This window comes from Domibacillus sp. PGB-M46, assembly GCF_022668875.1.
Lineage (GTDB): Bacteria > Bacillota > Bacilli > Bacillales > Domibacillaceae > Domibacillus.
In genome coordinates this window covers 1-230,686 of the sequence record NZ_JAKGCR010000003.1, presented here as the reverse complement: position 1 = coordinate 230,686, position 230,686 = coordinate 1, and the positions used below count along the sequence as shown (strand labels likewise).

223 protein-coding genes, 2 tRNA genes, 1 rRNA gene and 1 pseudogene (1 of these 227 cut by a window edge) are annotated in these 230,686 nt (G+C 45.8%); 51 read left to right on the top strand and 176 right to left on the bottom strand.

The genetic code is table 11. The features are described 5' to 3' along the window. The 4 genes in view from L2D08_RS05245 to L2D08_RS05230 are tightly spaced (at most 28 nt apart) and all read right to left on the bottom strand, a layout consistent with a single transcriptional unit that may run on beyond the window. Positions 1-20, bottom strand: the beginning of a protein-coding gene (locus L2D08_RS05245) for an NCS1 family transporter (protein WP_242232692.1). 1,459 nt of this gene lie to the left of the window's left edge; 20 of the gene's 1,479 nt are visible here — the first part of the coding sequence; the start codon lies at positions 18-20; the stop codon falls past the left edge of the window. Positions 21-48: 28 nt separating this feature from the next. Beyond that, on the bottom strand, positions 49-1,461 hold the full coding sequence (hydA, locus tag L2D08_RS05240) for a dihydropyrimidinase (RefSeq protein ID WP_242232690.1): 1,413 nt from the start codon (positions 1,459-1,461) through the stop codon (positions 49-51). A gap of 19 nt (positions 1,462-1,480) precedes the next feature. Next, positions 1,481-2,743: an NAD-dependent dihydropyrimidine dehydrogenase subunit PreA gene (gene preA, locus L2D08_RS05235; protein WP_242232686.1), complete on the bottom strand. Its 1,263-nt coding sequence runs from the start codon at positions 2,741-2,743 to the stop codon at positions 1,481-1,483. 15 nt (positions 2,744-2,758) lie between these two features. Then, on the bottom strand, positions 2,759-4,135 hold the full coding sequence (locus L2D08_RS05230; protein WP_242232822.1) for an NAD(P)-dependent oxidoreductase: 1,377 nt from the start codon (positions 4,133-4,135) through the stop codon (positions 2,759-2,761). Between the two features lie 176 nt (positions 4,136-4,311). Here L2D08_RS05230 and L2D08_RS05225 point away from each other — a divergent pair, with 176 nt between their 5' ends. After that, complete coding sequence (locus tag L2D08_RS05225; protein WP_242232685.1) at positions 4,312-4,803, top strand: hypothetical protein; 492 nt, start codon at positions 4,312-4,314, stop codon at positions 4,801-4,803. Between the two features lies 1 nt (position 4,804). Then, positions 4,805-5,182 (top strand): hypothetical protein, encoded by a 378-nt coding sequence (locus L2D08_RS05220; RefSeq protein WP_242232684.1) that lies wholly within the window; start codon positions 4,805-4,807, stop codon positions 5,180-5,182. A 13-nt stretch (positions 5,183-5,195) separates the two neighbouring features. Here the strand turns inward: L2D08_RS05220 and L2D08_RS05215 are convergent, their stop codons facing one another. The 5 genes from L2D08_RS05215 to L2D08_RS24000 form a co-directional block, all read right to left on the bottom strand. Further along, entirely contained in the window at positions 5,196-6,422 is a 1,227-nt protein-coding gene (locus L2D08_RS05215; RefSeq protein ID WP_242232682.1) for a Zn-dependent hydrolase, read from the bottom strand. 614 nt (positions 6,423-7,036) lie between these two features. Continuing rightward, entirely contained in the window at positions 7,037-7,867 is an 831-nt protein-coding gene (gene dat, locus L2D08_RS05210) for a D-amino-acid transaminase (RefSeq protein WP_242232681.1), read from the bottom strand. 38 nt (positions 7,868-7,905) lie between these two features. Beyond that, a complete protein-coding gene (locus L2D08_RS05205) occupies positions 7,906-8,904 on the bottom strand; it encodes a methyltransferase domain-containing protein (RefSeq protein ID WP_242232680.1) in 999 nt (332 codons plus the stop codon). A gap of 1 nt (position 8,905) precedes the next feature. After that, positions 8,906-9,082 (bottom strand): hypothetical protein, encoded by a 177-nt coding sequence (locus L2D08_RS05200; protein WP_242232679.1) that lies wholly within the window; start codon positions 9,080-9,082, stop codon positions 8,906-8,908. 75 nt (positions 9,083-9,157) lie between these two features. After that, positions 9,158-9,280: a hypothetical protein gene (locus tag L2D08_RS24000; protein ID WP_255821822.1), complete on the bottom strand. Its 123-nt coding sequence runs from the start codon at positions 9,278-9,280 to the stop codon at positions 9,158-9,160. 113 nt (positions 9,281-9,393) lie between these two features. On the opposite strand from L2D08_RS24000, the gene L2D08_RS05195 reads away from it, so the two are divergent. Beyond that, on the top strand, positions 9,394-9,861 hold the full coding sequence (locus L2D08_RS05195) for a GyrI-like domain-containing protein (protein ID WP_242232678.1): 468 nt from the start codon (positions 9,394-9,396) through the stop codon (positions 9,859-9,861). 398 nt (positions 9,862-10,259) lie between these two features. Here the strand turns inward: L2D08_RS05195 and L2D08_RS05190 are convergent, their stop codons facing one another. Beyond that, the gene (locus L2D08_RS05190) at positions 10,260-11,063 is read right to left on the bottom strand and encodes a ZIP family metal transporter (protein WP_242232677.1); all 804 of its coding nucleotides are present in this window, start codon (positions 11,061-11,063) and stop codon (positions 10,260-10,262) included. A gap of 189 nt (positions 11,064-11,252) precedes the next feature. Between L2D08_RS05190 and L2D08_RS05185 the strand changes: the two genes are divergently transcribed. Further along, complete coding sequence (locus L2D08_RS05185) at positions 11,253-12,128, top strand: cation diffusion facilitator family transporter (protein WP_242232676.1); 876 nt, start codon at positions 11,253-11,255, stop codon at positions 12,126-12,128. 56 nt (positions 12,129-12,184) lie between these two features. Here L2D08_RS05185 and L2D08_RS05180 read toward each other — a convergent pair whose 3' ends face one another. The 13 genes from L2D08_RS05180 to pdhA all read right to left on the bottom strand — a co-directional run bounded on the left by L2D08_RS05180 (position 12,185) and on the right by pdhA (position 25,405). Continuing rightward, positions 12,185-12,517: a bh protein gene (locus L2D08_RS05180; protein ID WP_242232675.1), complete on the bottom strand. Its 333-nt coding sequence runs from the start codon at positions 12,515-12,517 to the stop codon at positions 12,185-12,187. 128 nt (positions 12,518-12,645) lie between these two features. Beyond that, a complete protein-coding gene (locus L2D08_RS05175; RefSeq protein WP_242232673.1) occupies positions 12,646-13,935 on the bottom strand; it encodes an NAD(P)H-dependent oxidoreductase in 1,290 nt (429 codons plus the stop codon). Between the two features lie 2 nt (positions 13,936-13,937). After that, a complete protein-coding gene (locus L2D08_RS05170; protein WP_242232672.1) occupies positions 13,938-14,336 on the bottom strand; it encodes a PTS glucitol/sorbitol transporter subunit IIA in 399 nt (132 codons plus the stop codon). 14 nt (positions 14,337-14,350) lie between these two features. Continuing rightward, a complete protein-coding gene (gene srlE / locus L2D08_RS05165) occupies positions 14,351-15,388 on the bottom strand; it encodes a PTS glucitol/sorbitol transporter subunit IIB (RefSeq protein WP_242232671.1) in 1,038 nt (345 codons plus the stop codon). Positions 15,389-15,409: 21 nt separating this feature from the next. Continuing rightward, positions 15,410-15,943 carry a PTS glucitol/sorbitol transporter subunit IIC gene (srlA, locus tag L2D08_RS05160; protein WP_242232670.1) on the bottom strand — a complete coding sequence of 178 codons (534 nt, stop codon included), beginning with the start codon at positions 15,941-15,943 and terminating at the stop codon, positions 15,410-15,412. A 34-nt stretch (positions 15,944-15,977) separates the two neighbouring features. After that, complete coding sequence (locus L2D08_RS05155) at positions 15,978-16,346, bottom strand: transcriptional regulator GutM (protein WP_242232668.1); 369 nt, start codon at positions 16,344-16,346, stop codon at positions 15,978-15,980. Between the two features lie 175 nt (positions 16,347-16,521). Continuing rightward, positions 16,522-18,390 carry an SDR family oxidoreductase gene (locus tag L2D08_RS05150; RefSeq protein ID WP_242232667.1) on the bottom strand — a complete coding sequence of 623 codons (1,869 nt, stop codon included), beginning with the start codon at positions 18,388-18,390 and terminating at the stop codon, positions 16,522-16,524. Between the two features lie 185 nt (positions 18,391-18,575). Continuing rightward, a complete protein-coding gene (locus L2D08_RS05145; RefSeq protein WP_242232666.1) occupies positions 18,576-19,520 on the bottom strand; it encodes a sugar-binding transcriptional regulator in 945 nt (314 codons plus the stop codon). Positions 19,521-19,687: 167 nt separating this feature from the next. Further along, positions 19,688-20,629, bottom strand: coding sequence for a sugar-binding transcriptional regulator (locus L2D08_RS05140; protein ID WP_242232665.1), 942 nt, complete (start codon positions 20,627-20,629; stop codon positions 19,688-19,690). Positions 20,630-20,649: 20 nt separating this feature from the next. Beyond that, a complete protein-coding gene (gene lpdA / locus L2D08_RS05135) occupies positions 20,650-22,038 on the bottom strand; it encodes a dihydrolipoyl dehydrogenase (protein WP_242232821.1) in 1,389 nt (462 codons plus the stop codon). Positions 22,039-22,047: 9 nt separating this feature from the next. Beyond that, on the bottom strand, positions 22,048-23,379 hold the full coding sequence (locus L2D08_RS05130) for a dihydrolipoamide acetyltransferase family protein (RefSeq protein WP_242232664.1): 1,332 nt from the start codon (positions 23,377-23,379) through the stop codon (positions 22,048-22,050). A gap of 15 nt (positions 23,380-23,394) precedes the next feature. Then, a complete protein-coding gene (locus L2D08_RS05125) occupies positions 23,395-24,402 on the bottom strand; it encodes an alpha-ketoacid dehydrogenase subunit beta (RefSeq protein WP_242232663.1) in 1,008 nt (335 codons plus the stop codon). 19 nt (positions 24,403-24,421) lie between these two features. Then, on the bottom strand, positions 24,422-25,405 hold the full coding sequence (pdhA, locus tag L2D08_RS05120; protein WP_242232662.1) for a pyruvate dehydrogenase (acetyl-transferring) E1 component subunit alpha: 984 nt from the start codon (positions 25,403-25,405) through the stop codon (positions 24,422-24,424). 202 nt (positions 25,406-25,607) lie between these two features. Between pdhA and L2D08_RS05115 the strand changes: the two genes are divergently transcribed. After that, positions 25,608-26,387 carry a Cof-type HAD-IIB family hydrolase gene (locus L2D08_RS05115; RefSeq protein ID WP_242232661.1) on the top strand — a complete coding sequence of 260 codons (780 nt, stop codon included), beginning with the start codon at positions 25,608-25,610 and terminating at the stop codon, positions 26,385-26,387. A 42-nt stretch (positions 26,388-26,429) separates the two neighbouring features. Here L2D08_RS05115 and L2D08_RS05110 read toward each other — a convergent pair whose 3' ends face one another. From L2D08_RS05110 to fdhD, 4 genes are all read right to left on the bottom strand, one after another. Beyond that, entirely contained in the window at positions 26,430-27,218 is a 789-nt protein-coding gene (locus tag L2D08_RS05110; protein WP_242232660.1) for a formate/nitrite transporter family protein, read from the bottom strand. 75 nt (positions 27,219-27,293) lie between these two features. After that, entirely contained in the window at positions 27,294-27,911 is a 618-nt protein-coding gene (locus L2D08_RS24245; protein WP_242232659.1) for a helical membrane plugin domain-containing protein, read from the bottom strand. Next, the gene (fdhF, locus tag L2D08_RS05100; protein ID WP_242232658.1) at positions 27,904-30,885 is read right to left on the bottom strand and encodes a formate dehydrogenase subunit alpha; all 2,982 of its coding nucleotides are present in this window, start codon (positions 30,883-30,885) and stop codon (positions 27,904-27,906) included. Before fdhF ends, L2D08_RS24245 begins: the two co-directional genes overlap by 8 nt. Positions 30,886-31,141: 256 nt before the next feature. Then, positions 31,142-31,933 carry a formate dehydrogenase accessory sulfurtransferase FdhD gene (fdhD, locus tag L2D08_RS05095; protein ID WP_242232657.1) on the bottom strand — a complete coding sequence of 264 codons (792 nt, stop codon included), beginning with the start codon at positions 31,931-31,933 and terminating at the stop codon, positions 31,142-31,144. A 120-nt stretch (positions 31,934-32,053) separates the two neighbouring features. Here fdhD and L2D08_RS05090 point away from each other — a divergent pair, with 120 nt between their 5' ends. Beyond that, complete coding sequence (locus L2D08_RS05090) at positions 32,054-32,938, top strand: NAD(P)-dependent oxidoreductase (RefSeq protein ID WP_242232655.1); 885 nt, start codon at positions 32,054-32,056, stop codon at positions 32,936-32,938. Between the two features lie 105 nt (positions 32,939-33,043). On the opposite strand, the gene yidA is transcribed toward L2D08_RS05090, so the two are convergent. The 3 genes from yidA to L2D08_RS05075 all read right to left on the bottom strand — a co-directional run bounded on the left by yidA (position 33,044) and on the right by L2D08_RS05075 (position 35,358). Then, entirely contained in the window at positions 33,044-33,853 is an 810-nt protein-coding gene (gene yidA, locus L2D08_RS05085) for a sugar-phosphatase (RefSeq protein WP_242232654.1), read from the bottom strand. Between the two features lie 301 nt (positions 33,854-34,154). Further along, positions 34,155-34,337 carry a hypothetical protein gene (locus L2D08_RS05080; protein WP_242232653.1) on the bottom strand — a complete coding sequence of 61 codons (183 nt, stop codon included), beginning with the start codon at positions 34,335-34,337 and terminating at the stop codon, positions 34,155-34,157. A gap of 43 nt (positions 34,338-34,380) precedes the next feature. Then, positions 34,381-35,358: an aldo/keto reductase gene (locus L2D08_RS05075; RefSeq protein WP_242232651.1), complete on the bottom strand. Its 978-nt coding sequence runs from the start codon at positions 35,356-35,358 to the stop codon at positions 34,381-34,383. 189 nt (positions 35,359-35,547) lie between these two features. Between L2D08_RS05075 and helD the strand changes: the two genes are divergently transcribed. After that, positions 35,548-37,875 (top strand): RNA polymerase recycling motor HelD, encoded by a 2,328-nt coding sequence (helD, locus tag L2D08_RS05070; protein WP_242232650.1) that lies wholly within the window; start codon positions 35,548-35,550, stop codon positions 37,873-37,875. A 41-nt stretch (positions 37,876-37,916) separates the two neighbouring features. Here helD and L2D08_RS05065 read toward each other — a convergent pair whose 3' ends face one another. The 10 genes from L2D08_RS05065 to L2D08_RS05020 form a co-directional block, all read right to left on the bottom strand. Beyond that, positions 37,917-38,330 (bottom strand): VOC family protein, encoded by a 414-nt coding sequence (locus L2D08_RS05065; protein WP_242232649.1) that lies wholly within the window; start codon positions 38,328-38,330, stop codon positions 37,917-37,919. A 129-nt stretch (positions 38,331-38,459) separates the two neighbouring features. Continuing rightward, a complete protein-coding gene (locus L2D08_RS05060; RefSeq protein ID WP_242232648.1) occupies positions 38,460-41,573 on the bottom strand; it encodes a PAS domain S-box protein in 3,114 nt (1,037 codons plus the stop codon). Positions 41,574-41,980: 407 nt separating this feature from the next. Continuing rightward, positions 41,981-42,376: a (deoxy)nucleoside triphosphate pyrophosphohydrolase gene (locus L2D08_RS05055; RefSeq protein WP_242232646.1), complete on the bottom strand. Its 396-nt coding sequence runs from the start codon at positions 42,374-42,376 to the stop codon at positions 41,981-41,983. 177 nt (positions 42,377-42,553) lie between these two features. Beyond that, the gene (locus L2D08_RS05050) at positions 42,554-44,029 is read right to left on the bottom strand and encodes a sigma-54 interaction domain-containing protein (RefSeq protein ID WP_242232645.1); all 1,476 of its coding nucleotides are present in this window, start codon (positions 44,027-44,029) and stop codon (positions 42,554-42,556) included. A 234-nt stretch (positions 44,030-44,263) separates the two neighbouring features. Then, positions 44,264-44,452, bottom strand: coding sequence for an aromatic acid exporter family protein (locus tag L2D08_RS05045; protein ID WP_242232644.1), 189 nt, complete (start codon positions 44,450-44,452; stop codon positions 44,264-44,266). Positions 44,453-44,530: 78 nt separating this feature from the next. After that, complete coding sequence (locus tag L2D08_RS05040; protein ID WP_242232643.1) at positions 44,531-45,790, bottom strand: Glu/Leu/Phe/Val family dehydrogenase; 1,260 nt, start codon at positions 45,788-45,790, stop codon at positions 44,531-44,533. A 17-nt stretch (positions 45,791-45,807) separates the two neighbouring features. Next, a complete protein-coding gene (putP, locus tag L2D08_RS05035) occupies positions 45,808-47,271 on the bottom strand; it encodes a sodium/proline symporter PutP (protein WP_242232642.1) in 1,464 nt (487 codons plus the stop codon). Between the two features lie 80 nt (positions 47,272-47,351). Next, positions 47,352-48,920 (bottom strand): L-glutamate gamma-semialdehyde dehydrogenase, encoded by a 1,569-nt coding sequence (gene pruA, locus L2D08_RS05030; protein ID WP_242232641.1) that lies wholly within the window; start codon positions 48,918-48,920, stop codon positions 47,352-47,354. Positions 48,921-48,939: 19 nt separating this feature from the next. Further along, complete coding sequence (locus L2D08_RS05025) at positions 48,940-49,851, bottom strand: proline dehydrogenase family protein (protein WP_242232640.1); 912 nt, start codon at positions 49,849-49,851, stop codon at positions 48,940-48,942. Positions 49,852-50,050: 199 nt separating this feature from the next. After that, positions 50,051-50,203: a hypothetical protein gene (locus tag L2D08_RS05020; protein ID WP_242232639.1), complete on the bottom strand. Its 153-nt coding sequence runs from the start codon at positions 50,201-50,203 to the stop codon at positions 50,051-50,053. 125 nt (positions 50,204-50,328) lie between these two features. Between L2D08_RS05020 and L2D08_RS05015 the strand changes: the two genes are divergently transcribed. Then, positions 50,329-50,961: a hypothetical protein gene (locus L2D08_RS05015; RefSeq protein ID WP_242232638.1), complete on the top strand. Its 633-nt coding sequence runs from the start codon at positions 50,329-50,331 to the stop codon at positions 50,959-50,961. Positions 50,962-51,006: 45 nt separating this feature from the next. Here L2D08_RS05015 and L2D08_RS05010 read toward each other — a convergent pair whose 3' ends face one another. The 4 genes from L2D08_RS05010 to L2D08_RS04995 are packed head-to-tail and all read right to left on the bottom strand — an operon-like array spanning position 51,007 to position 53,867. Further along, positions 51,007-51,918 carry a DMT family transporter gene (locus L2D08_RS05010; RefSeq protein WP_242232637.1) on the bottom strand — a complete coding sequence of 304 codons (912 nt, stop codon included), beginning with the start codon at positions 51,916-51,918 and terminating at the stop codon, positions 51,007-51,009. 14 nt (positions 51,919-51,932) lie between these two features. Beyond that, on the bottom strand, positions 51,933-52,385 hold the full coding sequence (locus L2D08_RS05005; protein WP_242232636.1) for a threonine/serine exporter family protein: 453 nt from the start codon (positions 52,383-52,385) through the stop codon (positions 51,933-51,935). A gap of 13 nt (positions 52,386-52,398) precedes the next feature. Then, positions 52,399-53,193, bottom strand: coding sequence for a threonine/serine exporter family protein (locus L2D08_RS05000; protein WP_242232634.1), 795 nt, complete (start codon positions 53,191-53,193; stop codon positions 52,399-52,401). Positions 53,194-53,252: 59 nt separating this feature from the next. After that, positions 53,253-53,867 (bottom strand): acetate uptake transporter, encoded by a 615-nt coding sequence (locus L2D08_RS04995; protein WP_242232633.1) that lies wholly within the window; start codon positions 53,865-53,867, stop codon positions 53,253-53,255. Between the two features lie 197 nt (positions 53,868-54,064). Here L2D08_RS04995 and L2D08_RS04990 point away from each other — a divergent pair, with 197 nt between their 5' ends. After that, on the top strand, positions 54,065-54,970 hold the full coding sequence (locus tag L2D08_RS04990; RefSeq protein WP_242232632.1) for an AEC family transporter: 906 nt from the start codon (positions 54,065-54,067) through the stop codon (positions 54,968-54,970). Between the two features lie 177 nt (positions 54,971-55,147). On the opposite strand, the gene L2D08_RS04985 is transcribed toward L2D08_RS04990, so the two are convergent. Next, positions 55,148-55,723 (bottom strand): metallophosphoesterase family protein, encoded by a 576-nt coding sequence (locus L2D08_RS04985; RefSeq protein ID WP_242232630.1) that lies wholly within the window; start codon positions 55,721-55,723, stop codon positions 55,148-55,150. Between the two features lie 79 nt (positions 55,724-55,802). Here L2D08_RS04985 and L2D08_RS04980 point away from each other — a divergent pair, with 79 nt between their 5' ends. Beyond that, positions 55,803-55,964 (top strand): hypothetical protein, encoded by a 162-nt coding sequence (locus L2D08_RS04980; RefSeq protein WP_242232629.1) that lies wholly within the window; start codon positions 55,803-55,805, stop codon positions 55,962-55,964. 292 nt (positions 55,965-56,256) lie between these two features. Continuing rightward, positions 56,257-56,643 carry a hypothetical protein gene (locus L2D08_RS04975; RefSeq protein ID WP_242232628.1) on the top strand — a complete coding sequence of 129 codons (387 nt, stop codon included), beginning with the start codon at positions 56,257-56,259 and terminating at the stop codon, positions 56,641-56,643. A gap of 61 nt (positions 56,644-56,704) precedes the next feature. Here L2D08_RS04975 and L2D08_RS04970 read toward each other — a convergent pair whose 3' ends face one another. The 3 genes from L2D08_RS04970 to L2D08_RS04960 all read right to left on the bottom strand — a co-directional run bounded on the left by L2D08_RS04970 (position 56,705) and on the right by L2D08_RS04960 (position 58,333). Next, on the bottom strand, positions 56,705-57,082 hold the full coding sequence (locus L2D08_RS04970) for a hypothetical protein (RefSeq protein WP_242232626.1): 378 nt from the start codon (positions 57,080-57,082) through the stop codon (positions 56,705-56,707). 173 nt (positions 57,083-57,255) lie between these two features. After that, positions 57,256-57,954 (bottom strand): DsbA family oxidoreductase, encoded by a 699-nt coding sequence (locus L2D08_RS04965; RefSeq protein WP_309090306.1) that lies wholly within the window; start codon positions 57,952-57,954, stop codon positions 57,256-57,258. 196 nt (positions 57,955-58,150) lie between these two features. Further along, complete coding sequence (locus L2D08_RS04960; RefSeq protein WP_242232624.1) at positions 58,151-58,333, bottom strand: hypothetical protein; 183 nt, start codon at positions 58,331-58,333, stop codon at positions 58,151-58,153. A gap of 46 nt (positions 58,334-58,379) precedes the next feature. On the opposite strand from L2D08_RS04960, the gene L2D08_RS04955 reads away from it, so the two are divergent. Further along, on the top strand, positions 58,380-58,937 hold the full coding sequence (locus L2D08_RS04955; protein ID WP_242232623.1) for a hypothetical protein: 558 nt from the start codon (positions 58,380-58,382) through the stop codon (positions 58,935-58,937). A gap of 313 nt (positions 58,938-59,250) precedes the next feature. On the opposite strand, the gene L2D08_RS04950 is transcribed toward L2D08_RS04955, so the two are convergent. The 3 genes from L2D08_RS04950 to L2D08_RS04940 form a co-directional block, all read right to left on the bottom strand. Further along, entirely contained in the window at positions 59,251-60,051 is an 801-nt protein-coding gene (locus L2D08_RS04950; RefSeq protein WP_242232622.1) for a YihY/virulence factor BrkB family protein, read from the bottom strand. Positions 60,052-60,348: 297 nt separating this feature from the next. Then, the gene (gene pduL, locus L2D08_RS04945) at positions 60,349-60,933 is read right to left on the bottom strand and encodes a phosphate propanoyltransferase (protein ID WP_242232621.1); all 585 of its coding nucleotides are present in this window, start codon (positions 60,931-60,933) and stop codon (positions 60,349-60,351) included. 85 nt (positions 60,934-61,018) lie between these two features. After that, a complete protein-coding gene (locus tag L2D08_RS04940; RefSeq protein WP_242232619.1) occupies positions 61,019-61,474 on the bottom strand; it encodes a GNAT family N-acetyltransferase in 456 nt (151 codons plus the stop codon). A 401-nt stretch (positions 61,475-61,875) separates the two neighbouring features. On the opposite strand from L2D08_RS04940, the gene L2D08_RS04935 reads away from it, so the two are divergent. Both L2D08_RS04935 and L2D08_RS04930 read left to right on the top strand, forming a co-directional pair. Continuing rightward, complete coding sequence (locus L2D08_RS04935) at positions 61,876-62,826, top strand: bile acid:sodium symporter family protein (RefSeq protein ID WP_242232618.1); 951 nt, start codon at positions 61,876-61,878, stop codon at positions 62,824-62,826. Positions 62,827-63,021: 195 nt separating this feature from the next. Further along, the gene (locus L2D08_RS04930) at positions 63,022-63,207 is read left to right on the top strand and encodes a hypothetical protein (protein ID WP_242232616.1); all 186 of its coding nucleotides are present in this window, start codon (positions 63,022-63,024) and stop codon (positions 63,205-63,207) included. 284 nt (positions 63,208-63,491) lie between these two features. On the opposite strand, the gene L2D08_RS04925 is transcribed toward L2D08_RS04930, so the two are convergent. The 29 genes from L2D08_RS04925 to uxaC form a co-directional block, all read right to left on the bottom strand. Then, positions 63,492-64,202, bottom strand: a complete 711-nt coding sequence (locus L2D08_RS04925) for a DNA alkylation repair protein (RefSeq protein ID WP_242232614.1) — start codon at positions 64,200-64,202, stop codon at positions 63,492-63,494. Positions 64,203-64,262: 60 nt separating this feature from the next. Then, a complete protein-coding gene (locus L2D08_RS04920) occupies positions 64,263-64,679 on the bottom strand; it encodes a universal stress protein (protein WP_242232612.1) in 417 nt (138 codons plus the stop codon). 60 nt (positions 64,680-64,739) lie between these two features. Next, positions 64,740-66,206 carry a SulP family inorganic anion transporter gene (locus tag L2D08_RS04915; RefSeq protein ID WP_242232611.1) on the bottom strand — a complete coding sequence of 489 codons (1,467 nt, stop codon included), beginning with the start codon at positions 66,204-66,206 and terminating at the stop codon, positions 64,740-64,742. A 678-nt stretch (positions 66,207-66,884) separates the two neighbouring features. Next, a complete protein-coding gene (locus L2D08_RS24240) occupies positions 66,885-67,133 on the bottom strand; it encodes a hypothetical protein (protein WP_309241327.1) in 249 nt (82 codons plus the stop codon). A gap of 333 nt (positions 67,134-67,466) precedes the next feature. After that, positions 67,467-68,282, bottom strand: coding sequence for an urease accessory protein UreD (locus tag L2D08_RS04905; RefSeq protein WP_242232610.1), 816 nt, complete (start codon positions 68,280-68,282; stop codon positions 67,467-67,469). Further along, a complete protein-coding gene (ureG, locus tag L2D08_RS04900; RefSeq protein ID WP_242232609.1) occupies positions 68,279-68,896 on the bottom strand; it encodes an urease accessory protein UreG in 618 nt (205 codons plus the stop codon). The genes L2D08_RS04905 and ureG overlap by 4 nt, the downstream gene beginning before the upstream one ends. Positions 68,897-68,918: 22 nt before the next feature. Beyond that, positions 68,919-69,605 (bottom strand): urease accessory protein UreF, encoded by a 687-nt coding sequence (locus L2D08_RS04895; RefSeq protein ID WP_242232608.1) that lies wholly within the window; start codon positions 69,603-69,605, stop codon positions 68,919-68,921. Further along, a complete protein-coding gene (gene ureE / locus L2D08_RS04890; RefSeq protein WP_242232607.1) occupies positions 69,598-70,044 on the bottom strand; it encodes an urease accessory protein UreE in 447 nt (148 codons plus the stop codon). The genes L2D08_RS04895 and ureE overlap by 8 nt, the downstream gene beginning before the upstream one ends. Positions 70,045-70,056: 12 nt before the next feature. Continuing rightward, positions 70,057-71,766, bottom strand: a complete 1,710-nt coding sequence (gene ureC, locus L2D08_RS04885) for an urease subunit alpha (RefSeq protein ID WP_242232606.1) — start codon at positions 71,764-71,766, stop codon at positions 70,057-70,059. Next, positions 71,763-72,086, bottom strand: a complete 324-nt coding sequence (locus tag L2D08_RS04880; protein WP_242232605.1) for an urease subunit beta — start codon at positions 72,084-72,086, stop codon at positions 71,763-71,765. The genes ureC and L2D08_RS04880 overlap by 4 nt, the downstream gene beginning before the upstream one ends. A gap of 12 nt (positions 72,087-72,098) precedes the next feature. After that, on the bottom strand, positions 72,099-72,401 hold the full coding sequence (locus L2D08_RS04875; RefSeq protein WP_242232604.1) for an urease subunit gamma: 303 nt from the start codon (positions 72,399-72,401) through the stop codon (positions 72,099-72,101). A gap of 187 nt (positions 72,402-72,588) precedes the next feature. Further along, positions 72,589-73,287 (bottom strand): urea ABC transporter ATP-binding subunit UrtE, encoded by a 699-nt coding sequence (gene urtE / locus L2D08_RS04870; RefSeq protein ID WP_242232603.1) that lies wholly within the window; start codon positions 73,285-73,287, stop codon positions 72,589-72,591. Continuing rightward, positions 73,281-74,033, bottom strand: coding sequence for an urea ABC transporter ATP-binding protein UrtD (gene urtD, locus L2D08_RS04865; RefSeq protein WP_242232602.1), 753 nt, complete (start codon positions 74,031-74,033; stop codon positions 73,281-73,283). Before urtD ends, urtE begins: the two co-directional genes overlap by 7 nt. Continuing rightward, on the bottom strand, positions 74,008-75,072 hold the full coding sequence (gene urtC / locus L2D08_RS04860) for an urea ABC transporter permease subunit UrtC (RefSeq protein ID WP_242232601.1): 1,065 nt from the start codon (positions 75,070-75,072) through the stop codon (positions 74,008-74,010). The genes urtD and urtC overlap by 26 nt, the downstream gene beginning before the upstream one ends. Before the next feature lie 11 nt (positions 75,073-75,083). After that, a complete protein-coding gene (gene urtB / locus L2D08_RS04855) occupies positions 75,084-75,986 on the bottom strand; it encodes an urea ABC transporter permease subunit UrtB (protein ID WP_242232600.1) in 903 nt (300 codons plus the stop codon). A 61-nt stretch (positions 75,987-76,047) separates the two neighbouring features. Then, positions 76,048-77,289: an urea ABC transporter substrate-binding protein gene (gene urtA / locus L2D08_RS04850; protein ID WP_242232820.1), complete on the bottom strand. Its 1,242-nt coding sequence runs from the start codon at positions 77,287-77,289 to the stop codon at positions 76,048-76,050. Positions 77,290-77,814: 525 nt separating this feature from the next. Continuing rightward, entirely contained in the window at positions 77,815-78,126 is a 312-nt protein-coding gene (locus L2D08_RS04845) for an iron-sulfur cluster biosynthesis family protein (RefSeq protein ID WP_242232599.1), read from the bottom strand. A gap of 69 nt (positions 78,127-78,195) precedes the next feature. Continuing rightward, positions 78,196-79,257 (bottom strand): DUF871 domain-containing protein, encoded by a 1,062-nt coding sequence (locus L2D08_RS04840; RefSeq protein WP_242232598.1) that lies wholly within the window; start codon positions 79,255-79,257, stop codon positions 78,196-78,198. Positions 79,258-79,311: 54 nt separating this feature from the next. Next, positions 79,312-80,676, bottom strand: coding sequence for a PTS transporter subunit EIIC (locus L2D08_RS04835; protein ID WP_242232597.1), 1,365 nt, complete (start codon positions 80,674-80,676; stop codon positions 79,312-79,314). Positions 80,677-80,722: 46 nt separating this feature from the next. Next, positions 80,723-81,577 (bottom strand): MurR/RpiR family transcriptional regulator, encoded by an 855-nt coding sequence (locus tag L2D08_RS04830; protein WP_242232596.1) that lies wholly within the window; start codon positions 81,575-81,577, stop codon positions 80,723-80,725. Further along, on the bottom strand, positions 81,574-82,485 hold the full coding sequence (gene murQ / locus L2D08_RS04825) for an N-acetylmuramic acid 6-phosphate etherase (RefSeq protein WP_242232819.1): 912 nt from the start codon (positions 82,483-82,485) through the stop codon (positions 81,574-81,576). The genes L2D08_RS04830 and murQ overlap by 4 nt, the downstream gene beginning before the upstream one ends. A 247-nt stretch (positions 82,486-82,732) precedes the next feature. After that, positions 82,733-83,587, bottom strand: coding sequence for an HAD family hydrolase (locus tag L2D08_RS04820; RefSeq protein WP_242232595.1), 855 nt, complete (start codon positions 83,585-83,587; stop codon positions 82,733-82,735). Positions 83,588-83,676: 89 nt separating this feature from the next. After that, positions 83,677-83,943: a phosphocarrier protein HPr gene (locus tag L2D08_RS04815; RefSeq protein ID WP_242232594.1), complete on the bottom strand. Its 267-nt coding sequence runs from the start codon at positions 83,941-83,943 to the stop codon at positions 83,677-83,679. Positions 83,944-84,086: 143 nt separating this feature from the next. After that, positions 84,087-84,722 carry a phosphoheptose isomerase family protein gene (locus tag L2D08_RS04810; RefSeq protein WP_242232593.1) on the bottom strand — a complete coding sequence of 212 codons (636 nt, stop codon included), beginning with the start codon at positions 84,720-84,722 and terminating at the stop codon, positions 84,087-84,089. 88 nt (positions 84,723-84,810) lie between these two features. Further along, entirely contained in the window at positions 84,811-85,665 is an 855-nt protein-coding gene (locus tag L2D08_RS04805; RefSeq protein WP_242232592.1) for a MurR/RpiR family transcriptional regulator, read from the bottom strand. A 129-nt stretch (positions 85,666-85,794) separates the two neighbouring features. Then, positions 85,795-86,304 carry a DUF3231 family protein gene (locus tag L2D08_RS04800; RefSeq protein WP_242232591.1) on the bottom strand — a complete coding sequence of 170 codons (510 nt, stop codon included), beginning with the start codon at positions 86,302-86,304 and terminating at the stop codon, positions 85,795-85,797. Positions 86,305-86,401: 97 nt separating this feature from the next. Beyond that, a complete protein-coding gene (locus L2D08_RS04795; protein WP_309241328.1) occupies positions 86,402-87,886 on the bottom strand; it encodes a UxaA family hydrolase in 1,485 nt (494 codons plus the stop codon). Next, positions 87,855-89,318, bottom strand: a complete 1,464-nt coding sequence (locus L2D08_RS04790; protein ID WP_242232589.1) for a tagaturonate reductase — start codon at positions 89,316-89,318, stop codon at positions 87,855-87,857. Before L2D08_RS04790 ends, L2D08_RS04795 begins: the two co-directional genes overlap by 32 nt. After that, the gene (gene uxaC, locus L2D08_RS04785) at positions 89,287-90,732 is read right to left on the bottom strand and encodes a glucuronate isomerase (protein WP_242232818.1); all 1,446 of its coding nucleotides are present in this window, start codon (positions 90,730-90,732) and stop codon (positions 89,287-89,289) included. Before uxaC ends, L2D08_RS04790 begins: the two co-directional genes overlap by 32 nt. A gap of 144 nt (positions 90,733-90,876) precedes the next feature. Between uxaC and L2D08_RS04780 the strand changes: the two genes are divergently transcribed. Then, on the top strand, positions 90,877-91,866 hold the full coding sequence (locus L2D08_RS04780) for a LacI family DNA-binding transcriptional regulator (protein WP_242232588.1): 990 nt from the start codon (positions 90,877-90,879) through the stop codon (positions 91,864-91,866). A 154-nt stretch (positions 91,867-92,020) separates the two neighbouring features. On the opposite strand, the gene bglB is transcribed toward L2D08_RS04780, so the two are convergent. The 15 genes from bglB to kduI all read right to left on the bottom strand — a co-directional run bounded on the left by bglB (position 92,021) and on the right by kduI (position 108,022). After that, on the bottom strand, positions 92,021-93,121 hold the full coding sequence (gene bglB, locus L2D08_RS04775; RefSeq protein WP_242232587.1) for a beta-galactosidase BglB: 1,101 nt from the start codon (positions 93,119-93,121) through the stop codon (positions 92,021-92,023). Then, positions 93,093-94,499 carry a family 4 glycosyl hydrolase gene (locus tag L2D08_RS04770; protein ID WP_242232586.1) on the bottom strand — a complete coding sequence of 469 codons (1,407 nt, stop codon included), beginning with the start codon at positions 94,497-94,499 and terminating at the stop codon, positions 93,093-93,095. The genes bglB and L2D08_RS04770 overlap by 29 nt, the downstream gene beginning before the upstream one ends. Then, positions 94,496-96,502, bottom strand: coding sequence for a beta-galactosidase (locus tag L2D08_RS04765; protein ID WP_242232585.1), 2,007 nt, complete (start codon positions 96,500-96,502; stop codon positions 94,496-94,498). The genes L2D08_RS04770 and L2D08_RS04765 overlap by 4 nt, the downstream gene beginning before the upstream one ends. Beyond that, positions 96,495-97,184 (bottom strand): rhamnogalacturonan acetylesterase, encoded by a 690-nt coding sequence (locus L2D08_RS04760; protein ID WP_242232584.1) that lies wholly within the window; start codon positions 97,182-97,184, stop codon positions 96,495-96,497. Before L2D08_RS04760 ends, L2D08_RS04765 begins: the two co-directional genes overlap by 8 nt. 21 nt (positions 97,185-97,205) lie before the next feature. After that, entirely contained in the window at positions 97,206-97,979 is a 774-nt protein-coding gene (locus L2D08_RS04755; protein WP_375164541.1) for a carbohydrate ABC transporter permease, read from the bottom strand. Between the two features lie 120 nt (positions 97,980-98,099). Beyond that, on the bottom strand, positions 98,100-98,999 hold the full coding sequence (locus L2D08_RS04750) for a carbohydrate ABC transporter permease (protein ID WP_242232582.1): 900 nt from the start codon (positions 98,997-98,999) through the stop codon (positions 98,100-98,102). Positions 99,000-99,069: 70 nt separating this feature from the next. Further along, positions 99,070-100,377 (bottom strand): ABC transporter substrate-binding protein, encoded by a 1,308-nt coding sequence (locus L2D08_RS04745; RefSeq protein WP_242232581.1) that lies wholly within the window; start codon positions 100,375-100,377, stop codon positions 99,070-99,072. A gap of 164 nt (positions 100,378-100,541) precedes the next feature. After that, on the bottom strand, positions 100,542-101,324 hold the full coding sequence (locus tag L2D08_RS04740; RefSeq protein WP_242232580.1) for a response regulator transcription factor: 783 nt from the start codon (positions 101,322-101,324) through the stop codon (positions 100,542-100,544). After that, a complete protein-coding gene (locus L2D08_RS04735; protein ID WP_242232579.1) occupies positions 101,296-103,089 on the bottom strand; it encodes a cache domain-containing sensor histidine kinase in 1,794 nt (597 codons plus the stop codon). The genes L2D08_RS04740 and L2D08_RS04735 overlap by 29 nt, the downstream gene beginning before the upstream one ends. Before the next feature lie 28 nt (positions 103,090-103,117). After that, positions 103,118-103,753: a YesL family protein gene (locus tag L2D08_RS04730; RefSeq protein ID WP_242232578.1), complete on the bottom strand. Its 636-nt coding sequence runs from the start codon at positions 103,751-103,753 to the stop codon at positions 103,118-103,120. 79 nt (positions 103,754-103,832) lie between these two features. After that, positions 103,833-104,660 carry a sugar phosphate isomerase/epimerase family protein gene (locus tag L2D08_RS04725; RefSeq protein ID WP_242232577.1) on the bottom strand — a complete coding sequence of 276 codons (828 nt, stop codon included), beginning with the start codon at positions 104,658-104,660 and terminating at the stop codon, positions 103,833-103,835. Between the two features lie 143 nt (positions 104,661-104,803). Then, the gene (locus tag L2D08_RS04720; RefSeq protein WP_242232576.1) at positions 104,804-105,442 is read right to left on the bottom strand and encodes a bifunctional 4-hydroxy-2-oxoglutarate aldolase/2-dehydro-3-deoxy-phosphogluconate aldolase; all 639 of its coding nucleotides are present in this window, start codon (positions 105,440-105,442) and stop codon (positions 104,804-104,806) included. A 9-nt stretch (positions 105,443-105,451) separates the two neighbouring features. Continuing rightward, a complete protein-coding gene (locus tag L2D08_RS04715; RefSeq protein WP_242232575.1) occupies positions 105,452-106,399 on the bottom strand; it encodes a sugar kinase in 948 nt (315 codons plus the stop codon). A 13-nt stretch (positions 106,400-106,412) separates the two neighbouring features. Continuing rightward, positions 106,413-107,177 (bottom strand): 2-dehydro-3-deoxy-D-gluconate 5-dehydrogenase KduD, encoded by a 765-nt coding sequence (gene kduD, locus L2D08_RS04710; protein ID WP_242232574.1) that lies wholly within the window; start codon positions 107,175-107,177, stop codon positions 106,413-106,415. A 14-nt stretch (positions 107,178-107,191) separates the two neighbouring features. Continuing rightward, on the bottom strand, positions 107,192-108,022 hold the full coding sequence (gene kduI / locus L2D08_RS04705) for a 5-dehydro-4-deoxy-D-glucuronate isomerase (RefSeq protein ID WP_242232573.1): 831 nt from the start codon (positions 108,020-108,022) through the stop codon (positions 107,192-107,194). A gap of 186 nt (positions 108,023-108,208) precedes the next feature. On the opposite strand from kduI, the gene L2D08_RS04700 reads away from it, so the two are divergent. Next, entirely contained in the window at positions 108,209-108,970 is a 762-nt protein-coding gene (locus tag L2D08_RS04700) for an IclR family transcriptional regulator (RefSeq protein WP_242232572.1), read from the top strand. Between the two features lie 74 nt (positions 108,971-109,044). Here the strand turns inward: L2D08_RS04700 and L2D08_RS04695 are convergent, their stop codons facing one another. Next, positions 109,045-110,004, bottom strand: a complete 960-nt coding sequence (locus L2D08_RS04695) for a 2-hydroxyacid dehydrogenase (RefSeq protein ID WP_242232571.1) — start codon at positions 110,002-110,004, stop codon at positions 109,045-109,047. Between the two features lie 200 nt (positions 110,005-110,204). Here L2D08_RS04695 and L2D08_RS04690 point away from each other — a divergent pair, with 200 nt between their 5' ends. Then, the gene (locus L2D08_RS04690) at positions 110,205-110,711 is read left to right on the top strand and encodes a shikimate kinase (protein WP_242232817.1); all 507 of its coding nucleotides are present in this window, start codon (positions 110,205-110,207) and stop codon (positions 110,709-110,711) included. 43 nt (positions 110,712-110,754) lie between these two features. On the opposite strand, the gene L2D08_RS04685 is transcribed toward L2D08_RS04690, so the two are convergent. The 4 genes from L2D08_RS04685 to L2D08_RS04670 all read right to left on the bottom strand — a co-directional run bounded on the left by L2D08_RS04685 (position 110,755) and on the right by L2D08_RS04670 (position 115,396). Further along, the gene (locus L2D08_RS04685; protein ID WP_242232570.1) at positions 110,755-111,984 is read right to left on the bottom strand and encodes a CynX/NimT family MFS transporter; all 1,230 of its coding nucleotides are present in this window, start codon (positions 111,982-111,984) and stop codon (positions 110,755-110,757) included. A gap of 49 nt (positions 111,985-112,033) precedes the next feature. After that, positions 112,034-112,723: a TerC family protein gene (locus L2D08_RS04680; RefSeq protein WP_375337564.1), complete on the bottom strand. Its 690-nt coding sequence runs from the start codon at positions 112,721-112,723 to the stop codon at positions 112,034-112,036. 73 nt (positions 112,724-112,796) lie between these two features. Then, positions 112,797-113,846 carry a lactonase family protein gene (locus L2D08_RS04675; protein ID WP_242232568.1) on the bottom strand — a complete coding sequence of 350 codons (1,050 nt, stop codon included), beginning with the start codon at positions 113,844-113,846 and terminating at the stop codon, positions 112,797-112,799. 158 nt (positions 113,847-114,004) lie between these two features. Then, entirely contained in the window at positions 114,005-115,396 is a 1,392-nt protein-coding gene (locus tag L2D08_RS04670; RefSeq protein ID WP_242232567.1) for an L-cystine transporter, read from the bottom strand. Between the two features lie 186 nt (positions 115,397-115,582). On the opposite strand from L2D08_RS04670, the gene tlp reads away from it, so the two are divergent. Beyond that, positions 115,583-115,813: a small acid-soluble spore protein Tlp gene (gene tlp / locus L2D08_RS04665; protein WP_242232566.1), complete on the top strand. Its 231-nt coding sequence runs from the start codon at positions 115,583-115,585 to the stop codon at positions 115,811-115,813. A 70-nt stretch (positions 115,814-115,883) separates the two neighbouring features. Here tlp and L2D08_RS04660 read toward each other — a convergent pair whose 3' ends face one another. From L2D08_RS04660 to L2D08_RS04615, 10 genes are all read right to left on the bottom strand, one after another. Next, positions 115,884-117,431 (bottom strand): response regulator, encoded by a 1,548-nt coding sequence (locus tag L2D08_RS04660; protein ID WP_242232565.1) that lies wholly within the window; start codon positions 117,429-117,431, stop codon positions 115,884-115,886. Beyond that, positions 117,428-119,248: a cache domain-containing sensor histidine kinase gene (locus L2D08_RS04655; RefSeq protein WP_242232564.1), complete on the bottom strand. Its 1,821-nt coding sequence runs from the start codon at positions 119,246-119,248 to the stop codon at positions 117,428-117,430. Before L2D08_RS04655 ends, L2D08_RS04660 begins: the two co-directional genes overlap by 4 nt. 69 nt (positions 119,249-119,317) lie before the next feature. Then, positions 119,318-120,403, bottom strand: a complete 1,086-nt coding sequence (locus tag L2D08_RS04650; RefSeq protein WP_242232563.1) for a glycoside hydrolase family 88/105 protein — start codon at positions 120,401-120,403, stop codon at positions 119,318-119,320. 13 nt (positions 120,404-120,416) lie between these two features. Further along, on the bottom strand, positions 120,417-120,740 hold the full coding sequence (locus L2D08_RS04645; RefSeq protein WP_242232562.1) for a cupin domain-containing protein: 324 nt from the start codon (positions 120,738-120,740) through the stop codon (positions 120,417-120,419). 4 nt (positions 120,741-120,744) lie between these two features. Further along, complete coding sequence (locus L2D08_RS04640; protein ID WP_242232561.1) at positions 120,745-121,893, bottom strand: oligogalacturonate lyase family protein; 1,149 nt, start codon at positions 121,891-121,893, stop codon at positions 120,745-120,747. A 56-nt stretch (positions 121,894-121,949) separates the two neighbouring features. Beyond that, positions 121,950-123,296 (bottom strand): ABC transporter substrate-binding protein, encoded by a 1,347-nt coding sequence (locus L2D08_RS04635; protein WP_242232560.1) that lies wholly within the window; start codon positions 123,294-123,296, stop codon positions 121,950-121,952. A 21-nt stretch (positions 123,297-123,317) separates the two neighbouring features. After that, positions 123,318-124,145: a carbohydrate ABC transporter permease gene (locus L2D08_RS04630; RefSeq protein ID WP_242232559.1), complete on the bottom strand. Its 828-nt coding sequence runs from the start codon at positions 124,143-124,145 to the stop codon at positions 123,318-123,320. Then, positions 124,142-125,095 carry a carbohydrate ABC transporter permease gene (locus tag L2D08_RS04625; protein ID WP_242232558.1) on the bottom strand — a complete coding sequence of 318 codons (954 nt, stop codon included), beginning with the start codon at positions 125,093-125,095 and terminating at the stop codon, positions 124,142-124,144. Before L2D08_RS04625 ends, L2D08_RS04630 begins: the two co-directional genes overlap by 4 nt. 140 nt (positions 125,096-125,235) lie before the next feature. Beyond that, positions 125,236-126,114, bottom strand: a complete 879-nt coding sequence (locus L2D08_RS04620; RefSeq protein ID WP_242232557.1) for an aldose 1-epimerase family protein — start codon at positions 126,112-126,114, stop codon at positions 125,236-125,238. 16 nt (positions 126,115-126,130) lie between these two features. Then, positions 126,131-127,189, bottom strand: a complete 1,059-nt coding sequence (locus L2D08_RS04615; RefSeq protein WP_242232556.1) for an LLM class flavin-dependent oxidoreductase — start codon at positions 127,187-127,189, stop codon at positions 126,131-126,133. A 388-nt stretch (positions 127,190-127,577) separates the two neighbouring features. On the opposite strand from L2D08_RS04615, the gene L2D08_RS04610 reads away from it, so the two are divergent. Beyond that, positions 127,578-128,564 carry an agmatinase family protein gene (locus tag L2D08_RS04610; protein ID WP_242232555.1) on the top strand — a complete coding sequence of 329 codons (987 nt, stop codon included), beginning with the start codon at positions 127,578-127,580 and terminating at the stop codon, positions 128,562-128,564. A gap of 332 nt (positions 128,565-128,896) precedes the next feature. Here the strand turns inward: L2D08_RS04610 and L2D08_RS04605 are convergent, their stop codons facing one another. The 3 genes from L2D08_RS04605 to L2D08_RS04595 form a co-directional block, all read right to left on the bottom strand. Beyond that, entirely contained in the window at positions 128,897-129,418 is a 522-nt protein-coding gene (locus tag L2D08_RS04605; protein ID WP_242232554.1) for a PTS sugar transporter subunit IIA, read from the bottom strand. 29 nt (positions 129,419-129,447) lie between these two features. After that, positions 129,448-130,371 carry a ribokinase gene (rbsK, locus tag L2D08_RS04600; RefSeq protein WP_242232553.1) on the bottom strand — a complete coding sequence of 308 codons (924 nt, stop codon included), beginning with the start codon at positions 130,369-130,371 and terminating at the stop codon, positions 129,448-129,450. 72 nt (positions 130,372-130,443) lie between these two features. After that, positions 130,444-130,713: a hypothetical protein gene (locus tag L2D08_RS04595; RefSeq protein ID WP_242232552.1), complete on the bottom strand. Its 270-nt coding sequence runs from the start codon at positions 130,711-130,713 to the stop codon at positions 130,444-130,446. A gap of 179 nt (positions 130,714-130,892) precedes the next feature. On the opposite strand from L2D08_RS04595, the gene L2D08_RS04590 reads away from it, so the two are divergent. Further along, on the top strand, positions 130,893-132,929 hold the full coding sequence (locus tag L2D08_RS04590; protein WP_242232551.1) for a sensor domain-containing protein: 2,037 nt from the start codon (positions 130,893-130,895) through the stop codon (positions 132,927-132,929). Positions 132,930-132,943: 14 nt separating this feature from the next. On the opposite strand, the gene L2D08_RS04585 is transcribed toward L2D08_RS04590, so the two are convergent. Further along, positions 132,944-133,414: a COG4315 family predicted lipoprotein gene (locus tag L2D08_RS04585; RefSeq protein ID WP_242232550.1), complete on the bottom strand. Its 471-nt coding sequence runs from the start codon at positions 133,412-133,414 to the stop codon at positions 132,944-132,946. Between the two features lie 781 nt (positions 133,415-134,195). On the opposite strand from L2D08_RS04585, the gene L2D08_RS04580 reads away from it, so the two are divergent. Continuing rightward, the gene (locus L2D08_RS04580; protein WP_242232549.1) at positions 134,196-134,642 is read left to right on the top strand and encodes a TolB-like translocation protein; all 447 of its coding nucleotides are present in this window, start codon (positions 134,196-134,198) and stop codon (positions 134,640-134,642) included. A gap of 13 nt (positions 134,643-134,655) precedes the next feature. After that, entirely contained in the window at positions 134,656-135,189 is a 534-nt protein-coding gene (locus tag L2D08_RS04575) for a TolB-like translocation protein (protein ID WP_242232548.1), read from the top strand. Between the two features lie 11 nt (positions 135,190-135,200). Here the strand turns inward: L2D08_RS04575 and mobB are convergent, their stop codons facing one another. Then, a complete protein-coding gene (gene mobB / locus L2D08_RS04570; protein ID WP_242232547.1) occupies positions 135,201-135,695 on the bottom strand; it encodes a molybdopterin-guanine dinucleotide biosynthesis protein B in 495 nt (164 codons plus the stop codon). A gap of 42 nt (positions 135,696-135,737) precedes the next feature. Between mobB and mobA the strand changes: the two genes are divergently transcribed. Continuing rightward, positions 135,738-136,313: a molybdenum cofactor guanylyltransferase gene (mobA, locus tag L2D08_RS04565; RefSeq protein WP_242232546.1), complete on the top strand. Its 576-nt coding sequence runs from the start codon at positions 135,738-135,740 to the stop codon at positions 136,311-136,313. A gap of 47 nt (positions 136,314-136,360) precedes the next feature. Here mobA and nasC read toward each other — a convergent pair whose 3' ends face one another. Genes nasC through L2D08_RS23990 form a run of 3 tightly spaced genes read right to left on the bottom strand, consistent with a single transcriptional unit; the run spans position 136,361 to position 140,889 of the window. Beyond that, on the bottom strand, positions 136,361-138,460 hold the full coding sequence (nasC, locus tag L2D08_RS04560; RefSeq protein WP_242232545.1) for an assimilatory nitrate reductase catalytic subunit NasC: 2,100 nt from the start codon (positions 138,458-138,460) through the stop codon (positions 136,361-136,363). Positions 138,461-138,473: 13 nt separating this feature from the next. Continuing rightward, the gene (nirB, locus tag L2D08_RS04555; RefSeq protein WP_242232544.1) at positions 138,474-140,738 is read right to left on the bottom strand and encodes a nitrite reductase large subunit NirB; all 2,265 of its coding nucleotides are present in this window, start codon (positions 140,736-140,738) and stop codon (positions 138,474-138,476) included. Between the two features lie 22 nt (positions 140,739-140,760). After that, a complete protein-coding gene (locus L2D08_RS23990) occupies positions 140,761-140,889 on the bottom strand; it encodes a hypothetical protein (protein WP_255821821.1) in 129 nt (42 codons plus the stop codon). Positions 140,890-141,084: 195 nt separating this feature from the next. On the opposite strand from L2D08_RS23990, the gene L2D08_RS04550 reads away from it, so the two are divergent. The 3 genes from L2D08_RS04550 (at position 141,085) to L2D08_RS04540 (ending at position 143,580) form a co-directional block, all read left to right on the top strand. Next, a complete protein-coding gene (locus L2D08_RS04550) occupies positions 141,085-142,284 on the top strand; it encodes an MFS transporter (RefSeq protein WP_242232543.1) in 1,200 nt (399 codons plus the stop codon). A gap of 154 nt (positions 142,285-142,438) precedes the next feature. After that, the gene (locus L2D08_RS04545) at positions 142,439-143,272 is read left to right on the top strand and encodes an aldo/keto reductase (protein WP_242232816.1); all 834 of its coding nucleotides are present in this window, start codon (positions 142,439-142,441) and stop codon (positions 143,270-143,272) included. A gap of 86 nt (positions 143,273-143,358) precedes the next feature. Then, positions 143,359-143,580 (top strand): hypothetical protein, encoded by a 222-nt coding sequence (locus L2D08_RS04540; RefSeq protein ID WP_242232542.1) that lies wholly within the window; start codon positions 143,359-143,361, stop codon positions 143,578-143,580. Positions 143,581-143,694: 114 nt separating this feature from the next. Here L2D08_RS04540 and L2D08_RS04535 read toward each other — a convergent pair whose 3' ends face one another. From L2D08_RS04535 to L2D08_RS04515, 5 genes are all read right to left on the bottom strand, one after another. Next, on the bottom strand, positions 143,695-144,366 hold the full coding sequence (locus L2D08_RS04535) for a GNAT family N-acetyltransferase (protein WP_242232541.1): 672 nt from the start codon (positions 144,364-144,366) through the stop codon (positions 143,695-143,697). 303 nt (positions 144,367-144,669) lie between these two features. Beyond that, a complete protein-coding gene (rlmN, locus tag L2D08_RS04530; RefSeq protein WP_242232540.1) occupies positions 144,670-145,728 on the bottom strand; it encodes a dual-specificity RNA methyltransferase RlmN in 1,059 nt (352 codons plus the stop codon). Positions 145,729-145,842: 114 nt separating this feature from the next. Continuing rightward, entirely contained in the window at positions 145,843-146,073 is a 231-nt protein-coding gene (locus tag L2D08_RS04525) for a group-specific protein (protein ID WP_242232539.1), read from the bottom strand. A 14-nt stretch (positions 146,074-146,087) separates the two neighbouring features. Next, on the bottom strand, positions 146,088-146,708 hold the full coding sequence (locus L2D08_RS04520) for a class I SAM-dependent methyltransferase (protein WP_242232538.1): 621 nt from the start codon (positions 146,706-146,708) through the stop codon (positions 146,088-146,090). Then, the gene (locus L2D08_RS04515; protein WP_242232537.1) at positions 146,708-148,147 is read right to left on the bottom strand and encodes an anion permease; all 1,440 of its coding nucleotides are present in this window, start codon (positions 148,145-148,147) and stop codon (positions 146,708-146,710) included. The genes L2D08_RS04520 and L2D08_RS04515 overlap by 1 nt, the downstream gene beginning before the upstream one ends. A 287-nt stretch (positions 148,148-148,434) precedes the next feature. On the opposite strand from L2D08_RS04515, the gene L2D08_RS04510 reads away from it, so the two are divergent. The 5 genes from L2D08_RS04510 to L2D08_RS04490 all read left to right on the top strand — a co-directional run bounded on the left by L2D08_RS04510 (position 148,435) and on the right by L2D08_RS04490 (position 154,210). Beyond that, complete coding sequence (locus L2D08_RS04510) at positions 148,435-149,514, top strand: DNA alkylation repair protein (protein ID WP_242232536.1); 1,080 nt, start codon at positions 148,435-148,437, stop codon at positions 149,512-149,514. Positions 149,515-149,728: 214 nt separating this feature from the next. After that, on the top strand, positions 149,729-150,418 hold the full coding sequence (locus tag L2D08_RS04505) for a response regulator transcription factor (RefSeq protein ID WP_242232815.1): 690 nt from the start codon (positions 149,729-149,731) through the stop codon (positions 150,416-150,418). Then, entirely contained in the window at positions 150,415-151,422 is a 1,008-nt protein-coding gene (locus L2D08_RS04500; RefSeq protein WP_242232535.1) for a sensor histidine kinase, read from the top strand. Before L2D08_RS04505 ends, L2D08_RS04500 begins: the two co-directional genes overlap by 4 nt. 99 nt (positions 151,423-151,521) lie before the next feature. Then, positions 151,522-152,283, top strand: coding sequence for an ABC transporter ATP-binding protein (locus L2D08_RS04495; protein WP_242232534.1), 762 nt, complete (start codon positions 151,522-151,524; stop codon positions 152,281-152,283). Then, on the top strand, positions 152,273-154,210 hold the full coding sequence (locus tag L2D08_RS04490) for an ABC transporter permease (RefSeq protein ID WP_242232533.1): 1,938 nt from the start codon (positions 152,273-152,275) through the stop codon (positions 154,208-154,210). Before L2D08_RS04495 ends, L2D08_RS04490 begins: the two co-directional genes overlap by 11 nt. A gap of 91 nt (positions 154,211-154,301) precedes the next feature. Here L2D08_RS04490 and L2D08_RS04485 read toward each other — a convergent pair whose 3' ends face one another. Next, a complete protein-coding gene (locus L2D08_RS04485) occupies positions 154,302-154,883 on the bottom strand; it encodes a Fic/DOC family protein (RefSeq protein ID WP_242232532.1) in 582 nt (193 codons plus the stop codon). After that, positions 154,867-155,040, bottom strand: coding sequence for a Zn-dependent hydrolase (locus L2D08_RS04480; protein WP_242232531.1), 174 nt, complete (start codon positions 155,038-155,040; stop codon positions 154,867-154,869). Before L2D08_RS04480 ends, L2D08_RS04485 begins: the two co-directional genes overlap by 17 nt. A 245-nt stretch (positions 155,041-155,285) precedes the next feature. Between L2D08_RS04480 and bcaP the strand changes: the two genes are divergently transcribed. The 3 genes from bcaP to L2D08_RS04465 all read left to right on the top strand — a co-directional run bounded on the left by bcaP (position 155,286) and on the right by L2D08_RS04465 (position 159,345). After that, positions 155,286-156,677: a branched-chain amino acid transporter BcaP gene (bcaP, locus tag L2D08_RS04475; RefSeq protein WP_242232530.1), complete on the top strand. Its 1,392-nt coding sequence runs from the start codon at positions 155,286-155,288 to the stop codon at positions 156,675-156,677. Positions 156,678-156,885: 208 nt separating this feature from the next. Further along, a complete protein-coding gene (locus L2D08_RS04470; protein ID WP_242232814.1) occupies positions 156,886-157,935 on the top strand; it encodes an SDR family oxidoreductase in 1,050 nt (349 codons plus the stop codon). A 183-nt stretch (positions 157,936-158,118) separates the two neighbouring features. Continuing rightward, positions 158,119-159,345 carry an NAD(P)/FAD-dependent oxidoreductase gene (locus L2D08_RS04465; RefSeq protein WP_242232529.1) on the top strand — a complete coding sequence of 409 codons (1,227 nt, stop codon included), beginning with the start codon at positions 158,119-158,121 and terminating at the stop codon, positions 159,343-159,345. A 34-nt stretch (positions 159,346-159,379) separates the two neighbouring features. Here L2D08_RS04465 and L2D08_RS04460 read toward each other — a convergent pair. From L2D08_RS04460 to L2D08_RS04450, 3 genes and pseudogenes are all read right to left on the bottom strand, one after another. Continuing rightward, positions 159,380-159,520 (bottom strand): annotated as a pseudogene (locus L2D08_RS04460) (hypothetical protein); the annotation flags it as partial. Between the two features lie 256 nt (positions 159,521-159,776). After that, positions 159,777-160,721, bottom strand: a complete 945-nt coding sequence (locus L2D08_RS04455; RefSeq protein WP_242232528.1) for an L-lactate dehydrogenase — start codon at positions 160,719-160,721, stop codon at positions 159,777-159,779. A 317-nt stretch (positions 160,722-161,038) separates the two neighbouring features. Further along, the gene (locus tag L2D08_RS04450; protein WP_242232527.1) at positions 161,039-161,470 is read right to left on the bottom strand and encodes a MarR family winged helix-turn-helix transcriptional regulator; all 432 of its coding nucleotides are present in this window, start codon (positions 161,468-161,470) and stop codon (positions 161,039-161,041) included. Positions 161,471-161,669: 199 nt separating this feature from the next. Between L2D08_RS04450 and L2D08_RS04445 the strand changes: the two genes are divergently transcribed. Together L2D08_RS04445 and L2D08_RS04440 are read left to right on the top strand one after the other, a co-directional pair. After that, complete coding sequence (locus tag L2D08_RS04445; RefSeq protein ID WP_242232526.1) at positions 161,670-162,071, top strand: CidA/LrgA family holin-like protein; 402 nt, start codon at positions 161,670-161,672, stop codon at positions 162,069-162,071. Further along, on the top strand, positions 162,044-162,736 hold the full coding sequence (locus L2D08_RS04440; protein ID WP_242232525.1) for an LrgB family protein: 693 nt from the start codon (positions 162,044-162,046) through the stop codon (positions 162,734-162,736). The genes L2D08_RS04445 and L2D08_RS04440 overlap by 28 nt, the downstream gene beginning before the upstream one ends. Positions 162,737-162,885: 149 nt before the next feature. Here L2D08_RS04440 and L2D08_RS04435 read toward each other — a convergent pair whose 3' ends face one another. The 6 genes from L2D08_RS04435 to L2D08_RS04410 form a co-directional block, all read right to left on the bottom strand. Continuing rightward, positions 162,886-164,316: an NAD(P)-binding domain-containing protein gene (locus L2D08_RS04435; RefSeq protein ID WP_242232524.1), complete on the bottom strand. Its 1,431-nt coding sequence runs from the start codon at positions 164,314-164,316 to the stop codon at positions 162,886-162,888. Positions 164,317-164,352: 36 nt separating this feature from the next. Continuing rightward, complete coding sequence (uraH, locus tag L2D08_RS04430; RefSeq protein WP_242232523.1) at positions 164,353-164,706, bottom strand: hydroxyisourate hydrolase; 354 nt, start codon at positions 164,704-164,706, stop codon at positions 164,353-164,355. 4 nt (positions 164,707-164,710) lie between these two features. After that, the gene (uraD, locus tag L2D08_RS04425; RefSeq protein ID WP_242232522.1) at positions 164,711-165,217 is read right to left on the bottom strand and encodes a 2-oxo-4-hydroxy-4-carboxy-5-ureidoimidazoline decarboxylase; all 507 of its coding nucleotides are present in this window, start codon (positions 165,215-165,217) and stop codon (positions 164,711-164,713) included. A 24-nt stretch (positions 165,218-165,241) separates the two neighbouring features. Continuing rightward, positions 165,242-166,549: a nucleobase:cation symporter-2 family protein gene (locus L2D08_RS04420; RefSeq protein WP_242232521.1), complete on the bottom strand. Its 1,308-nt coding sequence runs from the start codon at positions 166,547-166,549 to the stop codon at positions 165,242-165,244. Positions 166,550-166,713: 164 nt separating this feature from the next. Further along, positions 166,714-167,064: a Na-translocating system protein MpsC family protein gene (locus L2D08_RS04415; RefSeq protein WP_242232520.1), complete on the bottom strand. Its 351-nt coding sequence runs from the start codon at positions 167,062-167,064 to the stop codon at positions 166,714-166,716. A gap of 186 nt (positions 167,065-167,250) precedes the next feature. Then, positions 167,251-168,663: a dipeptidase gene (locus L2D08_RS04410; RefSeq protein WP_242232519.1), complete on the bottom strand. Its 1,413-nt coding sequence runs from the start codon at positions 168,661-168,663 to the stop codon at positions 167,251-167,253. 720 nt (positions 168,664-169,383) lie between these two features. On the opposite strand from L2D08_RS04410, the gene L2D08_RS04405 reads away from it, so the two are divergent. Then, the gene (locus L2D08_RS04405) at positions 169,384-170,892 is read left to right on the top strand and encodes a BCCT family transporter (protein WP_242232518.1); all 1,509 of its coding nucleotides are present in this window, start codon (positions 169,384-169,386) and stop codon (positions 170,890-170,892) included. A gap of 67 nt (positions 170,893-170,959) precedes the next feature. On the opposite strand, the gene L2D08_RS04400 is transcribed toward L2D08_RS04405, so the two are convergent. Continuing rightward, positions 170,960-172,507 carry a GNAT family N-acetyltransferase gene (locus tag L2D08_RS04400; protein WP_242232517.1) on the bottom strand — a complete coding sequence of 516 codons (1,548 nt, stop codon included), beginning with the start codon at positions 172,505-172,507 and terminating at the stop codon, positions 170,960-170,962. Positions 172,508-172,823: 316 nt separating this feature from the next. Between L2D08_RS04400 and L2D08_RS04395 the strand changes: the two genes are divergently transcribed. Beyond that, positions 172,824-173,501, top strand: a complete 678-nt coding sequence (locus tag L2D08_RS04395) for an NAD(P)H-dependent oxidoreductase (protein ID WP_242232516.1) — start codon at positions 172,824-172,826, stop codon at positions 173,499-173,501. A gap of 216 nt (positions 173,502-173,717) precedes the next feature. Beyond that, positions 173,718-174,119, top strand: coding sequence for a DoxX family protein (locus tag L2D08_RS04390; RefSeq protein ID WP_242232515.1), 402 nt, complete (start codon positions 173,718-173,720; stop codon positions 174,117-174,119). Positions 174,120-174,385: 266 nt separating this feature from the next. Here the strand turns inward: L2D08_RS04390 and L2D08_RS04385 are convergent, their stop codons facing one another. From L2D08_RS04385 to L2D08_RS04375, 3 genes are read right to left on the bottom strand one after another with little or no spacing between them, the layout of a single operon-like run. Next, positions 174,386-176,095 (bottom strand): recombinase family protein, encoded by a 1,710-nt coding sequence (locus L2D08_RS04385; RefSeq protein ID WP_242232514.1) that lies wholly within the window; start codon positions 176,093-176,095, stop codon positions 174,386-174,388. Position 176,096: 1 nt separating this feature from the next. Then, a complete protein-coding gene (locus tag L2D08_RS04380) occupies positions 176,097-176,249 on the bottom strand; it encodes a hypothetical protein (protein WP_242232513.1) in 153 nt (50 codons plus the stop codon). Further along, a complete protein-coding gene (locus tag L2D08_RS04375) occupies positions 176,246-176,635 on the bottom strand; it encodes a hypothetical protein (protein WP_242232512.1) in 390 nt (129 codons plus the stop codon). The genes L2D08_RS04380 and L2D08_RS04375 overlap by 4 nt, the downstream gene beginning before the upstream one ends. A gap of 206 nt (positions 176,636-176,841) precedes the next feature. Here L2D08_RS04375 and L2D08_RS04370 point away from each other — a divergent pair, with 206 nt between their 5' ends. The 3 genes from L2D08_RS04370 to L2D08_RS04360 all read left to right on the top strand — a co-directional run bounded on the left by L2D08_RS04370 (position 176,842) and on the right by L2D08_RS04360 (position 178,849). Then, positions 176,842-177,099 (top strand): hypothetical protein, encoded by a 258-nt coding sequence (locus L2D08_RS04370; RefSeq protein WP_242232511.1) that lies wholly within the window; start codon positions 176,842-176,844, stop codon positions 177,097-177,099. A 309-nt stretch (positions 177,100-177,408) separates the two neighbouring features. Then, positions 177,409-178,566, top strand: coding sequence for a replication initiation factor domain-containing protein (locus L2D08_RS04365; protein WP_242232510.1), 1,158 nt, complete (start codon positions 177,409-177,411; stop codon positions 178,564-178,566). Between the two features lie 34 nt (positions 178,567-178,600). Beyond that, entirely contained in the window at positions 178,601-178,849 is a 249-nt protein-coding gene (locus tag L2D08_RS04360) for a hypothetical protein (RefSeq protein WP_242232509.1), read from the top strand. Between the two features lie 201 nt (positions 178,850-179,050). On the opposite strand, the gene L2D08_RS04355 is transcribed toward L2D08_RS04360, so the two are convergent. Together L2D08_RS04355 and rlmH are read right to left on the bottom strand one after the other, a co-directional pair. Next, a complete protein-coding gene (locus L2D08_RS04355; RefSeq protein ID WP_242232508.1) occupies positions 179,051-179,464 on the bottom strand; it encodes a hypothetical protein in 414 nt (137 codons plus the stop codon). A gap of 506 nt (positions 179,465-179,970) precedes the next feature. Next, positions 179,971-180,450: a 23S rRNA (pseudouridine(1915)-N(3))-methyltransferase RlmH gene (gene rlmH, locus L2D08_RS04350; RefSeq protein ID WP_242232507.1), complete on the bottom strand. Its 480-nt coding sequence runs from the start codon at positions 180,448-180,450 to the stop codon at positions 179,971-179,973. A gap of 255 nt (positions 180,451-180,705) precedes the next feature. On the opposite strand from rlmH, the gene L2D08_RS04345 reads away from it, so the two are divergent. Further along, the gene (locus L2D08_RS04345) at positions 180,706-182,988 is read left to right on the top strand and encodes a glycerophosphodiester phosphodiesterase family protein (protein WP_242232506.1); all 2,283 of its coding nucleotides are present in this window, start codon (positions 180,706-180,708) and stop codon (positions 182,986-182,988) included. Positions 182,989-183,081: 93 nt separating this feature from the next. Here L2D08_RS04345 and L2D08_RS04340 read toward each other — a convergent pair whose 3' ends face one another. The 36 genes from L2D08_RS04340 to rpmH form a co-directional block, all read right to left on the bottom strand. Further along, positions 183,082-183,240, bottom strand: coding sequence for a CxxH/CxxC protein (locus L2D08_RS04340; protein ID WP_242232505.1), 159 nt, complete (start codon positions 183,238-183,240; stop codon positions 183,082-183,084). Further along, positions 183,240-184,442 (bottom strand): S1C family serine protease, encoded by a 1,203-nt coding sequence (locus L2D08_RS04335; protein ID WP_242232504.1) that lies wholly within the window; start codon positions 184,440-184,442, stop codon positions 183,240-183,242. The genes L2D08_RS04340 and L2D08_RS04335 overlap by 1 nt, the downstream gene beginning before the upstream one ends. A 189-nt stretch (positions 184,443-184,631) precedes the next feature. Further along, complete coding sequence (locus L2D08_RS04330) at positions 184,632-185,426, bottom strand: MBL fold metallo-hydrolase (protein ID WP_242232503.1); 795 nt, start codon at positions 185,424-185,426, stop codon at positions 184,632-184,634. A 22-nt stretch (positions 185,427-185,448) separates the two neighbouring features. After that, entirely contained in the window at positions 185,449-186,270 is an 822-nt protein-coding gene (locus L2D08_RS04325; protein ID WP_242232502.1) for a two-component system regulatory protein YycI, read from the bottom strand. Then, complete coding sequence (locus tag L2D08_RS04320; RefSeq protein ID WP_242232501.1) at positions 186,257-187,603, bottom strand: YycH family regulatory protein; 1,347 nt, start codon at positions 187,601-187,603, stop codon at positions 186,257-186,259. The genes L2D08_RS04325 and L2D08_RS04320 overlap by 14 nt, the downstream gene beginning before the upstream one ends. After that, positions 187,600-189,426, bottom strand: a complete 1,827-nt coding sequence (gene walK / locus L2D08_RS04315; protein WP_242232500.1) for a cell wall metabolism sensor histidine kinase WalK — start codon at positions 189,424-189,426, stop codon at positions 187,600-187,602. Before walK ends, L2D08_RS04320 begins: the two co-directional genes overlap by 4 nt. Positions 189,427-189,431: 5 nt before the next feature. Then, positions 189,432-190,142 (bottom strand): response regulator YycF, encoded by a 711-nt coding sequence (yycF, locus tag L2D08_RS04310; RefSeq protein ID WP_242232813.1) that lies wholly within the window; start codon positions 190,140-190,142, stop codon positions 189,432-189,434. A 185-nt stretch (positions 190,143-190,327) separates the two neighbouring features. Continuing rightward, positions 190,328-190,400 (bottom strand) — tRNA-Phe (locus L2D08_RS04305). A 170-nt stretch (positions 190,401-190,570) separates the two neighbouring features. Further along, positions 190,571-190,647: transfer RNA gene (locus L2D08_RS04300), tRNA-Asp, on the bottom strand. A gap of 488 nt (positions 190,648-191,135) precedes the next feature. Further along, positions 191,136-192,422, bottom strand: a complete 1,287-nt coding sequence (locus L2D08_RS04295) for an adenylosuccinate synthase (protein ID WP_242232499.1) — start codon at positions 192,420-192,422, stop codon at positions 191,136-191,138. 208 nt (positions 192,423-192,630) lie between these two features. Next, positions 192,631-193,995: a replicative DNA helicase gene (gene dnaB, locus L2D08_RS04290; RefSeq protein WP_242232498.1), complete on the bottom strand. Its 1,365-nt coding sequence runs from the start codon at positions 193,993-193,995 to the stop codon at positions 192,631-192,633. Between the two features lie 59 nt (positions 193,996-194,054). After that, positions 194,055-194,504 carry a 50S ribosomal protein L9 gene (gene rplI, locus L2D08_RS04285; protein WP_242232497.1) on the bottom strand — a complete coding sequence of 150 codons (450 nt, stop codon included), beginning with the start codon at positions 194,502-194,504 and terminating at the stop codon, positions 194,055-194,057. Beyond that, on the bottom strand, positions 194,501-196,474 hold the full coding sequence (locus tag L2D08_RS04280) for a DHH family phosphoesterase (RefSeq protein ID WP_242232496.1): 1,974 nt from the start codon (positions 196,472-196,474) through the stop codon (positions 194,501-194,503). The genes rplI and L2D08_RS04280 overlap by 4 nt, the downstream gene beginning before the upstream one ends. Positions 196,475-196,540: 66 nt before the next feature. After that, a complete protein-coding gene (locus tag L2D08_RS04275; RefSeq protein ID WP_242232495.1) occupies positions 196,541-197,470 on the bottom strand; it encodes a YybS family protein in 930 nt (309 codons plus the stop codon). Positions 197,471-197,596: 126 nt separating this feature from the next. Next, entirely contained in the window at positions 197,597-199,576 is a 1,980-nt protein-coding gene (locus L2D08_RS04270; protein WP_242232494.1) for a methyl-accepting chemotaxis protein, read from the bottom strand. Between the two features lie 119 nt (positions 199,577-199,695). Beyond that, complete coding sequence (locus L2D08_RS04265) at positions 199,696-201,696, bottom strand: methyl-accepting chemotaxis protein (protein WP_242232493.1); 2,001 nt, start codon at positions 201,694-201,696, stop codon at positions 199,696-199,698. Positions 201,697-201,881: 185 nt separating this feature from the next. After that, the gene (rpsR, locus tag L2D08_RS04260; protein ID WP_046176393.1) at positions 201,882-202,118 is read right to left on the bottom strand and encodes a 30S ribosomal protein S18; all 237 of its coding nucleotides are present in this window, start codon (positions 202,116-202,118) and stop codon (positions 201,882-201,884) included. A 22-nt stretch (positions 202,119-202,140) separates the two neighbouring features. Then, on the bottom strand, positions 202,141-202,680 hold the full coding sequence (gene ssb / locus L2D08_RS04255; protein ID WP_242232492.1) for a single-stranded DNA-binding protein: 540 nt from the start codon (positions 202,678-202,680) through the stop codon (positions 202,141-202,143). A 76-nt stretch (positions 202,681-202,756) separates the two neighbouring features. Continuing rightward, positions 202,757-203,050: a 30S ribosomal protein S6 gene (gene rpsF, locus L2D08_RS04250; protein ID WP_242232491.1), complete on the bottom strand. Its 294-nt coding sequence runs from the start codon at positions 203,048-203,050 to the stop codon at positions 202,757-202,759. A gap of 211 nt (positions 203,051-203,261) precedes the next feature. After that, on the bottom strand, positions 203,262-204,008 hold the full coding sequence (locus L2D08_RS04245) for an ABC transporter permease (protein ID WP_242232490.1): 747 nt from the start codon (positions 204,006-204,008) through the stop codon (positions 203,262-203,264). 145 nt (positions 204,009-204,153) lie between these two features. Further along, complete coding sequence (gene ychF, locus L2D08_RS04240; protein WP_242232489.1) at positions 204,154-205,254, bottom strand: redox-regulated ATPase YchF; 1,101 nt, start codon at positions 205,252-205,254, stop codon at positions 204,154-204,156. Between the two features lie 181 nt (positions 205,255-205,435). After that, on the bottom strand, positions 205,436-205,633 hold the full coding sequence (locus L2D08_RS04235) for a DUF951 domain-containing protein (protein WP_242232488.1): 198 nt from the start codon (positions 205,631-205,633) through the stop codon (positions 205,436-205,438). Next, positions 205,634-206,557, bottom strand: a complete 924-nt coding sequence (locus tag L2D08_RS04230; RefSeq protein ID WP_242232487.1) for a mechanosensitive ion channel family protein — start codon at positions 206,555-206,557, stop codon at positions 205,634-205,636. A gap of 78 nt (positions 206,558-206,635) precedes the next feature. After that, on the bottom strand, positions 206,636-207,613 hold the full coding sequence (locus L2D08_RS04225; protein ID WP_242232486.1) for an ABC transporter permease: 978 nt from the start codon (positions 207,611-207,613) through the stop codon (positions 206,636-206,638). Position 207,614: 1 nt separating this feature from the next. After that, positions 207,615-209,114, bottom strand: a complete 1,500-nt coding sequence (locus tag L2D08_RS04220; RefSeq protein WP_242232485.1) for a sugar ABC transporter ATP-binding protein — start codon at positions 209,112-209,114, stop codon at positions 207,615-207,617. A gap of 69 nt (positions 209,115-209,183) precedes the next feature. After that, positions 209,184-210,284: a sugar ABC transporter substrate-binding protein gene (locus L2D08_RS04215; RefSeq protein WP_242232484.1), complete on the bottom strand. Its 1,101-nt coding sequence runs from the start codon at positions 210,282-210,284 to the stop codon at positions 209,184-209,186. Positions 210,285-210,428: 144 nt separating this feature from the next. After that, positions 210,429-211,124 carry a DUF554 domain-containing protein gene (locus tag L2D08_RS04210; RefSeq protein ID WP_242232483.1) on the bottom strand — a complete coding sequence of 232 codons (696 nt, stop codon included), beginning with the start codon at positions 211,122-211,124 and terminating at the stop codon, positions 210,429-210,431. 3 nt (positions 211,125-211,127) lie between these two features. Then, positions 211,128-211,979, bottom strand: coding sequence for a ParB/RepB/Spo0J family partition protein (locus L2D08_RS04205; RefSeq protein ID WP_242232482.1), 852 nt, complete (start codon positions 211,977-211,979; stop codon positions 211,128-211,130). Next, positions 211,972-212,733, bottom strand: coding sequence for a ParA family protein (locus tag L2D08_RS04200; RefSeq protein WP_242232481.1), 762 nt, complete (start codon positions 212,731-212,733; stop codon positions 211,972-211,974). Before L2D08_RS04200 ends, L2D08_RS04205 begins: the two co-directional genes overlap by 8 nt. 289 nt (positions 212,734-213,022) lie before the next feature. Next, the gene (gene noc / locus L2D08_RS04195) at positions 213,023-213,862 is read right to left on the bottom strand and encodes a nucleoid occlusion protein (protein ID WP_375164540.1); all 840 of its coding nucleotides are present in this window, start codon (positions 213,860-213,862) and stop codon (positions 213,023-213,025) included. A 69-nt stretch (positions 213,863-213,931) separates the two neighbouring features. After that, on the bottom strand, positions 213,932-214,648 hold the full coding sequence (gene rsmG / locus L2D08_RS04190) for a 16S rRNA (guanine(527)-N(7))-methyltransferase RsmG (RefSeq protein WP_242232480.1): 717 nt from the start codon (positions 214,646-214,648) through the stop codon (positions 213,932-213,934). A gap of 15 nt (positions 214,649-214,663) precedes the next feature. After that, positions 214,664-216,556, bottom strand: a complete 1,893-nt coding sequence (mnmG, locus tag L2D08_RS04185; protein WP_242232479.1) for a tRNA uridine-5-carboxymethylaminomethyl(34) synthesis enzyme MnmG — start codon at positions 216,554-216,556, stop codon at positions 214,664-214,666. A 24-nt stretch (positions 216,557-216,580) separates the two neighbouring features. After that, positions 216,581-217,966: a tRNA uridine-5-carboxymethylaminomethyl(34) synthesis GTPase MnmE gene (mnmE, locus tag L2D08_RS04180; protein ID WP_242232478.1), complete on the bottom strand. Its 1,386-nt coding sequence runs from the start codon at positions 217,964-217,966 to the stop codon at positions 216,581-216,583. A gap of 230 nt (positions 217,967-218,196) precedes the next feature. Further along, entirely contained in the window at positions 218,197-218,943 is a 747-nt protein-coding gene (gene spoIIIJ / locus L2D08_RS04175) for a YidC family membrane integrase SpoIIIJ (RefSeq protein ID WP_242232477.1), read from the bottom strand. A gap of 48 nt (positions 218,944-218,991) precedes the next feature. After that, the gene (gene rnpA, locus L2D08_RS04170) at positions 218,992-219,336 is read right to left on the bottom strand and encodes a ribonuclease P protein component (RefSeq protein ID WP_242232476.1); all 345 of its coding nucleotides are present in this window, start codon (positions 219,334-219,336) and stop codon (positions 218,992-218,994) included. 124 nt (positions 219,337-219,460) lie between these two features. Next, on the bottom strand, positions 219,461-219,595 hold the full coding sequence (gene rpmH, locus L2D08_RS04165) for a 50S ribosomal protein L34 (protein WP_046180646.1): 135 nt from the start codon (positions 219,593-219,595) through the stop codon (positions 219,461-219,463). A 586-nt stretch (positions 219,596-220,181) separates the two neighbouring features. On the opposite strand from rpmH, the gene dnaA reads away from it, so the two are divergent. The 8 genes from dnaA to L2D08_RS04125 form a co-directional block, all read left to right on the top strand. Then, positions 220,182-221,537, top strand: coding sequence for a chromosomal replication initiator protein DnaA (gene dnaA / locus L2D08_RS04160; RefSeq protein WP_242232475.1), 1,356 nt, complete (start codon positions 220,182-220,184; stop codon positions 221,535-221,537). A gap of 191 nt (positions 221,538-221,728) precedes the next feature. After that, entirely contained in the window at positions 221,729-222,865 is a 1,137-nt protein-coding gene (gene dnaN, locus L2D08_RS04155) for a DNA polymerase III subunit beta (RefSeq protein ID WP_242232474.1), read from the top strand. Between the two features lie 93 nt (positions 222,866-222,958). Beyond that, complete coding sequence (gene yaaA / locus L2D08_RS04150; protein WP_375337563.1) at positions 222,959-223,204, top strand: S4 domain-containing protein YaaA; 246 nt, start codon at positions 222,959-222,961, stop codon at positions 223,202-223,204. A 23-nt stretch (positions 223,205-223,227) separates the two neighbouring features. Next, a complete protein-coding gene (gene recF, locus L2D08_RS04145) occupies positions 223,228-224,346 on the top strand; it encodes a DNA replication/repair protein RecF (RefSeq protein WP_242232473.1) in 1,119 nt (372 codons plus the stop codon). A gap of 38 nt (positions 224,347-224,384) precedes the next feature. Continuing rightward, positions 224,385-226,304, top strand: a complete 1,920-nt coding sequence (gene gyrB / locus L2D08_RS04140; protein ID WP_242232810.1) for a DNA topoisomerase (ATP-hydrolyzing) subunit B — start codon at positions 224,385-224,387, stop codon at positions 226,302-226,304. 169 nt (positions 226,305-226,473) lie between these two features. Beyond that, positions 226,474-228,942 carry a DNA gyrase subunit A gene (gene gyrA, locus L2D08_RS04135; RefSeq protein WP_242232472.1) on the top strand — a complete coding sequence of 823 codons (2,469 nt, stop codon included), beginning with the start codon at positions 226,474-226,476 and terminating at the stop codon, positions 228,940-228,942. 100 nt (positions 228,943-229,042) lie between these two features. Then, positions 229,043-230,107, top strand: a complete 1,065-nt coding sequence (locus L2D08_RS04130) for an HD-GYP domain-containing protein (RefSeq protein ID WP_242232471.1) — start codon at positions 229,043-229,045, stop codon at positions 230,105-230,107. A gap of 218 nt (positions 230,108-230,325) precedes the next feature. After that, positions 230,326-230,686: ribosomal RNA gene (locus L2D08_RS04125) — 16S ribosomal RNA — on the top strand; the annotation flags it as partial.

Below are 230,686 nucleotides of genomic sequence, written 5' to 3'. Positions count from 1 at the left end.
TAACGGCTGGGCTCTTTCATTTATGATTCCTCCTCTTTCATTGGATGATTATTGGGCAATGATCGCCTGACGCGCCTGCGTACTGTTATAGCGGCTTCTTTTAATGTACTGTCCGCTTCCCGGCTTGCCGGTAAATTCTCCTTCCCGAATGACAAATTCACCACGCGAGAGTACGGATATGGGCTCACCTGTTACTTTCATTCCTTCAAAGGCACTGTAATCGACGTTCATATGATGGGTTTCGGCAGAGATCACCCGCTCCTTGTTTGGATCAAAGATAACGATATCCGCATCGCTGCCGACTGCAATCGTGCCTTTTTGCGGGAACAGGCCGAATAGCTTTGCTGAACGGGTCGACACAAGATCAACAAACTGGTGAATGGAAATACGCCCTTTTTTCACTCCTTCCGAAAACAGCAGGCTGAATCGGTCTTCAATGATCGGGCCCCCGTTTGGAATTTTTGAGAAGTCATCCCGTCCGAGATCCTTCTGCCCATTAAAGTTAAAAGAACATTGGTCAGAGCCGATCGTTTGGAGCTGGCCATTTTTCAGTGCGTCCCACAGTACATCCTGATTCCACTTTTCACGGAGAGGCGGTGACCAGACGTATTTAGCGCCTTCAAAATCCGGCTTTTCTAAATCATGTTGATCGAGCAGCAAATATTGTGGACATGTTTCGCCCCAAACTTGAAAGCCTTTTTGGCGTGCCTCTGCAATTTTATGGGCAGCTTCCGCGCACGACACATGCACAACGTACAGCTGGGAATTTGCCAGGCCGGCCAGTGCGGCTGCACGTCCAGTTGCTTCTCCTTCTACTTCCGGCGGGCGTGTAAGCGCGTGGTAAATCGGTTCCGTATGCCCTTTTTCCAGGGCGTCGTTTACGAGGTAGTCGATCACATCACCGTTTTCCGCATGAACCATCACGAGAGCGCCGTACTCCTTTGCTGTGAGCAGCGTACGAAACAGCGTTGCATCATCTGCTTGAAACACATTTTTATATGCCATAAATACTTTGAAGGATGTAATACCTTCTTTTTCAATCACCTCTGGAATCTCCGCCAGCACCGTGTCATTGACTTCCCCAATCATCAGGTGGAAGCCGTAGTCAATGACGGCTTTATCCTTTGATTTCTCATGCCACGTACGGATCGCTTTTTGCAGCGGCTCCCCTTTGTTTGTAAGACAGAAGTCAATGATGGTCGTTGTGCCGCCGAATGCTGCTGCCATCGTCCCCGTTTCAAAATCATCTGCTGTGACTGTGCCGCCAAACGGCATGTCCAGATGTGTATGAGGATCAACACCGCCTGGGAACAGGTAAGCACCTTTTGCATCAATCACTTCATCTGCCGCTTCCTCCAGCGCAGTACCGATTTGGGTGATTTTTCCGTTTTCGATGAGCAGATCCGCTTCGTATTGATCCACTGCCGTTACAATGACGCCGTTTTTAATGATTTTTTTCATGCTTATCCGCTCCTTTTCTTTAAGCAATTGGCTGTTTAATGGCCGCCTGGCGTTCGTTCCAAGTCATTGGCGGGCCGCTTGGAATTTCCATCATGTCGATAGCGCCGTCCACCGGGCAGACAATGGAGCAAAGATTGCAGCCGACACAGTCCTCCTCACGAACCTGCAAATATTTGCTGCCATCTGAAGACGTCAGCATCTCGATACATTGATGTGCTGTATCTTCGCAGGCGATATGGCATTTATTACAGTTGATGCATGTATTGCGGTTGATATGGGCGACCACTTTGTAATTTAAGTCGAGATTGCCCCAGTCGGAGTAACGCGGAACGGTCCGGCCCATTAACTCTTCAACCGAAGCAAGTCCTTTGCTGTCGAGATAATTGCTTAAGCCGTCGATCATATCTTCGACAATGCTAAACCCGTGGTGCATTGCTGCTGTACATACTTGAACGCTGCCAGCACCCATTAAGATAAACTCGGCCGCATCTTTCCACGTGCCAATGCCGCCAATGCCCGAGATCGGAACGTTAATTTCCGGGCTGCGTGCACATTCCGCCACCATATTTAAAGCAATTGGCTTCACGGCCGGGCCGCAGTATCCGCCATGTGCTCCTTTTCCTGCCACGTGCGGAATCGTATTCCACGAATCAAGGTCCACACCGGCGAGGCTGTTGATTGTGTTAATCATGCTGATCGCATCCGCCCCGCCCTGTACAGCCGCCCAGGCAGTCGCCGTAATATCAGTAATGTTTGGTGTCAGCTTGACGATAACCGGAGTACGGGCGGCTTCCTTCGCCCACATCGTCTGCTTTTCCACCAGCTCCGGTACTTGTCCGGACGCCGCACCCATGCCGCGTTCCGCCATGCCATGCGGGCAGCCGAAGTTTAATTCGAGCCCGTCCACGCCGGCGGCTTCTACTTTTTTCACAATTTCATGCCACTTTTCCTGCTTCGGTTCAACCATCAAGGAAGCGATGACAGCATGATTGGGAAACCGTTTTTTCGTTTCGTAAATTTCTTTTAAATTTACTTCAAGCGGCCGGTCTGTAATGAGCTCGATATTGTTAAAGCCCGCCACACGCTGGCCATTAAAGTGTAGTGCCGCAAACCGGGAGGATGTATTAATAATCGGGGCACCGAGTGTTTTCCATACGGCGCCGCCCCAGCCGGCTTCAAACGCCCGCTGCACCTGGTAGCCGGAATTAGTCGGCGGTGCCGATGCCAGCCAAAACGGGTTAGGTGACTGAATCCCTGCAAAGTTTATACGTAAGTCTGCCATCTAAATCTCCTCCTTTTAAGATGTTTGCGCCATGCCAGGGCCGACAAGCTGTTTGTAAATCGAGTAAGCCGCCCGTTTTCCCTGTTCTGCTGCTGTAACGACCATCGCATCCCCCTGCCCGTCACCAAAAATCACATCTCCTGCCGCATACACTTTCGGATTAGAGGTCTGGAGTGTGTCCAGGTTCACTTTCACGGTCCCCCATTTATGAGTTAACCCAAACGCTTCAATCAAGCCGGTATAACGCTTCTGCCCAATCGCACGAATGACCGCGTCCGCTTCGACGGTAAACCCGGAACCCTCAACCGGTACGGGCCGGCGGCGGCCGGATTCATCAGCAGCGCCAAGCTCCATTCGGATACACGTTACGCCTTTAACTGCCCCCTTCTCATCCTGTACAATTCCAACCGGCTGTGTAAGCCAGCGGAACTCCACTCCTTCCTGCTTGGCAAATTCATACTCAAATTCATAGGCGGTCATTTCGGCTTCAGTTCGCCGATACAGCATTTTCACATCGGCGGCACCGAGCCGGACCGAGCATGTCGCTGCATCAATCGCCGTGTTGCCAGCGCCAATGACGACTACCTTCTTTCCGATCAAATGGGTATCCATTGGCGGTATTTTCGTCGATTCTACAAATTCAATCGCATCGTAAACGCCTTTGGCCCCTTCTCCCTGGATGCCGATAGGCGGAACACTGGCCATTCCAACCGCAAGCACCACAGCATCATAGCTCTCCAAAATGTCGTCCGGACTGATATCGCGACCCACAATGGTGTTTGTACGAATGGTAACGCCCAGGCTCTCCACCTGCTCGACCTCCCACATGGATACGCGCTGCGGAAGACGGAAAGATACAATGCCATAAGTATCAAGGCCGCCGGCTTTTTCCTTCGCTTCGAAAATGGTAACTTCAAATCCAAGGCGCGCCAGTTCACGTGCTGCGGACAATCCCGCCGGACCGCCGCCGATAATCGCGGCCGACTTTCCATTTTTCTCTCCTGCCTTAAACAGCTGCGCGTGATTATGTATCGCCCAGTTAGTGGCATGCCGCTGGAGGTTGCCGATCATAATTGGCTGTGACGCATGGTTAAGGACACAGGCACCTTCACATAATTCTTCTGTCGGACAAACACGCGCACAGCTTGCCCCGACCGGATTGGCTTCCATAATCACTTTGGCCGACCCTTTCAAATTGCCTGAAGCAATTTTTTTAATAAACGACGGAATGTTAATCGAGGTTGGACAAGCTGTAATACAAGGTGCGTCATAGCAATACAAGCAGCGATTTGCTTCACCCATTGCTTCCCTGGCCGTTAAATCAGGTTCAATTTCGAGAAAATTTTGAGACAGGTCCGTTAGTGAAACAGAACGGTTCTTCATTCGATTCATGTGCATCGTTCATTCCCCCCTTGCATGTTTTCTGTCTATTGATTATTTATTGATTGCATCTTAAAATATTTATACAGCAAACAAAAAATGCACACATCATTTTTGGTATATTTTCTGACAAACGAACTTTATTTTAGTGTAGGATGGAGAGAATACCAACGGAAGAAGTGACACATGTGAACAGGAACGAATTGGAGCAGCGAATCAATGAATATGAGTCTCAGCTTGAACAGCTTCGCTGCCAGCTGGCGGCTGTTTCCGAGCAGGAAGAAGAGCGTAAACAGTTCGTCTCATCCAAAGAAATCATCGAGCTCATCCGGCAGCACACGGGCCGTGAATTAAATATGTCTACAATCAAAAGATGGGCAGATGAAGGCTATCTTGGCGAGGTGCTGGATGAAAAGCAGGCATTCCCGGCGCTCCGCACAAAACAGGGCAAGAAGCGGTTTATCTATCCGAAAGAGAATGTGTATCATTTCTTGTTTGAAAAAGGCTATTTGGCCCCTGCTTTTGAGGTGCTCGACCAGGTATGGATTGGATCGGAGCGTGCGATGGTGATGGATTCCGTTCTTCAACAAGGGGAGTTCCATTATACAGTGCAGATAGAGTCAACCTTTACTATAAAAAAAGGGGTTAAAGAATCCTGCTTGCGAAGGGGAGGGGTGTAACGTGAAGGCCAAAATTTCCATTCAAAACACACGAGACAACCAGGAAAAAGCGCGGCTTATCCGGGATGAAAACCGTAACAGCGGGCATTCGCTGGCCATTTCTTTTTCAGAAGATGCCAAAGAGATCTTTTTTGAAGGCAGTATGATTCAAGTGCCGGACAGGGTTGCTTTTGGCGACATTACCGTGCTTGAAGGACAGGTAAAAAAACGCGAAGGCGGCTTTGATGTGCAGCAGGCCGACAAAGGAAAAACCGTCAACCTGCATTTAGATGCCGGCCTTGTTGCGGAACTGAATGAAATTCGCCAGCATGTGATGAGCAAAACCCAGCATGATATCATTTTAGAAATCTTTAAAAAAGGGCTCGATCACTATAAGTGATCGAGCCCTTTTTTCAGATCAAAGCAAGGATCGTTTCAAGCAGCACGTTCACGCCTCTTTCACAGTCTTCCCAGGACGTTAATTCGTCTTCATCATGGCTCTTCCCATTTACGCTCGGCACAAAAATCATCGCCGACGGAATGTAAGAAGCCATGAACTGCGCATCGTGCCCTGCTCCGCTCACCATCCGCTTATGAGAAAAACCGAGTGAAGCAGCCGACTGCTCAAAAGCATTGCAGAGCGCCGGCTCAAACCAGACCGTTTCACGTCCCCACAATTTTTGGACGTTCACATTGCATGCTGCTCTTTCGTCAGACCCCTGCATCTCCCAAATGATGTCCTCTACTTTTTGGATCATTTCTGCGGAAGTATGCCTTGCTTCCAATGAAAAAACCACTTTGTTTGGAATGACTGTATGAATGTTCGGCGACACGTTCATCCGTCCAATCGTATAAACGAGGTCATCACCAAGCCCAGCAAGCTTTTCTCTCGCTTCTTTGATCAAATCCACCGCCGCAAACAAGGCATCGCTGCGCATTGACATAGGCGTAGTGCCAGCGTGGTCCGATTCACCTGCTACTTCAATTTCATAACAGACCATACCGAGCACACATTCAACGATGCCAATCGACAGCTTCTCTCTTTCTAAAATCGGCCCCTGCTCAATATGTAATTCCAAGAAAGCTGCCGCTTCTTTCATCCTGTTTTCCACTTTGCCTTCATAACCAATCGATCGCAATGCTTCTCCAAACGTGATGCCTTCTACATCTTTTTTGGCCATCATTTCTTCTTTGTTAAACTTTCCGGAAAGTACACCGGAGGACATCATCGACGGTTCAAAGCGGGCGCCTTCCTCATTAGTCACATTCATGACGACAACCGGCACACTTGGCTTTACGCCGTTTTCTGTTAAAGTCCGCATGACTTCAATCCCCGCTGCTACACCGAGCACACCGTCAAAGCGTCCGCCTTTTTTAACAGAGTCAAGGTGAGAACCCATGACAACCGGCGGTTTGTTTTCACGGCCCGGGAGCATCCCATACATGTTGCCCATATCGTCCACCGATAAGGAAAGGCCCATCTCTTCACAGCATGTGCGAAAATGATTGCGTGCAAGGCGGTCTTCTTCCGATAAAGCGAGCCGTGTCACACCGTTTCGGGCTGTCCGGCCAAACCCAGCAAATGTCTCAAGTGATTCCTGGAGTCGCGCACCATTAATCTTTAGTTTTTGATCATTCATATTGCATCCACCTTTAAAAATATTTTTGAAAAATAATGCAATCAATAAATCATGTTTCTTATTATGGCACAGATAAAGGAAATTGAATAGATTATTTACAGAAAATTCTGTACAAGTAAATTAAAAAAAGGCCCTGTTAAAGGGCCTCAGTGTGTAGACAAAGTCTTTCGCTTTTAAAAAGAGCCGATAAGTGAAGCCGGTCGGACTTCGCGCCCCTTAGGGCAGTGCGGGAGCCTCCTCGGCTGCGCCTGCGGGGTCTCCGACTCACTGTACTTCCCGCAGGAGTCTTCGTCCGGCAGGCTTCACTAAGTGTTATTGAACATCAATAAGCACGGGCTGAATAGACATTTTCTCTTTTGTAAACAGAAAGATGCGACCTTACCTTATTAGCTTTGTGGAATCTTGTCGCAAGCCACTTGGCGGCGGGAGGGCAGCGCAGACTCCTATGGGACGTGCGGGCAGTTAAGACCGATGAAGCCTGCCAGGCGAAGTCGGACTCAATGCCTGCCCCATGGAAAACGGAGATGCCTGAACGCCACCGATCATCCCATTCATGTGCACGGTCATCCATATAATTTGTCGGCAGTCTCAGTTCCTGTTGAAGGGCCTGTGCTTTAAACTCGTTTCATAAATGCTTCGTAGATTTTTTTCGTTATGTCGCCTGGCTTTCCACTGCCAATCTTTTGGTCATCCGCAGTTGTAACCGGCACAATCTCAATCCCGGTACTCGTTAGGAACACTTCATCCGCTTTCAAAACAGCTTCAGGTGCAAATGTCTCCTCTTTTACAGGAATGCCAAGCTCTGCAGCGATATCAATCACAGCCATGCGCGTAATGCCGTGCAAAATATGCTTTGTCGCAGGCGGAGTAATTAATTCGCCTTCTTTGACGAGAAATAAATTAGAGCTTGATCCTTCTGTTACTACCCCATCGCGGACGAGCACTGCCTCAAATGCGCCCGCTTCAAACGCTTCCTGCTTCGCCAGGAGATTTGGCAAAAGATTGAGCGTTTTAATCCAGCAGTTTTGCCAGCGTTCGTCGGGCAAAAGCTTGATGCTGGCACCATTTTCCCGCAGTGTTTCATCCATCGCCCGGAATGGCTTGACCGTCATGGAAATCGACGCGGGCACATTTGGAAACAAGTGGTTGCGCGGAGCGATGCCGCGTGTCGCCTGCATGTATATATCGCAATCAGACAGCCCGCTTCTCTTGATCAAGCCGGCTGTAATCTCTTCAATATCTTCCCGTGAATGATCCAGATTCAGCCTGATCGCTTCAGCACTTTTAAAAAAGCGGTTCAGGTGCTCCTTCATCATAAAAGGACGTCCGCTATAAACACGAATATATTCATACACTCCGTCACCAAATTGATGTCCGCGTTCATCAATCGGCAGCACGGGATCATCTGAGTTTATAATTTTCCCGTTCAAATACCCAATTGCCATTTTATCCGCCTCACTTTAGTTTGTTTCCTTCATTATAGCTATTTTTTTGAAAAATTTACACAGTACCAGCTTCCTTCGCGCACGACCGTTTTAATCGATCTTAGCTGAAGTCCTGCTTCCTCTGCATCCCGGACAAGTTCATCCTTTCTTGGAAGCGGGTATAAATTTTCATGCGCTTCCATAAATGAATTAAACGCAGCTGAAAAGCGCTGTCCGCCCCGTTCCAGATAAAGAGGGGTAATCATAATAACGGTCCCGTTTTGGCTGATCAGCTTTGAGACACGCGCAAGCAGCTCTTTTCGCGCATCCTGTGAGTAGTAATGAAGAAGGTTATTCATCATGATCACATCAAAAAAACGGTCTGGCACTTCCCACGTATTGATATCTGCATAATAAAACCTTACTTTTCCCCCCAGGCTCTTCTTCCGGATTTTCTGGCGTGCTTCTTCAATGCATTCTTTACTGATGTCCACCCCAATGAAGGTTCCTTGTTTTATTTTATCAGCCAGCTTCATTAAATAGCCGCCCGTTCCGCAGCCAATATCCAGCACCCAGCGCGGTTTTTGTGCATTTATCTCCGACAGTACATGTCCAAATGCTCTTTTTTCAATTAAAGCGGAGGTGGCCGCAACTGTTTTGCCAAAATCCTCTCCGTTAAACCGCCCTTTTTGATTGGATGTGATCATTTGGGGATAGTTCATCAGGGAAGGCATATGCATTTCAAATAATTCTTTGAGCAGCTCACCAACCGAGTGATCACTTTCCTGTGAAAAAAACTTCAGCATTTTTTTAGAAGGAATAAGCCGGCCGCCGGCCTGTTTTAAATGACCCAGTACGATTCCTGTATCGGCCCAGGAACGCAGAAGCGTTTCTTCATAGCCGTAGTCTTCTGCAAGCGATTGAAGTGTCGCGCCGCCTGCAAGCTTATGAAACAAATCAAGCCGGTAGCCGACATATGCCTGCCATGTCGGCAAAAAGGGTTCATTTTTCTTCAGCCAGTTTCGTGCTTCCCACATTTTTTGATATTCAGCAATCATGTTACTTCCCCCTATTTTTCCATGGATAATTATCATCGTCTGTATATGGATGCTCTGCGCCGTTTGCACAAAGCGGCCCGCTTCGCTTCATCTCGTTGTATTCTTCTTTTTTAATAAGGAGTATCGTGCGCACCTGTAAATCAGGAAGAGGAAAAAATCCAGGAAAGAATGACCGCATACAATCATTTCGCCTTCTGTTATACTTTCAGATCGGGGAAATGTGGTGGTTAGAAAGCAATGATTATATGCTGTTTCAGTCCATCGAAGGCGCAGCGTTTCTTTCGGCAGCGATCATGTCGACGCCACCTTGTGCAAGCGGCATACCGAATAAAAGACCGGCTATACCATCGTCTGAAATACATATATTTGTTTTCACAAAGAGCCTTCCTTGTATAACTTTTGTTCACCGTTTTTACAATTGCTATTCCCTTAGGAAACGGTGTGAAAACATTTAAAAGCGGGAAAAGAAGGGAAAAAGGAGCTGAGATCATGAATCCGAAACTTGTAGATGTACGTGCAATTACGGTAGTGGGATTTGAAATGAGCGGTACAGAAGAAGAAATTGCTGCTATGCGCCCTGAATGGAAAAAACGGTTTCTAGAAACCGCCAGCCAGATTCCCTCTCAGACAGACGGCTACTTAATGGACATTTGCTTGAAGCGGGCTGGCCAGCTGTATACACACTGCATCGCTATGGAAGTGAGCCATATCGACATTATTCCGTCCGGCATGTCGAGTTTAACGATTCCGCCTGGTTCCTATGCCTTACTTGAGCTTGACGGACAAGAGAAAGATGTAAAAAACGGATTTCGTTCTATTTTGGCATGGGCACGTGAGCATCATATACGGCTTGATCCTAATGAATTTCGGATTCATGTAACCATACACGGCGAACAACATCATTTGTACTGGCGGCTGGCGAATAAACGCAGCGAAGCAGCTGAAGAAGCGGTTTAAATTGTTTGGAAGGAATTCTAACAGACTCGCTGACAATCCTTCTCCGCAAGTTCATACTGGACGTATGAACTTGCTCGGACGAGGAGGAATCACCGTTGACAGACGAAAATGTGGAACGAAAACCTTCTATTTATTTGCCCGGCTTAAGTCTGATTATTTTTTATGAGCTAAAAAGAAAAAAAACAGCGCCTGTTCTCCACTGAGAATAGGGCTGTTTTTTCTTTTACCAGTATCAGGCACGGTCTCGATCCAGCTCCAGTTACCGCCAGCCCGAAGGCTCACAAGATGTGAGCCACAAAGGCGTTGAAGCAGGATGCTGCATTTTAGCCTTTACTCTTTATAGCCAGCTCCTTATGCTTGTCGCTGATAACCAGGTACCAGGTCCTTCCGCTTTCTTATTATCCGAGCGCGACATCGAGCACCATCATCAGGGCAAAGCCGACCATAACACCCATTGTGGCAAGGTCTGTGTTGCGCGAGGATTCTGCTTCCGGAATCAGCTCTTCGACCACGACAAAAATCATGGCTCCTGCAGCAAAAGCAAGGGCGTATGGCAAAATAGGCTGAATAAACAGGACCGCCGCCGCTCCAATCACAGCTGAAATCGGCTCAACGAGCGCCGATGCCTGTCCGTAGTTAAATGCTTTTCGCCGTGACATCCCTTGTCCGCGAAGCGGCACGGACACCGCTGCTCCTTCCGGCATATTTTGAATGCCGACTCCAAAAGCAAGCGCCAGAGCAGCCGCTATAGTGGCTCCATCCATGTTCATCGAAGCCGCTCCAAATGCCACACCAATGGCAAGTCCTTCTGGAATATTATGAAGCGTAATCGCTAAAAATAAGAGCGTCGTTTTTTTCAATTGTGTAGACGGGCCTTCTCCTTTTTCCCGCCCGATATGCACATGCGGCACAACGACATCAAGCAGACGAATAAAAACGCCGCCCAGCAAAAAGCCGATTACTGGCGGCAGCCAGGCAATCTGTCCGCTTTTTTCGCTGAATTCAATGGCTGGTGCCAGCAGCGACCAAAAAGAAGCGGCAATCATCACACCTGCTGCAAATCCTAACATCATTTTCATGATGGATTCTTTAATATTACGAAAGAAAAACACGACCGCTGCACCAAGCGCTGTCATTCCCCAGCTGATCATGCCGCCGGCTAACGCCTGCAGCGCAGGATGCAGGCTGCTGAATGTTTCCATTGTTTTCACCACCTATTTGTTATTCTTTTTTCTTTTCCCCATTGTTTTGCAATTGACTCTCTTTTTTGCAAAAAAGAACAATTGTAGTACAGGGGCAACTTGTTAAGCCAGCGGCAATCATGTTGCCGTAGACCCACCCGAATGAGGGCTGGTATAGTATAAACACTAACTTTTCTGGAGGAACTACAGGTGGAAACAGCATACGAAGATTTAAAAAAAGGAGAACGCGGTGCATGGATCAGTATCGCAGCCTACTTATTCCTTTCCGCAGTAAAGCTGACCGTCGGCTGGATCGGCAATTCCGCAGCGCTGAAAGCAGATGGTTTAAATAACTCAACGGATATTATCGCTTCCGTCGCTATTTTGATCGGCCTGCGCATTGCCCGTAAACCGCCGGATGAAAATCACCGGTATGGCCACTTTCGTGCAGAAACGGTTGCTTCTCTTTTAGCCGCTTTTATTATGGCATCCGTTGCCATTCAAGTTTTGCTTTCGGCAGGACAATCCCTGTTTCAGGCGAATCATGAAACACCTGATATGTTCACCGCCTGGACAGCTTTAGGTGCTGCACTGGTCATGTATGGCGTTTACCTCTACAACAGGCGGCTTGCCAAAAAAATTAACAGCCAATCTATTTTAGCGGCTGCCCAGGATAACCGTTCAGATGCCCTTGTCAGCGTAGGAGCCTTTGTCGGGATTATCGGATCTCGCCTGGGTCTTGGCTGGCTTGATACGCTCACTGCTTTTGTAGTCGGCCTTATTATTTTAAAAACCGCCTGGGATATTTTTTCTGACGCATCTCTTGCCCTGACAGATGCATTTGACCTTAATGAATTAAAAGGGATGCAGAAAACTGTTGAAAAAGTACCAGGCGTCCGCGGTGTGCCGAGCATTAAAGCCCGCTCGCATGGAAACATTACGCTTGTGGACGTTGTTCTTCTTGTAGACCCGGATTTAAATGTAATCGAAAGCCATGATATTACCGAATATGTAGAGGAAGCCCTGCTGCAGGAGCATGGCATCCGCTTGACCCATATTCATATCGAACCAGACGGCCACAAATAAGTGTGCCGTCTTTTTAAGCGCAAAAAAGCGGCTGCTTCAAAAGCATACCGCCTGCGTTAAGAATGTTTAGACTGTTTGAGTACTTTTCTCGTTTCGTTTACATATTTAATGAGTCTGTACGGCTTGCTGATCACCCGCAGCGGCATACCGGAAACAAACTTGCTTAAGTCCTGCTTATATTCCTGTGTCATTCGTGAAGGCTTTGTTGAAATACGGTCGTACATTTCTTTATATAATTCTTTTTTCGCATCGATTTTCATGCCGGTCAGCCGATGGCATTCCTCGCATTCAATGCTTTGAATTTTATTGTTCACATACACAACCCGATGAATGGTTTCATCATGACAACGCGTGCAATAAAGGCCGGCTTCCATTTCGGAAATTTTCACTAAGCCTCACTCCTTCACACCTATTTCTTTACCTCTTTATTATATGCCAATCAGGGGGAGCGGTAAACCAAGCTGTTCAAAACAATTGAAGGGATGCCCCGATATACGGCAGCATCCCCTTTCGTTTCTTAAAAGCTCTGTGCTTGAAGCGAGCGCAGCTTCCAAATCGTTGACTCCCGCTCCTGTTCGATATCATCATACGTTAAAATGTCGCCTTTTTTCACTGCACGTTTTACGACCACATTCGGATCTACAAGTCCGATCGGGAAAGCATTGGCGGCTTTGGATTCTTCCTGGCTGTACAGCGTGCCGTATACCGTATATCCGCCGATGCCGTCAAGGCGGTCACCTGGCTGCAGATCTTTTTTCGCTGTTGCAACGGTTTCTGCCTGCAGGCCATGCCAAGGTGCGATGGTGGCTGACTGGTTTAAATAGGCCCGAGCCACTGAAAGCGGCGTTTCTAAGCTCGTTAAATGGTAAGGACGGAACAGAATATAATTTGGTCCCGGGCCCATTTTTAAGTACTGCATTTCATGGTTTACTTCTTCTTTTTCAGAAGAAATGATGGCAAAGACGCCCGGCGCAACGCCATTTACATAGTCGACAATCTTTTTGCTTTTTAAAATGCCGCCTTCTTCCTGCAGACGGAAAATATCCGGCAGCTCTTTCACCGTGCCTTCTGGGCCATGCATGCCTGGCTTATCCGGTAAAAATCCTGTTGCATTTGCGACCGCGTTCATTTCAACCATTGTTTTCGTTCCATCCTGGAAGGAAGCGAGCATTTTCGGGCTTGAGCCTTTTTCTTTTGCTTCTGCTGCCGCAGAATCCGGATTTGCTTCATAGTTTAATGGGTTGTTTTTTCCTTTTCCAAGAGCGACGATATCAAAGCCAAGTGCATCAGCAAAGTCATACAGCTCCATAATACAGCCTGGCTCATCACCAGCAGATCCTGTATAAACAACGCTGCTTGCTTCTGCCATTTGATGAAGCAATGGACCGACTGTAATATCCGCTTCTACATTCAGCATGACGATATGCTTTTTGTTCATAATCGTTTTCCAGGCAATTTCAGCACCAAGGTTCGGGATGCCTGTTGCATCTACAATAACATCAATGCCCGGCAGCGCGATCACCATAGACACATCGGTAGTGGCCACCACTTTGTTTTCTCTTAATGCTTTTTCTGCTGTTTCGATTTCTGTTGTGGTAACGATATGCTGCGGCTCCACACCGGCTGTCATGTACGCATTTTGAATAATATCTGTTTTCAAGTCGGCTGTAGCGGCTACACGCATGCCCTTCATGCTTTCAATTTGCGAAATCATGCCCCGTCCCATTTGGCCGCAGCCGATCAAGCCGACTTTAATTTCCTTTCCTTCTTTCTCAAGCTGCATCAGTTTTCGGTTAAGTCCCAGCATGTTTAGGCCCCCTCAGGCTTTTGAAATGTAATCGTTGTTGATACCGAGATGACCGGCATGTCTTTATCCTCTACACAAAGTGTTCCTGGCAGGTCTGCATGATCCGCTCCGTTAAACGTAATTGTGCAGTGGCCAAGCTCCGCAACCGTCTCGTTTACTTTATCCCCTACAAACGTCACCTTGTACGCCTGATCGCCAAAAGTCAGTATATCGCCCGCTTCAATCACACCTTCAAGCGGCGCAATGCTGTGCACAGCCGCGATGTCACGCAGGTCTTTCGGTGCGCTTTCATTAAAAATAATCAGCATTTTTTCTTCCGCAAACATCTCCATGTCTGCACCAAGCTCCGTAACAGTTGACTGATAAATCGTTTTCATTTTTACGCCTCCAAGTACACTCAAAGTGACCCCTCCTATTATTCGTATAAGCCAAAGCTAAAGAAGTATGCAATCACGACCGCAAGCGGTCCTGTAATTAAACGTGACATTAAAACAGCCGGCACCCCAACTTCTACTGTTTCCGGTTTTGCTTCCCCGAGTGTTAAGCCTACTGGCACAAAATCTGCGCCGACCTGCGGGTTAATCGCAAACAGGGCGGGAAGAGCGAGGTTTGGAGGAATATTCCCTTTGCCGATTTCCACCCCGACGAGTACACCAACGACCTGGGCAATCACGGCACCCGGCCCGAGCAGCGGCGACAGGATCGGCACGGCACAAATCACCGACAGAACGAGAAGTCCGAAGATATTGCCGGCAAGCGGCGATACAAAGTTGGCAATAATATCACCGATGCCTGTGTACAGGATAATCCCGATCAAGGTGCTGACAAGCGCCATAAATGGGATGATGTTTTTCAATACCTGCTCAATCGTTTCCCGTGCTGCCTGGTACAGCACCCCGATCACGCCGCCCATCGAACGGCCCAGCTTTTCGATAATGTTCTGCTTGCGCGGTTCACCGCTGCTGGTTTTCATCTGTGCGACTTTTTCGCGCGCTTCTGCTTTCAGCTGCTGGGCATTTTTCGGATGAGCCGCTGCGGTAACGGACGGTGCTGCCGCTCCATCTGCTGGCTGAATGTCCGGCTCTCTGACACCTGAAACAAAGTTGTCTTCTTTAATAAATTTCATTAATGGGCCGGATGGAGATGTGGGCGTCAGATTGATCGTCAGCACGCCCATCTTCGGATACACACCGCACCGTGCGGTACCGCCGCAGTCAATCAACACACAGGCCATTTCGTCTTTTTCGATCGATGTTTTAAAACCGTCAACGGCCTGTGCACCCGTTAAATCTGCAATGCGCTGGGCAACCGGGTGAATGCCTCCGCCAGTTACGGATACAACATACTTTTTCTGCTCATCCGGCTGGATGACAAGCGGCCCTCCCCATCCATTGCTGCCTTTAGTAATTTTGATTGCTTTATATGCCGGATTTACTGCTTGATTTTCAGACATCTGCTTCTCCCCCTCTCTTCATTAGTCCGTTACGGAGATCCCCTGGCGTTTCATCATCGCAATGGTAATACGTTCTGTTACAATCCCGCGGATTAAAATGACAATCATGCCGACAAGGAAAAACCGGATCGCCAGTGGTCCTGTAGACAAGCCAAGCGTCGTAATTCCCTGGGCAATTCCCATGTATACGAACAGCTCTGCCGCATTGGCGTGCGGGAAAAGTCCAGTGATTGGATGAACGAGTGAAACAGCTGAATCATAAAATGCCGGCTTCTGACGCTCCGGCAGGAACTTCCCAAATGTATAAGCCATCGGGTTTGTCAGGAAGAAGACGGCCAGCAGTGGAAACAGCGTATAGCGTAAAATAATATTTTTGGTTGTTTTACGGGCAAAGCGGTCAATCCGCTCTTCCCCAATAATTTTAATTAAAGCGTTTACAGCAAGAATTAAACAAATGAGTGTCGGAATGATACCGGTAAACATGCCCATAAAGGTTTCTCCACCTTTTTCGAACATCCCGATAAATCCTTCTGCAAATTTTACCAAAAAGTCCATCTTACATTCCCTCCTCTTTCTTGTATAATGAAAGTTAAACGGTTACAGCCGTATTCATTTGCTGTTTGATTTTATCAGTGGCCATTTCGAGCGACTTTTCCCATTGTTCATCCTGCAGTACGGAGATATGCTGACCTATAAACCGCTTACATTTTTTGAATTTAGCAAAAACCGTGACACCGCTCATCACCCGACATTCTTCAACAATCCCTTGTTCATTTGTAACAAGAATCAGCACGGTTCCGGAACCAAGTTTCTTTTTCTCAACACCAACACCTAAGTAACCGCTTTCTCTTCTGCTCATATGTTGAATCGTCATTCGATAATGCTTCATCTGACGCATGGTCAAATAAATTTGAAGCAGCCATAAAACGACAAATCCCGCAAGAAGATAACCCCACATTGAAGATCACTCCTTTACATTTGTTCTAATACGTTACCTTTGTAATGATTGTAGTCCATCCTCTGAATTAAAGTCAATAGTAATTCACGGATTTCACGAAAAAATTTTCAGACAAAAGGAAACAAGCTACTTTTACAACGGTTCAAACCTGTTGCAAAAATAGCTTGTTTCCTTTTTATCTGTTTCCTTGGTACGTTCTTCCGCCATCAAGAAGAAAAATTTGGCCATGAATATAATCCGCTTGAGCTGAACTGAGATACTGAACCCGTTCAGAGATATCGGACGGCCTGCCCAGTCTTCCAATTGGGATCTTACTCCTGACCGTTTGCTTTAACTCGTCCGTTGGATAAAGTGAGTCCAGCATCTGTGACTCAATGACTCTCGGGGCAATCACATTAATATTAATTCGGTGTTCTCCAAGCTCTTTCACAAGCGATCTCATAAGGCCAAATGCACCGCCTTTTGAGGCGTAATATTGAATGCCTCCTCCTGATCCTGTAATAGCAGAGCCAGAGCCGATAATAACGATTTTTCCTTTTTTTCTGCCCATCATATGCGGCGCGGCGGCTTTGATGCTGAAAAACAGGCCATGTAAATTAACGGCTATTGTTTTTTCCCATAAAGCCCAGTCTGTTTCTTCCAGATCCCCTTTTTTCGTTATGCCTGCCGAAAACACAAGCGTATCGATGCTTCCCATCTCATCGATAACCTGTTCGATCATTTCCGAGACGCTGGCCCATGAGCTGACATCTGCTTTAAATCCATGTACTTGATTTTGCTGGGTCATGTCTGTTAGAACTGACTGGTCAATGTCCGCTACGGCTGTACAGCATCCTTTTTCAGCAAAGTCCAAAGCAATCTGGCGTCCAATGCCTGCAGCACCTCCCCCCTGCCGTTCGAGCCATCCCCCCATAAACATCGTTAAGTAGACGATCTCGCTTTCTGGAATGGCCTCTCCAATCAGTTCTTCTAACGGCGCGATAGACTGCTTAATTAAAAAATGAAGTTCTCCAAATTCTGAATCGATTTTTTCGGCGTACTGGTTAGAAGTGGCCAGATGATACTTGATCCGGTAATAAGCCGGCTTCATATGACTAAAAATAAGCCGGGTTAAGTTTTCTTTTTCCTTTAGCTCAATGCAGGCATTTTTTTCAAACAAGTGCAAGGTGGTTTCTACTGCTTTTACGAGTTCAGGAAGATCTGTATCTGTCAGGACCTCATAGGAAGAAACATTGGATGCCAGGAGGTTTAAGGCGATAAGCAGCCGTTCTTCCCTTGGAATGGCCTCATCACCTTGCAAAAGCAGCTCTACCGCCTGATATTCTTTCGTATCTGACAGTTCCTCGTAATGGATACAAAATGCCGCATCAATTCGTTCAAATTGCTCAATTCTCTCCAGTGTAATCGCAAGGATGTAAGGAAGCTGCTTCATTTTTTCGTCGGTAAACGTTAAATTCAGCTGCTGTTCTACTTGCTCAAGCCATTGCTGAATATCCACTTTTCTTTGTTTATGAATTTCTTTGACACTTTCAAGAGCCCATTCTCCATGCTCTTTTTCAAGTATTCTTTGCACAAGATGAATCAGAAATTTTCTTTTTTGAATTTCACTTCCGATCATTTCGTACCCGCTCTGCCGGGAGTAACCTACTTCAAGACCGTGCGGCTGCAGCAGCGTTTGAGCCATTTCCAAATCATTTAAAATGGTATTCTTGCTTACACATAGAGCACTCGTAAAATGGATTAGCGACAATTCCTCCCTTTTGCTTAAAATCATAAGTAAGATGAGCTCTGCCCGTTCATTCTCAGAAAAAATGTACGGCTGCCCGGCAGCCTCTGCTTGGTGATCCATTTTGAAGTAGGAGCGGACTTCTGTTTGAATGATAAAAAATCCATTTTTTGCTCTTTCAATAACAGGCAAATTATTTGAGGTCAGCCAGCTGTTAATTTTGTTAATACTGTAACCGACCTGGTGCCGGCTCAGCCCGTACTTTTCCTCTAAATCCTTGTTTTTAACATGAGGATTGAAAACGAGGTCTTTTAACAATAAGCTGCTTCTTTGTCCAGATACATCAATATGACCTCCTTGCTTAATTACATGCTATCACGATTTACTTCGAAAATGTACGCGTTTTCATAACAGTTTTTATCCATCGCTTTGTACACAATTGTGCTGAAACAAAACAAATGAAAAAACTGCCAGAAACCTCCGGCAGCTTAAACAGCAATGATTTAGTTTAAAAGAGCTAATGCAGTTTGTTCATCGGTAATGAGCGTTTGTACGTAGCCGCCTTTCAGGGCCGCTTCGATGCTTTCCGCTTTGTAGGTTCCCTCAACAATGCCGATCACGTACGGAATGTTCTTTAAGTCTCTCAGCCGAAGGCCGATAATCCGCTTGTTTAATTCATGCTCAATCGGGACGCCATCCTGATCGAAAAAGCGGGAACCGATGTCTCCGATGGCGCCTGCTTTTTTCAGGCTTTGAATATCTGTTTCATGGATATAGCCGATGTCTTTCATCGTAGAGCCTTTGTGCGGGTTCCCGATTCCGACAATCGCTACCTCTACATTTTTTCCTTCTTCGAGCACCTGGGCAATGTCCTGCATTTGTATGAGCCGCTCGGTTAATTCGACTGATTCTACAATGGCAGGTGCGTACAAGTATGAGCAGGTACCGTTCATTTTTTTCGCCAGCTCGTACGCCAGCTGGTTGGCATGAATCTCCACACTTTTTGTTCCCATACCGCCGACAAGCGGCACAATATTCATATTCTCCCGCCGTTCAAATGGATATTCCTTTACAAATTCAGACAGCGTCGTCCCCCAGGAAATGCCGAGCCGCTCCACCTCTGTTTTTAAATGACGCGACACGTAATGAGCAGCAGCCTGCCCGACCGCACGGCGCACCATATCCGGTGTAAAACCGATTGATGGAACCACGACAGTATCTTGAAGACCGAACTTTTCTTCCAATCCTTTCTCCAGCTCTACCGTATGCACACTTTCGTCTTTTATGTACACTTCTACAATGCCAGCGTCCTTTGCCCGCTGCAGCATTTTAGAAATCACTGGACGGGACACCCCGACTTTTTTGGCAATCTGCTGCTGTGTCCAGCCTTCCGTATAATATAAATTCGCCACTTTCACAAGTTGACGGCGCTCTTCCCAGCTTAACATTGAAACCCCTCTTTTTGTTTATGTCATAGATAATGTTTTGGCAGGACGTAATACGTCTCTTTCTATTTTATTATAACAATTACACACAAAAATGAGAGCGTTTTCTCTAAAAAAAGGAAGAAAAAGACACACCTTGTTTCAGAGGTGTTCTTTTGTAAGCGCCTCAATCAATTGTTCAAAAGCGCCATAGCCAAGCCTTCATCAACGACCAATATATTGACGATCCCGCTTGTGAGAAGACCCTTCATGCTTCTTTGTTTGTTCATTCCATCTGCCACTGCCATGACGGATGGAATTTGTTTAAGCTGCTCAAGCGGAATGCCGACCACTCTGTTGTTAAAAGGGTGATCAATGGCCAAGCCGTGGTCATTAAAAAAACGGAATCCAACATCACCTGCTGCTCCTGCTTCTTTAAGAGATTCCGCTTCTTCTTTACGAAGGTAGCCTACTTTCTCAAGCGTCGAATCTTCGTGCGGATTGCCTACGCCGATAATCGCCATTTCTACGCCGGCTCCTTCATGAAGCACACTTTTAATGTCAGCCATCTTCATAAAGTGATCTTTCATTTCTTCTGAATCTACAATCGCTGGCGCATATAAATACGAGCAGGAGGCTCCGCTTTTTTTCGCCAGCTCATATGCCAGGTGATTCGCGTGAATATCGATTGATGCTCTTCCCATCCCGCCTTCAAGCGGGACAATGTGCAAATCCGGACGCTTATCAAACGGAAAATGCTTTACGAGCTCCGCCACGGTGGTTCCCCAGGAAATACCGAGGCGGTTCACATTCCTCGTTTTTTTAGCGGCATAGTGCGCACCGGCTGCTGCAACAGCGCTTTTCATAGAATGGCCCTGCGCCCGGCTCGCCGGCACGACGACTGCTTCGTCCAGGCCATATACCGCTTCAAGCCGCTGTTCCAAGGCAACTGTGTGAACCGTTTCATCCTTAATAAACACTTCGACGATTCCCGCATCTTTCGCCCGCTGAAGCAGCCGGGAGACAATGGGACGGGACATGCCGATTTGCTTGGAAATTTGCGCCTGTGTCCATTCATCGTGGTAGTAAAGCGAAGCAGTTTTCACCATCAGCTTTTGTTCGTCCCCACCCATGTTCATGCCTCCTTTTTTGGTTATGCCTGCTTCTTCAGCTTATTGACCGCGTGAACCGCTGCTTCAAAAAATGTTTCCGAGATCGTTGGATGCGGATGAATCATTTTGGCTGCTTCATCCAGTGTGCCTTCTAAATACATAAAGGCAGAGGCCTCAGAGATCATTTCGGTTACGTGCGGGCCGGCCATCACCACGCCGATGATTTCACCGTACTTCGCTTCGTAAATGATTTTCGTAAATCCTTCCGGCTCGCCGGCTGCCAGCGCTTTGCCGCTTCCGGCAAAATCAAATTTCTCAACCCGTACGTCTATGCCCTGCGCTTTTGCTTCATCTTCTGTTAAGCCAACCCCCGCAATTTCCGGCAGTGTATAAATACAGCGCGGCATTACCTTGTAGTCGATTACATCCGGGGCGCCGGCTGCATTGTTTGCCGCCACGACGCCTTCTGCGCTTGCCGCGTGGGCCAGCTGCCAGCCGCCGATGACATCACCGACCGCGTAAACGTTCGGACTGCTCGTTTCCATTCGCTCGTTTACAGCGATAAACGGCCCGTTCATGTTCAAGTTCAGTTCACTTGTTGCAGATACATTCGGCCGTCTTCCTGTGCTGACAAGCAGTGTATCAGCTTCCACTTCAAACTCTTTTTCTTTCGCATCCACACAGGTGACGATTTTGATCCCGTTTTCTTCCCGCACCGACTGCACTTTCGCTTTTGTTTGGATCGCGACGCCTTTTTTCTTCAGTGCTTTTGCTAACAGCTTGGCAGCTTCCGCGTCTTCTGTCGGTACAATCCGGTCTGCTGCTTCAACGATCGTGACCTTTGACTTGAGGGAAGCGAAAATGCAGGCAAATTCTACACCGATCACCCCTCCGCCGATAATGACGACGGACTTTGGAATCTCTGGGATATCAAAAATCGTGTCACTCGTATCAAAGCGGACCGAGTCAAGGCCAGGGATCGGCGGCACAGCCGGTGTTGAACCGGTAGCGACGATCACTTTCGCCGTCTGGATCGTTTCTTCACCAGATTCCGTTTTGACCGCTACACGCCCGCCTTCTTTAACAGAGCCGAAGCCGTTATAGACATCAATTTTGCCCTGCTTCAGCAAAAATGCAATGCCGCCGCGCAGCCGTTCAATCACGTCATTTTTCCGCTTTTTCATTTTATCGAACGAAAGCGTCATTTCCCCGGTTTCAATACCCCAGTTCCTCGCTTTTTCGATAGATTCAATGATTTCTGCATGCTTGAGCAGCGTTTTAGACGGAATGCAGCCGCGGTTTAAGCACGTGCCGCCTAAAAAATCTGGTTCTACTAATGCTGTCCTTTTGCCAAGCTCCGCCGCGTGAAGCGCGGCGACATAGCCGCCCGGCCCGCCTCCTACAACGACGATATCGTATGATGTCATCAGTTACACTCCTTATACAAGCAGCTCATATGGATTTTCTAAAACGTCTTTAAGCTCTGTTAAAAAGGCGGCGGCCGGTGCCCCGTCAATCACACGGTGGTCAAATGACAAGCTGAGTGTCATCATCGGCCGGATTTCAAGCGCTCCGTTTACCGCGACCGGTTTGTCCTGCATCCGCCCTACGCCTAAAATGGCGCTTTCCGGCTGATTAATGACCGGCGTGAACATATCAACGGCATACATACCAACGTTGCTGATCGTGAATGTGGACCCCTTCATTTGATCAGGGAGCAGCTTGTTTTCACGCGCCCGCCGGCTGATTTCTTTTGCATCCTGTGTCAGCTCCGCCAGCCCCTTGGCGAGCACATCTTTAATGACCGGCACCATTAAGCCGTCCGCCACCGCTACGGCAAGGCCAAGATGAACATGGCCGTGCTGGACGATCTCATCGCCTTCAAGCGATACGTTGATTTCCGGATGCCGTGCCAGGGCAGCGGCTGTTGCTTTCATTAAAATTTCTGTATATGACAAGCGGAAGCCCGTCTGCTTTTCCACAACCGGCAGAAGCGATGCACGCAGTTCTTTTACTTTTGTCATATCAATCTCGCTCGTCATCGTGACGTGAGGTGCTGTCTGCTTGCTTTGTACCATACGTTCAGCGATCACTTTACGCATACCCGACATTTTTTTGCGCGCCGATGTACCCGCAACAGGCGCTGTTGTGCGTTTGGCGGAAATCACATCTTGTTTCACGACTTTGCCGTTGGCGCCGCTTCCTTGTACAGCGGACAAATCGACACCTTCTCCTGCCGCAACCTTGCGGGCAAGCGGTGTTGCTTTTGCCTCGACCGGACTGCTTTCTGCATGAGCGGTTACATCTTTTTTATGCACGCGGCCGTTCGGGCCGCTTCCCTGTACGTCACGAAGCTCGATTCCCTCTGTCCGGGCAAGATGCCGGGCGGCTGGGGTTGCCCGCGGCTTTTCGTCTGTGATTGCTGTTTCTGCACTTCCCGCTGCAACAAGCTGCGGCTCCGGGTTTTCTGCTGGAGCGGCTTCTTCTGTTTCAGCACCCGATACACCCGGTGCTTCTTGCGGCACGTCTTCCCCTTCGATTCCAATGTAGCCGATCACATGATTCACCGGCACCTGGTCGTCTTCTCCAAAATACTTCTTTAATAAAATGCCTTCGTCATATGACTCTACTTCAATATTGATTTTGTCAGTCATAATTTCAAAAAGCGGCTCGCCAATCTCGACGCTGTCTCCCTCTTCCTTAAACCATTGAAGGAGGGTTCCTGTTTCCATCGTGCTGCTCAGCTTTGGCATAAAAATTTCTTTAGCCATCGTTCTCCCTCCTTCTTACTTGTTTTTCACCGTTTCTCTTACTGCTGCAATAATATCCGGTACTTGAGGAATCGCCGCTTTTTCAAGTGTCGGATTGTACGGAATCGGCACTGCCAGTCCGCCCAGGCGCTTGATCGGCGCGTCTAAATAGTCAAATGCTTCACTTTCCGCAATCATGCTGGCGATTTCTCCGCCGATGCCGCCGCGCTTCACGGCTTCATGTACCACAATGAGACGCCCGGTTTTCTTGACAGACTCAATAATGGTTTCTTCATCGAGCGGCACGATCGTACGCGGATCGATCACTTCAACGCTAATGCCTTCTTTTTCGAGTTCCGCTGCTGCTTCGAGCGCTTTGTGAACCATGATAGCTGTTGCGACAATCGTTACATCTGTTCCTTCCCGCTTTACATCAGCTTTTCCGAGCGGAATAGAGTATTGTTCTTCCGGCACATGACCAGATGTTCTGTATAGTAACTTATGTTCATAAAAAACAACCGGGTTGTCATCATCCATCGCTGCTTTTAAAAGCCCTTTTACGTCATAAGCCGTAGAAGGCTGAACCACTTTCAATCCTGGAATATGGGCCATCCACGCTTCTAGGCTTTGCGAATGCTGGGCAGCCGCGCCTGTTCCAGATCCAGCCGGTGTACGAAGCACCATTGGCACTTTTCCTTTACCGCCAAACATATAACGTGTTTTTGCGGCCTGGTTGACCATCTGGTCCATAGCAATTGTGATAAAGTCCGAGAATTGCAGTTCTAAAATTGGACGCATCCCTGTCAAAGCCGCCCCAACCGCTGCACCAGAAATCGCTGCTTCTGAAATCGGCGTATTGCGCACGCGCTCCGGACCGAACTCTTCAATCATGCCGCGCGTGACACCGAACGCGCCGCCGTATACTCCTATGTCTTCTCCAAGAATAAATACATCGCTGTTTTGGCGCATTTCCTGGCTCATGGCTTCCCGAACGGCTTCTAAATACGTAATCTCTCTTGTTTTTTCCGCTATTGTCGTTGTCATCGTTATCGCCCCTCCTATTTTACGCGTACACGTCTTCTTCTAAAGTATCAATGGACGGTTCCGGGCTTGCTTCTGCAAATCGCACCGCTTCTTCAATTTCCCGATTGGCTTCTTCCTGCAGGGCTTTCGCTTCTTCTTCTGTTAAAACACCTGAAGTAATCAGTGCTTCCTTAAACCGCTTAATACCGTCTTTCGCTCTCCACTCGTTTTCTTCCTCACGCGTACGGTATTTTTTCGCATCGCTTTTTGAGTGGCCTTTCCAGCGGTATGTTTTCATTTCAATCAACGTCGGCCCGCCGCCTTCACGCGCACGTCGTACAGCGTTGTCTACACTGTTCATGATGTCGATCATGTCACAGCCGTCTACAATCTCTCCCGGGATTCCGTATGCTTTCGCGCGGTCTGCAATATGTTCAACGCGGGTCATGTCTTTGACCGGACCCGACATGCCATACTGGTTATTTTCGCAAATAAACACAACTGGCAAATCCCAAATAGCCGCAAGGTTGACCGATTCATGGAAACTTCCTTCATTGGATGCCCCGTCTCCAAAGAAGCAGAGTACTACATAATCCTCATTTCTCATTTTGGATGTTAAGGCTGCTCCAACTGCCAGCGGGATGCCGCCGCCTACGATCCCGTTCGCACCCAGGTTGCCTTTTTCCACGTCAGCAATATGCATCGAGCCGCCTTTTCCTTTACAGTAACCGGTTTCACGTCCGAACAGCTCAGCCATCATTTTATTAACGTCGCCTTCTTTAGAAATACAGTGCCCATGGCCGCGATGAGTAGAAACAATTTTGTCTCTCGATTCAAGTACGGCGATCGATCCAGCCGCCGATGCTTCCTGTCCGACACAAAGGTGCGTTGTCCCGTGAATAAGCCCCTTCGCAAAAAATTGGTCTACTTTCTCGTCAAAATAACGAATCAGCCACATTTCTTTGTATAGGTCTTTTAATTTTTCATCCGTAATCGAAGTGGGCAGGTTTAATTTTGTTACCATGATTGTTCCTCCCTTTACTTTTGTTCGTATATGTTACATTTGTAAATAGCATATAACCTTCTCTTCTTTTCGTCAAGAGGTTAAGCTAAAATAAAGCGATTACTTTTCTGAAAACTAAAAGCGGTTACATAATGTTTCATTTGTTCGATTGACTATCGTTTGCTAGTATATAAAGGGAAAATAAAACGCGAAGGGGATTTTTATGAGCCAAAAAATTATTTTTTTTGATATAGACGGCACATTGTACGATCATGACAAAAAGCTGCCGGCTTCTACCCGACAGGCTATCCGCGAGCTTCAAGAGCGCGGCCATGAAGTAGCGATTGCCACAGGGCGCGCGCCATTCATGTTCGAAGGCCTGCGCAAGGAGCTGGGTATTGAAACATTCGTCAGCTACAACGGTCAGTATGTTGTTTTCAAAGGAGAAGCGCTCTATAAAAATCCGCTTAATAAAGAAGCTTTGCTCCGCTTAACAGATGTAGCCGTTGAACGAAAGCATCCTGTTGTGTTTATGGATCATGAAGATATGAAAGCGAACACTCCTGAACACGAGCATGTTACAGCCGGTATTAAATCACTGAAAATCAATTACTTCCCTGAGCATGACCCGACCTACCATGAAGGGCGCGACCTGTATCAGTCTCTATTGTTCTGCCAGGACCCGGAAGACAAAGAATATGAAAAAGCGTTTCCTGAGTTTGATTTTGTCCGCTGGCATCCTGTCTCTGTTGATATCGTGCCGGCTGGCGGATCAAAAGCCAAAGGAATTCAAAAAGTCATTGATAAGCTTGGCATCTTACCAGAAGATATTTATGCATTTGGGGACGGCTTAAATGACGTAGAAATGCTGAAAACGGTAGCAAACAGTGTAGCAATGGGCGATGGACACCCAGAAGCGGTCAATGCCGCCAAGCATGTGACGACCAATGTTGATGCAGACGGGATTTTAAACGGTTTAAAAATGGTTGGACTGCTTGATTAACATAAAAAACCACTCTCTTCATGAAGAGAGTGGTTTTTTATGTTATTTATCGGCCGGCACGGAGCTTCTCGGCACGTAAGCAATCCAATATACCATGGCAACAAAAATAAAACCGCCGACGGCATTTCCCAAGTATACCGGTACAAAGTTTCGCAGAAAGTCCATCCAGGTTAATTCTCCGGCAAAAATCGCTGCCGGAATCACAAACATGTTGGCGACAATATGCTGGAACCCGATCGCGACAAAGCCCATAATCGGAAACCAGATGGCCAGAATTTTTCCACCAATATCGTCTGCGCCGTACGCGAGCCAGACAGCCAGCCCTACAAGCCAGTTGCAGCCGATGCCGGAGATGAAAGCCGGCCAAAAAGCGGTATCTACTTTTGCGTGTGCAGTTAAAACAGTTTTCTCCAAGTATGGACCGGTTTCTGTCAGTCCAACTACGTGGCCGAAAAAATAGGCAACAAACAGAGCACCGATAAAGTTGCTGATCGTAATCCAAAACCAATTATGCAGCAATCTTGAAATGGTCACTCTTTTAGCCAAAAATGCCATTGGAACGGCCATCATATTGCCGGTCAGCAGTTCTGCTCCGCCAATAAGGATTAAAATAAGGCCAAGCGGAAAAACGGCTGCGCCTAAAAAAGAAGCAAATGATCCCCATTCATGCGGAACATCAGCCGATACCCGGATCGCTAACAAGTATCCAATTGAAATAAAGGCGCCTCCTAAAAATCCTAATACAAGCATTTGAGGAAGCGGGAGCTCCGTTTTTGTTTTACCTGCTTCTATGGCCACCTGGGCAATTTTCTTAGGGGGATAATAAGCCATCTGAAGCCCTCCTGGTCTGTAATAGAAAAGCAGTGCGTTTAAAAACATAGGTTGAACGCACTGCTTTTTTCTTTCTTACTGGTGATGAACGACGTCGTACTCGGGAGATTCTAAATCTTTTTTATCCGACTGTTTCGATAAAAGAACGACGCTGGCAAGTGACAGGCCTGCGGCTAAAAGCCAGCTCTTTTTCCCTTTTTTCTTCTTTGGCACAGGCTGCGGCTGCGGCGCGCCTGCTCCCATTCCTTTGAGGAACGAAAGAAGAAATACGAGCGCTTCTTTCGTTTCAGGGGCGGCTAAGGTTCGAAGCATGGAACCGTAGCCCGCTTCTTTATTCTCTGAGCGGACAGCGTGATGTAAGCCGCCATTGATTTTTTCAATAAATGGATTCATGTCTTCAATATTGATTTTTCCAAGCGAGCCAAGCAGAAGCAGGCTGTTTTTAATGATTTTTGCGACTTCAGGCTTGTCCGTTGCTTTAACCAGCACATCAAGTACTTCATCACCTTTATCAAACAAGCCGGTTACTACATCCAGGCCGCTGCGGTCTTGAATTTTATTCAGCATATGCAGAAAATCTTTAACAACTTCTTTGTGCTCAATGAGCAGCGTTCCCAATTCTTCAAGGTCCCGGCGGCGCTGTTCTTCTTCACTGATTTCTAAGCGGCGTATCGCCGTAATTGCTCTAGCCACGCTTCGACACCCCTTTCGTTACCAAGTCACCAGGGAACACATAATCCGGCCGAGCCCATTTTTTCTCGACTTGTACACCGATTTGCGGCTGCGGATTGCCGTTGCGATGATTGATGCTTGGCAATGGGTTGTCTCCTTTGGCTGATAAGATTTCCATTTTCGCACTGATTTCTTTGTAAGCGGGCGTATCTGTATCTTTGTCAGCGTAACTGCTTGTCAAATAGTTGATCGCGCCTTCTCCCTGGCTGTTCATCGGCAGGTACACTTCTTTGCCTTTCACCCGGTCTGTAACAAGGCATGGCACTTTTACGCTTCCATACGGTGATGTCAGCCGGACAACGGTTCCGTCTTCAAGCCCCCGCTCGGCCGCAAGCTCCGGCGATACCTCCAAGAAGACGCTCGGGGTTTTTGAAGAAATACCAGCAGATTTATACGTCATGTTCCCTTCATGGAAGTGCTCCAAAAGACGGCCGTTGTTGACATGGAGATCATACTCTTCCTCGTATTGGAGCGGCTCAGTCCACTCGACTGGATAAAGCCGTGCTTTGCCGTCCGGGAACGGGAACAGCGTTTTAAAGAGCAGCGGTGAGTCAGTCCCGTCTTCCGCTACCGGCCATTGCAGGCTGTTAAAGCCTTCAAGACGGTCGTATGTGACACCTGAATAAATCGGCATCAAGCTTGCTGCTTCGGCCATAATTTCGCCTGGGTGTGTGTATTCCCAGCCGGCGCCGAGGCGGTTTGCTATTTCCATAATGATCTGCCAGTCTGGTTTTGAATCGCCCATCGGCTCGAACACTTGATACAAGCGCTGAATACGGCGTTCTGTATTTGTAAATGTGCCCTCTTTCTCAAAAGACGGGGAAGCTGGCAGAACGACATCGGCAAACTGAGCCGTTTTAGATAAGAAAATATCCTGTACCACGAAGAAATCCAGTTTCTCAAAAGCGGAATGAACGTAGTTTAAATTGGAATCTACTAAGCCCATATCTTCGCCTTTTAAGTACATCAGTTTCACGTTGCCTGCATGGATGCCGGACACCATTTCATGGTTGTTTAAGCCTGGCTCCGCTGGAAGCTTTGTACCCCAGCTTTTTTCATATTTAGCGCGGACAGCGTCATCCTTTACGCTTTGGTAGCCCGGGAAGCGGTCCGGCATACTGCCGAAATCACTTGCACCCTGCACATTGTTATGGCCCCGCAGCGGATAACTTCCGGCACCTGGTTTTCCGTAGTTGCCGGTAATGAGCAGCAGGTTTGAAATGGCTGTACTTGTGTCACTTCCGCCCACATGCTGTGTAACACCCATTGCCCAAAGAATACACGTTGATTTCGTGTTGTGAATCGTTTCGGCAATTGTAATCAATTCCTGCTGGGAAATACCGGTTACTTGCTCGGCGTACTCGAGTGTGTACGGCTGAATGCTGGCAATATATTCTTCAATGCCGTTGACCCGCTTTTGCAGAAATTCTTCATCAGCCCAGCCCTGGTCCACAATATATTTTGTGACTGCTGAGAGCCAGACAAGATCTGTACCGGCTTTTGGCTGAATAAACAAGTCAGCCCGGTCTGCCATTTCGTTTTTCCGAAGGTCTGCAACAATCAGCTTTTGGCCAAATAATTTATGGGACCGTTTAACCCGTGTAGCGAGTACAGGGTGAGACTCAGCACTGTTCGCACCGACAATCATCACAAGGCCGGCCTGTTCAATATCCGTGATAGAACCAGAGTCACCACCGTAGCCGACTGTCCGGAACAGCCCGACTGTTGCTGGTGTCTGGCAGTAGCGTGAGCAGTTATCGACGTTGTTTGTACCGATGACGCCGCGGGCAAGTTTTTGCATTAAGTATGATTCTTCATTTGTACATTTTGAAGAAGAAATGAAGGCCATTGATTCAGGGCCATATGTTTCTTTTATATTTTTAAATTTCGATTCGATCAATGAAAGAGCTTCTTCCCATTCCGCTTCGCGGAATGCTTCACCGTCTCGAATCAACGGTTTTGTCAGACGGTCCTCGCTGTTGACAAAATCCCAGCCGAACTTTCCTTTTACACAGGTAGATACACCATTTGCCGGTGCTTCCACTGTCGGCTCCACTTTTAAAATATGCCGGTCTTTCGTCCATACTTCAAAGCTGCAGCCAACACCGCAATATGTGCAGACCGTTTTTGTTTTCTTAATGCGCGTCTGGCGCATCGCTGCTTCCACATCAGAAATCGGCATAATGGAACTAAAGCCTGTTTCCGCATTTTTCGTCAATTCAATCATGGATTTCAGCGTGTCTTGTTTAATGCCTGTCAAAAAGCCGGCTTCCCCGACCATTCCTTTTTCCATCATGGCGTTACATGGGCAGACAGTAGAACAGTGTCCGCACGATACGCATGAAGATTCGTTAATCGGACGCCCATCATCCCAAACAACACGCGGCCGCTCCAGGCTCCAGTCAATGGACAGCGTTTCAGTTACCTGCAAATCCTGGCACGCTTCTACACAGCGGCCGCACAGGATGCACTGATCCGGATCATAACGGTAAAAAGGGTTGGTATTGTCGACTGCATAGGGCTTTTCTTCATAAGGTTCATTTTGATGCTCAATTTTCATTTGTTTAACAGTATTGTGCACTTCACAGCGTCCATTATTGTAATCGCAGACCGTGCAATACAAGTCATGATTATGCAAAATCCGGTCCATCGCGATATTCTGAACCCGCTTTACTTCACCTGAAGCGGTTTCAATGACGTCCCCATCTTCAATAGGAGTAGAACAAGAGCGGACAAATTCCCCATTCACTTCAATCAAACACGTGTCACACGTTTCGATGGCACCCAGCTGCGGGTGATAACAAACATGCGGCACCTCTACCGCCTGCTCCTGAAGTGCCTGCAAAATAGATACGTCTCCCGGAATACTCATTTTCTGCCCGTTAATCGTCACTTTCACGTAATCGGTCACAGCAAGAACTCCCCTCTTTTTCATGATCATTGTGCCTGCCCAATTTTTATCATTTTCTATCATTTCAAAAGACTTTGTAAAAATACCCTTTCGGGAATAGAAATAAACAAAAAAAGACAGCATGCTCTTGTGAGCACACTGTCTGCTTCTTTCGTTTCCCGTCGAAAGAAATGCCATTACTATCATGATAGAAAAAACGAGGTGGCTCGTTTTCTATTTCCTTCATCACCGAAGGAAGCCTCTCCATGTAAGCGTTATCTATTATAGCAAAGGACCCTTTTTAACGCAAGATGATTCGTTCAGGACCAGTATACACGTTCATAGAGCCGCCCCGGATAAAGCCAACCGTAGTAATGCCGAGTTCTTCGGCTGCCTGCAGAGCCAATTCTGTCGGCGCTGATTTTGACAAAACCATTTCACAGCCGATCTTGGCTGCTTTAAGTAAAATCTCCGAGGAAATCCGGCCGCTGAACACAAGGATTTTCCCCCTCGTCGACACGCCGTGCCGCAGGCAATATCCATATAATTTATCGAGAGCGTTATGCCGGCCAATATCCATTCGATGCAGCAAAATACCGGATTCATCACAAAGGGCTGCGTTGTGAACACCGCCTGTTTCTTTAAATACATCCGCATCTTCCTGCATTTGCTTCATCAATGAAAAACAAAGATCCGGTGTTGCTTTCACATGAATATCGCGCATTTTTTTTGCGGTAAGCGCGTCGTTGGCAAACACGAATCCCTGCCGGCTCATGCCGCAGCATGATGTGACATACCGCTTGTTTTGGAGCTGTTCAAAAAATGGATTGACACGCGCCAGCTCTACATGAACAAAGCCCGAATCGTCTATTCGCATTTGCTTTATATCCTCATAACGGCGAATAACACCTTCCGACGCTAAATAACCAATAACCATATCTTCTATGTAAGACGGTGTACACACCATGGTAACAAACTCGTTTCCATTGATTTTGACCGTTACCGGCTGCTCGGTCACAATACGGTCTTCCGTCTGCTCTGCTGTTCCTTTATGAAAACGGAGCACTACCCGTTTCGTTTGGACATCTTTCATTTTGTGCTCCTCCTTTTCTTATCTTTAGCAGTTTACCACCTACAGTAAAATCTAAAACAACCGCCCGGTTTTTTTGATACAATAAAGAAGAAAGAAATTTTTGGAAGGAGTCGATTACATATGAGCAAAACGGTTGGATTTATCGGAACAGGTGTAATGGGAAAAAGCATGGCCGGCCATTTAATGAAGGCAGGCTACCCGGTTGTCGTCTATAACCGGACAAAAGCACGGGCGCAGGAACTGCTCGACGCAGGCGCTGTCTGGAAAGATACACCGGCAGAAGTGGCGCAGACAGCGGATGTAATCATTACGATTGTCGGCTATCCGAGTGATGTAGAAGCCGTTTATCTTGGAGAGGATGGCATTTTATCAAACGCTAAACCAGGATCGTATGCCATTGATATGACGACTTCAAGCCCCCTTTTAGCTGAGAAATTGTGTGAAGAAGGCAAAAAGAAAGACATTCACGTCTTGGATGCACCGGTATCGGGCGGGGATGTGGGCGCCAAAAACGGTACATTAACGATAATGGTGGGCGGGGATCAAGCTGATTTTGACGCAGTAAAACCCGTCCTCGAAGCAATGGGGCAAAACATTATTCTTCAAGGACCGGCCGGTGCAGGCCAGCATACGAAAATGTGCAACCAAATCGCCATTGCGTCGAACATGATGGGTGTCGCAGAAGCGATTGTGTATGCGGAAAAAGCAGGGCTTGATCCAGAGCAGGTGCTTGGCAGCATCGGAAGCGGAGCCGCTGGCAGCTGGTCACTGGCAAATCTTGCGCCGCGCATGATCAAAGGTGATTTTGAACCTGGCTTTTACATTAAGCACTTTATTAAAGATATGAACATTGCGATTGAATCAGCTGAGGCCATGGGCATGAATACACCAGGCCTTACACTCGCTAAATCGCTGTACGACAAACTGTCGGAGCAGGGCCATGACGATAAAGGGACGCAGGCTATTTACTTACTGCTGGCGGGCGAACGAAAAACCCTGGTTTAAGCCGGAAATATAACAAATAGGCCGGATTTTAGCCGCTAATGGCCGGAAACTTCTTTTTCCGGCCATCGCAGGTAGAAACCCGGCCCAAATTCTTTTTATCCGGCCTTACACAAGCACCAATTCACGAATCGCATGAGCCACGCCATGCTCGTTGTTGGATTTTGTTTCAAAATCAGCCGCTTCTTTTACCATCGGAATCGCATTCTCCATCGCTACGCCGCAGCCTGCAAACTGAATCATCGACAGGTCGTTTCCGTTGTCACCGATTGTCATGACTTCTTCCCGTTTAATGCCCAGCTTCTCAGACAAGCGTTTCACTGCATTTCCTTTGCTGACTTCGCGATGTAAAATCTCCAAATAAAACGGTGCACTTTTCACCATCATATATTTATCATTGATTTGGGCAGGAATCGCCGCAATGGTCCGGTCCAGACGTTCCGGCTCATCAATATACATGACCTTTGGCATGGCAATGTCAGTCGGCACTTCTTCTACCGTTGTATGCTGGAATGGAATTTTCGTAATAAACGCTTCATGTACGGTATACGGGCTGATCAGTTTGTTCGTCGTGTATAAATACTCTGCATCAAAAAAGTGCATTGGCGTGTCAAGCGCCAGGCTCAGATCATGCAGTGCGCGGAAATCTTCATAGCCAAGCGACTGCTTAAACACTACTTCATTTGTATGTGTGTTTTGCACGATAGCACCATTATAGGCAATCACATAATCCTCTTCATCTTCAAGACGAAGGTCCTTTAAGTAGCGGCGCACACCGGCAAGCGGACGGCCTGTGCAAAGAACCACCTTCACACCGCGTTCCCGAGCTTCATCAAGGGCGCTGCGCACTTCATCGGTTACTTCATGGTGATCGTTTAAAAGCGTGCCATCCATGTCAATCGCAATTAATTTGTACATTTCCCATACTCTCCTGTCTATGCAATCTACTTTTTATGATAAACGAGCGGTGACACCGCGGCAAATCCATTTCTTTCTTTTTAGTTTTTTCATCGTTTATATACAGTGTTTTTGAAAAAATCGATACCTTCCGGCAAGAAGATGTTTTGTTTCTGTTTTATTTTCTTTTTATTTATGTTTTGTCCACGTAACGCCGACGTATCGTTAACGTATCGTACAACTTCATAAGAGCCTGTGCTCCTCGCGCAGACTTTCATTGTGTAGACAAAGTCTTTCGCTTTAAAAAAAGAGCCGATAAGTGTTATTGAACATCAATAAGTACAGAAAGATACGATCTTTTAAGCTCTATACAATCTTGTCGCAAGCCACTTGGCGGCGGGAGGGCAGCGCAGACTCCTATGGGGCTCAGCGCCTGCCCCATGGAAAGCGGAGCTGCCCGGACGCCGCCGATCCATCCATTCATGTGCACGGTTATCCATATCATTTGCCTACAGCCTGAAAGCCTGCGCTCCTCACGCAGGCTTTTTTTACGGTAAATTCACGCCGCGTGATGCGACATAAAGGGTATACCATTCATCCCGGCTCATTTCTACATCGACTGCTTTTGCCGAAGCCTGAATTCGTTTCGGGCTCGTTGTGCCGATGACCGGCTGAATCATGGCCGGATGCTTCATCAGCCAGGCAAGTACGATCGCTTCTGTAGTCGTGTTCTTTTCCTCCGCCATTCTCTTTACAAGTGCGGCTGTTTCCTGCACTGCCTCCGGTTTGTCTTCAAGCGGCGCCCCCGAGTACATTCCCTGTGCCAGCGGACCCCAGGCTTGGATTTGGATGTTTTCCATCCGGCAGTATTCAAGCGTGCCTTCTGGAAAAATCGTTTCACAAAATGCCGGCTGGTTTACATGCACGCCGGATTCAAGCCAGCCGATTTTATGCAGGCTCATTTCCAGCTGGTTCACAACAAGGCGGTCACTGATCGCACTTTGCAGCAGCTTAATTTGTCCGGCACTCATATTGGATACGCCAAAATAACGTACTTTTCCAGATGATTTCAGCTGATGAAATGCTTCTGCTACCTCTTCCGGCTCCATTAGCGCATCCGGCCGGTGCAGAAGCAGTGTATCCAAGTGTGTCGTATCCAGCCGCGAAAGGATCCCATCGACACTGTTTAAAATGTATTCTTTTGAGAAATTGTAGCGTGTCGGCAGCCCTGCTTCTTTATCCGGAAACGTAATCCCTGTTTTGGATTGAATTAAAATGTCGTCACGCAGTGATGGACGTTCCTTTAAGACACGGCCAAATACTTCCTCCGCTTTTCCATATGCATAGATATCCGCATGGTCAAAAAAGTTAATACCGGACTCAAGTGCCGCATCCACTGCTTCATGTGCCTGCTTGACCTGCTCCTCGGTAATGGCGTCACGGCTCCAGCCTCCTCCGAATCCCATACAGCCAAGTACAAGCCGGCTTGCGTTTACTCCATGCTTTTGAATCGGTAACGTTTTCAAAAAACCATCTCCCTTATTCAGTATGTACACTCCCTTTCATTGAATCATAAAACTGCCCGGAATGCGATCCAGACCGTTTTTTTGGAAATACTATGTTCAAGCCGTGCATACGTTGTTTGAGTAAAGTATGAAAAGGTGATATAGAATGAGTAGAAGGCAAAACTTTGAAAAACGGGATGTGTTTGGAGAATGAACCAGGAAACAGAACAGCTGAAAGAACAGCAGCGTGTAAACGAAGTGATTGATCTGATCGACCGAAAGGAAGAAGGCATTAAAGAAAAAACAGGCTCTTTGAAAGAAGGTATTATCGGTCTTCGCAAAAACTTTTGGGAAGATGTAACTGTCAATATGGACGAGCCAGATGATGTCATCGAAACACAAGCCGGCATTAAGCAACAGGCCGAATTGCTACAGGAAAGAGAAAGAAGCCACAGGCAGCTATTTAACGAGCTGAAAAAGCTGGACCGGCTGCGTCGTTCCCCTTATTTTGGCCGCATTGATTTCCAGGAATCCGGCGAACCGAAGCCGGAACCTATTTACATTGGCATCGCTTCCTTAATGGATGAAGCACAGGAGAATTTTTTAATTTATGACTGGCGGGCCCCTATTTCAAGCATGTACTACGATTACACAACAGGGCCTGCCGCTTACGATACGATGGAAGGCCGGATTGAAGGAGAGATATCGCTAAAAAGGCAATTTATCATTCAGCGGGGTGAGATTACCGGCCAATTCGATACAAGCTTGACGATCGGCGATCATATTTTACAGGCGGTTTTGGGCGGAAAATCAAGTGCACAAATGAAAAATATTGTGGCGACCATTCAAAGGGAGCAAAATCAAATTATCCGCAATCAAAAAAGCCAGACGCTGATCGTGCAGGGAGCAGCTGGCAGTGGAAAAACATCGGCCGCGCTGCAGCGCATTGCTTTTTTGCTGTACGCCAACCGCCGGACACTGCGGGCAGAAAATATGCTTCTTTTTTCTCCCAACCCCCTGTTCAATAGCTATGTGTCTACGGTACTGCCTGAGCTTGGAGAGGAAAATATTCTCCAGACAACCTATAAAGAATATGTAGAGGACCGGATCAGTAATGCCTTTACCGTTCAAAGCCCGTTTGAACAGCTGGAACAGTTTTTACTGGAGGGAACCGGGCAGGAGAACCCTGCTGAAGCAGCATCTGTCCAATTTAAAGCGAGTCTCGATTTTAAAAAGATTATTGATGATTATCTCACTTCCCTGTCGCAGAAAGGCCTCCTTTTTCACGATATTGTCTTTCGAGATAAAGTTCTCGTTTCTTCGGAAGAAATAAGAGAGCATTTTTATACATTAGCCACTTCCATTCTGCTGCCGAACCGGTTAGAGCTTGTATCGGAATGGCTGCTGAAAAAGCTTCAAAAACTGGAGCGCCTTGAACAAAACGAAGAATGGGTGCGGGACGAAGTAGAGCTTTTAGATAAAGAAGATTTTTTAAACGCGTACCGGGCGCGCCAGAAAAAACAATCGAAGGAAGAAGACACTTTTAACGATGTAGACGTGGAGTGGCGTATTTTAAGCAAAAGCGTCGTGCGCAAACAATTCCAGCCTTTAAGAAACAAGATAAAGCGGCTTGGCTTTGTGGATGAAAGAGCCAATTTCCGGCAGCTGTTCGAGACACGTACGCAGCCGGCCCCGCCTATTTGGGCTTCCGTTTGTGAAAAAACAATTGAGACACTGGACCAAAATAAACTTGACTGGGAAGACGCAACTGCTTATTTGTATTTTCAAGATCAATTGAAAGGGAAAAAGTCTTTTTCCCATATCCGCCACGTGTTTATTGATGAAGCACAGGATTATTCACCCTTTCAGCTTGCATATTTAAAAACGCTGTTTCCGTACAGTAAAATGACACTGCTGGGAGATGTAAACCAGTCCATCTTTGTGCAGGCTTTGAATGAATCATCGGTTTTAACAGACACACCGGACAACAAGGAATCGTATGAAAAAATTACACTTACGCGCAGCTACCGATCCACCCGGCCGATCGTTGAATTTACACGGCAATTGATCGAAGGCGGCGAACAAATTGAAGCGTTTAACCGGGAAGGGACAAAACCGACTTTAACATATGCGAACCATGAAGAAGACCTTCAGCAAAAGCTGTTAACACGTATTCGCTCCATGCTTGAAGGAGGCCATCGTCAGACGATCGCTGTGATCTGTAAAACGATGCAGGAGAGCCAGCGTGTACACGCGTGGCTGTCGTCTCACATTCCCGCTCAGCTGCTTGACCAGGAAACGTACACATTTGAGCAGGGGCTGGTTGTCATTCCCGCTTATTTAGCGAAAGGGATTGAGTTTGATGCGGTTCTTCTTTTTAATATATCCGAAGATGTATACGGACGGGAATGGGAGAGAAACTTGTTTTATACCGCCTGCACCCGCGCCATGCATGAGCTTCACCTGTTTTCGTCAGGAAAAGAAACGCCGCTTATGCAGGCCGTCGAGCCCGAAACATATACCATTATCGAAAATTAAAAAACGTGCTCCGGCCAATTTGGGCCGGAGCACGTTTTTTCTTATTGCTCACTGTAGCTAATCTGCCAGTCAATGCCGAATGGATCGCGGACCTGCCCATACAGCTTGCTCCAGAACGTTTCCTGCAGCGGCATCGTCACTGTACCACCTACAGCCAGTCCTTCAAAATAAGAACGCAGCTTGTCCATATCCGAGCCAACGAGCGCCAGGCTGATTGCGCTGCCCGGTGCATACGGCGTACCTGGAAACGTATCGGAAAACAGAAGCGTTGTACCCTCTACTTCCAAATTCGCATGCATAATGCGGCTTTTCGCTTCTTCCGGCAGCGGATGATCGGGATGCGGCGGCGCTTCACCGAATGTCATTCGCTTTGCTTCTGTGCCGAATACATTTTCATAAAAAGAAAGAACGTCCTCGCAGTTTCCATCAAACACTAAATATGGCTGAACCGCCATTCTAATCACTCCTGTTTCTCATATTCATTCTTCCAGCAACCGGTGGAAGGTACTGCTTCTATACATCATTCTTTTTCCACACAGACGTTCGAAAGTCCTTTATTTACAAGCCACAAAGTCTTTTAAACTTTATAACGGCCGGGATGCAAGAGGAAGAAGAATATGAACCGTTGTCCCATTTCCTTCCTCACTTTCAACCCGCATCATTCCCTTATGCTCTTCGATGATTTTGTAACTTACCATCAGCCCCAGGCCCGTTCCTTTTTCTTTAGTAGAGTAAAAAGGTTCAAACAGATGTTTAATTCTTTCCGGCGAAATTCCTTCTCCCTGGTCTTGAAATTCGATATGAAGATGGGAGCTCGTTTTTTTGCAGGTAATGGTCAATGTTCCTTTAGAAGCAGTGGCCTCAATCGCATTTTTTATCACATTAATAAACACCTGCTTCAGTTGATGTTTATCGGATTGGAATAAAGGAAGACCCTCCTCTATCATCGTAACAATCTCTACGTTATGCATAATCGCCTGGGCATTCATTAAATGGACGGTTTGCATAAGGATAAACCCAATATCATTTTTCTGAAAGTTCAGCGCCTGCGGTTTAGCGAGGGCTAAAAATTCACCAATAATGCCTTCAATCCGTTCAAATTCTGATCTTATAATCGAGAAATATTCTGGTTCACGCTTGTCCGTTTCTTCCAATAATCGAATAAATCCTTGAATGCAGGTGAGTGGATTTCGAATTTCATGAGCCACTCCCGCTGCCAGCTGTCCGGCCATTTCTAATTTGGCTGATTTCAGAAGATATTCTTCCGCCATTTTCTTCTCTGAAATATCTCTAAAAGCAACTACAACTCCCTGAATTTCTCCGTTTTCCAGGATAGGGGAACAGATATAGTCGACAGGAAAGCTCGTACCGTCTTTTCTATAAAAAAGCTCGTCTGTGACGTAGCGGGTTTTCCCATCAAGCAGCGTATGATTCGGCATACAACGTTCAAGTTCATATACATGACGGAATGTCTCTTTTGGCGTTTTGCCTAACAATTCCTGCGCGTCATAACCAAGCATTTTCGCACCCGCCGGATTGATTAAAGTAATTTCCCGGTTTTCATTCATTGCGTAAATACCGTCTCCAACCGAATTCAGTACCAGTTCCATTTGCTGCTTCAACGAAAGAATTTCCAGCTGTGCTTTCTTCTGTTCGGTTATATCCTTTGCAATTCCATAAACGCCTACAATTTGACCGTCTACTATAATCGGCATATTCGTCGCGTGAACCATTACTTCCTGGCCATTCTGGTGAATGCCGGCCGTTTCATAGCTTTGCGGCGTTCCTTGTAACGCCCTCTCAAAATACTGCTTTATTTCATCAAGAGACTGGTTCCCTGCAAATATTTCCCATCCCTTCCCTTTCACTTGCTCAGGCGTGTAGCCTAATACTCGATGAAACGAAAGGTTTGTATTGAGCAGCGTACCATTCACATCCATACTGTAAACAAGATCTGGATTGTAGTAGAAAAGCGACTGGTAACGCTGCTTGTTTTCCTCCAGCTCTCGTTCTGTCCTTTTCTGCTTGCTAATATCCCGGATGATGGCAGATGCTCCGGTTACCCTGCCATTCTTATCTTTAAGCGGAGATTGTGTCACACTAACCGGAATGATCCTTCTGTTTTTACTTAGCCGCTCCGTCTCAAACTGGCTCACCTTTTTCTCTGAAAAGGTAAGCTGTACAAGACGAGTGAATTCTTCCTTACAGTGATCCGGCACGTTCGAAATCTCTTTGCCCAGCAGCTCGTCTTCCCGCCAGCCGAATAAATCCACATACGCCTTGTTCACATAGGTAATCTGGCCGTTACTGTTTACCGTCACGATCGCATCAGCTGTATTATTTATGAAAGATTCCAGCAGCTCCTTCGTTTTACACAGCTCTTCATGGGCTTTTTTCAGCTCTGTAATATCATTGCATGTGACAATGACTTCAACGACTTGTCCATCTTTAAAAACTGGGTTCAACACCGCTTTATAGTGAATATCGTGTGTCCCCACTTCATAGGCTGCTTCTTTTCCTTCCCAGCCTATTTGATACATTTTCTCTTTTTTCTCGGCAAGCTCTTTCGGGAAAAAGTCATACAGCGTTTTTCCAATCGCTTCTTCGATCTTTAAACCCATCCGCTTGAGCAGCTGTCCTTCTCCGAATGTATGGATAAACTGTCCGTTTTCCTTTTTATATTTAAAAATAAGTCCTGAATGGTTTTTAAACAGGTGTTCCATTTCTTGATGAGTTGCCACTAATTTGTCTTCCAATTCTTTCTCACGGGTAACATCGCGGCCAATTCCGTATACACCGACAACCGCGCCATTCACCATAATTGGAACATTGGTCAAGCTTACAATTAACTGATTTCCTTTTCTATGCTCAACCCTGCATTCATAGTGCTGAACAATGCCTTTCTTTGCCTCATTAAAATGATTCCATACTCTTTCTCTATCTTGGGAGGCAATGAACGGAAGAAAGTTCTTCCCAAGCAGCTCTTTTTTGCTGTACCCGGATATCGGCTCCGATGCCTGGTTGAAATCTAAAAAATGTCCTTCCAGTGAAAAAATATAAGCAGAGTCAGGATAGTAATCAAACAACGATTTAAACCGCTGCTCGCTTTCCTGCAGCTGCCGTTCCAGCTTGATCCGCCGGTCCCGCTCAATCGCAAGCCCTGCCAGACTGGCACACGTTTCGAGCATCTCGATTTCATGCGCAGCAGGTGTGCAAATCTGTGAGTGGTAAACCGCAAATGTACCGACAACATGCTCTTCTACAAGAATCGGACTGGACCAGCAGGCTTTGAGCCCAAAATGGAGGGCATCCTCGCAAAAATCTTTCCAAAGCGGATCATTCTCAATATCAGGAGAAATAACGGTTTCTTTCCGGCAGACGGCAGCTCCACATGATCCAATTGTCGGACCTGCTTCAACAAGATGAATCGCCTGCTGGTACGCCTCAGGAAGGGTCGGTGCATATTCAACAGCAAGCCTGTTTTCCTCATTCACCATTAAAAGAGAACAGTGTGTTTTCCGTTGAAAATGCTCCTCAAGCTTCGATGTCAGTGCCTGTATCGTTGTCTGCAGTGAATCGCCACTGGCGAGCGTTTTAATCATCCATGTATGTAAATCTATAATAGACTTCATTTCATCTGTCGAGACGTCGTTTGTACAACAGTTTTGATTAACAGGCTTTCCTTTAAATATCTCCATGATGCCCTCCTGCTTAACGTAATGGTCCTATAAAGAAATAAATCCCGTATGTTCTTTTTTTGAAAAAGGCAGCGCTTACAAACCTCTTTTTATGTTCCATATTAGGATGATTATAACATGATATAAAGATGGAAATATGACTATTCAGACAGTTGTTGAATGTAATAATTTCATATATGTAATTATGGGAGAAACTTAGCTGGAGGAGTCCTATAGGTGCTGGAAATGGAAGAAAAACGGGGAAAGCTATAGAGTTAAACCAATTTGGCAACTATTCTATTAAACTATCTTTTTTATCTCTTAATAAAAGCTATACAGACCTTGCCACAAATGCAGCATGGTCTGTGCTCTCTTTGTCGTAGAGTTCCTTTACTTTACTCAGCATTGGAGGTCTTACTTTAGCAGAATTAATATCCGTTCATAAGTTGAGTAATAGTAGGAATGTCAGCGGGCGCCCATTCCAAATCATTCAATCGATCACGTGAGACCCAGCGTAATTCCGCATGCTCCTCGGGAGTTGGAAGCCCGCTTAAAATACGAGAGCGATAGGTTAATAAATTCACGATCACTGTCTCATATTCATGCATGACTTCTTCAATTTTCTCTCCCACTTCAATCTCGCAAGCTAACTCTTCTTGGATTTCACGCTTTAAGCTTTCTTCAGGTGTTTCGCCCGCTTCAATTTTCCCTCCTGGAAACTCCCATAAGTTTGGCAAGGTCATGTCCGGGGAACGTAATGCACATAAAATTTCACTTTTTTCATTTTCAATGACTGCTCCTACTACACGGACTGTTTTTTTCATTTTAACTAACTCCCTTACTATTAACATTTTCGGTTTATAAGGAAATATTACCTTTCAATAAGAATATACCCAAGCACTGTTAGGCCGGATTTTTTTATTTTGGGCCGGAATGGTGTTTATTTGAGCCGAAAAATAAAAAAACCAACTCCCCGCCGCGGCAGGAAACTGGCTCTTGTATTAAAGTCCGTATTCTTTCATTTTGTTGTAAAGCGTGCCTCTGGAAATGCCGAGCAGGGTGGCGGCTGCGGATTTGTTGCCATATGTTTTTTGCAGTGCCTGCTCGATGGCGGCCGCCTCATCAGTTTTAGCGGGGCGGGCCATATCCTCCGGCAAGTGCTTTTTGGTGAGTACCGGCCCGTCGCCAAGCAGGACGCAGCGCTCGATGACATTGCGGAGCTCGCGTACGTTGCCAGGCCATTCGTGCTCAGTGAGCATAAGCGCTGCATCCGGACTGATTGTATCCATTGGTTTGTTGTACTTGGCACTGAACTCTTTTAAGAAGGTTTCAACAAGCGGCAGAATATCTTCTTTCCGGTTTCGGAGCGGCGGAATGTCAATGGTGATCGCCATTGTTTGGTCAAGTACGACTGGGCTGCTGGAGGCGGTAATAAGCCGGACGTCCTCTGTTGAAGCAAACAGCCGGTCCCGAAGCGGTGCTGGCAGCTTGTCGATGTCTCCAATGAACAATGTGCCGCCCCACGCTTGATTCAGCTTGCCCGTCTGGCTGTCGTTTCCGTAGCCGAACAGCTCCATTTCAAGCAATGATTCCGGCACCACACTGCAGTTCATCGCAACGAACGGCTCGGCTGCTTTGGAGCCGCTGAAATGAATCGCCTGGGCCATCATTTCTTTTCCGGAGCCCGGCTCGCCCGTTAAATGAACCGGCATGTTGGCGTGCGCTGCTTTTCGCGCTGCTTCCAGAGAAGCCGCAAGCTTTGGATCACTGCCCGTAATAGAGGAAAAAGGATCTTTCGCCTGTATATGCATCGGCAGCGCTGAATCGAGCTCGTCATTCAGCTTCATCATATTGGTAATATCGTGCTCGGTCGCAATGCCGCCGGCTATATTCCCATCTACTACAACTGGAGAAGCGTTAATGAGCACGTGGTTGGTCTCATTTGGACGGTGATATTCCCCCCGGATGTTCTGGCCATGCTGAAGAACACTGTTAAGTACAACCGACTCGGCCTGGAAATGGTCACCGATTTTTTGCCCGATAATTTTTTCCCGGGAAATGCCGTACGTTTCTTCAGCCGTTGTATTCCAGAAAAGAACGGTTCCTTCTCTGTCAACTGCCGTCACGGAATCATTAATCGTTTCGGCCAGTGTATGAAAATACCCGGTTAAAAGGCGGATCCGCATAGCCGGGGTGACGATCTGGTCAATGCCGTTGTCCCGTACGTAAAGGACAGGCCGGCGCCAATCCCAATCGCCCTCTCCTTCGGCCTGAACCGCTGATGATGGAAGCCAGCCGCTTCTCTCCAGCCATTCACCAATGGTGCCCTCGCCTGGAAGCAGGCCCGCTTCGTGCTGTTCGATTGTATAATAATTTTCGCCTTTTTGAATGACGATACAATGGCAGTTTGACAGCTGCTGCCCTGCATCGGCCGCCGCTGTGTCCGGATGAACTGTCTGAAAGGTGATGCGTTCCATAAAAAAACCCTTTCTCTTTTTATTTAACTTACCATAAAAGGAAGGGTCCTTTCTACCGGGGGTGCTGGCCCATAAACTGATTCATCTCCCAAATAGCAAGAAGAAGGCAGGCAGGCTGAGGGGGGTCCCGTCTTTTACTTCGCTGCCACAGCTGAATGATTCGATCCAATCTGCCATTTCTTCGTTCGATTCATGGAGCGGAACGACGTCCAGAAAGCCAAACGAAAACGGGATCTACAGCATGCAGGCAAAAAAGCGGTCACGGGCGCTTGGAAGTGACTTCTGACGTGAATGCTGTACACATAAGATTGTAATGATTGCGGACGATACATAAAACTCAAGCTGAAGAAACCCTGCGGCGGCAATCGCTGCTGACACAGCCACAGCTGTTTTCACCGTGCGAAAGCCTATTTTAAAAGACACCCCGTACCCCTTCCCTTCCTTTCTCCTCTATCTATCTTTTTCAGTAGAAAAAAGGAGCACCCAAAGGGCGCTCCTTCATTAAACCCATCCACGGTACGTGCATGCCTCAACCATTTTCTTCAATCCCGCCATGTAAGCGGCAAGGCGCATATCTGTTTCATGCTTCTGGGCTGTATTATATACATTCGTAAAAGCAGCCGTTAAGATCGCTTCAAGCTTTTCGTCTACTTCCTGTTCTGTCCAGTAGTAGCCTTGATTGTTCTGCACCCATTCAAAATATGAGACAATCACGCCGCCGGCGCTTGCCAGTACATCCGGCACAAGAAGGATGCCTCGTTCGGTGAGGATTTTCGTTCCTTCCAGCGTCGTCGGACCATTGGCCGCTTCCACTACCACTTTCGCTTGAATGTGAGGCGCATTGGCTGCTGTCAGCTGATTCGAAATGGCTGCCGGCACAAGAATATCACATGGTTTTTGCAGCATCTCTTCATTTGTAATGCAGTTTTCTACTAAATTTGAAACCGTTCCGAATGAGTCGCGGCGGTCAAGCAAATACGGGATATCGAGTCCATCAGGGTCATAAAGAGCACCGTATGCATCAGATACACCGACGATAATTGCGCCTTCTTTATGAAGAAACTGGGCCAGATAACTGCCCGCATTTCCGAAGCCTTGAATGATCACCCGCGCTCCCTGCACAGAAAAACCAGCAAGACGAGCGGCTTCTTTCATGACGATGGTCACACCTTTAGCCGTTGAGGAGTCCCGCCCAAGTGAACCGCCGAGCACAAGCGGTTTACCGGTAATAAAGCCTGGTGAATCAAATTCGCGAATGTGGCTGTACTCATCCATCATCCAGGCCATAATTTGCGCATTGGTATACACATCCGGTGCCGGAATATCCTTTGTCGGCCCGACAATTTGGCTGATCGCCCGGACATATCCCCGGCTGAGGCGTTCGAGTTCACCCATCGACATAGCCCGCGGATCGCATTGAATGCCGCCTTTTCCGCCTCCATACGGCAGATTGGCCAGGCCGCATTTCATACTCATCCAGATCGACAACGCCTTCACTTCTTCTACGGTTACGTCCGGATGAAAACGAATGCCGCCTTTTGTTGGGCCCACCGCATCATTGTGCTGGGCGCGCCAGCCGGTGAAAACGGTCGTGGTGCCGTCATCCATGCGAACTGGAATTCGGACCGTCAGTACGCGCTGCGGTTCTTTTAATAATTCATAGACGTCTTTTCCGCAGGACATTTTACTCAGTGCCTGCTCCATCACAAGTTGTGTACGTTCAAGTACATTAAGCTGCTCTGTTTTTGCTGCCGCGATCATTGGATTCATCCTTTCTTTTATGCCGTTTCCTCGTATTTTTCATATGAGCGGGTTAGTTGTGCGCTTGGCGCAGGTGTCATTAAGCTGACTGCCCAGACAGCGACGGTACTGACAAAGAAGCCTGGGATAATTTCATACAGCAGTCCTGACAAAGACGGAATGCTCGCCCAAACGATAACCATTACAGCGCCGCCGATAATACCAGCCAGTGCTCCCCATTTGTTCATTCGTTTCCAATACAAACTCATTAAAATAACCGGGCCAAATGCAGCGCCGAAGCCTGCCCATGCATAGCCGACAAGCGAAAGAATGGTACTGTTATTATTAAGTGCCAGGCCAACAGCCACAACAGCAACCACCAACACAGCACCGCGGCTGATCAGCATGAGTTCTTTGTCGGATGCAGACCGGCGGAAAAACGTTTTATAAATGTCTTCTGTCAGTGAGCTTGACGTAACGAGAAGCTGGGAAGAAATTGTACTCATGACAGCCGCCAGCAATGCTGCCAGCAAAAAGCCGCTTATAAATGGATGGAACAAAATTTCACTCAATGTAATAAAGACGGTTTCCGGATCGGCAAGCTCTCCCTGCTGCTGCGAGTAATAAGCGAGACCAAGGAATCCAGTCAGCATGGCGCCGCCGACCGAGAAAATCATCCAGCTCATGCCAATATTACGTGCTTTTTTAATCTCTTTCACAGAGGTAATCGCCATAAAGCGGACGATAATGTGGGGCTGCCCGAAATAGCCCAGTCCCCATGCCATTAATGAAATGATGCCAAGAACGCTTGTCCCGGTAAAGACATTAAACAGATCTGGATTCATCGCATTCATTTCTTTAAAAACCGGTCCGATACCGCCAATTTCCATAATGGTTACGATCGGCACCAAAATGAGAGCGCTTACCATAATAAGTCCTTGAACAAAGTCCGTCCAGCTGACGGCCAAAAACCCACCAAATAATGTGTATGCGACGACAACACCGGCAATAATCCACAAACCGACTTTGTAATCGACCCCAAACGAGGTTTCAAACAGCACGCCTCCGGAAACAATGCCTGATGATACATAAAATGTAAAGAAGACGATAATGACAAGTCCGGATGTCAGCCGGAGCAAATTAGAGCGGTCCCCAAACCTATTTTCCAAAAAAGATGGAATGGTCATTGAATTGTTCGCAATCTCCGTGTACACACGTAAACGAGGTGCGACATACAGCCAGTTTAAAAAAGCGCCGATCGTCAAACCGATCGCAATCCAGGAAGCACTCAGCCCCTGTACATACATTGCCCCGGGAAGCCCCATTAACAGCCATCCGCTCATGTCAGAAGCGCCTGCACTAAGAGCTGTAACAGCCGGTCCAACAGAGCGGCCCCCAAGCATGTAATCTGATAAATTCGATGTTCGTTTGTACGCTGCGTAGCCGATCAATAGCATCCCCACCATGTATATGCCAATTGGAATAAGTAATTGGATATCCATTTCTCCTTCTCCCCCTTTTAATAAAAGAAGAGCTGCCTTTCAAGACCTGAAAAGCCAGAAAGGCAGCTCGAGATTCACTCTTACAGCTTGCGTGCCAGCATTTTCCCCTGTGTGAAAAGAAGAAGGTAATCATAACCGCCCGCTTTTGAATCCGTGCCGGACATATTAAATCCACCAAACGGGTGCACGCCAACCAAAGCGCCTGTGCACTTTTTATTTAAATACAAGTTACCGCAATGCATGTTTTCGAGTGCATAGCTCAAACGATCTTCTTCTTTAGAGAAGAATCCGCCTGTTAAGCCGTATTCTGTGTCATTGTAAATGGCAATTGCTTCTTTCCAGTCTGCCGCTTTTGCCATTGCCAGTACGGGGCCGAAGATTTCTTCCTGCATAATACGCGCTTTTGGATCTACATCTGCAAAAATCGTTGGCTCGATATAATAGCCGTTTCCTTCCGCTTTTTGGCCGCCTGTTTTTAAAACGCCTTCTGATTTGCCGATTTCGATGTATCCCATAATTTTATCGAATGATTTTTGATCAATTACCGGTCCGATTGATGCATTTTCTTCCGGAAGGCCCACTTGAAGTTCTTTCGTAAGCGCGACTACTTTTTCAACCACTTCATCATAAACAGATTCAACGATAATCGCACGGGAGCCCGCTGAACACTTTTGACCCTGGAAGCCGTATGCTGAAGCAACGATTGCCGCTGCCGCCGCATCTAGATCAGCTGTTTCATCTACGACGACGCCGTCTTTTCCGCCCATTTCAGCTATGACACGCTTCAGCCATAATTGGCCTGGCTGTACTTTTGAAGCACGCTCGTAAATACGGCAGCCAACAGCACGAGAGCCTGTAAAGGAAATAAATCTTGTTTTCGGGTGCTCTACCAAGTATTCTCCTACTTCAATGCCATCGCCCGGTACAAAGTTCAAGACGCCATCCGGCAGGCCGACTTCTTCCATCAGCTGAACGAATTTCGCCGCAACGATTGGTGCAGAATCTGCCGGCTTTAAGATGACTGTGTTTCCTGACACAATCGAAGCAACCGTTGTTCCAGCCATAATCGCCAGCGGGAAGTTGAATGGTGAAATTACAACGCCTACGCCAAGTGGGATATACGTTAGCTCTGTTTTTTCCCCTTCTACCTGTGTTAGCGGCTGGTGCTTGCTCGTTTCGCTTAAACGGATCATTTCACGTGCGTAAAATTCCATGAAATCAATCGCTTCTGCTGTATCTGCATCTGCTTCTGCCCAGTTTTTCCCTACTTCGTATACAAGCGCTGCAGAGAATTCATGCTTGCGCTGGCGCATCAAGTCTGCCGCTTTGAATAAGTACTCAGCGCGCTCTGCCGGTGCTGTGTGCTTCCATGATTCAAATGCTGCCAGTGCCGCCTGCATTGCTGCTTCCGCATGCTCTGAGGTTCCTTTTGATGCGTAGCCAACAATTTCATCTGTGTTCCCTGGATTAATAGATGTTAGTACTTCTTCTGTTTCTACTCGTTTTCCACCAATAACAAGCGGGAATGTACCGCCAAGTTCACTTTTTACTTTTGCCAGTGCATCCTGCATCGCTTTTTTGTTTGCTTCATCCGCGAAGTTTGTGAATGGCTCGTTTTTAAATGGTGTGCGCTCGATTGTAGTTGTCATCTTTACCGTCTCCTTTTAATTAAAATAAGTTTTTTAGTACAAACCAGACGTTTGCCGGGCGTTCTGCCAGCCGTCTTGTAAAATATCCAAACCAGTCATTTCCGTATGGTACATATACACGAACTTTGTAGCCTTCTTCTACCAGCTTGTTTTGCAGATCCTCACAAATCCCGTACAGCATCTGAAATTCAAATTGCTCTTTTGGAATGTTATGTGTGCGGACAAGCTCTTTCGTGTAAGCGACAGCGTCCTCATCATGTGTCGCCACAGCCGCATAGTTTCCATTCAGCAAATGCTGCTTGATAATTTTTTTGAAATTATCGTCTACATCTTTTTTCTCTGGAAACGCAACCTCCGGTGACTCTTTGTAAGCACCTTTTACGAGGCGAAGATTGGCTCTTTGCTCGTTTAAGTCCGCAATGTCCTGCTCTGTACGATACAGATAAGCCTGGATGACAATTCCGACGTTATCGTAATCAAGGCGAAGCTCTCTGTAAATATCAAGAGAGATTTGGGCATGTGCGTAATCTTCCATATCGATTCGGACAAAATTATTGTGAAGTACGGCGCGGTCTAAAATTTTCCGCATATTCCGCAGGCACAGCTCTTTACTGATATCAAGACCAAGCGATGTCATCTTCAATGAGAGATTTGATGTAACACCCGCTTCAGCAATGGCATCAAGTGTCTGGATACACATAGCGGTTGATTCGGCTGCTTCTTCTTCTGTAAAAACAAACTCACCTAAATGGTCCAGCGTGACTACTTTGCCTTCTGCATTCAATTTTCTTACCGCCTGAATGGCCGTGCTGATTGTTTCCCCGGCAACAAACCGGCCGGCACCGAAACGCAGTCCATATTTCTTTGCTAATTTATTAGCCGATTGATTTTGTCCAATGAATTGAAATACGTTACGCATCATCAGTTCCATTCTATGTACCTCCTTTTCTATTTATACATTATTGTTCATTTATTAATTTTTGAACAACTTTGTTTATCCGATGAATTCAATATACCATAAAATCTGCCTTAATGTTTAGAATTGTCAGATTTTCTAACGAAAATTTTAAAAAATACGAAAAAAGCAGGTATTGAGCAGTGTAAAACACTCCTAAATACCTGCTTTTCTCTTATCTTTTTTTAGAAAAAGAGCTTTTCTTCTCAGAAGAGGATGCTTTTCTTTTTGCCCGTCCGCTCTCTTCTCCCTTTTCACTCGATTTTTTTCCAGGACGGAAGTCAGGATCTTTTTTGCAACCGCACCGACGACAGCCGCATTTTTTCATCTGCTGCCACTCCTTTCGTTTACTCACACGTTATGAAAGAAAGAAGCGAACGACACGGCGGACGGCTTACATTGATTGTGAGAATAACATTCATTTATAATAAAGAAAAAAAGGGGGCGGCCGGCGTGGACCGTGCTATGTTTGCGTTTCGAAATGAAGGCGAAGCAATGGGAACCGTAACAGAATGGGCAGGCAATGTACAGCTGCTGATGGCTTCGGCGGAGCAGAACTTAAAAGTAACATCTCTTCCGGCAGCGGCATCGATGTTTATGCGGCGTTATGGGCTGTTTCTTGCCGGCCACCTGGCCGTTTTTTCAAAAGAGCGGCGCATATGGGATGGTGATCCTGATGAAATGGAGATCGTCATGGAAGGCGGAGACGGATGGCCTCTTTTATTTCGGCTGAAGCATGAAAACTGGATTTCCTGCGGCGACGAAGGAGCGGACTTTTTGCTGAACCGGCTGGCCGAGCCGGTAATCCAAACGATTGCGAAAGAAGCGAAGCTGCCAGCAGTTATTTCCCGGGAAAATATTTTCGGTTATGTGCTTTGGATGTATGTGCATATTTTAAAGGATACCCGCGACCTTGCGCTCCTGCCGCAATATGAACGGTTTTTACGCAAGCAGAAACCGGAGGAGGCAATGGAAAACTTTAGCCGGCTGACGTGCTGCTTGTACAAGGAAGTGCCGGGGTGCGGGAAATGCCCATACTGTCCGCTTTTGAAAAAGAAAAACTGTGAAACCGCGCAAACCCTTTAAAAAAGCCCGACTTCCGTTTTAAAGACGGAAGCCGGGCTTTTTTGTTTATCTTACAGCACGCCTGCGCCTGCGAATCATTTCTTCCAGTGCGCCTGATCCCATTAACACACCCGGCACAATCAGCAGCAGCCCGAGCCAGTGATAATAGTAAATCGGTTCACCCAGAATTACCGCAGATCCGACGATTGAGAAAAAAGTATTTAAGTTTAAAAAAATCGCCGCTTCGGCCGGACCGATTTTTGTAATCGTATTGTTATATACTAAATGGCCGACCGCTGTTGCTCCGACTGCAGAGACAAGGAACACAATGACAGTCTGGAAATGGACGTTTTGAAGCGATGCGAGGCCATTCGGCTCTAAAAGAAAGCTCGTCATAAACAGTCCTAATGAACCAAACAGCTGCATATAACCGGTCAACAAAAGCGGATCGATATCACGCGCAGCGCGGCTCACTAAAATAAAGCTGAAGGCCTGGGCCGTAATCGAGAAGAAAATAAACAAATCGCCAAGCACAAATCCTCCTAAGCCAGCTCCTCCGCCCAGTACTGTCACCAGTACACCGGCTGTTCCTGTTAAAAAGCCAAGCACCCGCACCGCGGACAATCCCCGCTGGAAAAAAAGAACGGACATAAAGGCTGTTAAAATCGGGCCCAGCCCCAATATAATGCCTGTATGAACAGAGCTTGTTCCAGCAGCACCAAGCCCTAAAAACAAGTGATGAAAAAAAACGTTAAACAAGCCGCCGCCCAAAATATACTTCCAATGATAAATAGCGGGCCAATGAACTTTTCCCATTTTGGTCAAAATAATAAATACAACAAGTGATGCCGTGAAAATACGAAGTGCGGTGATCGTCACCGGCTCGACTGTGCTGACCAGTATTTTAATAAGCGGCACGTTAAATCCCCAAATCATCATCACTAAAATGAGCAGTAAGTATGGTTTTATTTTTTGCAAAGTGCCCCTTCTTTCTATGCCTGCTTTTTTTCGGCAGGCGCTTTTTTCCTCAAAATCAGCTGGTAAAATACATCGGATAAGATCAGTCCGAGTGCAATAGAACCCGAAATCATAAACGCCTTTGCCGCCAGATTAATGCCGGCATTGTAATCGTTTTGTACAAACGAACGCATCGCCCGATATGCCGTGCCTCCAGGAACGAGCGGAATAATCCCGGCAATCGTAAAAATGATAACCGGCGTTTTGTACACCCTCGCGTATACATGGCCGATCAATGCGATAGTAAAGGAAGCAGCAATCGTTGCGGGCAGCGAGTCAATGCTGTGCTCGGATAAAAAATAATACACCATCCAGCCGGCCATACCGACGGTGCCGCACTTGAACAGCAGGCTTTTCGGCACATTAAACATAATCCCGAAGCTTGCGGCTGCCACAAAACTGAAAAACATATTTGTTAAAACGGTCATGCCCGCATCCTCCTTAAATAAACGTCATCACAACAGCGATTCCTGTTCCGATGGCAAGAGCGGTTAACAGCGCTTCTGCTCCTTTGGCCAGTCCGGAAAGAAAGTGGCCAGCCATTAAGTCACGGACCGCATTTGTAATTAACAAGCCGGGAACGAGCGGAATCAGTGTACCGACAATAATTCGATCAAGATCACTGCCCAGCCCGAGCCGGAATAACACGTACGCAGCTGCGCCGCCAGCAAGAGCCGCAATAAATTCGGAGAAAAACATCGTCGGGACGATATCGGCTACTTTTAATAGAAGAAAATAAGCAAGTGCTCCAGACAGCATCGCCGGAATCATATTGTCCCATGACCCTTTCAATAAAATCACAAAACAGCCGCTCGTTGAAGCCGCCGCTGCAATCTGTACCAAAAAAGAAAAAAACATGGGCGCTCTCTGAATGGCTTTTAACTCTTTATATGCTTCGGAAACGGTCAGCTCCCCCGCACTGATCCGCCGGGAAATAGCATTCACCGCGCTTACTTTATATAAATCCGTCGTTCGTTTTGAAATCCGTATTAATTTTGTTTTTGTCGGTTCATCTGTTTCAATCGAAAACATGATGCCTGTCGGTGTTACAAAGCTGTGCGATTCTTCGATACCGTATGACAGGGCAATCCGCATCATTGTATCCTCTACCCGGTACGTCTCGGCGCCGTTTTCCAGCATAATTTTTCCCGCCAGCAGGCTGACGTCCATGATGTCATATTGTTTCTCAAGCAAGGCGTCCAACCGAATCACCCCAATCGTGTTCAATGCCCCCATTATAGCCCTTTCACTTCATAAAAAAAAGCCCGCCGGCCAAATCGCCGACGGAACATCCTTTACCCTTTTTTAATGATGCCAAACGGCTTGCCAACCGGAAGAAACTCGCGTCCGAAATGCGTGTTCAGCACAGCCGCGCCTGCTCCGTAAAATGAGAACAGTGAAATAAGCAGCTCTGAGTAGGCAGCGAGCTGATGCGCCGCATGCTCCATAATGCCAAATGAGCTAAGGGACAGCCCAATAAATAAGAAATCAATTAAAAAGAAAATGATAAACAGCACTTTATTTGTTTCTAGTGCGCCAATTGTCATAAAGACCGTAAAAATAAGATAACCGATAAATGCAAAACCAAGCTGATGCATATCCGCATTTTCCTGCAGGATTTGGCCAAATACACCGAGATTCATCAGCCATGATAAGCTGACTCCCATCCAAAACAGGCCGTATGCTGCAAAAGCAGAGGCACCGAATGTATTATTGTGCTTTGTGTCTAAAATAGATGCGTAAAACTGCGCAATACCCCCGAGAAAAATGGCCCACGGAATCACTAGAGATAATCCATCTGTCCAGCCCAGTTTTTGGGATGAAGCGACAAGTGTGACAATGGCCAGTCCGAACAAGCCGATTGCTGACGGATCAGCTGTTACAATTTTTACTTGTTTTGTTTCGTTCATACTTTCCTCCAATATATATTTTAACCGACTAGTCGGTTTTTTCAGATAATTTCTCTCTACTTCTGAAAAACAACATCTTGTATTGTACACGAATCAGCTCCGCTCGCCTATAGCAAGGAATGGAAATTCGCCTGTTTTCGACAAAAAATTTTGGTATGATAAAGAAAGAGTTGAAATGGGACGGAGATGACCTCGTTTTGGAATTATTTATGATTGTGCTGCCAGCATTCCTGATTTTTTTAACTGGCTATCTCGGACAAAAATGGATCGGATTTGAAATTCGCTCCATTTCTATGGCTGCACTGTATTTAATGTCGCCTTTTCTTGCCTTTCGAACCTTTTATGCCAACAAATTAACGATGGAATACGTGTACATTACAGTGTTCTGCCTCGTTTTATCGCTTATCCTCATTGTCGTCGTACTCATTACCGGCTTTTTTATGAAAGCTGGCCGCCAAAAAATGGCGGCGATGGTATTAGGCGGTGTTTTTATGAACAGCGGCAATTACGGAGCACCCGTTGTGCTGTTTGCTTTTGGCGCTGTAGGCTTTGAATACGCGGTTATTATTATGGTTTTCCAGTCATTTCTAATGAATACAATCGGCTTGTTTGCGGCGTCTCTTGGCGGCGAAGAAGAAACGACCTTAAAGCAGTCGCTTCAGCGGGTCGTGCGGATGCCTGTTTTGTACGGAGCCTTTCTCGGCGTCTTGCTTCAGCTGCTGCATGTTTCGATTCCGCCGTCGTTTATGGACGCGATCAGCTTAGTGGCAGATGCTTCGATTCCGACCGTGATGATTGTGCTGGGCATGCAGCTGGCAGTGATTGCGACAAAGCGGGTCGAATACAAATACGTAAACGCGGTCTCTGTGATCCGTATGATTGTATCACCGCTTCTCGCTGCCGCCATCGTCTCTTTTATACCGGCCAATGATTTATTAAAGGACGTGATGATTCTTCTGGCAGCCATGCCGGCTGCAGCGAATACGACCATGTTTGCGATTCAATTCGGCACAGAACCCGACCTCGTTTCCTTTACAACATTGATTACAACGCTGTTGAGTATTCTCACTATTCCGATCGTCTTGTTTTTTCTTGGCGGTTAACTGAAAGAACCCTCTTTCTTTTCCTTTAGAAAGAAGGTTCTTTTTAATTCAAACGTTTTTGGAATGAACCCTGTTGTTTAGCTTGATTGACCGATTCCCTTTTTAATGTGTTTGGCTCATTTCTTTTATGCTGCTTTAAATAAAAAACACGACAAGTCCATTGTCGTGTTTTCTCACTTACAAAGCTTTCATAAATGTAACGGTCCGTGCCGTCGAATCGTACAGCACCCATTCACGGGACTGCCAGACGGCACCGACGTTAATCCCATACCGCTTTTTCTTTAAAAGGATTGGCTCTCCATATTCGAATGGCAGCAGTTTTCCTTTCCGGTACAGTCCGGCTGTATGACTATGCCCGAAAAAAATGAGCGGCGGATCAGTTTTGGGCAGGACCGGCAGCCAGCCTTTTGCCCATTTCCATTGATGTCCATGCATTAACACGGCGCCGTCGATTGTTAATTCCTCCGGCAGATGAGCAAAATCATGACAGCCGGTCACAAGCATAATCCGCTCTTCCTGGTTTCCCCGGACAGATGGAAAGGTGAGAAGCGATGCAAACCCTTCCGGTATCTGCGCCGCTTTTTCCATTGAAATACCCCTTGTTGTGGCTGCTTTTCGCCTGCGGATGCTGCATTCATATAAATCACCAAGTCCCATAATTTCTGCATCTGGTGCACAGCATTCAATCTGCTTCAGCACTGCTTTTGTATCCTCTACACTTGAGTGCAGGTCGCCCAGGATCGCATATCTCATGTTCTATCTTCCTTTCTGAACGAGTTTAACATTGCAAGATTTCTTTTCTTTCTTCACACTAAAGAAAAGAGGTGATTTTGTGCATACACTTATTATCGGCGGCGGTATCGGCGGGTTAACAACAGCAGTCATTTTAGCGCAAACCAGGCATAACACGTGGCGGTGCTCGAAACTTCTTCTGTATGGGGCGGATGCGCCTGAAAATTCCAGCGGCGGCATGCTCTTTTCCCGGTGGGTTTAATACTTGGCATGGGTTTTGAAAGAGGAGGTTTTCAAGAGCGGGTGCTGCGCCTGCTTGATACGGTTATGACGCTTCATTTCCCAAACAGTCTATTCCTTATTGCCGGAACCGTGCACAGTATCTTGAAGCTATTTGTGCCCATTTTCCACATGCGGCCAGCCGGACCCGCTCTTTTTACAAAGAATTATAGGAAGCAGCCGCACCCACCGCCAGCTCATGAAACCCCTTCCTGCTCTTCCGCCTCAAACAGCCGGCGAATGGGCGTATTTGCTTTTGTCTCTCCGGCCCTGGCATGCAAAGCCTGCGCCATTTGCGCGCCACACTTGAAGACCGGCTGCGCAAGCATGGCCCCGGCAAAGAAGGCCCAGTTGTTCATTTGCTTGACGGCCAGTTAATCGACAGTATGCAGACAACCTCAAAATATGTTTCCTGTTTGATGGCAGCGACGACACCTGATATCTATCACGAAGGCACGTACTACGCGGGAGGCGGCCTATACCGTGTCACTGAAACACTGGCAGACTCGATTCGCGAAAACGGAGGTATCCTGAAGAAAAACCGGCGGATTTTATCCATGAAAAAAACAGCGGATGGACCGCTGTTGACGAGCACGGCAATGAATACCACGCCAAGCATATTGTCTTTAACAGCGCCATCCGGCAGCTGCCCTCTCTCGTAAACAGTCTTTCAAGCCGGTATCGAAAGCTTGCCGGCAGGCCAATCTGGGTTACGCATATCCTCTACTTACTGCCGGACGGAGCACTGATCCCAAACTCATTTCCGCTGTTTAGGCAGATTTCTTCAGATTCAATGAGTGAAGGCAGCCGTCTCCTTCTGCCAAAGACGACCGCCTGCGGGCACCGGAAGGCAACCGAACGCTGACCGAGAAAGTGCTGTCGATGATCGGATCTGTGTAGCCGAACTTCCGCAAAATGATTATCCATATGGAAGCCGGTGCGCCAATAGCATGGGAACGGCATACGAAGCGGCCAAACGGGTATGCAGGCGGCTTTCCTCAAACTACTGAGCACGCGCGCTGTTTGGCTCGCTGCCTCACCGCTCCGGTCTGCCGAATCTATAGCTGTTCGGCGATTCGATTTTTCCAGGCGGCGGCACAATCGTCGCCACAGCGAGCCGTATTCATTGCGCCCGGCTTGTTTGAGCTTTCGGCCTGCCGTTATCCTATAAAGGGCCAAAGCCGTTAGCGGCTTTGGCCTCTCCCTTCGTCTCACAAATGGCTGAGCGGCGCTTTCTTATTCTCTTTCGTTGTAGAAGTCTATTTTTCAAGCATTCAATCCTGGCTGCTTTCCCCATCCGTGCAGTCATCATCCTGGCACCATTCGGTTTTGCCTGCTGTTACTTCTTCATCAGCCGCTACCTGGTCAAGCACCTGCTTAAACGCCTCAACAGACTGCGCGCCGGAAACAGCGTATTTATCATTGAAAATAAAAAATGGAACCCCTTCGATACCAATGTCGCGCGCTTCTTCTTGATCAGCGCGAACACGGTCGCTATATTTGCCGCTTTGCAGTACTTCTTTTGCTTCAGCCCGGTCCAGACCTGCCTCTTCTGCCCATCCAGCCAGCAAATCTGCATCTGCAATATGTTCGGATTCAGTAAAGTAAGCCCTTAAGACCCGCTCTGTAAATTCATTCATTTTTCCTTTTTCTTTGGCAAAATGGGACAGGCGGTGTGCATCGTGCGTGTTTGCTAAAACAATGGTATCCATGTTATAAACAAGGCCGGCTTCCTTTGCCTGCTCAGTCATTCGGTCATTCATTGCTTTGGCACTTTCCACTGTCATACCGTACTTTTTCGCCAGTGCGCTGTGCACACTTTCCTCTGACTTAACCGGTGCATGCGGGTCAAGCTCATAGCTGCGAAACTCTATCTCTATGTTTCCGTCAAATTGTGCCGCCGCTTCCTCAAACCGGCGTTTGCCGATATAGCAAAATGGACAGGCAAAATCAGACCAGATTTCTACTTTCATCTTTCTCCACTCCTTTTCTTTAGAGTAGGAGGAAAAAGAAGAAGCCGCAACTATTCTGCCTGCAATAGAGGAGTAGAGTGGATGGATATTCATCTTTAATACTCCAGGCGGTACAGTTTATCGTCGCCAGCTGCCGGGTTTCCGCCTTCTTGTGACAGCACGCAGCATTTCTTGCCCGCACATGGAAAACCATCCGTTAGCTGGAGCATTTTCTTATACGTGCCGCGCCCATGAGAAGAATACCAACGGTTTTATAAAAAGCCAGGCAGCCGTTATCTCCTCCGTCTCCCTTTACGTTATCGAACCGATACACTGACCCTTCCCCTCTTACAATAAAGCCATTAAGACTTACGGCAATGTACCACACACTTCTGCCCATTTCCCCATCTCTCCTTTATAATAAAAATCAAAAAGGGGATTTTAGATTGACGGTGACCTCTCTTCACGAACGCGAACTGCTGGCGGTTTTAAACGGCTTCTCTGATTATGTCGAGGAGCATGCGGACCCCGAACAGCTTGAACAGCTGCATCGCACATGGATTCCGCTTCTCAGCACATATGTCACACACGATGCAGTTGAATCTGCCCTTGATGAATGGTACGCCATGATCGAAAACAATTTTTTATGGCTTCACTATATCGAAGAAAAGCAGGCGCTTACAGCAAAACCCGTTATCCAACACACATTGGAAAGATGGAAGAAGCCATTTGCGTTTGCAGGCTCCCGGCTTCTAAACGGCAGATACGGGCATTGGGCAGACGGCCTAAAATGGAACATAAGAACTGAATGTGCCGAGTATATCATCGGCATCGCACTGCCGCTCGGAGAAAACGAGGCACTGCTTGTTCATTGGTTTGAAACAGACGAGGGATTTGAGGAACTGCTTGAGGACGGTTTTTCTGAAACAAAGAATTTAAACCGGCAGCAATACTTCAATGGTCATTATTTAACCTGTTTGTCTTTTCAAAGCGACAACACATAAAAAGGGAGCCCTGCCTAAAAAGCTCCTCAGTGTGCAGACAAAGTCTTTCGCTTTTAAAAAAGAGCTGGTAATTGGTATTGAAGATTCATAAGCAAGGACTGAATAGAAATGTTCTCTTTTTTAAACAGAAAAATATGACCTTATGAGCTCTATACAATCTTGGCGGCAGGAGGGCAGCACAGACTCCTATGGGATCAGCGCCTGTCCATGGAAAGCGGAGCTGCCTGGATGCCGCCGGTCCACTTCATTCATGTGCACGGTCACCCATATCATTTGTCTGCAGTCTGAGGAGCTCTGTCCAAAAAGCTCTTTTTTATCTTTGTTCTTTTTCTGCATTAAAAAGGCCGCCAAGTAAAATCACAACGGCCGTTAAATAAAACCAGAGGACAAGCACGATGATCCCCGACAGCTGTCCGTACAAGCGCGTATAGCTAACTGCCACTGCATAGCTTTCAAACAGAAAAGACACGATCTGCCAGCCGAGTGCCGCGAACAGCGCGCCCGGCAGAACATATAAAATAGGCACCTGATCGTTTGGGATAATTTTGTAAAAAGCGATAAAAAACACTACCAAAAACAGGGTTCCAATCCCCCATTGGGCTGCCGGCCATATATCCAAAAGCCTTGACAGCTGCTCAAGCGTGCCCGATTGCGATACGAGCCAGTGCAGCACTCTTTCCAGCAAGGGAATCACAAACGACAGCGGCACGATGAACATAAAAATCAATGTAACACCAAAATCGCGTAAAAGTCCTTTCCAGAAAGGAAGGTCCCGTTCAATTTTGTAGGCGTCATTTAGGGAACGCCCTAATGATTGAACTGCCATCGAAGACAGCCAAAACGTAGAAATTAAGCTGAGCGACAGTACCTGCCCTTGTTTAGCAGAGAGTACAGCCGCAACATTTTCTTCAATTAAGGTGAACGATTCCCCCGGCGCATACGGACGGATAAAATCGAGAATGGCCTGCTGATCCACTGGAAAAAAGCGAATTAATGAAAGCATAAAAATGATAAATGGAATCGCAGACAGCAGCAGGTAGTAAGCCGTCTGCGCCGCCTGGTCGTAAAAGCGCTCAGCAAAAAAGCGGCTCAAGATTCTCTGAGCAGTATTCATCTATCCACCTCCTTTTTTTATTTTTCCCGCTTCCGTGCAGAAGTAAGCCCGCTTGAGCGTATCCGTCCCATTGTATTGGAAAATCAGTATGAACTTTTGCCTTCCCTTTTATAACATTTTAATCGTAAACTGAAGACCCGCCTTAGTTTTCGTCTATTTATGCAGCAATACTTTCTTCATTCTCTTACTGCCCTATAAAGCCCTATTGATTGAACAGAGCAACCTGAAGTTATATAAAGACGGATTGCACAAAAAAAGGCTTGATCCCGGAGAGGATCAAACCTTTTTTATGTAAGCTTACGCCCAAATGTCGCCTTTAGCGCCTTGAGAGATAAACCCGGCATTCGCTTCGTCTGTATCGATATGCATTTCAAGTGCATAGCTTTCAGATACGCGGATCACGACGTTGCGGAACGCGATTGGACGGTCGCCGCCGATTTCTACAGTCACGATCTGGCCGTTTTCCACATTGTATTTTTCTGCATCTGCTGGTGTCATATGAACGTGCGCCTGGGCAATGATTAAGCCTTCTTCAAGCTCCACTGTACCCGCAGGGCCTGTGATCGTCACAGCTTCAGATCCTTTAATATCACCTGACTCACGAAGCGGCGGACGTACGCCAAGCTTCATGGCATCTGTCCAGCTCACTTCCACTTGTGTAGCGGGACGGCACGGGCCAAGAACACGAACACGTGCAATTTCACTTTTCTTACCGGCAATCGTTACCGTTTCTTCCGCCGCGAATTGACCCGGCTGCGATAAGTCCGCGCGCTTTGTGAGCTCGTGGCCTTTTCCGAACAAAATTTCAAGGTGCTCCTGTGATAAGTGGATGTGGCGGGCCGAAACCGCTACGGGAATCGTTCCATGGTTTGTTAATGACATCTATCTTCCAGCCTTTCTGATCTTAAAAATTTTATACAGCACTTATTCTACACTATTTTCTTGTGAAAATACGAGCAATAAATATTTACTGATGTTTTTTTTCCAGCAATACCAGTTCTACACCCGGCTCCGGCAGCAGCGTATCTAGCTCTTCAAATCCAAATTTCTTATACAAATTGCGTGCAGGCTCATTTTTTGCGCCGGTTGTAACAAGAACCGTCCGCCCTGCCGATTCTTCCTGCAGAAAATGTGTCAGGAGCTTTGAAGCAACCCCTTCATGAAAGTGTCCCGGGTGAACAACCAGCCGTTGAATAAAGGCCGACCCATCTTCGTCTTTATAAGAAAGAAAACCACACAGCTCTCCTTCTGTTAAAAATCCGATAAAAATTTCATCACTGTTTTTAATCATCTCTACCGTTTCATTTAAATGCGGAATGCCATCATACCCAATTAATGACGCTTCCACTTTATAAGCAGGTATTTGCAGTGCCAGAATTTCCGCTGCTGTTGCTTCTTCCCCATGATGCAGCCGCTCAATCATCCCCGTAAACCCCTTTCATCGTTCTTTTATCCCTGATTATACACGCTTTTCCCTTTCATTTCAGAATTTACTCTCTTTTCACGGTGAAAGAATGTTTTGTGAAAAATGTCATAAATCATTCAAATTCTATATCTTTCGGCAGTAAAAGAGAATAAATAATAAAGCAGCTGGAATTTGTGAATTAATTTACAATATAAGCGGGCGAAGCAGAAAAAACGGAACCGGACATTATTCAGCCGGTTTTCATAAAAGGAGTGCCGGCCCTTTCTTTTGAAGAAGTAAGAACAGCCTTTACGGCTGTTCTTTCTTATTGTAAAAAATTAATTAACTCAAAAAATCAGAAAATATGCTTTATTTCGACTTATTTTATGCTATTCTACTATAACGGAGGTGAATACGAATTGAATACATTCGTAAAAGTTAGTCAATTTGCCGGCAAAACATTCGCTATCTGGGTGCTTTTGTTTGCGGCATTCGCATTTTTTCTTCCCGCACAGTTCACATGGATTGCGCCCTATATTTCTATTTTACTTGGTGTGATTATGTTCGGGATGGGGATGACCATTTCAGGAGAAGACTTTAAAGAAGTCGGCCGGCATCCCATAAAAGTGATCATCGGGGTTTTAGCCCAATTTATTGTGATGCCATCTTTGGCTTTTGCTCTCGCAAAAGGGCTTCGGCTGGAGCCAGAAATTGCGATCGGTGTAATTTTAGTAGGCTGCTGCCCGGGGGGAACTGCTTCTAACGTCATGACGTTTTTGGCAAAAGGAAACACCGCTCTATCCGTGGCCATTACATCAGTATCCACACTGCTGGCACCGATTTTAACGCCGGCGCTTATATATCTTTTAGCGAGCGAATGGCTGGAAGTGTCCGCTTCTGCCATGTTTATGTCAGTGGTGCAGGTCGTGCTTATTCCGATTATTCTCGGCTTGATTGTGCAGCGGTTCTTTAAAAAGCAGGTACAAAAAAGTGTGGAGATTTTGCCGCTCATTTCTGTTGTAGCGATTGTACTGATTGTCGCGGCGGTAGTATCAAATAGTAAAGAAAGAATTGTAGAATCCGGACTGCTTATTTTTGGTATTGTGATCTTGCATAATGGCCTTGGTTATTTGCTTGGATACTTAGCAGGAAAACTCTTCAAGATGCCATATGAAGACCGAAAAGCGATGGCAATCGAAGTCGGCATGCAAAATTCCGGACTCGGCGCTGCTCTTGCAGCCGCTCATTTCAGTCCTCTTGCTGCTGTGCCAAGTGCCATTTTCAGCTTCTGGCACAATATTTCCGGACCGCTTTTAGCCACCTACTGGGCGCGAAAGGCAGACCGAAAAGCAGACCGAAAAGCAGCATAAAAATCGTATTTTTTATTAGATGAATGCTTTGCCCGACAAATAAAACAAGTCTCTCATACACGAGGGACTTGTTTTATTGTGTAGACAAAGTGCTTCGCTTTTAAAGTGGTGTTGCAGATCAACAAGCAAGGACTGATTAGACATTTGCTTTTTTTTAAACAGAAAGATACGACCTCTTACTAGCTCTACACAATCTTGTCGCAAGCCACTTGGCGGCGGGAAGGCAGCGTAGACTCCTATGGGACAAGCGGGCAGCTGAGACCGGTGGAGCCGCCAGGCGGAGTTGGGCTCAGCGCCTGCCCCATGGAAAGCGGAGCTGCCTGGACGCCGCCGATCCCTATTCATGTGCACGGTCACCCATATAATTTGTCTACAGTCTGAAACGAGTCTCTCATACACGGGAGACTTGTTTTTATTTGGTCCATTTAGGCAAGCAATGGGGCACCACGTAAACTTTTTCACCTTTTCCTTGGTGAAATGCAGCAGTGAACATTTCTCCAGCCAGCTTTAATCTCACGTAAAAAGCGCTCTGCAATAGTACTGGCAGGGGTCCAGTCTTTGCAAAGCGCTTTTTAGTTTAGATGTTCGATTACATGTAAAAATCTTACCATGGGCTTTTAAAAAAATCCTTTTCCCTGTCAAATTATCTTACAGAAAATCTCTTTTTAACAAATACACGTTTTTCTCTTTTTCCCAATGGCATTTCGCTCTTCTATCTTTTGAATATACGCTGTGGCAGGCGGAACTTTGCAGGCCGTATCCCCAACATCAACATGCACGCTCCCTATGCATGCTGCCACTTCCTTAGCCCGCTCTGAAAGCGGCTTATAATAAGCACCCACACAAATTACAAAGGTATTCATCACGTACCGAACGCGGTTTTGCTCCGTATGAATGTTTTTTTCCACTTTGTTCAACAGTTTATGGACTTCTTCCCTGTCTACATCGTCATCTGGAGCAATCGACAGGTAATTGCTGTAGGTGCTCCATCCGGCAGCCGCAATCATTTCTTCACCCGACTGCATCCACTCTTGCGCAAGCTCAAGTGCAAAAAGAGATTCCGCTGCAGCTTGTGCGACTGTATATTCACTGATCATATACCAGTAAGCACCCTCTACCCATTCGTTCAGCCGTTCTTTCGTCATTTCTTTCGGCTTCACTGTCAAACCCGCTAAATACATAGCATCGCTATTGCCGGATGCGTACAAATCGTAGACGAGCTGCTGATCTTTTTTTACTTCCTTGACAAAATGTTTTTTTAAATCGCCAACTTTGACACCAAAAAACGGTTCTTTGGCTCCGTGACGGGCAAGTACTTTTTTCGTTTGATCTGAACCGAACTGCTCAAGCTTTTCCATTACTTCTTCATACGTCATGCTCAAGCCCCCTTTTCTTTATTATAAAGAAAAGCCATTCTCAAAAAGAAAATGCTTAAATTATTTCACAATTAATACAGGGCAGTTTACACGCTTCGCTACTTTATGGCTGACACTGCCAAGCACCATTTCCTGCAGACTGTTCAAGCCGCGGCTGCCAAGCACTACGTAGGAAACCGCTTCCTTATTCGCGTATTCTACAATTGCCGGTCCCGGCATGCCGTGAAGCAGTTGAACGGAATATGAAACACCTGCTTCTCTTATTTTCTGTTCTGTACCTTGAAGCTGTTTTCTTCGCTTTTGTTCCAGATCAATAGCGCCCGCACTGTGCAAGACATCCCTTTTGGATTGATCGAAATCAACGACGAATACAACCACAATCTCTTTGTTCAGCACTTTGGCCAGCTTAATCGCTTCCTCCGCTGCCCGAAGCGCATGGCTTGACCCGTCTGATGCCAGTAAAATAGGACCGTTCATTTACATCCCCCTTTGTTTAAAAAAAGCGCACTGCTTTTACACAATGCGCTCATATACAGGTTAATGGCCAGACAGCTTTGCATCCTGCTTATCGTGAACAGCCATCCGTTTTACCATGGATGAACTTGCTTCATTTAAGCCTGTCAAGATCACTTTAATGCCGTTATTACGGTATTTCAATACAATTTTATCCACTGCCGCCACGCCAGAATCATCCCAGATGTGCGCCTCAGAAAAATCGATATGCACATTCTTGATTCCTTCCGGCTGATAGTCGAATTCATTTACAAAATCCGTAACGGATGCGAAAAAAATTTGTCCTGCTGTTTTGTAGTAAAGTGTATCGTCCTTGCGGGCAGAGGATACATCGACCTTTGAAATTTTTGCCGTAAAGAAAATCGCACTCAGCAGAATGCCGGCGAACACTCCTTTTGACAAGTCATGTGTGATCACGACGGTTATGACCGTTACGAGCATGACAACGCTGTCGGTAATCGGAATTTTCGTAAAAGCTTTAAGAGATGACCAGTCAAATGTGCCGATTGAGACCATAATCATCACGCCGACCAGTGCCGCCATCGGAATTTTCACGACTACATCGCCGAGCACCATAATTAAAAACAGCAGAAACGCTCCTGCCACAAAGGTAGACAACCGTCCGCGGCCGCCGGACTTCACATTAATAACCGATTGGCCAATCATGGCACAGCCCGCCATGCCGCCAAAAAAGCCAGTTACAATGTTCGCGATCCCTTGTCCGCGTGCTTCCCGGTTTTTATCGCTTGTCGTATCCGTCATATCATCCACAATGGATGCAGTAAGCAGCGATTCTAAAAGACCGACCATGGAAAGCGCCAAAGCCGTCGGGAAAATAATCGACAACGTCTCCATGTTCAACGGCACATCCGGAATGAGAAATGATGGCAGGGACTGGGTAATGTTTCCGAGATCACCGACTGTCCGTAAATCGAAGCCGCCTGCTACCGCAATGATCGTCATGACAACAATGGCAACAAGCGGAGAAGGAACAGCTTTAACGAAGCGCGGAAGGATGTAAATAATAGCGAGCGTTGCTGCTACAAACACATACATAACCACTGAACTGCCTGCAAAGTGGGGCAGCTGGGCTGTAAAAATTAAAATAGCAAGCGCATTGACGAACCCAACCATCACCGAACGCGGCACAAATTTCATCAAGCGTGCAACTTTCAGCCAGCCGAAAATCAGCTGCAGCACCCCCGTTAAAAGGGTAGCCGCAAACAAGTACTGAAGCCCATGGTCTTTCACAAGCGTGACCATCACAAGCGCCATTGCTCCAGTCGCAGCGGAGATCATCGCCGGGCGTCCTCCCATAAAGGCAATCACAACCGCCATCGAAAATGATGCATACAGACCCACCATCGGATCTACTCCTGCAATAATCGAAAAAGCGATCGCTTCTGGAATAAGCGCAAGCGCCACGACAATCCCCGACAAAATATCCCCGCGGACATTGCCGAACCATTCTTTTTTCAGTTGTGTAAACATAAAAAAACACGTCACCTCTAATAATTTATTTTCTTTGACCCCCAACTCTCATGGAAGTCACTGTCCGTTTGAAGTTCTTTTATCATATCATGAAACCAGCTCGCTTGAAAACGCACGATCGTTTTTTTCGGGCCGGCTGGAAAACGACAAAAAAGGCCGGAATCTGCTTTGTTGTAGCCCGATTTCTCATTTATCCGGCCCAAACCAAGCATTTTCCGATCCTGGTTGCACAAAAAAGAAGCCGGTGGAACCAGCTTCTTGTTAAATTCCTTTTTCACGCATCTATTCATATTGTTTCATAACTTCAGCAAAAGCGGGTCTGACTTATCCAGCTGCGTAAACTTTTTCAGCGCGGGTTCAGTCCCCCTATGCCCAATTTCCCCTTGCACTTCTACCGCTTCCGAAGGCCTTCCGCTACAAGCCGCGAAATAAGCGGCAAAATCGCCGGGCCAACTGCGGCTGTAATCAAGTCTCCCTCGGCAACAGCTTGTATTAATTACACGATCTCCTTCCTCAACACTGTTAATGGCCCGGACATTTCTCACCATATGCTCCTCACGTGATTAGTGGAACTCTTGCAGCAGGACGATTTCTCTGTCAGATAATCTAACCGGCTTGTTGTTCCGCTGCGCTCCCTTTCTGTATACTGAGGGTGTCATCTTTACAGAAGTATTGCCTCTAGGCAGAAAAAAGCAGCCGGTAAGCCGGCTGCTTTTTTATCCTGCGATCAATCCTGAACCCGTCTCTATAATGTAGGAAAGACCGTACAAAACGCTGATTAATGACGTGATCCGCATTAAAAAAAAGCGGAATCGTTTTATATGATGCAACTAAAAATGGAAGGCTCAGCAGAGTTGTAAAAAGCAGCATGCCGGCAAGTCCGTGGACCACGCCAATCGCAAATGATTTTTTCGTGGGTATGCTCATAATCTGCTTCGCCCGCCTTCCAGCTTCCACGCATTCCGTTTACACCTAAATAAACGGGCATGACTCCGACAAAACATTCGAGCAGAGCTGTAAGATTCTCAGGAATCTGCCGGTCCAGTGCGATCGCGGTGACACCGGTGATCAGCAGCGTGGCCGTATGCCCAAGCCCCAAAACACACCCGTTCATGATGAGCGGTACAGCTTTTTTATCCGGCTTGCAATCGTCAAAACCGCAATAATATGATCCGGCTCTGCTGCATGCTTAATCTCTAATGCAAATCCAGGCAATAAAATCGATAAAAGTCCGGCTTGAATGATAAATGGTTCCCTCTTTCAATACTTTCTAAGCTGCAGCGGCTCCTGGCCCAGTTTCCGGCGCAGCCAGTTGGTGCACTGCAGAATGATTTCTTCGATGACATGAGAGGCGCGGGCCAGAATCCGTACAGTACAGCCGCCATTTTTCAGCGTAGAAAACCCAATTCGCGCTTCATCGTTATACGGCGCCAGAAGCGGCTCCAGTTCTTCCTGCCAGCCGGGCTCAAGCAGCGGCGAAACGATAAAAAGAGAGCCGACATGTGTACAATCCTCCATTTGCATAAGGGAAAATAAAGGCTGCTGGTCCGGTTTTAAAAAAAGGTGGTCATACACCTGCAGCTGGCCATTTTCATATATTTTGAGCTTCGACCAAATCCACTCATAGCGAAACGGCCGGCCGCTCTCAGACCAGCCCGGCGTTATGCTGTCGCTGTAAAGCAGCGTTGCCCCTTTTTTCATATGGATCGTGGTTGTCTGCTCAAAGCGTGCCTGCTCATACGCAATGAGCGGGTCCGGCATATACATAAACACACTGCCCGCCGCGAGAGATACATTCATCGACTGAAAAACCGGCTCATGCGGTGTTTTATATACTTTTGCGGCAGACTGCGTCGTCAATATCATTCTCGCATCCGGTTCGAGAATCACCTCTGTATGATAGCGGTCGCCTCCTAAGTATCCGCCGCCGACATGAAGGCTGTATACCGTTGGCTCGCTTTCATTAAAGTAGATTGGGCGTGCTACTTTAAACGCGCCGTCAAAATACGTATCAGCTATCACCGTTTTATCGCCCCGGCAGACTGCTTTCATCCGCAGCGTGCCGGTCATGTTCATGCTTCCAGCCCCATCAAAAGTGCATTTTCTTTAATCCATCTCACCACGTCTTGAAGTCCCGTTTCCTCTTTTAAGTTCGTAAAGAAAAACGGCTTGTCTGTTCCACGTGATTTTTTCGTATCTTCCGCCATCACATCCAAATCGGCTCCTACATAGGGGGCGAGATCTGTTTTATTGATAATAAACAAATCTGATTTAATCATGCCCTGGCCGCCCTTACGCGGAATTTTCTCACCCTGCGCCACATCGATAATGTAAATCGAAAAGTCCACAAGCTCCGGGCTGAATGTGGCAGCCAGGTTGTCTCCCCCGCTTTCTACAAAAATAATATCCAAATCCGGATGTGCCTCTCTTAATTCATCAATGGCTGCAAAGTTCATGGAGGCATCTTCCCGAATCGCTGTGTGCGGACAGCCTCCGGTTTCCACTCCTATAATACGATTTTCCGGCAGAACCCCGTTTTTAATAAGAAATTGGGCATCTTCTTTCGTATAAATGTCATTCGTTACAACGGCCATGCTGAATTCATCGTTCATCGCGCGTGTGAGCTTTTCTACAAGCATTGTTTTGCCGGCACCAACTGGCCCTCCAACACCGATACGTACTGGTTCCATTCTGCACCACTCCTTTTGTTTTTCACGACATAAAAAGCCGAACAGGCAGCTGTTCATGGCGCATTTGTGCAATTTCAAGCCCCGGCATATTCATACCGAGTTCTTCTTCCGTCATCTCTTCTGTTTGGTCTGCAATCTCTCTCATCAACGGCTGCAGCGCCAGCAGGATCCGCTGGCCGTCTGTCTGCCCAAGTGGAATCGCCCGGACAGCATTTTGAATCAAAGACTGGACACCTGAAAAAAGGTGTGCAGCGATAGCATCTTTTTTGCCGGCCTGGAGATAATGGGCAGCCAGGGCAAACACAACAGACGGATGGCCGACCGCTTTCTTTTGGCGAATTTGTTGGTAGTACATATTCATCAACGGGCTTTCGTATAAGTCCACACACAGCTTGGCCATTCGTTCACCAATCCTCCGAGTGCCTTCCCTTGTTTCTTTTGGCAGTGCCAGCGCGGAAAGTGTGTGGTCAAGCTCCGTTAAATGATCAAAGCGGCCGGCTTCCACATCCTCATAAGCAAGCCGGCAGGCGAGAGCATCCGTATAAGCCATTTGATTAGCCATATAGATTCGCATGGCTGATTCGAATGTTTCAGCATTATGAATGCTGCCTTCGTAAATGTACGTTTCCAGTCCAAACGAGTGCGAAAATGCACCCGAAGGAAAATTGGAATCACAAAGCTGCATAAAGGACAGCATTGGATTAATCATGGCTGTGGCCGATATGGCGGAATGCTTTTTTCACCTTGCGCTCTTCACGGCGAAAAGGAATGCCGAGCTGCTCGAGAAGCTGTTCGACTAAATAGTCATACTGCACAATCATTTCATCGCCTTCAAACTGAGCCGGCAGATGACGGTTGCCAAGCTGATGGGCAATGTCTCCCATTTGGCCGATTGACTCCGGCATAATAGTCAGCACATCATCGGCCAGCACCTGGATGACGATCATGTTTTTATCATCGCAGTATAAGATATCCCCGTTCTGCAAGTCTTTCGGCTCCCGCAGCCGAATACCGAGCTCGCGTCCATGATCTGTTTTTACACGCTGAATGCGTTTAACAAGCTCGTCACTCGACAGGAAAACCCGTTCTGTATGCGGCGCACGAATATCATCTGTTTCCACATTTCCAATTACTTTTTCAACAATCACTTCGATCCCACCTTAAAATAAGAAATAGCGCTGCGCCATTGGCACGGTTTCTGCCGGTTCACACGTTATCAGATCACCGTTTACTTTTACTTCATATGTCTGCGGGTCCACCTCGATCTTTGGTGTTTCACCGTTGTATTTCATATCGCTTTTTTGCAAAGTGCGGATGCCGCCGACAGGACGGATCATTTTCTCTAAACCGAGCTTTTCTGGAACGCCGCGCTCGATCGCCGCTTTAGACATAAAGGTCATCGATGTTTTGAAAAGTGCCCTGCCAAAGCTTGCAAACATCGGACGGTACAAAGCCGGCTGCGGTGTTGGGATGGACGCGTTTGGATCACCCATGATGCTGTGGGCAATCAAGCCGCCTTTTAGAACAAGCTCTGGTTTCACGCCAAAAAAAGCAGGCTCCCATAGGACAAGATCTGCAAGCTTGCCTGTTTCAATAGAACCAACGTAGTCGGAAATGCCATGTGTTAAAGCAGGATTGATCGTATATTTCGCAACGTATCTTTTCGCCCTGAAATTATCGCCTTGCCCTGTTTCTTCACTCATTTTTCCTCGCTGCTTTTTCATTTTGTCGGCCGTCTGCCATGTGCGCAGAATTACCTCGCCAATCCGCCCCATTGCCTGGGAATCAGAGCTGATCATACTGAACACACCTAAATCATGCAAAATATCTTCTGCCGCAATCGTTTCTTTCCGAATGCGCGAGTCAGCAAACGCAATATCTTCCGGAACCGATGGATCAAGGTGGTGGCAGACCATCAGCATGTCCAAATGCTCGTCCAATGTATTGACTGTGTAAGGACGGGTTGGATTTGTGGAAGAAGGAAGAACATTTGGATAGCCGGCCGCTTTGATAATATCCGGCGCATGCCCGCCTCCTGCTCCTTCTGTATGGTATGTATGAATCACCCGTCCATCGATCGCCGCAATCGTATCCTCCACAAAGCCGCCTTCATTTAATGTATCGGTATGAATGGCAACCTGAATATCGTACTTGTCGGCTGTTCTTAACGCCGTATCAATTGTGGCAGCTGTTGTGCCCCAGTCTTCATGCAGCTTTAAGCCAATCACGCCCGCTTGAATTTGTTCTTCAAGCGGCTCAATTCCGGACGCATTTCCTTTGCCAAGAAAGCCGATATTCATCGGAAACGCTTCGGCTGCTTCAAGCATACGGAAGATATTCCACTCACCCGGGGTGCATGTGGTCGCATTTGTTCCAGTAGCCGGTCCTGTTCCGCCGCCAATCATCGTTGTGACGCCGGAGGCAAGCGCTGTTTCGATTTGCTGCGGGCAAATAAAATGAATGTGAGCATCGATGCCGCCGGCTGTGACAATTTTTCCTTCTGCGGCAATCACTTCGGTAGAAGCGCCGATCACAATGTCTACTTTGTCCATCAAAAGGGGATTGCCCGCTTTGCCGATGGCGGCAATCATTCCGTCCTTTACACCAATATCCGCTTTATAAATACCTGTGTAGTCAAGAATAATGGCATTGGTCAGTACAAGGTCAACAGCTTCTGCGCGGGTAGCAAGGGGGTGCTGACCCATCCCGTCACGGATCACTTTCCCCCCGCCGAATTTCACTTCATCCCCATACACCGTGTAATCTTTTTCAACTTCGATAAAGAGATCTGTATCTGCCAAACGGATACAGTCACCAGTTGTGGGTCCGAACATATCCGCATACTGCCGGCGTGACATTTGAAAACTCATGCCTCTTCCTCCCCATCAAGCGCGCCATTCACACGATTGTTTAACCCGTATACGCGCCGCTCGCCGGAAAATGGAACGAGCGCAACCGGCTTGCCGTCTCCCGGTTCAAAACGGACTGCTGTGCCTGCGGGAATATTCAGCCGTTTACCAAGTGCCTTGTCACGTTCAAACTCGAGTGCCTGATTCACTTCCGCAAAGTGAAAGTGGGAACCCACTTGAACGGGCCGGTCACCCCGGTTTGTCACAAAAACCTTCGTTTCTTCTTTTCCTTCATTGCATACAACCGCAGTGCTTTGAAGCTTGTATTCACCAGGAATCATGTGCACTCCTCCTTAACGTATCGGGTCATGAACGGTGACTAGCTTTGTGCCGTCCGGAAAGGTTGCTTCTACTTGAATATCGTGAACCATCTCCGGAACACCTTCCATTACATCTTTTCTTGATAAAATCGTTGTGCCAAACTGCATCAGCTCCGGCACCGATTTTCCATCGCGTGCTCCTTCCATCACTTCATACGTAATGAGAGCAATCGATTCCGGATAATTCAGCTTTAATCCTCTATCTTTGCGGCGGCGTGCCAAATCAGCTGCCACAACAATCATTAACTTTTCCTGCTCGCGTGCCGTCAGCTTCATAAAAGACCCCTTCTTCCTTTTCTACACATCCTTTATTTTACACATTAAAAGATAAAGATTTTGTTATCCATGTAACATTTCCTAACATGATTATAACTTTTTTTCCAGCCAAAAGGAATGAATGTTATTAGAAAATTTATTTTATTCACAAAAAGGAGGACGTTTTGTCCTCCTTTCTCCTTTCGATTTAAATAATTAAATGCTGTTTTACCAGGTCTTTATGCGCCATATCCGTGATCCCCTCGCTTACTACCGTACCGTGATCCAAAATGTAATAATAATCAGCGCAGGCAAAAGCAAGATCAAGACTGTGCTCTACTAAAACAACACCCATTCCTTGCTTCGAGGCAATGTCGATAATCACCTGTTGAATAAGCTGCACGATTGATGGCTGGATTCCTTCCATTGGCTCATCCAAAAGAAGCATTTTAGGCCTGCCAACGATGGCTCTCGCAATTGCCAGCTGCTGCTGCTGGCCGCCGCTCAGGTCGCCGCCTTTTCTATGCATCATTTCACGCAAAATGGGAAACCATTCGAATATTTCACCTGGCAGCTCCTTTCGCTCCTTCCTTGGCAGAGCTTCAAGACCCAACAGTAAATTTTCCTCTACTGTTAAAGCTGAGAAAATTTCTCGTCCTTGTGGTACATACGCAATACCACTTCTCGCTCGAAATTCGGGAGCTTTCTTTTCTATTCTTTCATCCATCCACTTGATGGAACCGTCTGCCGGTTTAATAAGACCGGCAATCGTTTTAATCAAAGTGGATTTTCCAACTCCATTACGCCCGAGTACTGCTGTTACTTTTCCAATTTCCGCCTGAAGAGATACATCATTCAGCACCATGCTTTCATCGTACCCCGCCCGGATACCTTCTGCTTTTAACATGCGCTGTCTCTCCTTCCGAGGTAAACTTCGGCCACTTGTTCATTTTGCTGAATTTCAGCCATTGTCCCTTCACAGAGCACCCGGCCTTCATGCATAACTGTCACTTGTTTCGAAAAGTTTCGGACAAACTCCATATCGTGCTCTACAATTAAAATTGCACAGGTCTTTGAAATGCCATGAATGAGTTCTCCCGTTTTATAGCGCTCAGTTTCACTCATCCCGGCGATCGGTTCATCCAGCAGCAAAATTTCCGGCTCCTGCATGAGCTGCATGCCAATTTCAAGCCACTGCTTCTGGCCATGTGCAAGTATCCCGGCCGGCTGGTGCCGCTGCTCGGTTAAGCCAATACGGTGAAGCATAGCGTCCATCTTTTCTTCGTCTTCCTTTGTTAATTTGGCTCGCATGACTGCCCAGAGGCTTCTTTTTTGCTTAAGGGAAAGCTCAAGATTTTCCAGCACGGTCAAATTAGTGAAAACAGAAGGCGCCTGAAACTTACGGGTAATGCCAAGACGCACAATTTCATGCTCCTGCAGTTTGCGAATGTTTTCCGTTTCCCGGTATACGACTTCACCGCCACTTGCTTTCGTTTTTCCGCAAATCACATCAAGCAGTGTGGTTTTTCCGGCGCCATTTGGCCCGATTAAAAAACGGACTTCCTGCGGATAAACGGCTAGATCAACTCCTTGAAGTGCCTGAAATCCGTTAAATGAAACTTTCACATCACGACACGACAGAATCGGCTGCATCGGCAGTTCCTCCCTTTCGCTTGGATTTGACCCGCTTTTCATTCCACGAATTCACCGCGCCCACAATACCATTCGGCAAGAACATCACCACAATAATAAACAGAAGACCTAAAAAGATCGACCATATGTCGGGGTAAGACTCGCTAAAAAAGCTTTTGGCACTATTGACAACAATGGCTCCTAAAACAGCGCCAATCAATGAATACCGGCCGCCTACGGCTACCCACAGCACCATTTCAATCGATGGGATAATCCCCATCATAGCCGGGGAGATAAGGCCAACCTGCAGGACGAATAATGTGCCAGCCAGACCTGCCAGTGCCGCAGACAAGCTGTAAACGAACACTTTATAAGATGTTGGGTTAAATCCTAAAAAGCGCACTCTATTTTCGCCGTCCCGCACGGCCGACAACACCCGCCCTGCCCGGCTTTTTGTCAAGGCAGCAGCAAGAGTAAACGAGGCACCCAAAATCAAAACTGTCATTAAGTAAAGGACAATCTGCACAAGCGGGGACGCTAATGAAAAACCAAGAAATGTAGTAAAATTCGTTAATCCGTTTGTGCCTCCGGTCCAGTCCTGCTTCGCCACAAAAAGCGTCACAAACACAACAACGACAGCCTGGCTGATTAGGGAAAAATACACTCCCTTAATTCGATTTTTAAACGTTAAAAAACCAAGCATTGCCGCGAGCAGCGCTGGAATCAACAAAGATGCACTAAGCGCAAAAACGGGGTTTGAAAATGGCTGCCAAAATGCCGGAAGAGCTGTTACACCGCTCCATTCCATAAAGTCTGGCAGTGTGCCGCCCGCTGCTTCAAGCTTTAAGTACATCGCCGTGCAATAAGCACCGAGGCCGAAATAAACACCATGCCCAAGGCTTAAAATGCCGGTGTATCCCCAGATGAGACAGATACCAAGAGCGACAAGTGCAAAACACAAAAACTTTCCTAAAAGCGCCAGGCGAAATTCAGTTAAATAAAGAGGGCCTAAAAACAGTGCGATAAAAAAAAGCCAATAGCCCAGTTTTTTCTTATCCATTTTGTTCCCTCCTATTCTAATGACCGCGTGCGTGCTGACAGCAGCCCGGCCGGTTTAAATTGTAAAAAGGCGACAATAGCCGCAAATACGATGACCTTTGCCATGGAGGCACCCGTCCAGAACTCAGCCACTGTGCCAAGCATACCGATGCTAAGTGCACCAAAAACAGTACCGGCCAGGCTTCCAATTCCGCCGAGAATAACAATCATAAAAGCATCTACTATATAATAGGTGCCAATTGTTGAGCCAATCGGACCCAGAACCGTTAGGGCACATCCTGCAATGCCGGCAAGTCCTGAACCGATTGCAAATGCTGCCGCATCCACCTTTTGAGTAGACACCCCCAGGCTTGACGCCATGCTGCGATTCATTGTAACTGCGCGCATTTTCCGGCCCGCTGCTGTTTTATCAAGGTATAAATAAAGGGCAACCATACAAATCACAGCAAGCGCGATGATAAATAAACGCTTATAAGGAAAAACAGCACCCGCGATTGTTAACCCGCCGTCAAGCCAGGCCGGTGCCGTAACTGCGACATTTGGTGCGCCGAAGATGGACCGTGCCATCTGCTGTAAAATTAAGCTGACCCCCCACGTGGCCAGCAGGCTGTCAAGCGGCCTGTGATATAAAAAACGGATAAGCGTTTTTTCAAGAACAAAGCCAAGCAGGGCACCAATTAAAAATGAGAGTGGAATTGCTGCGATATAGTAATAATTAAATAGCGCCGCTGGAACATAATGTGAAAATGCCTGCTGGACCACATAAGTTGTATATGCCCCGGCCATAATAAACTCTCCGTGCGCCATATTAATCACATTCATTAACCCAAATGTAATGGCCAGCCCAAGGGCAATTAAAAGCAAAATAGAGCCAAGACTAATCCCGTTAAACAGCTGTGTAGCCACGACTGCCATGTAGTTCACTCCTTTTTAAAAAACAAATAAGGGAGAAGTTTCCCTCCCTTATTTGTACCGATTAATTTAGTCCTTCTGCCCAAGAATACGTTTCTAAATACGGATCCGGTTTAACAGGCTCGCCTGAGTTCCATACTTCTTTAAACTGGCCGGCTGCTTGAATTTCACCAATTCGGGCAGTTTTGTACGTATGCTGGTTATCTCCGTCAATGGTGACTGTTCCGCCCGGCGCTTTAAATTCAATGCCGCCTGCCGCTTTTTTCACTGCATCAACATCAAAGGATCCGGCTTTTTCAACGGCGGCTGCCCATAAATAAACGGCATTATACGCTGCTTCAATTGGATCGCCGGTTACACGATCATCCCCATATGCTTTCTTGTAAGCTGCAACGAACTTTTTATTTTCCGGCGTATCCGTTGTTTGGAAATAATTCCACGCTGCATAATGGCCTGTTAAAATATCCGTCCCAATGCCGCGAATTTCTTCCTCCGCAATACTGACAGACAAAACTGTAATGTCATCCGCTGTAATTCCTGCATCCTTCAGCTGCTTAAAAAAGGCAACGTTGCTGTCTCCATTCAGCGTGTTATAGATGACTTCTGGTTTTTTCTCTTTGATTTTACTGATCAGTGTGCTGTAATCGGTATGGCCAAGCGGTGTATATTCTTCACCTGCTAGAGTGCCGCCTTCTGCTTTAAGCTGTGCTTTGATTTCTTTGTTTGCTGTGCGCGGAAATACGTAATCAGAACCGATTAAGAAAAAGGATTTTCCTTTGTTTTCAAGAAGCCATGTCACAGACGGAACAATTTGCTGATTCGTTGTGGCTCCTGTATAGAAAATATTCGGTGAAGACTCCATTCCCTCATACTGTACCGGATACCAGAGCAGGCCGTTATTTTGCTCGAATACCGGCAGCATCGCTTTTCGGCTTGCAGATGTCCAGCCGCCGAAAACGGTTGCGACTTCATCTTTCTGCAAAAGTTTTTTTGCTTTTTCGGCGAATGTCGGCCAGTCTGAGGCCCCATCTTCAACGACCGGCTCAATCTGCTTTCCAAGAACACCGCCGTTTGCGTTAATTTCCTCAATAGCCATTAATTCCGCATCCCGAAGTGACACTTCACTGATTGCCATTGTTCCGCTTAACGAATGAAGCACACCTACTTTTACTGTATCTCCTTCTGTATTAGCAGCAGGCTTTTCTTTTTCTTCATTTAAAGCACTTGAAGCTGCACAGCCGCTTAATGCAAGTGCAGCTGCCGAAACGGCTGCGATAACAGTTTGTTTGCCCCAGAATCTTTTCATCCCTTTCATATAACCACCCCTTAAAAATGATATACACAGCTTTTTATCCAAGAAGGTCAGCGTATAAATCTGTTATGTATGGATTTGAAATTAACTTCTTTATCCCCTCCCCAAAATTGATTTCCATCAATGTTTCAAATAGGAATAAAAAACATATAATTCCATGAAAGATCTAACTATATACTCGTACTTTTCAAACTATTTGTCTGAACTTTTGTTAGATTATGTACCAAAAAAGATCTTTCAAAAGAAAGACTCCAAATGGCAGACAAATAAAACCGGCTGCCCGCATATCCTTTTATTTTTTTTCGCACACAAGAAGCAGGAACTTTTTGGATGTGAGCCGAGAAAGCCCTCGTACTGCTTTAAGGTGTGAAATCTGGCTGACTTTCCCTGGCGTGTTCTTTCAAACAAGCGGTACTCCCCGATAAGCCCCCTTTCCGTTTTCGGCAGTGGAAGTGTTTACAAAAAAAAAGACTGCCGGCTTTGTCGACAGTCTTAAAAGTTTCTCAGAGAAAGATCTTACTATGCCCGCTCCAATTTTAAATTGTAACGGTAGGTTTCTTCGGCTGATGTCAGCTTGTAACCCATCGCCGGGTTAAAATCGAGTGCAATATGGTCGTGGAGATTTTCCTGGCTTTCTTTTGAAACAAGAAACGGAATGCCTGAGACGGTAAACAAATCATCGCCTTCTTTTTTACGATCGATTCGCAAATGGTATTCGGATGCAATCGAACAGCTGCCGATAAAAATCGATTCGATCCGGACTCCTTCGCTTTCTCCAAACTCATACTTTTTCAGTTCTGCCACAGCGGCCGGCTTTACATTTATATTCATATCCATCACCTCCCTTTTCTTTTCCCCAAAACAAAAAGAAAAAATCATAGATGGCGGGGCAAGAACTGCTTACTGGTCCCAGTGAATGATAAAGCGCCCGCCCGGCCCGATAAACGAAAGAAGCGGCAGGTCTTCCGCACTGATTCTGCCAATCACGTTTACTCTTTCATCGGCTGGCAGGTCATTCAGCGTAATTTGCATTTCCCCGGCATAGCGTAAATACCGTTTGTTGTCGACGGTAATCGTTCCCCTCGGCCTCTCAACCGTCTGAAAAGGCTCTACTGTTTTGTCACCGGCTTGGGCAAACCCTCTTGATTCAACGGAACGAATACAATCTCTTGCCGGGTCCGGCCGGTTCGTTTGAGCGTCCGCATAAAGAGTGACATCCGTAAATGGTTTTGCCCGCAGCGGAATACATTCGTCCTCCTCGAAACACTTAAACTGCCGGAAGGCTTCATCTGACAAGTCCGGATCACCAATCAGTACTTTTTGCGTATGCAGCTGGCGGATCAGCTCAAGCGCCGCCCCAAAAGGCGCCCGGTTCCGATGCTTCTCTAATGTGGGCAGTCCCTGAAACAGCGGGCCGCGCTTATGGCGGTCCCCCGGAACAAACGCCATGGTTCTCAAACCGAGTGAAAGGAGCCATTTGTTTTTTTCTTCCATATAGGCTTCTCCAAGTCCTGTTTCCGGACGCGGATAAAAATTATGCCACGCTTCAATGCGGCTGATATCTGCTCCAGCCGAAAGAATGTCTTCGTATTCACGCTGAGTCAGCGTACTGGCATTGAGTGCTATGTTCATCCTTTTAGAAAGATCCGCAATCGTTTTTCCGGCAATACCGTAATCTACGCGCAGCCCGGCAACGCCCCATTCAAGCAGCTCTTCGGCCCGGTCCATAGCCAAGCCGATTTTCTCAAGTGATGCGGGAGAAACATCCGCAAAAAGCGCCATCCCTGTTTCCCGGGCGAGCCTGGCAAGCTGGCGGAACCGGCTGCTAAGCTTCGAGGCATCATCTTCGGGAATATGCAGCGATGTAAATACCCACTTAAAGCCATGCTCCTTTGCTTTCTTTACATATTGCTCTTGCTTTTCTCCGATGTCTTCATTTAAATAAACCGAAATTCCAAACATGCGCATCCTCCTTATGTAAAAAGCGCAGAAAAGAGTCTCTGCGCTTTGCTTTCTTCATTCATTAAACTCTTTGGCCATTTCATCTTTAAAGCCGAACAAATACGTAAATGCAAAACCGGCCGCATACGCGATAACAAGTCCGGCTAAATACAATAGAATTTGATGCGGAAGAACAATAAACGAAAGCGGCAGGCCGGAAACCCCGATCGCACTTGTGGCAACATTGAAGTATGCCTGAAACGCGCCGCCAACACCTGCACCGAGGCAGGCGGTCAAAAATGGCCTTCCGAGCGGCAGCGTCACGCCGAAAATAAGCGGCTCACCGATGCCGAGCATGCCGGAAGGAAGAGATCCCCCTATCGCCCGCTTTAATCGTTTTTTCCTTGTTTTCATATAAATCGCAAAGGCAGCGCCCACCTGGCCGGCTCCACCCATGGCCAAAATAGGAAGAAGCGGATCATCTCCGATGGAATTGAGCAGTTCCAGGTGAATTGGTGTCAGCCCTTGATGAAGGCCCGTTACCACGAGCGGCAGAAACGTTGCGCCAAGTACAAAGCCAGCGACGATTCCGCCTATATCTAAAACAGCCAGCAGACCATTTGTAATCACTTCAGAAATAAAACCGCCGATTGGCATAAAAATCACATACGTGACAATACCGGTAATCAGCAGGGCAATGGTCGGCGTCACGATAATATCAAGCGACTGCGGCACCCCTTTACGAATCCAGCGCTCAACATAAGCGATGAAAATAGCCGCAAACAAAATTCCAATCAAGCCGCCGCGTCCCGGCACCAATGCTTCCCCAAACAATGTAACGCCTTCAATCGCCGGATTGATGACCAAAATGCCGGCCAGCGCACCCAGAGCAGGTGATCCGCCAAACTCTTTTGCCGCATTTAAGCCGACTAAAATGCCGAGGTAAGCAAACAAGCCGCTGCCAATCGCTGTTAAAAGAAGAGCGGTTTGTGAATCAGCCGCCAGCCAGCCTGCTTGAATAATCGCTTTCGATATACCTGTAATCAGTCCAGATGCAACGAGTGCCGGAATAAGCGGAATAAAGATGCTCGATATTTTACGCAAAAACAGCTTAAACGGCGTGGCATTTTTTTCTTTTAATTCTGCTTTTACGGCAGCTGCACGGTCTCTCAGTATCTTTCCACCTGACGCATCCATGATTTTGCCAAACTCTTCTGCGACTTTATTGACTTTCCCCGGACCTAGAATCACTTGAATCGTTTCTTCTTCAACCACTCCGAAAACTCTATCAATTTTTTTTATCGCCTCTGTATTTACGCGCGCATAATCTACTGGTGTTACTCTCAGCCGCGTCATGCAGTGGGTAAAAGATTCGACATTCTCCGGTCCGCCTAAACAGTCGGAAATTTGCTGTGCGATCATTTTATTTTCGCTTGTCATCCCCGCTCACCCTTTCCCCGTATTTCGACCCTTTGTTTCCCCTTTTTTATTTTGATTCTTTTAAAAAGCCGATCGCTTCCCTTGAACGATCAATATACTGTACCGTTTGATCAAATTCTTTTGTTGCCACACCCATAAATAACACATCAATCACAAACAATTGAGCAAATCGTGAAGCGGTGGCAGCGCTTCTGAGCGGTGCTTCGCTTGATGCAGATGTAAACAAGTTGATATCCGCCAGAGACGCAGCGGTAGATGATCCATATCTGGTTAAGCTGATCGTTTTGACTCCCCGCTTTTGGGCGAGGGACAGGAGACGTGCCACTTCCTGTGTTTCTCCTGAAAACGAAATGCCCAAAAGCACATCATCCGCTGCCGCGTTGGCAATCAGGGATGCCACTAAATGTGTATCAGTAAAAGCCGTTGCGTTTTTGTGAATGCGCAGCAGTTTTTGCTGGGCATCCATCGCAATTAAGCTCGAAGCGCCGATACCAAAACAGTGAACCGTTTTTGCTCCCGCCAGTGCCTCAACCGCCGCCTCCATTTGCCCGTAATCTATCAATTCGGCTGTATCCGTTAAGCTTTGAATCCCATTGCTCAATGTTTTCTGTGTGATGCCATCAAGCGTTTCGCCGCTTTCAATATCCCGGTATCCTGCTTCCGGTACTTTCACTAAATCACCGGCGACCCGGACTTTTAACTCCTGAAACCCTTTAACCCCCATTGATTTGCATAAGCGAATCACTGCCGCGCTGCTTGAACCAGCCATTTGGCTGATTTCGCTTGCTGTAGCATGCAGCAGCTTTTCAGGCTGTCCCAAAATAAACTGGGCGACTTTTTTTTCTGAAGGAGGCAGCTGGGGCAAAATGCTCCGCAGCCTGTTTAATCCCCCTGTGGTCATCGGCTGCTTCCTCCGCGTGCGCCCCCCCTTTTAACAGCTCTGCGCACATATCCTTCCGCTTTTGTTAACAGCTCTTTAGCTTCTTCGAATGGCACGCCGCATTCGAGCATCACAATCGCTGTTTTCACTTCGTTTCCGGCTGCATCGAGTGTTTCTTCTGCCTGCTTTTTGGGGACGCCTGTTACCCGGACAATTGTGTGAACCGCTCTTTGTCTCAGCTTTACATTGCTCACGCGCACATCGACCATTAAATTTTCAAATGCCTTGCCCATTTGCAGCATGGAGGCGGTCGAAATCATATTTAAAATCATTTTTTGTGCTGTGGCTGCTTTTAAGCGTGTAGATCCCGTTAACACTTCCGGTCCGACCACGACTTCAATTGGCTGATCAGCATACGCGCTGATTTGAGCATTTTTATTGCAGGAAATAGCAGCTGTTTTGGCACCAATTTCCCGGGCATACGCGAGCCCGCCCTTTACGTAAGGCGTCCTGCCGCTTGCCGCTAATCCAACGACGGTATCCCTTTCTGTTAATCCGCGGCTTTGGAGGTCCTGCCGGCCGGCGGCTTCATCATCTTCTGCTCCTTCAACCGCTTTTACAAAGGCGTGTTCACCTCCCGCAATAAGACCCTGCACCATTTGGGGCGGTGTGCTAAACGTTGGCGGGCACTCAACCGCATCGAGCATACCGAGACGGCCGCTCGTTCCAGCGCCTATATAAAAAAGACGGCCTCCTTTTTGAAACGAGTGAAGCACAAAGCCAACGACCTGTTCGATGTCAGGAAGCACTTCCTTGACAGCTTCTGCCACGCCATGGTCTTCCTCGTTCATCATCGTTAAGATTGTTTTTGTATCTGCTGTGTCTATCTGCATGGTACGGCTGTTTCTTGACTCGGTCGTCAGCTGCATCAGCTTTTCCCCCAACTAAATCCCCCCTCTTGAATAATGCCATCATTGTAACCGCTTTGATTTTAACTTTCAATATTTTTTAATAATTATGAAATAATATTTTAAAAAAGACATAAAACCTTTGCGAATATCCACAAAGGTTTTATGTCTTTTTGATGAAAGCTTTCGCTGATGAGCATAGGCAGATGAACTCAGTGCCTGTCCTATAGAAAAGCCCGCCGGCTCATCGGCTCTCCAGCTTGAACCTTTACCGCATTAAAAAATCGATCGCTTCTCCAATGCCATTTTCATCATTTGAAGCGGTTACGTGCTGCGCTGCGGCCCTAACGGCTGCTGGTGCGTTCCCCATGGCAATGCCAATGCCCGCACATTGAAACATCGAAATGTCATTGAAGTTATCACCGATGGCGGCTGTTTGGGAAAGCGGCACGCCAAGACGCAGGGCAAGCTCCTTTAAAGCACTGCCTTTCGTTGCACCATGAGGCGAAATTTCTAAATTCACATAATTGGAACTGCTGGCTGCTTCCACATCCGGCAGGCTTGTTTTGATTTTTTGTTCAATCTCCCGAAAATCGCCTGTTTCACTGAAAATGGCCATTTTTGAGACATCCGGATGGTTCTCGAGCCATTGACTGATGTTCGGTGTCACCCGCACCCTGCATTCCTCTAAATATGTGTTTCGCCGTTCCCGCAAGCCGCCTGTTTGAACGAGCGGAAGAATATTTTGGTCTACCCATTTCTCATTCCAGCGGTTTTTCTCTGGTACAATCAAGTCGTTTCCTTCATATAAATGAACACATATGTTTTCCTCTTCGCAAAATGAAACAAATTGCTTTAAACCTGCATATGAAAAGGTTTTTTGATTGAGCAATTCGCCCTTTTCATCGTGAAGCACTGCACCATTTAACGAAATAATCGGCGTTTTTAAACCGATTGTTTCAGCAATCCAGCGTGTAGCAAGCGGTGTCCTGCCGCTGCAGATTACTACCCGGCCGCCCGATTTTTCAAAAGCGCGAATTGCCCGGATGGAACGCTGATCAATTTCTTTTTCCTCATTCAGAAATGTCCCATCCAAATCAATCGCAATCAGTGAGTAAGCCATTTCATTTCCTCCGCGTTTCGATTTTTATGTATGAAAAAACGGAAAGAAGGGACTCTTCTTTCCGTTTTAAGAGAAAACTTGGACAAAAATTATTCGCCAAGACCTTGAGTTTTAATTGTTTCGCCTACAGCTTCGATTGCCTGATCTTCGTCAGAACCAGCAGCTGTTACTGTGATAGACGCGCCTTTTGGAATACCAAGAGACATAACGCCCATGATTGATTTTAGGTTTACTGTTTTGCCGTTGTACTCAAGGTTTACATCTGAGCTGAATTTTGAAGCTGTTTGAACAAGTACTGTAGCCGGACGAGCGTGAATACCTGTTTCATCTGTAATTGTAAATGTTTTTTGTGCCATGTTAAGAAAACTCCTTTGTCGTTAAAATTGTACGCTGTTCCTATTATAAAATAAACTGCACACAAATACCACTAAAGTGCTGTCGCATTTTAGCGTAAAACAAAAATCTCTGCTTTTTCTTGTCTCATTGGAAAAACAGAGAATTAAAAGGAAATTTCTTTTAACTCGTATTGGAGAATATAAGCTGATGCTGCCTGTGAAACAAGACGGATAAACAGATTTTGCAGCCATGCCCGCTGAAAGGCGGTTGAATGTTGATCCAAATCCAGCTTTATATTGATACTGGCCAGCATTTTCTCCTCTGGTTCCTGGCCAAGCAGAATACTTGCTGTCATCGCACCGCTTTTCCGTGCGTATCTTAAGCTGCTCTCCGTATAAGAGGATGCCTCTGCCGCAAAGCAAATGACCATATCACGAGGCCCAGCCTGGAGTTCGTTTAAATCCATTCGTGCTAAAAGCTCATTTTTGCCCGATTTTGGGCAGTATTTTTTTCCAACGCTATAATTTTGCAGTCTCACTGGTCCGCTTAAATCGGTTATATGAATACGCTCACTTGCTCGAGGAGTCAGATAAATTAATCGTCCGTTTTTTTGAATCGTTTGAATGGCCGCGATCACCAATTTGTGAATCGAACCTATTTCTTCTTTTATGCTTTTGAACATGATGGAATCGTTTATTTGACCTGAGTGTAACAGTTCGTTGATGTGACGGAAACAGTCAAATGTGTCTTCATCTGCCACTTGCTTAACATCTTGTACGGTTTGCATTTTATCACTCATTTCTCTTGAAGCGTCCCAACTCCTATTATACGCCCAAGAAATAAAAATACAATTTTTCCAGCACATTTTGTGAAATTTTACTTTTTTATTATTTTTTTAATTTTGAAACAGCATCAGATGCTTTTGCATATGGCTCTTCTACATAGGAGCCAATTTGATGAAAAACCGCTACGTACAGAGCATCAATCATATTCATCTGAACGGTTCTAGAAGCAATGCTCCCAATCCGCTTTTCATGCTCCACCATTGGTGTTCCAAGAATAATATCGGCTTCTTTGTACAAAACCGATTTGCCCACAGCCGTAATAGCGATGACGGTGGCGCCTCTTGATTGGGCAAAACGAGCGAGCTCAATAACGTCTTTTGTTTTGCCTGACGTACTGATTGCGATAAACACATCTCCCTCCTGCATATGGGCAGCCACCGAAAGTGAAAAATGAAAATCCGGCGTCATGACCGCATGGAAGCCAAGCTTCGCAAATTTATAGTGTCCATCAACGGCCGCAGCAGCTGAACCGCCTACTCCATAAAATAGGATCATTTTCGATTGAAGCAGTGCCTGGACAGCTTTAGACAACTCCCGCTTGTCCAATGCTGAAAGGGCGGCGTCAAGCGCACCCCGGTTCACGTGGGTGACTTTGTTAAACAGCTCATAGGGCGAATCTTTAGACTGCAGCAATGAAAAGTCATTGACACTCATGGATGTATTCGACAATTCTTTGACGAGTGTTAATTTAAACGTTTTGTAGCTTCCAACCCCAATCGTTTTGCAAAACCGGATGACCGTTGCTTCACTGACTTCCGCCCTTTTCGATAACTCCCCTGTCGTCATGCTCGGTACAAGGTGGGCATTACTTAAAATAAAGGACGCTACCTTTTGTTCTGCTGTGCTCATCTCACTGCTTTGAAGTTTTATTTTTTCCAGCATTGATGTTCCGCTCATTCGGCCCCTCCTGAATGTGTTGTTTTTATCTTATCGGACAAGCTTAAAAAGCGTCAATTGGTGCTGGCACAATTGGTTCTATTTTCAGAAAAAAAGCAGGACTGTCTGGATAACAGTCCTGCTTTTTCACTATGCATTTACGTGGCTCATATGAAGGGGCGGCACAACAAGCCAGCCTTTTTCTTTTAAAAGCCGTAAGTTAGTCTGACCAAGTTTCGCTTTGGCTGTGTGAAACTCTCCGAACATCATCGCAATATCTTCACGGATACACTGCGCCATTGCCTGGCTGTGCGATGTTAAGCCCATGCCGATATCCTTTCCGATCATCGACGCAATTTCTGGATCTTGAATACGCGCTCCCGGTGGAATGCTTTCAAGATCTGCATGTGGACGTTCAGGAGGCTCCGGCGGGATCGCTACGCCATTTTCTCTTAAGATTTCATCCAGGCCTGCCATTTCCGCACGTGCCAATGTTAAGCCTTCCTCGATCACTCTCTTCAAATCGCCATCACCGGCATGGTTTAACATTGTGCTGTAAAAAGCGGCTGCGCTTTTAGCGGCCAGGGAGCCTGACCAGATAGCAGCTACTTCACCGTAGTGCAGCGGCTCGTCTTTTGGATTTCCACTTAAAATACCCATCGTATCCCTCCATCAAAGTAGATAGTGTGTGCTTGTCTGCACACGACTAGTATTTTGAAGTGGAAGCCATCCTATTCAGAAAGTTCGGGACCGGCTCTTACAGCGTTACGCCTGTTTTAAAAATAGCGAGCTCGCGGAAATTATTTCTTTCATTATTCACCCATTCACCGCTTGCTACCCGGATAATATATTGAATAAAATCCTCAAGGACCAGGTCTGCTGATATGTCTCCAATCAGCGCTCCGGCATTGTAATCAATCCAATGACGCTTTTTCTCGTAAAGCGGCGTGTTTGTAGCGATTTTTACCGTCGGCACAAATGAGCCAAATGGGGTACCGCGCCCTGTTGTAAAAAGAACCATCTGGCAGCCGGATGCCGCTAAAGCAGAAGAAGCCACCAAGTCATTTCCAGGAGCGCTTAATAAATTCAGCCCCTGCTTTTTTAAGCGGCCTCCATACGGGAGCACATCCACGATTGTCGATGTGCCGGCTTTTTGCGTGCAGCCGAGTGACTTATCTTCAAGCGTTGTGATGCCGCCTGCTTTATTGCCCGGTGATGGATTTTCATATACAGGCTGGTTGTGGTCGATAAAATACTGCTTAAAATCGTTGATCAGCCCGACAATCTTCTTGAACACTTCCTCATTTTCGGCACGCTCCATCAGGATTGTTTCGGCACCGAACATTTCTGGCACTTCTGTTAGCACGGTCGTGCCGCCCTGGGCAGTGAGAAAGTCAGAAAACCGGCCCAGGAGCGGGTTGGCGGTAATACCGGAAAACCCGTCTGATCCCCCGCACTTTAAGCCAATTTTAAGCTCAGAAAGCGGTACTTCCTCCCGGTGATCATGCTTTACGGCTTCCCAGATAGCGTGCAGGCATTTCACTCCTGCCTCCACTTCATTTTCTACGTCCTGTGAAAGCAGAAATTGAACACGGCTTCCATCATATTCGCCGAGTGAATCGCGCAGCTCATTAATATTGTTGTTTTCGCAGCCAAGCCCAAGCACCAGCACTCCGCCTGCATTTGGATGGACAATGGCGTCTGCTAATATTTGTTTTGTCTGGGCATGGTCATCCCCAAGCTGAGAGCACCCGTAATTGTGTTTTAAAACGAGCGCGTTTTCAAAAGGTGTAATATCTCCGCCCCGTTCCTGCTTGAACTGCTCAATGATGAGGTCGGCAATACCGTTTACACAGCCGACCGTCGGGACAATCCAGAGCTCGTTACGAATACCGACACTTCCATTGGCACGCTTGTAACCTTTAAAAACCGCTGTTGATCGTTTAAATGGATTATCGTTTAATTTTTGTGTAAAAGTATAGGTCTGAATATCGTTTAAATTGGTTTTTACGTTATGCGTATGAACAATGCTTCCCCTTTTAATGGGCTTTGTAGCATGCCCAATCGGAAAACCGTATTTAACAACGTTGTTATTTTCTTCGATATCCTGCAGCGCAATTTTATGCCCTCGGACTGCGTCCTCTGAGAGCTCTACGCCCGATTTGATGTGCGTTCCTTTTGGTAAATCCCGAAGCGCTACCGCGACATTATCACGACCGTTGATGATCAGCGTATCTTTCACCATGTGCACCTGCTTTCTTTAACGTATCGATGACGCCGTTGCGTTCAATGTCAAGCGCAAAACGGGCTGTTTGGTCTGCCAGGCCGGAGATACGGTTTAAATCCTGGCCCCACAGCGCTTCATATCCGAGCACATTTCGCACAAGCTCTTCAATGGCTTCATCTGTACCATTGCATGCACGCCATTGATCGCGGAAAAAATCGACGATATACGCTTCATCCGTTTCGCTTTTTTTGTATACATGAATCCAGGCAGCAAGGGCAAGCGCTATCCGCTGAGGCACTTCACCAAATGCTTCTGCATACTTGATCAGTACCGGCATATTTCTCGTTTTAAATTTCGGTATCGCATTCAAAGCAATGCTTTTCACATAATGCTGGACAAACGGATTGGCAAACCGGTTTAACACTTCATGCGCAAAAGCAGTCGTTTCTTTCTCTCGCAGCCCAATCGCCGGTATAATTTCTTCGAAAATAAGCCCTTCAACAAAAGCGTTTGTATCGCTGTTCGTCACGGTTTCTTTTACCGTTTCGATTCCTGAAAGCAGCGCAATCGGCGTTAAAGCAGTGTGTGCCCCGTTCAAGATAAACACTTTGCTTAACCGGTACGGAGCCAGGTCCTCCACCACTTTTACATTCAATCCGGCCGCATGAGCTGGAAACTCTTCCTCCAGCCAGCCAGGCCCTTCGATCGCCCACAAGTGATAATGCTCACCGACAGTCATTAACTGGTCTTCAAAGCCAAGCTCCCTTTCCAGCTCTTCTCCATCCTCTTCGGGATAGCCCGGTACAATCCGGTCGACCAAGCTGTTGCAAAATGTATTCGCTGTCTCTACCCATTCCGCGAAGATTTCGCCGAGCTGCCATGCTTTTGCATAACGTAGCACCATTTCTTTTAACACTGCACCATTTCGGTCAATCAGTTCACACGGAATGATCACGAGCCCTTTACCCGAGTCTCCATTAAAATGAGTAAACCGTTTCCATAACAACGCTGTTAATTTACCCGGAAAACTGTTTTGCGGGCGGCTCTCCAGCTCGTCTTCCTCGTCAAACGCGATGCCGGCTTCAGTTGTGTTAGAGACGACAAACCGGAGATCCGGGCTCGTTGCCAGTGCCATATACTCGTCGTATTGGTCGTGTACATTCAGCGCCCGGCTGATCGATTCGATTACTTCATGCTGGCGCACGGCTCTGCCGTCCAGCATTCCCTGGAGAAAAAGACTGTACAGCCCGTCCTGCTCATTGATCACATCCGCGGCACCACGTTTAGTGGATTGAACAACCACTACACTGCCGTTAAAATCTGTTTCTTTATTCATACGGTGAATCATCCAGTCGGTAAATGCTCTTAAAAAATTGCCTGTGCCAAATTGAAGCACCCGTTCTGGGTATTCTGTTTTACCGTGCGCTGTTTTGGTTAGACGCTGCAAGAAGTCCGCCCCCTTTTTCATTTAAGCCGAAGTCAAAATAAGCGGCCGCGTTTTCAAAGCAAATCCCTTTAACAATTCCGCCAAGAAGGTCCATATCATTCGGGACTTCCCCCTGCTCGACCCACGTACCGATTAAATCACAGACAAGACGGCGGAAATATTCATGGCGTGTGTAGGACAAAAAGCTGCGTGAATCCGTCAGCATGCCGATAAACTGGCTGAACAAGCCAAGATTGGCCAGTGCTTTCATTTGATCAAGCATTCCGTCCTTCTGGTCATTAAACCACCAGGCCGTCCCAAACTGAATTTTGCCCGGCACGCCGCCTCCCTGGAAGCTGCCTGTTACACTGGCAATTGTGTAGTTATCTTTCGGATTTAAAGAATACAGTACCGTTTTTGGCAGGCTGCCCTTTCTCTCAAGAGCGTCCAGCAGCCCGACAAGCGGCTTTGCGAGCGGCTCATCATTCATGCTGTCATAGCCCGTATCAGGACCGAGGCGCCCGAACATGCGCTCATTGTTATTGCGGTGGGCATGCATATGGTACTGCATCACCCAGCCTCGTTTGGCATACTGCTCACCGAGGAATGTCAGCGTGTATGTTTTGTACTTTGCTTCTTCTTCAACGGATACCTTTTCGCCATTTAACGCTTTTTTGAAAATGGCGCCGGCTTCTTCCTGCGTAGTCTCCGCAAACATCACCTGGTCGAGTGCGTGGTCGGATACACGTCCGCCCGTTTGGTGGAAAAAGTCAATTCTGGCTTCGAGCGCTTTTAAAAATGCATCGTAGCTGTCGATGTGTATGCCTGCCGCTTCTGAAAGTGCCGCCGTCCAATCCTTAAAGCTGTCACGGTTAAGTTCAAGGCCTTTATCCGGGCGGAATCCCGGCACAACCTTTACATCAAAGCCGCCTTCTTCTAACAGCTTTTGATGATACTCGAGAGAATCAGCCGGATCATCCGTTGTACAAACAACTTTTACGTTAGAGTTCCGGATCAAGTCACGCGCGCCCATTCGCCCGCTTGCCAGCTGCCCGTTTACCTTTTCCCAAATGGCCGGTGCGCTTTTTTCATTTAACAGCTCGTGAATGCCAAAGAACCGCTGCAGCTCAAGGTGTGTCCAGTTGTATAGCGGGTTGCCGATTGTCATAGGAACCGTCTTTGCCCAGGCAAGAAACTTATCGTAGTCATCAGCGTCTCCCGTAATATGTGACTCCTCTACCCCATTTGCCCGCATAAGCCGCCATTTGTAATGGTCCCCATACAGCCATGCTTCCGTTATATTAGCAAACTGCTTGTTTTCATAAATTTCTCTTGGGCTTAAATGGCAGTGATAATCGATAATCGGCATTCCTTTAGCGTAGTCCTCATACAATGTAACCGCTGTCTTATTGGTCAACAAAAATTGATCATCCATAAATGCTTTCACGTTTCCCATCTCCCTTTTCATAATAACAACGTTGTTATTATCATACTGCATTGTTTTATTTCACGCAATCCTTTATTGATAACAACGTTTTTTTAGAGTAACATGAAGAAAAAACAACTCAGGTGATTGATTATGGCCATTACGATAAAAGATATTGCAAAAGCGGCTGGTGTCAGCTATTCAACGGTCTCAAAAGCATTAAATGACAGTCCGCTCGTTCAGCCGAAAACAAAAGAAAAGATTCATCGGGTGGCACGTGAAATGGGGTATGAGCCTAATTTTGCAGCAAAGCAGCTGGTCACCAATCAATCCAAAACCATTGGATTGATTTGGCCGACGCTGGATCGTGCAGCTCATTCTACTCTTGTGACCGAGCTGAACAACGAAATTCAAAGAAGGGGGTTTTCGATGATTTTATCCGTTAACCCTGTCCAGGCTTCTCTTGATTTGTTCAAACGGTTTCATGTAGATGGGGTGCTGATTTTCGATGAGGAAAACAATCTTTCTTCTGGTGTGACCGCGCCGTTTCCCGTTGTTTCATACGGAGCCGGGCCGCAAAATTCTTTTTCCTTTGTGGACCTTCATTACCAAGAAGCGATGTTTCAGGCAGTCAAATATTTAAAAGAGCTCGGCCACCGGGACATTTCTTTTATTGGCGATTTTTCTCCCCTTAATTTGCGTCAGCAGGAAAAGTACCGCGGCTTTGAACGGGCGATGCAGCATTTTAACCTGCCGGTTCATAAACAGTCGTTTATTAATTCAGCCGGTCTTGAATGGTATGACGGCTATCAGGCAACCAAAAGAATGCTGCGGTCTTCTTTTCTTCCTTCTGCTGTGATTGGTGCGAGCTATGATATTAGTGCAGGCATTGTGCGGGCCATCCGCGAAACGAGTCTGGTGATTCCAAAAGATATGTCGATTATCGGTTATGACAACATTCCGCAGATGGCTACGCTTGAAGTGCCGCTGACTAGTATCGGTGTTCCTGTTCAAGCTGTTGCCGAGCAAATGACGTCGCTTCTTTTTGAACAGCTGGAAACCAGGTCAACGGAGCAGCTCACCCGCACGATGAACTCTGTTTTAATCGAGCGGCATTCCTGCGCCCGCGTAAACGGACGGTAACCTTCTTCTTTCGGCCGGAAAAAGAAAAATAGAGCTGGTTTTTCCCGCTGCCGGGTCGGAATGGAAGAAAATCCGGCCGAACAGCTTTAGAATCCGGCCCGAATTTAACAATTCCGGCCCAGCCAATAAAAAAGAGGCGCGTAGAGCGCCTCTTTTACAATTTTACATATAAATATTCAACTAAGCATAAGATCGCCATCGACTGGCCGTACGGCATGGCTGTGACGGGAATCTGCTTATAAAACTCAAGTGTTTCTCCCATGGCCGTCCCGGCGGATACATGCTTTAGTTCGCCTGTTTCATCAATGTTTTCGATTACTGCTTCTACTGCTTTCAAGCCCATTTCTTTGTACTTTTTTCCAACGTAGCGCTTGCGCACAGCTTTTAATGTACCAAAGCCAAAGCCTGCCGTACAGGAGGCTTCCACGTAAGAAGACGGGTCTAAAAGCAGCGTATGCCAAAGCCCATTTTCATTCTGGCACGCCTGCAGCGCTTCAAGCTGGCGGTCTAACGTGTCGATCAGCACCTGGCGGACCGGGTCGCCTGCCGGCAGTTCCACCAGATCCAGAAATTCCGGAATTGCAATTGTAATCCAGGAATTTCCGCGTCCCCACAATGCTTCCGCAAAGTTATGATTGCCCTCAAATGTCCAGCCGTGGAACCAAAGGCCGGTTTTTTTATCAAATAAATACTTAATGTGTACAAGGAATTGTTTTTTGGCTTCTTCTACATATTCCGGCTTGCCTAAAAGCAGCCCGATTTTCGCCAGCGGCAACACGCTCATCATCAGCGTATCATCCCAAAGCTGCTGATGGTTCTCTGAGCCGAACACAACGTGCTGGATGCCGCCGTCTTTCGTACGCGGCATATCGTGATACAGCCAGTCTCCCCATGACTCCAGGTATGGCAAATACGTTGGGTTTCCTGTCTCTTCGTATAAATAAGCCATCGTTAACATTTGCACCATCGTATTAACGTTTTTCTCAACAGGCTGTTCTTTAAACTGGTCTTCAAACCATTTCACAATAATATCGAGAACGGCCTGCTTTTTCGTCAGCTTGTAATATTTCATCATGCCGTACAAGCCAACGCCCGCTGTCCATTCCCAGTAATTAAAGCTTTTATTGTCGATCTTCCGTCCATCCGCAAGCGGAATCGCATACGTTCCGTCCGGGTCGTTTAAGTTCACAAGATTATCAATCAGCAAATCAATGGTTTCTTCAATATCATGACGATGCATACGTGTTGCGATCACGAACAAAACCTCCTCCAACATGTGATTTTGTGTTTTGAATCATTTCATCAAACAGTGCTTCCGCCTGCCCAAATCCAAGCGGCGCTACAAGCGGGTCGTTGATAAACGCGTTCAGCGCAAGCTCTCTGTTTTCGGTTAACGCTGCCTGCAGTACCGCTTCTTGATTAGCGGCATGCCGTCCAATAATGCCAAGCAAATCAGCCGGCAGGCTTCCGGCTAAAACCGGCTGCACGCTGTCACGGCGTAAAACGGCGTTTGTTTCTACAACAGCTCCGTGCGGCAGATTGGCAATCTGGCCCCGGTTCGGCATATTGACGTTTGTCACAAGCTCCTCGAGCCCAAGAAGGGCAGCAATGATAGCTACTCCTTCTTCTCCAGACGATGCGAGTTCAAAATCCGCTTCGCCGGCGGCCACTTTTTGATTTTGCTCTATTTTGCTTTTTTGGTCTTTTTTCCGGAAATCAACCGGTGTTAAGTGAAACTTCCATTCCGCTATCGTTTCCGGGCTCTCAAGATAAACCGGCGGCATAAATTCTGCTAAATGGCGGTCGCCTGCTGCGGCGATGAGGCCATACCGGCGAAACAGGTCAAACTTCACCCGGTTCGCGGAGGAAAAAACGCTTTTCTCCCAATCTCCCGGATTTTTCTCGTAGCCTGATTCGGCATACTTCTCGACAAACTCCCTGTACATCGGCAGCAGGTCCATCTGTTGATAGCTTGCCCGGTCAATCCATGTAAAATGATTAATGCCGATTACATTAACCTTTATATCCTGGCGCTGCTTCACTGCTGTGCCGGTCATTTCTTCCACCATATCGGCCAGAAGGTGCTGTACTTCAAACACTTCATGGCAGCAGCCGAACGCCTTTACTTCTGGAAACACTTCATACAGCGTGCGCGTGCAAAGAGTCATCGGGTTTGTATAGTTAATGACCCACGCATCCGGTGCGTACGCTTTAATATTCTCCGCAATTTCTTTGTAAATCGGAATGGTCCGCAGGCTGCGAATGATACCGCCCGGTCCAACTGTATCGCCGACAGCTTGATAAATCCCGTATTTCTCCGGCGTATGGACGTCAGATGCCATTTCATCGAACGATCCCGGCAGGATAGAAATAATTACAAAATCGGCATCCGCCAGGGCTTCCTTTATGTCTCCGGTTGCTTCGTATATCCATTTGCCGACTGCTTCCTCACGCGCAGATACACGGTTGCCAATGACAGCATTTTGCCGGGCGGCTTCCGGATAAATATCATAAAGCGAAACGGTCCCGCTGATTCTTGGCTCAAGCGCAAGGTCATTCATCAGCCGTTTGGCCCAGCCTTGAGATCCGCCGCCAATGTAGGCAATTTTCACATTTTCCACTTTCCGATTCATAAAGAAGCACCTTCTTTTCTAAATTCGATAATTCTATATTCGTATGGCTGTATTGTAAGTTTTCCTGCTTCTACCGGCTCCGCCTTCAACTTGTCCTGCCCGCCTGATGGCACAGTTACCGTGCCGCCGTGACCATCCATATTGACCATCACCCACATTGCACGCCCATCCTCCGTTTCGCGCGGCACGACAATCGTGCCCGGCGTCACATCTGTTTGTACTGCTGCGCCGGCTTCTTTTGCATAATGCTGAAAGATTTCTGCGATCAATTTCTTTCCTGCCGCTCCAGACGGCATAGAGCCAAGCATCACGATTTTTCCTTTGCCAACATGATGCTCGGTTAAAAACGCTTTGTTCGGCGTCACCCCTTTTGTAACGGTCCCAACCACACGGGCACCAGCCGGCTCAAATACAGCACTCCATAGTCCAAGCGGCGCTTCCAGCCCAAATGCTTCTCCAGACGAGGTTTGCTCATCCATCGGGAAGGTAAAAAGGGTTCTGACGCCTGCCCATTCCTCCAGCCGGCCCAATGCCCGGTCTGTATGAATGGTGTGATTCTTTGTCCGGCCGCCTGTCATTGGCCCGGCAATCCAAATGCCGCCCGCTTCCACAAAATCCTTCGCTTTTTCTAAATACTCATCAGATACGTATGGAAGCAGCGGTGTAAACAGCAGTTTATACCCTGTAAGATCGCCTCCTTCAGGCAGCACATCGCGGTGAAACCCTTCCTGTAAAATGATGTTGTATAAGTCGGTCATGAGATTTTTGTAATGAATGCCGTTGTGCGGTTCCGTCAAATGAAACATACGCGCCCGATCCGAATACGTTATCGCAATATCCGCTTGAACCGGTTTGGTCGCAAGCATGGCCGACTCTATTTTTTTGCGTGCTTCTTCAACCTGCAGCACATTTTCATATCCGACAGACGGCTCGCCCCACGCACTGATCACAGCGCTGTGCGGCAGTTCAGATCCGGTGCGCTGCTGACGCCAGAGCCAGTAGCAAAAGCCTTGGCCGCCGAGCGCGTAAGCGGCAACGGCCTCTGATCTTAAATAACCGTTTTGGTGCGGATTTGCATAGCTTTCAAGTGATGCAGCATAGGAAGTACTTGTTTCCATTACCCAAAAAGGTGTGTTCTTCTTTAACCCTCTCCATACGTCGCAGTTTAACAAGTAAGACCCCATTTTTTCCTGCGGGGCATACGTATCAAAGGAAGCAAAATCAAGATATTTAAACAGACGTTCATTATCAACCGAAAAAAAGAGTGTGCTGTTATGGGTAATGGGTGCTTTGGAATACCGGCGTATAATAGACGCCTGTTCATCCGCAAACCCGGCAATTTTTTCTGATTCAAACAGCCGGTACATCGTCTGCAGCGATGAATGGTGAAGAAACGGGGTAGCAGCCGGCTGGGGAACTTGCTCGAATGACTGGTAATATTCACTCCAAATGTGAGTGCCCCAATCCTCATTCAGCTGCTCAATTGTGCCGTATCGTGCTTCAAGCCATTGGTGCCACTGACTTTTACAAGAAGCACACATACACTCGGCGATGTGGCACTTAAATTCATTATCAAGCTGCCAGGCAATTACACCCGGCAACCGGCCAGCTTCTTTAGCAAGTGCTTCTGTAATGATGGCCGCTTTCTTGCGGAAGTGCGCGTTGTTCGTGCAGGCGTGCTGTCTCGACCCATGAGTCATCGTGCGGCCGGCCTGATCCACATGCATTCTTTCCGGGTGGCCGTGTGAAAACCAGATCGGCGGCGTTGGGGTCGGTGTACAAAGAACCGTATCGATGCCGTTTTCGTACAGGCGATTAATGATATTTGTAAAAAAGCCTACATCAATCTTTCCTTCTTCCGGCTCCATTTTCGACCAGGCGAACTCCCCAATACGCACAACGTTAATACCGGTTTCTTTCATTCGTTCAATGTCTTTGGCGATTGTTTGGTCATCCCACAGCTCCGGGTAAAAACAGGCGCCGTGGTAAAGCTTGTCAGCCATTGCGAATGGCCTCCTTTATATACGCCTTGAGCGGCAGATTTAATTCCTGAATGCCCTCTGCAACGAGCGCGGCGACTTTGCGGGCGCCGGTTTCACAAAAGTGGGTATTATCCTGGATGCCTTCGGGGTAGTTGTTGTTTTCTCCAGGGGCGAACCAGGTAAATAATTCTGCGGAACGCTCCGGCCCGTATGACTCGTAAAGCTGTTTTGTTTTCGCCCACATATCAATAAGCGGCACATCTTTTTTATCTGCCAGCTCTCTCATAGAAGCCGGATAGTCACCAAGCGAGTTTTGGATGGTGCCATCTTCTCCAAATGTACGGCGCTGAACCGAAGTGAGGAGAACAGGCAGGGCTCTCCGTTCCCTGGCTCCATCAATGTACTGGCTTAAATACTGAGGATATGTGGTCCACGGCTTTGTGCCAAAATCTTTTTGGTCGTTGTGGCCGAACTGAATAAACAAGTAATCACCCGGCGAAATGCTGTCCCATATGCCATCCAGCAGTCCTTCCTCAATGAAGCTGTTTGAGCTTCGCCCGCCTTTAGCAGCGTTTATGACTTCCACTTTATCGGTGAAACACTCAGCGGCCGCCTGCCCCCACCCCATCATGGGAGTTTCATGAGGGGGACAGTCCGCTGCAGTAGAATCACCGGCAATAAACAAACACAGTTTCTTTCCCATAGAGCCGCTCCTTTTCGTTTCTTATTTCAGTCCGCTTGTGCTGATTCCTTCTACGATATATCTCTGGAATAAGAAGAAAATTAAGACAACCGGCAGAAGTGAAACAACCGACATGGCGAACATCGCTCCCCAGTTAGAAGCCGTCTCAGAATCAAGGAACAGCTTCAATGCCAGTGAAACCGGATATTTTTCGGGGCTGTTTAAGTACAGTACCGGGTTGATTAAGTCCTCCCACTTCCAGTAAAACGAGAAGATCGCGGCTGTTGCCATAGCCGGCACGATCAGCGGCAAAATCACTTTGTAGAAAATGCCGAAACGGCCGCATCCATCAATTCGCGCTGCTTCGTCAAGCTCAATTGGAATGTTGCGGATAAATTGCACCATCAGGAAAATGAAAAACGCATGGCCGAAAAACTGCGGGACAATAATCGGCAAAAACGAGTTCAGCCAGCCGATTTTCGCGAAAATGATGTACTGTGGAATCATAACGACTTCGTGTGGAAGCATCATCGATACCATCATGCAGGCGAACCAGAATGCTTTTCCTTTAAATGAAATGCGGGCAAATCCGTACGCGATTAAGGACGAAGAAATAACGGCACCGATTGTGGAAAAGCCGACGATGATAAGCGAGTTTTTAATAAAGGTGCCAAACGACTGGCCGGCGATGCCTTCCCATCCCTGCGCATAGTTGCTGATAATGAATGGATCCGGAATCAGGGAGTGCGCCGTAACAAACACTTGCGAACTTTCTTTAAACGAGCTCATCAGCAGCCAGAGAATCGGGTAAAGCATCAGCAGGGCAAAAGCGCCGGTCACAAGATGATAAAGCCACTTTTTCCAGTTGAATTTCGGTTTATCGATACGCAGCTGGCGCGGTTCTGCCTGCGGTGTTTCTTGTAGTGCTTTCATTCCTTATCCCTCCTTCGATTCGTAATGCACCCAATACTTGGATGTTTTAAATAAAATCAGTGTTAAAAGACCAACGATCAAGAGCATCACCCATGCCATTGCGGATGCATAGCCCATCTGGAAGAAGTTGAATGCTTTCTGGAATAAATAAAGCGAGTAAAGAAGTGTTCCATCAAGCGGCCCGCCTTCTCCTTTTGAAATGATGTAAGCCGGCGTAAACGTCATAAATGCGGAAATCGTCTGCATCACCAGGTTAAAGAAAATAATAGGGCTGAGAAGCGGCAGCGTAATTTTGAAAAACTTCTGGAACGGGTTAGCCCCATCTACACTCGCTGCTTCGTAATATTCCGGCGAAATATTTTTTAAGCCGGCCAGGAAAATAAGCATGGAAGAGCCGAACTGCCACACAGACAGCAGAATCAATGTCCAAAGCGCCGATGTTGGCTCCTGATACCAGTAGATTTTTTGGTCAATTCCCATAAAGAACAGAATCTGGTTAATGGTCCCTTCATTCCCGAAAATGTTGCGCCACATAATTGCTACCGCAACACTTCCGCCAATGATGGACGGCAGGTAAAACAGTGTCCGGTATACACCTACCATACGGGAAGCACGGTTTAACAGCATTGCAACAATCAGAGCAAAGGTTAAGCGAAGCGGCACACCGGCCAGCACGTAGGTAAAGGTAACTTTAATTGTTGTCCAGTACTTTTCATCTCCGGTAAACATTTCAACGTAGTTGGCAAGCCCAACCCACTGCGGGGCGGAAAACAAGTCATAGCTTGTAAAAGACAAGTAAAGTGAAACAATCATCGGGATAATGGTGAAGGCAAGAAATCCAATAATGAATGGAGAGATAAAAGCATAGCCTGCGAGATTTTCTCCTGCCGGGCGTAGTTTCATTTGGGGTCACGTCCTTTCTTATTTTAGAAAAGCAGGAGTACGATCTTTCTGCCATACTCCTGCTCTGTCATTAGGCGTTTCTGCTTAAAATTTCATCTGCCTGCTTACGGAATTTCTTCGCCCCTTCTTCAGGTGAGATTTTCTCAAACAGGATTTGGTCGGAAATGTCTTTCAAGGCTTTCATTACTTCAGCGCTGCCAAGCGGATCTGGCGGGTCAGCAGGGCTGGCTGTTTCAGAGGCGCTTTCAACATATTCAAAAATTTTCAATTCATCTTCTGTCAGTTCAGGCTTTAGGGCATCGATGATTTCGGATGAAACCGGTACACCGCGGTCGCCTTTGATCAATTTGTTGGCTTCTACGTCATTTGTAAAGAAATCGATGAATTTCGCTGCTTCTTCTTTGTGCTGGGAGCTTTTCGGCACGGAGAAGAACATACTTGGACGAAGGAAAAGTGCTTTGTTTTCAGCTTGCTCCGGCGGCAGGTTAAGTGTTAACGGTGCATCTGTCAGCTGCGCGAAACCAAGATATTGGTTGGAGTAGTTCCATGTCATGGCTGCGTTGCCTTTTACGATAAAGTCATCTTCAAGTCCTTTAACCTGGGCAGACACATCTGGCGTTGGGAACGCTTCCGCCTTAATTAAACGAACCTGGCGTTCAAAGAAATCGACGAACAGCTGGTCATCCTTGTAGGCAAGGCCTGTACCATCTTCTTTATAAAAGCGTTCGCCCTGTGTGCGCAGGTAGTACGGGAAAAAGACATCCGGTGGATTCATCGGGTTTGTGCCGTATTTGCCGGTTGCTTTTTGTACGTCAATGGCAGCTTTTTCGAAATCATCCCATGTCCAATTTTCACTGTTTAATTCAACGCCTGCCTGCTTCAGCATGTCATCGTTTGTAATGACTGACAGTACATTTGAACCCATATTAAATCCATACATTTTGTCTCCAATATTGCCGCCTTTTAGAGTTGTTTCATCAATATTTTCAACGTTGATCGTGCCATCCTTTGTATATGGTGTTAAATCTTCTAGTTGGCCTTTTTCACCGTATTGTGACAAGTAAGCTGTATCCATTTGAATAATGTCAGGAAGCTGATTGGCTGCTGCCATTGGCGCTAGTTTTTTCCAGTAATCATCCCAGTTCGCAAACTCCGCTTCGATGTTTACGTTTGGATGTTCTTTTTCATACATTTCGATAACTTTCATTGTATAATCATGACGCGGCTGGCCGCCCCACCATGCAACACGAAGTGTAATCTCTTCATTTGAACTGCCTTCTTTTGTTTCACCGCTCGTCCCGCTGCTGCTGTCATTGCCACACCCGGCAAGTCCGGCAGCCAGCATAAGGCTGCTTAGCGACAATACGACTTTCTTCATCCCAGTCCCCCGCTTTCGTTTCTTTTTTTGAAAGTGCTTACAATCCTTATTTTATGGATTTTCTGAATTATTTAAATGGAAAAACCCGACAACAATGTTTAAAAAACAGTGATCGATGAAAAGTCAAAAAAAAAAGACCCCGACTTCGGTCAGGACCCATCTGTTCATATGGCTTTACGGTATTCCGTCGGCGTAACACCTGTGTACTTTTTAAATACCTGGCTGAAATACTGGGGATTGTCCCCAAAGCCGGTCCGTTCCGCCAAGTCGGCGACTCGCACATCCTCTGTCTGTCCAATTTGCTTGATCGCTTCCTCAATACGGACTTTCGTTAAGTAAACGGAAAATCGCTCATTTGTTTCCTGCTTAAACAGCTTCCCGAGATAGTCAGCATTCATGTAAAGCATTTGACCGGCTACCCATTTTAAGGACAAATGCTTGTCGCTGAAATGATTGTAAATAATGTCGACTACTTCGTTAATCACCGGCGAATACTCCCGGCACGGCTGCCGTATTTCGGCTGCCGGCTGCTTCGCATGTATTTCTTCAAACTGCTGCCGCTGCTGTTCCTTCTGCTTAATGTGTTTCACCGCGTCTGTGACCGTTTCAATAATATCAGCTTCATTGCACGGCTTGAGCAAATAGTTTTTTACCCCGTGCTGCATGGCGCACCGGGCATATTCAAACTCACTGAAGCCAGACAAAACAATAAATTGAATATCAGGAAAATCAGCCCGCACTTTGCCGGCAAGCTCAAGGCCATCCATACCCGGCATTTTAATATCGCTGATCACAATGTGCGGGTGATGTTCGGCAATTTTTTCGTAGGCTTCAATTCCATTTCGTGCGGTTGCAACCAGTTCCGTATCAAGCGACTGCCAGTCAATCACGTTTGAAATCCCTTCCAAAATGATGCGTTCATCGTCCGCCAGCAACACTTTGTACATGATTTTCATCCCCCGTTTCAAAAGGTAAAAAAACCGTCACAGCCGTTCCTCTTCCAGATGCACTGTGAATGGTAATTCCATATTTCTCCCCAAAAAACAGCTTCGTCCGTTCATCAATATTTTTCAGGCCAATGCCTGTCCCACGTGTTTTGACTTCTCCTTTGTACAGCTTTTCCAGAAACTGTGCATCCATGCCAGGTCCGTTATCTTCGACTATCACAAAAACAGCATCACGCTTTTTGTGCGCCCTGATCGTGATTGTACACGGATCAATCGTTTTCTCAAGCGCATAATGAATCGCGTTTTCAATCAGCGGCTGAATGGTCAGCTTTGGAATACGGCATTTCAGTACTTCTGGCTCCACTTCAAGGTGAAAATCAAGCCGGTCTTCAAAGCGATATTTTTGAATGGTCACATAATGGCTGACTAAATCGACTTCCTGCTCAATCGTAACAATATCTTCTTTTAGGTTAACGGAGTTCCGCAGCAAATAAGCAAGGGACTCTACCATTTTAGAAATCTGCGTCTGCTTGTTTACCTTCGCCAGCCAGTTGACGGATTCAAGCGTGTTATACAAAAAGTGCGGATTCATCTGTGCTTGCAGCGCTTTAAATTCCGTTTCTTTTAAGAGCAGCTGTTTTTCATAGTTTTCTTTGATAAGTTCATTAATGCGCTGAACCATAAATGTAAAATCGCGGTGGAGCATCCCAATCTCATCTTGATGACGAGGAGGCGGCGGCATCGTTTCCGCGATTGCAAAATCCCCTTTCTGTATGTGGTGCATCGTTTGGACCAGTTCTTCAATCGGCGTAGTAATTTTTCGTGTGAAATGAACCACCGTCATAATGACAATAAGCAGTAAAATAACAAAAGCGGCAATAATCGAATACTTCACTTTAGTGATGTTTGAAAATACCGCATCAAATGGAATAAAGTGCCAATACGTCCAGTCTGCAAACGATGTTTTTACGTAGGTGACAAAATACCGGCTGCCGTTGATTTCCTTGATCGTGTACCCTTGCGCTGTCTGTTCGGAAAAATTAAAAGAGCGAAACGGACGTATATCTTCCTCCGAAAAAAACACGTGATCCCCATTTGAAATCATCGTGTTGCCCTGTGTGTCTTCCCATTCTTCAGGCAGTGACGCGACGATTTTGGCTAAATCCACACGAATAACAATCGTGCCCAGATTCTCCATACTTAAATTCTCGTAGGAACGGATCTGACGGGCAGCGGTTAAAAACCGGTTCATGCCGTCTGCCGTTACCCATACATTTGATCCGTGCGCCTGCTCTGCCCGTTTAATCAGCATCGCTTTTTCTTCTTCCGCTGCCGGGGCGAGCGAATTGCCCGCTGAATACATTTTGCCATTTGTATCAATCAAGTAAATGGAATGAATATATTTTTCAGAGCTGATGTAGTCGCTTAACCGGTTGCTGATGGCTGTTTGAATGCCATACTGCTCATATCGGTTTGCCGCTTTCTTTGTATGGACTGTCTGCTGAATAAGAAAAGGGTCGGTGACAATTTCAAATGAAATATCCTGAATACGCTGCAGCTCATTTTCTACACTGTCAGATGACATGCTGAGTACCTGAGAGGATTTTCGATAAATTTGCTGATCATACGTTGTAAAGGCATACTGCAGGCCGGCAATGGTAAAAAGTAAAAACACACACATAATGGCAGAAACAAACACAATAAACTTATACTTAATTTTTAAATTTTCAAATGTGATAACAAGATATTTCCATAATGCCTTCAATCACACGCATCCTCCTCCAGCGCATTTTTTACGTTTGCTGCAGAGAGGCTTCTTTCTGCTTTTCCGCTACCTTGTGAAATGCCTTCATCGCAAACCACATAAGCACAAATCCGAAAGCGCTTCCACTAAAGAATAACACAAACGTAATATGCTGCATCATAACATATGCCATTCCGATCAGACTCGCAATCATCAGCGCGGTATGAACAGGGCGCAGCAGCCCGATCAAAAGTGAATACTTGACCGTTTGTTTGAGCGGAACGTTATAGTGAACATACACCGGAAAAACAAATAATGCAACCACACTGTACAATAAGAAAAAGCTTGTTAACAGAAACGGCATAAACGGAAGCGGCGCTCCATACTGCTCAAAGATCATAAAGTTCGCACCAAATAAAACAGCAGGCAGCGTCAGCGTAAGACCAAGCCGGTTGGACCGCCAAAACAATTCCTTATACGTACACCAAAATGTCCGGAAAACAGGTATATCCGTTTCCCCCATGGCCCATTTGCGTGTGACTGCGAACAGGGCAGCCGTCGCAGGAAAAAAGCCAAGAACGAGCAGACCCGCCAGTGAAAACGCTATCCATAAAACGTTTAAATAAGCAAGACGGGTCACCCATTCACAAAACCGGTACACACCATTCGTCATTATTTGTACCATTATACCATCCCCTTTTTATCCAGTTTATCGAAATCAGGAAAAATTTCGATATTACTTTTCCGGGGAGTTTGTTTAAAAATCAGTGATGTTGAGCAGCAAGAAACTGGCGGCTCTCTTCAATAAACGGGTCACGCACATCTTCCAGTAAAACCGGGATCGATCGGCCTGTTTCTCTGATCAGCCGAAAAACAGTTTCGTAATCAATTAAGCCTTTCCCTACCGGCACTGCTTGAAGCGAACCGTTTTTCAGCTCAACGTCTTTGGCATGCAGCACGGCAATTTTATCACCAAACAGATGAAACGCCTCTTGGAATATAGCTGCTTGATTCTCCCACGTTTCGGCCGTCAGTAAATTAACTGGATCGAAAATAACACGCACATGATCGGACTGAATAAGGTCAAGCAGCCGCTTCATCGTTTCCGGTGAGTAGATCGGATGGTTCACACCGGCCTCTACTCCAATGACCGCATTCTGCGCTTCTGCTTCAGCAGCCAGTTCTTTCATGCTTTCTACAACGGCTAGAAACGGCTCTTCCTTGAAATTGTCCGTTGTGTACGCGATTTCTGCATGAACATTTCCAGTCTCTGTCCCGACCAGCAGACAGCCAAAATCATTTGCAGCAGCCAGATGCTCTTTGAAACGATCCAGCTCACGCCGGCGGACAGCGGTGTCCGGATGAATCATTTGAATATAGCAGCCGAGCACCGCAATTTGCACATCATGCCGGCGGAACGTCTCGCCAATTTCCCGGGAAATCTCTTTCGTTAAGCTGCCGGGCCCCGTATAAAAATCAAATGATTTTCCGACCGCCAGCTGCACCGCATCGAATCCTTTATCAGAAATGGTCCGGGCCAACTCTTCTGCCGGCATTTTTTCCAGATCATGTCCACGAATGCCTAGTTTCATATTTGCTCCCCTCCTGTTTTTCTGCAGGCCGAAATAAACACAAGGGAGCCGGAATCAGTGAGCCTACGGCCGGGACGATAAAGAATCCGGCCATAGGCGGAAAATTCCGGCCTGTTTTCCTTGTATTTCGGCTATACGGTGTTTTAACCTGCTACTTTATGGATCGTTACAGCTTGAATCCACTTTTCGGTTTCTTTCTTTAACCCTTCCCAGTCATTAGAAGCAATCAAGTCTTTTTTCAACAAAGCGCTGCCCGTCCCGACTGCCGCGGCTCCTGCTTTAATGTAGTCAGCGGCTGTTTCGAGCGTAATGCCTCCGGTTGTCATAATAGGAATATGGCTGAGCGGCCCTTTTACATCTTTAATAAAAGCGGGACCAAGCACGGATGCCGGAAACAGCTTAATGGCTTCTGCCCCCAGCTTCATTGCCCTCATCATCTCTGCCGGCGTAAATACACCCGGAATGATCGGAACGTTTTGCTCGACTGCATATGCCGTCACTTCTTCATCCAATGCCGGCGTTACAATAAATTGGGCACCGGCTTCAATAGCCCGGCGGCAGTCCTCAATATTCAGCACCGTTCCGGCACCCACCAGCACACGATTGCCGTGCGTCTGAATGGCTTCTGCTATGATCTCCTCGGCCCGGTCACTTTCCATGGTTACTTCAATGGAGGTTACACCGCCGTCAACAAGCGCTTTTACAATAGCCGCGCTTTTGTCATACGGCACTTTCCGTAAAATGGGCACAAGAGGCGCCTCGATTAACTGTTCAATTACCATGCTGTTTCCCTACCTTTCTATCGTTTCCCGCTGGCCTAAAAACCCTTCCACCTCTTCCAAGTACGGAAGGCCTTCGTTATCGCCGCTCACCTGTACAACCATCGCGCCAATGGCATTCGCAAATTCAAGTGACCGCTCCACCGGCCAGCCCTGCAGCAATCCGTATAGAAAACCGGCATCAAATCCATCTCCGGCTCCAACTGTGTCTACTACCTTCACAACCGGAAAACCAGCCACATGCTGCCACGAGCCATTTTGAAGAACAGCTGAGCCTTTGTCGCCGTCTTTCATAATTACCTGCTCAAAAGAAAATCCGCCGAGTGCGCGGCGCAGAAAGCTGTCATCTGCTGAATCAAAGATGATTTCCAGCTCTTCACGGCCCGTTAATAAATAATCGACATATGGCAAATAGGATAAAATCGCTTCACGCGCTTCTGTCTTTGACCAAAGACGAAGCCGGATATTTGGATCAAAGGACACTTTCACACTATTTTCTTTTGCAATTTGAAGCGCCCGCAGAATCACCTGGCGGTTTTGCGGCTGAATCGCCGGAAATACGCCGGTAACATGAAGAATTTTGGCTCCTTTGATGTATTCCTCCGGCAGTGCCTCCGGTGTCAATGTTTCAGTTGGTGAAGGCAGGCGGTAATAAAAGGTTCGTCCCGCACCGGATTCCTGTACTTCTTTGAAATTCAGCGACGTCGCGTATCCTTCCTCCAGCTTGACCTCGGAAACATCCACTCCTTCTCCGCGGACGGTGTTTATAATATGCCGGCCAAATTCATCCTTGCCAAGACGGCTGATCCAGCCCGAGCGAAGACCGAGGCGGGCACAGCCCAGCATTACGTTTAATTCAGCCCCGCCAATTTTCCGCTGGAATTGATTGACGAAGCGAAGCGGCCCTTTCGAAGCGGGGTCAAAGGTAATCATGCCATCGCCGATTGTTATCACATCCATCTCTTTCGCCTCCTTATCTTCCCATCCAGCCGCCATCGACAACGAGTACGTGACCGTTCACGTAGTCCGCTGCTCTGGAAGCAAGAAAAACAGCTGCACCGGCAATATCATCCGCCTCTCCCCATCTTCCAGCAGGGATCCGGTCCAAAATAGATTTGCTCCGATCCGGATCGTTACGAAGTGCTTCTGTATTGTTCGTTTCAATGTAGCCAGGTGCAATGGCGTTCACCTGGACGCCTTTAGCGGCCCATTCATTCGCAAGCGCTTTCGTTAAACCGGCTACCGCGTGCTTGCTTGCCGTGTAAGCAGGAACGAAAACGCCGCCCTGGAAAGAAAGAAGCGAAGCAATATTAATGATTTTTCCGGAGCCCCGCTCAATCATGGACCGCCCTGCTTCCTGCGATAAAATAAACACGGCATTTATATTTACATCCATGACACGGTTCCATTCTAATTCATCAAATTCGGCTGCCGGCTCACGGTAAATGACGCCGGCATTGTTGACTAAAATGTCAATTTGATGCTTTTCAAGCACCGGCTTAATCTGCTCCCGAATGCTGCTGGTCTGGCTTAAATCAATCAATACCGTTTCACAGGTTCCACCCGCTTCGGCAATCTGCGCTTTGGTTTCTTCTAAATTATCGCGGTGCCCGAGCAATAAAACATGTGCCCCAGATGCGGCAAGACCAACGGAAATCGCCTGCCCAATTCCTGTTCTTGCTCCTGTGACGAGCGCTGTTTTTCCTTTTAGTGAAAAAAACTCCTGTTGAAAAGCCATCCTGGTCCGCCTCCTTAGCGCAAGTCTTTCATATCGACAAATTGCATATCATCAAAATCAATGTTCTCGCCGCACATGCCCCAAATAAACGTATAGTTGTTCGTGCCGGCACCCGCATGAATCGACCAGCTTGGCGACAGTACCGCCTGCTCATTCGCCATGACAATATGACGTGTTTCCTGCGGCTGCCCCATCATATGAAACACGCGTGTGTCCTCTTCCATATCAAAGTAAAAATAAACTTCCATACGGCGCTCATGTGTATGGCACGGCATCGTGTTCCAGCCGCTTCCTTTTTCAAGCATGGTCATCCCCATGCTCAGCTGGCACGACTCTAATACATCTGGATGGATAAACTGGTAAATCGTCCGCTTATTCATTGATTCGTCTGCCCCCATTGGACGCGCAATGGCATTGGCAAGACCAACTTTAACCGTTGGATAGGAGTGATGTGCTGGACATGAATTGATATAAAACTTAGCCGGGTTCCCTGCATCTTTTGATTCGAACACGATATCCTTCGTTCCTTTGCCGATATAAAGGCCGTCACGGCTATTGATCTCATATTCTTTGCCATCCAGTGTGACTTTACCGTCACCGCCGACGTTGATGACGCCCATTTCGCGGCGCTCAAGAAAATATTCTGCGGCTAATTCCTTTCCCACCTCCATTGTTAGCGCTTTCTCAACTGGCATGGCACCGCCATAAATAATCCGGTCGACGTGGCTGTACGTTAGCTGAATGCTGTCTTCGATAAACACCTTTTCCATTAAAAACTGTTCACGAAGCTTGTCAGTCGTGTAGTTTTTTACATCATCCGGATGATGAGCATAGATCGTTTTCATATATCCAACACTCCTTTTATTTTGTTCCGTATCGTGGAACATTGTTTCATTATTTATAATTTTATTATAAAGGCGTTTTCATCATTTGCAAGCTATTTTCTGAAAAAAGAAAAAAATGAGCCTATTTACAAAAAAACAACGATTCCCTATGATAAATGGAACAGCTCTTTGAAGGAGGACACTTTTATGTCCAATGTCCAGTCACTTGAACGCGCATTGACGCTTCTTAATATCATGTCGGACTATCCAGACGGCATTCAAATCAGCCGGCTTGCTGAGAAAGCTGGCTTATCCAAAAGTACGATTCACCGCCTGCTCGGCACACTGCTGAATATGAAGTATGTGACACAGGATCCGAAAACGGAAAAGTACCGGCTCGGTTATCAAGTTTTGTACTTATCACGCAATATAACAGCTAACAACGGTCTTATTTCCGCTGCCCGGCCCTTTCTTGAAGCTTTATGCGAGGATATTAACGAAACGATTCATTTGTGTGTTGAGGATAATGCAGAAGTGGTGTATATCGATAAAATTGAAAGCAGCCAGACGATCCGCATGTATTCCCGAATCGGCAGCCGTAATCCGATGTACTGCACCGGGGTAGGAAAGATCCTGCTGTCCGGTATGGATGAAGACGAATTTAAACAGGCAACAGCGTCAATCGATTTTGTGAAAAGAACAGCCAAAACGATTGATTCACTTGAGGAACTAAAGAAAGAAATTGATCTCGTCAAACAGCAGAATTATGCATTGGATAATATTGAGAATGAGGAAGGCATTCGCTGTATCGCCGCGCCGATTCGCGACTTCAGCGGCCGCATCGTCGCCAGTTTCAGTGTATCCGGCCCTGTTCACCGCATTACCATGGAACGCATTCATGATGAGCTGATCCGTAAAATGCGCGAAACATCCAAAAATATTTCACGGCAGCTTGGCTGTCAAATATAAAAAAGCACTTTCCGGACCGCCTGCGGTTCAGAAAGTGCTTTTTTTTCTTAATTAAAACAGTAAAGTATAAAATATTAATAAATAGGCGTTTTTAATGTTTCCCCTGTAACGCCGGCAACCACGTTTTCGGCCGCAAGCATCGCCATCTTTTTGCGTGTTTCTTCGGTTGCCGAGCCGATATGCGGCAGCGTAACGACGTTGTCCATTTGTAAAAGCGGGTTGTCGGAGCGAACCGGCTCCTGCTCGAATACATCGAGTCCGGCAGCCCGGATTTGCTTGGACTGTAAGGCATGGATCAGTGCTTTTTCATCTACGACGGATCCGCGTGATGCATTGATAAAAACAGCTGTTTCCTTCATTTTCTCAAACGCTTCCCGGCCGATCATTCCCCTCGTTTGTTCGGTCAGCGGTGTCATCACACAAACGAAATCCGACTGTTCAAGCAGCTCATCCATCGTACAATAAACAGCGTTGTATGTATGCTCTGCTTCTTCCTGGCGTGAACGGTTATGATAGAGAATGTTCATTTCAAAGCCAAAATGTGCCCGCTTGGCAACGGTCCGCCCGATACCACCCATGCCGATAATACCAAGTGTTTTATGATGCACATCCACACCAAATTGGCCCTCATGAAATCCCTTTTCAGCCCAGCCGCCTGTTTTAACGAACCGGTCCAATTCGGTTACCCGCCGTGCAGCAGCCAGCACAAGTGCCATAATGGTATCTGCGACTGTATCATCTAAAACACCCGGCGTATTCGCTGCTTGTATGCCGCGCTTTTTTAAAAGCCCAATATCGAGATTATCGTAGCCTACTGATTTGTTGGCGATTACTTTTAGATTTGGCGCTTTATCCAAGAGTGCCTCATCCACTTTTAAACCTGAACCAATCAAGCCGTCCGCGCGGCCGAGCGCTTCCACGAAATCTGGATCGGTTCGTTCATATCCCGGGAAATATTCAACCTGGCATAGGGACTGAATATACTGGAGTGCTTCCTGATATAAAGGCTTGTACACAACAACAACTGGCTTCAATTAAATCATCCTTTCTTCACATTTTCTTCTAGTGTAGCATGAAACGATTGGAAAGCCTTCTTCTATCCTGTGCTGAAACATGTTTACGGCGCTTCACAGCTGTACTATACTAAAAAGTAATTTAAACAAAGGAAAGAGTGTTTCGATTGAACCATTTACAGATACCGGCAAGACAGAAATCCATTGTATTGATCGGTTTTATGGGCGTCGGCAAAACGACGATCGGCGAACTGGTTGCAAAAAAACTCTACCGAACATTTATTGACGTAGATCAGGAAATTGAAAAAGATTTCGGCATGACCATTCCCCAAATTTTCGCCGAGCGCGGCGAGCCGTTTTTTCGTGAATATGAACAGAAGAAAACATGCTCTCTTGCCCAGGAAAAGCTGAAAGTTCTGTCTATCGGCGGCGGTGCTTTTTTAAACCCGGAAATCCGAAAAGCGTGCTTGGATCATTGCATCGTTTTTTATCTGGATGTTGATTGGGAAGAATGGAAAGAACGTCTTGATCTTTTGATCGATACCCGTCCTGTTCTTCAAAGCAAAAGCATAGATGAAATTAAAGAGCTGTTTTACAAACGGCAGAGCGCGTACGCCATTCACCATTCTACACTGCCGGTTCGTCATCGTTCCGCAGAAGAAGTAGCCGACTTTATTGTTGATTCTCTTAAATACACATGGGAGTTATATGAACCGAATCATAAGTAAAAAAGCTGCACGACAAGGAGCAAGACTCCTTGTCGTGCAGCTTTTATTTCATGGAGTGAGGATCCAGCTCCCCCGTTACATACTCGTTCTTTCCGGCACCCATGCCGGCGATAAAAAGGCCGCTCACAGCCGCTATTAATAGCAGAAGAGGCACCGTCCATCCGTTTAATGTATCATGAATCGCGCCAAACAAGGCCGGTCCCAGTGCAGCAAATAAATAGCCGGCTGATTGTGCCATTCCGGACAGGTCAGCCGCTTCCAGCGAGGTTCTCGTCCGGAGTGTAAAAAACATCATGGCAAGGCTAAAAGAAATCCCTCCAGCAATCCCAATCAAGATAACCCACAGAACGATCCATTCCGTCCAGGCGAATAAAATACCGCTCAAGCCGGCGGCCATAAAAAAGGCGGCTGCGATCACAAGCGGCTGCTGATTCTGTATTCGATCGGCGATGATCGGAACAATGAACGTAAACGGCAGCTGTGTGAATTGAATGGCGGACAGCATCCACCCTGCTGATTCCACACCCAGCCCCTGTTCATGCAGAATGTCAGGCAGCCAGGCTACAAGTGAATAAAACAGAAGAGACTGAATGCCCATAAAAGCGGTGATTTTCCAGGCCAGTGCCGAGCGCTTAAGGGAGGTTTTTTGGCCTGTGCGCCGTCCTGCTTTTAACGGATGCCGAATGTAGCGCCACTGCGTCATCCAAACAAGGATGGCGGCCCCTGCCGGTATGATCCAAACCCCTAATGAAGCCCGCCAGCCAAAGGAACTAAATGCGGCCATTGGAATACTAAATCCAGACGCAAAGGCTCCTGATAAATTCATAGACATTGCATAAAAGCCTGTCATGACGCCGATTTTATGAGGAAAATTCAGCTTTACAACAGCTGGTGTAAGCACATTGCAAAGAGCAATCGCCAGCCCGATCAGGATCGTGCCGGAAAACAATCCCGTTACACTTCCCGCCGGCCTCAGCATCAAACCGATTGTTAAAAGCAGCAATGCGCTAAACAGCACCCGCTCTATGCCAAATGCACGTGCTAACGTTGACGCAAACGGTGATAATATGGCAAAAGCGAGCAGCGGAATCGTTGTCAGTGCCCCTGCTGCTGCACTTGATAGCTGCAGGTCATTTTGAATCATCGTTGTGAGCGGTCCGACTGAGGTGATCGGTGACCGCATATTTAACGCCAGCAGGATAATACTGAACAGCAGAAAAAGCTGTCCGGTCCCTGACCGCTGTTGTTCTATCTCATTTCTTAAACTGTTCATTTTCTGTTTCCTTTCTCCTTCTCTTATCTCCATAAAGAAAACCCTGCCGCTAATTGACAGGGTTTCTTCGAAAAATATGAACAACGAATGTTCCTACAAACGCCATTGCTAAAATCACAAAGAAAATGGTATGGCTTATTTCTATATGCGCAATGCTCAGCATCATTTTAATGGAGATGATCCCAATTAAAATATAAGCAGTCGTCTCAAGCTCCGGCACCCGGTCAATCAGCTTCATAAACAGGCCTGCTACTGTCCGCATCATCAGAACACCGAACATACCGCCCAAAAGCAGGATCCATACTTCTTTGCTGATCCCAAACGCCGCCAGAACGCTGTCGACGGAAAAAGCAATATCCATCAGTTCTACCGCTGCAACCGTTCCCCAAAACGGGCCAAACATCCGAATCAGTACGCCGGTTTTCGTCGTTTCAACAGGCTGTTCTCCTTTGTTGGGTTCTTTTAAATGATCCCAAACGAGCCATGCTAAATAAATAGCGCCCAGAATTTTGACCCATCGAATTTCCATCAGCCAGACACCAAGCCCAATCGCCACAAACCGAAACGTATATGCGCCTAAAAGCCCGTAAAACAGTGCTTTTTTCCGCTTATTTTCAGGCAGGTGACGAACCATTACGGCCAGCACCAAGGCGTTATCTGCTGAGAGAAGCCCTTCCATCACGACAAGTGTCCCAATCAATCCCCAGCTGACTGGGTCTGTCAGAACATGACCCCACATGTCCCAGTCAAAAAAGGAGGCGTACGTCTGAACGATACGGTCGATTGCATTCAAATAGAAGGCCTTCTTTCAATTAGTTTCCTTTTAAAAAGGTCACACAAACTCCTTCGGGTACAGTCACTTCTGATTGTGCAGGCGTCAGCCGGCCGGTTTTCGCTTCACGCTTAAACAGGACTACATTATGTGTTTTCTCGTGTGCTACGATTAAAAACATTTCAGTTGGGTCTAAATCAAAATCACGAGGCCAATCGCCCTTTGTGGACACGATCTCTACCAGCTGAAGACGGCGTCCATTTTCGATTGTTTCAAATACCGCGATACTGTTATGGCCGCGGTTGCCTGCATAAACAAAACGGCCGTCTGATGAAATACGGATGGCACTGCCCTGGCTGTTTGCTGTAAAATCAGCCGGGATTGTTTTGTGGGCATACAATTGTTTAAACGTCCCATCCTGCTCGTTCAGTTCCAGAACAAGTACTTCATTGCTCAGCTCTGTCATCACATAAGCTACGCACTCCGTTGGGTGAAACACGATATGGCGCGGACCTGCTCCCGGCTCTGTTTTGAAAACCGCTTTTTTCAATAGGTCTTCTCCAGCTACTTCATAGGTGATAATTTCATCCGTTCCAAGATCCACCGCCACAACAAAACGCTCATCTTTTGTCATACCGAAAAAGTGAGTATGCGCTTTTTCCTGGCGATCTGGATTCGGGCCTGTCCCTTCATGAGTCGCCACATCAAGCAAATCAATTAGTTCGCCTGTTTCTGCATTGATGCTGTACATTTCCGCTGTTCCCGTATGGTACTGAGCTGTGAAAGCACGTGTGCCATTTTTATTCAGGGATACGTGACAAGGCACGCCTTCGCTGTCGAGTACGTCATTCAGTTTGTGAAGCTTTCCATTCTGAATTGAAAAAGCTGCGAGGCCGCCGCCTTTTCCACCTTTCTCTACCGCGTATAAAAATTGTTCGTTTTCACTAATCGTGATGTATGTTGAATTGTTTACTTCCGCTGCCACCGCAGCATGTAAGAGTTCGGCTTTTTCTGTATCAAGCTCGAACGTATGAATTCCTTTTCCGTCCTGCTTTGTGTACGTTCCTACAAACCCTGTATAGATCGTCATGAAAGTGCCTCCGTTTCGTAAGTCGCTCCTCTTGTCTATGTATACGACACTTCTATTATATACTATGAACCGTAAATAAGTCTTCATGCTAATTTGTCCAAAAAATCTAAAAACACTGAATAACAAAAAAGCACCTCCATCTGTGGAGGTGCTTTTGTTTATACATCGGCTGTTTGTTTAGCCAGGTCTTCGTTAAATATCCCTTTGTCGAGCTCTCCTGTTACGCGTGCAGTCGTGACACCTGCTGTAATTGCGCCGTTTACGTTAAGAGCTGTCCGTCCCATATCGATAAGTGGTTCAACTGAAATGAGCACACCAGCAAGCGCGACAGGAAGGTTCATCGCGGATAGAACCAAAATAGCCGCAAATGTGGCACCGCCGCCTACACCTGCTACACCGAACGAGCTGATCACGACAACCGCGATTAGCGTCACGATAAAACCAGGATCAAGCGGATTAATGCCTGCTGAAGGAGCAATCATTACGGCAAGCATGGCTGGGTAAATACCTGCGCAACCGTTTTGCCCAATGGACAAACCAAATGAGCCGGCAAAATTGGCTACTCCTTCCGGCACGCCAAGGCGCGTCGTTTGCGTGTTTAATGTCATTGGCAGTGTTCCTGCACTTGAACGTGACGTAAAAGCAAAGCTAAGTGTTTCCCCTACTTTTTTCACGTAAGTAGCCGGGCTTAAGCCGGATAAAGTCAAAATTAACAAGTGAATAATAAACATCACAATCAGCGCTACATAAGAAGCGATGACAAACTTGCCAAGGTTATAAATAGCTCCAAAGTCAGACAATGCAACCGTCCGGGCCATAATAGCCAAAATGCCGTATGGCGTCAAACGGAGCACGATCTTCACCACATTGATCACAAGCGAATAAAGAGCATCAATGCCTCGTTTCAGTAAAGCGGCATGCTCAGGCTCTTTCCGGGCTACCGTTAAGTATGCAAAGCCCAAAAAGGCAGCGAAAATGACAACGGCAATCGTCGAAGTTGGACGCGCACCTGTAAAATCCAAAAATGGATTTTGCGGAAGCAGGTCTACAATTTGAGACGGCAGCGGTTTATCTGCCACTTCAGTCGATTGATCTGCAATAGACTGGCCGCGTTCTGTTTCTGCCGTTCCCTGGACAATTTGAGATGCATCCAGGTTAAAGCCGATAGCAGATGCAATTCCAACCGCTGCTGCTACAGCCGTTGTGCCAAGAAGAATACCAAGAATAAGCGTCGCCATCTTGGCAAAGTTCTTTCCGATCGTAATTTTTGTGAACGCTCCTAAAATTGAAATAAATACGAGCGGCATCACGATCATCTGAAGCAAACGTACATAGCCTGTTCCAATTAAATCAAACCAGGCTGTAGAACTTGCCAGCGTTTCCGATTCTGTTCCATATGCAAAGTGCAAAATAAGTCCATACACGATACCGAGACCAAGTCCGGTAAATACCCGTTTCGAAAACGAAACGTGGCGGCGCTGCATGAAAAACAAAAGAGCAACAAGAATCAGAAGGCCGATGATATTTAAAAGGATAAACCCATTTTCCATAAAAAAGCCCCCTAATAACTAAAATGTAGATTCTTACTTTAACTCCTTAATTCCGATAAGTCAAGTCGGGAATATTGTCAGAATTTTTAAATCACATAGCTGTACATATTTTCTTTTTGAATGGACAGAAGAAATAAAGGGCAGTCTACGGACTGTACTGCTCGAGACTTCAAAGGAGGAATATATATGACACGCAACAACCGTCCAAAACCGGATAACCGTTCTGACAACGTTCAAAAGCTTCAGGAAATGGTGCAAAACACAATCGGAAACATCGAGGCGGCGGAAGAAACAATGGTTTTTGCAAACGGGAAAGAGCGGGCGGCCATCAAAGCGAAAAATGAACGCCGCGAAGAAAGCATTGAAGGAATGCGTGAAGAAATTAAAGACGAAGCGGCTGCACGCAGAAAGAACTAAGCCTAAACATGACAAAGAGAAGCGGTCTTGCGTGCAGCAAGACCGCTCCTCTTTTTTAACCGAATGGACTTTAGGACAGTTTTTTAAACTGGCCCGGTGAATGATTGGTGTACTGTTTAAAGCAAATACTGAAATACTGTGGATTGCTGTAGCCGACCATGCTTGCCACTTCATAAATCTTCAGCTGTTCCTGCCTCAGCAGCTGCATGGCTTTTTTCATTCGCAGATCAAGTAGAAAATCGACAAAGTTGATTCCTTTTTCCGCTTTAAACTGCGCACTTAAATAAGCTGCATTCATGTGAACATGGCTGGCTGTCTTTTGAAGTGTTAAGTCTTCTTCACAAAAGTGCTCTTTAATATAATCGACTGCCTCATCCACAACAGACCGTTTATTGCGCTGCCCTTCTACGGACTGTGCCATTTGTATAAATGTATGGTGAAGTTTTTCAAAAACCTCTTGAATCGTCTGAAGTCCGTTTATATCCTGCACGTAACAAACGATTTCTTTTTGACGCTCTTCTCTCCAGCTCTCTACTTCCTGTGACAGCATAATAAGCAGGTGAACAGCCGCCATTCGAACCTCCTGAAAAGGCAGGTAAGCTTTTTTCAGCTGCTGAAGCCGGTCCTCCGAAAAAAACTGTTCTACTTCCGACAACATTCCCATTTTGACTTTTTCGATCACTTTTTCCTGAACGAACTGCTGAAGAAAAGGCTGGGCTTCTTGAACGGACTCCCCTGCATCTTCAATTGTGAAAAAGCGGTCTTTTCCGATGATATGCCGAAATTCCATAGCGGCTGCTGCCTCCGAGTAGGCGTCCGGTATACGCTGAAGCCCATCGCAAAGCCCTCCCGCCGTAACGGTTACAGATGTATGCAGAGACCCGCGAATAGTCGATTGAAATGCTTCAATCTGCACTGTCCAATTTTCTATATCGGCTGCCATGGGCCAGATTACAGCAAACTCATCCGGCCTCATCTCCGTTATCGCACTTGCCGGAAAGTGCTGTTCGGCTAACGATAAAATTTCCCTCTTGATTTTTTTATTTCCAGAATGCTGATGCACCGGTTCATCCAATTTTACCAGCAGTACAGCAAGGACCGGGCTGTGCAGGGCCAGCCCCAGCTCCCTTATTTGGTCTTCCAGCCCGGCACTATCTACTTTTTTATAAAGAAGCTCCCGGATAAAATGCTGACGGCGCACGGGAAGATGATCATCAAGCTGGCGCCGGTCATTTTGTTCTTTTTCCCACTCCGCCCGTGCTTCTTTCGCTTTTTGGAGCAGGCAATCCCGGTTGACTGGCTTTAGTAAATAATCAAATGCCCGAACCGATATGGCTTTTTGCGCAAAGGAAAAATCCTCAAAGCCTGTTAATAGAATGACCTTAATACCCGTATTCATTTCTTTGATTTTCCCGGCCATTTCAAGGCCGTCCATGTAGGGCATTTTAATATCGGAAATCACAATTTGCGGATTTGTTTCCTTAATTAACGCTAAGCCCTTTTCTCCATCTGCCGCTTCACCTGCCAGGTCAAAACCGTGATCCTTCCATGGAATTGCTGTCGACAAGCTGCGCCGGATAATCCGGTCATCATCTACAATTACTATCCTGCACGTCATGCCCGCTTCACTCCTTGTTCACGTTTTGGTATCGTTAATGTAATAGCCGTGCCTTTTCCTTCTTCGCTTTCTATAACGAGTCCATAGGCCGGTCCGAAATGCAGGCCAATGCGCTCATGTACGCTGTTTAATCCGATACCAGTCGTCTGCTTTTCTGACCCTTTCTGGTAAATTTCACGCCGGATAGCGGCCAGTTTTTCTGGTGGTATCCCTTTGCCATTATCCTGCACAGAAAGAATTAACTGCTCCTCTTCTTCGCGGACCAAAACCAAAATCTTTCCTTCTCCTCTTGTCTGCTTAACCCCATGATAAAGCGCATTTTCAACGAGCGGCTGCAGAGTAAGCTTCATGATTTGATAGTGTCCCAGTCCTTCGTCCATTTGAATCTCATATGAAAAATCATCACCGTAGCGCATTTCCTGTATAAAAAGATAACTGCGAATATGCTCGATTTCCTCTGCAACGGTAATCAGTTCGCGCCCCTTGCTGATGCTGATGCGAAAAAAGTTAGACAGCGCACTAATCATGTCACTGGCTTCTTCGTTCATGCCCATATCACTTAAGCTTTTGATCGAATACAAGGTGTTATATAAAAAGTGCGGGGTAATTTGCGCGTACAAAATAGCGTATTCAAGCCTTCTCTTTTCCTCCTGCTCGACTTTTACCTGTTCAATGAGTTTGTTTAGCTTTTGCATCATTTCTTCCATACCGTGGTTTAAAATTTTCATTTCTTTCGTGACATGCTCGGAAGGCTCAGCGGGGATCGCGATATTTTGCTCGTTCACCAGCTTCATATTTTGAACGAGTGACCGGATGGGTCCGGTAATGTAGCGGGCAAAAACATTTGAAATGGCAACAGCGACAATCATTAAGCAGAGGATCAACGTAATCGTTACATATTTAATGTAATTCACTTTTTGGAGTACGTCCTCCTGTGGAAATACAGCGGCCACTTTCCAGTTGTTTAACTCCATCGTATCGTAAATGACGACCATTTCTTTGCCACCTGGCTTTTGAAATTCAAACTGCCCCCGTTCAGCATCCGCCCGTTGTGCATATTGAACAACCGTTTCATCGATCATATATTCTTCTTCAACCTGCTTGGATAAAACCGATCCATCTTCGCTAATCAAGGCGAGGTAGCCATTTTCACCAAGCAGTGATTCATTAAAAATGCGTTCAAAATAATCACCGCGCAAGTTGAAAAGAACGATGCCGTGTGCTTTTGACTGGGCCGTTCCGACCAGCTTAAATACGCTGATCACATTGTTGGGTTCGCTGTTGGTTCCATAAAAAATATCGTCTGCATGTAAATTCCGCCAGTAATAGCCCTCTTTGCTTCCTGTAAACTTTTGTGCATACTCTTCAAACTGAAAGCGGACGAAATTCGTTTGGCCGTCGTTTTTCGTCAGTTGGAATTTCCCATCATGCAGGTCAACCAAAATCGCTTCAATCATAGAATTATAATTGATAAAAATTTGGTTTAAGTGATTGTTAAAAGAAATATAATCTTTCGGATCAATATCATCCGGATCATTCGCAATGATTGCATTCATTGTTGGATCATTCGCCAGCGAAACCAGCTGCTCAAACACATCGGTAAAACGGTTTTCCAAATAGCCCGTCGTCTGAAATACAGTATCATCGATATTTTTGTATGCGTTTTCTTTTATCTGGTCAGCAGCGAGAAAATAAGATACCCCGCCCATAATCGCTATAAATAAAATCATAACCGGCAGGTAAAGGCTGATAATCGTTGATTTAAAGGAAAAAAAGAAGTGTTTTTGAATAAACGCTTTCCATTTTTTTAACTGCATGCGTATTCAAGCCCTTCTCCCATGTGAACTATATCTTAACGATATCATCTTCCTGCCGGTTTGGATATTTTATTTTTTTGCTTGTTCAAGAGCCATGACTGCTAATAGAAACGCACCGACTCCGTGCAGGTCATTAGCGGACGCGGGGCGGGAAACGTAATAATCATATACGCCGGCAGAGGTCCCGATGCAAATGCCTTTCAGCTTCCACTGCCCCCCGCTTGTATCTACCATATGCCCCATCAAGCCGTTAAACGCCCGTTCCGCCTCTTTTAAGTATGAAGCGTCTGCCCAGCCGTTTTGAACCGCTTTGGCAATCGTGTAAATAAACAAGCTTGTGCCGGATGACTCCAGCCAGTTGTCCTCCCGTGCCCCCTTATGGGTAACTTGATACCATAGCCCTGTTTGTTCGTCTTGAAAAGCGAGCAGCGCCGGGATAAGGGCACGCAGTTCTTCTATTAATTCCGCGCGGGATGGATGATAATCCGGCAGCCGTTCTGCTATATCGATAAGAGCCGTCCCATACCAGCCAATAGAACGTGACCAAAACTCCGGTGAACGGCCTGTTTCTGGGTTTGCCCACGGCTGCTGCTTTTTCTCATCCCATGCATGATAAAAGAGTCCTGTGTTCTGATCTTTTGTATGGATACGCATCAGCTTTTCTTGATAAAGAACCTGCTGAATCAGCTCCGGCTCATGGAAATGTTCATGGTACATAAGCGCAAACGGCCCGGCCATATACAAGCCGTCCAGCCACATTTGATACGGGTATTTGTCTTTATGCCAGAAGCCGCCTTCTGTCGTTTTATTGAACGACCCATACAAGCTCCGTAGTTTTTTCGCCGCAATCATGTATCTTTTGTCTCCCGTTTTCTGATACAACGGAAACAGAAGAATTCCTACCTGTATGGCGTCCAATTCTTCTCTGGCAAATAAAAAATTTCCTTCTTCGTCAACGAGCAGGTCAATATAGCTCTTTACATAATTAAAATACTCTTCAGTTCCGGTTTGCTCATAGACACGCCGCATCCCTTCCAAAAACACACCTTGATGATAATGCCAAATACCCGCCGGCGGCAGCTCAGCCGGTGTATACGTATTCATAACAGCCCGACACGCCTGCTCTGCCGTTTCAATCATTGAAATCGTCTTCATTTTCTTAGCCCCCTTAATAAAAATCTTCGCGCTGCGGCGTAAATACATCTAAGATAATGGAATGATCCTCAAGTGCTGTAACACCATGCTGGATATTTGACGGAACATACACGCTGTCTCCTTTTTGAAGCAGGCGAATATCACCGTTTAAGTTAAATTGAAACCGGCCCTGCACGATATAACACACCTGCTCATGTTCATGTGAATGCATTTCTCCAACTGCCCCCTTTTCAAACTCAACTTCCGCCATTGTCAGCGTGCCGCCGCAGCCAAGCAGTTTCCTCACTGCACCTTCTCCCGCATGTACGGTTTTTGTTTCGCTACCCTTAACAAACATAGTTTCACTCCTCCAATGAAAGTAAATAAATCTGGCATTCGCCTTCCCTGTCCGAGGTAAATAAAATATGCCGGTCATCCCAGCTGAACGTCGGATGGCAGTGTGTTTTTTGTGACTGCCAGCTCGTTTTGTGCGTGCAAAGAGTTTCAATTGAAGGCTTATTACTGCTCATATTAATTAAAACGAGATCCTCTACTTCATCACCGACAAGCAATGTACCTTCTTGATTAGCATGATAGTGGTTGCAATAATAAGGCAAATCCATAACCCGAATCACCTTTCCCTTAGAATCCGCCAGGCCTATATAAGGAACTTGATCCGTCTGCTCCAGTTCGATTGTTGCCTGTGTTTTATGGACGGTGATCGTTCCGTCATGGCCTTTACGCCGGTTGTCGAAAAAAATGCGGCCGTCTGCTGTCCAAAATTCGTGGCCAACACAATCATCCTCTGACTGGCGAAAACAGGGCTTTACATCCCGGCTGGCTATTTGAAGCAGCCAGATGCGCTGGTGAACAAGATTCCAGGGTCCCTCGTGACAAAACATGGCGAGATCGCTGTCATGCGGTGAAAATTGAAAATGGCCAAGCCAATGGGTGTCTTCAAATACATTGGTTACCGTTTCTCCATCCATTGAAATTAATGTGATCCAGCCCTTTTTTGTTGCATACATTGTTTCTTTAAATCCTTGGTAATTGGCACCGCGCTGAATAAGCGCACGCTCATTTCGCGCCAGGCCGATATACGTGCCTTCTGCGTTAATGTGCGGGTGGCCAAGGTGTATGTCGCCTTGCTCCTCGTACAAAACAGTCAGATCCATCGTGTCGGTCTCAAGTTTTTTCACCTTATTCCCTGTCACATACACAATGATTTTGCTGTCGGGCGTTTTTGTATGGTAACTTGGTGTAATTCCATCCGCCTCATCTGTCAGCTGTGTCATCAGTCCTGAGCCAATATCCATTTTAAACAGGTTGTAGCAGTTTTCCGGTCCGCTTCGGTCAGATAAAAAATAAATATCTCTGCTGTTTTTCGTAAACGAGTTATCTGTAAAGTAGAAGTGGAAATTAGATGAAGATGCTGTTAGCTGCCATACTTTTCTGCCGGTTTTCTCATCCCTATAACTTCTTTTTTCCGACTCATATGTTTTGCCGATCAACCTTCATTCCTCCAGTAAATGAAGGAAAAGATGCCTGACCTGGCATCTTTCCTTTTTTATTTTTTAAAGTGTTCATCATATTGCTTTTGGGATTCTTCAATCGCACCGGCCCATTCATCTAAAAATTCTTTTACGGTGATCTTGCCGCTCATTACATTTTGAATGCCGGAATCCACAGTATTATCAAGAATAGATCGATAGTCAGGCAGATAAAACGGCGGTTTGTACAGGACAAGGTTTGGATCTTCATAGACTTCAAATGCTACTTTAATATGATCAGCATTTTTCACCCAGTCTTCCTGCAGCACATCTGAATTAGTTGGAATCTGGCCAACCTTTTCATTCCAATAGCTTTGACTTTCGGCCGAGTTAATGAACGCAGTAAATTCCCAGGCCGCTTCCGGATGCTCTGTTGATTTAAAAATAGACATACCGATCGTATTGCCGCCTTCTGCTGCATATTTGCCGTCTTCTGATTTCGGAAGTGCAAGCGCTTTAAATTGACCCGGCTCAAGTGATTCGTTATGCTCCCCGTATGAGCCGACATTGTGCTGCACCATTGCCACAGCTCCTGTATCAAATCCTGCGATCATTTCTTTGTAACCATTTGTTATATCACTTTTTGGTGTAAACTTTTGATACATATCAAAATATTTTTCCAAAAACTCAACGTGTTTCGGATCGTTGATTGTACTTTTGCCATCTTTATCTACATACTCTTCAATGCCGGAATAAGCATACATAAGGCGCTGCAGCTGGAAGGAGCCCCCTGCTCCGCCGCGAATCGTATAGCCGTACTGATTGTTCGCTTTGTCAGTCATTTTTTCAGCAGCTGTGAAAAATTCATCCCATGTTTCCGGTGCTTTTACATTTTTCTCGGCGAACCAGTCTGGCCGGTACCACAAAATATCCAGGTTTTGTGTATATGGAATCCCGTATAATTTTCCATCCATGACAATTTCTTTATTAAAGTCAACCGCGCTTTTATTGATGTCGCTTCCTTCTTCCCAGCTATCAAACTGCTCATCAAGGGGCAGCAGAGCTTCGCGTGCTGCAAATTCCGGCAGCCAGCTTGTCTGCACACTGCCGACATCCGGCATATCATCTGCTGCGATGGCAGCATCCAGTTTTTGCTTCGCTGAATCCTTTGGAAGTCCTACATACTCTACATCAATGTTTTTATGCTCTGCTTCAAAGCGTGTAATCAGCTCTTCCCAAATCGGTGTCCGCTGCGGGCCGGCATTTTCATCCCAGAATGTAATTGTAATTTGTTCATTAGGATCAGATTTTGTGCCAGGACTTGATGAGCCCTCAACTTCTGTGTCACCACTGTTGCAGCCCGCCAGCAGCATAGAAGCCAGTACAAATGACGTTGACATACCGTGAAATAATTTTCTTCTCATCTCAATTCCCCCTTGTATATGTTAGCCTTTGACCGCGCCGCCCAGGCCGCTGACCAAATGCTTTTGTGCGTAAACGAACAGTAGAACTGCTGGAACAAGCGCAATGACACTTCCTGCAGCAAGAGCGCCGTAGTTCACATTAAATTCACCCATCATGTAGCTGAGCCCAACCGGGAGTGTAAACTTGCTTTGCTGATTGGTCAGCATAAGCGCCAGCAGAAACTCATTCCATGTATAAATCAAAGTGAACACACCTGTAGCTACAATGCCCGGTACAAGAAGCGGGAAGACAACATGGCGCAGGGATTGAAGCCGATTGCATCCGTCAATCATAGCCGCTTCTTCCAGCTCTTTCGGCACGTTGGAAATAAAGCCGCTCATGAGGACAGTTGTAAATGGAATTTCTACAGCAGCATACGTAATAATTAATGAAAGCGGGCTGCTGATCAATCCCAGGTTTTTAAAAATAATAAACAATGGGATAATAAGCATTGCCCTTGGAATAAACTGTGTACAAAGAAGCATTACCATGAAAGCACGTTTTCCTTTGAATTTGTACCGGCTGAGTGCGTATCCCGATAAAATAGACAGGACTAAAACAAGGGCAACCGTGCTTACACCCACAATTAAACTGTTTTTAAAATAAGTCGCAAATCCAACGTTGCTCCAGGCAATCACAAAGTTATCAATAGTGGGTGCAGTTGGAATGTATTCAACTGGACGTTTGACAATATCTCCATCCATTTTAAAAGCGGTATTGATTGTCCAATAAAACGGAAACATAGTGAAAATAAGCATTACCGCAAGCGGAAGCCGGAGTGTCAGCCAGCGATCCATCGTTTTGTTCATCGTTCGGCCTCCTCTTTTTCATACTTCGTTACTTTCAAAAAAACAACCGCGAAAATAAGCAGAATAGCGAATGAAACGACTGTAAGCGCAGAGCCGTAGCCAAAATTGCTTCCGTGCACCGCCTGTGATGCGATGTACATGGTCAGCGTCGTGGTAGATTCTGCCGGACCGCCGCCTGTTAAGTTAAAAATCAGATCAACATTATTAAACTCCCAAATCGTACGGAGCAGCACGGTTAGGATAATTGTGTTTTTCAGCTGCGGCAGCGTAATAAAGAAAAACGTTTTTCGCCTTCCCGCCCCGTCCACTTTTGCTGCTTCATACATCTCATTTGGAATGCTTTGCAGGGCGGCTAAAAGCGTTATCGCAAAAAAAGGAATGCCGCGCCATAGTTCAGCGACCACAATGGATCCAAAAGCTGTGCTGACATCAGATAACCATGCCTTGCTTTCACTGATTATTCCAATCCTCATAAACAAATCATTCAGTACACCCATATGTTCATTGTACATAAGCGACCACATGACCGATGCCAGAACGCCTGAAATGGCCCATGGAATAAAAGCTGCTGCCCGAAACACACCGCGGAATTTGAACGTTTGATTTAAAAGAAGTGCTACGGCCATGCCAAAAACAAGTTGAAGGCCCACTTGTGACACGACCCATTTTAATGTAATAAGCAGACTCGGCAGAAAGGTTTTGTCCGCCGTAAAGATTTCTTTAAAATTTTCAAGACCGATAAATCCATTGTAATAAGGCGCTGATAAATCATAATTAAACAAGCTGTAATAAAACACCGTGCCAATTGGATAAAACAGAAACGCTACGACAATGAAAACGGACGGAGCAATCATCAAATATGGAACCCAGTTGATTTTCTTTCGTTTTTTTTCATGTACTTCAAATGGGTGGGCACGTCTGGCCGTATTGACATTAGACGGAGCACTCATAAAATCATCCTCCCTGATTTATTTTTTCTTAGTGTAATTGAAAACGCTATCATTGGTAATTGAATATTTTTAGTAAAATGTTTAAATTTTTTGGGATTAAAAAAACGATCCGGCTGTTGACCAGCCAGATCGTTTTTTTTTTATATAAATGAAATAGTGTAGCTGGCTTCGAACCGGCCGCCCGGTTCAAGCTCGTTTATGCCTAGCTTTTCATCCAGCTTGCCGCTGGCATCAGCTGTATCAGCGATGCCGTACCACGGTTCGATACACACAAACGGTGCCATCGTGCCGGTTTTTTTGTTGTAGCTTGACCAAATGCCGACGAAGGGAAATCCAGCCAGGTCCACTTCCACCCCGTGGCCGGTCCGGTTTGAACAAAGTGAAACGCGGTCAATATGGCTGTATATAAAGGCGTCCTGTTCAAACAAAGAGGACTGAATGGAGATCGGCTCGATGGTTTGAACCGTCTTTTTTTCCTTTGCCATTGAATTTACCAGCTCATATTGCGTTACCTGTCTGCCCGAGGCCGGTGTAAAATTTAATGTGTAGTCTTCCGCTTTTTCTTCCGCTTGAAGCGGTACGTTAAAAGCTGGATGGGCCCCGATCGAGAAATACATCTTTTCTTGATGCTCATTCTTAATTTCCCAGCGGACATTTAAAGAGTCCTCTTTTAACGTGTAATAAATCACCACTTGAAATCGAAACGGGTAAATATCTAAAAATGAATCAAGCGGGTCAAAACAAAAAGCCGCATACTCTTTTTCCTGATCCTGCACGGTAAACTCCACATCCCGCAGAAAACCATGCTGCGGCATTCTGTAAGACCTGCCATCAAGCGCATACCGGTCTCGTTTCAGACGGCCGACAATCGGAAACAGAACCGGTGATACACGTCCCCAATACTGGCTGTCTCCGCTCCACATATAATCCAGACCTGTTTTTTTGTGAAACACCTTCCGTACTTCCGCTCCAGATGGAGAAATGTGCACGGTCAGCAGTTCATTTTCGAGAACAATCATTTCAAGGCTCCTTTCCTTATTGCGGCTGCCCATCCGCTTCCCATTGAGCGATTTCTTCACGTACAACCGGCGCCACTTCTCTGCCAAGCAGTTCGATCGCATTCATTACTAAATCATGCGGCATTGTGCCAACCGGAACATGCAGCATAAAGCGGGTAATCCCGACTTTTTTACGAAGATGAATGATTTTTTTGGCGACTGTTTTCGGATCTCCTACATACAAAGCACCCTCAAAGCTGCGGGCGGCATCAAAGCTTGCCCGATTGTACGGCCCCCATCCGCGCTCCCTGCCCAGCTTATTCATCGCTGCCTGTGTAGACGGGAAAAATAAATCAGCCGCCTCCTCCGTGCTTTTTGCTAAAAAGCCGTGCGAATGCGACGCTACTGGCAGAACAGCCGGATCATGCCCGGCATGCACCGCCGCCTTTTTATATAGCTCTACAAGCGGAGCAAATTGAACCGGACTGCCGCCGATAATGGCGAGCACAAGCGGCAGGCCGAGAAGCCCGGCGCGAACGACCGATTCAGAATTGCCGCCGCTGCCGATCCAGACTGGAAGCGGTTTTTGCACCGGACGCGGGTATATGCCCAGATTTTGAATCGCCGGCCGATGTTTTCCCTGCCACGTTACTTTTTCGGCATTTCGAATGTTCAGCAGCAGGTCCAGCTTTTCATCAAATAGTTCGTTGTAATCCTTTAAATCGTATCCAAACAAAGGAAAAGATTCAATAAATGACCCCCGCCCCGCCATGATTTCCGCCCGGCCGTTTGACAGGGCGTCAAGCGTAGCAAAGTCCTGGAATACACGTACCGGGTCGGCCGAAGACAGCACCGTCACCGCACTCGTCAGCCGGATCTTTTTGGTCTGGGGCGCCGCTGCAGCCAGGACCACGGCCGGAGAAGACGCCGCGTAATCTTCACGGTGATGCTCCCCTACGCCAAACACATCAAGACCGGCCTGATCGGCTAACACAATTTCCTCTACTACCTGGCGCAGCCGCTCAGCGTGGCTGATGACGCTTCCTGTCTCCACATCCGGTGTGGTTTCAACAAATGTGCTGATTCCAATTTCCATAAAAAACCTTCCTTCCGCTGCATCTAGCTCTCTCCTTTTAAAGTACCATGATCGGTTTGGGCAAGGAAATGATATGGTCTTTTTACAGTAAAAAAACCGGACAGACAGCCAGATTCTTCTTTTCCTGCTGTCTGCCCGGTTTTTTAACCGCTGCATTGTATTTATAAATAGAAAGCCATGCCAGCAAGCTTTTTCTGCCATTTCCCGCTGACCTAATGGAATCAAAGCTTAATCGGTGACAGTTTAAACAGGTTAGAAAAATGTCGAGTAACTGCTTCACCTTATCACCTCTGTTCTATTTTACCACTGCGTTATTCCAAATTCCCGGTTTTCTTCCGCCGCGTTAGGGAAAAGGAAAACCAGATCTTATGGAGAAAGGACTGTTTGGATGAGCGAGACGATTTATGGAAACACGCCTTGTTTTTTAGGTGCACGAAATTTAGCAGCTGAAAACCGTTTGGATGAAGTTGACGCTGTTGTGTACGGGGTGCCGTGGGAAGGCGCTGTGACATGGGGCGATTACACGGGGTGTGAACTTGGTCCAAAAGTGATGCGGTTAAGTTCAGGCCGCTATAGCGGCTATTTGCCCGAACTTGATCATATAGATGTGTTTGAACATATGAAGCTCGGAGATATAGGAGATGTAGATGTTGTACCAGCCGATGTAGAAGAAACGATGAACCGAATCACGCAGTTTACCGATCCGCTATGGAAAAGCGGCAAGTTTTTAATCGGGCTTGGCGGTGACCATGGCGTCACATTTCCAATTGTGCGGTCCCTTGCGAATCAAGGAAAAAAGGTAGGCATAATTCATTTAGACGCCCATTACGATAACCTGCCGTCTCATGAAGGCGATCCATATGCACGGTGCAGTCCGTTTATGCGGCTGTATGAACAGGAAGGTGTACGAAATGAAAGCATTATTCATACCGGTATTCACGGTCCCCGCAACAAGCCTGAAAGCGGCCGAAATGCCCGTGATGCAGGTGCCCTCACCATTACGATTAACGATATTCGGGAGCATCCAGACTTAAGGGCACTGGCACGCCGTCTGCATGAGCTTGCATCTAGAGAAGTGGACTGCGTTTACTTGAGCATTTGCAGCGATGTTCTGGACTATGCATTTAATCCAGGCGGTCCGGTTGATGGAAACGGGCTGACATCCTATGAATTGTTAACGCTTGTTCATGAAATTGCCAAACAGGGAATTGCCGGCATGGATTTTGTAGAAGTATACCCACAGCAAGACCCTTCACAGCTTTCTGCTCATTTGTCTTCAACTATTGTATTATATGCGCTCGCCGGCCACATTTTAAACAAGCAGCAATCTAAGGGTGATGGCGCTGTTGGCGAAAACGCTCAAGGCCAGGCTTAAATAGATCCTTCTGGGCGTGGGGCAGACGCTTTCTTTGGCTGTCCGCACAGCAATGATGCTTTTACGCCCCTTTGTCCGTGCAAAATCCATTTTTAGCGATACGACTCACTTTTTTTTAAAATATGCGTTTATGTGGTTCGTCATTCTTTCTACAATGGTCTTCTGCGTGCTTTGATTTTCATTTCTGCTTTAGCCATTGTTTTATGATGCTGGCCGCACTCGTTTTTAAAGGCACTGGCGCTTAATCATGACGCGGTCTGCTCCTTTTCAATGCTTAGACTGCATGCAAAAAGGAAGCCCCTTGTATACGGGGCTTCCTTTTTGCTTCCTTTTTATTTTATCTTGATCGTCATCACAGGCGTTTCGCCGGCGACGGCTTTTACATGTTCATGCTTTTCCATTTGCTTTACAAGGTCCCCATTGGAGATGATCAGCGGGGTGATGGTGCTCGCTGCTTTTTCACGAACGAGTTCCAGGCTGTATGTAAGCAGCACATCCCCCTTCTTTACTTGGTCTCCTTCCGACACTTTTACATCGAACCCTTCACCCTTCATGTTAACCGTATCAAGCCCAACATGAATAAGAAGCTCGAGGCCTCCTGCTGTTTCCAGGCCAATTGCATGCTTCGTCGGAAACACGTTCAGTACTTTTGCGTCAGCCGGCGCCACTACTTTCCCTTCCGATGGATTCACCGCTATACCGTCACCCATCATTTTTTGTGAGAATACCGGGTCTGGTACCTCTTCTAAACTGATCACATCCCCGCTCATCGGAGAGACAAGAATAATTTCACCCGTATTTTGTGCCGTATTGCCTTCTTCTTTACCGCCAAAAAGCTTGCTTAAAAAACCCATACAGAACCCTCCTTTTTTCTTTGTATTCCCTAAAACACCGTCTTTAAAAACGCTTTTATTTCTCTACTGGATGGCATAGACACAGCAGTGCCTGCTTTCGTTACAGAAAGAGCCGCAGCAGCCTGTCCAAATTGAACGGCTTCTTCGATGTTCATACCGCTGGTGATGGCATGTGCAAATCCGCCGTTAAAAGCATCGCCCGCGCCAGTTGTATCGACCGCTTTAACCGAAAATCCTTCTATTTGCCGGCCTTTACCCGTTCCTTGCGATAAAAACACCCCTTTTTTGCCCATGGTAATCATGACCACGCTGGTGCCTTTTTCATGCAGGATATCGGCCGCGCGCCGGGCGGATGCTTCACCTTCTACAGCAATTCCTGTTAAACCGAGGACTTCTGTTTCATTTGGCGTTACGTATGTAACATGCTGAAGCCACTCCATTGGGAAAGCCATATAAGGAGCAGGATTTAATAGAATCGGTACACCGCAGCGGGCAGCTGTTTGAATGGCCGCCCCAATCGCCTCAAAATGAATTTCAAGCTGAAGCACCAAAAGATCCGCTCGTTCGATTGCTTCTTCTGCCCTTTCTACATCTGCACCGCTCATCACTCCACACGCGCCCGGTGCGATAACAATACTATTTTCCCCTGTGTCATCAACAGAGATAAGAGCCGTGCCTGTTGCTTCTTTTTCGCTTCTCTGCGTAAACCGAATATCAAGTCCTTCCCGCTCGAAGTGCTGGACCGCTTCCTGTCCAAAGATGTCTGTGCCAATTTTGGTTACAAACATCACATTTGACCCGCTTCTTGCCGCTGCTGTTGCTTGATTGCCTCCCTTGCCGCCAGGACCGATTTGAAAAGGACCTCCCAGAACGGTTTCTCCCGGTGCCGGCAGATGCGGCGTCCGGACCATGATATCTGTTACGTAACTGCCTACTACGGTTACCTGCCCCATTTTATTCACCCCTATGTAAGCATAAAAGAAAGCGGCCTCAAATGCCACAAGAAGGCAGACGAGACCACTTGTTTAAGCTGGAAGCTCTTTATGGAACGCTTTCATTTTTTGAAGAAAAAAGTTCTCCTTTTCCCTTCTTTTTCCTTCTAAAAATGTATCCCGGTTAATTTCTGTCACAGACGTTACCCCATTATGCTTCACACCCGGCATATGGGCAGCCTGATCCATAACCAGCACCGGTGTGTAGTGAGCTTCCGTTAATAAATATCGTGCTACACTAACCTCGTTTCGCTTACCTACATGACCATAGCGTAAAACCACCTTCCAATATTTCCATCTCATGTAAATCCCTCCGATTTTATATATTATGTGCTCTATACCCATTTCAGTCCAAAAAATAAAGATTTCATTGATAAAAACAAGCTTAAATTCAAAAAGGCACTGGCAAGATCATTGAAAAAAATGGAACCAATAGGTACAATAGACCTACAAAAAGCAGTGAGTGAAAGGATTGGAGTCCATTGTTAAACCATTTGCATGATTTTTCGTCAATCGTCCGGGCTCTAGACCAGCGCTTTTCCATTTCGGTTACCGGTCGAGACGGCATTATTTTGTACGTGAATGACCGTTTTTGCACGCTCTGTAAATACGAACAGGAAGAAATTATTGGCCAAAAGCATGCCTTATTTGACTCGGGCATGCATCCGGACGATTATTTTGATGAAATGTGGCATATGTTAGAGCGGGGACAAGTTTGGCAGAGTGAATTGCATAACCGTGCAAAGGACGGGTCTATTTACAGCATTCATGCAACGGTTGTACCGATCCAGGATGAAAATGGACGCCTTGCAAAATTCCTTTCGATTGATGTGGATATTACCGATAAAGTTCAAGCAGAATCCGCTTTAAAACAAGCATTAAAAAACGAATTCCAAACGACAGCCAGACATTTGCAAAATGCTGTATTCAAGTATAGAAAAAATGAAGACGGGCAGATTGTGTTGACGATGCTTGAAGGAAAGCTGTTAGAGAAAATGGGGCTTGCAGCTGATTGGTCCGAAAAAAGCCAGCTTAGAGATATCGTTTCAAAACAGGCATCTACATACATATCCGGTTATGTGGAGCGCGCTTTTACCGGTGAACAAGTTAATTTTGAGGTAAATATACTTCATTTCTCTCTTCTCGTTCACCTTTCTCCCCTTTTTGAAGGTGAAAAAGTCGCGGAAGTAATCGGTACGGCCACCGATATTACCGAGCGGAAAGAAACAGAGAGACAAGTACAAAAAATGGCTCATTATGATGATTTAACGGGGCTTGCCAACCGGCGTCAGTTTCAAAAAAAACTGGATGAAGCTCTTTCCTCTTCGTCCCGCTATAATCAGTCTTTCGCCCTCATGTTTCTTGACTTGGACCGATTTAAAAATGTAAACGATACTTTAGGCCACAATACAGGAGATCTTTTACTCAGTAAAGTAGCCGCCCGGCTTCAAAGTTGTATTAGAGGCACAGACACGGCTGCCCGGCTTGGCGGTGATGAATATGCGATTTTGCTTCCAGCGATTTCACGTGAATCGGCCCAGCGCATTGCCGAACGAATACAAGAAGAGCTGAGCCACTGTTTTCTGATTGAAAACCTGGATATTTTCATTAGCACAAGTATCGGTATCAGTATGTTTCCTGAAGATGGGCTGGACGCAGAAACACTGATTCGCACTGCGGATGCTGCCATGTATTTCGCCAAAGAAAGCGGCAAAAACACCTACAGGTTTTTTACAACTGATCTGCATCGCGATATGAGCAACAAAATGATGCTTGAGCGGGAAATGCACCGGGCCCTTGAAGAAAAACTTTTTCATCTGTATTACCAGCCCCAGATCGACATGAGAACAAATCAAATCATTGGCGTGGAAGCGCTGCTTCGCTGGAATCATCCTAAAATGGGGCCGGTTTCTCCAGCGGAATTTATTCCACTCGCAGAAGAAACCGGCTTAATTCTTCCGATCGGCACATGGGTGATGGAGACTGCGTGCGCCCAAAACAAAACATGGCAGGAAGCAGGCCTTCCGCCTGTTTGTGTTAGTGTGAACGTGTCGCTTCGGCAGTTTATGCAGTTAGATTTTGCCGAACAGGTGGAGCGGATTTTAGAGCGGACCGGCCTTTCACCCGAGTGGCTGACGATTGAAATTACAGAGAGCATGACGGCTGATGTAGCTCACGCCCTGCAGATTTTAGACCGGCTGCGCAGGATCGGCATTCAGGTGAGTATTGATGATTTTGGCACCGGCTATAGTTCACTCAGCTATTTAAGCCGCTTTCCTATTACAAAGCTGAAAATTGACCAGTCTTTCGTCCGGGATTTAACCGAGAATCGCCAGGCGATCGTGAAAGCCATCATCGATCTGGCGCAAAATTTAAATTTAAAAGTAATTGCGGAAGGCGTAGAATCAAATGAGCAGGCGAAGCTCCTGCTGGCACTTAATTGTACCGAGGCACAGGGCTATTTGTATGCAAAGCCGCTTTCTCCTGAAGAAATAGAAAAACGGCTGTCCAAGTGTTAAAGGACAGCCGTTTTTTAATTAGCCTGCGCCATACGGTCGATCGCGTTATTGACCGTATACCATTTATCGTCTGCACTATATCCATTTGTCTGCCCCGCCACTTGATCACGCGAAAAGTAATAAAGCGGATATCCTTTGTACGTGGACTGCTTTTCCCCTGTATCCTCACGTGTAATCTCGCCAAAATCACTCGGGCTGAACCCTTCCGGCACTTTACTCGATCCAAGATAAAAAGGCGGCCACTCTTCCAGACAATGATTCGTACAGGTGGACACTCCTTCTTTATCCTTTATGTAATAGTAAAGTGTCATACCGGCCGAATCTGCCAGGTACTGCCCTGTTTCTTCTTTTTTCATGACACGAAGCGGGCCCGTTGGATTTTGAGCAGCATCCTGCGCTTCATTAATAGGTGCCGACATTTCTTCTGGTTCTTCATCTGCCATACAGCCTGCCAGCAGAGTAACCGCAATGATCCATTTCCACATTTCATCCATCTCCTTTTTAACAAGAGGATATCCCGAAAAGAAGTACTTTATTCCCTGCTTTAAATAGAACATTTGCAAGAATTTACATAAGTAAATATTTGGATATATGCTTTATTTATGGAAATATAAGGATCGGTGAAAGGGGTACTTATGAATACCTTTCCTGTGAAAACGACGTTTTTCTTTGGCCTGTCCTCTGCAATTTTAACAGCTGTCCTGTATACCGCTATTCTCCTGCGGAATGGTGAAGCTCTTTTTTATTGGATGACACTTTCGTTTTTAAGTGCTGCTTCCCTTCTGCTTGCAGGTCCAAGGAGGAAGTGGGTGAATGCCTTACTGATTATGCAGATCATTTTGTTTCTTTATGGGTGGTTTTCTTTGTTTTTTTTTTTGGACCATTTCATCAGGCTTGCCCTGTCAATCCTCGTTTGGATCTTTATTGGGTTGGGCATTTTTCTTTTATATCGATTGAACGTGGCTGAAAGAGAGGAAAAGGAATTAAAGCGAATCCATACTTTTTATATTACAGCAGGGCTTTTGGGCAGCGCAGTCACACTTTTGGTTGCATTCAGTTTTTGGATCATGGCAGGTCCTTCCGTTATTCTTATTGTGTTTCTTACTCCTTTTCTGCTCTGGGCTGCGCTTTATAAAATGAGGCTGCCTGCTTTTGAAAAAAGAAAAAGTCAAGAATTGGCTGACGGCTTTCCGTTGGCTGTTTTTCATGCCCAGCTCAATGACCGCTTTTATTTCCCGGCTATTTCCCCAGAAAGAAGGCGATGGATTGAAAGAAAAAACAGGATGGGTTTTAGGTATTTTCTTCACAGCATGGGCCGCCTTAATTTCGGCTGGTATGGCTTTTCAAAAAGCAGATGACGAGAAACAGAACGGCTTGACGGATGTATTTGATCTTTCACCTGCTGAAAGTATATTTTATGTGAAACATATAAACGGTATTCCTTCCTTGCGAAGCTTTTCAGAAAACATCCAAAAAGAAGAGGAAATCACAAGCTTGCCAGCCGGCCGGCTGATCACGGGTATAGACGTGTCACCCGGCGGGTCAGCTGTTGCATTTATTTCCGTTCGTGAAGGCGATGTGATTGAAACGGGGAACATTAGAACCGAGGTGTATATACTGAATCTTTCCAGCGGCAGAAGAGAACTTTTATTAGAAGGAAACCAAGCTGCTTCAAGTCTCCAGCTCTCCAAAGATGGAACCAGCCTTTACTAAATTGGCTTAGCCAGTGAAAGAGCCAATTTGGACATTTTCCGGTACAACTTGGCTGACAGAACGAAAACGGCTGACTGCATTGAACTCATACAGCATGGGCAGCCTTCATGTCCGTTCAGACGGAACATCGGCTTTTATACTGATGCAGGATGAATCCGCAGACATGTTTCAAGGCAAAGCATCTGTTTACACAGTTTCACTTGATGGAAAATCCGTCCTGAAGCCATATACAAATCCTGCAACATACCTTGAAGTGAACGGTTATGCTTTCCATGAACAAAACGGCGATATGGTTTATCAAGCTGTAGCAAACGAAGAAACCGCCGGTATTTTTGAATATAAGCTGCTCCGCTACAACACTCAGCCCAAACAAAGACAGGCGCTTACATCTTTTGGAACGTACGCGGGATCTCCTGTTTTTCATCCTTCCGGCAAAACCATTTACTTTATGACAGATCCTAACTTTGGAAATAGAAGGGCGGATTATCATTTATTTAAAATGGACCGCGACGGCTCAAACAAGCAGGAGATCGAATTACCTGAGTAAAAGCCGGCTTTTTATAAAAGTCCGGCTTTTTGAAGAATAAATGCCGTATACTGTTTCTCCTCCTCAAGCTGGAACACAGGATAAGCGGCATCCGCTTGAAGCAGATCAATCCAGCTGATCACACATTGAATATTTTGAAGCTTTAAAAGCGGCAAGTCCTCCGGTGTACGAATTAAAACTGCTTTTGGATATGCTTCCTGTTTGTATCCTTCCACAAAGACGCAGTCCACTGAAAAGGATCGGTACAGAGCGAGGATGTCCTCCAGCGCCCACTGATGCTGCGTAATGGATACCTGCAGAATCCCGTCTCCTTCTACACCAGCCAGAACGGCGCCGGCCTGCCGGTGTCTGTCGCTGTCTTTTTGCCCGTCCGGTGCGCCCCCGTGCCCATGGTGCTTAATCGCTGCAACGCGCGCTCCCTGCTTTTCAGCCGCTTGTATGAGTTTTTCCATCAGTGTTGTTTTGCCGCTGTTTTGATAACCCACTACTTGAAATACATTTTCCATGACAACAACCTCCGCGTTATAATAGCTCCAGGAGTGATAAAGATGAAAACAGCCGGTATTGTACTTGCCGGCGGCCAGTCATCACGGTACGGCCGCCCTAAAATGTTTGAACAGTATAAAGAAAAGCCGTTTTACCAGCATAGCGTAGACGCCCTCAGCACCAATGGACTGCATCCTATTATTCTTTCGACAAACCGCTTTCTTGCCGATGGATTTGATTTATCCGGCGTCGAGCTGATTGTAGAGCCCACTCCTCATCAAGGACCGCTTTTTGCCCTGCATCACGCCATCTCACAGTTTGAGGAACCGGAGTGGTTTTTTGTGCTTTCTGCCGATATCCCGTTTGTAAGAGAAGCTTTTGTTGAGCAGCTGCTCCTGTACTGCCACCCTGATTATAACGCGGTGGTGCCGGCAGAAGGAGAAAAACTGCAGCCGCTTCTCGCTCTTTACCATAGACGCTGCCTTCCTCATATGAACGAAGCGCTCGTTGAAGGAAGAAGAAGTTTAATGGCGCTGTTACACAAGATTCCATTCAAGACCGTTTCATTTGAGAACGAACCATCCTTTATCAACATTAACACACAGCTTGACTTCCAAAAACATAACGAAAACAACTAAAAAACACTCACGCGATGTGAGTGCTTCAACGTACAGACAAGCGTCCTTTAATACCGGGTGGACAAGGGGGTTACCATTGCGGCACAAACTTTGAAGCCGGGCATTTTACAGGCCGGGTCCAAGGCTTCACTGGTCAGTTTATTGACGTTTTGAATGCCGTCCCAGTGCATCGGCATGAAAATGGTATCCTCACGAATGGAGGCGGTCAGCTTGCTGCGAACAACGACTTCCCCTCGGCGGGACCGCACCTTTACAAGCGAATCATTTTTTATCTCCAAACGCCCTGCTGTTTTCGGGTGAATCTCCACGAAGGATTCAAACTGCCGGGCTTCAAGTGTCGGGCTTTGATGTGTCTGTACACCCGTTAAATAATGCTCCAGCACCCGGCCGGTCGTTAAATAAAGGGGATATTCTCCTCCTGCCTGTTCTTTCGGAAACTCATTCGGCACCGGCACCATGGCGGCTCTTCCATCCGGACGAGGAAACGATGCTTCGAACAAACGGGCCTCACCTGGATGCTCCGGGGAAGGACAAGGCCAATAAACCCCTTCTTCTTTCCGAAGCCGGTCGTACGTAATTCCGTAATAATCCGCAATGCCGCCCTTGCTTGCCAGGCGAAGCTCTTCAAAAATCCCCTCGGCATCCGTATATGAAAAATGAGCAGCTTTTCCTAAAGAAGCAGCAATGTCAGATAAAATCTCCCAATCCTGCTTTGCAAGGCCCTGTGCCGGCCGTGCCGCTTCCCGAAGCAGCACGCGGCCTTCCAGATTCGTTAATGTTCCGGTATTTTCCAAATAAGCCGCCGCAGGCAAAATAACATCAGCCAGCTGGGCCGTCTCCGAAAAAAGCATATCGGCCACAACAAGAAAATCCAGCTTCCGCAGACCTTCTTCTACGAAGTTTGCATTGGGGTTGGAAACGATCGGGTTGGATCCCATTAAAAACAGCCCCCGGATTTCCTGCGCATGCACTTTTTCCATCATTTCGTATGCAGATACACCTTTACCTGGAAGGCTCTCCGCGTCGACGCCCCATATTTTCGCGATGTACGCGCGGTGCTCCTCGTTTTCGATCGACCGGTATCCAGGCAATTGGTCTGCTTTTTGGCCATGCTCGCGTCCGCCCTGTCCGTTCGCCTGGCCTGTCACTGCTCCGTAGCCGCTTCCTCTCTTGCCGATTTTACCTGTGGCGAGCAATAGATTAATAAAATTCCGTACAGCCAGCGATCCGTCTGTTTGCTGCTCTACACCACGGGCAGTTAAAATCATTCCCGATGCCGCCTGTCCAAATTTCCGCCCTGCTCGTTCGATATCTTCTTGGGGCACACCTGTTAAGGCGGCGATCTCTTCGATTTTACATGAATCAATATGTGCTTTTACTTCCTCAAATCCTTTAGTGCGTGCCGCCAGAAATGCTTTGTCGATATACCCGTTATCTATAATCACTTTCAGCAGTCCATTGGCAAGCGCTGCATCCGTACCCGGCTTGACTTTCAGATGCATATCGGCCATCTCTGCTGTAGCCGTGCTGCGCGGATCGATTACAATGATAAAAGCGCCATTTTCTTTTGCATCTCTAAAGTATGGCATCAGTGTCGGCTGGCATTCGGCAATGTTGGTTCCTGCGAGAATTAAACAGTCTGATTCTCTTACTTCCGAAAGTGGATTTGTTAACCCACGGTCAATGCCAAATGCTTGATTGCCGGCCGCTGCAGCCGCAGACATGCAAAACCGCCCATTGTAATCAATGTACTTTGTTTGCAGGGCCACACGCGCGAATTTCCCGAGTGTATAGGACGTTTCATTTGTAAGCGAGCCGCCTCCATACACCCCGATCGTATCCCGGCCAAATTGATGCTGCAGAGCGGTAAACCGCTCTGCAATCTGCTTGTACGCTTCCTCCCATGAAACGGGTACAAATTCACCGTTTTTTTTCATTAAAGGTTCCGTGATTCTCTCGCCGGTCAGCGCATGCTGATAAGCGTTCATTCCTTTAATACAAAGACGGCCCTCTGAGGCTGCATTTTGCTTGGGCGCCACATGATAGGTTGTATGCCCCTGCTCTTCTGTCTCTGTAACCGTCATTTTACATTGAACACTGCAAAAAGGGCACTGTGTTTCCATCACTGTTTTTACGGCTGTTTCCATTTTTTCACCTGCTTTACAAGGCAGCGGCTGCCTGTTGATTTTGAATGGATATCCCTTGTCGTTTTCTTTTTAATACTTCTTCTCGAATCGACGTTAAGCCAAGTCGCCCGGTCCAGCTGTCCATCTCTTCTCCATAAAAAGCGGATATACGATAATAAGCAAGCAGCGCTTCTGTCATCCAGACAGCATCGTCCGGCTGCATTGATGCGTAAAGCCGCTCACCCGACACGTACAATTCCCAGCCGCCCGGTGCCCCGATCAAGCCGACGTTTTCCCCGAGTGATCCCGCTTTATCTTCAAGACCTGAGGAAACGGCGATTGTTACCTCTGCCGGGAAAACGAATGATTCCAGCCGTTCTTCCAGCTTCCTGCCGAGAGCCAGCGAGTCGTGAAAAGCGTATTTTGCATATTGGATGCCGGCACATGTACCGACAGCGCGAAGAGATGCGCCATAGGAAGGCATGGAAGCAGAAAGAGCTGCTCTCACCTCAGAAATTTCCTCTTCTTTAATGCCATACAGCTCCATTCGGGGTCCAGCTGCCAGCTTGACGAGTGGAATGCTGTACTTTTCCACCACATCCGCAATCGTTCGAAGCTGGTCTGCTCCCGTTATACCGCCGTACATGCGCGGAGCGGCCATATACGTACCGTCCGCTGTCCGTTCTTCTAAAATATCCGGCATGCAGCTGCTGTGCACACCCATGTAATAGTAAAGAGCCGGCCGGCATACCGCGCAGCCTTCTGTTCTCCATCCAAGTCGGTGCATCAGCTGCACCATCCCCTCATTTGGATGAGCATGAATCGCCTGGATAATATCTCTGTGATCCGCGTCTGTACACGCGCAGATCGATGCTTTTTCCACTTCCTCTTCGGCTCCGTTTCTTTTAATAAAGTCCAAAATATCCGCTACAACCGGGCGACAGCCGCCGCAGGAGCTTGAAGCTTTCGTACAGGCCTTCACATCCTCCACGCTTTCGAGCGCCTGCTCGCAAACCGCTTTTACAATGGCTCCTTTCGATACACCATTGCACGCGCACACTGTGTCATGATCCGCCATAGAAGCAATGCGTTCATCTTTGCTGCCGCTGCCCTGGGCCATTTCTTTTTCAAGGACGGCATAATGCTCTTTCTTTTGAATCATCCCGAACAGCTTGGCGCCTTCAGTAATGTCGCCAAATAGCACGGCACCTGCGATTTTGCCATCTCTTACGACGATTTTTTTGTATGTGTTGTTTATTCCATCTATCCATTGCATGGACTGCGTGTCATTACTGTCCATAAATTCTCCCGCTGAAAAAACGTCCACGCCAGACACTTTCAATTGAGTAGACAGCACCGAGCCTTGATAGCCCGGATGCTCCTCTTTGCACAAAGCGGCCGCCAATGCTTTTCCCTGTTCATACAAAGGCGCGACAAGGCCGTAAACAAAGCCCCGATGCTCCGCACATTCTCCAACTGCGTATACATGTGGGACGCTTGTGCGCATATAGTCGTCTACGACAATAGCCCGGTTTACTTCGATGCCTGTGCCGGCAGCCACTTGTGTATTCGGGCGGACCCCAACCGCCATGACGACCAAATCCGCTTCACGCCAGCTTCCATCTGAGAAGCGAAGGCCTTTTACCCGTTTATGGCCGGTAATTTCTGCTGAATTTTGTTGCAGCAGAAAATTCATTCCCTGCGCTTCTAATTCCCGCTGGAGCATGCGAGCCGCAACAGGATCAAGCTGCCGGTCCATAATGTACTCCCCGATATGGACAACATCGACTTTCATTCCTAAATTAAGAAGACCACGGGCTGCTTCCAGTCCAAGCAGCCCGCCGCCGATCACAATGGCTTTTTCGTGTTTTTTGGATGCTTCGACCATTTTCTCGCAATCGTATATGTCCCGGAAAGCCGTCACGCCTTCTTTTTTTGCACCTGGAAGCGGCAGCATAAATGGCAGTGAACCTGTGGCAATTATCAATTCATCATACGATACGATGCGTTCTTTAGAGGTCACCACATATTTTTCGCTTGTGTGAATTTGAACAACCGGCTCTCCCGTATAAAGAGTAATGCCGTTTGCTTCATACCATGCCCAGTCATTTAAGGTAATGCTTTCAACCGTTGTATCGCCTTGAAGGACTTTAGACAGTAAAATCCGATTATAGTTTGGATGCGGCTCTTTCCCAAATATCGTAATCTCAAATTCATTCGGCTGAATTTTTAAGATTTCTTCAACTGCATGGACACCCGCCATTCCATTTCCGATTACAACCAGTTTTCGTTTATTCATAGAAAAGTCCCCTCCCTTCTTTTTAGTCCGCTTTGAAGGCCGGGTTCTCGTCCGCTTCGTTCCCCGTAAACGGTATACACATTGATTTGGCTGGCTCTTTGCGGGCGCTTCTATTCGTTGTCCGTGCCAGTATAACCGTTTTGATTTTCATAGCGATCACTCCTCTTCATTTCGTGTCAGCTTAACTAACACAATATAAAACGTTTTTTAGAAAGTCAATCAGATTTTTTTGATTTTTTGAAATAGTTCGTAAGGTTTTCTAACAAGTATATGGAAAGTATCTTTTCGCCGCCCTACACTAACGTTAAGCAACATATCACTCATTGAATGCAAAGGAGAGGAACACATGAAACTAGCGGAATTGCGAAAAAGCGGCCACGCGCCGTCTCTATTGGCGTCATTCTTGTATTTTGATATCAGCTTTATGATTTGGGTTATGCTTGGGGCGCTTGGTGTGTATATTACACAGGATTTCGGTCTTTCTCCTTCTCAAAAGGGATTAATTGTAGCGATTCCTATTTTGGCTGGCTCTTTTTTCCGGATTATTCTCGGAATCTTTACGGATCGGATTGGCCCGCGTAAAACGGCAATAGGCGGCATGATAGTCACTATGGTGCCTCTTTTATGGGGATGGCTTTTCGGAAATTCCATGACAGAGCTTTACTTCATTGGTATTCTGCTTGGCGTTGCCGGCGCAAGCTTTTCTGTTGCCCTTCCAATGGCAAGCCGCTGGTACCCGCCGCACCTTCAGGGGCTCGCAATGGGGATTGCCGGTGCCGGAAACAGCGGTACAGTGCTTGCTACACTATTTGGTCCGCGCCTGGCAGAAGTATTCGGCTGGAATGGCGTGATGGGTCTTGCCCTTATTCCTCTTACACTTGTTTTTATTACGTACGTGCTGATTGCCAAAGACGCTCCTACACAGCCGGAGCCACAGCCTTTGGTTAATTATTTTAAAGTGTTTAAGCAGCGTGACACCTGGTATTTCTGCTTGCTTTATAGTGTAACGTTCGGCGGATTTGTTGGGCTGACTAGTTTTTTGAGTATTTTCTTTGTCGACCAGTATGGGCTGACCAGCGTCCGTGCAGGTGATTTTGTGACACTCTGCGTGATTGCAGGCAGCTTGTTCCGCCCGGTCGGCGGCATGATTGCCGATAAAATTGGCGGAGCAGCACTTCTTAAGTTCTTGTTTATTGGTGTAGTGTTGATGATGTTCGGCGTTAGCACGCTGCCTTCTTTGACAGTCGTGACAATGATGCTGTTTGCCGGCATGATGTGCCTTGGCATGGGCAATGGGGCGGTATTCCAGCTTGTTCCGCAGCGTTTTCAAAAAGAAATTGGCATGGTGACGGGGGTTGTCGGTGCAGCCGGCGGTGTAGGCGGCTTTTTTGTGCCGAATATTTTGGGTACACTCAAGCAAATGACCGGAACATATGCGGCTGGATTTACTGTTTATGCAGTAATTGGTATCGCTGCTCTTATTCTTTTAACCGTAGCGCAAATTTCATGGCGCAAAGCCTATGCTTTAAAAGAAGAATCTGCTTAATCACTTTTTCCAATACTGGCTGGCCTGTCATAGGCTTGGCCTTTTTTGTTTTGGTGCCATGTTACAGGGGGAACAAATTCATATAATAAGGAAAGGATTTTATTTTTTGGAAAATTAGTCTCTCAAAGAAGCATTAAGAAAACGGGCTGTTACACTGCCGGACGGGGCAGCCGTTCCGGCGCTCGGGCAGGGAACGTGGCGTATCGGAGATGACCCGGCCAAAAAAAAAGCGGAGGTGCGGGCGCTGCGACTCGGCGTTGATCTCGGCATGTCACTGATTGATACGGCAGAAATGTACGGAGAAGGCCGGGCGGAATGGGTCGTCGGCGAAGCCATTAGAGGCATTCGGGATGAAGTGTTTTTAGTATCGAAGGTCTACCCGCATAACGCAGGGCTTGATCAAATCGCTGCTTCATGTGAAAAAAGCTTACAGCGGCTTCAAACAGACCGGCTCGATTTGTATCTGCTTCACTGGCGTGGACGGGTGCCGCTTGAGGAAACGGTTGAGGGAATGGAACGGTTGAAGAAAGAAGGGAAAATCATCCGCTGGGGTGTTTCTAACTTTGACACAGCCGATATGAAGGAGCTTCTGCAAAAACCGGGTGGAAATGGATGCGCTGTTAATCAAGTTCTCTATCATCTTGGTTCGCGCGGTATTGAATTTGACCTGCTTCCGTGGCATAAGAAACAGGGAATACCCGTTATGGCCTACAGTCCGCTGGCACAGGACGGCTCGCTGCGAAAAGAGCTGATGGATGATCCTGTTGTTCAAAAAATGGCGCAGGCGCACGGAGCATCTCCCCTTCAAATTATGCTTGCCTGGACGATTCGCTTTCCCGGCATGATAGCCATCCCCAAGGCCGCGCAGGAGGAGCATACAGCCGCTAACGCAAAAGCTGCCCAAATTGTATTAACAGAACAGGAACTGGCCGAACTGAACGAGCGATTTTCAGCTCCTGGCCGAAAAGTACCACTTGATATTATTTAAGTTTATTTGAATAATTGGATGTTTGCCGTTACGGAGAGGATAGCAGATGCATTTACTAGTTGTATAGAAGCGTGGAGGTGAAAAATATGCGTCGTCCTGTTCGTCCGATCGTCTGCCCGCCGCAGTGTATTGTAAAAGATACGTATATTAAGCGCGAAATTCCAGTTATTCATCCAGTTGTTACGATTAATCGCCAGCATATCGTCAATGTACCACGCCACATTTATCAGCCGATCACAAGAAACGAAGTTGTGGATCCTGGTTATCCAGGAAAAGGCTGGGGTTGCGGCTGCGGCTGCAAACGTTAAGAAAGAAAAATCCCGGCCTGTTCAAATAACAGCCCGGGATTTTTGAAGTTTGCTTTCAATTAAAATATCGATTCAAAAACAGCAGTTGTTTCACGTGAAACATTTTCTAAATTCTTATAACGGCTTTAACGATATTTCGTCTTCTTTTTCAAGATTTGCCACCATATCGTGCCATTCCTGAGGCTTATTCGATAAAACAGAGTAATAACTGGTGATAAAATTGCGGATCAAACTTGCTTTAAGTGACCCAATATTTTCTTTGAATGGCTGGAAACAAAGGTCCAAATGACTGACCGCTTCCCCTTCATTTGTCCACGCAGGATGAACATACGGGAAATCAAGCCGCATGTAGCCGAGGTGGGAAAGTACTTCGCGTCGTACAAATGGGTCCATCACTTTAATACCAGCAAAGGAGTGATCCTTCATACGGTACGGGTCATAAATTTCCGCAAACATGCCCATTAAATCAAGTTTGTTTTCTTCTGCCAGGCGCATTAAATCTTCATGGCGTTTTTTCGCTAAAAATGGCCCGACCCCAAGCCCTTCTCTTACGATAATCGTAAAATCCGTCATCGCCACGTTTAATTCTTTGTTGTACCGATATTCCGTTATTCCTGCTACTTCATCGTCCTGAACTGCCAGAAATACACGAATCGCCGGGTCTTTCAGAGGCTCCGCCCATAATTCATAATCCAGTACTTCCTCCGGTGGAAACACATCCTGCATTGTTTTATGCAGACGCGCAAACATTGGATCATCAATGCTGTTCACTTGTACATATTCCATTTCAATACCTCCTTTTCGTTTATCAAAATGACGGTTTTACTGCTACCAATCATACCATAAATGTAGATGCCGCCTGGACATCTCTGCTTATTCATCTTTCATATAGACGTTTACTTTCTTTTCTTCATCACTGCTAAAAAGCGCGCCATTTCATAAAAAAAGCTGAACCCAATAAAAGGTTCAGCTTTTTTATACCTCTTACTATTCATGTTATATAGAAAGCTGCGTTTATTTAGCACTTAACAGCTTTTACAAAAAGAACCAGGTTTTGAGAACACTCATCATACTGCTTTTTTAGCTTTTTTACTGGGCTGCTTTTTGGATTTGTTTGCTTCGCAGCTGTCCGCATGCTGCATCAATATCTGTTCCGTGTTCCTGGCGTACAACACAGTTCAAGCCTTTTTTCTTCAGCGTATCATAAAATGCCATAATCGCTTCCGGCGTGCTCCGCTGATACTGGCTGTGCTCATCCACTGGATTGTACGGAATTAAATTTACATACTGTTTTTTATCGCCAATTAATTCTGCCAGCTCAAGTGCATCTTCCACCCGGTCATTCACGTCTTTTAACAGGATATATTCAAAGGTGATACGGCGGTTTGTGTTTTCAAGGTAGTAATCGACCGCTTCCATCAGCTTTTCAATCGGAATCGCCCGGTTGATTTTCATAATTTTTGTCCGCAGCTCGTTGTTCGGTGCATGTAGAGAAATTGCCAGGTTAACCGGAATTTTTGTATCGGTAAAGTCGTAAATTTTATTCGCCAGGCCGCTCGTTGAAACGGTAATATGGCGGGCTGCAATGCCTAATCCTTTTTGGTCGATGACGACTTTTAAGAAATCGATCAGATTGTCAAAGTTATCAAACGGCTCTCCAATCCCCATTACGACAATATGGCTTACTTTTTCTCCGTTTCCTGCTTCATCCAGTGCGTGCTGCACATTCATAATCTGCTCCACGATTTCACCGCTGGATAAGTCGCGCGTTTTCTTTAATAAGCCGCTTGCACAAAAACTGCAGCCAATGTTGCAGCCGACCTGCGTCGTTACACAAACAGATAAGCCGAATTTATGACGCATCATTACGGTTTCAATTAAGTTGCCGTCTGTTAATTTAAACAAAAACTTAATCGTTCCGTCCGCTGATTCCTGTTTCACGTGTTCTTTCAAGGTATGAAGAACAAAATGCTCTTTCAGCAGTGCGATGCAGTCCGCGTTTACGTCTGTCATCTCGTCAAAATCGGTTACCCGTTTCCGGTACAGCCAGTCCCACACTTGCTGCGCCCGGAATTTCTTATGTCCAAATGGCAAAAGCCATGCCTCCAGCTGCTCAAGCGTCAATCCGTAAATGGATTTTTTGTTCATGTATTTATAGCCTCTTTTCGTTGCTTAAATTAAAAATGTACTACCTTCAAAAATAACGCAAATAAGCCTCCTGCACAAGTGGTAAGTTATACAGGAGGCTCTTTGCTATACGGGTTAATTGTTCACAATAAGCGCAAGCCGCTTGTTTCGCACGTCCCGCTCTTCTTCGGATACAAGATCATATTTTTTCAGGAGATGAAACAAATCATTTAACAAATCCTGCGTCCGCTCTTCCTGCAGGTAATTGTATAAGCTTTCATAAAGATCTGACGGAAGAAATGTTTTCTGGCTTTCCACTTTTTTGATTACATCTGCATGTGAATGGTCAATACTGCATTCGCTCATGTTTAAGCACTCCTTTATGATTGGTATTGAAAAAGAACAAACCGTTCATGCTCGTTTTTTTCATACATCCCGCCCAATTTCACTTCATCGAGCCAGTCAAATACCGTCTGATGCTCCAAATAATATAGGTATTCGTCTGATGGATAATACAAAATGAGTGTCACCTGGCGCGGGAAGGCTTCCATTGAGGCCAAAATCCGCTGTACGACCCGCATGAAAATTTGCACTGAGAACGGATTAAAAAAGTAAAAAACAGTATCTTCTGCTTTTACTTCATACTCCTGCGCCATCACACATTGAAAACCAATCAATCCGTGCCGGCGCTTTCTTTTTCTCATATACCCTATTTTGTTTTGAAGACACACATCAAAAAAAGCAGGGTTCATTTCAATCCCCGTAACCGAAGCCCGGAACCGGTCGTGCACGTAAAAGGCAACCCGCCCTTTTCCGCAGCCGACGTCAACAAATCCGTCACTTGCATCCAATGTACAGCGCCCAAAAAGCTCATCAAGCCCCGCATAGGGTGTCGGCTCGTATCGATGATAGTGGGCAAGCTGGGGAAACCCCTGCTGATCACCCGTTGTCTGAATGGACAGCTGCTCATCATACGCTTTTTCTAGATGTTTCTCGTCCATTACCAAAGACCAAGCACCTTCCACCAGGCACCGCCGACTCCAAGCCAGACAATTAAATGAACAATGGAAATGATCAGCCCGAGCGCCCACCATTTACTTTGTGTTACATAACCCGCACCAAAAAATACAGGTGCCGGCCCGCTGCTGTAATGAGTTAAGCAGCCGAACAAATTACTGAATACGCCGAGCAAAAGAGCAGAGGCAACCGGCGGAGCCCCGGCAGCCACGATCACAGCCAGAAAAGCGGCATACATGGCACTGACATGAGCCGTGTTGCTCGCAAAAAGATAATGAGAGTAAAAATAAACGACAGCCAAAACGACTAGTGTCCATAGCCAGGACATGCCGCTGGCGGCCCCTCTCATTGTATCCGTAAACCATGGAATCATACCGAGATCGTTTAAGAAGCTGGCCATCATAACCAAAACCGCAAACCAGACGAGCGTGTCCCACGCGCCTTCTTCTTTTTTAATATCAGACCAGCTCAGCACTTGAGTGATCAGCAGCGCGACAAGTCCGATAAAAGCCGTTGTTGTAGCGGTGATACCAAAGTTTGTTCCGAAAATCCACAAAGCCAAGATCAGGACAAACACACCGATCATAAACCACTCTTCTCTTTTTAAAGGACCCATCTCTTTTAATTTCTGGGCGGCCATTTGGGGTGCAGCCGGTGTTTCTTTTACTTCCGGCGGGTACAGCTTGTACAGCACATACGGAACAAGCAGCAGGCTGAGCAGGCCTGGCACAGACGCAGCTGCGGCCCAGCCGACCCACGAAATCGGTTCACCGGTAATGTCGCCGGCAATTTGTGCTGCAAGCGGATTGGCTGCCATCGCCGTTAAAAACATGGCGGATGTTACCATATCCCCATGAAAGGAAACCGTTGTTAAAAACGCCCCTACCTTTCGTTCCGTTCCATCTCCTGACCGGGAACCGTACGCTTCAGACAGCGACCGGACAATTGGAAGCAAAATACCGCCGGCTCTTGCTGTGTTGGACGGCATCGCCGGAGACAGAATAAGATCACTTGCCACAAGCGAATAAGACAGGCCAAGTGTTTTTTTACCGAACTTTTTCACAAACATGTATGCAACCCGGGTGCCAAGGCCGGTTTTGATAAATCCTCTTGAAATAAAAAAAGCAATGACAATCAGCCAGATCGTCGTATTTTGAAACCCGCTGAGCGCTTCTTCAATGGTCAGTGTCTGTGTTAAAACCGTTGCGGTCAGGGCTAAAACAGCCACACTGCCCATTGGCATGGGCTTAACTACAAGCCCGATAATTGTGGCTACAAAAATAGCGAATAAATGCCATGCCTGAGACGAGAGTCCAGACGGTGCAGGAACAAACCAAATAAGTGCTCCAATTAAAAGCGTTAAAAAAAGAAGACCAAGCCTTACTTCTCCCTTACCCTGAGCAGGCATCTTGTTTTTACTCATCATTCTCTCTCCTTTCTTCTTACATTGTAAAATATTTCACAAACATAGTCTAAAAAATCTTTCCACTACATTCTTATCCTTTTGGTGAGAACCCTTAAACGTACTTTACAGCTGTTCTTATTTACCTTGTCCGTTTCCTGCTGGCGATCATTCATCATAAAAAAATTTAAGACTGCCATTCACTATGGTTTTCCAGGATTCGGACACGAAATAGCCGACCCGGCATTTTGCCAAAACCAACATATGTTCGACCCTATGTTATACTGGCAGAAAGGAGCTGACGAATGATGGCAGATTTAAAAGATATATATAATAATGACTTTATCGATTCATTAGCCGATGCGCTTGAGCGGGCTGACTTGTCCTTTAACCGAAAAGCATTCTTAAATTGTGTGTATCAAGAAGAATGGGAGTCTCTGGCTCTTAAGCAACGTGTTCGCCAGTTATCGACTGCGATGTATAAGGGAATCAATAAACCTTTTCCAAAAGCGCTTCCTGTGCTGCTGGATGCAGCTCCTTCGTTTAAACAGCTGGAAGGACTTGTATTTCCGGATTATGTAGAGCAGTATGGGCTTGCCTTCTGGGAAAAATCGATGGACGCGCTTGCCCGGTTAACCGTATACTCCACTTCTGAGTTTGCCGTCCGGCCTTTTCTGCTGCAGGATCAAGAACGCATGCTTTCTCAGATGATGAAATGGACAAAAAGCAGCAACGAACATATACGCCGGCTCGCAAGCGAAGGTGCCCGCCCGCGACTGCCATGGGCACATTCGATTCCAGCTTTTAAACAAGACCCCGCTCCGCTTTTTGTGCTGCTTGAGCCGCTTATGCAGGATGATTCACTGTATGTACGAAAAAGTGTCGCGAACCATTTAAATGATATTTCAAAAACACACCCGGACCTTGTTATTGAGTTTATCCGCCGGCGGTATGGACAGCAGCATCCTTATACCGACTGGATCCTGCGCCATGCCGCCCGTACATTGCTAAAGCAGGGAAATAAGGATGTCCTCCACCTGTTCGGTTATCCAGGCAGTGAGCACGTTTCCGTTCAACGGCTCACCCTTGAAAAACGGACAGTTGTAATTGGCGAAGCTCTGCATTTTTCAGTAGAACTCCATGCCGCATTAGATACAAAAGTACGAGTTGAATATGCGATTGACTATATGAAAAAAAATGGCCGTCCAAGCCGGAAAGTATTTCAGCTTTCAGACACTCACCTTGCAGCCGGACAATCCAAAGTAATAGTCCGTACCCAATCTTTTCGTGATATGACCACTCGCAAGCACTATGCAGGTGAACACACTCTTGTTATTCTCGTAAATGGAGTCTCAAAAGAAAGTATAGCTTTTCAGGTTACAAAATAACTATAATCAATCAGACTTTTTTTCCTTTTTTACTTTTTATCCTGTAAATATAAAGGCAAGTATTCTCTAATTGAAGGAAACGGAGAAACCATACCGTTGCAGAATGAAAGCAGATGAAGGAGCCCCACGCTCTTCATTCCGTTAAAAAAAGTTCAACTGCCCGCCGCTTTTCGATACAATAAAAGAAAGACAATTGGAAAAGTGTGGTGATTGTTTGTTTAAACTGCTGCTGATTGAAGATGATGAAACGCTGTTTAAAGAAACGAAGGAACGGCTGACGCAATGGTCATATGATGTTTACGGGGTTACCGATTTTGGACAGGTGATGAAAGAATTTACAGCTCTAAATCCTGATTTGGTGATTATTGATATCCAGCTGCCGAAATTTGACGGCTTTCATTGGTGCCGAATGATTCGTACCCATTCCAACGTACCGATTTTGTTCCTGTCTTCACGTGACCACCCGACTGACATGGTCATGTCAATGCAGCTTGGAGCGGATGATTTTATTCAGAAGCCGTTTCATTTTGACGTGCTGGTTGCTAAAATACAAGCCGTGCTGCGGCGTGCCTACAATTACAGCACTGCCCCGTCCCTTCTTAAAGCCTGGTGCGGTGCTACAGTCGATTACGATAAAAGTCTCCTTCAAAATGAGCACGGATCAGTCGAACTAACAAAAAATGAAATGTTTATTTTAAAGCAGCTCATTGAACAGAAAAACAACATTGTCAGCCGGGAAAAGCTGATTAAAAGCCTGTGGGACGATGAGCGGTTCGTCAGCGACAATACATTGACGGTTAATGTGAACCGGCTGCGAAAAAAGCTGGATGAACTCGGGATCGGCCATTTTATTGAAACGAAAGTCGGCCAGGGGTACATGGCAGTCGAAGAGGAAAGCGTATGATCGGAACCTACATAAAAGAACGGCGCAGCTGGATTGGCTTTTTTCTCGTTCAGCAGCTGCTCCTGTTTCTGGTTGTATTCGTCGATACAACCATTCCCTTTTCATCCATTTTATATATAAATTTTTTGTCTGCCCTTCTTTTCCTCGTTTTTTTCTTTGTCCGCTTTCAAAAAGAATCGGCTTTTTACCGGGAGCTTCAGGAAAGGGACACCTCACTGGACGGGGAACCGATGGCTGAGGCAGAAAGCCCATTCCAAAAAGTCGTTCACACGCACCTCACAAAGCAGGTTGAACAGTATAAACAGGAGGCTTCCCGCCACCGGACAGAGCTTGAACAGGAAAAAGACGATCTGATGTCCTGGGTTCATGAAGTGAAAACCCCTTTAACCGCCATGCATTTAATGATAGACCGGATAGAGGACGAGAGGATGAAAACACAGCTTACGTACGAATGGCTGCGTATTCATCTGCTTTTAGACCGGCAGCTGCATCAAAAGCGGATGCCCTTTATTAAAAATGACTTGTATGTGGAGCACGTGGCGCTGGAGCCGCTCCTATTTACCGAAATACGGTCTCTCCAGTCCTGGTGCCTGCAAAAAGGCATTGGCTTTGATGTTGAGGTAACCGGCCCGCCTGTACTGAGCGATGCGAAATGGCTGGCGTTTATTTTTCGGCAGCTGCTGACAAACGCGGTTAAATACAGCGATTCAGGCGATATTATCATTCGCAGTATCCAAAGAGGAAATCAAGCAGCCGTTGCGGTGACGGACTTCGGCCGCGGCATTTCGCCGCAGGATCTTCCGCGTATTTTTGATAAAGGATTTACGGCAACCGGCGGCTTTCACCAAAACCATTCTGCCACGGGGATGGGACTTTATTTAGCCAAAAAAGCGGCCGATTCTCTATTGATTGAATTAGAAGCCGTTTCCGATCCCGGCTCCGGCACAACCTTTACACTTACGTTTCCTGAGCCGAATGCGTTTGTCCGCCTGACAAGCATGTGACGAAAACGTCACATGCTTTTGCTTTTTGTTCGCCAAATGAAAGGACTTTCTCTTCTCCTCTTTTTACAATAAATGTATCAATTAAAGGAAGTGAATCATATGAGTATGTTAAAAGCGGCGAAGCTTCGCAAAAGCTATGGAAACAAATTTAATCGCCAGGAAGTGTTGAAAGGCATTGATATGAATGTGGAAAAAGGCGAGTTCGTCAGCATTATGGGTGCATCCGGTTCTGGTAAAACAACGCTTTTAAATGTCCTGTCCTCCATTGACCAGGCAAGCCAGGGAACGATCTGGATTGACGGCCATGAAATGACAGCCATGAAAGAAAAAAAGCTGGCCGAGTTCCGTAAAAACCACCTTGGATTTATTTTCCAGGATTACAACCTGCTCGACACACTTACTGTAAAAGAAAACATTCTGCTTCCGCTGACCATTGCTAAAACCGGCCAGAGCGAAGCAGCAGAACGGTTTCATGTGATCGCTGATGAACTCGGCATTTATGAAATCCGTGATAAGTACCCCAATGAAATTTCCGGCGGTCAAAAACAAAGAACATCTGCCGCGCGGGCGTTTATTCATGAGCCAAGTATGATTTTTGCCGATGAGCCAACCGGGGCACTTGATTCCAAATCAGCCTCTGACCTGCTGAACAAGTTAACAGCCTTAAACAAACGGCGCACGGCGACCATTATGATGGTCACTCATGACCCGACGGCGGCAAGCTTCGGAAGCCGGGTTATTTTTATTAAAGACGGACAAATGTATACCCAGCTTAATAAAGGAAATCAATCGAGGCAGGATTTTTTCCAGGACATCATGAAAACACAGGGTTTACTGAGCGGGGTGCATCATGAGCATTAATGGATTGATGGTCCGAAATTTAAAAAAGAACTTAAAAAACTACTATTTATATGTATTTGCGCTTGTGTTCAGTGCCGCGCTTTACTTTGCATTTGTCACTCTTCAATACGACCCGGCAATGGATGAAGCATCAGGCAGCATTAAAGGTACGGCTGCCATTCGGACTGCTTCTATTTTGTTGATTGCGATCGTGACCGTTTTTCTTTTGTATGCCAATTCTATTTTTATAAAACGCCGCAGCAAAGAAATCGGCCTGCTTCAGCTGATCGGCATGACGAAAGGACAGATTTTTAAGCTGTTAAGCGTTGAAAACCTGCTTTTGTATTTCGGCTCTCTTATCATCGGCTTGTTTGTCGGCTTTGCCGCTTCAAAGCTGGTTACCATGATTTTGTTTAAAGTAACCGGTGTTGATAAAATAGCTTCTCTGTCTTTTTCATCACAGGCGCTTGTGCAGACGCTAGCTGTATTCACACTGATTTATCTGTGTATTCAGGCAGTGAATGGACTATTTATTAAGCGGCAAAATATTTTGTCTCTTTTCCGGGTGGTGGGCACACGAGAAGAAAAAGGGAAGCGGATTTCCATTTGGGAGATTTGCATCGGGCTGCTCGGCATCGTTTTAATTGCAACCGGCTATTTTGTTTCCTCCAAATTGTTCGGTGGTGATTTCACCACTATGAACGAGCTGTTTGGAGCAATGGCGTTTATTCTTGCTTCGGTCATTATCGGAACCTATTTATTCTACAAAGGATCGGTTCGTTTTTTGTTTCACCTCATTCGCAAACGAAAAAATGGTTATTTAACTGTAAAAGATATACTTTCTCTTTCTTCTATTATGTTTCGAATGAAATCAAATGCATTGATGCTGACGGTTATTACCACGTTGTCCGCACTGGCGATTGGCCTGCTGTCACTCAGCTACATATCGTACTACTCGGCGGAAAAATCAGCCCAGCAGCAGGTGCCGAATGATTTTGTCGTGCCGAATGACCAGGAGGCCGCAAAGCTGAAGCAGGCGTTTGATAAGGAAAATATTGCTTATGAAGAAAAACGGATCGAGGTTGTACAAGCGGTAGTGAATACGTCTGATATTGTCAGTTCGGAGCTTGATGAAGCAACGTTTGACGCGGATAGAATGCAAATGCCCATCATTAGCGATAAAAGTGTAAAAGGCATGAATTTGTCACCAAATGACACTCTTTTTTCCGGCTATGTAGATATGCTCAGCAAGGTAATGCCGCTTGAAGATTCCGGTTCGATTGAGCTGCTTGGCAAAACAGAAGCCATTCCGCAAGACTATATCGGCCTTGAGCGGGACTTCCTGCTTCCGTACACCTTTACAAGCGGCGGCCTGCCGACTGCAGTGGTGGATGATACGGTATTTAACCGCTTAAAGCAGGACGCCGATCCATCTCTTCAGTATGGTACTTCTCTTTATATTGGACTGGATGTAACCGACGAATCGCAGCTGGACAAAGCGAATGACGTATTCTCTCAAGGATATTTCGGCACAGGGCTTTCCCAGTCACAGACAGCCGAGAACCAAAAACAAAATATGGGGCTGATGATGTTTATCGTTGGCTTTCTGGGCTTAACGTTTCTCGTGACCTCCGGCTGTATTTTATACTTTAAGCAAATGGATGAAAGCGAAGAAGAACGGGGCAGCTACACCATTTTACGCAAGCTTGGCTTTACGCGCGGTGACCTTGTGCAGGGGATCCGCATCAAGCAGTTTTTCAGCTTCGGCATTCCGCTTTTGATTGGCCTTTTACACAGCTACTTTGCTGTGCAGTCCGGCTGGTTTTTCTTCGGCGGCGAGCTGTGGACACCGATGCTTATTGTGATGCTTTTATATACGGTGCTTTACTCAGTATTTGGTATTCTGTCTGTTCTCTATAGCAAGAAAGTCATCAAAGACGCGCTTTAATATCATAAAATCCTGCTCTGAAAATCAGAGCAGGATTTTTCCATTCTTTCATCAACAAAAGCAGACCCGGCCGGGTCTGCTTTTTTGCCGTTTATTTTATACGGGCAAGCGTTTTTTCAAAAATTGATTCCAGGCCTGATGAATCGGTTACCGACTGGATCATCGCCTGCATATATTCATCATAGTCAAGCTTTTCGTAAGCCCATTCGAAGCCGAAACACTTTGCATAATGAAATAAAAAAATGCGGGCCGTCCGGCCATTTCCCTCGCGGAACGGATGCAGCATGTTTAACTCGGCCTTGTAATAAGCGAGACGTTTGGCCGCCTGGACCGTCGTCAGCCCCTGCAGCGAATCATTCGTTAACTCATTGAAAATGTGAGCGGCCATGCTGCCCAGGTAAGAAGCATGGCAAAAAACCGTCGTTCCTTTTGAAATGTTCACGTTCCGGTATACGCCGGCAAACGGATAAACATCTTGAAACAGGAAATGATGAAGCTGCTTAAATTCCTCTTCCGTAAAGTGCTTCAGGACGAAGCCGCCTCTTTCCATTTGAGCAGCGCGTACCGTAAACGCAAAAGCCTCGGCCCTGCTCAGTTCCTCCAGCGTTCTTGCGCCGATTACATTGTTTTGAAGCAGATACTCGTCATTGAGCCCGTCAAAGTACTTTCCCATGAAATTGTTCCTTGACCGCTTCACTTGTAATGTCTTTTTTTGAATTGACCAGCTGAAGAGCCCTTTCCTGCAGATGTTTGCTCAGCTCTAAGTTTTCAAGAGACAAGTTTTTTAAAATGCGGTTAAATTCCTTTGATGTTGCGCTTAGCTTTTTCACTTTTTCACAACCTGCCATATCCAGTTTATTTCCTTCTATTATACCACATGCACTACTCTCCAGCATGCGGCTGAGCCGGGTATAAAATTTTGACAAATTCCGACAAAAACAGACTTTTTCGCTTGTTTGAAAAATTGAAGACGCTTACTATTTGAAAATATCTTACTATTTAAAAAAAGCTGTTGACCTGTACGACAGAAACCGTTAGAATCTTTACATGTTTGTAGAAAGAATGAGGGTTAAGCGTGAAAAATACAGTATTTAGAAAGAAAAGTGTCGAATCGTTGTTAGGGAAAAATGGCTCCGGACAGCTTCAGCAGACGCTTGGAGCGTTTGATCTGACGTTAATGGGTATAGGTGCTATCGTGGGAACGGGAATCTTTATCCTTCCTGGAACAGTAGCTGCTACCCATGCTGGACCGGCTATCGTCTTTTCCTTTGTCGTTGCTGCAGTTGTTTGTGCTTTGGCAGCTATGTGCTACTCAGAATTTGCTTCGGCTGTACCCGTAACGGGCAGTGCGTACACATATAGCTATATCGTCTTTGGAGAATTGGTCGCCTGGCTTGTCGGCTGGGCATTAGTATTAGAGTATGGATTGGCTGTGGCGGCGGTCGCAACCGGCTGGTCTGCTTACTTCTCCACGCTTTTAGAAGGATTTAATATTCATTTGCCAAAAGCGATTTCAGGTTCCTTTAATCCGGCAGAAGGAACGTACGTAAACGTTCCAGCCGTGGCAATTATTTTCATTATTGCCCTTCTGTTGTCGCGGGGTGTGAAAGAATCTGCCCGCTTAAATCAGATGATGGTATTCGTTAAAGTAGCGGTTATTTTGCTGTTTATCGTTGTCGGCGTGTTTTATGTAGAACCGGCAAACTGGCAGCCGTTTATGCCATTTGGTGTGGGCGGCATTATGACCGGCGCTGCACTCGTGTTCTTTGCGTATCTAGGATTCGATGCGGTATCGTCAGCAGCGGAAGAAGTGAAAAATCCGCAGCGGAACATGCCAATCGGGATTATTGGTTCCCTGTTCGTTTGTACACTGCTTTACGTATCCGTTTCACTTGTCCTGACAGGCATGACGCCTTATACGACGTTAAATGTAAGTGACCCGGTCAGCTTTGCCATGCAGCTTGTCAACCAGGACTGGGCAGCCGGCGTGATTTCACTCGGTGCTGTTATCGGGATGATTACTGTTATCCTTGTGATGATGTATGGCGGAACGCGTCTTCTTTATGCGTTCAGCCGCGACGGCTTGCTGCCGAAAATGCTTTCTGAAGTCGATCCAACTACCAAAACACCAGTGAAAAATACATGGTTTTTTGCGATTATCATCGCGTTTTGTGCAGGCGTTACACCGCTTTCTAAACTGGCGGAGCTTGTCAACATGGGTACGCTTGTTGCGTTCACGATCGTTTCACTCGGTATTTTGTACTTGAGAAAAGACAAAAGCATTCCAACCGGCGGCTTTAAAGTGCCATTCTTCCCGGCATTGCCAATTATTTCTTTCTTCTTATGCTTGTTCCTTATGTCCCAGCTTTCCGGACTTACATGGATCGCATGCGGCATCTGGTTTATCATCGGCCTGTTGATTTATTTCGCTTATGGCCGCAAACACAGCACATTGAACACGAAATAAGCATATATAATATGTAAAAACAGCCTGTCCCTGCAGCTCAAACGCTGCAGGCCGGGCTGTTTTTTTATGCTCTCTCATCCTTCCGCTGGAAATGGTTAGAAGCAACATGAGCGGGTAGAATAAAAAAGCAAGCCTTATTTCCAGGGAGGGACTTACTTTGAATGAAAACCAAACCAGCCAAAGCAGTCAGCTCAACGACTCGAATAAAGTGCTCGCACATGAACTTGAGCCCGGGCGCCCCTTCACCGAGCTTTCCTTGAAAAAGTTAAAGGATCAAGTGATCGTCATTACAGGCGCTTCAAGCGGGATCGGCCTTGTGACAGCAAGGATGGCTGCTTCCAAAGGCGCGAAGGTTGTCCTCGCAGCCCGAAACGGGCATGCTCTAAAGCAGCTGACAGAAGAGCTTCGCCAGAAAGGTCATGAAGCGATATGGGTAAGAGCAGATGTTGGACATGAGGAAGATGTAAATCGTATTGCTGACACGGCTATCAAGGAATTCGGCCGCTTTGACACGTGGGTAAACAATGCAGGTGTTTCGATTTTTGGCCACGCAACCGATGTAAGCATTGAGGATATGAAAAAAATGTTTGATACGAACTTTTGGAGCGTTGTCTATGGTACACGGGCGGCTGTCTGCCATTTCAAAGAAAGAGGCGTTCCAGGTGCGTTAATTAATGTGGGAAGCCTGTTTGGTGATCGCGGGACCGTCCTGCAGTCGACTTATGCTTCTGCCAAGTTCGCCCTGCACGGCTGGACAGAAAACATTCGGATGGAGCTGGAGAAAGAAAAAGCACCCGTTTCTGTCACACTCATTCATCCTGGACGAATTGACACACCTTATAATGAACATGCACGCAGCTACTTAAACAAACAGCCCGCTCACCGTGGCATGGTGTATCCTCCTGAAGCGGTAGCAGAAGCCATTCTTTATGCAGCCGAGCATCCAAAGCGGGATATGTATGTGGGCGGACAGGCAAAGCTGTTCGCCGTGCTCGGACGGCTGGCACCGCGATTAACGGACAAGCTGGTCGAGCGCACTTTATATGCGACCCAGCACGACGAGCGGTCAAGAAATCCGGAGAAAGATCAAAGCGCTCTATACCATGCAGGCTATGGCCTTCACGAGCGGGGAACGAATAAAGGCTGGATTCGAAACGGCAGCTTTTATGTAAAAGCCGTTAAACATCCGGTGCTTTCTTCCGTGGCGGCCGCCGGTCTTGGCACGCTTGCATTAGCGGCTGTTAAACGAAAATCATAACTAAAACCGAACTCTCTATGGAGTTCGGTTTTTTTGGTTTCTCCTTTAAGCCCGCTTCTGTCATATTTGCCATTTGTTCTGTTTTCCTATTATATATCAGGCGGGAAAAACTAAAACCTTTGTATGAGTACAAACAGGTTGGAGATAGTAAGAGTATCGTTTTTTACATGCAGGAGGAAACAAATGAACTTACATTCTGGAACGTATTACTGGCCAGCCACTTTCCCTGATGCCCCATCCTATCCTTCTCTGGACCAGGATCTTAACTGTGATGTCTTAATTATCGGAGGCGGAAGTTCTGGTGCCCAGTGCGCTTACTACCTTGCTTCCCACCGTTTGGATGTAGTGGTAGTAGAAAAAGGAAAAATCGGCTTCGGCAGCACGATTACGAATACGGCCTTGATTCAATATTCAGGCGAAAAAATGTTTACAGACCTGATTCATACATTCGGAGAAGAATATATCAGCCGGCATGCCCGCTTGCTGAAGGAGGCCATTGATGAAATCGAGGAAGCCTCCAAAACGGTCGACCTCGATTTTGAATTCAGCCGGCGGGATACTTTATACTCCGCCAGCTCCAAAGAAGACGTTTCACCCTTAAAGAAGGAATATGAATGGCTGAAGCAGCAAGGCTTTAAACTGGGTTTTTGGGATAAGAAAAAAATTGAAGCTCACTATCCATTCAGCCGGGAAGCCGCGATTTATTCTTACGACGATGGCGAAATGAACCCATTTAAATTTACCCATGCCCTGCTTGAGTGGGCAGCAAAAAGAGGCGCTGAGGTTTACGAAGAAACAGAAGTGAATGGCCATCATTACGACCGTGAGCAAAAACGCATGGTTGTGTCGACAAAAACGGGACACTCGATCCGGGCACGCCGCGTTATTTTCGCAGCGGGATATGATGGAATAGACGTGAAAAAGGAGAAAAAAGCTTCTTTCGTAAGCACCTATACCGTTACAACCAGCCCGGCCGATGACTTATCCGCCTGGCATAACCGTACGCTGATTTGGGAAACCGCCCGTCCCTACTTGTATCTGCGGACAACAGCGGATAACCGGATTTTGATCGGCGGTCTCGATGACAATACAACGTATCCCGAAGACCGTGACAGCAAGCTGGTGCATAAAAAGAAAAAGCTGATTGAGGAGCTGGAAACATTATTTCCGGGCCTGAATGTAAAGCCTGAGTATTATTCCACGGCTTTTTACGGAGGAACTGTCGATGGTCTGCCGATTGTCGGCCGATACGATGATTACCCGGACAGCTACTTTTTATTCGCCTTTGGCGACAACGGAACTGTATACAGCCAGTTGCTCGCTAAACTGATTGCCGAGGATATACGGGATGGCCACAGTGCTGATTTAGACCTGTACCGGCAGGATCGGCCCCTGCTTAAGAACCAATAAAAAGGAGCGGCTCCGCTCCTTTTTTTTATTGATCTTATTTTTGAAAAACCAGTGAGAGTACAAATATCCAGATGCAGATAAATGCCAGCAGGCCGAAGCTGTATTTGATCGTCATTTTTGTCCGCGCAGCTTCATTCCCTGTTTCGCCAACTGCAGCCGTTGCGATCGCAATGGACTATGGCGACCACGCTTTAATCACTTCACCTGCAGAATGCTTTTCTGTTTTTATTTCCCGGCCATTCAGAAGGAAAATATATTTTGGCTTTCATAAAATGATGGATAAATTAACCAGCGATGCATAAATGTCTTTCATCTTTAAGACGGTCAAAACAATAAAATCGGAATTGCAGCAACAGAAGCGGAAAGTGCCAGATTATGAAACGGATCAAACGTGCTGACTAACATAAGAAGGACTCCGTTTTGTAAAATACTCAGACGTTACTCTCCTGCCAAATAGCCCCTTGAATATCTTTTAATGTTTGAACAGACCGGGCCAGCTTTTCCCGTTCACTTTCGTTCAAGTTAAGTTCAACCACCCTTTTCACGCCGCCACGGTTAATCACAGACGGAATACCGATATATACGTCGCTGTGTCCATTCTCACCTTCTAGCAGCGCACCGACTGGCAAAATTACATTTTCATTTCGCAAAATCGCTTTTGTAATCCGGGCAAGCCCTGTTGCAATTCCGTAGTAAGTCGCTCCTTTAGCATTGATAATGTCATAAGCAGCATCACGCACGGCCACTGCTATTTCTTCTTTTCTTTCTTCTGTTAACAATGGTGCCACCGGTGTGCCGGCAATACTTGCTGAGCTCCAAACTGGAAGCTGGGAATCACCGTGTTCTCCAATAATGCAGCCGTGAACGCTTGCTGGTGCTGTATCAAATTCTTTTCCTAATGCAGAGCGGAACCGGGCAGAGTCAAGCACTGTTCCTGAGCCGATCACCCGCTCTTTTGGAAGGCCGGAAATTTTCCATGTTGCATAAGCCAAAATATCGACAGGGTTTGTTGCGACTAAGAAAATACCGTTAAAACCGGTTTGCATAATACTTCCAACGATGGATTCGAAAATTTTCACGTTTTTGCTGACAAGGTCTAATCTTGTTTCCCCCGGCTTTTGCGGGGCGCCTGCACAGATGACAACAAGGGCTGCATCTTTGCAGTCTTCATACGTGCCGAACTTAACCGCCATTTCCCCGGGCGCGTATACAATACCGTGGTCAAGGTCCATTACATCGCCTTTTGCTTTTTCTTCATTTAAATCAACCAGCACAAGCTCATCGCAAATGCCTTGATTCAACAACGCATATGCATAGCTTGATCCAACTGCACCTGTTCCAACTAAAACGACTTTATTGCCTTTTGTAAAGTTCATGATAATGTCCTCCGGTTTTATTATTTGTGAAATGTTTCACATGTTTTTATATAAAAAATGATATGATTGCTGTCTTGAATGGTTGATCTGAAAAATGATCAGCCGTTTCTTTTCTTTGATTTCATGTGAAGTATTTCACATAAAGTTATAAAAAAATATGGTTTGTTTCTCTAAGATTTATTGTGAACTATTTCACAATTAGATTGTACTACAGGAATTCTTTCCGTGCAATAGGCAAAATCATTTTTATGGAGAAAAAAATAAAGCCGGCCTGCAGCCGAAAAAAGTGCAAACCAGGCTTCCTTTTCTTATCTGTGTTAATCAAAAAATGCTTCGTTCATACGAATAAGCAGATCGCCAAATAGTTGTTTTTCATCGGCTGACCACTCACTCGTGATGCTTTCAAATCGTTTCAGCCGCATTTTTTTATCCGCTTTCAATTTTTGCTTGCCAAGCTTTGTAACTGTAAATAAACTGACTCTCCCATCTGCAGGATCCGAAAAACGGATGATCAGCTCCTTTGCTTCTAAAGCCGCTGCCTGCCTTGAAACGGTTGAAATGTCTAATTTAAATGATTCTGCCAGCTCTTTTACACGTGCCGGGCCAAACTCATCCAGGTGCCTTAATAATAAGTAAGCAGACCGCTCTAGGTTGCCGATTTTCTTTTCCGAGTTATCGAGATAAACCGCCCGCCGGATAAATGTAGTCAGTTCGTACTCGATGCGTTCAACCGGGTTTCGCTTTTCCACTTTTCTTCACTCCCCTCCCCGAGTATACAGGCTTTCCCTTCATTGACAAAGCGTTATATAGTTGTATAATACAACTATATATATTTGTATCTTACAAGTAAATAAACAGAAAGTAAAGAAAATTCCCACATTATAACTCAAAGGCCCGGACGGCCGGAAAGGAGGACGTTGTTCTTCATTTAAAGAGCAGCATCTTACATTGAAAGCTATAAAAGTTGTATTGCAGATCGTCATTTTGTATGTCTTTTCTGTACTCGGAGAAACCATTCATCAGTTATTTCATATACCGATTCCAGGAAGTATTATCGGTTTAGTGCTGATGCTTCTTTGTTTAATTTTCAACATCCTCCCGGTGAAAATGATTGAAAATGGCGCTGGTTTTTTGTTGTCGTTTCTTCCTCTTTTGTTTATTCCAGCCATGACGGGTGTCATCAATTATCCGTCTCTTTTTTCCGGCAGCGGTGCTGTGCTGCTTTTCATTGTGGTGCTGAGCACAATCGTTACCATGGCTGCAGCAGGAATTGCCAGCCAGCTGTTGGAAACGCGGGCCAATAAACGAAAGGAGAAAAAAGCATGCCGCAATTTTTTCTCGCAGTCCTGATCATTTTATTCACCGTTGCTGCTTATTTAGTAATGATGAAAGTGTATCAGCGGTTTCCTTATCCATTTTTTCTCCCAGTTTTGACAACGACCGTGTTGATTATTGTGCTGCTGGCAGCGTTTCATATCTCGTATAACGGCTACATGGTCGGCGGCCAGTGGATTAGTTCCCTGCTCGGCCCAGCCGTTGTGGCTCTTGCGTACCCACTTTACAAGCAGCGTCATGTGCTGCTTCAATACGGCTTTCCCATTCTCGGGGGCGTACTGGTCGGACTTTTTTCGGGAATGATCAGCGGGCTTTTATTTGCCGAGGTATTGGGAGTGGACCGTGATTTAATTCTTTCAATTATACCGAAATCTATTACTACACCCGTTGCGATTCAAATCGCCACTGGAATTGGCGGTGTGCCATCTATGACCGTTGTATTTGTGATGATCGCCGGATTTTCCGGTGTTTTGCTCGGACCGATGGTTTTAAAGTGGATGCGTATTCGCAGTTCGTTAGGAAAGGGTATCGCCTTTGGGAGCGCCTCTCACGCTTTAGGCACTTCAAAAGCATTTGAATACGGGGAACTTGCCGTGTCCATGAGTTCGGTCTCTATGACGCTCAGCGCTGTGCTGGGCTCCCTGTTTGGGCCCATTGTCGTCTGGCTCTTTCAAATTTAAATCAACACACAAAAAGGAGGGCTCTAAGCCGGAAAACCGACGGCTGAGACCTCCTTTTTGTATAGCCGGGTTCTTTGCTGGATGGCCGGAACGTTTTCCGGCTCAAAAGAGAGACTTTGAAAATCATTTCTTCAATCTTTTCAAACGGTCTACGCTTCCAGCACTGTTTTTCCGGTCCATTCTCCTGTAAATTCCACTTCATCGTAAGCAAAAAATTGTTTTAAAATCGTGTCCTGATCATCAAGAAAAAGCTGGTCTGCTACCGCGGAGACAATTTTAGGAATCCCATATTTCATTCCCGAAAGAGCAGAAGCTGAAATGCCACAGCTAATTAATGCTGCATAATTAAAAACAAGAAGGCCGTACAGCTTTTTTTGTGCTTCTTCATCCCGTCCCGTAAAAGCAAAGCCGGGGCTGAGATACGGGTGCGCATCAATAAGCGGGTTTGCGCGTTCAGCAGGCGCTTTATAATAATCGCTCCAGCGGGCAATTTCGTTTTCAACGAGCTTCAGCTCCGGGCGCAGCGCCGGATCGGTCACAAGACCGGTGCTGATGATCAAATAATCAAACGAAAACGTGCCATGCGGTGTTGTGACCAATGCTTTGTTTTCTTTGCTTTCCACCTCAAGCCAGGGTGATTCAAGGTGCAAATGAAATCCCGGCCATGAAGCGGCACGCTGGAATGTATCGTTGGTCGGCGGCTGATTATGCTTGAAAAAATGAGCCATCACCGCGTACTTTTGTTCGTCCGATAACACGTGGAAGCGCTCAATGATCCCGGAACCTTCCATCTGGCGAATCGGATTAATTCTTGGCATTTCTTTACGGCGGACAAATATATGGGCCTCGGCCACTCCTTCCGTTAGGGCAAAGTTTGCATTATCAAAAGCAGAAGCACCGCCTCCTAAAACGGCTACTTTCTTTCCTTTCAGCGCGTTAAAATCAATCGTTTGGGACGTATGGGCATAAAGATTAGGGGGCAGCTTCTCAGAAATCATCGGCGGCACATGCCACTCACCGCCTCCTTGAATCCCTGTCGCTAAAATAACTTTGCGCGCGAGCAGGGCGTCTGATGGGGCGCCGGCACCTTCAATATGCATCCGGTGAATTCCTTCCTCCATTGGCTCAATGAGCTTAAGCTTCACTTCGTTTATCACGGGCAGCTGCAAAACTTTCCGGTACCAGCGTAAATAATTCATCCAGTCGCTTCGGGGAATTTTATCGACAGCTTCCCAGCCCTCCGACCCGAATTGCGCTTCCCACCAGGAACGGAACGTTAAAGAAGGAACGCCAAGGTCAATGGATGTTAAATGCTTCGGTGTCCGCAGTGTCATCATCCGTGCATATGTGACCCATGGTCCTTCATATCCTTCTTTGTTTTCATCGATAATCAAAATATTAGAAATGCGCTCGCGCAAAAGGCCGAAAGCAATCCCTAACCCGCTTTGCCCGCCGCCCACAATGACAGCATCATACACGTGGCCTTCAGAGTGACGGGACGGATGCACCCAGCCCTCTCTGCCAAATGCCAAATAAGAAAGATCTGTTTTTACTCGTTTATTCAACGCTTCTATACTCATGGTTCTCATCTCCTTTAAATAATTAAAACGAAATCGTCAGCTTCCGCGATACACTTGATAGCCCCATGGCGAAACAAGCAGGGGAACATGATAATGCGGCGATGAATGATCGAGCCCGATTCGCACGGAGACCTTTTCCAAAAAAGCAGGCTGCGGCAGCTCGAGCCCTTTTTTTCTAAAATAATCGCCAATCCAAAACAACAGTTCATATTCTCCTGTCCGCATGCTGTCCGAAGAAAGAAGCGGAGCATCCAGACGGCCGTCTGAGTTGGTCTGTGCACGGTTTAAAAACTGCTTTTCGGCGCCGTTGAGTTCAAAAAGCTCAATCTTTACTCTCTCAGCAGGGCGGCCATGCGCCAGGTCCAATATATGGGTGGTTAATCCAGTCATCGAATCAGCTTCCTTCTTCTTTTATTTGGTCTTCTATTCTAAAGCGGATAATGTGGCTGATTTCGGCCAGCGCCCGGTCGCGTTCCTGTTGCTTTGAATGCCGCAGCCTTTCTTGTATAGAGGCGAAAATCTCTTCTTTGTTTTTGCCCCGGACTGCCAGGATAAAAGGAAAATCAAACCGCTCAACATACGATTTGTTTAATTCCAGCAGCTGCTCGTATTCAGCTTCCGACAGCGCATTTAACCCGGCGCCTTTTTGCTCGCTTTGGGAAAACGAGGTCATTTTTTTTCGGGTTCCTAAATGAGGATGTGCTTGAATTAAGTTCATTTTTTCTTCTTCACTCGCTGTTTGAATAATGGTAATGATTTGCTGATAAAGAGCCTCGCGGGATCCAAACGGCCGATGCTCTCCTACTCTTTGAATCACCCACGGGGAGTGCTCAGCCAAGTCTTTTAATGTTTCGGTAAACGCCTGTTCTGACATGTTGTTTAATGCTTCTATGGTCACCATTTCTTTCTACCGTCCTTTTCTTTATTATGAAATGTGCGCTTTATCCGCTTCCTCCTGGCGGGCAGTGCCTGAACCTAAAACGGTCCGGAAATGAAAAAACACATTCAGCAAAATAGCGCTCAGGCTGCCGGTTATCACACCATCACTCACTAGAATGCGCAGTGTGCCGGGCAGCTGGCTGAACAACTCGGGTACAACCGTGGCCCCGAGCCCCAGTGAAATCGAACAGGCGACAATCAGTCCGTTTTGCTGATCGCTGAAATCCACTGAGCTTAGCATTTTAATGCCGGAGGAGACGACCATTCCAAATAACACAACCGTCGCGCCGCCCAGCACAGGAGCAGGAATAATCGTCGCCAGGGCCGCTACTTTCGGAATTAATCCAAGCAAAACAAGAATAAAGCCCGCTGCCACAACGACATTTGCTGACTTGTTCCTTGACAGCTGTACAAGCCCTACATTCTGAGCAAACGTATTGTATGGAAAAGCATTAAAGATTCCGCCAATCATAATCGCCAGGCCTTCTGCCCGGTACCCCCGGGTAAGGTCTTCCTGCGTAACGGGGCGGTCACAAATTTTTCCTAAAGCGAAAAAGACGCCTGTTGATTCCACAATAATGACCAGGCCGACAATGAGCATCGTCAAAATCGGCCCGATTTCAAAAACAGGCATACCGAAATAAAAGGGCTGCGGTAAGTGAAACCAGGACGCTTCTGCTACTTCCTGAAAATGAACTCTTCCCATAAGAACGGCGGCTATGGTGCCTGCCACGATGCCAAGCAGCACAGAAAGAGAACGGAGATAGCCTTTTAAAAAGCGGTTAGCTAAAAGAATGACCCCGATAACACCCATGGACAGCACCAGGTTTTCCAGGCTGCCAAAATCCGGGCTTCCTGCACCGCCCGCCATGTTTCGAATGCCGGATGGAATGAGTGATAAACCGATAATGGTTACTACTGTTCCGGTTACAACAGGTGGAAAAAGCTTGACGAGCTTGCCAAGATAACGGGCAAACAGAAGAATAAAAAGGCCTGCCGCTATAATCGATCCATAAACAGCCTGAAGGCCGTACTCAGAACCGATGGCAATCATGGGCGAAAGAGCGACGAAAGAGGCACCAAGCACGACGGGAAGGCCGATTCCAAAATACTTGTTTTTCCATGCCTGCAGCAGTGTAGCGATGCCGCACGTTAATAAGTCGATGGCTACGAGATAAGCCAGCTGCTCTGAAGAAAGATTTAACGCTCTTCCGACCAGCAATGGAACAAGAATTGCTCCTGCATACATGGCCATTACATGCTGAAATCCTAACGATATGACTTTTGAATTCATTTGTTGCTCCTCCTTTTCTATAAAAAAGAGCCGTAGAAATAAAAGGAGGCTTCTCCTTCTGTTTCTACGGCTCTTATATGACGTATAACGACATGTAAGCTTCCGACTTTTTAAAAGAATGCTGGTGAAGAAAAATGATAAATCAAAATTCTCCAGCAGTTTCCTTATTTATGGGATGCATCAAGTGGTTCTTTTACATAAATGACGGTGCAGGCATGCTGGCTTACCGCGTCGTAATCTTTAAAAATAGCTGTCACTGTCAGTCCAAACTGTTCTTCAATCCGTTCTTTTAAGCTGTGTTTGTATTCCATTGCTAAAGCCCCGTCCACGGATAGTGTTAACTCCGGATAGCGCCTGCCTAAAGCGGAAATCAAAGGCGAACGTTTTGTTTGAGCAAAAATGACAATGCGGTTTTCTACAACGTCTATTTTTTGCTTGCTTACGCCTGTACTGTAAATTTCCTGATTGACTTCATTGTACAGCTGGGACAGCTGTTTTTTAAAAGAAGCATTCACCGTTCTTCACCTGCTGTTTATTCTTTCGTTTATCGTATAAAAATTCTGACAAATCGTCACTTTCTATGTCAGAAAATCTAACAAGTTATTTTGAGCCCTGTTTATATAAAAGCAAAAAACCCCGAATGAGACTTATCAAAAGCCAGTCATTCGAGGTTTCATTTTTCATCGCCGGGACTATGTTATTTATTGATTGATGTAAAAAATTCTTGTTTCTTTTGCAGCTTTCCCTGTGCTCGTTTTTGCTTCAAATGTTACCACATGGAATTTTTCTTTGAGTGGTTCTTGAAGCTGGACTGAAACAGCCGATGTTTCCTGATTGAAATGTGGAGTATATGGAATGCCATCCACCACAATCCGCAGGCTTTCTCTCTTCAGTTGTGCAAGCTGCTTTCCTTCCACTTTCGCTGTTAACAAAGGCGTATTGCTTGCGATGGTTTCACCCATTTGCAGGGAAGGAACCAAGTTTAGGTTTTTGCTGTCGTCTGCCGGCTTATAATCCGCCGCTTTTTCTACTTCTCTTAAAACACGCAGCATATTTTCACCAAGCAATTTTTGAAGGTCCTGCTTGGAATAGCCCCGGCTTACTAGTTCTTTTGTGATTTTAGGCAACTCGGAAGAATCTTTTAAATCAGCCGGCAGCGGTCCGCCGTCAAAATCGGATCCAAGGGCCACATGATCAATGCCAGTCACCTTTACAACGTGGTCAATGTGATCCACATAGTCTTTAATAGAAGCTGGTTCATTCGGGTACCGGTCTGTTAAAAACTCCGGGTAAAGGACGACTCCCACAACACCACCATTTTCGGCCAGCGCTTTCAATTGATCATCCGTCAAGTTGCGCTGATGACTTCTTAATGAATAAGCACCGGAATGGCTGGCAATAATCGGCGCTTGGGACACCTTGATTACATCCCAGAATGTATTTTCAGACATATGGGAAGCATCGATGATCATACCAAGTTTATTCATTTCCCGTGCTACTTCTTCACCAAGCTCCGTTAAGCCGCCTGAGGAAGGAGTTCTGGCCGGATCTCCGTAGACTTTGTTGGCTCCTTCTCCGAGCGCGTTCGAGTAATTCCATGTGAAGCCAACCGCTCGAATTCCCAAATCATAATATTGGTGCAGCAATTCAATGGCGTTTTTCTCTTCAAGAGAATATGCCCCCTCAATCGTAGGGAAAGCCGCAATTTTTCCCCCTTTGACCGCTGTTTGAATATCCTTGAAAGATGAAGTAATGTGCATAACATCGCTGTTTTGTTTTTGGGTCCAGTAAAGAGCGTTAATGAGCGCCAGCGTTCTGCTGAGACTGCGCGGGGTATTTCCATAATAGCCAGACGTATAAGCTGCAAAAAACGGGACGTCCAAGCCGCCCGCTTGAATTTTAGGAATGTCTACTTGAAAATCTGTGCTGTTTCGAATGTTCGTAACCGGCAGCCATGTACCGGGGTCCACCACTTTCATCATCGTATCATTATGGCCATCCACAACGGTGGAGCTGAAATGAAGATCAGCTGCATTCAAAGCTTGAGCAGAAGCTGCACCGTTTGGCAGCGAAAACAAAAGAAACACAGAGAAAACATAAAACAACTTTTTCATAAAAGAACCTCCTGGCTGTTTATTTTTCACGCCTGATAACAGGCAGTAAAGACTTTTCCAGACAAAATCCTGTCACAAAAAAAAGAGTTTGTATGTATACTGAATATTTTTATCCTTTTTTTTACTCATATGTAAATGTATATAATAATTGTTTATTCTAATCATAAAAACTACCAGAGTCAATTCTGGCAGAAAATTCAGTAAATTTGTCCCTTTTATATTAAATCTATCTCACTCTTTTTTTACAGTATTAAACACATTTATTAACAGGAATGATTACTTATTTGAAGGGTAAATAACTAGTTATATCTTTAGTACCAGTTTAGCGATCGCGCAGTTAGGGAAATCTTTTAGGACGCTAATTCATTATAACAATAGAAGAAGGAGGTAATTAGATGGGCTAAATGTATTTATGTGGAATTTAAATCTGTGATTCTAGCTGTACTCGCTGGGTTGCTTCAGCTAAACAATAGACCTAACTGAACAATGATCCGCTTGCTGCGCTTGCAGAAAAGATAAATTAAAAGTTTTTAAAAATAAACTTCTCGAAACTTAAATTTCCCCTTTTTGCATGAATGAATCAGGGCCTCCATTCAAACACTTATAACGTACATATCATTCATCAATTAAATCATTTTGCTGTTTACACAATTTATTGCAAAAATCACTAATTAAAAACAAAGCACCACACATACTAGGCATTCAACCAAGAGGTGAAACATGAAACAAACAACACAAGTATTTTGGTATGCTCTCGCCATTTCATTTATGGTTGTGATTTGGGGAGTGGCTGCTCCAGGAAATTTAAACGCTTTTACATCTGCTGTAACCAGCCGCATCTTAATGACGTTTGGATGGTTTTATTTACTTATCGTGATCGCTATTCTTCTTTTTTGTGTGTACTTAATGTTCTCCCGCTTCGGTCAAATGAAGTTAGGGAAGCCAGACGAAGAGCCCGAATTCAGCCGGCCGTCCTGGTTTGCGATGCTTTTTAGTGCCGGAATGGGAATGGGCTTGGTCTTTTGGACAACAGCTGAACCGATCTCCCATGCTTTTGTCAGCAGCCCTTTAGCTGAAGAAGGAACCGATGCAGCGATAAGGGACGCACTGAAATATTCTTTTTTTCATTGGGGGGTGCATGCTTGGGCGGTTTACGGAATTGTCGGGTTGGTTTTAGCTTATTTTAAATTTAACCGCGGGGCTCCTGGTCTTATTAGTGCAACATTAACGCCTTTATTCGGTCACTCATTGATGAGCGGAGCGCTGGGCAAATGGATTGATGTGCTGGCCGTCTTTGCTACCGTCGTTGGCGTAGCCGCTACGCTTGGGTTCGGATCCGCCCAAATCACAGGCGGACTTTCTTTTTTGTTTGATGTGCCAAATAATTTCCTTGTCCAGCTGATTGTACTCGCTGTTGCCACCGTTTTATTTATTTGGTCAGCTTGGTCTGGAATTGGCCGTGGCATTAAGTATTTGAGTAACATTAATATGGGATTAGCCGCTCTTCTGCTCGTTCTCCTGTTTATTTTAGGGCCTTCCATGTACATCTTGAATATGTTTACTCACACACTCGGCGGCTATCTCTCGGACTTCTTTGCCATGAGTTTAAGGCTGGCTCCTCTCGATCAAGAAAGCCGGAACTGGATTAACAACTGGACGATCTTTTACTGGGCTTGGTGGATTTCCTGGTCGCCGTTCGTTGGCATTTTTATTGCTAGAATTTCAAAAGGGCGAACGGTGAAGGAATTCCTCTTCGGCGTATTGCTGCTTCCATCGCTGTTATGTTTTATCTTTTTTGCCGTATTTGGTGTTTCCGCGCTGCGGCTGGAGCAGCTGGGCATTGCGGCTATTTCTAAACTTTCACTGGAGACCTCCACATTTGGGGTCCTGGCTGAGTACCCGCTTAGTACATTTATGTCCATTCTGACGATCCTTGTTATTGCTATTTTCTTTATTACTTCTGCCGACTCCGCTACATTCGTACTTGGCATGCTGACTACAAACGGTCTTTTAAACCCGGGCAACTCGGTGAAAATTACATGGGGATTGATTCAATCGGCAATAGCTGCGGTTGTCATGTATTTTGGCGGAACGCAGGGCTTGCAAAATATGCTCATCATCGCCGCTCTGCCTTTTGCCGTTGTAATTGTTTTAATGGGCGTTTCTTTTTTAAAAGACATACGTTCCATAGTGCATTCTCGACGTAAAAAAAGAGAAAAGCCGATATAACGAAAAAAGCACTGTTCCTTTTCATTGAAGGAACAGTGCTTTTTATAAGCAGCGATATCTGTTACGCTTATTCTGATTCTAATTGATTCAGTTCAATTCGGTACAAGTCACGGCGCCGGTCGCGTAATTGCCTTACCGATCCAGCGTTCCGGGATCTTCTCAGCTTTTCAAGATCCACATCTCCAACGACGACCGTATCCACGTTGGCGTCGCACTCTCCTACAATTCCGTCTCTTGCAAATCCAAAATCAGAAGGGGAGAAAATGGCCGATTGTGCGTACTGAATGTCCATATTTTCTACATGCGTTAAGTTGCCGACCGTTCCGGCAATGCAAATGTAGGCCTGGTTCTCGACAGCCCGTGCCTGGGCGCAATAGCGGACACGAAGATATCCTTGGCGGTCGTCTGTACAGAATGGAACAAAAATAATGTTGGCTCCCTGGTCAACGGCAATGCGGGCAAGCTCTGGAAATTCAATATCGTAACAAATTTGGATCGCAATTTTTCCACAATCCGTATCGAACACTTCAATTTTGTTTCCTTCCGCAATTCCCCACCACTTTTGCTCATTTGGCGTCGCATGAATTTTTTCCTGTTTTTCAATGGTTCCGTCGCGGCGGAATAAATAAGCTACGTTATAAATATTGCCTTCGCTTTCAACGAAGTGGGAGCCGCCAATAATATTTACGTTATAGCGGACAGCCAGCTCCGTAAACAATTCGATGTACTGGTCTGTGTACGTAGCCAGACGGCGGACAGCGCGGTCTGGCCGCTTTTCTTCGAGAAACGACATTAATTGTGTCGTAAACAGCTCCGGAAAAACAGCGAAGTCAGACCCGAAATCAGCAGCCACATCTACGTAGTATTCTACCTGGCGGGCAAAATCCTCGAAGGAATCAATTTTTTTCATCATATATTGGATCGCGCAAATTCTTACCGGGAAAGACGCGCGGTATACACGCCGCGACTTGGCCAGGTAATCAATGTTGTTCCATTCCATTAATGTAGCAAAAGAATCGGACGCTGCATCGTCAGGAAGATATCGCGTATTAATACGCTTAATCGTAAATCCTTCAAGAAGCTGGAAAGATAAAACCGGATCATAGATACTGTGCTTTTCAACAGCCGCCACATACTCACGCGGTGTCATCTCCGCTTTGTGTTTATGATAATTCGGAATTCGCCCTCCGATAATGATGCTTTGAAGATTTAACTGGCGGGCGAGCTCTTTCCGCGCTTCATAAAGACGGTGCCCGATTTTCATCCGGCGGTATTCAGGATCTACCATCACTTCAATACCGTATAAGTTAAAACCATTGGGATCATGGTTTGTAATATATCCATTGTCTGTAATCGTGTTCCACGTGTGCTGGTCGTCGTACTCGTCAAAATTAACAATTAGGCTTGAGCAGGAGCCCACAATTTTATCCTCATATTCTACACAAAACTGACCTTCAGGAAAAATATGAATATGGCTTTCCAGCTGCTCTCGCTTCCATGGCTCCATACCCGGGAAACAGCGGCCCCAAAGCTTCATGATTTCATCAATATCTTCATAACGTATATTTCGCACGATAATTTTTTTCTCGTATTTTGACATATCGGTCTCTGACACGTTTCCACGTCCTTTTTCAGTCTATAACGCTTGTAAGCCTGTCCTTGATTGAGTAAAATAGGCCTGTCTTTACCTACCCTCTTTTCTGTGGACATAAACTTATATTCCCTTTTGTTTTCACAAGGAAATTTACGCCAAAAGATCTGACAGCCCACTCCTTTTCTTTTCTCCGTCCTCCCATTCCATACCTTCTCTTTTGAGCAAACAATTTCCCTTTCGCCCGTTCATTATTTATACTGATCATCGTCATAATCCATTCGCCCACGGGCACAATATGTGGGTAAAAAACATGCTATAAAAAGGGGTATTCAAGTATATGAGCCATTCTTCTATTACACACCAGGATATTTTAAAGGCTTTCGAATTTAGACATGCCACAAAAGAATTTGATCCAGCGAAAAAAATACCGAAAGAAGATTTTGAACTGATTTTAGAAGCGGCCCGCTTATCTCCAAGCTCTGTCGGCTATGAACCTTGGAAGTTTTTAGTGATCCAAAATCCAGAGCTGCGTGAAAAACTGCGTGAAGTTTCTTGGGGAGCACAAGGGCAGCTGCCGACCGCAAGCCACTTTGTCGTGATTTTGGCAAGAACGATCAAAGATACAAAGTATGATTCAGACTATGTGAAGAATCAAATGCTGAACGTAAAGAAATTTCCGCCTGAGCTCTTTGACAAAATTAAAGAACGGTACAAATCTTTTCAGGAAGAAGATCTTAACCTTTTAGAAAACGAGCGCACTATGCTGGACTGGGCTGGGAAGCAAACGTATATTGCGATGGCTAATATGATGACGACTGCCGCTTTGATCGGCATTGATTCATGCCCGATTGAAGGCTTCCATTTTGAAAAAGTACAAAAGCTGCTTAAAGAAGAAAATCTGCTTGAAGATGATCATTTAGCAATTTCTGTTATGGTCGCATTCGGCTACCGCAAGAACGAACCACGCCCAAAAACAAGAAAAGACATGAAGGATATTGTTCAGTGGATTGAATAAAAAAGACCATCTTTTATCAATCAAACCGCTTGGGGGGGATCTTTCAAGCGGTTTTGTATTTTTCCTTTCTGCCTCACCGTTATATGGCAGCTAGTTCTCTTTTTTAGTGCATTCAGAATAGAAATAATCTTATTTCCCTACACTAAGCACTCTATACATTCTTTAAAAAAATAGAGAATTTTTTTAAAAATATATTTATCGGAAGAAGGAAAAAGTATGGCAGCAGACCTTGGGCTATTGATTATTCGGCTTGTGATTGGATTAACTTTCGTCGGACATGGCGCACAAAAACTGTTTGGCTGGTTCGGAGGTACAGGTATCACTGGAACTGGAAGTTTCATTCAGTCTATTGGCATCAAAGAGGGCGCAAAGGTATGGGCCGTCCTGGCAGGACTGTTTGAATTCGTTGGAGGCCTGCTGTTTGCTGCCGGCTTTCTTACTTGGATCGGCGCGATTATGATTATTATTGTAATGATTGATGCCATTTTTGCGGTTCATGGCAAAAACGGCTACTGGATGACAAACGGCGGGTTTGAATACAATCTCGTTTTGATTGCAGCAGCTATTGGCATCGCTTTAATCGGGCCGGGTGATTACGTTTTAATTTATACACCGTAATAAAAAAAGCCGGCCCTTTCAGGCTAGCTTTTTTGTTTCATCCTGTTTATCTATTTTGTTTTTATTTATGGCAGGGCTCTCTACTCTTCTAACTGCTGTACCTCGTTTTAAATATCAGCATTATTTGTATCATTGATTCAAGCCAATGATCTGTTGCGTCCTTCTTATTTAAATAAAAATCAACCGCATAACGCAGCAAGGATTTTATTTCTGCCTCTAAAAAGAATAATTATATCGAAAATGGTTTACTCATGGTTTGTTATTGATTAGAATAAAAAATGCTTGGAACAGTTATCCAAGCATTTTTTATTCCCATTATATTTTGCTGCCAGCATTAAAATAACCTCTGTAAGCTGTGGTTCCAGTATAAAACCTTTACAGCAGCCCGTTATCGAATGTACCTCCTGCATTCCGCTTACTATTATTTGTGATATGGTTCTCCATTCTTTATTAGATGGTAAAACTCTTTCGGAAAAAAACCAGAAGGTCATTTCTTTGATTTCCTTCCGGTTCTCTTCCATTTTTATTTCTTTAATTAAGGTACGAACTAAGACTTTCTTTTCTTCATCATCAGCTTTATAAAAAATTTCATTAAAATTAACGAGGGCAGCTAATACTGCTTCTTTATCTATAGTAGTATTATTAGATAACTTTTTAATTTCTCTCTTTTGCTTCTTAATTTTCTCTTGAAAATCTTCAATTTCAACCTGTAATCGACTCGATAAACGATTATACAGAGGAACTTCGATTTTACTTTCAAAATAATCATTATCCAATTTTAACTGCTTATCCAATACCGCATTTAGTTTTGACTGGTAGATGTTAGTCTCTTTAACCAATAGCTCAATACTCTTTTGTTTATCAAAGTCTAATTTTTTAACGATACTGTCCATAATTTCATCATTTCTTACTACTTCAGAAATAATATTTAATACTCGCTGTTCTACTACATCTTTTTTGATTAAATTTGCATTGCAAATTGATTTTCCCTTGCTGTGATGGGCTTGGCACATATAGTAAAAGTAATAATCTTCACTGTTTTTCTTTCTAGTTTTACTCATTACTGTTCCGGCACCACATTTGGGACATTTTAAGATACCAGTAAGAAATAATTCTCCTTTGAAATTACGGTTATTAGAATACGCTTCTCCTTGTAGCTTGTTAACCTGCTGAACCTTATTCCATAAATTTTGAGTAATAATAGGAGTATGTATTCCATCAACATAGGTAGGATTAGCCTTACCTTTTCGTCTCTTGCTTTCCCACTGTTTATATTTTCCCCATCGTATTTTGCCGATATAAACAGGATTTTCAAGAATCAACTTTATACCTGGAATACTGAAAGGTTTGCCCTTCTTAGTAACTTCTCCACGTTCGTTTAATTTATTAACAATAGATTTATAACCGAGTCCTTGTTCTCTAAGCAAAAAAATCTCTTTAACAATTTTACTTTCCTTTTCATTAAGAATTAGATGCTTATCTACATTGTCGTATCCTAAGATTATTCCGCCATTCCATAACCCTTCTGTTGCACGTTTTTCCATTCCGCTATTTACTCTATCAATTATTACTGCCCGTTCGTAGCTGGCAAATGTTCCCAATAAAGAAATGAACATGTACCCTACGGATGAGGTTGAATCTATATCAATGGATGTGATAATCAGCTTTTTGTTATTAGGCGCTAATTGCTTATCAATTAATGTTAATACATCATTATTGCTCCGTGATAATCGGTCAACTTTCCAAACTAAAATAACATCAACTTTGTCTTCATTTAAATCTCTAAAAAGTCGTTGAACTTCTGGTCTGTTAAAGTTTTTTCCAGAATAACCATCATCACAATAGACCTCAGTTACTTCATATCCTTTTCGTTCTGCATATTCTTTTACAACAGCTTCCTGGGCTCTTAATGAGAAATTATTTGTTTGTTCTTCAGTAGATACTCTAACATATACCGCCGCACGGACTTTGCTCATTTTAGTATCTCTCCTCTTCAGTTACATACTTTCTGACTAAACTTGCTAACAAGTCAATTAACTCTCTCTTCTTTAATTCCTCTATTGTAGGAATAATTAATTCTGTTGTTTCATTCATTGTTGGAATCTCCAAATACTTATAATTCATTTTCATGCAGCAATTACTCCTAATCTTATTTTCATAGTAGTAAACACAATTTTTATCAGTTCTTCGTCATTTATAGAACCAAACGCATCATCAAGACCCACTGGAAAGCTGTTATAGCAGCTTAAACCAATTTCAACCATTCTTCTAGTTGAACCAGTAAGCTCTGGAGCAGAAACAACATATTTTTCTCGTTCAATGTCCCAATAAGTGAATTCATAGAGCGGACTACGTGATAAATCAATGTTATTGATATCCTCAATACAATTGAAAATTTTTGGATATGAACAAAGATAAAGATTGCATTCGTATTCAGCATCCTCCCCTAGTTCAAGATTATACTTAGCCATCAACAAGTGGAAATTATTTTTATGTTCAACGTTTGAAAAATACATAATTGAATTCCTCCTAAGTTTTTACGGTTAATATTGCAAAATTACTTTTTGAATAAGCGCTTATCAAATTTGTAAAGTAAGAATATCAGAAAAATTTTAAAAAAACTTTGGAATCCAATTTTTTTTAAAAACGAAACAAAGTAAAACTATTATAAATATTTTGACATTTATAGAATTTAGGTTACAACATATTTGGAGGTGATTGTATGAAGTTTTCACCAAACAAAAATGGTATGTTTTCAAAACAACAAGTAGAAAGTTCCAGTTTACCAGTATTTGATTTGTACGAAGAAGAAAATGTGGGATTGCCTTTTGACTTCTGTACCCATAGTCAATTACAAATTTTAGGGATTCAGTTAACCAAAGAACAGAAACAACAGAAACTTATTGGCTTTATTCGTGTTAGAGGATACCGAGGATATGCAGGTCTGTACTCCTTTAAGGAAATACGATTATTATTTTGACTAGTTTATAGATGCTCAAGTGCAGAGCGTGTACCAAATAAGCCTTCTGCACCATTGGGCATACCTATAAAAAAGAAACTATAAAAGGATTTTAAAAAGTTATTGCAAAACTAAGGAAGCAAACTCAAATAAGGTATCTTGCTAAAGCTTTTTAATCAAATTACCAAATCAGAAAAATAAAAGAATTGATAAATTATTTTGTTTTCTGATTTTCAGTAACGAACAGCGTGAGGCGCTAGCAAAACCGGCTCTTCTAATAGCCGGTTAGGTTTGTATTTTTACACTTAATTAATTTATAAGGAGTTCAGTATGGAAGATAAAGATATACAAATGTTTTTTGATTACCATTTTAATGATATGTACCCTAGAGTTTTTAATGTTTCTATAGACAAGGTTTCATTAATGGGAAACTGGATGTACTGGAAAGGTTTGCATCCATTTCAACAACTTATTAACGCTGATGAAAGCCCTATAGACATTCATAAAGGTGCTAACACTTCTGAAATAGAGGGATACTTATTCCAGAAGATTTGGTTTAAAACAAATGACCGCAAAAGAAATAAAGATATTAGGGATTTCAAAATGGAATTTAACCCTAAAAGACTCACAGAAGATGAAAACGTATATCTGAAATGGTCTGTACTTCCATTGTTAAGACAATGTGGTTTTACTCGTTTAGACTTTGCCTTCGATGTAGAAGAAGATTTATCAAATTACATCTTTTTCGACAGTAAGAATCCTAAAAAAGTAGGTAAGTATATCGGGAAGAATGGACAATTAGAATCTTTATACATAGGTAGTCGAGAAAGTGAGTGGCATGTTTGTATTTATGATAAAAAAAAAGAAAAACAAAAGGAATTAAAAAAAGAGGAAAGATATGAAAACGAGGGAAAAGATTATGTAGCTGACTTAACTAATTGGGAACGTAAGCAGCTTCAAATCCGTAAACACTGGTGGCGAATAGAAATTCGCGTTAAACGTTCTAAATCTAAAGAAGTTTTATCGGAACATGAAATGTTTCAATCACTTCATATCATTAAGCCTAATTTTAGTACAGCTAAGCGCGTACAAGACCAAGCAATGATTTACTTTTTAACTAACTTCCCAGAAAAAATACAGCACTTGGAATCTAGAAGCAAAAAGAGAGCACAGCAACTCCTTTTGAATAACTCTGAATTCGATTTAGTGAATATTTTGAAGTTAGTCTATGCTGGTCATCTTCATGAATTGGATGTTCAATTAAAAGACTACTTATCATCTACAGCTCTTTATGAAGGTGATATTCATAAAGCTTACACAAACTATGAAAAGCACTTAATAAAAAATGGTGAAGTAATTGAAGTGGAAAATCTTTCTTTTGCGTCTAAACCCGTAAGACCTGTATTGGGTAAGACGCATCACCACGTTGTAGAAAAACTAACAAAAAAGAATGAAGTAAAACCAGTTTCTAGTGAATTACCGTTTTGAGCAGATTTAATTTTTAATTTTAGGAGTGATTTATATGTTTTTAAATGGTAGAGGACGCGTTATTTCTTGCGGACATTTTATAACTAAGAAAAACAGTAAAAAAATGAGTATTTTAAACATACAAGTTAATGGGGTAGTTCACAAATTTTTTGGAAGTGGTAAAATACCAAATTTTAATTTTGGTGATTTTATAGAATTTACCTTAGTGGCGCAGCAGCAAAAAGAATCTGAATATACTTTTTATCTTGCTAAGGCTTCAAAATTTCATAATCAAGAAGAATAAAAAAGAGGTGGAACTTCCATCTCTTTTTGTTTTAAGCAATTAAATAAGGAAATAAAAGAATATTTATCATCTGCCTCTTTACAGGCACATGATATTTAGAAATTATATATAGTTAATTAAAAATTTGTAATATAACAAGGTAAAGTAATTGAAACAAGACACCTAACTTTTTCAATTACTCATGATAAAAAATCTGTAAACTTAATCAATATTATTTAGATTAAGAGTAATATCATTAAAGGCTTCTCGTATTGCGGTTTCAGTTTCCTTATTGCTTTTACGAAACATGAACATTTGTATAAGGAATACAATTAAGCCAAGTCCACCAACTACGGTTAAAAACGCACCCGCTATGAGAATAGCCCATGAAGCACCATTTATCTTATGTTCTCCATCAAAGCTTACTTGGAATGTATCACCTCGTTCATTAATCTTTAAAGTACCTTTCACATTAGAAAGTTTTCCACCACTTAATGATTTTAATAGTAAATTTTCAGAGCTTGTTCCCTCTTTAACTTCAAATCTCTCTTCTAATAACATTAAAGTTTCATCTTTAATTATTTGTGAGTTTAGATTCTTAGCACGCAAATTTTTCTTTATACCGAATTTACCCATATGTAGTTGTCTCCTTTTTATAGATTATGTAGTCCTATCTATTTAGTACTATAGTAGTCTAACATAAAATAAAGTAATGTAATAAATATTTTTTTAGTTTTTTTTGCTACTTTATCAAATCTATATTAGTATATAAGCAACAAAATTTGTTTTAAAAGGAGTGATTTTACGTTCTTAAGTAGTAAAGGTCATATCCTTTCAAACGGTCATTTTAATACAAAAATAATAAGAAGATGAGTGTATTAAATGTTCAATTAAGTGGTGAAATATATAAATTTTTTAGGAGCAGTAAGATTCCTAAATTTAATTTCGGCGATATCATTGAATCTTTAGTAATAGTAAAAAATGAGTAAAGTACAAAATATACATTGTACTTTGCGAAAGCAGAAGAATTTAAACAAACAAGATATCGAAAAATAAAAAAGCAGCGATGTTTCTGCCGCTTTATACTTGAAATAACTTCAATAATGAACTATTTAGAATCAATTCAAACCTCTGCTTTACCATCACTTGTGATATGGTTCACCGCGGTTTATCCGAAAACTCCGGTATACCTGCTCAACCAAAACGAGTCTCATAAGCTGATGTGGAAAAGTCATCGGAGAAAATGACAGCTTGTCATCTGCCCGTTTTAAAACAGCATCACTCAGTCCGAGTGATCCGCCGATCACAAAAGCAATCTTGCTTTTGCCATAAGTAGCGAGTTTATCAAGATCGGCAGCAAGCTGTTCAGAAGATTTCATTTTTCCATTGATGGCCAAAGCGATCACGTAGGTGTCCTGGCCGATTTTAGAAAGAATGCGCTCGCCTTCCTTTTCTTTCACCTGTTTCATTTCCGCTTCACTTAATATTTCCGGTGCTTTTTCATCCGGAACTTCGATGATATCGATTTTTGCATAAGCAGATAATCGCTTCACATATTCATCTATGCCTTGCTTCAAGTACTTCTCTTTTAGTTTTCCTACTGTTATAATCGAGATATTCACAATTTGACCCCACTTTACAAACAATTTACGAACAGCTTATCCACAGAAGTTATCCACATATTAACATCCCTTTTTTTCATTCTTATTTTATCATACTATCCACATGTGAATATCTTTTCCTGCGGCGTTTCTTTTTTAATTTTCAGGAAAAAAGAACGAATTTTTCGTCTTTTTTGTTAACTTATTTTTTCCTTCACACTCTGTTAATAATCCCCTGCCAAAATAAAGAAGCAGTTTATTTTAGGAGGGATTAGAGTGAAAAAGAAAAAGATTGTTCCATTGTTTTTAGCTTCTGGTTTTTTATTAAGCGCAAATGAATGGGCTCCCGCCCACACATTGGCAGCAGAGCCTGTTTTACAAGAATCCTTCGATGCCCCTTCACTGCCGGCTGGCTGGGAAGTGATTCAGGGACAAGCTTCTGTTCAACATGGTGCCCTTGTTTTGTCGTCTCCTTCTTCTTCAAAGCCCGCCCGCGTGCTTGCACCTTCGTCTGTTTCTGGCGGCGACTATGTGATTGAAGCCGATATGACGTTTTTATCCGCTGCTGAAGATACACGCTGGGCATCGATTATGTATCGCGTACAGGGCAATGACTATCCTTATTATCAAATGGCTGTCCGCCGCGGTGCCCAGGCGCTAAATGGCGTTGAATTTGCCCTTCGTAACGAAAACAATCAATGGTCTGTGCTGAACAAAGCCCCTTACAGCGAAGCTTTTGCTTACAAAAAAACGTACAAGCTGAAAATCATTTCAAGAGGAAACCGCGTGCAGCAATTTATAAATGGCCAGCTCGTTATCGACACAGATGCAGCAGCAGCGCTTCAAAACGGCCGAATCGGTTTTCAGGCATCGGGCGCCACTGTTCAATTTGACCACATCCGCATTACTGAACAAACGGAAGAGCTTCCTTCTTTGGCCGAAAGCGGTGCTTTTCTTGGCGATCAGCCGGAAACCAACCTGCTTAATGCACCGACCGTGATTTCGTCAGTGCCTCAGCTCCAACAAATGGAGGGTGTTTCATCTATGTTGCTTCAGCCAGGAGCTGATTTAAAGGTGAAAGATGTACCTCTTCGCACTTATCTGGAAGAAATGGCAGGCGAAACGATTCCGGTCATTCGGCTGGAAGAAACCGAAACGGCTGAGAAAACAGCCGAATTGCTTCAGGAGCTGTCTATCCAGGACGTACATATTCTTTCCAGTCAGCCAGATGTGTTAAAAGTCGTTCGAGAAACAGTTCCGTCTGCGCGCGGCGCACTCCTCTATAACCGGTCTTCGCTTAATAATCACGACGTGAACCGCTTTATTCAATCCATTCACACGTCTGGCGCTAAAACAGCGGTATTGCCGCAAAAGCTGCTTTCAGCGGACCTTGTTCATGAGTTTCACCGCCGTGCTGTGGCGGTTTGGGGAGAGATGGAAGGTACATCAGAGCTGGCTGCACATGGCCTTATTCATGCAGGAGTCGACGGCATGATTGCGGGTGACACCATACCGGTAACGGCTGCATTCAGCCGTTACCCGGAAAACACGCTCGTTCAGCGCCCCATTGTTGCAGCGCATCGCGGTATCCCGTCATTAGCCCCAGAAAATACAATGGCCGGCTACCGAATGGCGTATGAACTTGGCGCGGATTTAATTGAAACAGATGTGCAGAAAACGAAAGACGGCGAAATCGTCATTATGCACGACTATACCGTCGACCGGACGACGAACGGAACAGGCCATGTAAAAGATTTGACCTTGAAAGAAATTCAGTCTCTTGATGCAGGCTCTTATTTTAGCAGCCAATTTGCCGGTGAACGCGTGCCGGCCTTCCGTGAATTCCTTCAGGAGTTTAAAGGAAAAAATGTCATTCTTTTAGTGGAGCTAAAAGCAGATGGCATTGCGGAAGATACGATTCGGATCATTAACGAAGAGGGAATGGCGGATCAAGTTGTCCTGCAAAGCTTTCATTTAAACAGCGTTACCCAGTCAGTAGCTTCTGCACCGCATATACCGTCGGGCTACTTGTATTCTTCATCTGTTCCAGGCGGGGAAGCAGCACGGCTTAATGATGCCCGGAGCATGCTTCAATATGCTTCGCGTATTAATGCAACGCTTAACGCCAGCTACAGCAGCTTATCGCCGGAATTTACCTCTTATCTTCGCCAGCGCGGCATGATCAGTTTTCATTGGACTTTCCGCAATGAAGCAGATTTCGGCAGCCAGCTGCAAAACGGCGTGATTGGACCGATTACGGATTATACACAGTGGCTGACCGATGCACCGATTCGGATTGAAACACCGATTCAAAAACGACATTTGCGTATCGGACAGACTACAGAAATTCAAGCAAAAGCCTTTCTTAATTACCGTACAGATAAAAAGGAAAATATTAAAACTATTCTTTTTTCTCCACATGATGGCGTAACCATTAGCGGAAATACCATTCAAGCAGTGCAAACGGGCACTTTTTACGTTTTTGCCCAGTATACATTTAACATGCTTGGTCAAGAATGGCGAATTGTATCCCAGCCAATTGAAGTAGTGGTAAAATAAAGAAAAAATTCCCGTTATCAACATGTTGATAACGGGAATTTTCTGACTTTATCCACATACCCACAGAATTAATCCACATTTTGAAGGGAATGATTAGCTGCCCACAACATATAGAGCCACGTTTTGACAAAATTCGCAGAATGCAGGTTTTTCTGCTTTTTGCATAACCGGCGCCGTTTCCCATTCATCTACGGCTATATCAAGCGCCAGTTCCACGTGCTCCAGACAGCACGTTATTTCTTTTTTCTCCATTACAAATCACTCTCCGCAACGAGCGTCATCTTTGTTTCCCGCTGCTTTCCATCACGATAGTAGGTTACGTTTACAGTGTCGCCCTCTTTTTTATTGTTGTACATATATTTGCGCAGGGCAATAACATCCTGAACAGACTTGCCGTCAAGAGCTGTGATTACATCATACTCCTGCATGCCCGCTTTTGCTGCCGGAGAATTTGTTAACACCTGCTCAATAATGACGCCTTCTTTAATATCTTTAGGCAGCTTTAATGTTTCTTCCTGATGATAAGATGGCAGTTCGCTTACATTCTGCAGGGTAACACCCATTGCCGGACGCTTTACTTCGCCATATGATTCAAGGTCTTTGATAATAGGCAAGGCCGTATCAATCGGAATGGACAAGCCAATGCCTTCCACTGCACTCTCGGCAATTTTCATAGAGTTGATCCCAATAACCTGGCCTGCAATATTAACCAGCGCGCCGCCGCTGTTGCCGGGATTAATCGCTGCATCTGTCTGCAGGACTTCTGCCTGCCAGTCATTCACCATATCTCCATTTAAATCAACGGGAATAGCCCGCTCCAATCCTGACACAACCCCTTGTGTAACAGACCCGGAAAATTCAAGTCCAAGCGGATTCCCAATCGCAATGACTGGTTCACCGATTTTTAGCGCTCCCGAATCTCCGAATTCGGCCGTTTTTTTCACATTGGCGCCTTTAATTGTTAAAACGGCAAGATCCGTCCATACGTCGCCGCCAAGCAGTTCCGCCGGCTCTTTTGTGCCGTCCGCCAAGGTTACTTCAAGCTGCTGGGCACCTTCGATAACGTGATAGTTCGTCACAATAAAAGCCGTATCATCGCTTTTTTTATAAATGACGCCACTGCCGCTTCCAGCTTCCTGAGGACCAGATTCTGATCCGAAAAAGTCCATAGAAGCCTGGATATTGGTGATCCCGACTACCGTGTCTTTGGCTTTATCCACAGCCTTCGTTACGTCCGTTGTTACATCAAGTGATACCTGCTCAGCGTTTTCATTTTGGACAGAATCATGCTCAGAAACAGAAACGCCTTCTTTGTTTTGATACTCCACAATAGATGGAAGTGTGCCGACTACAAGACCAGCCCCGATCACCACACCGGCAAGTCCTGATAAAAAGTAGCCGCCTTTGCCGCTTCGCTTGTTTCTTCCTGTGCGCCCTTCATCATAATAGCCCAATACGATTCATCCTTTCTGCCAACTTATTGTTTCACCATTTCTTTCATCTATTCTAAAAAATTATACGCTTTTGCCAAAAAGAAGGGCAACTCATATGCCGCCTGCTGCGTAAGACAGGCAAATAGAAAAGGTTGAAAGAAATCAAAAGCCGGCAGAAAAAAGCCCGCAGCTGTCTGCCACGGGTGTGGATTAAATAACCGCAAGCGGTGTTGGCACTTTCGGGTCCGTGTCATACAGGTGAAACTGATGGCCGACCCCTGTGTCTTTTTGTTCAAGCGTCTGCGTGACACTCATTTTTGCAAGTTCCTTCATATTATTATCTGCACTTAAATGTGCTAGATAAATACGCTTTGTCTGCGGGCCGATTACATCTGTCATCGCAAGTGCCGCATCTTCGTTTGATACGTGCCCTACATCGCTTAAAATGCGCTGCTTAACGCTCCAGGGATAGCGGCCCATCCGAAGCATTCCAACATCATGATTGCTTTCAAAAACGTATGCATCGGCATTGGAAATCAGACCTTTCATCCGATCACTTACGTACCCTGTATCCGTGATTAAAACAAGCTTTTTGCCGTTGTTGTGGAAAATATAAAACATCGGCTCGGCCGCGTCATGTGAAACACCGAAAGACTCAATATCCACAGCGCCGAATGTTTTTACTGTTTCCGTTTCAAAGACAAATTTCTGGCTGTCATCAATTGTACCGGTCAGCCGATCCATCGCCTGCCATGTTTTTTGATTGGCGTAAACCGGCAGCTTGTATTTTCTCGCCAGTACGCCAAGTCCTTTAATGTGGTCGCTATGTTCGTGGGTTATAAAGATACCAGATAAATCGGCTATCTTTCGCCCAATCGATGAAAAAAGCTCTTCCATCTTTTTGCCGGACAAGCCGGCATCCACAAGAAAGGAATGTCCGTCTGATTCCACGAAAACCGCATTGCCGGTGCTTCCGCTTGCCAGTATACTAAATTGCATTGTCATGCTATTCACTCCAGTTAGATTGCTACGATTCTTTTTGCTGTGGATTAATCGACCCGTCAAACGCATTTACATATACTTCTTCAATTTTATCACCTTTTTTAAGCTGAAAATACCAGGTTGGTGACAGTACCTGCTGTACCTTCGATTCGTCGAGCTGCATTTGCTGAGACTCATCAACTCGCACAACGGTGTAGTATCCAAGCTCTGCGTCGCTGATTTCACTGTCAAGCTGGACAAGCCCATTTTTATAAAGTGAATCAATGGCCTGCAGGGCAGGCAGAATCGTTTCCTTATTCCGGTTTTCATCGACACTTGAAAGCATCGTTTGAGAATAACTCACAATATCTTTATCGTTATTAAGCTGCACAGTCAGCATGCCGGCTGCATTTTCAAACAGTTTTTTCCCGGCAATCTTTTGATAGTAGATAACGGTGTTGGCTTCTTGATTTCGTTTCCAATAAGCGTATTCCCCGCCATGCAGCACATTGTTTTTCACAAAGGCATTTAATTTGCTCCGTGCTGCTCCATCGGTTTTATATGGTTCTTCGAGCAGGCTGACAATTTCCGTTCCACTTTTTTCAATCGCCCATTTTTGTTTCGTTAAAAAAAACAGCTCTTTCTCTGTAAATGTTTTTGGCTTCGCGACGATCATGGAGCGTTCACCTGAGTCATCAGGCATTTCTTCATGTTTAACCCCATCTTCTTGCAGCTTTTGTTCAATGGATGTTTTTTTGATCACTTCAAACCGGGAAGTACTGTACTTATTAAAAAACATCACGGCCAGAAAAATATCGAGGACAAGAAACACGGCGATAAAAATGGTTTTTGTTTTACTCCAATCCATTCACTCGTCCCCTTTCATCCGTGACAAGCTTTTGCCAAGTACCATCATACTGGTAGTACCAGAATGGTTCGAATGCCACCACTACTTTTGGTGATTCCTGTTTTACAGTCATTTCATATCCAATCCGCATATCTGTCAACAGCTTCGGGTTTACTGTTTCCAGGTTCAATACTTCATTGAGTGCTTCCTGGCCGCCTTTTAGTTCTACAGTTCCTGTTTCTGAAGGAAACGGTTTGTCCAGCTCCACAATAAAGGAGGAACGGTCGTATTGATAAATACGTTCCCGGCTCCAAATTTGTGAAAGCTCCGTCATGCTGGCCATTTCCTGTGGACTAAACACGGGGAAGTCTCCCAAAAATAAACGATAGCTGATTTCTGTTGACCCTGGTTTTGTTTGAAACAGGCGGTAGCTGTCTACCCAGCCATGGTGCTCATTCACAAAATCAATGCTTTTTTCAATGAGCTGGTCCAGCGGCATTGGTTCAGGTACAACAGACGGATTTACATATCGGACTGTGCCCGTACTGCTGTTGATTCGCATAAAACTCGTTCCGTCTGTTGTATATCCTTCTCCTTCGCCGCTTGAACTCCGCTGTACGTAGCTTGGATCATTAAAAAGCGCCCGTTTAAACGTACCTGCGTCAATCTGCTCTGGCAAATAACTTTGAACGGTTAAAACAGGCGGCTCTTTGCGCACGTATAAACGAGCCCCATCGGGAACTTGATAAGAGATATATGGCTCCAGACGATCATGGTTCTCTACGTAGCGCTGCTTGAATTCGCGCAAAGAACCGGTTTGAACCTCGCTTTTGAACACAAGTCTTTCTTTAACCGAAACAAAATAAACAAACGCTTTGTTTTTTTGCTCTGCTTCCGTAATAACCATTCGGTTAAATACCGCATTCGGAACGGTTTTATCGTTAAATGAAACCATCGTTTTAAATGTATTAAATGGGATAGACGAAGAAAAAAACAGTTCCACATGTGAATTACTCGACAGGAGCTTCGAAAATTCCGCTTCATTTAAGGAGTTGGATATGTTTTCGGGCTCCATAAACGTCCATTCCCTCATTTCCTTCATCACCCAGTCCAAATCCTGCTTGGCGATGGTTCCATAGTGGCTTTCCTCCTGGTGGGAGATCAGCCGGGAAGGCTTTAATAAATCGGAAAGTTTGCGTTCCTCGCCTATTTTCACTTCTGTTACGATATTTTTATCCGCACTATCTGTAATAGTTTGATAGGAAGGCTGGTAGTTCCAAATGCCCCATGTAAACGCCAGACTGATCAAGACCAGCAGCGCGAGCGCTGCGGATTTGATTTTTTCATAGTTCATTCCCAATCATCCTCTTCGGAAAGATCCGCCGGCAGTGTAAAGAAAATCGTCGTCCCTTTCCCTTCCACACTTGTAGCCCAAATGTGGCCGCCGTGCGCGGTAATGAGTTCTTTCGCAATGGCGAGCCCCAGGCCGGTGCCGCCCATTTTTCTTGAACGAGCCCGGTCTACCCGGTAAAAGCGCTCGAAAATACGCTCCAAACTTTTTTTCGGAATCCCCATCCCCTGGTCACTGATGCTGACTTGAATGGTATCTCCATGTTCTTCTACTTTAAAAGAAACAAGGCCGCCTTCCGGTGAATATTTCAGCGCGTTAGAAATAATATTATCAATCACCTGGGTAAGCTTGTCCTGATCGATCGTTACATAAATTGGATAGCGCGGCAGCTTGCGCCGGAACGTTACTTCCTGAGACTTTGTCATCTCAAAGCGGTCAATAATTTTATTGAAAAACTCAATGAAATCAGTGTCTTTTTTCATTAAGTTGTATTCCTGGCTGTCAAACTTTGAAAGCTGCAGCAAATCGTTCACAAGCCGAATCATCCGCTCCGTCTCCGTCTGGGTGACCTCAAGGAAATTCGGTGCGATGTCCGGGTCCTGCCAGGCACCTTCCGCGAGTGCTTCGAGATAGCTTCGCATCGTTGTCAGCGGTGTCCGCAATTCATGTGAAACGTTCGTTACAAACTCGCGGCGCTCCATTTCAATTTTTTCCTGCTCGGTAATATCATGCAAAACGGTAATAAGCCCGTTCACGAAGCCTGTTTCTTTTTGAATGACCGAAAAGTTCGCGCGCAGTACATAAGGCCGGTCGTGCGTACTGTAATCCAAAATTACGGAATCCTGCTCATTCAGTAAATCATCAAAGGAATAGTCCTCTTCCAGATTGAGCAATGAAACAATCGGCTGTGAAATAACTGTTTCACGTGAAACATTCAGCATTTTGGATGCCGGCTCATTAATTAAAATCACCCGGCCTCGCCGGTCGGTCGCGATTACGCCATCCGTCATGTAAGAAAGAACCGATGACAGCTTGCGGCGTTCTCCTTCTGTTGTAGCCTGAGCTTCCTGAAGCCGTTTCGTTAAATTATTAAAGGTAACCGCAAGTTCACCAATTTCGTCCTGGCCATACACTTTTACTTTACGGGAGAAGTTCCCTTTCCCAAGCGCTACTGCCTGCCTTCTCATATCGGTGATCGGCCGAGTAATGGTCCGTGCCAGTGTGATCCCTAAAACAGCGGTAATCGCCAGTGCCAAAATGGCAGCTGAAAACAAAATTTCATTAATGTCATCGAGCTGGCCGTACACCGTTTCAATATCTGCAACGAGATAAATGGCACCTTTCACTTCGCTGTTGGACAAAATCGGTGAAGTCCGTACCCAGACACGCTTGCCGTTGTTTTCATCCACATACATTTTATCTTCTGTGGCTCCTGCTGACAGTGCCCGTTTCACGGAAATATCCGCCGGCATACGCTGGCCGACGAGGTCGCGTTTATTCGTATCAGATGTACCGATAATGCGGCTGTTCACATCGATCACCCGCACTTCAATAACGTCACCCGCTGAAAAATCCTCTAAAATACGACGTACATCCTGCTCGAGCGTCTTCGACTCTTCGTCCCGCTCTTTTAATATTTCTTCACGCACGTTATATTCCAGCAATTCAACCCGCTGCGCCAAAGACTCTTTAAAGTTGTTCGTGAATTTTTCTTCAAGAGAATTAACAAAATAAACGCTGATAATCTGCATTGCGAATAAAATAAGCAGCACGTAAATCAGCACGAATTTCATTTGTATCGAACGAAAAAAACCTACCCGTTTCATTTACGTTACTCCTGTTCAGGGTTGCGCAAATAGTAGCCAACGCCTCTTCGTGTTACAATCCAGGATGGATGGCTCGGATTGTCTTCAATCTTCTCACGAAGGCGTCTGACTGTTACATCTACTGTCCTAACATCTCCGTAGTAATCATACCCCCAAACCGTCTGCAGGAGGTGCTCGCGTGTCATTACCTGTCCAATATGCTTGGCCAAGTAATGAAGAAGTTCAAATTCACGGTGGGTTAACTCAATTGTTTCCCCGCGCTTTGAAACGATGTAGGCATCCGGGTGAATCGTTAAAGCCCCTACCGCAATCTCGTTTGTATCAACTTCTTCTTCTTCCGGCGCCGGTGCTGCTTGATGGCGGCGAAGATTTGCTTTTACCCTTGCAATCAGTTCACGTGTAGAAAACGGCTTTGTCACATAATCATCCGCTCCAAGTTCCAGTCCAAGCACTTTATCAATCTCGGAATCCTTCGCTGTCAGCATGATAATCGGCATTTCGTATTTTTTGCGCACTTCCCGGCATACTTCCATCCCATCACGGCCCGGAAGCATGATGTCAAGCAGCACCAAATCCGGCTGCATGTTCTCCACCATTTCAACTGCCTGGTCGCCATCGTATGCGCATTGCACGTCATATCCTTCTTTTTTTAAATTAAACTGCAAAATATCTGCAATGGGTCTTTCATCATCGACAACCAATATTTTCTTTTGCATCATGTATGTCCCTCACTTTTAGTTTCACAGAATAAAAGATGGCTTCAAATACTATATTTTATCACATTTTCGCCCTTTACGCTTTTCTTTACTTTACCATGGCAGGAAGACTGCGGCATCCGGCAATAGGCGTTAAAAATAACAAAAAGCACCACGGGAGCGAAATCACCGCGATGCTTTTTCTATGGCTCAGGACGGAATCGAACCGCCGACACAAGGATTTTCAGTCCTTTGCTCTACCAACTGAGCTACTGAGCCGGAGTTAAACAACATATTTATACATAGGTTATTACATTTTTACTGCCAGAAGTGCATGAAGACTAAATTTTCAAAAAACACAGCGGCCGTTTTTTCGTGAAGGACAATTCAAAGATGCGGACGGCCGCCATCAAGAACATAACGATAGATAGGTTAAAGTAAAGTAAAAATGGCGGTCCGGACGGGACTCGAACCCGCGACCTCCTGCGTGACAGGCAGGCATTCTAACCAGCTGAACTACCGGACCACTTTTAGTGCTGTTTCCCAGCAACGTTGTTAATAGTATCATATGGGGGGAAGGGTGACAATACATTTTCACCATATTTGTCGAAAAAAACGAACAAAATAGTGAAATTTCGACAATTTCATGCCTTTTCCCAAACATTCTAAGGAAATGAATACAAAATCATACATTTTTATCTTATATAGGGAGGATTTGCGGGAGGACCATTGACATAGATAGATAGAAAAAACAGGACAAGACTTAGAAAAATAAAATCTTTTGGCAAAGTATCTCTTTGTTTCTTTTTCCCGAGAAGTGCGGCAGTTCAGATGAGAGCCGGTAAGGCGGCACGGGTTAATAGAAAACATGCCCTATCACCAGAGCGGTAAAAGTGCACTTTGCAGCTTCCCTATCGGCTCTTTTTTAGAAATGATAGTGTCCTGCCCGTTTTCAGCGGCGAAAACGTTCATAAAAAAAGACTGACGACAAAGTCGTCAGTCTTTTTTTATGATTTAACTCCACACACTGCGGACTATATTTGTCTGGTTGCGGTCTGGGCCTACTGAGAAAACAGACAATGGGATACCAGTCAGCTGCGACACACGCTCGATGTAATGACGTGCATTTGCCGGAAGCTCACTTAAATCTTTCACACCTGTAATATCTTCTGTCCAGCCTGGAAGCTCTTCATATACCGGCTCACACTCTGCAAGTACGCGTAGGTTCGCTGGGTATTCTGTAATCAGTTCGTCTTTGTAACGGTATGCAGTACAAATTTTCAACGTTTCAATTCCTGTTAGTACGTCGATTGAGTTCAATGAAAGATCTGTGATTCCGCTCACACGGCGCGCATGGCGTACAACAACACTGTCAAACCAGCCAACACGGCGCGGACGGCCTGTTGTTGTACCATACTCACGGCCCACTTCACGGATTTGATCTCCGATTTCGTTGTTCAGCTCCGTTGGGAACGGACCATCGCCGACACGGGTTGTATAAGCTTTGGATACGCCAACAACGTGTGTAATTTTGGATGGGCCGACACCCGAACCAATTGTTACACCGCCGGCAACTGGATTCGAAGAAGTAACAAACGGGTATGTTCCCTGGTCGATATCAAGCATAACGCCCTGGGCGCCTTCAAACAGAACGCGGCGGCCTTCATCAAGTGCATCGTTCAGTACAACTGATGTATCACAGACAAGGTCTTTGATTTGCTGTCCGTACTCATAATATTCGTCCAGAATGTCTTCCACTTTAAAGCCTTCTGTTTCGTAGAAGCGCTCAAGCAGTCGGTTTTTTTCTGCAATGTTATGCGTCAGCTTTTCTTCAAATGTTTCGCGATCCAAAAGGTCAGCCATGCGGATTCCCATCCGTGCAGCTTTATCCATGTAAGCAGGGCCGATGCCTTTTTTTGTTGTACCGATTTTATTGGCGCCTTTGCGCTCTTCTTCCACTTCATCAATTTTCAAGTGGTATGGCAAAATCACGTGCGCACGGTTTGAAATGCGCAGGTTATCTGTTGACACGCCATGTCCATGCAGATATTCCAGCTCCTGTACAAGCGCTTTTGGATCTACAACCATACCGTTGCCGATTACACAAATTTTATCCGAATAAAAAATACCAGATGGAATCAAATGAAGTTTGTATGTAACACCGTTAAATTTAATTGTATGACCTGCGTTGTTACCGCCTTGGTAACGGGCTACGACTTCTGCGTTTTCAGAAAGAAAATCGGTTACTTTCCCTTTTCCTTCATCGCCCCATTGCGTTCCTACTACAACTACTGATGACATTTTTTGCACCTCCGAAGGTTCATGAAAAACGTTTTATCAAACACGTTTATTTTACCAGCAGAAAACGGAGCCGTCAAACTAAAAGACGAACATTTTAAACTTAATCAGATTTTTTTATTCGTTTTTATTCCAAAAGTACCGGTTGCTTCAAGTGAGAGAGTGCTTGAAAACGCATAAAAACAAAAAAAGCCAGCAATTGCTGGCTTTTTTATGCTCCGGGCGGCGCTCCCATTTCATCCATGCGCCGTTCCACATTTACGAATTTATTGTATTCCTTCACGAAAGCGAGCTCGACTGTTCCAGTCGGGCCGTTCCGCTGCTTGGCAATAATGATCTCGATCATATTTTTGTTTTCGGTTTCTTTATCGTAATAATCATCCCGGTACAAGAACGCTACAATATCGGCATCCTGCTCAATCGATCCAGATTCCCGGATATCGGACATCATTGGACGCTTGTCCTGCCGCTGCTCCACTCCACGGGAAAGCTGAGAGAGCGCAATAACCGGCACTTCCAGCTCACGGGCGAGCGCTTTTAAGGAACGGGAAATTTCCGATACTTCCTGCTGACGGTTTTCGCCGGAGCGCCCATTCCCTTGAATAAGCTGCAGGTAATCGATCAAAATCATGCCCAGTCCCTGCTCCTGCTTCAGCCGACGACATTTGGAGCGGATTTCTCCAATACGTACACCCGGCGTATCATCAATATAGATACCTGAATTAGACAAGCTGCCCATTGCCATTGTCAGCTTGCGCCAGTCTTCATCTGTCAGGGCACCTGTCCGCAAGCTTTGCGCATTAATATTTCCTTCTGCGCAGAGCATCCGCATAACCAGCTGCTCTGCGCCCATCTCAAGACTAAAGATCGCAACCGTTTCGTCCGTATTCGTTGCGACGTTCTGTGCAATATTAAGAGCAAATGCCGTTTTCCCGACAGAAGGACGTGCGGCAACAATAATTAAATCATTTCGCTGGAATCCTGCGGTCATCCGGTCCAGCTCGGCAAATCCGGTTGGAATGCCGGTTACATCGCCTTTTCTGTTGTGAAGAAGCTCAATATTATCATACGTGCGCACAAGCACGTCTTTAATATTGTGAAAGGCACCCGCATTTTTCCGCTGGGCCACTTCCATAATGCTTTTTTCCGCTTCGCTCAGCAAGCCTTCCACTTCATTCTCACGCTCATACCCGTCCGTGGCGATGGTAGTCGCCGTGCGGATCAATCGGCGCAGAAGCGATTTTTCTTCTACGATGCGGGCATAATATTCAATATTAGCCGCTGTTGGGACGGCTGCCGCCAATTCACTCAAATACGAAATACCGCCGACATCTTCAATCAATTTATGAGCGGCCAGGTCTTCGGTGACCGTCACCACGTCCACTGCTTTTCCGTGGTCGCTGAGCTTCAGCATCGTTAAATAAATCTGCTGGTGGGCATTCCGGTAAAAGTCTTCCGGAATTAATATTTCCGAAGCGACTGTTAACGCGGACGGCTCCAAAAAGATCGCCCCCAGCACAGCCTGTTCTGCTTCAATATTTTGCGGCGGTACACGGTCCGTTAATACATCGCTCATTGTTACCCTCCTCGCGAAAAAAACATGTGATCAGAGAACTCCGACCACATGTTTTTCTATTATTTTTCTTCTGTTACATGTACCTTAAGTGTAGCTGTGACTTCATTATGCAATTTAACCGGCACATTTGTGTAGCCGAGACCGCGGATGCCGTCCGGAAGATCGATCTTCCGTTTATCAATCTTAATTTTATGTGTTTTGTTTAATTGGTCTGCGACTTGTTTAGCTGTTACAGAACCGAAAAGCCGGCCGCCTGCACCTGTTTTAGCGTGCAATTCAACAGTCAGTGCTTCAATCGTTTCTTTCAGGCGCTTTGCTTCCTCCAGCTCTTCTGCTGCAAGAGCTGCCTGTTTTTTCTTTTGAGCATCAAGCGCGTTTTGGTTGCCCGATGTTGCTTCAACTGCATAACCGTTTTTAATTAAGAAGTTATGTGCATAGCCGTCGGCTACATTTTTAATATCGCCTTTTTTGCCTTTGCCTTTTACATCCTTTAAAAAGATTACCTTCATTCTTCATTTCCTCCTTCAGTGACTTCATCAATAACGCGGCACAGCTCCATTTCAGCGTCTTCTACAGAAGCGTCCCGAATTTGCGTTGCAGCATTTGTTAAATGGCCGCCTCCGTTCAACTGCTCCATAATGATCTGTACATTGACTTCGCCAAGTGAGCGGGCACTGATCCCGACCGTTTCTTCGGACCGGCGGGCAATCACAAACGATGCCTGGACTCCGTTCATGGTCAAAATCGTATCCGCTGCCTGAGCAATCAAGACGGAATCATATACATAATCATCACTGCCTTTGGCAATCGCCAGGCCGTCTTTATAAAAATAAACCGTTTCAATCAGCTGGCTGCGCTGAATGTAGGTGCCAATATCTTCTTTTAAAAATTTTTGAACTAAAATCGTATCCGCACCGTTCGTACGTAAATAAGCCGCTGCGTCAAACGTACGGGCTCCAGTCCGCAGTGAAAAACTTTTTGTATCGACAATTATACCAGCAAGCAAGGCCGTTGACTCAAGCATCGATATTTTTTTTGTTTTCGGCTGATATTCCAACAGCTCTGTGACAAGCTCTGCCGTAGAAGAAGCATAGGGCTCCATATAAACGAGAAGCGGGTTTTTAATAAATTCTTCTCCGCGCCGATGGTGATCGATCACGACCACTCGTTCCGCCCTGGAAAGCAGTCTTCCTTCAATGACAAGCGACGGCTTATGGGTATCCACCACAACAAGCAAGGTTCGATTCGTTGCAATTTCAAGCGCTTCTTCTGGTGTAATAATTCTTGAATGAAGTTCAGGATTCTGTTCTTTCAGCTCGTTAAGCAGTCGTTTCACTGCCGTATCGATTTGTGCCGGATCAACGACAATATAACCTTCCCGCCCATTTAATTCTGCAACATGGCGAATACCCATTGAAGCACCGACTGCATCCATATCCGGATACTTGTGGCCCATCACGATCACTTTGTCACTCTCAGTTACGATGTCACGAAGGGCGTGTGAAATCACGCGGGCACGCACCCGTGTCCGTTTCTCGGTTGGATTTGTTTTCCCGCCGTAAAACTTTACTTTCCCGTCTCCCTGCTTGATGGCAGCCTGGTCACCGCCGCGTCCAAGAGCCAGATCCAAACTTGATTGAGCGAGATCGCCCCATTCCGGCAGCGGAACAACTCCCTGTCCAATCCCAATGCTCAATGTCAGCGGGGCATAATGCTTAGCCGTCTCTTCACGCACTTCGTCCAAAATGGAAAACTTATCTTCTTCAAGCTTGGCTAAAATGCGCTCGTTCATCACAGTAAAAAAGCGCTCGGACGACACACGTTTTAAAAACATGCCATGTTTTTTCGCCCAGCCATTGAGCATAGAGGTAACCAGGCTGTTTAAGCTGCTTTTTGTTTGATCATCCATCCCCTGTGTTAAATCATCATAGTTATCGAGAAAGATGATGCTGAGGGTGGTTTTTTCTTCCCTAAACTGGCGTGCGATCCGTTCTTCCTCGGTCACATCAAAAAAGTAAAGAAGCCGTTCATCTGGTTTTGACACCACACGAAAGGTTTTGTCGTTTAAATTAAGCATGGCTTCTTTGCCGCTTTTAATAGCCGAAAGCAAAGGTTCCGCTATTTCATAAAGCGATTCGCCAACAAGGTTCTCCTCTTGAAAGTAAGAGGTTAAAAAAGCGTTCGCCCATTCGACTGTATACTCCTTATTATAAAGCAGAATGCCAATCGGCAGCTCCTGAAGCGTTTCTTCACCGACTTTTTGAAGGCGGTACGATAAAGTGGCCACATACTTCTGTACATCTTCATGCATTTTTCTTTCTGCCAAATATAAAAAGAGGAGCAGAAAAATCGTCAATGTAAGCAGGCCGGCGCCAGCAGCCCAATTGTAGGAAAACAGCCAGGCCGACGCGGCCACAAGCACAAGCGTAATGACAATGATCGGTACTTGAATCATCCGCCTGTTATAATACGAAAGCATTCGCTTCAGCTCCTCGTTCTAAAGCTCCATCTTTTGTGCCTGATGGAGCCAATTTTAAAAAGCATCTTACCGCTTTTTTTGCATCCGTTGTCTTAAGTCGAACCCTAAATCAATTATACCTAATAATCGGATAAGATAAAGAAGCGGAATTAGAGGAATTGATAAAAGGGCCGCTAAAACCGGGATGGCTTTTGGCCATTTTTTGCTGTGGGCAAAGAAAAAAACAAAAGACAAACCTTGTATATACAAGCATGCCTGCAAAATAAACAGCACGTTCACATAAATATCATACCAGCTTGTACCGGGCTCCGGCTGAACAAAAATAGCTCCTGCCATTAAAAGGAGATAATACCAAAGGATTGTCCGGGGCAGACGTACTGTCCGGAATGGCTGAAGCGGTTTTATTTTGACGCCGAGCCGTTTGGCAATCGGGTAATTCACCGTTCTTAAAAGCAGCACCGTAAGAAAAGCCAGCGCTGTGAGAATCGCCGGTAAAATAGCGTTCATATAGTCAATCAGCGTATTGATTTCCTCGTCTGTGTAAGGCACTTCCTGTCCGAGCACGCGGCTTGTTTCGGCTGCTGACTCCTTAAAGGCTTTACTGAATTCGTCTGCAAACGAAATATCAAAAAGCCACATGGCTGCCGCATACTGCACAATCAAATTTAATAAAAATACGAGACTTCCGCCCATATAAACAATCCAGCCATCTGACTGCCTGCGGATGAGTGCCCCCATGATCAAGCCGGTTGTTCCGTACATAATCGCCAGAGGCACAGAGATTACGCCTCCTATTATAAAGGACAGCGCTACTGCACAAGCAAGCAGCCCAAAAGCCGGCCCGGCCGGATGTTTAGCGCTGTATATCAAAAAAGGAAGCAGTAAAAAAAGCGCGCCGACAATAGAGATAATCGGTACGTAGACGGAGACCGCCAGTAGAATTGCAAAGATGGCGAGCATCATTGCTCCTTCTGTTATGACTTTTGTTTTTTCCACTTTAACACTCCGTTCATTTACCAAGCATTTCGGCATTCTCCTTCCTTATTCTACATTCCTTTAGTCCCCCATTCAACTTTAAAACAAAAAAGTCCGAACAAAAGATCGGACTTTTTCACTTATTTTTCATATTTGAAATTGGCGTATCGCTTGAATCAATTCTTCATTAAGTAAAGACAGCTGTTCAGAAGCCGCCGCTACGCCTTCAATGGCCAACAGCTGCGTCCGCGTTCTTTCCTGGGCTTCTTCACAGGAAAAAGCTGAAACTTTGGCTTCCTCCGCCAGCTGGCCGGCCGTGTACACAACTGTATCTTTTTCCTGATCGGCTGTATGAATCCCTTTGACCATTTCGGCAATCGCTGCCTTCATTTTCTGCACAACTTCTTCCTGATGAACAAATACTCCCTCGGTTTCCTGTACCGCTCCTGTTTGCGCAGTAATGTATCCGCCTACTTCCGTTACCGTCTGGATCGCCTGAACGGACCCTTCCTGCACCGCCGCAATTTTTTTATGTATCTCACCGGCCGCCTTGCCCGACTGCTCAGCAAGCTTTCTCACTTCCTGGGCAACCACTGCGAAGCCTTTGCCGTGGCTGCCTGCCCGCGCTGCTTCAATCGATGCATTGAGCGCCAGCAGGTTTGTCTGGGCGGATATCCCTTCAATCACATGCACAATATCTTCAATGCGTTTAATGTCCTCTGCCAGTGTGCTAATAGACTTCAGCGCTGCGTCCATTCTTTCAGCAGAAGCACTCATAGATTCTGCCATCACCGACACATGCCTTGCTCCTGTTTCAGCTGCCTGGGCTGCCGTGCCAGCAAGCTGGGTCATGGCATCTGCTTCACCTGATATAGAGCTGATTAACGTGCCCAGCTCCCGTGAACGATCCGCCGCTTTTTGCGAGCCGTTTGCGGATCTTTCCGTTCCATGAGTTAATTCATCCAGTGCAGACGCTGCCGCTGTTCCGGATTCATTGATTTCCTGTACGGCAATATTTAAATTCCCAATGGATTCCCTTACATTTTTCGCTGCATCTTCTGTAACTCCGACAATGCTGCGCATTTTCACGACCATTTCATTAAAATTGCGGCTTAGTTCTGCTGTTTCGTCCCTCCCGGAAACATAAACGTGTGTTTGCAAGTTGCCTTCTGCCACTTGTTTCACAGAGGCTTTCAATGTTTGAATCGGCTTTGTAATGGTTGATGTCAGCCAAAACACAACAAGCATCACAATCGCAAGTGCCGGCAGCGCTGTAAGGGCCAGAATTTTTTTCATTTCGTCTGAAACGCTGAACAAATGGCTCTTTTCGTAGACCGCTCCGATTTTCCAGCCGGTCTGTGCAGCTGTATCGTAAACAACCAGCTGGTTTTCTTTTTCTAAAACGCCGCTTTTTTCACCAGCTAACATCGCTCCCATCAGCGCATCTTTTGATACATCTTCGCCTTTTTGAGATGGGTGAACGAGTGCCCTTCCTTGCTCGGATAGGACAACCGGGTACCCTTCGTAGCCGACGTTCAGCTTGTTCATTCGATTGGTCATACTCGTTAAGTCAATATCAACCCCAATGACGCCGAGCACTTCTGAGCCGTTCATAATAGCTTTGGAAACTGTAATAATATCGTCCCCTGTTTCGCTTTGATACGGTTCACTCCACACCGGCTGGCCGCTTTCGGCTGCCTGCTTATAGGAGAGCTCTTCTAACGGGTTAAAATCTTTTGGAAGCGATGCGGCTGGTGCCATTTTAAAGGTGCCGGCTGCTGATGTATAGTAAACGCTTAGTGTTTCTTTATAAATATCGGTGTACCGGTTAAACACAGCCTGCAGCTCCCTGTCTGCTTCAACGTCCAGCTGTTTATCCGACTGCGCCAGCTGGGCATATTCGAGTACTTGTGCGCTTTCAGATAAAAGCAGAATACTTTCTTCGTACTTTTGCAAAAAGGCATCCGCAGAATTGTTTAATTCTTTTACAAACTCTTTCGTTTGGGCGGCTGCATTTCTTTCAATCCGCTGTTCTGTTTTTAATCCAGTAAAAAAAATAACAAAAGTAAAGGCACTGATCAAAATAATCGCAATGGGAAGCATAAATTTCATTCGAATCGATTTCATTTCACTACACCTTTCTCCCTATGTACGACCCCTATTATAGTTTCATAGTCCTAACACAGTATTAAGGTAATGTAAAAAAATTATTAAAAAAAGGACGCCGGTACTAGCCGGCATCCCTTTTACAGTTTAAATTGATCTACAATTCCTTTTAATTCCGCACTTAACTCCATCAGCTGCTCAGAGGAATCGGTCACGGTCCGAACCGCCCTTAATTGCTCTTCGGCCGAAGCGCTGACTTCCTCACTTGCAGCGGCAGACTGCTGGCTGGCCGCGGCAATGCCGGTCATCGTATGGATCACTTCATCCTTTGTGACTCCTACTTCTTTGATTTCCTCATTGATTGTGGCAATAGACGAATCAATCGTACTGACAAGAGACGAAAGCTGGTGGAAAACCTTGCTTGTTTCTTCTACCGCTTCCGTTTGCTCATCGAAATTGCTGCGTGTTTTTTTCATTTGCTCAACGGCTGTACGAGAGCCGGATTGAATGTCGAGAATCGTTCGTCTTACTTCATCTGCTGCTTCACTGGACTGCTCTGCCAGCTTGCGGACTTCTTCTGCCACCACAGCAAATCCTTTGCCGTGCTCGCCAGCTCTTGCCGCTTCAATCGATGCATTGAGCGCCAGCAGATTCGTCTGGGCAGAGATGTCGGTAATGGCTCCAATCACAGCCTCGATCGAGTTCATTTTCGATTCCAGCTCTTCAATTACCATTTGCATACCGGAAATGTATGTTTTCGTTTCATTATTTGAAGCGCGAAGCTGTTCAATTTGCCCGGCTCCTTTTTGGTTTGCCTGCTCAGCTTGGGAAGCGGCGTGCGCCATGTCTCCTGCCTGGCCGGTAATCACATCGATTTGGCTGCCTAAGCTGTTTGAGCGCTCAGTCGCCTCAGCAGAATCTTCTGCCGAACGGGAAACCCCCAAGGTAATTTCATTGATCGCATGGGTCATTTGTTCGCTGGATGCACTTGTTTCTTCCGATACGGCACTTAAGCTCTCAGCAGATACTTTGACATCCTGTACCGATTCATTCACTTTTTGCAAAATGTTTCGCATGTTGGCGGTCATTTTATTAAACGCTTCGGACAGCTGTCCCACTTCATCCCTCGTTGTGACCGGCACCTGCACCGTCAAGTCACCTTCAGCGATTTGAGAAGCAGATCGTTCCAAATAGCGGAGCGGGTTCACAATTTTTGAGATCACAAACAGCATTACGGCACTGATCAACAAAAGCAGCGCAACGCCGGTCCAAAGCAGGGACTTACCAATGGATTGAGACAAACCGAGTAAGTCGGCCTGGTTATAAGCGGCTGCTGTCGTCCAATTCACACCGGGCACATTGTTAAACACGATAATACGGTTTTCCCCGTCCAGCTGATAGTACTTTCTGCCGGATGGAGAGGAACCATCAATAATGCTTTTAATAACCGGAATGTTTGTTAAATCTTCTCCCTGCCTATCCGGATGGACAATGCCCACGCCTGCTGTTGAAAATATAATAGGGTAGCCTCGGTAGCCAAGATCTGTTTGTTTGACCCGTTCTGTTAACACGGTTAAATCAATATCAGCACCTATAACGCCAAGGAACCGGTCATTATTATCATAAAGGGCTCTCGACACCGTTACAACAGAAGAACCGGTGGCCTGGTCTTCATACGGCTCGCTCCAAACCGCCGCTTTTTTATTTTCAGCTTGTGTATACCATTCTCTTTCCCGGGGATCAAAATCTGCAGGAAGCTCAATTACCGGGGAAATAATGGTCGTTCCATCTGCTGAACCAAAATAAATACTCGACACATCCTGATACGTATCCAGGTAGTTGGTAAAAAGAGTTTCTATTGACTGGCGGTTTGCATGGTCTTGGGCTAATTCATTTTTTGCGTAAGATTGAATTGTATTGTCGAAAACAAGCAGATCAATACTTTTCTCATGTTGGTCCAAAAATGACTTTACCGTCCCCGACAAACTTTCTACTGTGCCTTCGCTTTGATCGATCACGCTTTTTTCCACACTGTTTTCTGTTTGCCAGCTGATAAATATAATAATAAAAGCAAACGCCAAAACAAGCGCTGCAATAATAGGAATGAGCAGTTTCGTGCGAATAGATCGAATACCTTTCAACTGTGTACCTCCTTTTGTAGTAAAAATACCCTATGCTTATTTTACCTATTAATGAACAAATATCTAGACTTTTCTTTTATTTCGTTAAAAAATTAATATTTTCTTCCTATTTAATCCATATATTCACACAAAAAAAAGCACAGTCCTGAATGATCAGAACTGTGCTTTTTCTTATATGAAAGATCTTATCTTTCCTCTCCAACGAATGGAAGAAGTGCTACCTGACGCGCACGTTTGATTGCAATTGTCAAACGGCGTTGGTATTTAGCACTTGTACCTGTTACACGGCGTGGAAGAATTTTTCCACGTTCAGATACGAACTTTTTAAGCAAATCAACATCTTTATAGTCGATATGTGTAATACCGTTAGATGTGAAATAGCAAACCTTTTTACGCTTACGTCCACCTCTGCGTCCTGCCATGAGTTTCCCCTCCTTGCTTGAATTAGAATGGAAGATCGTCGTCTGAAATATCGATCGGCTGTCCGTTATCTGCAAACGGATCTTCATTCATTTTAGAATAACCGGCATTGTTATTGCCGCGCTGTTGATTCTGCTGTGGCTGACCAAATGGAAAGTCCTGATTGCTTTGCTGGCCGCCGCCATAACCGCCACCTTGCTGCTGGGGAGCATTGCCATACTGCTGGCCGCCTCCACCACCTCCGGATTTTGGTTCAAGAAATTGGACACTGTCTGCCTGGACTTCTGTCACGTATACACGCTTTCCATCCTGGCCTTCATAACTGCGTGTTTGAATGCGCCCTTCTACGCCTGCAAGGCTTCCTTTTTTGAGGAAATTTGCCACGTTTTCAGCCGGACGACGCCAAATGACGCAATTAATAAAATCCGCTTCCCGGTCGCCTTGCTGATTTGTGTACGCGCGGTTCACCGCGAGCGTAAACGTTGCAACAGCTGCACCAGCTGGCGTATAGCGAAGTTCAGGATCTTTCGTTAAACGGCCCACTAAAACCACTCGGTTTATCATCAGAATCAACTCCTTTTCTTTTAAAATGTTTCAGCTTGAAACATGATGAAAAAGATGTATATTTAGTGCGTTTCGATTACTTTGCTTCTTCTTTAACAATGATATGACGGATAATGTCATCGCTGATTTTCGCAAGACGGTCAAATTCATTTACTGCAGCTGCATCTTCAGCGTTAGCATGAATAAGTTGGTAGAAACCTTCGCGGAAATCGTTGATTTCGTACGCTAAACGGCGTTTACCCCATTCTTTTGAATCGATGATTTCAGCACCGTTTGAAGTAAGGATGTTGTCAAAACGCTCAACTAGCGCTTTTTTCGCCTCATCTTCAATGTTCGGGCGGATAATGTACATGAATTCGTACTTTCTCATCTTCGTTCACCTCCTCGTGGACTATGCGGCTGTCGCCTTCCCTTTCCGGGCTCGACAGCAAGGAGCAAATTTTCATTACTCACAAGTTGAAATTATAACATGAATCTCTCAACAGCGCAATATTTTTCGCAATACAATAAAACAAAAGGGGACTTATGGCGATTCAGGTGATACTCTCTTATTATAGAACGTATGTTTGAAACATGCAAGTTTAAAACATTCTTTGCTTGAAAAAAGCAGGGTATGCAAGAAAAGAAACAATCATAGCCGTAATCGCCGTGTTGCCAAATGTGGTTAAGGCAATGACAAGCTGGTATTTTACAGCGACAACGGGTGAAGCACCGGCGATAATGGCTCCTGTCATCATGCCTGGAAGCTGCACAAGGCCGATGGTTTTCATTCCTTCCATGCTCGGAATCAAAGCGGCTTTGACCGTTGCCTCAATCAATTCCTGTGATGCCTGGCGGCGCGTAGCACCCAGCGCCAGCTTTCCCATAATCAATTCTTTCGTCGAATCAAATTCCCGCTTCAGCCTGTCAAACACGAGACTGACAGCCACCATAGAACTGCCGATAATCATGCCGCTCATCGGCAGAATGTACTGGGCTTCAAAATCTACAATATCAAATGTTACCCAGATTACAACAGAAGCCGCTTCCGCTGATACTAACGCAGCGAAGGCGATCCAGAGGGAGCGTTCAAAGGCATCCCCCCGCCTGGCGGATGTCCGGGAAGCAATGATAATCATAATAAAAATAATAAATGAAAACAAAACCGGGTTTTCAATAGAGAAAACAAATGTAATGATATATCCGATCACCGTCAGCTGAACAAAAGCCCGAACCGAGGCCATCATCATTTCTTTTGAAATACCAAGTTTTTGCTTGTACGAAAGCCAAAACGGAATAAGCATAAATAAAAAAGCGGCCAGCAGGGCTGCATAACTGATATCTTTCAATCCAAACACCTCCTACAAAAAAAACTCCACCGGTTATCTGGTGGAGTCATTGTACTTGTCTAGCTGCAGATGTTTTAGGCCCGCGGGATGATAAGCCTGGCTGGCTTTTCCATGCCGCTCCGGCCAAAGGCTTTTTGCGTTTCGCTTAAACGTTAAAACGGAAGTGAACAACATCTCCGTCTTTCATGACGTATTCTTTTCCTTCAAGACGGACTTTGCCGGCTTCTTTCGCCGCGGTCATCGAGCCGTTCTCAACAAGGTCATCGTACGAAACCGTCTCGGCACGGATAAAGCCCCGCTCAAAATCTGAATGGATAATGCCGGCACACTGTGGTGCCTTCATACCTTTACGGAACGTCCAGGCACGTACTTCCTGTACGCCCGCTGTAAAGTACGTTGCAAGCCCTAAAAGCGAGTACGCAGCTGTGATCAATTGGTCCAGGCCGGATTGTTCAATGCCAAGCTCTTCAAGGAACATAGCTTTTTCATCATCATCAAGCTCGGCGATTTCTTCTTCTACTTTCGCGCTGATTACAATGACTTCCGAGCCTTCACCAGCCGCATATTCACGCACTTTTTGCACATGCTCATTGCCTGATGGGTCCGCGATTTCTTCCTCGCTCACATTGGCCACATACAACATTGGTTTAGCTGTTAACAAGTGAAGCTGCTTGACGATTTTTTGCTGCTCTTCAGTGAATTCCACGGAACGGGCAGGCTTGTCAGACTCAAGCGCTTCTTTCACCAAGACAAGCACGTCATGCTCGGCAACAGCGTCTTTATCTTTTTGCTTAGCAAGCTTTGCCACGCGCGTAAGACGTTTGTCCACCGATTCAAGATCTGCCAAAATAAGCTCAAGGTTAATAACCTCAATATCATCAATCGGGTCTACTTTTCCAGATACGTGCGTGATGTTTTCATCATCAAAGCAGCGTACGACCTGACAGATCGCATCTACTTCACGGATGTGGGATAAAAACTTGTTTCCTAAACCTTCACCTTTGCTGGCACCTTTTACGATCCCGGCGATATCCGTAAATTCAAACGCCGTTGGAATGGTTTTTTTCGGTGTTACCATTTCCGTTAGTTTCGCCAGACGCTCATCCGGTACTTCCACGATGCCGACATTCGGATCAATTGTACAGAATGGATAATTGGCTGATTCGGCACCTGCTTTTGTAATTGCGTTAAACAAAGTCGATTTTCCCACGTTTGGAAGACCGACGATTCCTGCTGTTAATGCCATATAATTGGTTCACTCCTTGTTTTCTGTAAACACGTACATAGTATTCTAAACCTTTCCCCATTATATGGACTAAGGCGGAAAAAGGCAACGTAAGAAAAGCGCAAGCCCAAGGTCAGGACGAAATACCAGGGGAAACAGCTTCTATTCTAAAACGTCTTTTTGCTCCAAAAGAAAGAGCGGCTTACTCGCCGCTCTCGGTTACTACTTTTTTCATTTTTTTCGCAAATTCACGCCGCGGCAGCATGACACTGTGCCCGCATCCTTCACACTTGATTCGAATGTCCATACCAAGACGAATGATTTTCCAGCGGTTTGTTCCGCAAGGATGGGCTTTTTTCATTTCTACCACATCGTGCAACGCAAACTGTTTCTCTTCCATTTATGCCGTTCCCCCGCTTTTTGCCTGTTTTGAGCCTGCTTGTGCTTCCTGCTCCGTTCTTGAGTACATCACCATGCGCGGATATGGAATTTCAATTCCGTTCGCATCCAGACATTCCTTGATATCTTTGCGCATCATTCGAGCCACATACCAGTGATTCATCGGCGTTGTTTCCGCTGTAATCCGAAGAGTCACATCTGACGGTCCCAGCATTTGAATGCCGAGCAGCTTCGGTGTATCCACAATTTCAGGGTACTTGTCTTTTAATGTCTCAAGAAGCTCGTTAATCACCTTCTCAGCTTTTTCCACATTTTCCTCATAGGCAATACTAATGTCAACGACAGCCACACTGTTATGAAGAGAGAAATTCGTGACTTCTATAATGCTGCCATTTGGCAAGATATGAATTTCACCCGTCCATACCTTCAGCTTTGTTGTGCGCAGGCCAATTTCCTCGACTGTTCCTTCAAACTGGCCGATCCGGACAAAATCCCCCACTGAAAACTGATCTTCAAAAATGATAAAAAAGCCCGTAATCACGTCTTTTACCAAGCTTTGAGCGCCAAAACCAATCGCAAGCCCGAGCACCCCGGCTCCGGCGATGAGCCCTTTTACATCAAAGGTTAGAACCCCGAGTATATTCACAAGCGCAATAAAGTACACCACATACGCCAGCACATTTTCAATCAATTTGAGCAATGTGTTTTCCCGCCGCTCAGAAAACGTCAATGGTGCTTTTGAGCGAAGAGCAAAAAAATTGCGGATGGCGATTTTCCCAACTTTTACAATAAACCACGCCACCAGAATCGTCAGGGTAATTTTAATAGCGCCTTCTCCGAACGCAAGCCACGTTTCTTCATTGGTAAACTTTCTCCACAACGATTCGAGGGCGCGCTGATAGGTTGATAATGATTGATCGTCCAAAAAAAGCCCTCCTTCTGCTGGTTTACATAAGTCGTTTCCATTTTAACAGGAGAAAACACTTTTTCACAGAAAATTGAATTATGCGTGTGTCCGCTTATAGTAAGTGAGCGCCAGGGCAAAAGCAAGAACGGATCCTTTTACAATATCCATCGCATAATAAGGGGCAGACATCATCACAAGCCCATTTTGCAAAATACCGATTAACACCGCACCAACAAAGGTGCCGAGCGCGTTCGGTTTGCCGGCACCGAGAACGGATAATCCAATAAACGCAGCGGCTACCGCGTCCATTAAGTAAGGGCCGCCTGCGTTAATTTCAGCCGTCATCACGCGGGAAGCTAATACAATACCGCCAAGCGCGGCTAAAAGTGCTGACAAAATATAAGCGGCTACTTTGTATTTGTTCACCGGAATGCCTGACAAGCGGGCAGCTTCTTCATTGCCGCCGATCATATACATAAACCGGCCGTGCTTTGTCAGTGAAAGAAATCCTTGAACGGCTAAAACGACTACCACCATGATGACGATAATCCAGGGAAGCTGTCCAAGCTTGGCAAAAACAGGGCTGATCACACCTTCTGCATAAGATCCATCAGCCATAACCATGTTTTCAGAAATGGTTGCTCCTTTTGTATATGTTAGAGCCACGCCTTGAATGATAAACATCATCGCCAATGTAGCCAGCATATCTGGAATTTTCAGTTTAACGATCATAATGGAGTTTAATATACCGATAATCACAGCACCGAGAAGGGCTGCCAAAAGCGCCACCACAAAGCTCTGTGAAAACCAGACAAACATAGAGATCACCACAGCACTTGCCAGAGAAGCGGATGAGCCGACTGATAAATCAAATCCATTTATCGAAAGTGACACTGTAACCCCTACAGCAATAATCGTGACAATGGAAATCGAGCGTAAAATGTTCAAAACATTGTCACTGCTTATAAAAGCAGGATTTAGGGCGGTAAAAACAGCAATTAACACAATTATAGTTAAGATCGTGCCGTATTTATAAAAAAAATCAAACAACTGAAACGGTTTTTTCTGAGACACTTTATTTTCCTCCTGTTGAATAATACATAACTTCTTCTTCTGCTGTAAGCGCGGTTTCCTTTTCCATCACGGCCTGTCCATCGTAAATCACATAGAGCCGGTCTGTCATACCGAATATCTCAGGCAGTTCACTTGATGCGTATAAAATGCCTTTTCCGCGCGCGGCAAGCTCGGCGATTAAGTCAAAAATTTCCCGCTTCGCCCCGACATCAATGCCTTTTGTCGGCTCGTCAAAGATATACACATCCGCTTCGGCAAGCAGCCATTTTCCAATCGCAATTTTTTGCTGGTTTCCGCCTGACAGGTGGCGGACCTTCGTTTCAGGAGACGGTGTCCGCACATCCAGCCGCTCGATAACAGAAACAGCCGTTTCTTTTTCTTTTTTAAAATCAATCCAGGCACCCGCCCTCAGCATCGACTTCAGCGTGGTGACGGTAATGTTTGAGCGTACGGATTCTGACACAAATACACCTTCACGGCGCCGTTCCTCCGGCACAAGTACAAGGCCGCTACGAACTGCATCGTAAGGCGAACGAAGCGATACCGGCTTTCCTTTTACTTGAATGTTTCCCGCTTCCACTTTGGACTCCCCAAACAGCGCTTTGCATATTTCTGACTTGCCGGCACCGACAAGCCCTGTTAAACCGACCACTTCCCCGGCATGAACGGTTATATCCACACCGTTTACACCGGCTGCTGAAAGGCTGGATGCTTGAAGCAGTACCATTCCTTTTTTAGATTTGCGGACTGGAAACTGGTCGTCCATTTTACGGCCCAGCATGTTTTCGACTACTTCATTTTGCGTCGTGTCTGCTATGCGTTTTTTTGAAACAAGCTCCCCGTTGCGCATAATCGTAATGTCGTCGCAGATCTCAAACAATTCTGGAAGGCGGTGTGAAATAAAAATAATGCTTACATCCTCTTGCTTCAGCTGCCGAACAATCCGGAATAGCTCATCGGTTTCTGCTTGGCTGAGCGGAGCGGTCGGCTCATCTAAAATTAAAAAGCGGCAGTCATTTGAAATGGCCCGGGCAATCAGCACCATCTGCTTTTCTGCCAGTGTCAGCTCACTTACCTGCTTTGTTGGAGAAAGAGAAAGGTTCATTCTTTCCAGCAGCGCAGCTGACCTTTCCCGAAGCTTCTTCCAGTGGATCCATCCGCTTTCCCCTTTGCCGTTTACAAGCTGATCCATCATAATATTTTCACCAACGGTTAAATGAGGAATAAGTGCTGTATCTACTTCCTGATAAACCATTTGAATACCATACTTTTTTGCATCAGCCGGCTGACGGACATGAATAAGCTCTCCGTTGATCGACAGTTCTCCTTCATAATGGCCATAGGCACCGGATAAAATTTTCATAAGCGTTGACTTCCCGGCTCCGTTTGCTCCGATTAATGCATGAACCTGCCCTGTCTGTGCCTGAAAATCCACTTTGTTCAGCGCTTTTACACCGGGAAAGGAAATCGAAATATTTTTCATATCAAGTGTTGTAGTCATCTTGTATCCTCCTTTCGACGACAGAAAAGGAGGAAATCTCTTTTAAAGAGATTTCCTCGGGTTCTGTTCTTATTTTGCATAATGTTCTTTTAACGTTTTCATCCAGTCTTCTGAGAATTCATCCGACTGTCCCCAGCCTTCCACAACATCGGACAGGCTTTCCATGTTCACTGCACCATCAGCGGATCGAAGCTGCTCTTTTGAAATAAGCGATGGCTCAAGCGCATATTCCTGTGGCGTTTCTTCACCAGCGATCTTTTTCGCCAGAATACGCATATCGATTGAACCAATTAGTGCCGGGTCTACGGCAGCTGTGTACTGCCAAGGGCTTTTTGGATCTTGAATTTCCTGCAAATCTGCATTGGAAACGTCAATACCGTAAATCTTCACATCATCTCGTCCTGCTTCTTGCACGGCGCGTGCGGCACCGATAGCGAAAGCATCCCATGTTGCAAAAATAGCATCAAGTTTGCCTTCTGGATATTTTTTCAGCATGGCCTGCACAGCATTTTGTGTTTGAACCGTCGTATCAGCAGCGGCTACACCGAAACGGTCCACTTCTTTGATACCTGGGTTTTCACTTAGCTTTTGCTCGTATACGGCATTGCGGCGTACCATTGGCGGGAACCCGTCTACCCATAAATAAGCAATGTTTGCCTTACCCTTTGTATCTTTAATCAATTGGTCAAGAGCCAGTGTTGCCAGTGCTTCGTCATCCTGGGATGTCAGGGTCACGCCTTTCACATTTTTTAGTCCCTCATTGGAATCAAATGTAACGACGCTTTTTCCTGCTTCCACAAGCTTTTTCACTTCGCTTACTGTTGCTGCATCATCGCCGTGTGAAATAATAAAGCCGTCGTAATCCTGTGTGAGCCCTTGATTAATTGCATCATGGAATTTAGCAGAATCACCGTTAGCGGTAAATGTGTCTACTTGAAACCCAAGCGATTCGCCTTCTTTTTGTGCGCCCGCTAAAAACTGGGCCGTATGGTCGTCGCCGCCAATTTTGCGGATTACTTTAATTTTAACCGGATCTTCTCCGTTTACCTGCTCGGGTACGTTTTCAACAGGTGTATGGCTTCCGCCTGATGAAGCATTTTCGCCGCCGCAGCCTGCTAGAAAAAGTGAAAGTGCTACAGCCGAAAGGCCTAATGTTTGTTTTAACTTCATTGAATCCGCACAGATTATCCTGTGCTGCCCCCTTCCATTTCAATAACCTTATAATTCTTATGCAATAACTAGGATTATTACATGGGAAGGAGTAGGTGTCAATGAGTTTTTTGAAAAATGAAAAAAGCTCCTCCGAAGAGAAGCTTACGGCCAAATCGTTACAAACAAGGCGACAAAGGCAATTGCCGGCAGCAGATTTGCAATGCGTATATTGGTAATTTGAAGCAAGTTCAGGCCGATGGCAAAAATCATAACCCCCCCGGCTGCCGTCATTTCTAGAATAAAGGCATCCATCCATTCTGGTGAAACAAAACGGTCAATTTGCGTCGCAAACAGGGCGATAAGCCCTTCATACAGGAGAACAGGGACAGCGGAAAATAAAACACCGATACCGAGTGTAGTCGTTAAAATAAGAGCCGTAATCCCATCAATCAGTGATTTTGTAAACAGCACTTCATGATTTCCACGGATGCCGCTGTCAAGCGCGCCAATAACACCCATTGCCCCGATGACAAAAATAAGGGTCGCCGTTACAAACCCCTGTGAAATGCTGCCGCTGCCTTTTGACCCTACTTTCTGCTCAAGCCAATTACCAAGATCATTCAGCCGTTCATCAATTTTAAGCAGCTCGCCCACTACAGCGCCAGCCGTAAGACTCAGAATCACGAGTAAAAAATTTTCGCCCTTCAATCCCATTTGTAAGCCAAGCACTACTACCGCCAGTCCAATTGCGTGCATGACTGTTCCTTTTATTCCTTCTGGAATCCGCGCCAGAGAGGCGCCGAGCAATGCACCGGCGCCAATGGCAATTCCATTCACGAGCGAACCTGTTATAAACATCGTTTAACCTCTGTTATCAAGCATTTCCAAGATGCGGTTTAAGTCTTCGGTAGACATATATTCAATTTCAATTTTGCCTTTTTTGCCGTTTTTAGATTGGCGTATTTGCACGGATGTACCGAACCGCTCCCGAAGGACTTCTTCTTGATCTAAAATAAAAATATCTTTTTTAACCGGCTTTGTTTCACGTGAAACTTTTTCTTTTTCTTCCCGGATCCAACTTTCAAGCTGGCGGACGGTCCAGTTTTCTAAAACTGTTTTTTCAGCTGCCCTTAGCTGCTTTTCTTTCGGCTTCACACCGAGCAGCGCCCGGGCATGTCCCATTGATAGTTTTTCATCTGAAATCATATCTTGAATCTCACCCGGCAAATCAAGCAGCCGGACGTAGTTGGCAATATGCGGACGGCTTTTGCCGATCCGCGTGGCAAGCTCTGCCTGTGTAACGTTAAGCTTGTCCATAATCAGCTGATAAGCTGCCGCTTCTTCCATTACGGTTAAATCCTCGCGCTGAAGGTTTTCCAGCAGAGCAAGCTCCATCATTTGGGCTTCTGTTAATTCTTTAATGATCGCCGGCACAGCTTTCATGCCAGCCGCTTTAGCAGCCCGGTAACGCCGTTCTCCGGCTACAATCTCGTATCCTTTTATGCTTTTTCGAAGCACGATCGGCTGCAGGATGCCATGTGACTGTATAGACTGCTTTAATTCTTCAATTGCTTCTTCTTTAAACTTTTTCCGCGGCTGATGCGGATTCGGGCGAATCTCTTTAACGGAAATATCCTGCACAGTGCTGTTTTTATCATCAGCACCCAAATCTTTAAAAAGTGCATCCAAACCTCTGCCGAGCCCTTTAGCCATGTGCTGCCACCTCTTTCGCAAAATCAAGATACACTTCTGCACCGCGTGAACGGGCATCATACAGTAAAACCGGTTTGCCGTGGCTCGGTGCTTCACTTAATCGGACATTACGCGGTATGACAGATTGGTACACCTTGTCATGAAAATACTTTTTCACTTCTTCTGCCACTTGAATACTCAAATTGGTCCGGGCATCAAACATGGTTAATAGAACACCTTCTATGTAAAGGTCTTTATTTAAATGCTTTTGAACGAGCCGTATTGTATTTAACAGCTGATTTAATCCTTCAAGCGCATAATATTCACATTGAACTGGAATTAAAACAGAGTCCGCTGCCGTCAGCGCATTGATCGTTAACAAACCAAGCGATGGCGGACAGTCGATAATAATATAATCAAAGCTTTCACGGAGCGGCTCGAGTGCCCTTTTCATTCGAAGCTCGCGGGAAATAGCAGATACAAGTTCAATTTCAGCACCCGCGAGGGCAATGGTTGCCGGTGCGACAAACATGCCTTCCGCCGTTGTGGGCTTAATGACATCAGCCAGTTCCACATCATCTACAATGACGTCATAAATACACTGATCTACGCTTTTTTTTTCAATGCCGGCACCGCTTGTTGCGTTTCCCTGCGGATCAATATCAAGAAGAAGCACCTTCTTGTCAAGAGAGGCGAGTGATGCCCCCAAATTTACTGATGTTGTTGTTTTTCCAACGCCGCCTTTTTGATTGGCGACCGCAATTACTTTTCCCAAAAGAAGCCACCTGCTTTCGTCTGTCGGTGTTATCTGTTTTTTATTTTATCAAAATTGGCGCGTTTTGGCTTTTACGCCGTAAAAAAAAAGCCGCTTTTTATCAAAACGGCTGAAAGTGTAGGCAAAGTAAGAAAGCAGGCTGATTGAAAACGCCTGCTTTTTCCAAGAACGCCGCCGGCTGAGAAGCGGAGTGACCTTTTTTAGGTCATGAGCATTCGCAGACGGCAAGTGACGCCGAACGCAGACGTTTATGGGCAGCCTGAACCGTTTTTTATCAAAACGGCATTGTTTATGATTGCTTTGGTTTTTTCGGAATTTGAATCGTAATCCGATAGAAATCCTCATGGTCTTCCTCATCTTGTTCCACGTGGATGCCACTTTTCTCTACAAGTACAAGAGACTGGCGAATCGTATTTAACGCAATGCGGATATCACGGCTGACAGCTTTTGTGCGCGGGCGCGGCGGTTCTTTTTCAAGCATTTTGACCACGCGGTCTTCTGTTTGTTTTACATTCAATCCTTTATCGAGCACAATACGCAGAAGCTCACACTGCCATTCAGGCTTTTTCAGCGGCAGCAGCGCCCGGGCATGGCGTTCGGTAATTTTTTTTTCAGCAACCGCCTGCTGCACTTCGTCTGGCAGCTTTAACAGCCTCAGCTTATTCGCAACAAACGACTGGCTTTTTCCGACCATTTGGGCAAGAGACTGCTGGGTTGTATTATTTATATGAAGAAGGCTTTGATAAGCGCTTGCTTCTTCAATTGGAGACAGCTCTTCCCGCTGTATATTTTCAATCAGCGCTGCTGAAGCGGTCTGCTCGTCCGTAAACTGACGGACAATAACGGGTACCGTTTCATGCCCAAGGCTTTTGGCTGCCCGAAAACGGCGCTCCCCTGCTATAATTTCATATTTTTCTTCCTCGATCTCCCGGACAACAATTGGCTGAATAATGCCATGAACGGCAATAGTTGACGCAAGTTCTGCTATTTTTTCTTCTTGAAAGATAAAACGTGGCTGAAATTGGTTCGGTTCCAGAGAGTCTACCGGTATTTCTTTGACTTCATCTACGGGAAACATCATGGCTGTTTCACTTTTTCCGCCAAACAGACGGGAAAAAGGACGCTTCATGTTTACACCACCTTTTCATTCTCCATTCTGATAGTATTCGCCATGAGGCGCCCTGTTCCTGCTTAAGAACTATTCAATTGGTGTTTTATTCGGTGTGCCTGGCTTTCGCGGGTACTTTTTCGGCGTTTCTTTTTTCTTCCGAATCACGATAATCGTCCGCTCACTGTTTTCAATCGGCAGGCGGAAAGAGAAAACCTCCTCAGTTTGACCGCCAAGTGTTCCGATTGCTTTTGCAGCTGTTTCCATTTCATCCGCCGCACTTGCTGCTTTCATGGCAACAAATGTACCGCCCTTTTTCACAAACGGCAAACACAGCTCAGACAGGACAGACATGCGGGCAACGGCACGTGCCGTCACAATGTCATACTGCTCGCGATGCTCCGGGTTCCGTCCCATTTCTTCTGCACGTCCGTGAACAAATTGAACATGTTCAAGTTTCAGCTCGGATGCCAGATGATTCAAAAACGTAATACGTTTGTTTAATGAATCAATAATGGTAACATCCAAATTCGGAAAAGCAATTTTCAATGGGATGCTTGGAAAGCCGGCGCCGGCGCCGACATCACAAATTCGGGCTGGTTTTGTTAAATCGGTATAGATGCCAGCTGTAAGTGAATCGTAAAAGTGCTTCATATACACTTCTTCCTGCTCGGTAATCGCAGTGAGATTCATTTTTTCGTTCCACTCTACAAGCAGTTCATAGTAGCGCTGAAACTGGCCAAGCTGTTCTTCAGACAGCTTAATGCCGTTTTTGGCAAGTTCGGATTGAAATTGGTCGATTTTCATGTTTTCGTTCCTTTCTTATTCGCTGACGGTCCGTGCAACACGGCCCTGCTCAATGTAAACAAGCAAAATGGAAATATCGGCCGGGTTTACGCCTGAAATACGTGAAGCCTGTGCGATGGAAAGCGGACGGACCTCTTTTAAGTTTGTCCGTGCCTCATTGGCGATACCGCTCACTGCATCGTAATCAATGTCAGCCGGAATTTTTTTGTTTTCCATCTTCTTCATCCGGTCGACCTGTTGAAGGGACTTTTCAATGTATCCTTCATATTTAATTTGAATTTCCACTTGCTCTTCCACTTCTTCATCAAGCGGAGCATCTGCCGGGATAAGCTGCTTGATTGCCTCATACGTCATTTCCGGACGGCGCAGGAGGTCTGCTCCTCGAATGCCGTCTTTCAGCTCGCTTCCACCCGCTTCACGAATAAGTGCCTGTGTTTTTTCGTCCGGTTTAATAATCGTTGCTTTCAACCGGTCGATTTCAGCCGAAATCGCTTCTTTTTTCGCCAGGAAAGCTGCATAGCGTTCTTCAGAAATCGTGCCGATTTTATAGCCGATTTCTGTTAAGCGAAGATCCGCATTGTCATGACGAAGAAGAAGGCGGTATTCCGCACGGGAAGTGAGCAGGCGATACGGTTCGCTCGTTCCTTTTGTGACAAGGTCGTCAATCATAACACCGATATAAGCGTCGGAACGGCTCAGCACTACTTCTTCTTTGCCAAGCACACGGCACGCAGCATTAATACCGGCCATTAAACCTTGTCCAGCTGCTTCTTCATAACCGGATGTACCGTTAATCTGCCCAGCTGTGTACAAGTTTTTCACTCGTTTTGTTTCAAGTGTCGGCCATAGCTGGGTCGGCACAACTGCATCATATTCAATCGCATAGCCCGCACGCATCAGCTGTGCTTTTTCAAGGCCCGGGATTGTCCGAAGCATCCGGTATTGTACATCTTCCGGCAGGCTTGTAGAAAAGCCCTGTACGTATACTTCTTCTGTATTCCGTCCTTCCGGCTCAAGGAAAATCTGGTGGCGCGGTTTATCATTAAAACGGACTACTTTATCTTCGATTGATGGACAATAGCGCGGTCCACGTCCTTTAATGACGCCAGAGTACATCGGAGAACGGTGCAGGTTTTCACCGATAATATTATGTGTTTCTTCATTTGTATACGTCAGCCAGCATGGCAGCTGATCCATGATAAATTCTTTTGTTTCATAGCTGAATGCACGGGGAACATCATCACCCGGCTGAATTTCCGTTTTGGAATAGTCGATTGTCCGGCTGTTGACACGCGGCGGTGTCCCTGTTTTAAAGCGGACAAGTTCAAAGCCAAGCTCGTCTAAATGCTCGGATAGCTTTACAGAAGGCTGCTGATTGTTCGGGCCGCTGGAATATTTTAAATCACCGAGAATGATTTCACCGCGCATAAACGTTCCGCTCGTAATAATCACAGCTTTTGAACGGTAAACGGCACCTGTTTGCGTGATGATACCGCGGCATTCTCCCTCTTCCACGATTAACCGCTCTGCCATTCCTTGAACGAGCGTTAAATTCGGCTCGTTTTCAATCGTTTTTTTCATTTCCTGCTGGTACAGCACTTTATCCGCCTGCGCGCGCAGCGCCCGCACAGCCGGTCCTTTTCCTGTATTCAGCATTCTCATTTGAATGTGTGTTTTATCAATATTTTTGGCCATCTCACCGCCAAGCGCATCGATTTCCCGGACAACAATTCCTTTTGCCGGTCCGCCGACAGACGGGTTGCATGGCATGTAGGCGATCATATCAAGGTTAATAGTAATCATTAACGTTTTGGCGCCTGTCCGTGCAGAAGCAAGCCCTGCTTCTACTCCGGCATGGCCCGCCCCAATAACAATGACTTCATATTCGCCTGCTTCATAGTAATTCATGCTGTTTTTCTTCCTTTCCGTTCATTATTTCCCGAGGCAAAATTGTGAAAACAGCTGATCAATCAAGCTTTCATGGACGCTTTCGCCGATAATTTCCCCGAGCAGCTCCCACGTTCTTGTTAAATCAATCTGAACAATATCAATTGGCACGCCTGCTTCTACTCCATGAATAGCGTCTGTTATAGAGCGGCTTGCCTGGTTTAATAGGGCAATGTGCCGGGAATTAGACACATACGTCATATCCTGCGCACCCACTGCACCTGAGAAAAACAAACCGGCAATCGCTTCTTCCAATTCATCAATTCCTTTTTCCTCAAGAAGCGACGTCGTCACAAGACGGCTGCTGCCAGCCAGTTCTTTTACACGGTCCATATTTATTTTCGGCTCAAGATCCGTTTTGTTGACAATGACAATAACATCCATGCCGCTTGCTGCTTGAAACAGCTTTTCGTCTTCCGGCGTCAGCTCGTCAGAATAGTTTAATACAAGCAAAATAAGGTCTGCTTCTTTTAATACTTTTCTTGAGCGCTCCACACCAATTCGTTCCACAATATCTTCTGTTTCGCGGATACCTGCCGTATCAACTAGACGGAGCGGCACACCGCGCACGTTCACGTATTCCTCAATTACATCACGCGTTGTGCCGGGAATATCCGTGACAATCGCTTTGTTTTCTTGTACGAGCGCATTTAAAAGTGAAGATTTACCGACATTCGGACGCCCGATAATAACTGTCGACAACCCTTCACGTAAAATTTTACCTTGTTCAGCTGTCCGGAGCAGGCGTTCAATTTCAGATTGAACAAACTGTGATTTTTCAAGAAGGACACGGTGTGTCATTTCCTCCACATCGTCATATTCCGGATAATCAATGTTGACTTCCACATGAGCCAGCGTTTCAAGAATCTCCTGGCGAAGCCGCCCAATCAATCGGGACAGCCGCCCTTCCACTTGGTTTAGTGCCACGTTCATCGCCTTGTCTGTTTTGGCACGAATCAAGTCCATTACAGCTTCTGCCTGTGATAAATCAATACGGCCATTTAAGAAAGCACGCTTTGTGAATTCACCGGGTTCAGCAAGACGTGCTCCTTCATGTAAAACAAGCTGAAGTACACGGTTAACGGCTGTAATGCCTCCGTGACAGTTGATTTCCACGACATCTTCACGTGTGAATGTTTTTGGCCCTTTCATTAAAGAAACCATCACTTCCTCCGCGACACGTCCTGTGGATGGATCCACCAAATGGCCATAGTGAATTGTATGACTCGGCACTGTGGACAACTGCTTTTGTCCAGGTGCACGAAACACTTTATCCGCAATGGAGATCGCCTGATCGCCGCTTAATCGAACGATTGCAATAGCCCCTTCTCCCGGTGGTGTTGAAATAGCTGCTATTGTATCAAATTCCACGTTGTTCACCTCTTTCATATTTATGCTGATATATGTGATTGCCTATTCGCTTTTATTTGATTCCCTAAATAAATAGAATATCACAGCTGTTCACTGAAAAAAAGGTATATGTTCATCCACATGTTGATAACTTTTTTCTTTAAACGCACGTTATGTATGGAAAGATAACCCTTTTTCTACACAAAAAAAAGACATTGCGATGTTAGCAATGTCTTTTCTTCTACTCATTATTAAAGGCCAGCATCCTGAACCGGCTTGTTTCTGCCAATAATTAACGTTTGAATAATCATAAAAATACTGCCGACTACCCAATACAAAGCAAGTGCCGACGGCAGCGTAATCCCAAACACGATGATCATGATCGGCATTAAGTACAGCATCATTTTCATCTGCGGATTATCACTTGCAGGTCCTGCCATCATTAGTTTTTGCTGGAAAAAAGTAAAAACACCAGCCAACACAGATAAAATAATATCCGGCGAGCCTAGATCGAACCATAAAAAAGTGTGGTTTTTAATTTCGCCCGTCCGCATAATGGCTTGATAAAGCCCAATGATAATCGGCATTTGCACTAAAATTGGGAAACATCCAGCCAGTGGGTTTACCCCATGCTTCTGGAACAGCGCCATCGTTTCCTGCTGCAGCTTTTGCTGTGTCTGCGCGTCTTTTGATTTGTATTTTTCTTGAATTTTCTTAATTTCAGGCTGAATCTCCTGCATCGCTTTAGCACTTTTTGTCTGCTTAATCATAAGCGGCAAAATAATGATCCGAATAATGATCGTAACAACGATAATACCAAGACCATAGCCGCCTACGAGGTCAGATGTAGCGGTAATAAATTGTGAGAGCGGATAAATGACGTATTCGTTCCAGAATCCTTCACTTTCTGCTGTAATTTCTTGGTTTACTTCCGTACATCCTGCCAGCAGGACGGAAAAAAGAGCCACGATCAGGAATGAAAGCGTTCTTTTCTTCAAGCGGTTGCTCCCCCTGTCATTGGCTGAATTCCTGCTTATTCATTTGGATTATTTTCGCTGAAGCGCTCGCGCCAGTTTTAGTACATGTATTAAGCTTGTTTTTATTTCTGCGCAGGACATGTCCACTGCCGGCTTACGGGCAATGATAATAAAATCCCAGCCAGGCTGAATTTCGTCTTTTAATTCCGTAAAGCTTTGTCTGATGCAGCGCTTAATGCGGTTGCGCATCACAGCATTGCCCAGCTTTTTGCTGACAGACAAGCCGATCCGGAACGGAACATTCTGCTCTTTTTTATACATATATACAACAAACTGGCGATTTGCGAACGACTTCCCTTTGCTGAAGACCGTTTGAAAATCATTGTTTTTTTTGATGCGGAATGATTTTTTCATTTATGCCACCTGCCGGCTTTTCATTCATATAGAACAAAGGCGGACTTGACAACTTTCTGCCACGCCGCCTTTGCGGACCATTTCTAGCAATCCTAAAAAAAGACCACTGAAATGGTCAGTGGTCTTATGCAGATAGTACTTTTCTGCCTTTAGCACGGCGGCTTGCTAAAACACGGCGGCCGTTTTTAGAACTCATGCGTGCACGGAAACCATGAACTTTGCTTCTTTTACGTTTGTTAGGCTGGTACGTTCTTTTCATATTAAAACACCTCCCTGAGGTTTTCGAATTCGTATTTTCAAAACAGTCTTTGTTAATTATAAGGATCAGCGGCGATCCTGTCAACCACCTTTTAAAAGCCTCAAAGATCCAAATTAATTTACTGTCTTTTTGATAAGGAATGCAGGTTATACAAAAAGTTTCATATCTTGCCCCATTTTCCATCTGTGGACAGCAATCGACGGCATTTTCGATTATCCACAACTTCTTCGATGGTTCTTTCACAAGTCCTCACCCTGTGGACAAACATTTTCACAAGGAGAAAAAGCCTGTGGATAATTCATTGAAGTGATTGCAGAGTCTCATTTTTTCTGCTATTATTATTTTGTTTTCACTCTGGATAACTAAATTCGACATATTATATATCCACAGTTGTGGATAATATGTGGAAAAACAATAAACAGGGTGTTTTTATTTTTATCCACAACCTGTATATTTTGTCGAAAAACTAGTTTTATCTTATTATATATTTATTCACAAACATTGTCATGCATAATTATGAATTATTAACTAAATGGGTTGTACAAACATTAAACAAACTGCACTGACAGTCAGTAAGGAGGGGCCAATGGAGAACATCGATGATTTATGGAATAAAGTGCTGGAGCGTATCCAGGCGCGGATTAGCAAGCCGAGTTACGAAACGTGGGTGAAGTCAACCAAAGCGCATTCGCTTCACGGAGACGCTATTGTAATAGCGGCACCTAACTTTTTTAATCGTGATTGGCTTGAGGGGCATTATACGCATTTAACGTCCGAGATTATTGATGAATTAACAGGCGAAAAGCTTGATGTTTACTTTATTTCGCCAGATGTTCACGACATGGAATCATATGTACCGCCTTCGCATCGGGCTGAACAGCCGGCTCCACCGCCAAAGCCAAGCGGGGAATCAACCATCCAAAGTATGCTGAATCCAAAATATACATTCGACACGTTTGTCATCGGATCCGGCAACCGGTTTGCCCATGCAGCTTCTCTTGCAGTGGCAGAAGCACCGGCCAAAGCGTATAACCCACTGTTTATTTACGGGGGAGTAGGATTGGGCAAAACACACTTAATGCATGCAATCGGGCATTACGTGCTTGAGCATAATCCCGACGCTAAAGTGGTGTATCTGTCCTCAGAGAAGTTTACGAACGAATTCATTAATTCCATTCGAGACAATAAAGCGGTGGAGTTCCGTAATAAATACCGCAATGTTGACGTCCTGCTTATTGATGATATTCAGTTCTTAGCCGGAAAAGAACAAACGCAGGAAGAATTTTTCCACACATTTAATACGCTGCATGAAGAAAGCAAGCAGATTATCATTTCCAGCGACCGGCCGCCAAAAGAAATCCCGACTCTTGAAGATCGACTTCGTTCCCGGTTCGAGTGGGGGCTTATTACAGACATTACACCGCCGGACCTTGAAACGCGGATTGCCATTTTGCGCAAAAAAGCCCGCGCTGAAAACCTTGATGTGCCAAATGAAGTGATGCTGTATATCGCCAATCAAATTGATACGAATATTCGCGAGCTTGAAGGCGCATTGATCCGGGTTGTTGCTTACTCTTCTTTAATCAACAAAGAAGTGAACGCGACAGTAGCAGCAGATGCTTTAAAAGATATTATTCCGGGGGCTCGTCCAAAATCCGTGACCATTCCGGATATTCAGCGGGTAGTCGGGGAGCAGTACGGCATCCGCCTGGAGGATTTTACAGCCAGAAAGCGGACAAAATCAGTTGCTTTTCCAAGACAGGTAGCCATGTATTTGTCACGCGAATTAACGGATTTTTCACTGCCTAAAATTGGCGAGGAGTTTGGAGGACGTGATCACACGACCGTTATTCATGCCCATGAGAAAATTTCAAAGCTCATGGAAACAGATCCTGCTGCCGCTCAAAAAATAAATGAAATTATCACCATTTTAAAAGCTTAATAAATTGTGAATAAAAAAGGGCGCTCATCAACAGTCTGTCCACATGTGGATAGGCTGTTATTTCTTCGTTTTTGCACACTTATCCACAAATCAACAGCGCCTACTACTACGTCTATTATTTTTTTAATATAAAAATACTAAATTCGCAGTTAAGCGGATTGCTATATCAAAATAATTTCGGAGGGATCCCCATGAAATTTTCGATACAAAAAGACCGGCTTGCTGCCGGCGTACAAGATGTTTTAAAGGCAGTAAGCTCGAGAACAACTATTCCCATTTTGACCGGTATTAAAATTCATGCGTCAGATGAGGGGATCACCTTAACGGGAAGCGACTCCGATATTTCGATTGAATCGTTTATTCCAAGTGAAGAAGGGGATGTATCCATTGCCTCGATCGAGCAAACGGGGGGCGTCGTTTTAAATGCCCGTTTTTTCAATGAAATTGTACGCAAGCTGCCGGCTTCGACGATCGAACTTGAAACGTCCGCTTCTTTTCAAACGATCATTCGTTCAGGACATGCGGAATTCAGCTTGAACGGTCAGGACGCAGATGAATATCCGCATTTGCCGCAAATTGATGACGAGAATGTTTTTAAGCTACCGGCTGATCTTGTTAAAACATTGATCCGGCAAACGGTATTTGCTGTATCTACTTCAGAAACGCGGCCGATTTTAACGGGTGTAAACTGGAAAATTGAAAATGGCACGCTTATTTGCACTGCTACAGACAGCCATCGTCTGGCTCTTCGTAAAACAACGGCAGAAGGGCTTCCATCAGGAGAATACAACGTCGTGATTCCTGGAAAAAGCTTGACGGAATTAAGTAAAATTTTAGATGACTCAAACGAGCCGGTCGAAATCGTTATGACAGAAAACCAAGTGTTGTTCCGTTCAAAGCATGTTTTGTTTTTCTCGCGGCTGCTTGACGGCAACTATCCTGACACAACCCGCTTGATTCCTGATGAATACAAAACAAAAATTGATTTAAATACAAAAGAATATCTGCAAGCGGTAGACCGTGCTTCTCTCTTAGCGCGGGAAGGGCGGAACAACGTTGTGAAAATGAGCAGCGAGGACGGCGGAATGGTCGAGATTTCATCGAACTCACCAGAGATCGGAAAAGTAACCGAGCAGGTAAACAGCTTGTCGTCTGAGGGAGAGGAATTGAAAATCTCATTCAGCGCAAAATATATGATGGATGCACTCAAAGCAATTGAGGGGAACGAAATTGAAATTCAATTTACAGGCGCAATGCGTCCATTTGTCATTCGTCCGCTTCACGATGATTCAACACTTCAGTTGATCCTGCCGGTGCGAACGTATTAATTCAAACTCCGGAAAAGCGGGGCATATTTGCGCCGCTTTTTTTGTATTTATGTTAAAATAAAGTACTAAGATGTTTACGGAGGAAACCACATTATGATGACAAAAAAAGCTGAAAACGAGGAATTTATCACCCTTGGCCAATTTCTGAAACTGGCTGGCATTATTCAAACTGGCGGCCAGGCAAAATGGTATCTAAGTGAACACGAGGTATACGTCAATGGAGAGCTTGATGACCGAAGAGGAAGAAAGCTGTACGAAGGGGATGAAGTGGAAATTCCTGGAGACGGCGTGTATGAAGTAGGATTTGGAACAGAGGAAACAGAGGAAGAAAGCGATTAAGGGCCGTCGAAAGGTGTTTTTGCATGCACATTGAACAACTGGCTTTAGAGAATTACCGAAATTATGAATCACTCCTCGTTGAGTTTGATAATACTGTAAATGTCATCATTGGCGAAAATGCCCAAGGGAAAACCAATATCATCGAATCCATTTACGTGCTGGCTATGGCTAAATCGCACCGGACTTCAAATGATAAAGATTTAATTCGCTGGGAAGAGGAGTATGCTAAAATAAAGGGACGAGTGCAGAAAAAGCACCAATCGCTCCCGATTGAGCTTCTGATCTCCAAAAAAGGCAAAAAAGCCAAGGTTAACCATTTGGAGCAGACGCGCCTCAGCCAGTACATCGGCAACATGAATGTCGTGATGTTTGCCCCGGAAGATTTAACATTAGTAAAAGGCAGTCCGCAAGTAAGAAGGCGGTTTATTGACATGGAAATCGGTCAAGTATCGCCTGTGTATCTGCATGACCTAAGCCTTTATCATAAAGTGCTGCAGCAGCGGAATCATTACTTAAAACAGCTGCAGACAAAAAAAGCATCTGACTTGACGATGCTTGAAGTTTTAACTGAACAGCTTGTTGAGCTGGCGGTAAAAGTAACAAAAAAGCGCTTTGAGTTTATTCATCTGCTTCAAAAATGGGCTGGTCCGCTTCATGCCGGTATTTCAAGAGGGGTTGAAGAGCTGGCTATTATGTATGAGCCGGCCGCTGGGATAAAAGAGGAGCAGAGTGACGAGCAGATAAGGTCGGCTTTGCTGGATCTTTTCCAGAGAAGCCGGACGAGAGAAGTAGACCGGGGTGTGACATTAACCGGTCCGCATCGCGACGATCTCCTTTTTTATGTGAACGGAAAAAATATTCAAACGTTTGGATCGCAAGGGCAGCAGCGGACCACAGCGCTTGCTGTAAAGCTTGCTGAAATCGAGCTGATTCAATCGGAAATTGGTGAATACCCGATTTTGCTGCTGGATGATGTGCTATCTGAGCTTGACGATTACCGCCAGTCACATCTGCTGAATACGATTCACGGAAAAGTGCAAACGTTTGTTACAACAACAAACACGGACGGCATTGAGCATGACACGTTAAATGCCGCCTCTGCCTACAGCGTTACCGCTGGGGCAGTAACCAAAATAAAGTAAGATTATTTTACCGAAAGAGAAGGTGACTGGATTTGACTATGGACCCGCAAAATACGACACCTTCCTATGATGAAAATCAAATACAGGTGCTCGAAGGACTTGAAGCTGTCCGAAAACGTCCTGGTATGTATATTGGTTCAACGAGTGTAAAAGGACTTCATCATCTCGTCTGGGAAATCGTTGATAACAGTATCGACGAAGCACTGGCCGGGTATTGCGATGAAATCAACGTCATCATAGAAGAAGACAACAGCATTACTGTAAAAGACAATGGACGCGGCATTCCGGTCGGGATTCATGAAAAAATGGGACGCCCGGCGGTAGAGGTGATTTTAACCGTCCTGCATGCCGGAGGTAAATTTGGCGGCGGCGGCTATAAAGTATCCGGCGGACTTCATGGTGTTGGTGCTTCTGTTGTAAATGCACTCTCTACACTTCTAGAAGTATATGTACACCGTGACGGAAAGATTCATTACCAAGCATTTAAACGCGGCGTGCCGCAGGGAGATTTGAAGGTAGTAGGCGAAACAGATGTCACCGGTACACACATTCACTTCCGTCCGGACAGTGAGATTTTTACAGAAACGCTCGTGTATGAATACGATACGCTTGCTCAACGGCTTCGTGAACTTGCTTTCTTAAACCGCGGTATTAAAATTACGCTCGAAGACAAACGTGGAGAAGGCAAGAAAAATGAGTATCATTACGAAGGCGGTATTAAATCATACGTTGAGCATTTAAACCGTTCCAAAGAAGTGCTTCATGAAGAAGCGATCTTTATGGAGGGCGAGCGTGAAGGAATTCAAGTTGAAGTAGCCCTTCAATACAACGACGGTTATACAAGCAACATTTATTCATTCGCCAACAATATCAGCACGCATGAAGGCGGAACGCATGAATCTGGTTTTAAAACCGCTTTAACACGTGTGATCAACGACTATGCCCGGAAAAATGGCCTCGCAAAAGACGTTGATGCCAATTTAACAGGGGAAGATGTCCGTGAAGGTTTAACGGCCATTGTTTCTGTGAAACATCCGGATCCGCAGTTTGAAGGCCAAACGAAAACAAAGCTTGGTAACTCAGAAGCGAGAACGGTGACAGACAACGTTTTTGCCGGCCGTTTTGAAACATTTATGCTTGAAAATCCGAATACAGCTCGGAAAATTGTTGAAAAAGGCATGATGGCAGCCCGGGCAAGAATGGCTGCGAAAAAAGCGAGGGAGCTGACACGGCGCAAAAGTGCACTCGAGGTATCCAGCCTTCCTGGTAAACTGGCTGACTGTTCATCACGGGATCCGAAAATCAGCGAGTTGTATATCGTAGAAGGAGACTCTGCCGGCGGTTCAGCCAAGCAGGGGCGCGACCGCCACTTCCAGGCCATCCTGCCGCTGCGCGGAAAAATCCTGAACGTTGAAAAAGCGCGTCTTGATAAAATTTTGTCCAACAATGAAGTACGAGCAATGATTACAGCACTCGGAACAGGGATCAGCGAAGAGTTTGACTTGGAAAAAGCACGTTATCACAAATTGGTTATCATGACGGATGCGGACGTGGATGGCGCCCATATCCGCACGCTGTTGTTAACATTCTTTTTCCGCTACATGCGTCCGCTTATTGAAGCGGGGTATGTGTACATTGCGCAGCCGCCGCTTTACAAAGTACAGCAGGGCAAAAATATCAGCTACGCATACAACGACCACGAGCTGGATGAAATCATGAAAGACATCCCGGCAAATGCAAAACCGAGTTTGCAGCGTTATAAAGGTCTTGGAGAAATGAATCCGGGGCAGCTATGGGAAACGACCATGGATCCATCCACACGTACACTGCTTCAGGTAACCCTGACAGATGCCATGGAGGCCGATGAAACATTTGAAATTTTAATGGGCGATAAAGTAGAACCGCGCCGTAATTTCATTCAGGACAACGCACGCTACGTTAAAAATCTTGATATATAAGTTTAAAAAGCGCCCGTAAGCCGCGGGCGCTCCCGCTTTTTAATAACACCTAAGTTCCAGGCGCCAATCGGCTGAAAGCTCATTGAATATGGGCGGAAAGGACAGGCTTGTCCCATGCTTGTCACCGATAAATGGGCGCCTTGTACTTTTCTTAAAAGGAGGATTTTTCATGGCTGATACGCCAAACTCGAACGTAAAAGAGATTAATATAAGCCAGGAAATGCGTTCATCGTTTCTTGATTATGCGATGAGCGTTATCGTATCCCGGGCGCTTCCGGACGTGCGCGATGGCTTAAAGCCGGTGCACCGCCGTATTTTGTATGCGATGAATGATCTCGGCATGACAGCCGATAAAGCGTATAAGAAGTCTGCCCGGATCGTCGGTGACGTTATCGGTAAATATCACCCGCACGGGGATTCAGCTGTATACGAAACGATGGTACGGATGGCGCAGGATTTTAACTACCGCCATATGCTGGTTGATGGACACGGAAACTTCGGTTCAGTTGACGGCGATGCGGCTGCGGCGATGCGTTATACAGAAGCCCGCATGTCCAAAATTGCCATGGAGATCACACGTGATTTAAACAAAGACACTATTGATTACAAAGACAACTACGATGGCTCTGAGCGTGAGCCCGTTGTGTTACCGGCCCGTTTTCCGAATCTGCTTGTAAATGGCGCTTCCGGTATTGCGGTCGGCATGGCAACCAATATTCCGCCTCACCACCTTGGAGAAGTTATTGATGCGCTGCTTGCTGTCAGCAAAAACCCGGATATGTCTGTTCTGGACTTAATGGAATTTATTCAAGGACCTGATTTTCCAACAGCAGGTATTTTAATGGGCCGCAGCGGCATCCGTCGTGCCTATGAAACAGGTCGCGGTTCGATTATTTTGCGTGCCCGTACGGAAATTGAAGAAAAAGCAAACGGTAAAGAAACGATTATCGTGACAGAAATCCCGTACCAAGTAAACAAAGCAAAGCTCATTGAACGTATTGCGGAGCTTGTCCGTGAAAAGAAAATCGACGGCATTACCGACCTTCGCGACGAATCAGATCGTGAAGGTATGCGAATTGTGATGGAAATTCGCCGCGATGCCAATGCGAGCGTTGTATTAAATAATTTATATAAATACACAGCCATGCAGACAAGCTTCGGTATTAACATGCTGGCGCTTGTAGACGGCCATCCAAAAGTACTCAGCTTAAAAGAGTGCTTAAAGCATTACTTAGCGCATCAGCAGGAGATTATCCGCCGGCGTACGCAATTTGACTTAAATAAAGCCGAAGCACGCGCACACATTTTAGAGGGTCTTCGTATTGCTCTAGATCACATAGACCGCATTATCGCATTAATTCGAGGCTCGCAGACAACAGAGGCTGCCCGCGAAGGCTTGATGGAGCAGTTTGGTTTATCTGAGAAACAAGCTCAAGCCATCTTAGATATGCGTTTGCAGCGCTTGACCGGCCTTGAGCGTGAAAAAATCGAAGAAGAATATCAAAACCTTCTTGCAGTGATTAAAGAATTAAGAGCCATTTTAGCGGATGAGGAAAAAATTCTTCAAATTATCCGTGAAGAGCTGACTGAAATTAAAGACCGGTATGCCGACAAACGACGGACAGAAATTACCGATGGAGCGCCTGGTGATTTGCTGGATGAAGATTTAATTCCGGTTGAAAAAGTTATTATTACCTTAACCCATAAAGGATATATTAAACGTCAGCCAATCTCGACTTACCGGAGCCAGCGCCGCGGAGGCCGCGGTATTCAGGGGATGGGAACAAATGAAAATGATTTTGTTGAGCAGCTTCTGACAACCTCGACCCACGATACGATTCTATTCTTTACAAACAAAGGGAAAGTGTATCGATTAAAGGGCTATCAGATTCCGGAATTCAGCCGGACAGCAAAAGGAATTCCGCTTGTGAATCTGCTTGGCGTCGAGCAGGATGAGTGGGTGAATTCGATGCTGTTTGTCGAAGAGTTCACAGAGGATTCTTTCTTGTTCTTTGCAACGAAGCAGGGAATTGTAAAGCGGACACCGTTAATGGATTACGCAAATATTCGAACGAACGGCTTGATCGCTTTGAATATCCGGGAGGAAGACGAGCTCATTTCTGTGCGGCTGACAAACGGCGAAAAACATATTGTAATGGGAACGCGTGATGGCATGCTGATTCGTTTCCCAGAAGACAATGTCCGTTCTATGGGGCGTACATCCACAGGGGTAAAAGGCATTACCTTGTCTGATGGAGATTACGCAGTTGGGATGGAGCTCGTAGAAGAAAATGATTATATTTTAATTGTTACCGAAAATGGATATGGAAAATTAACGCCTGAATCTGAATACCGTATTCAAACACGTGGCGGAAAAGGACTTAAAACCCTGAATATTACTGGTAAGAACGGTGCACTCATCGCGGTTAAGACGGTTACAGGTGAAGAAGACCTGATGCTTATGACCATGGGCGGCGTCATGATCCGGATGGATATTGCCAGCATTTCCATTACTGGCCGAAACACGCAGGGGGTTAAGCTGATCCGGCTTGGTGAAAATGAAACAGTCGCAACCGTAGCAAAAGTGGAAAAGGAAGAAGAATTGCTCGAAGAAGAACAAGAAGAAATAGAAGAATAAAAACACGGCACAGGTATTTCAAAATACCTGTGCTTTTTGTCTATCATTTGACTGAGATTTTCCTTATAATTAGGTAAAAAGATGTAAGAGGAGGCAGGGGATGTACATAAAAGTTGAGGACATCAAGCCCGGATACCAGGTGAAAGAAGCCGTCATGGCTGCGACAGCCAATCCCATCATTGCAGCTGGAACGATTTTAACAGATCAGCATATTCGTTTTTTGCACGCTTTTTCCATAAGATCCATTGATGTACTAGCAGAGGAAGAGCAGCCAGAGGCCATGCTGCATTCTTCAGATTCATTCAATTGTGTACTGCCGGCTGCAGATCGGATAGAGCAGCTTTATTTTAAGACATTAAAAAGTGTAAAAGAAGAATTTCAGCGGTGGCAGTCAGGGATGAATATAGATATTGCCCGAATACGTACAATCATCCTGCCCATACTTGAATACATGTTAGAACATCCGGGGGAACTTGAAAAAGTCTTATCATACTCTAAAAAGGACGAGTATCTTTATCACCATACATTGGCTGTCAGCCTGCTGAGTGGACTGATTGCCCAAAAACTCCAGTACGATAGAGGATTGATTGTTCAGGCAGCATTAGCCGGATTTTTAGCTGACTGCGGGATGTCAAAAATAACAGCCTCCTTATTAACAAAAAAAACGGCCTTGACAGAGGGTGAATACAAAGAGATTCAAAATCATCCAGTGGTCAGCTACAAAATGGTGAAAGACTTAAAACTTCTCAAACCGGAAGCAAAACTTGCTGTTTATCAGCATCATGAGCGGATGGACGGATCTGGTTATCCAGCAGGTACGAAAGGAAAATCAGTGCATGTACTTTCACAAATAGTGGGACTGTCTGATACCTTTCATGCTTTAACAACAGACCGATTATTTAAAGGCAGGCAGTCTGTATTTAAAGTAGTTGAAATTATCCAGCAAGATTTGTTTGGCCAGTTTGATCTGTCGATTACAGAAGTATTGTTTTCGCTGACAGCCGAGGTTTCACAAGATATGCAGGTGATGTTATCAGATGGCAGCAAAGGCAAAGTCATCTTTGTGCCGCCTGGGAATAAAACAAGACCGATGATTCAACTTCCAAATGGAGACATTATTGATTTGGTTCAAAGAAGAGATTTATACATTGAAACAAGAGACTAAAAAAACAGCCATAAAAAAAGGCTGTTTTTTTATAAAAAAGCTTGTTCTTTGTTTTTATACATGGTATATTATTTAAGTCGCCAGATGGTGACGGCAAAACAAAGCAAATTGAACATTGAAAACTGAACAAAATCAATAAAAACGTCAACGTTTTAAAATTTTTATTTCCCATTAAAAACACCCCGTGTTTTAATGGGAACAAATGAGCAAGTCAAACTTTTTTGGAGAGTTTGATCCTGGCTCAGGACGAACGCTGGCGGCGTGCCTAATACATGCAAGTCGAGCGGACAGAAGGGAGCTTGCTCCCGGAAGTCAGCGGCGGACGGGTGAGTAACACGTGGGTAACCTGCCTGTAAGACTGGGATAACTCCGGGAAACCGGGGCTAATACCGGATAATATCAAGAGCTGCATGGCTCTTGATTGAAAGGCGGCTTCGGCTGTCACTTACAGATGGACCCGCGGCGCATTAGCTAGTTGGTGGGGTAACGGCCCACCAAGGCGACGATGCGTAGCCGACCTGAGAGGGTGATCGGCCACACTGGGACTGAGACACGGCCCAGACTCCTACGGGAGGCAGC

Bases quoted from the DNA above. Each gene is read 5' to 3' on its own strand.
- L2D08_RS04485 (WP_242232532.1), bottom strand. From the start codon at position 154,883: ATGGGAAAGTACTTTGACGGGCTCAATGACGAGTATCTGCTTCAAAAC.
- urtD (WP_242232602.1), bottom strand. From the start codon at position 74,033: ATGCAGCCGATTCTGTCGTGTCGTGATGTGAAAGTTTCATTTAACGGA.
- mobB (WP_242232547.1), bottom strand. From the start codon at position 135,695: ATGGAAAATGTATTTCAAGTAGTGGGTTATCAAAACAGCGGCAAAACA.
- L2D08_RS04500 (WP_242232535.1), top strand. From the start codon at position 150,415: ATGATCGGAACCTACATAAAAGAACGGCGCAGCTGGATTGGCTTTTTT.
- rlmN (WP_242232540.1), bottom strand. From the start codon at position 145,728: ATGAACAAAAAATCCATTTACGGATTGACGCTTGAGCAGCTGGAGGCA.
- L2D08_RS04535 (WP_242232541.1), bottom strand. From the start codon at position 144,366: ATGGAATATGTACAAGTGAACAGCATTGATGATCCAATGTTTGCGCGT.
- L2D08_RS05230 (WP_242232822.1), bottom strand. From the start codon at position 4,135: ATGAATCGAATGAAGAACCGTTCTGTTTCACTAACGGACCTGTCTCAA.
- L2D08_RS05060 (WP_242232648.1), bottom strand. From the start codon at position 41,573: ATGGAGATATTTAAAGGAAAGCCTGTTAATCAAAACTGTTGTACAAAC.
- L2D08_RS04975 (WP_242232628.1), top strand. From the start codon at position 56,257: ATGCAAAGCCTGCGCCATTTGCGCGCCACACTTGAAGACCGGCTGCGC.
- L2D08_RS04815 (WP_242232594.1), bottom strand. From the start codon at position 83,943: ATGGCACAAAAAACATTTACAATTACAGATGAAACAGGTATTCACGCT.
- L2D08_RS04270 (WP_242232494.1), bottom strand. From the start codon at position 199,576: ATGAAATCGATTCGAATGAAATTTATGCTTCCCATTGCGATTATTTTG.
- L2D08_RS04440 (WP_242232525.1), top strand. From the start codon at position 162,044: ATGCCGCAATTTTTTCTCGCAGTCCTGATCATTTTATTCACCGTTGCT.
- L2D08_RS04670 (WP_242232567.1), bottom strand. From the start codon at position 115,396: ATGGAAAATGGGTTTATCCTTTTAAATATCATCGGCCTTCTGATTCTT.
- walK (WP_242232500.1), bottom strand. From the start codon at position 189,426: ATGAAACGGGTAGGTTTTTTTCGTTCGATACAAATGAAATTCGTGCTG.
- hydA (WP_242232690.1), bottom strand. From the start codon at position 1,461: ATGAAAAAAATCATTAAAAACGGCGTCATTGTAACGGCAGTGGATCAA.
- L2D08_RS04800 (WP_242232591.1), bottom strand. From the start codon at position 86,304: ATGGGTATTTTAAGTGGAAATCCAAAAGACGAGCCGCTGCACTACGGT.
- L2D08_RS04630 (WP_242232559.1), bottom strand. From the start codon at position 124,145: ATGAACAAAACGATGGATCGCTGGCTGACACTCCGGCTTCCGCTTGCG.
- urtC (WP_242232601.1), bottom strand. From the start codon at position 75,072: ATGGATAAGAAAAAACTGGGCTATTGGCTTTTTTTTATCGCACTGTTT.
- preA (WP_242232686.1), bottom strand. From the start codon at position 2,743: ATGGCAGACTTACGTATAAACTTTGCAGGGATTCAGTCACCTAACCCG.
- L2D08_RS04395 (WP_242232516.1), top strand. From the start codon at position 172,824: ATGAGCCATTCTTCTATTACACACCAGGATATTTTAAAGGCTTTCGAA.
- L2D08_RS04950 (WP_242232622.1), bottom strand. From the start codon at position 60,051: ATGAATACTGCTCAGAGAATCTTGAGCCGCTTTTTTGCTGAGCGCTTT.
- uxaC (WP_242232818.1), bottom strand. From the start codon at position 90,732: ATGGATGATCAATTTTTGTTGACCAATAAGACAGCGGTTACATTGTAT.
- L2D08_RS05005 (WP_242232636.1), bottom strand. From the start codon at position 52,385: ATGACCGTTTTAACAAATATGTTTTTCAGTTTTGTGGCAGCCGCAAGC.
- gyrA (WP_242232472.1), top strand. From the start codon at position 226,474: ATGGCTGATACGCCAAACTCGAACGTAAAAGAGATTAATATAAGCCAG.
- urtB (WP_242232600.1), bottom strand. From the start codon at position 75,986: ATGGCAGTCGTGGCTACACAGCTGTTTAACGGGATTAGTCTTGGCTCT.
- dnaB (WP_242232498.1), bottom strand. From the start codon at position 193,995: ATGAGCGATGTATTAACGGACCGTGTACCGCCGCAAAATATTGAAGCA.
- uraH (WP_242232523.1), bottom strand. From the start codon at position 164,706: ATGACTGGATTAACCACCCATATATTGGACCTGGCGCATGGCCGCCCT.
- L2D08_RS05055 (WP_242232646.1), bottom strand. From the start codon at position 42,376: ATGAAAAAAACAGTCCGTGTAGTAGGAGCAGTCATTGAAAATGAAAAA.
- L2D08_RS04385 (WP_242232514.1), bottom strand. From the start codon at position 176,095: ATGAGCAAAGTCCGTGCGGCGGTATATGTTAGAGTATCTACTGAAGAA.
- L2D08_RS05115 (WP_242232661.1), top strand. From the start codon at position 25,608: ATGAGCCAAAAAATTATTTTTTTTGATATAGACGGCACATTGTACGAT.
- L2D08_RS04810 (WP_242232593.1), bottom strand. From the start codon at position 84,722: ATGAGTGATAAAATGCAAACCGTACAAGATGTTAAGCAAGTGGCAGAT.
- L2D08_RS04965 (WP_309090306.1), bottom strand. From the start codon at position 57,954: ATGAAAGTAGAAATCTGGTCTGATTTTGCCTGTCCATTTTGCTATATC.
- L2D08_RS04410 (WP_242232519.1), bottom strand. From the start codon at position 168,663: ATGAAAAAGTTGTTTTATGTTTTCTCTGTGTTTCTTTTGTTTTCGCTG.
- L2D08_RS05065 (WP_242232649.1), bottom strand. From the start codon at position 38,330: ATGGCGGTTCAGCCATATTTAGTGTTTGATGGAAACTGCGAGGACGTT.
- L2D08_RS05130 (WP_242232664.1), bottom strand. From the start codon at position 23,379: ATGGCTAAAGAAATTTTTATGCCAAAGCTGAGCAGCACGATGGAAACA.
- L2D08_RS04435 (WP_242232524.1), bottom strand. From the start codon at position 164,316: ATGAGTATAGAAGCGTTGAATAAACGAGTAAAAACAGATCTTTCTTAT.
- L2D08_RS05080 (WP_242232653.1), bottom strand. From the start codon at position 34,337: ATGATATGGATAACCGTGCACATGAATGGATGGATCGGCGGCGTCCGG.
- fdhF (WP_242232658.1), bottom strand. From the start codon at position 30,885: ATGAAAAAGAGGGGAGTTCTTGCTGTGACCGATTACGTGAAAGTGACG.
- L2D08_RS05020 (WP_242232639.1), bottom strand. From the start codon at position 50,203: ATGAAAAAATGCGGCTGTCGTCGGTGCGGTTGCAAAAAAGATCCTGAC.
- L2D08_RS04365 (WP_242232510.1), top strand. From the start codon at position 177,409: ATGGAAGATAAAGATATACAAATGTTTTTTGATTACCATTTTAATGAT.
- rpmH (WP_046180646.1), bottom strand. From the start codon at position 219,595: ATGAAAAGAACGTACCAGCCTAACAAACGTAAAAGAAGCAAAGTTCAT.
- L2D08_RS04340 (WP_242232505.1), bottom strand. From the start codon at position 183,240: ATGGAGAAAAAAGAAATAACGTGCTGTCTGGAGCACGTGGAACTGGCG.
- L2D08_RS04420 (WP_242232521.1), bottom strand. From the start codon at position 166,549: ATGAATTCAAAAGTCATATCGTTAGGATTTCAGCATGTAATGGCCATG.
- L2D08_RS04660 (WP_242232565.1), bottom strand. From the start codon at position 117,431: ATGACGTGCAGGATAGTAATTGTAGATGATGACCGGATTATCCGGCGC.
- L2D08_RS04730 (WP_242232578.1), bottom strand. From the start codon at position 103,753: ATGGTACAAATAATGACGAATGGTGTGTACCGGTTTTGTGAATGGGTG.
- helD (WP_242232650.1), top strand. From the start codon at position 35,548: ATGAACCAGGAAACAGAACAGCTGAAAGAACAGCAGCGTGTAAACGAA.
- L2D08_RS04645 (WP_242232562.1), bottom strand. From the start codon at position 120,740: ATGTTTGTTAAGGGTAGCGAAACAAAAACCGTACATGCGGGAGAAGGT.
- L2D08_RS04610 (WP_242232555.1), top strand. From the start codon at position 127,578: ATGAGCGAGACGATTTATGGAAACACGCCTTGTTTTTTAGGTGCACGA.
- L2D08_RS05155 (WP_242232668.1), bottom strand. From the start codon at position 16,346: ATGTGGGGTTATCTTCTTGCGGGATTTGTCGTTTTATGGCTGCTTCAA.
- L2D08_RS04750 (WP_242232582.1), bottom strand. From the start codon at position 98,999: ATGAAACTACGCCCGGCAGGAGAAAATCTCGCAGGCTATGCTTTTATC.
- L2D08_RS04985 (WP_242232630.1), bottom strand. From the start codon at position 55,723: ATGAGATATGCGATCCTGGGCGACCTGCACTCAAGTGTAGAGGATACA.
- L2D08_RS04595 (WP_242232552.1), bottom strand. From the start codon at position 130,713: ATGAGATGGAAATATTGGAAGGTGGTTTTACGCTATGGTCATGTAGGT.
- L2D08_RS04320 (WP_242232501.1), bottom strand. From the start codon at position 187,603: ATGAACTATGAAAAAATCAAATCCGCAGCGCTCGCGCTGCTGGTCTTG.
- L2D08_RS04725 (WP_242232577.1), bottom strand. From the start codon at position 104,660: ATGAAACTAGGCATTCGTGGACATGATCTGGAAAAAATGCCGGCAGAA.
- mobA (WP_242232546.1), top strand. From the start codon at position 135,738: ATGAAAACAGCCGGTATTGTACTTGCCGGCGGCCAGTCATCACGGTAC.
- gyrB (WP_242232810.1), top strand. From the start codon at position 224,385: ATGGACCCGCAAAATACGACACCTTCCTATGATGAAAATCAAATACAG.
- L2D08_RS04715 (WP_242232575.1), bottom strand. From the start codon at position 106,399: ATGGATGTGATAACAATCGGCGATGGCATGATTACCTTTGACCCCGCT.
- L2D08_RS05200 (WP_242232679.1), bottom strand. From the start codon at position 9,082: ATGCGGTCATTCTTTCCTGGATTTTTTCCTCTTCCTGATTTACAGGTG.
- L2D08_RS04740 (WP_242232580.1), bottom strand. From the start codon at position 101,324: ATGTACAAAGTGTTGCTGGCGGACGATGAACGCATCATTTTGGAAGGG.
- L2D08_RS04355 (WP_242232508.1), bottom strand. From the start codon at position 179,464: ATGGGTAAATTCGGTATAAAGAAAAATTTGCGTGCTAAGAATCTAAAC.
- L2D08_RS04325 (WP_242232502.1), bottom strand. From the start codon at position 186,270: ATGGATTGGAGTAAAACAAAAACCATTTTTATCGCCGTGTTTCTTGTC.
- L2D08_RS04720 (WP_242232576.1), bottom strand. From the start codon at position 105,442: ATGGTAATTGAACAGTTAATCGAGGCGCCTCTTGTGCCCATTTTACGG.
- L2D08_RS04295 (WP_242232499.1), bottom strand. From the start codon at position 192,422: ATGTCATCAGTAGTTGTAGTAGGAACGCAATGGGGCGATGAAGGAAAA.
- L2D08_RS05215 (WP_242232682.1), bottom strand. From the start codon at position 6,422: ATGAATGATCAAAAACTAAAGATTAATGGTGCGCGACTCCAGGAATCA.
- L2D08_RS04920 (WP_242232612.1), bottom strand. From the start codon at position 64,679: ATGAACGGTCCTATTTTACTGGCATCAGACGGGTCAAGCCATGCGCTT.
- L2D08_RS04550 (WP_242232543.1), top strand. From the start codon at position 141,085: ATGAAACTAGCGGAATTGCGAAAAAGCGGCCACGCGCCGTCTCTATTG.
- srlE (WP_242232671.1), bottom strand. From the start codon at position 15,388: ATGTCTGAAAATCAAGCAGTAAATCCGGCATATAAAGCAATCAAAATT.
- L2D08_RS04635 (WP_242232560.1), bottom strand. From the start codon at position 123,296: ATGAGAAGAAAATTATTTCACGGTATGTCAACGTCATTTGTACTGGCT.
- ureC (WP_242232606.1), bottom strand. From the start codon at position 71,766: ATGAGTTTTCAAATGTCACGCCGGCAGTATGCGGATATGTTCGGACCC.
- L2D08_RS04585 (WP_242232550.1), bottom strand. From the start codon at position 133,414: ATGTGGAAATGGATCATTGCGGTTACTCTGCTGGCAGGCTGTATGGCA.
- L2D08_RS04675 (WP_242232568.1), bottom strand. From the start codon at position 113,846: ATGACGATCTATACAGGGTTTGTAGGAACGTACACAAAGCAGGACGGA.
- rpsR (WP_046176393.1), bottom strand. From the start codon at position 202,118: ATGGCAGGACGCAGAGGTGGACGTAAGCGTAAAAAGGTTTGCTATTTC.
- L2D08_RS05040 (WP_242232643.1), bottom strand. From the start codon at position 45,790: ATGATCGCGGCAGCAAAAACAGAGCAGCTTAATGTACTTGAACGTACA.
- pduL (WP_242232621.1), bottom strand. From the start codon at position 60,933: ATGTCATTAACAAACCATGGAACGATTCCCGTAGCGGTTTCGGCCCGC.
- yidA (WP_242232654.1), bottom strand. From the start codon at position 33,853: ATGTACAAATTAATTGCGATTGACATGGATGGCACGCTTTTAAACGAT.
- L2D08_RS04915 (WP_242232611.1), bottom strand. From the start codon at position 66,206: ATGTTTACACAACTGAAAAAAGAATGGTTCGGCAATGTCCGCGGGGAT.
- L2D08_RS04805 (WP_242232592.1), bottom strand. From the start codon at position 85,665: ATGAGCGGAACATCAATGCTGGAAAAAATAAAACTTCAAAGCAGTGAG.
- uraD (WP_242232522.1), bottom strand. From the start codon at position 165,217: ATGGTGACCATAGAAGCATTAAACAACATGTCAGAACAGGCGTTTACC.
- L2D08_RS04465 (WP_242232529.1), top strand. From the start codon at position 158,119: ATGAACTTACATTCTGGAACGTATTACTGGCCAGCCACTTTCCCTGAT.
- L2D08_RS05140 (WP_242232665.1), bottom strand. From the start codon at position 20,629: ATGGGTGGGGACGAACAAAAGCTGATGGTGAAAACTGCTTCGCTTTAC.
- L2D08_RS04765 (WP_242232585.1), bottom strand. From the start codon at position 96,502: ATGGCTGACAAGCTTTACCACGGCGCCTGTTTTTACCCGGAGCTGTGG.
- nasC (WP_242232545.1), bottom strand. From the start codon at position 138,460: ATGGAAACAGCCGTAAAAACAGTGATGGAAACACAGTGCCCTTTTTGC.
- L2D08_RS04680 (WP_375337564.1), bottom strand. From the start codon at position 112,723: ATGTGGGGTCATGTTCTGACAGACCCAGTCAGCTGGGGATTGATTGGG.
- dnaA (WP_242232475.1), top strand. From the start codon at position 220,182: ATGGAGAACATCGATGATTTATGGAATAAAGTGCTGGAGCGTATCCAG.
- L2D08_RS04845 (WP_242232599.1), bottom strand. From the start codon at position 78,126: ATGAATATAAATGTAAAGCCGGCCGCTGTGGCAGAACTGAAAAAGTAT.
- L2D08_RS04925 (WP_242232614.1), bottom strand. From the start codon at position 64,202: ATGACGTATGAAGAAGTAATGGAAAAGCTTGAGCAGTTCGGTTCAGAT.
- ssb (WP_242232492.1), bottom strand. From the start codon at position 202,680: ATGATAAACCGAGTGGTTTTAGTGGGCCGTTTAACGAAAGATCCTGAA.
- mnmG (WP_242232479.1), bottom strand. From the start codon at position 216,556: ATGAATTACTATGAAGCAGGCGAATATGAAGTCATTGTTATTGGGGCG.
- L2D08_RS05145 (WP_242232666.1), bottom strand. From the start codon at position 19,520: ATGTTAAGCTGGGAAGAGCGCCGTCAACTTGTGAAAGTGGCGAATTTA.
- L2D08_RS04760 (WP_242232584.1), bottom strand. From the start codon at position 97,184: ATGGGAAAGAAACTGTGTTTGTTTATTGCCGGTGATTCTACTGCAGCG.
- L2D08_RS04770 (WP_242232586.1), bottom strand. From the start codon at position 94,499: ATGAATCGGAAAGTGGAAAATGTGAAAATTGCCTACATTGGCGGCGGA.
- L2D08_RS04390 (WP_242232515.1), top strand. From the start codon at position 173,718: ATGGCAGCAGACCTTGGGCTATTGATTATTCGGCTTGTGATTGGATTA.
- L2D08_RS04205 (WP_242232482.1), bottom strand. From the start codon at position 211,979: ATGGCTAAAGGGCTCGGCAGAGGTTTGGATGCACTTTTTAAAGATTTG.
- yaaA (WP_375337563.1), top strand. From the start codon at position 222,959: ATGATGACAAAAAAAGCTGAAAACGAGGAATTTATCACCCTTGGCCAA.
- L2D08_RS04875 (WP_242232604.1), bottom strand. From the start codon at position 72,401: ATGAAGCTGACGGCACGCGAGCAGGAAAAGTTAATGATTGTTGTGGCA.
- yycF (WP_242232813.1), bottom strand. From the start codon at position 190,142: ATGCAAAAGAAAATATTGGTTGTCGATGATGAAAGACCCATTGCAGAT.
- L2D08_RS04835 (WP_242232597.1), bottom strand. From the start codon at position 80,676: ATGACAAGCGAAAATAAAATGATCGCACAGCAAATTTCCGACTGTTTA.
- L2D08_RS04370 (WP_242232511.1), top strand. From the start codon at position 176,842: ATGAAGTTTTCACCAAACAAAAATGGTATGTTTTCAAAACAACAAGTA.
- L2D08_RS05050 (WP_242232645.1), bottom strand. From the start codon at position 44,029: ATGGAACGCATCACCTTTCAGACAGTTCATCCGGACACAGCGGCGGCC.
- L2D08_RS04780 (WP_242232588.1), top strand. From the start codon at position 90,877: ATGGCCATTACGATAAAAGATATTGCAAAAGCGGCTGGTGTCAGCTAT.
- L2D08_RS04755 (WP_375164541.1), bottom strand. From the start codon at position 97,979: ATGCTTTACCCGATTCTCTGGCTGCTGATGAGCTCGTTTAAAGAAAGT.
- L2D08_RS04360 (WP_242232509.1), top strand. From the start codon at position 178,601: ATGTTTTTAAATGGTAGAGGACGCGTTATTTCTTGCGGACATTTTATA.
- L2D08_RS04895 (WP_242232608.1), bottom strand. From the start codon at position 69,605: ATGATTAATCCAATGCTGTCCTTTATGCAGCTTTGTGATTCCAATTTT.
- L2D08_RS04490 (WP_242232533.1), top strand. From the start codon at position 152,273: ATGAGCATTAATGGATTGATGGTCCGAAATTTAAAAAAGAACTTAAAA.
- L2D08_RS04615 (WP_242232556.1), bottom strand. From the start codon at position 127,189: ATGGAAATTGGAATCAGCACATTTGTTGAAACCACACCGGATGTGGAG.
- kduI (WP_242232573.1), bottom strand. From the start codon at position 108,022: ATGAAAACGATCTATGCTCATCATCCGGATGATGTAAAAAACTACACG.
- L2D08_RS04690 (WP_242232817.1), top strand. From the start codon at position 110,205: ATGGGCGTCGGCAAAACGACGATCGGCGAACTGGTTGCAAAAAAACTC.
- L2D08_RS04380 (WP_242232513.1), bottom strand. From the start codon at position 176,249: ATGAAAATGAATTATAAGTATTTGGAGATTCCAACAATGAATGAAACA.
- ureG (WP_242232609.1), bottom strand. From the start codon at position 68,896: ATGGAACCAGTACGTATCGGTGTTGGAGGGCCAGTTGGTGCCGGCAAA.
- L2D08_RS04960 (WP_242232624.1), bottom strand. From the start codon at position 58,333: ATGGGCAGAAGTGTGTGGTACATTGCCGTAAGTCTTAATGGCTTTATT.
- L2D08_RS04220 (WP_242232485.1), bottom strand. From the start codon at position 209,114: ATGACTACAACACTTGATATGAAAAATATTTCGATTTCCTTTCCCGGT.
- fdhD (WP_242232657.1), bottom strand. From the start codon at position 31,933: ATGAAAGATGTCCAAACGAAACGGGTAGTGCTCCGTTTTCATAAAGGA.
- L2D08_RS04700 (WP_242232572.1), top strand. From the start codon at position 108,209: ATGTCCAATGTCCAGTCACTTGAACGCGCATTGACGCTTCTTAATATC.
- L2D08_RS04375 (WP_242232512.1), bottom strand. From the start codon at position 176,635: ATGTATTTTTCAAACGTTGAACATAAAAATAATTTCCACTTGTTGATG.
- rnpA (WP_242232476.1), bottom strand. From the start codon at position 219,336: ATGAAAAAATCATTCCGCATCAAAAAAAACAATGATTTTCAAACGGTC.
- L2D08_RS04745 (WP_242232581.1), bottom strand. From the start codon at position 100,377: ATGAAGAAAGTCGTATTGTCGCTAAGCAGCCTTATGCTGGCTGCCGGA.
- rsmG (WP_242232480.1), bottom strand. From the start codon at position 214,648: ATGAAAATCGACCAATTTCAATCCGAACTTGCCAAAAACGGCATTAAG.
- recF (WP_242232473.1), top strand. From the start codon at position 223,228: ATGCACATTGAACAACTGGCTTTAGAGAATTACCGAAATTATGAATCA.
- L2D08_RS04495 (WP_242232534.1), top strand. From the start codon at position 151,522: ATGAGTATGTTAAAAGCGGCGAAGCTTCGCAAAAGCTATGGAAACAAA.
- L2D08_RS04540 (WP_242232542.1), top strand. From the start codon at position 143,359: ATGCGTCGTCCTGTTCGTCCGATCGTCTGCCCGCCGCAGTGTATTGTA.
- L2D08_RS04905 (WP_242232610.1), bottom strand. From the start codon at position 68,282: ATGAACATGACCGGCACGCTGCGGATGAAAGCAGTCTGCCGGGGCGAT.
- L2D08_RS04280 (WP_242232496.1), bottom strand. From the start codon at position 196,474: ATGCTTTCGTATTATAACAGGCGGATGATTCAAGTACCGATCATTGTC.
- L2D08_RS04655 (WP_242232564.1), bottom strand. From the start codon at position 119,248: ATGCAGTTAAAAAAATGGAAAGCGTTTATTCAAAAACACTTCTTTTTT.
- L2D08_RS04235 (WP_242232488.1), bottom strand. From the start codon at position 205,633: ATGGAAGAGAAACAGTTTGCGTTGCACGATGTGGTAGAAATGAAAAAA.
- L2D08_RS04685 (WP_242232570.1), bottom strand. From the start codon at position 111,984: ATGAACAGTTTAAGAAATGAGATAGAACAACAGCGGTCAGGGACCGGA.
- L2D08_RS23990 (WP_255821821.1), bottom strand. From the start codon at position 140,889: ATGAAAATCAAAACGGTTATACTGGCACGGACAACGAATAGAAGCGCC.
- urtA (WP_242232820.1), bottom strand. From the start codon at position 77,289: ATGAAAAGATTCTGGGGCAAACAAACTGTTATCGCAGCCGTTTCGGCA.
- L2D08_RS05110 (WP_242232660.1), bottom strand. From the start codon at position 27,218: ATGGCTTATTATCCCCCTAAGAAAATTGCCCAGGTGGCCATAGAAGCA.
- L2D08_RS04525 (WP_242232539.1), bottom strand. From the start codon at position 146,073: ATGAGCGAATGCAGTATTGACCATTCACATGCAGATGTAATCAAAAAA.
- L2D08_RS04215 (WP_242232484.1), bottom strand. From the start codon at position 210,284: ATGAAGTTAAAACAAACATTAGGCCTTTCGGCTGTAGCACTTTCACTT.
- L2D08_RS04130 (WP_242232471.1), top strand. From the start codon at position 229,043: ATGTACATAAAAGTTGAGGACATCAAGCCCGGATACCAGGTGAAAGAA.
- dnaN (WP_242232474.1), top strand. From the start codon at position 221,729: ATGAAATTTTCGATACAAAAAGACCGGCTTGCTGCCGGCGTACAAGAT.
- L2D08_RS05190 (WP_242232677.1), bottom strand. From the start codon at position 11,063: ATGGAAACATTCAGCAGCCTGCATCCTGCGCTGCAGGCGTTAGCCGGC.
- ychF (WP_242232489.1), bottom strand. From the start codon at position 205,254: ATGGCATTAACAGCAGGAATCGTCGGTCTTCCAAACGTGGGAAAATCG.
- rplI (WP_242232497.1), bottom strand. From the start codon at position 194,504: ATGAAGGTAATCTTTTTAAAGGATGTAAAAGGCAAAGGCAAAAAAGGC.
- L2D08_RS04840 (WP_242232598.1), bottom strand. From the start codon at position 79,257: ATGTTTGGAATTTCGGTTTATTTAAATGAAGACATCGGAGAAAAGCAA.
- L2D08_RS04510 (WP_242232536.1), top strand. From the start codon at position 148,435: ATGGCAGATTTAAAAGATATATATAATAATGACTTTATCGATTCATTA.
- srlA (WP_242232670.1), bottom strand. From the start codon at position 15,943: ATGGACTTTTTGGTAAAATTTGCAGAAGGATTTATCGGGATGTTCGAA.
- L2D08_RS05195 (WP_242232678.1), top strand. From the start codon at position 9,394: ATGAATCCGAAACTTGTAGATGTACGTGCAATTACGGTAGTGGGATTT.
- L2D08_RS05090 (WP_242232655.1), top strand. From the start codon at position 32,054: ATGAGCAAAACGGTTGGATTTATCGGAACAGGTGTAATGGGAAAAAGC.
- murQ (WP_242232819.1), bottom strand. From the start codon at position 82,485: ATGCAGCTGACGACCGAGTCAAGAAACAGCCGTACCATGCAGATAGAC.
- L2D08_RS05025 (WP_242232640.1), bottom strand. From the start codon at position 49,851: ATGGAACTGATGATGCGTAACGTATTTCAATTCATTGGACAAAATCAA.
- kduD (WP_242232574.1), bottom strand. From the start codon at position 107,177: ATGGCTTTTCAACAGGAGTTTTTTTCACTAAAAGGAAAAACAGCGCTC.
- L2D08_RS04520 (WP_242232538.1), bottom strand. From the start codon at position 146,708: ATGGACGAGAAACATCTAGAAAAAGCGTATGATGAGCAGCTGTCCATT.
- L2D08_RS04820 (WP_242232595.1), bottom strand. From the start codon at position 83,587: ATGGCTTACTCACTGATTGCGATTGATTTGGATGGGACATTTCTGAAT.
- L2D08_RS05000 (WP_242232634.1), bottom strand. From the start codon at position 53,193: ATGGGGGCATTGAACACGATTGGGGTGATTCGGTTGGACGCCTTGCTT.
- pruA (WP_242232641.1), bottom strand. From the start codon at position 48,920: ATGACAACTACAATCGAGCGCACACCATTTAAAAACGAGCCATTCACA.
- nirB (WP_242232544.1), bottom strand. From the start codon at position 140,738: ATGAATAAACGAAAACTGGTTGTAATCGGAAATGGAATGGCGGGTGTC.
- putP (WP_242232642.1), bottom strand. From the start codon at position 47,271: ATGGATATCCAATTACTTATTCCAATTGGCATATACATGGTGGGGATG.
- L2D08_RS04515 (WP_242232537.1), bottom strand. From the start codon at position 148,147: ATGAGTAAAAACAAGATGCCTGCTCAGGGTAAGGGAGAAGTAAGGCTT.
- L2D08_RS04330 (WP_242232503.1), bottom strand. From the start codon at position 185,426: ATGACAATGCAATTTAGTATACTGGCAAGCGGAAGCACCGGCAATGCG.
- L2D08_RS04405 (WP_242232518.1), top strand. From the start codon at position 169,384: ATGAAACAAACAACACAAGTATTTTGGTATGCTCTCGCCATTTCATTT.
- L2D08_RS05125 (WP_242232663.1), bottom strand. From the start codon at position 24,402: ATGACAACGACAATAGCGGAAAAAACAAGAGAGATTACGTATTTAGAA.
- L2D08_RS04625 (WP_242232558.1), bottom strand. From the start codon at position 125,095: ATGAGTGCTCCGTCTAATGTCAATACGGCCAGACGTGCCCACCCATTT.
- L2D08_RS04620 (WP_242232557.1), bottom strand. From the start codon at position 126,114: ATGATTGTTCTCGAAAATGAACTGCTGACCGTGCACATTTCTCCATCT.
- dat (WP_242232681.1), bottom strand. From the start codon at position 7,867: ATGGCAATTGGGTATTTGAACGGGAAAATTATAAACTCAGATGATCCC.
- L2D08_RS04940 (WP_242232619.1), bottom strand. From the start codon at position 61,474: ATGATTGAGCGGCTGCATCATGGGGAAGAAGCAACAGCAGCGGAAATT.
- L2D08_RS24240 (WP_309241327.1), bottom strand. From the start codon at position 67,133: ATGAGCATACCCACGAAAAAATCATTTGCGATTGGCGTGGTCCACGGA.
- L2D08_RS04650 (WP_242232563.1), bottom strand. From the start codon at position 120,403: ATGAAGACGATTTCAATGATTGAAACGGCAGAGCAGGCGTGTCGGGCT.
- L2D08_RS05175 (WP_242232673.1), bottom strand. From the start codon at position 13,935: ATGCTGGGACTTAACCGAAAACTGATGCAGCTTGAGAAAGAAGGAAAG.
- tlp (WP_242232566.1), top strand. From the start codon at position 115,583: ATGACACGCAACAACCGTCCAAAACCGGATAACCGTTCTGACAACGTT.
- L2D08_RS04605 (WP_242232554.1), bottom strand. From the start codon at position 129,418: ATGGGTTTTTTAAGCAAGCTTTTTGGCGGTAAAGAAGAAGGCAATACG.
- urtE (WP_242232603.1), bottom strand. From the start codon at position 73,287: ATGTTAAAAGCAGAAGGTATCCGGGCGGGGTACGATGAAAGCATGGTG.
- rpsF (WP_242232491.1), bottom strand. From the start codon at position 203,050: ATGAGAAAGTACGAATTCATGTACATTATCCGCCCGAACATTGAAGAT.
- L2D08_RS04995 (WP_242232633.1), bottom strand. From the start codon at position 53,867: ATGAACGAAACAAAACAAGTAAAAATTGTAACAGCTGATCCGTCAGCA.
- L2D08_RS04880 (WP_242232605.1), bottom strand. From the start codon at position 72,086: ATGATTCCTGGTGAATACAAGCTTCAAAGCACTGCGGTTGTATGCAAT.
- L2D08_RS04210 (WP_242232483.1), bottom strand. From the start codon at position 211,124: ATGTTTATAACAGGTTCGCTCGTGAATGGAATTGCCATTGGCGCCGGT.
- pdhA (WP_242232662.1), bottom strand. From the start codon at position 25,405: ATGGTAACAAAATTAAACCTGCCCACTTCGATTACGGATGAAAAATTA.
- L2D08_RS05205 (WP_242232680.1), bottom strand. From the start codon at position 8,904: ATGATTGCTGAATATCAAAAAATGTGGGAAGCACGAAACTGGCTGAAG.
- rbsK (WP_242232553.1), bottom strand. From the start codon at position 130,371: ATGGGGCAGGTAACCGTAGTAGGCAGTTACGTAACAGATATCATGGTC.
- L2D08_RS04455 (WP_242232528.1), bottom strand. From the start codon at position 160,721: ATGAACTTTACAAAAGGCAATAAAGTCGTTTTAGTTGGAACAGGTGCA.
- noc (WP_375164540.1), bottom strand. From the start codon at position 213,862: ATGAAGCGTCCTTTTTCCCGTCTGTTTGGCGGAAAAAGTGAAACAGCC.
- L2D08_RS04830 (WP_242232596.1), bottom strand. From the start codon at position 81,577: ATGACCACAGGGGGATTAAACAGGCTGCGGAGCATTTTGCCCCAGCTG.